This window comes from Pseudomonas sp. PDM10 (genome assembly GCF_014852295.1).
Classification (GTDB): Bacteria; Pseudomonadota; Gammaproteobacteria; order Pseudomonadales; family Pseudomonadaceae; genus Aquipseudomonas.
The window spans coordinates 512284-742969 of record NZ_JACVBJ010000003.1 but is presented as its reverse complement, the minus strand read 5'-3'; the positions used below and the strand labels follow the sequence as shown (position 1 = coordinate 742969).

The 230686-nt window shown below is 59.7% G+C and carries 208 protein-coding genes, 1 tRNA gene and 1 riboswitch (1 of these 210 cut by a window edge); of the genes, 107 read left to right on the top strand and 102 right to left on the bottom strand.

Translation table 11 applies throughout. The features are described from left to right. On the bottom strand, positions 1–555 hold the 5' end (the start) of the coding sequence (locus IB252_RS14500) for a PAS domain S-box protein (RefSeq protein ID WP_192409280.1). It extends 1842 nt beyond the left edge of the window; 555 of the gene's 2397 nt are visible here — the first part of the coding sequence; the start codon lies at positions 553–555; its stop codon lies off the left edge, out of view. 73 nt (positions 556–628) lie between these two features. On the opposite strand from IB252_RS14500, the gene IB252_RS14495 reads away from it, so the two are divergent. Beyond that, on the top strand, positions 629–1621 hold the full coding sequence (locus IB252_RS14495; RefSeq protein ID WP_192409279.1) for an alpha/beta hydrolase family protein: 993 nt from the start codon (positions 629–631) through the stop codon (positions 1619–1621). A gap of 120 nt (positions 1622–1741) precedes the next feature. On the opposite strand, the gene IB252_RS14490 is transcribed toward IB252_RS14495, so the two are convergent. From IB252_RS14490 to IB252_RS14480, 3 genes are read right to left on the bottom strand one after another with little or no spacing between them, the layout of a single operon-like run. Then, on the bottom strand, positions 1742–2509 hold the full coding sequence (locus tag IB252_RS14490) for a TerB family tellurite resistance protein (protein ID WP_192409278.1): 768 nt from the start codon (positions 2507–2509) through the stop codon (positions 1742–1744). Position 2510: 1 nt separating this feature from the next. Continuing rightward, positions 2511–3182: an N-acetylmuramate alpha-1-phosphate uridylyltransferase MurU gene (murU, locus tag IB252_RS14485; protein WP_192409277.1), complete on the bottom strand. Its 672-nt coding sequence runs from the start codon at positions 3180–3182 to the stop codon at positions 2511–2513. Next, positions 3179–4198, bottom strand: coding sequence for an aminoglycoside phosphotransferase family protein (locus IB252_RS14480; protein WP_192409276.1), 1020 nt, complete (start codon positions 4196–4198; stop codon positions 3179–3181). The genes murU and IB252_RS14480 overlap by 4 nt, the downstream gene beginning before the upstream one ends. A 130-nt stretch (positions 4199–4328) precedes the next feature. On the opposite strand from IB252_RS14480, the gene IB252_RS14475 reads away from it, so the two are divergent. The 11 genes from IB252_RS14475 (at position 4329) to IB252_RS14425 (ending at position 18519) form a co-directional block, all read left to right on the top strand. Continuing rightward, positions 4329–7130, top strand: a complete 2802-nt coding sequence (locus tag IB252_RS14475) for an LPS-assembly protein LptD (protein WP_192409275.1) — start codon at positions 4329–4331, stop codon at positions 7128–7130. Continuing rightward, on the top strand, positions 7111–8427 hold the full coding sequence (surA, locus tag IB252_RS14470; RefSeq protein ID WP_192409274.1) for a peptidylprolyl isomerase SurA: 1317 nt from the start codon (positions 7111–7113) through the stop codon (positions 8425–8427). The genes IB252_RS14475 and surA overlap by 20 nt, the downstream gene beginning before the upstream one ends. Further along, entirely contained in the window at positions 8424–9413 is a 990-nt protein-coding gene (pdxA, locus tag IB252_RS14465; RefSeq protein WP_192409273.1) for a 4-hydroxythreonine-4-phosphate dehydrogenase PdxA, read from the top strand. The genes surA and pdxA overlap by 4 nt, the downstream gene beginning before the upstream one ends. Then, positions 9410–10228: a 16S rRNA (adenine(1518)-N(6)/adenine(1519)-N(6))-dimethyltransferase RsmA gene (gene rsmA / locus IB252_RS14460; protein ID WP_111452554.1), complete on the top strand. Its 819-nt coding sequence runs from the start codon at positions 9410–9412 to the stop codon at positions 10226–10228. Before pdxA ends, rsmA begins: the two co-directional genes overlap by 4 nt. A gap of 121 nt (positions 10229–10349) precedes the next feature. Continuing rightward, positions 10350–10730 carry a Co2+/Mg2+ efflux protein ApaG gene (gene apaG, locus IB252_RS14455; RefSeq protein ID WP_046052365.1) on the top strand — a complete coding sequence of 127 codons (381 nt, stop codon included), beginning with the start codon at positions 10350–10352 and terminating at the stop codon, positions 10728–10730. Continuing rightward, positions 10730–11611 carry a symmetrical bis(5'-nucleosyl)-tetraphosphatase gene (locus IB252_RS14450; protein ID WP_192409272.1) on the top strand — a complete coding sequence of 294 codons (882 nt, stop codon included), beginning with the start codon at positions 10730–10732 and terminating at the stop codon, positions 11609–11611. The genes apaG and IB252_RS14450 overlap by 1 nt, the downstream gene beginning before the upstream one ends. Positions 11612–11644: 33 nt before the next feature. After that, the gene (gene glpE, locus IB252_RS14445; RefSeq protein WP_134104566.1) at positions 11645–11974 is read left to right on the top strand and encodes a thiosulfate sulfurtransferase GlpE; all 330 of its coding nucleotides are present in this window, start codon (positions 11645–11647) and stop codon (positions 11972–11974) included. A gap of 296 nt (positions 11975–12270) precedes the next feature. After that, on the top strand, positions 12271–14193 hold the full coding sequence (locus tag IB252_RS14440; RefSeq protein WP_033056218.1) for a PrkA family serine protein kinase: 1923 nt from the start codon (positions 12271–12273) through the stop codon (positions 14191–14193). Positions 14194–14395: 202 nt separating this feature from the next. Then, entirely contained in the window at positions 14396–15667 is a 1272-nt protein-coding gene (locus IB252_RS14435) for a YeaH/YhbH family protein (protein WP_008147198.1), read from the top strand. After that, on the top strand, positions 15664–17226 hold the full coding sequence (locus IB252_RS14430) for a SpoVR family protein (RefSeq protein WP_074871405.1): 1563 nt from the start codon (positions 15664–15666) through the stop codon (positions 17224–17226). Before IB252_RS14435 ends, IB252_RS14430 begins: the two co-directional genes overlap by 4 nt. Before the next feature lie 63 nt (positions 17227–17289). Further along, positions 17290–18519 carry a multifunctional CCA addition/repair protein gene (locus IB252_RS14425; protein ID WP_192409271.1) on the top strand — a complete coding sequence of 410 codons (1230 nt, stop codon included), beginning with the start codon at positions 17290–17292 and terminating at the stop codon, positions 18517–18519. 82 nt (positions 18520–18601) lie between these two features. Here the strand turns inward: IB252_RS14425 and folK are convergent, their stop codons facing one another. Continuing rightward, positions 18602–19120, bottom strand: coding sequence for a 2-amino-4-hydroxy-6-hydroxymethyldihydropteridine diphosphokinase (gene folK / locus IB252_RS14420; protein ID WP_008147195.1), 519 nt, complete (start codon positions 19118–19120; stop codon positions 18602–18604). Then, positions 19111–19467, bottom strand: coding sequence for a dihydroneopterin aldolase (folB, locus tag IB252_RS14415; RefSeq protein ID WP_008147194.1), 357 nt, complete (start codon positions 19465–19467; stop codon positions 19111–19113). The genes folK and folB overlap by 10 nt, the downstream gene beginning before the upstream one ends. A 74-nt stretch (positions 19468–19541) precedes the next feature. Here folB and plsY point away from each other — a divergent pair, with 74 nt between their 5' ends. After that, on the top strand, positions 19542–20111 hold the full coding sequence (plsY, locus tag IB252_RS14410; RefSeq protein WP_008147193.1) for a glycerol-3-phosphate 1-O-acyltransferase PlsY: 570 nt from the start codon (positions 19542–19544) through the stop codon (positions 20109–20111). A 23-nt stretch (positions 20112–20134) separates the two neighbouring features. Here the strand turns inward: plsY and tsaD are convergent, their stop codons facing one another. Further along, positions 20135–21160, bottom strand: coding sequence for a tRNA (adenosine(37)-N6)-threonylcarbamoyltransferase complex transferase subunit TsaD (gene tsaD, locus IB252_RS14405; protein ID WP_111452551.1), 1026 nt, complete (start codon positions 21158–21160; stop codon positions 20135–20137). A gap of 199 nt (positions 21161–21359) precedes the next feature. Between tsaD and rpsU the strand changes: the two genes are divergently transcribed. The 5 genes from rpsU to IB252_RS14380 all read left to right on the top strand — a co-directional run bounded on the left by rpsU (position 21360) and on the right by IB252_RS14380 (position 29904). Further along, positions 21360–21575 (top strand): 30S ribosomal protein S21, encoded by a 216-nt coding sequence (gene rpsU / locus IB252_RS14400; RefSeq protein WP_002551877.1) that lies wholly within the window; start codon positions 21360–21362, stop codon positions 21573–21575. 482 nt (positions 21576–22057) lie between these two features. After that, positions 22058–24025 carry a DNA primase gene (gene dnaG / locus IB252_RS14395; protein ID WP_134104564.1) on the top strand — a complete coding sequence of 656 codons (1968 nt, stop codon included), beginning with the start codon at positions 22058–22060 and terminating at the stop codon, positions 24023–24025. A 67-nt stretch (positions 24026–24092) separates the two neighbouring features. Beyond that, entirely contained in the window at positions 24093–25943 is a 1851-nt protein-coding gene (gene rpoD, locus IB252_RS14390) for an RNA polymerase sigma factor RpoD (RefSeq protein WP_010467151.1), read from the top strand. Positions 25944–26065: 122 nt separating this feature from the next. Next, positions 26066–29812: an EAL domain-containing protein gene (locus IB252_RS14385; protein WP_192409270.1), complete on the top strand. Its 3747-nt coding sequence runs from the start codon at positions 26066–26068 to the stop codon at positions 29810–29812. A 15-nt stretch (positions 29813–29827) separates the two neighbouring features. Continuing rightward, positions 29828–29904, top strand: a tRNA-Ile gene (locus IB252_RS14380). A gap of 81 nt (positions 29905–29985) precedes the next feature. Here IB252_RS14380 and IB252_RS14375 read toward each other — a convergent pair. From IB252_RS14375 to IB252_RS14365, 3 genes are all read right to left on the bottom strand, one after another. Beyond that, the gene (locus tag IB252_RS14375; RefSeq protein WP_056741296.1) at positions 29986–30291 is read right to left on the bottom strand and encodes a helix-turn-helix domain-containing protein; all 306 of its coding nucleotides are present in this window, start codon (positions 30289–30291) and stop codon (positions 29986–29988) included. Further along, positions 30284–30649 carry a type II toxin-antitoxin system RelE/ParE family toxin gene (locus IB252_RS14370; RefSeq protein ID WP_056741295.1) on the bottom strand — a complete coding sequence of 122 codons (366 nt, stop codon included), beginning with the start codon at positions 30647–30649 and terminating at the stop codon, positions 30284–30286. Before IB252_RS14370 ends, IB252_RS14375 begins: the two co-directional genes overlap by 8 nt. Positions 30650–30808: 159 nt before the next feature. Beyond that, positions 30809–31456, bottom strand: coding sequence for a peptidase M41 (locus IB252_RS14365; RefSeq protein WP_192409304.1), 648 nt, complete (start codon positions 31454–31456; stop codon positions 30809–30811). Positions 31457–31661: 205 nt separating this feature from the next. Here IB252_RS14365 and IB252_RS14360 point away from each other — a divergent pair, with 205 nt between their 5' ends. From IB252_RS14360 to IB252_RS14315, 10 genes are all read left to right on the top strand, one after another. After that, on the top strand, positions 31662–32123 hold the full coding sequence (locus IB252_RS14360; protein ID WP_007980298.1) for an Lrp/AsnC family transcriptional regulator: 462 nt from the start codon (positions 31662–31664) through the stop codon (positions 32121–32123). Positions 32124–32383: 260 nt separating this feature from the next. Further along, a complete protein-coding gene (locus IB252_RS14355; RefSeq protein ID WP_046052381.1) occupies positions 32384–34066 on the top strand; it encodes a flavin monoamine oxidase family protein in 1683 nt (560 codons plus the stop codon). Positions 34067–34078: 12 nt separating this feature from the next. Further along, positions 34079–34873, top strand: a complete 795-nt coding sequence (locus IB252_RS14350; RefSeq protein WP_134104661.1) for a carbon-nitrogen hydrolase family protein — start codon at positions 34079–34081, stop codon at positions 34871–34873. A gap of 48 nt (positions 34874–34921) precedes the next feature. Continuing rightward, complete coding sequence (pqqF, locus tag IB252_RS14345) at positions 34922–37354, top strand: pyrroloquinoline quinone biosynthesis protein PqqF (RefSeq protein WP_192409269.1); 2433 nt, start codon at positions 34922–34924, stop codon at positions 37352–37354. A gap of 154 nt (positions 37355–37508) precedes the next feature. Continuing rightward, positions 37509–37583: a pyrroloquinoline quinone precursor peptide PqqA gene (gene pqqA, locus IB252_RS14340; protein WP_009045898.1), complete on the top strand. Its 75-nt coding sequence runs from the start codon at positions 37509–37511 to the stop codon at positions 37581–37583. 76 nt (positions 37584–37659) lie between these two features. After that, the gene (gene pqqB, locus IB252_RS14335; protein ID WP_192409268.1) at positions 37660–38571 is read left to right on the top strand and encodes a pyrroloquinoline quinone biosynthesis protein PqqB; all 912 of its coding nucleotides are present in this window, start codon (positions 37660–37662) and stop codon (positions 38569–38571) included. A gap of 139 nt (positions 38572–38710) precedes the next feature. Beyond that, entirely contained in the window at positions 38711–39463 is a 753-nt protein-coding gene (gene pqqC / locus IB252_RS14330) for a pyrroloquinoline-quinone synthase PqqC (RefSeq protein WP_192409267.1), read from the top strand. Next, entirely contained in the window at positions 39460–39735 is a 276-nt protein-coding gene (gene pqqD / locus IB252_RS14325; RefSeq protein ID WP_059407406.1) for a pyrroloquinoline quinone biosynthesis peptide chaperone PqqD, read from the top strand. The genes pqqC and pqqD overlap by 4 nt, the downstream gene beginning before the upstream one ends. Positions 39736–39769: 34 nt before the next feature. Further along, positions 39770–40882, top strand: coding sequence for a pyrroloquinoline quinone biosynthesis protein PqqE (pqqE, locus tag IB252_RS14320; protein ID WP_192409303.1), 1113 nt, complete (start codon positions 39770–39772; stop codon positions 40880–40882). Beyond that, on the top strand, positions 40848–42674 hold the full coding sequence (locus tag IB252_RS14315) for an alpha/beta hydrolase family protein (RefSeq protein WP_192409266.1): 1827 nt from the start codon (positions 40848–40850) through the stop codon (positions 42672–42674). The genes pqqE and IB252_RS14315 overlap by 35 nt, the downstream gene beginning before the upstream one ends. A 133-nt stretch (positions 42675–42807) precedes the next feature. Here IB252_RS14315 and IB252_RS14310 read toward each other — a convergent pair whose 3' ends face one another. The 4 genes from IB252_RS14310 to IB252_RS14295 form a co-directional block, all read right to left on the bottom strand. Then, positions 42808–42966, bottom strand: coding sequence for a YqaE/Pmp3 family membrane protein (locus IB252_RS14310; protein WP_007904205.1), 159 nt, complete (start codon positions 42964–42966; stop codon positions 42808–42810). Positions 42967–43049: 83 nt separating this feature from the next. Beyond that, entirely contained in the window at positions 43050–43370 is a 321-nt protein-coding gene (locus tag IB252_RS14305) for a helix-turn-helix domain-containing protein (RefSeq protein WP_192409265.1), read from the bottom strand. Further along, positions 43363–43719: a type II toxin-antitoxin system RelE/ParE family toxin gene (locus IB252_RS14300; protein ID WP_111448576.1), complete on the bottom strand. Its 357-nt coding sequence runs from the start codon at positions 43717–43719 to the stop codon at positions 43363–43365. Before IB252_RS14300 ends, IB252_RS14305 begins: the two co-directional genes overlap by 8 nt. A gap of 251 nt (positions 43720–43970) precedes the next feature. Beyond that, complete coding sequence (locus IB252_RS14295; RefSeq protein ID WP_192409264.1) at positions 43971–45254, bottom strand: aspartate aminotransferase family protein; 1284 nt, start codon at positions 45252–45254, stop codon at positions 43971–43973. Positions 45255–45423: 169 nt separating this feature from the next. Between IB252_RS14295 and IB252_RS14290 the strand changes: the two genes are divergently transcribed. Beyond that, positions 45424–46353, top strand: a complete 930-nt coding sequence (locus IB252_RS14290) for a LysR family transcriptional regulator (protein WP_111448574.1) — start codon at positions 45424–45426, stop codon at positions 46351–46353. A gap of 227 nt (positions 46354–46580) precedes the next feature. Here the strand turns inward: IB252_RS14290 and IB252_RS14285 are convergent, their stop codons facing one another. From IB252_RS14285 to bioB, 10 genes are all read right to left on the bottom strand, one after another. Further along, a complete protein-coding gene (locus IB252_RS14285; protein WP_192409263.1) occupies positions 46581–48359 on the bottom strand; it encodes an acyl-CoA dehydrogenase C-terminal domain-containing protein in 1779 nt (592 codons plus the stop codon). Between the two features lie 187 nt (positions 48360–48546). Next, entirely contained in the window at positions 48547–50343 is a 1797-nt protein-coding gene (locus IB252_RS14280; RefSeq protein ID WP_192409262.1) for an acyl-CoA dehydrogenase C-terminal domain-containing protein, read from the bottom strand. Between the two features lie 90 nt (positions 50344–50433). Beyond that, a complete protein-coding gene (locus IB252_RS14275; RefSeq protein WP_111448571.1) occupies positions 50434–51723 on the bottom strand; it encodes a GGDEF domain-containing protein in 1290 nt (429 codons plus the stop codon). A gap of 198 nt (positions 51724–51921) precedes the next feature. Further along, positions 51922–53727 (bottom strand): phenylacyl-CoA dehydrogenase, encoded by a 1806-nt coding sequence (locus IB252_RS14270; protein WP_111448570.1) that lies wholly within the window; start codon positions 53725–53727, stop codon positions 51922–51924. 277 nt (positions 53728–54004) lie between these two features. Further along, positions 54005–54301: a hypothetical protein gene (locus IB252_RS14265; protein ID WP_046045346.1), complete on the bottom strand. Its 297-nt coding sequence runs from the start codon at positions 54299–54301 to the stop codon at positions 54005–54007. Positions 54302–54420: 119 nt separating this feature from the next. After that, the gene (bioD, locus tag IB252_RS14260; protein WP_111448569.1) at positions 54421–55101 is read right to left on the bottom strand and encodes a dethiobiotin synthase; all 681 of its coding nucleotides are present in this window, start codon (positions 55099–55101) and stop codon (positions 54421–54423) included. After that, positions 55098–55910: a malonyl-ACP O-methyltransferase BioC gene (gene bioC, locus IB252_RS14255; RefSeq protein ID WP_192409261.1), complete on the bottom strand. Its 813-nt coding sequence runs from the start codon at positions 55908–55910 to the stop codon at positions 55098–55100. Before bioC ends, bioD begins: the two co-directional genes overlap by 4 nt. Beyond that, the gene (locus IB252_RS14250; protein WP_192409260.1) at positions 55903–56634 is read right to left on the bottom strand and encodes an alpha/beta fold hydrolase; all 732 of its coding nucleotides are present in this window, start codon (positions 56632–56634) and stop codon (positions 55903–55905) included. The genes bioC and IB252_RS14250 overlap by 8 nt, the downstream gene beginning before the upstream one ends. Beyond that, positions 56627–57805 carry an 8-amino-7-oxononanoate synthase gene (gene bioF, locus IB252_RS14245; RefSeq protein ID WP_192409259.1) on the bottom strand — a complete coding sequence of 393 codons (1179 nt, stop codon included), beginning with the start codon at positions 57803–57805 and terminating at the stop codon, positions 56627–56629. The genes IB252_RS14250 and bioF overlap by 8 nt, the downstream gene beginning before the upstream one ends. Positions 57806–57939: 134 nt before the next feature. Beyond that, complete coding sequence (gene bioB, locus IB252_RS14240; RefSeq protein WP_008147151.1) at positions 57940–58995, bottom strand: biotin synthase BioB; 1056 nt, start codon at positions 58993–58995, stop codon at positions 57940–57942. Between the two features lie 93 nt (positions 58996–59088). Between bioB and IB252_RS14235 the strand changes: the two genes are divergently transcribed. The 5 genes from IB252_RS14235 to rarD all read left to right on the top strand — a co-directional run bounded on the left by IB252_RS14235 (position 59089) and on the right by rarD (position 64975). Further along, positions 59089–59829, top strand: coding sequence for a ComF family protein (locus IB252_RS14235; RefSeq protein ID WP_192409258.1), 741 nt, complete (start codon positions 59089–59091; stop codon positions 59827–59829). A 181-nt stretch (positions 59830–60010) separates the two neighbouring features. Next, positions 60011–60775 carry a TOBE domain-containing protein gene (locus IB252_RS14230; protein ID WP_192409257.1) on the top strand — a complete coding sequence of 255 codons (765 nt, stop codon included), beginning with the start codon at positions 60011–60013 and terminating at the stop codon, positions 60773–60775. Between the two features lie 58 nt (positions 60776–60833). Then, positions 60834–62735 carry a PhoX family protein gene (locus IB252_RS14225; RefSeq protein ID WP_192409256.1) on the top strand — a complete coding sequence of 634 codons (1902 nt, stop codon included), beginning with the start codon at positions 60834–60836 and terminating at the stop codon, positions 62733–62735. A gap of 196 nt (positions 62736–62931) precedes the next feature. Beyond that, a complete protein-coding gene (locus IB252_RS14220; protein WP_111448561.1) occupies positions 62932–63906 on the top strand; it encodes a serine/threonine protein kinase in 975 nt (324 codons plus the stop codon). 181 nt (positions 63907–64087) lie between these two features. Beyond that, complete coding sequence (rarD, locus tag IB252_RS14215; RefSeq protein ID WP_111448560.1) at positions 64088–64975, top strand: EamA family transporter RarD; 888 nt, start codon at positions 64088–64090, stop codon at positions 64973–64975. A 215-nt stretch (positions 64976–65190) separates the two neighbouring features. Here the strand turns inward: rarD and IB252_RS14210 are convergent, their stop codons facing one another. Beyond that, entirely contained in the window at positions 65191–65709 is a 519-nt protein-coding gene (locus tag IB252_RS14210; RefSeq protein WP_007947710.1) for a glycine cleavage system protein R, read from the bottom strand. A 534-nt stretch (positions 65710–66243) separates the two neighbouring features. On the opposite strand from IB252_RS14210, the gene IB252_RS14205 reads away from it, so the two are divergent. Beyond that, a complete protein-coding gene (locus IB252_RS14205) occupies positions 66244–68421 on the top strand; it encodes a malate synthase G (RefSeq protein ID WP_192409255.1) in 2178 nt (725 codons plus the stop codon). Between the two features lie 69 nt (positions 68422–68490). On the opposite strand, the gene IB252_RS14200 is transcribed toward IB252_RS14205, so the two are convergent. Next, positions 68491–68937 (bottom strand): response regulator, encoded by a 447-nt coding sequence (locus IB252_RS14200; protein ID WP_111448558.1) that lies wholly within the window; start codon positions 68935–68937, stop codon positions 68491–68493. Between the two features lie 253 nt (positions 68938–69190). Between IB252_RS14200 and IB252_RS14195 the strand changes: the two genes are divergently transcribed. The 8 genes from IB252_RS14195 to IB252_RS14160 all read left to right on the top strand — a co-directional run bounded on the left by IB252_RS14195 (position 69191) and on the right by IB252_RS14160 (position 78373). Continuing rightward, a complete protein-coding gene (locus IB252_RS14195) occupies positions 69191–71131 on the top strand; it encodes a putative nucleotidyltransferase substrate binding domain-containing protein (protein ID WP_192409254.1) in 1941 nt (646 codons plus the stop codon). Continuing rightward, complete coding sequence (locus IB252_RS14190) at positions 71128–71835, top strand: PolC-type DNA polymerase III (RefSeq protein WP_192409253.1); 708 nt, start codon at positions 71128–71130, stop codon at positions 71833–71835. The genes IB252_RS14195 and IB252_RS14190 overlap by 4 nt, the downstream gene beginning before the upstream one ends. Positions 71836–72059: 224 nt before the next feature. Next, on the top strand, positions 72060–72578 hold the full coding sequence (locus tag IB252_RS14185; RefSeq protein WP_192409252.1) for an RNA polymerase sigma factor: 519 nt from the start codon (positions 72060–72062) through the stop codon (positions 72576–72578). Next, positions 72575–73546: a FecR domain-containing protein gene (locus IB252_RS14180; RefSeq protein ID WP_192409251.1), complete on the top strand. Its 972-nt coding sequence runs from the start codon at positions 72575–72577 to the stop codon at positions 73544–73546. The genes IB252_RS14185 and IB252_RS14180 overlap by 4 nt, the downstream gene beginning before the upstream one ends. A gap of 232 nt (positions 73547–73778) precedes the next feature. Next, a complete protein-coding gene (locus IB252_RS14175) occupies positions 73779–76208 on the top strand; it encodes a TonB-dependent siderophore receptor (RefSeq protein ID WP_192409250.1) in 2430 nt (809 codons plus the stop codon). A gap of 72 nt (positions 76209–76280) precedes the next feature. Beyond that, on the top strand, positions 76281–77411 hold the full coding sequence (locus tag IB252_RS14170) for a PepSY-associated TM helix domain-containing protein (protein WP_192409249.1): 1131 nt from the start codon (positions 76281–76283) through the stop codon (positions 77409–77411). Further along, a complete protein-coding gene (locus IB252_RS14165) occupies positions 77408–77587 on the top strand; it encodes a hypothetical protein (protein WP_192409248.1) in 180 nt (59 codons plus the stop codon). The genes IB252_RS14170 and IB252_RS14165 overlap by 4 nt, the downstream gene beginning before the upstream one ends. A 156-nt stretch (positions 77588–77743) precedes the next feature. After that, positions 77744–78373, top strand: a complete 630-nt coding sequence (locus IB252_RS14160; protein ID WP_192409247.1) for a glutathione S-transferase — start codon at positions 77744–77746, stop codon at positions 78371–78373. Positions 78374–78583: 210 nt separating this feature from the next. On the opposite strand, the gene creD is transcribed toward IB252_RS14160, so the two are convergent. From creD to IB252_RS14140, 4 genes are all read right to left on the bottom strand, one after another. Continuing rightward, complete coding sequence (gene creD / locus IB252_RS14155) at positions 78584–79954, bottom strand: cell envelope integrity protein CreD (protein WP_192409246.1); 1371 nt, start codon at positions 79952–79954, stop codon at positions 78584–78586. A 286-nt stretch (positions 79955–80240) separates the two neighbouring features. Beyond that, complete coding sequence (gene creC, locus IB252_RS14150; RefSeq protein ID WP_192409245.1) at positions 80241–81662, bottom strand: two-component system sensor histidine kinase CreC; 1422 nt, start codon at positions 81660–81662, stop codon at positions 80241–80243. Beyond that, the gene (gene creB, locus IB252_RS14145; protein ID WP_192409244.1) at positions 81662–82342 is read right to left on the bottom strand and encodes a two-component system response regulator CreB; all 681 of its coding nucleotides are present in this window, start codon (positions 82340–82342) and stop codon (positions 81662–81664) included. Before creB ends, creC begins: the two co-directional genes overlap by 1 nt. A gap of 74 nt (positions 82343–82416) precedes the next feature. Then, the gene (locus IB252_RS14140) at positions 82417–82923 is read right to left on the bottom strand and encodes an ATP-dependent zinc protease (protein ID WP_192409243.1); all 507 of its coding nucleotides are present in this window, start codon (positions 82921–82923) and stop codon (positions 82417–82419) included. A gap of 299 nt (positions 82924–83222) precedes the next feature. On the opposite strand from IB252_RS14140, the gene IB252_RS14135 reads away from it, so the two are divergent. Further along, on the top strand, positions 83223–84110 hold the full coding sequence (locus IB252_RS14135) for an acyltransferase (protein WP_192409242.1): 888 nt from the start codon (positions 83223–83225) through the stop codon (positions 84108–84110). Position 84111: 1 nt separating this feature from the next. Here IB252_RS14135 and IB252_RS14130 read toward each other — a convergent pair whose 3' ends face one another. The 9 genes from IB252_RS14130 to IB252_RS14090 form a co-directional block, all read right to left on the bottom strand. After that, positions 84112–84663 (bottom strand): DUF2780 domain-containing protein, encoded by a 552-nt coding sequence (locus IB252_RS14130; RefSeq protein WP_192409241.1) that lies wholly within the window; start codon positions 84661–84663, stop codon positions 84112–84114. Positions 84664–84866: 203 nt separating this feature from the next. Then, positions 84867–86066: a formaldehyde dehydrogenase, glutathione-independent gene (gene fdhA, locus IB252_RS14125; protein ID WP_111448543.1), complete on the bottom strand. Its 1200-nt coding sequence runs from the start codon at positions 86064–86066 to the stop codon at positions 84867–84869. Positions 86067–86271: 205 nt separating this feature from the next. Beyond that, on the bottom strand, positions 86272–87129 hold the full coding sequence (gene purU / locus IB252_RS14120) for a formyltetrahydrofolate deformylase (protein WP_192409240.1): 858 nt from the start codon (positions 87127–87129) through the stop codon (positions 86272–86274). 300 nt (positions 87130–87429) lie between these two features. After that, positions 87430–88062 (bottom strand): sarcosine oxidase subunit gamma, encoded by a 633-nt coding sequence (locus IB252_RS14115; protein WP_192409239.1) that lies wholly within the window; start codon positions 88060–88062, stop codon positions 87430–87432. A 148-nt stretch (positions 88063–88210) separates the two neighbouring features. Further along, complete coding sequence (locus IB252_RS14110; RefSeq protein ID WP_192409238.1) at positions 88211–91228, bottom strand: sarcosine oxidase subunit alpha; 3018 nt, start codon at positions 91226–91228, stop codon at positions 88211–88213. Further along, entirely contained in the window at positions 91225–91554 is a 330-nt protein-coding gene (locus IB252_RS14105; protein WP_046818244.1) for a sarcosine oxidase subunit delta, read from the bottom strand. Before IB252_RS14105 ends, IB252_RS14110 begins: the two co-directional genes overlap by 4 nt. A 14-nt stretch (positions 91555–91568) precedes the next feature. After that, entirely contained in the window at positions 91569–92819 is a 1251-nt protein-coding gene (locus tag IB252_RS14100; RefSeq protein WP_007947735.1) for a sarcosine oxidase subunit beta, read from the bottom strand. A gap of 23 nt (positions 92820–92842) precedes the next feature. Continuing rightward, on the bottom strand, positions 92843–94096 hold the full coding sequence (gene glyA / locus IB252_RS14095) for a serine hydroxymethyltransferase (RefSeq protein ID WP_074871495.1): 1254 nt from the start codon (positions 94094–94096) through the stop codon (positions 92843–92845). A gap of 285 nt (positions 94097–94381) precedes the next feature. Then, complete coding sequence (locus IB252_RS14090) at positions 94382–95098, bottom strand: TraX family protein (protein ID WP_192409237.1); 717 nt, start codon at positions 95096–95098, stop codon at positions 94382–94384. Between the two features lie 133 nt (positions 95099–95231). On the opposite strand from IB252_RS14090, the gene IB252_RS14085 reads away from it, so the two are divergent. The 3 genes from IB252_RS14085 (at position 95232) to IB252_RS14075 (ending at position 98073) form a co-directional block, all read left to right on the top strand. Then, positions 95232–96272 (top strand): low specificity L-threonine aldolase, encoded by a 1041-nt coding sequence (locus IB252_RS14085; RefSeq protein WP_111448537.1) that lies wholly within the window; start codon positions 95232–95234, stop codon positions 96270–96272. Positions 96273–96500: 228 nt separating this feature from the next. Beyond that, a complete protein-coding gene (locus IB252_RS14080) occupies positions 96501–97034 on the top strand; it encodes an REP-associated tyrosine transposase (RefSeq protein ID WP_192409236.1) in 534 nt (177 codons plus the stop codon). Positions 97035–97248: 214 nt separating this feature from the next. Continuing rightward, positions 97249–98073 (top strand): SDR family oxidoreductase, encoded by an 825-nt coding sequence (locus IB252_RS14075; RefSeq protein WP_192409235.1) that lies wholly within the window; start codon positions 97249–97251, stop codon positions 98071–98073. A 105-nt stretch (positions 98074–98178) separates the two neighbouring features. Here IB252_RS14075 and gbcB read toward each other — a convergent pair whose 3' ends face one another. Then, entirely contained in the window at positions 98179–99279 is a 1101-nt protein-coding gene (gbcB, locus tag IB252_RS14070; RefSeq protein WP_111448535.1) for a glycine-betaine demethylase subunit GbcB, read from the bottom strand. Positions 99280–99718: 439 nt separating this feature from the next. Here gbcB and gbcA point away from each other — a divergent pair, with 439 nt between their 5' ends. Next, the gene (gene gbcA, locus IB252_RS14065; protein WP_192409234.1) at positions 99719–101014 is read left to right on the top strand and encodes a glycine-betaine demethylase subunit GbcA; all 1296 of its coding nucleotides are present in this window, start codon (positions 99719–99721) and stop codon (positions 101012–101014) included. A 775-nt stretch (positions 101015–101789) separates the two neighbouring features. On the opposite strand, the gene IB252_RS14060 is transcribed toward gbcA, so the two are convergent. From IB252_RS14060 to IB252_RS14025, 8 genes are all read right to left on the bottom strand, one after another. Next, positions 101790–102971, bottom strand: a complete 1182-nt coding sequence (locus IB252_RS14060; protein WP_192409233.1) for a retropepsin-like aspartic protease — start codon at positions 102969–102971, stop codon at positions 101790–101792. Between the two features lie 94 nt (positions 102972–103065). Next, positions 103066–103632, bottom strand: coding sequence for a GNAT family N-acetyltransferase (locus IB252_RS14055; RefSeq protein ID WP_192409232.1), 567 nt, complete (start codon positions 103630–103632; stop codon positions 103066–103068). Positions 103633–103778: 146 nt separating this feature from the next. After that, positions 103779–104549: an electron transfer flavoprotein subunit beta gene (locus IB252_RS14050; protein WP_192409231.1), complete on the bottom strand. Its 771-nt coding sequence runs from the start codon at positions 104547–104549 to the stop codon at positions 103779–103781. A 15-nt stretch (positions 104550–104564) separates the two neighbouring features. Then, positions 104565–105785 carry an electron transfer flavoprotein subunit alpha/FixB family protein gene (locus IB252_RS14045; RefSeq protein ID WP_192409230.1) on the bottom strand — a complete coding sequence of 407 codons (1221 nt, stop codon included), beginning with the start codon at positions 105783–105785 and terminating at the stop codon, positions 104565–104567. Continuing rightward, complete coding sequence (dgcB, locus tag IB252_RS14040) at positions 105785–107734, bottom strand: dimethylglycine demethylation protein DgcB (RefSeq protein ID WP_192409229.1); 1950 nt, start codon at positions 107732–107734, stop codon at positions 105785–105787. The genes IB252_RS14045 and dgcB overlap by 1 nt, the downstream gene beginning before the upstream one ends. A 220-nt stretch (positions 107735–107954) precedes the next feature. Next, a complete protein-coding gene (gene dgcA, locus IB252_RS14035; protein ID WP_008008115.1) occupies positions 107955–110015 on the bottom strand; it encodes a dimethylglycine demethylation protein DgcA in 2061 nt (686 codons plus the stop codon). Between the two features lie 15 nt (positions 110016–110030). Continuing rightward, a complete protein-coding gene (locus IB252_RS14030; RefSeq protein ID WP_008033249.1) occupies positions 110031–110561 on the bottom strand; it encodes a DUF5943 domain-containing protein in 531 nt (176 codons plus the stop codon). 77 nt (positions 110562–110638) lie between these two features. Further along, positions 110639–111616: a dipeptidase gene (locus IB252_RS14025; protein WP_007907542.1), complete on the bottom strand. Its 978-nt coding sequence runs from the start codon at positions 111614–111616 to the stop codon at positions 110639–110641. Positions 111617–111852: 236 nt separating this feature from the next. On the opposite strand from IB252_RS14025, the gene IB252_RS14020 reads away from it, so the two are divergent. Further along, complete coding sequence (locus tag IB252_RS14020) at positions 111853–112254, top strand: lysozyme inhibitor LprI family protein (RefSeq protein ID WP_192409228.1); 402 nt, start codon at positions 111853–111855, stop codon at positions 112252–112254. 61 nt (positions 112255–112315) lie between these two features. Then, positions 112316–112732, top strand: a complete 417-nt coding sequence (locus IB252_RS14015) for a DUF3010 family protein (protein WP_192409227.1) — start codon at positions 112316–112318, stop codon at positions 112730–112732. A 152-nt stretch (positions 112733–112884) separates the two neighbouring features. Here IB252_RS14015 and IB252_RS14010 read toward each other — a convergent pair whose 3' ends face one another. Beyond that, positions 112885–113844 (bottom strand): GlxA family transcriptional regulator, encoded by a 960-nt coding sequence (locus IB252_RS14010; RefSeq protein WP_192409226.1) that lies wholly within the window; start codon positions 113842–113844, stop codon positions 112885–112887. Positions 113845–114055: 211 nt separating this feature from the next. Here IB252_RS14010 and choX point away from each other — a divergent pair, with 211 nt between their 5' ends. From choX to IB252_RS13980, 6 genes are all read left to right on the top strand, one after another. Further along, on the top strand, positions 114056–115000 hold the full coding sequence (gene choX, locus IB252_RS14005) for a choline ABC transporter substrate-binding protein (RefSeq protein ID WP_192409225.1): 945 nt from the start codon (positions 114056–114058) through the stop codon (positions 114998–115000). An 87-nt stretch (positions 115001–115087) separates the two neighbouring features. Next, complete coding sequence (locus tag IB252_RS14000) at positions 115088–115975, top strand: 3-keto-5-aminohexanoate cleavage protein (protein WP_008151915.1); 888 nt, start codon at positions 115088–115090, stop codon at positions 115973–115975. Between the two features lie 142 nt (positions 115976–116117). Further along, a complete protein-coding gene (locus tag IB252_RS13995) occupies positions 116118–117083 on the top strand; it encodes an L-carnitine dehydrogenase (RefSeq protein ID WP_192409224.1) in 966 nt (321 codons plus the stop codon). Positions 117084–117218: 135 nt separating this feature from the next. Next, positions 117219–117695, top strand: coding sequence for a thioesterase family protein (locus IB252_RS13990; RefSeq protein ID WP_192409223.1), 477 nt, complete (start codon positions 117219–117221; stop codon positions 117693–117695). Positions 117696–117709: 14 nt separating this feature from the next. Continuing rightward, positions 117710–118873: a gamma-butyrobetaine dioxygenase gene (locus tag IB252_RS13985; protein WP_192409222.1), complete on the top strand. Its 1164-nt coding sequence runs from the start codon at positions 117710–117712 to the stop codon at positions 118871–118873. Between the two features lie 388 nt (positions 118874–119261). Next, positions 119262–119525 (top strand): hypothetical protein, encoded by a 264-nt coding sequence (locus IB252_RS13980; protein ID WP_111448520.1) that lies wholly within the window; start codon positions 119262–119264, stop codon positions 119523–119525. A 131-nt stretch (positions 119526–119656) separates the two neighbouring features. Here the strand turns inward: IB252_RS13980 and IB252_RS13975 are convergent, their stop codons facing one another. Then, on the bottom strand, positions 119657–120760 hold the full coding sequence (locus IB252_RS13975) for a GlxA family transcriptional regulator (protein WP_008151925.1): 1104 nt from the start codon (positions 120758–120760) through the stop codon (positions 119657–119659). 605 nt (positions 120761–121365) lie between these two features. Further along, on the bottom strand, positions 121366–122742 hold the full coding sequence (locus IB252_RS13970; protein WP_111448519.1) for an L-serine ammonia-lyase: 1377 nt from the start codon (positions 122740–122742) through the stop codon (positions 121366–121368). A 435-nt stretch (positions 122743–123177) separates the two neighbouring features. On the opposite strand from IB252_RS13970, the gene IB252_RS13965 reads away from it, so the two are divergent. From IB252_RS13965 to choV, 3 genes are all read left to right on the top strand, one after another. Continuing rightward, positions 123178–124125: a choline ABC transporter substrate-binding protein gene (locus IB252_RS13965; protein ID WP_111448518.1), complete on the top strand. Its 948-nt coding sequence runs from the start codon at positions 123178–123180 to the stop codon at positions 124123–124125. Between the two features lie 66 nt (positions 124126–124191). After that, entirely contained in the window at positions 124192–125037 is an 846-nt protein-coding gene (choW, locus tag IB252_RS13960) for a choline ABC transporter permease subunit (RefSeq protein WP_033060358.1), read from the top strand. Then, on the top strand, positions 125034–126212 hold the full coding sequence (gene choV, locus IB252_RS13955; RefSeq protein ID WP_111448517.1) for a choline ABC transporter ATP-binding protein: 1179 nt from the start codon (positions 125034–125036) through the stop codon (positions 126210–126212). The genes choW and choV overlap by 4 nt, the downstream gene beginning before the upstream one ends. 283 nt (positions 126213–126495) lie before the next feature. Here choV and IB252_RS13950 read toward each other — a convergent pair whose 3' ends face one another. Next, complete coding sequence (locus IB252_RS13950) at positions 126496–128445, bottom strand: BCCT family transporter (RefSeq protein WP_223527611.1); 1950 nt, start codon at positions 128443–128445, stop codon at positions 126496–126498. A 379-nt stretch (positions 128446–128824) separates the two neighbouring features. Between IB252_RS13950 and betI the strand changes: the two genes are divergently transcribed. The 9 genes from betI to yccS all read left to right on the top strand — a co-directional run bounded on the left by betI (position 128825) and on the right by yccS (position 142868). Beyond that, a complete protein-coding gene (gene betI / locus IB252_RS13945; RefSeq protein WP_018928769.1) occupies positions 128825–129418 on the top strand; it encodes a transcriptional regulator BetI in 594 nt (197 codons plus the stop codon). A 108-nt stretch (positions 129419–129526) separates the two neighbouring features. After that, positions 129527–130999 carry a betaine-aldehyde dehydrogenase gene (gene betB, locus IB252_RS13940; protein ID WP_192409221.1) on the top strand — a complete coding sequence of 491 codons (1473 nt, stop codon included), beginning with the start codon at positions 129527–129529 and terminating at the stop codon, positions 130997–130999. Positions 131000–131233: 234 nt separating this feature from the next. Next, a complete protein-coding gene (gene betA, locus IB252_RS13935) occupies positions 131234–132937 on the top strand; it encodes a choline dehydrogenase (protein WP_192409220.1) in 1704 nt (567 codons plus the stop codon). 274 nt (positions 132938–133211) lie between these two features. Then, positions 133212–134654 (top strand): TldD/PmbA family protein, encoded by a 1443-nt coding sequence (locus tag IB252_RS13930; RefSeq protein WP_192409219.1) that lies wholly within the window; start codon positions 133212–133214, stop codon positions 134652–134654. After that, the gene (locus tag IB252_RS13925) at positions 134654–135991 is read left to right on the top strand and encodes a TldD/PmbA family protein (RefSeq protein WP_192409218.1); all 1338 of its coding nucleotides are present in this window, start codon (positions 134654–134656) and stop codon (positions 135989–135991) included. The genes IB252_RS13930 and IB252_RS13925 overlap by 1 nt, the downstream gene beginning before the upstream one ends. A gap of 210 nt (positions 135992–136201) precedes the next feature. Continuing rightward, positions 136202–137629 carry a multidrug transporter subunit MdtD gene (mdtD, locus tag IB252_RS13920; protein ID WP_192409217.1) on the top strand — a complete coding sequence of 476 codons (1428 nt, stop codon included), beginning with the start codon at positions 136202–136204 and terminating at the stop codon, positions 137627–137629. 105 nt (positions 137630–137734) lie between these two features. After that, complete coding sequence (gene dbpA / locus IB252_RS13915; protein WP_232252256.1) at positions 137735–139072, top strand: ATP-dependent RNA helicase DbpA; 1338 nt, start codon at positions 137735–137737, stop codon at positions 139070–139072. A gap of 132 nt (positions 139073–139204) precedes the next feature. Further along, entirely contained in the window at positions 139205–140383 is a 1179-nt protein-coding gene (locus tag IB252_RS13910; protein WP_192409216.1) for an NAD(P)/FAD-dependent oxidoreductase, read from the top strand. A gap of 301 nt (positions 140384–140684) precedes the next feature. Further along, complete coding sequence (yccS, locus tag IB252_RS13905; RefSeq protein WP_192409215.1) at positions 140685–142868, top strand: YccS family putative transporter; 2184 nt, start codon at positions 140685–140687, stop codon at positions 142866–142868. Between the two features lie 143 nt (positions 142869–143011). Here the strand turns inward: yccS and IB252_RS13900 are convergent, their stop codons facing one another. After that, on the bottom strand, positions 143012–143755 hold the full coding sequence (locus IB252_RS13900) for a substrate-binding periplasmic protein (protein ID WP_192409214.1): 744 nt from the start codon (positions 143753–143755) through the stop codon (positions 143012–143014). Positions 143756–144012: 257 nt separating this feature from the next. Between IB252_RS13900 and IB252_RS13895 the strand changes: the two genes are divergently transcribed. Beyond that, positions 144013–144465 carry a GNAT family N-acetyltransferase gene (locus tag IB252_RS13895; RefSeq protein WP_192409212.1) on the top strand — a complete coding sequence of 151 codons (453 nt, stop codon included), beginning with the start codon at positions 144013–144015 and terminating at the stop codon, positions 144463–144465. A gap of 123 nt (positions 144466–144588) precedes the next feature. Here IB252_RS13895 and IB252_RS13890 read toward each other — a convergent pair whose 3' ends face one another. From IB252_RS13890 to IB252_RS13880, 3 genes are read right to left on the bottom strand one after another with little or no spacing between them, the layout of a single operon-like run. After that, a complete protein-coding gene (locus IB252_RS13890; protein WP_008151963.1) occupies positions 144589–144885 on the bottom strand; it encodes a winged helix-turn-helix domain-containing protein in 297 nt (98 codons plus the stop codon). Between the two features lie 31 nt (positions 144886–144916). After that, on the bottom strand, positions 144917–145408 hold the full coding sequence (locus IB252_RS13885; RefSeq protein ID WP_008151965.1) for a M48 family metallopeptidase: 492 nt from the start codon (positions 145406–145408) through the stop codon (positions 144917–144919). Positions 145409–145453: 45 nt separating this feature from the next. Then, positions 145454–147577, bottom strand: coding sequence for a putative bifunctional diguanylate cyclase/phosphodiesterase (locus IB252_RS13880; RefSeq protein WP_192409210.1), 2124 nt, complete (start codon positions 147575–147577; stop codon positions 145454–145456). A 323-nt stretch (positions 147578–147900) separates the two neighbouring features. Here IB252_RS13880 and IB252_RS13875 point away from each other — a divergent pair, with 323 nt between their 5' ends. The 3 genes from IB252_RS13875 to IB252_RS13865 all read left to right on the top strand — a co-directional run bounded on the left by IB252_RS13875 (position 147901) and on the right by IB252_RS13865 (position 149983). Next, positions 147901–148569: a polysaccharide lyase family 7 protein gene (locus IB252_RS13875; protein ID WP_192409208.1), complete on the top strand. Its 669-nt coding sequence runs from the start codon at positions 147901–147903 to the stop codon at positions 148567–148569. A 556-nt stretch (positions 148570–149125) separates the two neighbouring features. Continuing rightward, on the top strand, positions 149126–149410 hold the full coding sequence (locus tag IB252_RS13870) for a fructose-bisphosphate aldolase (protein WP_192409207.1): 285 nt from the start codon (positions 149126–149128) through the stop codon (positions 149408–149410). A gap of 258 nt (positions 149411–149668) precedes the next feature. Then, entirely contained in the window at positions 149669–149983 is a 315-nt protein-coding gene (locus IB252_RS13865; protein WP_111448503.1) for a hypothetical protein, read from the top strand. Positions 149984–150128: 145 nt separating this feature from the next. Here IB252_RS13865 and fba read toward each other — a convergent pair whose 3' ends face one another. From fba to tkt, 6 genes are all read right to left on the bottom strand, one after another. Then, entirely contained in the window at positions 150129–151193 is a 1065-nt protein-coding gene (fba, locus tag IB252_RS13860; RefSeq protein ID WP_008151974.1) for a class II fructose-bisphosphate aldolase, read from the bottom strand. A 254-nt stretch (positions 151194–151447) separates the two neighbouring features. Then, positions 151448–151780, bottom strand: a complete 333-nt coding sequence (locus IB252_RS13855; RefSeq protein ID WP_192409205.1) for an MliC family protein — start codon at positions 151778–151780, stop codon at positions 151448–151450. 56 nt (positions 151781–151836) lie between these two features. Next, positions 151837–152058: a hypothetical protein gene (locus IB252_RS13850; protein WP_046045274.1), complete on the bottom strand. Its 222-nt coding sequence runs from the start codon at positions 152056–152058 to the stop codon at positions 151837–151839. A gap of 34 nt (positions 152059–152092) precedes the next feature. Continuing rightward, positions 152093–153256: a phosphoglycerate kinase gene (locus IB252_RS13845; protein ID WP_033060390.1), complete on the bottom strand. Its 1164-nt coding sequence runs from the start codon at positions 153254–153256 to the stop codon at positions 152093–152095. A 25-nt stretch (positions 153257–153281) separates the two neighbouring features. Then, positions 153282–154343: an erythrose-4-phosphate dehydrogenase gene (gene epd, locus IB252_RS13840; protein ID WP_192409203.1), complete on the bottom strand. Its 1062-nt coding sequence runs from the start codon at positions 154341–154343 to the stop codon at positions 153282–153284. Between the two features lie 151 nt (positions 154344–154494). After that, on the bottom strand, positions 154495–156492 hold the full coding sequence (tkt, locus tag IB252_RS13835) for a transketolase (RefSeq protein WP_192409201.1): 1998 nt from the start codon (positions 156490–156492) through the stop codon (positions 154495–154497). 273 nt (positions 156493–156765) lie between these two features. On the opposite strand from tkt, the gene IB252_RS13830 reads away from it, so the two are divergent. From IB252_RS13830 to IB252_RS13815, 4 genes are all read left to right on the top strand, one after another. Beyond that, positions 156766–157761, top strand: coding sequence for an ArsR/SmtB family transcription factor (locus IB252_RS13830; protein WP_192409199.1), 996 nt, complete (start codon positions 156766–156768; stop codon positions 157759–157761). Between the two features lie 18 nt (positions 157762–157779). Next, complete coding sequence (gene metK / locus IB252_RS13825; RefSeq protein WP_192409197.1) at positions 157780–158970, top strand: methionine adenosyltransferase; 1191 nt, start codon at positions 157780–157782, stop codon at positions 158968–158970. Between the two features lie 172 nt (positions 158971–159142). After that, the gene (gene ligB / locus IB252_RS13820; RefSeq protein WP_192409195.1) at positions 159143–160816 is read left to right on the top strand and encodes an NAD-dependent DNA ligase LigB; all 1674 of its coding nucleotides are present in this window, start codon (positions 159143–159145) and stop codon (positions 160814–160816) included. Positions 160817–160916: 100 nt separating this feature from the next. Then, positions 160917–161312: a DUF1090 domain-containing protein gene (locus tag IB252_RS13815; RefSeq protein ID WP_192409193.1), complete on the top strand. Its 396-nt coding sequence runs from the start codon at positions 160917–160919 to the stop codon at positions 161310–161312. 59 nt (positions 161313–161371) lie between these two features. Here the strand turns inward: IB252_RS13815 and IB252_RS13810 are convergent, their stop codons facing one another. Beyond that, positions 161372–161821 carry a c-type cytochrome gene (locus IB252_RS13810; protein WP_192409192.1) on the bottom strand — a complete coding sequence of 150 codons (450 nt, stop codon included), beginning with the start codon at positions 161819–161821 and terminating at the stop codon, positions 161372–161374. Between the two features lie 127 nt (positions 161822–161948). On the opposite strand from IB252_RS13810, the gene IB252_RS13805 reads away from it, so the two are divergent. Next, positions 161949–163133, top strand: coding sequence for a murein transglycosylase A (locus tag IB252_RS13805; RefSeq protein ID WP_111448495.1), 1185 nt, complete (start codon positions 161949–161951; stop codon positions 163131–163133). Between the two features lie 146 nt (positions 163134–163279). Here the strand turns inward: IB252_RS13805 and IB252_RS13800 are convergent, their stop codons facing one another. Both IB252_RS13800 and IB252_RS13795 read right to left on the bottom strand, forming a co-directional pair. Then, positions 163280–163663, bottom strand: a complete 384-nt coding sequence (locus IB252_RS13800) for an MAPEG family protein (protein WP_111448494.1) — start codon at positions 163661–163663, stop codon at positions 163280–163282. 40 nt (positions 163664–163703) lie between these two features. Next, positions 163704–164537, bottom strand: a complete 834-nt coding sequence (locus tag IB252_RS13795; protein WP_008152002.1) for an EamA family transporter — start codon at positions 164535–164537, stop codon at positions 163704–163706. Positions 164538–164823: 286 nt separating this feature from the next. Here IB252_RS13795 and IB252_RS13790 point away from each other — a divergent pair, with 286 nt between their 5' ends. Further along, a complete protein-coding gene (locus IB252_RS13790; RefSeq protein ID WP_192409190.1) occupies positions 164824–165993 on the top strand; it encodes an MFS transporter in 1170 nt (389 codons plus the stop codon). Between the two features lie 111 nt (positions 165994–166104). Here the strand turns inward: IB252_RS13790 and IB252_RS13785 are convergent, their stop codons facing one another. Together IB252_RS13785 and IB252_RS13780 are read right to left on the bottom strand one after the other, a co-directional pair. Beyond that, the gene (locus tag IB252_RS13785) at positions 166105–166989 is read right to left on the bottom strand and encodes a formate/nitrite transporter family protein (RefSeq protein WP_192409188.1); all 885 of its coding nucleotides are present in this window, start codon (positions 166987–166989) and stop codon (positions 166105–166107) included. 168 nt (positions 166990–167157) lie between these two features. Then, a complete protein-coding gene (locus IB252_RS13780) occupies positions 167158–167559 on the bottom strand; it encodes an acyl-CoA thioesterase (protein WP_008152010.1) in 402 nt (133 codons plus the stop codon). Between the two features lie 198 nt (positions 167560–167757). Beyond that, a riboswitch (S-adenosyl-L-homocysteine riboswitch) is annotated at positions 167758–167860 on the top strand. 23 nt (positions 167861–167883) lie between these two features. Here IB252_RS13780 and ahcY point away from each other — a divergent pair. From ahcY to IB252_RS13760, 4 genes are all read left to right on the top strand, one after another. Then, complete coding sequence (gene ahcY, locus IB252_RS13775; protein WP_008152012.1) at positions 167884–169293, top strand: adenosylhomocysteinase; 1410 nt, start codon at positions 167884–167886, stop codon at positions 169291–169293. Positions 169294–169448: 155 nt separating this feature from the next. Beyond that, positions 169449–170294: a methylenetetrahydrofolate reductase [NAD(P)H] gene (gene metF, locus IB252_RS13770; RefSeq protein ID WP_033060421.1), complete on the top strand. Its 846-nt coding sequence runs from the start codon at positions 169449–169451 to the stop codon at positions 170292–170294. A gap of 193 nt (positions 170295–170487) precedes the next feature. Further along, positions 170488–171303, top strand: a complete 816-nt coding sequence (locus tag IB252_RS13765) for a substrate-binding periplasmic protein (protein ID WP_111448487.1) — start codon at positions 170488–170490, stop codon at positions 171301–171303. Positions 171304–171525: 222 nt separating this feature from the next. After that, entirely contained in the window at positions 171526–173409 is a 1884-nt protein-coding gene (locus tag IB252_RS13760; protein ID WP_192409186.1) for a DEAD/DEAH box helicase, read from the top strand. Positions 173410–173654: 245 nt separating this feature from the next. Here IB252_RS13760 and IB252_RS13755 read toward each other — a convergent pair whose 3' ends face one another. From IB252_RS13755 to IB252_RS13745, 3 genes are all read right to left on the bottom strand, one after another. Then, positions 173655–174248, bottom strand: a complete 594-nt coding sequence (locus IB252_RS13755) for a YceI family protein (RefSeq protein ID WP_225607416.1) — start codon at positions 174246–174248, stop codon at positions 173655–173657. A 32-nt stretch (positions 174249–174280) separates the two neighbouring features. Further along, positions 174281–174832, bottom strand: a complete 552-nt coding sequence (locus IB252_RS13750; RefSeq protein WP_192409182.1) for a cytochrome b — start codon at positions 174830–174832, stop codon at positions 174281–174283. 263 nt (positions 174833–175095) lie between these two features. Further along, entirely contained in the window at positions 175096–176853 is a 1758-nt protein-coding gene (locus IB252_RS13745; protein ID WP_192409180.1) for a flavin monoamine oxidase family protein, read from the bottom strand. Positions 176854–177076: 223 nt separating this feature from the next. Between IB252_RS13745 and IB252_RS13740 the strand changes: the two genes are divergently transcribed. Together IB252_RS13740 and IB252_RS13735 are read left to right on the top strand one after the other, a co-directional pair. Then, entirely contained in the window at positions 177077–178483 is a 1407-nt protein-coding gene (locus IB252_RS13740; protein WP_192409178.1) for an adenosylmethionine--8-amino-7-oxononanoate transaminase, read from the top strand. Between the two features lie 137 nt (positions 178484–178620). Then, the gene (locus tag IB252_RS13735) at positions 178621–179340 is read left to right on the top strand and encodes a 16S rRNA (uracil(1498)-N(3))-methyltransferase (RefSeq protein ID WP_192409176.1); all 720 of its coding nucleotides are present in this window, start codon (positions 178621–178623) and stop codon (positions 179338–179340) included. Positions 179341–179501: 161 nt separating this feature from the next. On the opposite strand, the gene IB252_RS13730 is transcribed toward IB252_RS13735, so the two are convergent. From IB252_RS13730 to IB252_RS13720, 3 genes are read right to left on the bottom strand one after another with little or no spacing between them, the layout of a single operon-like run. Then, positions 179502–180404, bottom strand: a complete 903-nt coding sequence (locus IB252_RS13730) for a transporter substrate-binding domain-containing protein (protein WP_192409174.1) — start codon at positions 180402–180404, stop codon at positions 179502–179504. A 28-nt stretch (positions 180405–180432) separates the two neighbouring features. Then, positions 180433–180783, bottom strand: coding sequence for a RidA family protein (locus IB252_RS13725; protein ID WP_192409172.1), 351 nt, complete (start codon positions 180781–180783; stop codon positions 180433–180435). Positions 180784–180801: 18 nt separating this feature from the next. Further along, complete coding sequence (locus tag IB252_RS13720) at positions 180802–182043, bottom strand: D-amino acid dehydrogenase (RefSeq protein WP_192409170.1); 1242 nt, start codon at positions 182041–182043, stop codon at positions 180802–180804. Between the two features lie 107 nt (positions 182044–182150). On the opposite strand from IB252_RS13720, the gene IB252_RS13715 reads away from it, so the two are divergent. After that, positions 182151–183059: a LysR family transcriptional regulator gene (locus tag IB252_RS13715; protein ID WP_192409168.1), complete on the top strand. Its 909-nt coding sequence runs from the start codon at positions 182151–182153 to the stop codon at positions 183057–183059. 5 nt (positions 183060–183064) lie between these two features. On the opposite strand, the gene trhA is transcribed toward IB252_RS13715, so the two are convergent. Continuing rightward, the gene (gene trhA / locus IB252_RS13710) at positions 183065–183682 is read right to left on the bottom strand and encodes a PAQR family membrane homeostasis protein TrhA (protein ID WP_192409166.1); all 618 of its coding nucleotides are present in this window, start codon (positions 183680–183682) and stop codon (positions 183065–183067) included. Between the two features lie 138 nt (positions 183683–183820). Here trhA and IB252_RS13705 point away from each other — a divergent pair, with 138 nt between their 5' ends. Continuing rightward, positions 183821–184741, top strand: coding sequence for a LysR substrate-binding domain-containing protein (locus IB252_RS13705; RefSeq protein WP_192409164.1), 921 nt, complete (start codon positions 183821–183823; stop codon positions 184739–184741). A gap of 184 nt (positions 184742–184925) precedes the next feature. On the opposite strand, the gene madM is transcribed toward IB252_RS13705, so the two are convergent. The 9 genes from madM to mdcA form a co-directional block, all read right to left on the bottom strand. Continuing rightward, the gene (gene madM / locus IB252_RS13700; protein WP_192409162.1) at positions 184926–185690 is read right to left on the bottom strand and encodes a malonate transporter subunit MadM; all 765 of its coding nucleotides are present in this window, start codon (positions 185688–185690) and stop codon (positions 184926–184928) included. Position 185691: 1 nt separating this feature from the next. Further along, a complete protein-coding gene (madL, locus tag IB252_RS13695) occupies positions 185692–186108 on the bottom strand; it encodes a malonate transporter subunit MadL (protein WP_123369130.1) in 417 nt (138 codons plus the stop codon). Positions 186109–186173: 65 nt separating this feature from the next. Beyond that, complete coding sequence (mdcH, locus tag IB252_RS13690) at positions 186174–187085, bottom strand: malonate decarboxylase subunit epsilon (protein WP_192409161.1); 912 nt, start codon at positions 187083–187085, stop codon at positions 186174–186176. Then, positions 187082–187702 carry a malonate decarboxylase holo-ACP synthase gene (locus IB252_RS13685; protein ID WP_192409159.1) on the bottom strand — a complete coding sequence of 207 codons (621 nt, stop codon included), beginning with the start codon at positions 187700–187702 and terminating at the stop codon, positions 187082–187084. Before IB252_RS13685 ends, mdcH begins: the two co-directional genes overlap by 4 nt. Continuing rightward, the gene (gene mdcE, locus IB252_RS13680; RefSeq protein ID WP_192409157.1) at positions 187696–188499 is read right to left on the bottom strand and encodes a biotin-independent malonate decarboxylase subunit gamma; all 804 of its coding nucleotides are present in this window, start codon (positions 188497–188499) and stop codon (positions 187696–187698) included. Before mdcE ends, IB252_RS13685 begins: the two co-directional genes overlap by 7 nt. After that, positions 188496–189347 (bottom strand): biotin-independent malonate decarboxylase subunit beta, encoded by an 852-nt coding sequence (locus tag IB252_RS13675; protein WP_192409155.1) that lies wholly within the window; start codon positions 189345–189347, stop codon positions 188496–188498. The genes mdcE and IB252_RS13675 overlap by 4 nt, the downstream gene beginning before the upstream one ends. Further along, positions 189340–189639, bottom strand: a complete 300-nt coding sequence (locus IB252_RS13670) for a malonate decarboxylase subunit delta (protein ID WP_046045241.1) — start codon at positions 189637–189639, stop codon at positions 189340–189342. The genes IB252_RS13675 and IB252_RS13670 overlap by 8 nt, the downstream gene beginning before the upstream one ends. Further along, positions 189639–190514: a triphosphoribosyl-dephospho-CoA synthase gene (locus IB252_RS13665; RefSeq protein WP_192409153.1), complete on the bottom strand. Its 876-nt coding sequence runs from the start codon at positions 190512–190514 to the stop codon at positions 189639–189641. The genes IB252_RS13670 and IB252_RS13665 overlap by 1 nt, the downstream gene beginning before the upstream one ends. Continuing rightward, entirely contained in the window at positions 190514–192184 is a 1671-nt protein-coding gene (mdcA, locus tag IB252_RS13660) for a malonate decarboxylase subunit alpha (protein ID WP_076029439.1), read from the bottom strand. Before mdcA ends, IB252_RS13665 begins: the two co-directional genes overlap by 1 nt. A 904-nt stretch (positions 192185–193088) precedes the next feature. On the opposite strand from mdcA, the gene IB252_RS13655 reads away from it, so the two are divergent. Further along, positions 193089–193463, top strand: coding sequence for a DUF6124 family protein (locus IB252_RS13655; protein WP_192409151.1), 375 nt, complete (start codon positions 193089–193091; stop codon positions 193461–193463). 129 nt (positions 193464–193592) lie between these two features. Here IB252_RS13655 and IB252_RS13650 read toward each other — a convergent pair whose 3' ends face one another. Both IB252_RS13650 and IB252_RS13645 read right to left on the bottom strand, forming a co-directional pair. Continuing rightward, complete coding sequence (locus IB252_RS13650) at positions 193593–194033, bottom strand: hypothetical protein (protein WP_111452973.1); 441 nt, start codon at positions 194031–194033, stop codon at positions 193593–193595. Further along, positions 193996–194625, bottom strand: a complete 630-nt coding sequence (locus tag IB252_RS13645; protein WP_123369122.1) for a nucleotidyltransferase domain-containing protein — start codon at positions 194623–194625, stop codon at positions 193996–193998. Before IB252_RS13645 ends, IB252_RS13650 begins: the two co-directional genes overlap by 38 nt. Positions 194626–195096: 471 nt before the next feature. Here IB252_RS13645 and IB252_RS13640 point away from each other — a divergent pair, with 471 nt between their 5' ends. Then, on the top strand, positions 195097–195471 hold the full coding sequence (locus IB252_RS13640) for a DUF6124 family protein (protein ID WP_192409149.1): 375 nt from the start codon (positions 195097–195099) through the stop codon (positions 195469–195471). Positions 195472–195598: 127 nt separating this feature from the next. Here the strand turns inward: IB252_RS13640 and IB252_RS13635 are convergent, their stop codons facing one another. The 6 genes from IB252_RS13635 to pilG form a co-directional block, all read right to left on the bottom strand. Further along, a complete protein-coding gene (locus IB252_RS13635) occupies positions 195599–196057 on the bottom strand; it encodes a chemotaxis protein CheW (RefSeq protein ID WP_192409147.1) in 459 nt (152 codons plus the stop codon). Beyond that, a complete protein-coding gene (locus IB252_RS13630) occupies positions 196050–202061 on the bottom strand; it encodes an Hpt domain-containing protein (RefSeq protein WP_192409145.1) in 6012 nt (2003 codons plus the stop codon). The genes IB252_RS13635 and IB252_RS13630 overlap by 8 nt, the downstream gene beginning before the upstream one ends. 52 nt (positions 202062–202113) lie before the next feature. Further along, positions 202114–204171 carry a methyl-accepting chemotaxis protein gene (locus IB252_RS13625; RefSeq protein ID WP_192409143.1) on the bottom strand — a complete coding sequence of 686 codons (2058 nt, stop codon included), beginning with the start codon at positions 204169–204171 and terminating at the stop codon, positions 202114–202116. 245 nt (positions 204172–204416) lie between these two features. Next, a complete protein-coding gene (locus IB252_RS13620; protein ID WP_192409141.1) occupies positions 204417–204950 on the bottom strand; it encodes a chemotaxis protein CheW in 534 nt (177 codons plus the stop codon). Between the two features lie 10 nt (positions 204951–204960). Then, entirely contained in the window at positions 204961–205326 is a 366-nt protein-coding gene (pilH, locus tag IB252_RS13615; protein WP_008068134.1) for a twitching motility response regulator PilH, read from the bottom strand. Positions 205327–205383: 57 nt separating this feature from the next. Next, positions 205384–205788 carry a twitching motility response regulator PilG gene (pilG, locus tag IB252_RS13610; protein WP_008152601.1) on the bottom strand — a complete coding sequence of 135 codons (405 nt, stop codon included), beginning with the start codon at positions 205786–205788 and terminating at the stop codon, positions 205384–205386. 234 nt (positions 205789–206022) lie between these two features. Here pilG and gshB point away from each other — a divergent pair, with 234 nt between their 5' ends. The 7 genes from gshB (at position 206023) to IB252_RS13575 (ending at position 212099) form a co-directional block, all read left to right on the top strand. Continuing rightward, complete coding sequence (gshB, locus tag IB252_RS13605; protein WP_008152603.1) at positions 206023–206976, top strand: glutathione synthase; 954 nt, start codon at positions 206023–206025, stop codon at positions 206974–206976. Between the two features lie 77 nt (positions 206977–207053). Then, positions 207054–207953, top strand: a complete 900-nt coding sequence (locus IB252_RS13600; RefSeq protein WP_192409139.1) for an energy transducer TonB — start codon at positions 207054–207056, stop codon at positions 207951–207953. A 248-nt stretch (positions 207954–208201) separates the two neighbouring features. Beyond that, a complete protein-coding gene (locus tag IB252_RS13595) occupies positions 208202–208774 on the top strand; it encodes a YqgE/AlgH family protein (RefSeq protein ID WP_111448457.1) in 573 nt (190 codons plus the stop codon). Continuing rightward, positions 208774–209211 carry a Holliday junction resolvase RuvX gene (gene ruvX / locus IB252_RS13590; RefSeq protein ID WP_005792259.1) on the top strand — a complete coding sequence of 146 codons (438 nt, stop codon included), beginning with the start codon at positions 208774–208776 and terminating at the stop codon, positions 209209–209211. Before IB252_RS13595 ends, ruvX begins: the two co-directional genes overlap by 1 nt. Positions 209212–209295: 84 nt before the next feature. Then, positions 209296–209799 (top strand): bifunctional pyr operon transcriptional regulator/uracil phosphoribosyltransferase PyrR, encoded by a 504-nt coding sequence (pyrR, locus tag IB252_RS13585; RefSeq protein ID WP_008152613.1) that lies wholly within the window; start codon positions 209296–209298, stop codon positions 209797–209799. 27 nt (positions 209800–209826) lie between these two features. Then, a complete protein-coding gene (locus tag IB252_RS13580; protein ID WP_007897943.1) occupies positions 209827–210831 on the top strand; it encodes an aspartate carbamoyltransferase catalytic subunit in 1005 nt (334 codons plus the stop codon). Then, positions 210828–212099: a dihydroorotase gene (locus IB252_RS13575; RefSeq protein ID WP_008152614.1), complete on the top strand. Its 1272-nt coding sequence runs from the start codon at positions 210828–210830 to the stop codon at positions 212097–212099. Before IB252_RS13580 ends, IB252_RS13575 begins: the two co-directional genes overlap by 4 nt. Before the next feature lie 117 nt (positions 212100–212216). Here IB252_RS13575 and IB252_RS13570 read toward each other — a convergent pair whose 3' ends face one another. After that, positions 212217–212648, bottom strand: a complete 432-nt coding sequence (locus IB252_RS13570; protein ID WP_111448456.1) for an NINE protein — start codon at positions 212646–212648, stop codon at positions 212217–212219. 250 nt (positions 212649–212898) lie between these two features. On the opposite strand from IB252_RS13570, the gene IB252_RS13565 reads away from it, so the two are divergent. Further along, the gene (locus IB252_RS13565; protein ID WP_111448455.1) at positions 212899–213516 is read left to right on the top strand and encodes a C40 family peptidase; all 618 of its coding nucleotides are present in this window, start codon (positions 212899–212901) and stop codon (positions 213514–213516) included. A 111-nt stretch (positions 213517–213627) separates the two neighbouring features. Here the strand turns inward: IB252_RS13565 and IB252_RS13560 are convergent, their stop codons facing one another. Beyond that, positions 213628–214662, bottom strand: coding sequence for a type IV pilus twitching motility protein PilT (locus tag IB252_RS13560; RefSeq protein WP_111448454.1), 1035 nt, complete (start codon positions 214660–214662; stop codon positions 213628–213630). 195 nt (positions 214663–214857) lie between these two features. On the opposite strand from IB252_RS13560, the gene IB252_RS13555 reads away from it, so the two are divergent. The 10 genes from IB252_RS13555 (at position 214858) to IB252_RS13510 (ending at position 221849) form a co-directional block, all read left to right on the top strand. Beyond that, a complete protein-coding gene (locus tag IB252_RS13555; RefSeq protein ID WP_192409137.1) occupies positions 214858–215544 on the top strand; it encodes a YggS family pyridoxal phosphate-dependent enzyme in 687 nt (228 codons plus the stop codon). Positions 215545–215577: 33 nt separating this feature from the next. Further along, positions 215578–216396 (top strand): pyrroline-5-carboxylate reductase, encoded by an 819-nt coding sequence (proC, locus tag IB252_RS13550; RefSeq protein WP_192409135.1) that lies wholly within the window; start codon positions 215578–215580, stop codon positions 216394–216396. A 10-nt stretch (positions 216397–216406) separates the two neighbouring features. Beyond that, the gene (locus IB252_RS13545) at positions 216407–216997 is read left to right on the top strand and encodes a YggT family protein (RefSeq protein ID WP_046045226.1); all 591 of its coding nucleotides are present in this window, start codon (positions 216407–216409) and stop codon (positions 216995–216997) included. A 4-nt stretch (positions 216998–217001) separates the two neighbouring features. Next, positions 217002–217292, top strand: coding sequence for a DUF167 domain-containing protein (locus tag IB252_RS13540; RefSeq protein WP_192409133.1), 291 nt, complete (start codon positions 217002–217004; stop codon positions 217290–217292). A 187-nt stretch (positions 217293–217479) separates the two neighbouring features. Then, the gene (metX, locus tag IB252_RS13535) at positions 217480–218619 is read left to right on the top strand and encodes a homoserine O-succinyltransferase MetX (protein WP_192409131.1); all 1140 of its coding nucleotides are present in this window, start codon (positions 217480–217482) and stop codon (positions 218617–218619) included. A 7-nt stretch (positions 218620–218626) separates the two neighbouring features. Beyond that, positions 218627–219247: a methionine biosynthesis protein MetW gene (gene metW / locus IB252_RS13530; RefSeq protein WP_008152632.1), complete on the top strand. Its 621-nt coding sequence runs from the start codon at positions 218627–218629 to the stop codon at positions 219245–219247. Positions 219248–219273: 26 nt separating this feature from the next. Beyond that, positions 219274–219708: a DUF4426 domain-containing protein gene (locus IB252_RS13525; protein ID WP_192409129.1), complete on the top strand. Its 435-nt coding sequence runs from the start codon at positions 219274–219276 to the stop codon at positions 219706–219708. After that, the gene (gene rdgB, locus IB252_RS13520) at positions 219705–220301 is read left to right on the top strand and encodes an RdgB/HAM1 family non-canonical purine NTP pyrophosphatase (protein WP_008152637.1); all 597 of its coding nucleotides are present in this window, start codon (positions 219705–219707) and stop codon (positions 220299–220301) included. Before IB252_RS13525 ends, rdgB begins: the two co-directional genes overlap by 4 nt. Continuing rightward, positions 220298–221503 (top strand): radical SAM family heme chaperone HemW, encoded by a 1206-nt coding sequence (hemW, locus tag IB252_RS13515; protein WP_223529890.1) that lies wholly within the window; start codon positions 220298–220300, stop codon positions 221501–221503. The genes rdgB and hemW overlap by 4 nt, the downstream gene beginning before the upstream one ends. Positions 221504–221525: 22 nt before the next feature. Then, the gene (locus IB252_RS13510) at positions 221526–221849 is read left to right on the top strand and encodes a DUF3392 domain-containing protein (RefSeq protein WP_008152641.1); all 324 of its coding nucleotides are present in this window, start codon (positions 221526–221528) and stop codon (positions 221847–221849) included. A 140-nt stretch (positions 221850–221989) separates the two neighbouring features. Here IB252_RS13510 and IB252_RS13505 read toward each other — a convergent pair whose 3' ends face one another. The 5 genes from IB252_RS13505 to IB252_RS13485 form a co-directional block, all read right to left on the bottom strand. Next, positions 221990–222781, bottom strand: a complete 792-nt coding sequence (locus tag IB252_RS13505) for a hypothetical protein (RefSeq protein ID WP_192409127.1) — start codon at positions 222779–222781, stop codon at positions 221990–221992. A 184-nt stretch (positions 222782–222965) separates the two neighbouring features. Then, a complete protein-coding gene (gene trmB, locus IB252_RS13500; RefSeq protein ID WP_192409125.1) occupies positions 222966–223691 on the bottom strand; it encodes a tRNA (guanosine(46)-N7)-methyltransferase TrmB in 726 nt (241 codons plus the stop codon). A 9-nt stretch (positions 223692–223700) separates the two neighbouring features. Beyond that, entirely contained in the window at positions 223701–224495 is a 795-nt protein-coding gene (locus IB252_RS13495; RefSeq protein WP_008068101.1) for a thiazole synthase, read from the bottom strand. Between the two features lie 60 nt (positions 224496–224555). Further along, positions 224556–224756, bottom strand: coding sequence for a sulfur carrier protein ThiS (gene thiS, locus IB252_RS13490; protein WP_008026157.1), 201 nt, complete (start codon positions 224754–224756; stop codon positions 224556–224558). A 90-nt stretch (positions 224757–224846) separates the two neighbouring features. After that, a complete protein-coding gene (locus tag IB252_RS13485) occupies positions 224847–225218 on the bottom strand; it encodes a DUF423 domain-containing protein (protein ID WP_192409123.1) in 372 nt (123 codons plus the stop codon). A 74-nt stretch (positions 225219–225292) separates the two neighbouring features. Here IB252_RS13485 and mtgA point away from each other — a divergent pair, with 74 nt between their 5' ends. After that, positions 225293–226015, top strand: a complete 723-nt coding sequence (gene mtgA / locus IB252_RS13480) for a monofunctional biosynthetic peptidoglycan transglycosylase (protein WP_192409122.1) — start codon at positions 225293–225295, stop codon at positions 226013–226015. Positions 226016–226220: 205 nt separating this feature from the next. On the opposite strand, the gene rpoH is transcribed toward mtgA, so the two are convergent. The 4 genes from rpoH to ftsY all read right to left on the bottom strand — a co-directional run bounded on the left by rpoH (position 226221) and on the right by ftsY (position 230390). Then, positions 226221–227075 carry an RNA polymerase sigma factor RpoH gene (gene rpoH, locus IB252_RS13475; protein ID WP_007897890.1) on the bottom strand — a complete coding sequence of 285 codons (855 nt, stop codon included), beginning with the start codon at positions 227073–227075 and terminating at the stop codon, positions 226221–226223. Between the two features lie 113 nt (positions 227076–227188). After that, positions 227189–228211 (bottom strand): permease-like cell division protein FtsX, encoded by a 1023-nt coding sequence (gene ftsX, locus IB252_RS13470; protein ID WP_008152652.1) that lies wholly within the window; start codon positions 228209–228211, stop codon positions 227189–227191. Then, positions 228208–228879 (bottom strand): cell division ATP-binding protein FtsE, encoded by a 672-nt coding sequence (gene ftsE, locus IB252_RS13465; RefSeq protein WP_056738938.1) that lies wholly within the window; start codon positions 228877–228879, stop codon positions 228208–228210. The genes ftsX and ftsE overlap by 4 nt, the downstream gene beginning before the upstream one ends. Continuing rightward, positions 228876–230390, bottom strand: a complete 1515-nt coding sequence (gene ftsY / locus IB252_RS13460) for a signal recognition particle-docking protein FtsY (protein ID WP_192409120.1) — start codon at positions 230388–230390, stop codon at positions 228876–228878. The genes ftsE and ftsY overlap by 4 nt, the downstream gene beginning before the upstream one ends. Between the last annotated feature and the right edge of the window lie 296 nt (positions 230391–230686).

The following is a 230686-nucleotide window of genomic DNA, read 5'->3' as shown; positions in this document are numbered from 1 at the left end:
TGCCTGGCGTTCGATCGGTACGCCTTGAAGATTCAGGTGCGGGTAATTGCTGCGCAGGTAATCGGCGGTGGCGCCGGGCATGCGCACGGCCACGCGGGTCTGGCTGTCGAGTTTTTCCAGCTCGACCACGCCAGTGCTTTTCTGGTCGCTGACCACCAGTTGCGGCACCCGCATATACGGGTCGGAAAACTGCCAGAGCCGCAGGCCACCGGGGGTTTGGGTCAGCCCCGGAGCGATGTCGATGTCACCCTCGCGCGCGGCGGCTTCCAGTTGCTCCAGGTCGGGAAAGTTGCGCCAGCTCAGCTCGACTTTGAGCGCCTTTGCCAGCCACTTCATCAGCTCGACATTGACCCCAGACAAACGCTGCAAGCGGCGATCGTATTGGGCGTAAGGCACCTGCAACACCAGCCCCACGCGCAATTCGCCATGCTGCGCCAGCCATTGCTGCTGGCCCGCGGACAATTGCGCGACGTGCACCGGTGGCGCGGGAGCCGCCCAGCCCATCAAGGGAAACCACAAACAGCCGATAACCCACAGGCAGCGAAAACGCATCATCGAAATCTCACACACTGACAAATACTGACCAACCCATTAGGCTGCCGGAATAACTTCTGGCCTGGAATATCCGATGCCCCCTGTCTACCGCCTGGCACTGCCAGCATTGTGCCTGTCGCTGATCCTGCCTTGCGCCTTTTCTGTCGAGGCCGCTGACCCGGCGCCTGCCACTACGGAAACACCCGCCGAAGAAAAACCGGTCGAGCGCCAGCCGCTGCTTGAGCGTAGTCAGGAAGAAGCGTCTGCACTTGAGCGACAGATCCCGGCTCAGGAACAGCAGCAACTGCAAGCGGGCAGCGACACGTTTCTGGCCTTGTGGAAACCGGCCAATACCGCCGACCCCAAAGGCGCGGTGATTATCATCCCTGGCGCCGGCGAAACCGTTGACTGGCCGCAAGCAATCGGTCCATTGCGACGTAAATTGCCGGACGCCGAGTGGAGCAGCCTGAGTATCACCTTGCCGGACCTGCAAAGCGACGCCATTGCGCCGCGTATCGTAGAAATCGCACCTACACCAAAAGCCGCTGACACCGGCAGCAAAAACTCGACCACTGCCGCGCCCATCGAACAAGCGGCGGGCGGTGAAGCGGAGGTGGCGGACAAGGCGATCGCCGAAACTACCGAAGAACAGGCCAAAGCCGACGCCGAACGAATCTTCGCCCGCATCGACGCCGCGATTGCCTACGCCGAACAGCAAAGCGCTCGCCGCATTGTCGTGCTGGGGCATGGCACTGGCGCTTACTGGGCCGCGCGCTATCTGAGCGAGAAGCAGCCCTCGCAAGTCGAGAAGTTTGTGATGGTCGCCGCTCAGATGCCGGTGAAAGCCAAACCGGAGCTGGCCGAGCTGACAACGACCCTGAAGCTGCCCACCGCAGACATCTTCTATATAGACAAGCCGCTGGATCGCAACCTGGCACTGGAGCGTTTGCAAGCCAGCAAACGCTTGAAGACTTCGGGGTTCAGTCAGGTCTCGCTCAAGGCTTTGCCGGGTAATTCCAAGGCTGAGCAAGAACAGCTGTTCCGGCGGGTGCGAGGCTGGTTGAATCCACAGAACGCGGTCAACTGATAGACCGCGTCGCCCCCTTCGCGAGCAAGCCCGCTCCCACATTTGACCGGTATACACAGGACAAATGTGGGAGCGGGCTTGCTCGCGAAGGGGGCGTACAAACACTACAAATCTGTTGCCCTAACGAAAACCCCGCCGCGCGCGAATCAATGTGTAGGCGCTATGCAGTTCGCGAGTCTTGTCAGTGGCTTCGCGCACCTGCAGCGCCGTCGCACCGCTGCCGGCGATCTTGTCCGGGTGATGGCGACTCAGCAGGCGTCGATAAGCACGCTTGATCTGCGCCGGCTCGGTGGTCGCCGAAACGCCCAAAAGCCGCAGAGCATCTTGATAGGTCAGCGCGGTGCTGGCCTGTGCAAACTTGTGCTGCTCGTAATCGGCTGCCAGAGCCTGCACCTGTTGTGACGTCCAGCCCAGCCATTTACCCCACTGCCTGATCAGCTCTCGTTCAGCACTGCCGGCGCGGCCATCCGCCCAGATCATCCGCCAACAGGCGCGCAAGACGCCTTCGGCCGCATGAGGCTGAGCGCTCAAGCGGCGCAAATACCCACGCAACCGGTCATTTCCCGACTTGCCGCGATTGAACGCGGCAATGGCCCGGAGCTGGGCCGACTCGGTCATGTCCAGAGAACGCATTTCCTGACGGGCCTGCTGGATATGGCCCTCGACCACCCTTCCATCGCTCTTGGCCAGGCGTCCCAACAACACAAACAGCAATTCATCGTTGCGCAGCACCGGGCGGCCACCGAGTTTTTCTCGCAAGTGCGCCCAGCTCTGTATGTGCAAATGCCGATCCAGCACCTGCCCCAACAAGGCGCCAAGCATGGCCCCCGGAATGCTGGCGATATAAAAGCCCGCTCCGGCTCCAATCAGAGTCCCTGGCCACAACATGTCAGCGTCTCGCTTCTAACAGGGTTTCGACTTCAGCCAGACGCTCGTGAGTGCCAACATCCACCCAATGTCCCTTCAAGTGCTCGCCGGTGACTTGTCCATCGGCCATGGCCTTGCGCAGCAGCGGTGCAAGCTTGAAGGCGCCGGCGGAGCAACCGTCGAACAGCTGCGGGTGCAGGACCGCGATGCCGCTGTAGGTCAGGGTTGCAATGCCCGGTTGAGCGTCGCGTACTTGCCCGTCGATCAGGCTGAAATCGCCAGTCGGATGATGGGCAGGGTTGTCCGCCAACACCAGATGCGCCAGCCCGGTGATGGGGTGGTGCAACATGCTGAAGTCGTAGTCGGTCCAGATGTCACCGTTGACCACCATAAAGGCCTCGTCACCCAGCAACGGCAGCGCGCGGAAAATCCCGCCTCCGGTTTCCAGTGGCTCACCTTCCGGCGAGTACTGAATACGTACGCCGTATTGCGAGCCATCACCCAGGTAGTTTTCGATCAACTGGCCGAGCCAGGCATGGTTGATCACCACCTCGGTAAACCCCGCCACCGCCAAGGCTTTCAAGTGATACTCGATCAACGGTATACCGCCAGCGCGAACCAGCGGTTTCGGCGTGGTCAGGGTCAGCGGGCGCATGCGCTCGCCTTTCCCTGCGGCCAGAATCATTGCCTTCATGCATTCACTCCAGCACGTAGACTCAGCAGCAACACATCCAGCTCGGCCAGTTCAGGACGGCGGGCGATCACGGCGTCTATATAAGCAAAGAAGCGTGGCACATCGCCGAGATAGCGAGGCTTGCCGTCACGGTGGCAGATGCGGGCAAAGATGCCGATCACTTTCAAGTGCCGCTGCACGCCCATCAGGTCACTGGCACGCAGGAAATCTTCGAAGTCGGGCTGAACCGGGATTCCGAGATCGCCCGCTTGCTGCCAGTAAGCTTGCAGCCAGCCGCGCACACGCTCCTCGGGCCAGCTGAGGAACGCATCCTTGAACAGGCAGGTCACGTCGTAGGTCACGGGACCATAGACTGCGTCCTGGAAATCCAGCACGCCAGGATTTGGCTCGCTGAGCATCAGGTTGCGTGGCATGTAATCGCGGTGCACCAGCACTTTGGGCTGGGCCAGCGCGCTGTCGATCAATAGCTCAGTTACGTTCTGCCAGAGTATTTGCTGCGCCGAGTCGAACTCGATGCCCAACTCGCGCTTCACGTACCACTCAGGGAACAACTCCAGCTCACGGCGCAGCAGCGCCACGTCATAACTTGGCAGCGGCGCAACCATCGGCAACTGCTGAAAAGCCAGCAGTGCTTGCAGGGCATCCTCGAACAAATCGTCAGCATTTTCGCTGTCGATCACGTCAAGGTAAGTCTTGTTGCCCAGGTCATTGAGCAAAAGAAAACCACGTTCGAGGTCTTCAGCATAAATTTTCGGAACATTTATTCCGGATTTCGCCAGCAAAAAAGCGATATCCACGAAGGGTTTACAGTTTTCCTGGGGCGGTGGCGCGTCCATCACGACGAAGCTTCTGCCCTCGCCTTCCCAGCGAAAATAACGTCGAAAACTCGCATCGCTACTGGCCGCGGTCAACGTGGCCGGGGGTACGACACCCCAATTCTGCTCTGCAAAGAGGACAGCCAATTGCTCATCGAGCCAAACTTTCAGGTGTTGCAAACGTACATCTTGGTCAGGCATTGCAAGGGTCTCCGACGGCGCTAGCCGTCAAGCGGGTCATGCTTTATTATCCAGCATCTTTTTCAGACCATCGAGAGGCGTGCGGCCCACACCGCGGGCAGATGGCACGCAGGAAGCCCGGACTAATAAGATGGCATTGAAATCCCCCGCGTTTCGTAAAAAATTTCCGTTGTTGGTTACCGGCAGTCTGCTGGCCCTGCAACCTCTAGCCACTTCGTTCGTGGTCGCCGCGGAACAGTATGACTGCTCAGTCTCTGCTTCGGGTGCCTGGAACTGTGCGCCAAAATCTCCAGCAGCTGCGCTGCCACCTCGCCCCGTCCATGACGGCAGTGCGGCGGCAAGCACCAGCGGCGAGACTCCGGCTGACAGCGGTTTAAGTCAAGACACCGGTGCCAAGCCTGTGCTGGTGACCGAATCCAAGGGCCGTGGCCTGAAGTCGCGTAGCGAAGACTACAGTCACCTCGACTGGGTTCCGCGCGAGAAGCTCACTGCAGCGCAATTGGCCGAAACAGGTCCTTACTGCTCTGGTTCCTATATCGAACCCATTCGTCCTGGCATGAATGACAAGACGAATAAAAGTGACGCTCCGACCTTTCTCGGCGCCAAAGCCTCTCGCTATAAGCAGGATGAGCAGGTCGCGACCCTCGCGGGCGACGTGGTCATGCGCCAGGGCAGCATGCAGGTCGAAGCCGACGAAGCGAACCTGTACCAGGCCGAGAGCCGTGGCGAACTGAGCGGCAACGTCCGTGTTCGCGACAACGGCGCACTGATCGTTGGCGACCACGCCGACGTACAGCTCGACACCGGTGAAGCCAAGGTCGACAACGCCGAATACGTGATGCATAAATCCCGTATCCGCGGTAATGCGCTGTACGCCAAACGTGCCGAGAACGCGATCATCCGCCTCAAGGATGGTACGTACACCACGTGCGAACCGAACAGCAACGCCTGGCAGCTCAAGGGCAACAACATCACCTTGAACCCGGCCACCGGTTTCGGTACCGCGACCAACGTGACACTGCGGGTCAAGGACATTCCGGTTCTGTACACGCCGTACATCTATTTCCCGATCGACGACCGTCGCCAGTCCGGCTTCCTGCCGCCGACCATTGGCACCGGCAGCGATACCGGCTTCATGCTGGTCACACCGTATTACTTCAACCTGGCACCGAACTACGATGCCACGTTGTACCCGCGCTACATGAGCAAGCACGGGCTGTTGATGGAAGGCGAATTCCGTTACCTGACCCCGTCCAGCGAAGGTCAGTTCGGCGCTGCGTACCTCAACGACGAAGACACCGATCGCAGTGGTCAGACCGATTACCAAAAAAACCGCTACATGTATAACTGGCAACACAAGGGCGGTCTCGACTCGCGCGTTCTGACTCAAGTCGATTACACCAAGCTCAGTGATCCGTATTACTTCCAGGATCTGCAAACCGACCAGATCGGGGTTAAAAGCTCTGATTATGTGAACCAGCAGGGGTCTGTCACCTATCGTGGCGACAGCTACACCGCTCGTGTGAACGCCCAGGCTTATCAGCTCGCAACCGTTTCGGACATCACGCCGTATGACCGCTTGCCGCAGATCACTTTCGTGGGTCAGTTGCCGACTCACCCTGGTGGCCTGAATTTTGACTACGAGACAGAAGTCGTACGCTTCGACCGTGATTTGAAAAACGGTAACTTCGTAAACGAAGATGGCACTGTTGAACCGCGCCTTGATAACAACGTTACGGGACTGGCACGTGCCAACGGCGACCGCTTGAATCTCAAGCCAGGTGTCAGCCTGCCGCTGGACTGGACTTATGGCTTCCTGAAGCCATCGCTCAAGTACCAGTACACCCAGTACCAACTGGACCTGGACGGTACCGGCAAAAGCCAGATTGACGCGCAAACCGCGGAGCAGCAAAAGCTCAATGGTACCTTCAGCAGCAATCAGAACCGTGGCGTACCGATTGCAAGCATCGACAGCGGCCTGTACTTCGATCGCAACACCCAATGGTTCGGCAAGAATTATCGCCAGACCCTCGAACCGCGCCTGTTCTACCTGTACGTCCCTGAAACGGATCAGGAAGACATTCCGGTGTTCGACACCAGCGAATACACCTTCAACTACGCGTCGCTATTCCGTGACAACCGCTTCTCCGGCTCCGACCGCGTCGGTGACGAGAACAAACTGTCTCTGGGCATAACCAACCGCTGGATCGAAGACAATGGCTTTGAACGTCAACGCATCAGCGTCGGCCAGGCCATGTATTTCAAGGATCGTGAAGTTCAGTTGCCGGGTATCGATGCAAAAACCCGCCAGGACGCGCAAGCTAATGTCTCGCCGTATGCGCTGGAATACGAATACCGCTGGAACCGTGATTGGCGCACCACGGCCGATTACAACTGGGACCCGGACAGCCGCAGCCCTCGCTCGGGCAGCGCGATGTTCCATTACCAGCCTGAAGACAACCCGAACAAGGTCATCAACGCCGGCTATCGCTATCGTAATGACCAGGTCCGTTACGACCAGAACACCGGTAAATGGCAAGTGGGCGGTGGTGACTACGGCACCCCGGGCCAACCTGGCTACGTGAAGGACTACTACAAGATCGAGCAGCACGATTTCTCGGTGATCTGGCCGATCGTGCCGCAATGGAACGCCATCAGCCGCTGGCAGTATGACTACAACCGTAACCGTACCCTGGAAGCTTTCGGTGGTTTCGAGTACGACAACTGCTGCTGGAAACTGCGCCTGATCAACCGTTACTGGGTTTCGTATGACGAGTTCAGTCAGAACGCCCCGGAAAACGAAAAAGGCGACCACGGCGTCTTCCTACAAATCGTTCTGAAAGGTCTCGGCGGCCTCACCGGCGCCAAAGTAGAGAGCTTCCTCGACAAAGGCATCCAAGGTTATCGTGAACGTGAAGACCAAGCTTTCTGATTGTCTGCGCCCGCTAGTGTTGGGCGCGCTGTTCCTGGGTACCGCGGCGAACGCCGCGGTGCAGTCCATCGATAAAGTGGTGGCCATTGTCGATAACGACGTGGTCATGCAGAGCCAACTGGACCAACGCGTTCATGAAGTTCAGCAAACCATCGCCAAGCGCGGTGCTGCCGTACCGCCGGCCAACGTGCTGGATCAGCAGGTACTTGAACGTCTGATCGTCGAAAACCTGCAACTGCAGATCGGCGAACGTTCGGGTATCCGCATTACCGATGAAGAACTGAACCAGGCTGTCGGCACCATTGCCCAGCGCAACAACATGTCCGTGGATCAATTCCGCGCGGCCCTGACTCGCGACGGTCTGTCTTACGACGACGCCCGTGACCAGATTCGCCGCGAAATGGTCATCAGCCGTGTGCGTCAGCGTCGTGTGGCCGAGCGAATCCAGGTTTCCGAACAGGAAGTGAAGAACTTCCTCGCTTCCGACCTTGGCAAAATGCAACTGTCCGAAGAATTCCGCTTGGCCAACATCCTGATTCCTACGCCGGAAAGCGCCAACTCCGACGCGATTCAGAATGCAGCCAAACAGGCCGACGCGGTTTACCAGCAGCTCAAGCAAGGCGCTGACTTCGGTCAGTTGGCAATCGCCAAATCCGCCAGCGAAACCGCACTGGAAGGTGGCGACATGGGCTGGCGTAAAGCCGGTCAACTGCCACCTCCGTTCGATCGCATGCTGAGCACCATGGCTGTCGGCGACATTACCCAGCCAATGCGCACACCGGGCGGCTTCATCATCCTGAAGATCCTCGACAAGCGTGGCGGTGAGACCCAGACACGAGATGAAGTGCACGTGCGTCATATCCTGGTCAAACCGAGTCCGATCCGCGACGAAGCAAAAACCAAAGCCCTGGCTCAGTCCCTCTACACCCGAATCGAAGCGGGCGAAGATTTCGGCGAACTGGCGAAAAGCTTCTCGGAAGATCCGGGTTCCGCCCTCAACGGTGGCGACCTGAACTGGGTCGACCCGAATGCACTGGTTCCCGAGTTCCGCGAAGTGATGGCCAAGACCCCACAAGGTCAGCTGTCCAAGCCGTTCCAGACCCAATATGGCTGGCATGTTCTGGAAGTCCTTGGCCGTCGCGCCACTGACAGCACCACCCAGGCCCGCGAGCAGCAAGCAATGACCGTATTGCGTAACCGCAAATATGACGAAGAGCTGCAAACCTGGCTGCGTCAGATCCGTGACGAAGCGTACGTAGAGATCAAACTCCCTGGTGCAGACCAGGCAGCGCAGTGAAACCCAAACGTTTCGCGCTGACACCCGGCGAACCGGCCGGTATAGGTCCCGACCTGTGCCTGCTGCTCGCCTCGCAAGCCCAGCCACATCCCCTGATTGCCATTACCAGCCTCGACCTGCTCCTTGAGCGGGCCGTGCAGCTGGGTGTGGTTGTCGATTTGCTGCCGGTAACCCCGGACAACTGGCCGGATGTACCCGCACCAGCCAACAGCCTGTATGTCTGGGATACACCGCTCAACGCCAAGGTCACTGCCGGGCAACTGGACAAGGCCAACGCGGCTTTCGTTCTCGAAACCCTGACCCGAGCTGGCCAAGGCTGCCTGGACGGGCATTTTTCCGGCATGATCACAGCCCCTGTGCACAAGGGCGTGATCAATGAATCCGGGATCGCCTTTTCCGGGCACACAGAATTTCTCGCCGACCTGACCCATACCGCACAAGTGGTGATGATGCTCGCCACTCGCGGATTGCGCGTGGCGCTGGTCACCACTCACCTGCCTCTTCGCGAGATTGCCGATGCGATCACGCCGGAGCGTCTGGAACGGGTCACGCGAATTCTGTACGCCGATCTGCAAGAAAAATTCGGCATTGCCCAGCCACGCATCCTTGTGTGTGGGCTCAACCCCCATGCCGGCGAAGGCGGACACCTGGGCCATGAAGAAATCGACATCATCGAACCTACATTAGAGCGCCTGCGCGGCGAAGGAATGGACCTTCGTGGCCCCCTGCCCGCCGACACTCTGTTTACCCCCAAGTATCTGGAGCACTGCGATGCAGTGCTGGCGATGTACCACGACCAGGGCTTGCCTGTGCTGAAGTACAAAGGCTTCGGTGCGGCAGTCAACGTGACCCTCGGCTTGCCGATCATCCGCACATCGGTCGACCACGGCACTGCCCTGGACCTGGCCGGCAGCGGAAAAATCGATACCGGCAGCCTGCAAGTCGCCCTGGAAACCGCCTACCAGATGGCCGAGACCCGTTTATGACCGAGCATTACCAACACAAGGCGCGCAAACGCTTTGGCCAGAACTTCCTGCACGATGCCGGCGTTATCGACCGCATCCTGCGCGCCATCCGCGCCAAGCCCGAAGACCGTCTGCTGGAAATCGGCCCTGGCCAGGGTGCGCTGACTCAAGGCCTGCTCAACAGCGGCGCCCAGCTGGACGTGGTGGAGCTGGACAAGGATCTGATCCCGATCCTCAACCAGCTATTTGCCAGCAAGAGCAATTTCAACCTGCATCAGGGCGACGCGCTGAAGTTCGACTTCACCAGCCTGAATGCCGCGCCGAACAGCCTGCGGGTGGTCGGCAACCTGCCGTACAACATCTCTACGCCGCTGATTTTTCACCTGCTGCATAACGCCAGTCTGATTCGCGACATGCATTTCATGCTGCAAAAGGAAGTGGTCGAGCGCCTGGCAGCAGGCCCTGGTGGTGGTGACTGGGGTCGCTTGTCGATCATGGTTCAGTATCACTGCCGGGTTGAACACCTGTTCAACGTTGGTCCGGGCGCGTTCAATCCGCCGCCCAAAGTCGATTCGGCTATCGTGCGCCTGGTGCCTCACGCGGTGCTGCCGCACCCGGCCAAGGATCACAAGCTGTTGGAACGTGTCGTGCGCGAAGCCTTTAACCAGCGCCGCAAGACTCTGCGTAACACCCTCAAGCTGCTGCTGAGCAACGCTGAAATCGAAGCCGCCGGCGTTGATGGCAGCCTGCGCCCCGAACAGCTCGATCTGGCCGCCTTCGTGCGCCTGGCCGACAAGCTCAGCGAACAAGTCCTACAGACGCCCGCCGCCGACTGACAGGCTATGAGCGTTATCGGGTAGGACACCAGCCTTCATGTCTGGTTTACTACCCGATACTTGGCCTAGACTGATCTCCATCAGCTACGCCCCGCGTTCCGCTTCGTTTAAGGCCTCTTGCATGTCCGATCCTCGTTACCAGGTCGACGTCAGCGTCGTCACCCGCTATCTGGCAGAACAATCGCAACCCGAGCAAAACCGCTTTGCCTTCGCCTATACCATCACCGTGCACAACAATGGCGAGCTACCGGCCAAACTGTTGTCGCGGCACTGGGTGATCACCGACGGTGACGGGCATGTCGAAGAGGTTCGCGGAGCCGGTGTTGTTGGCCAGCAACCGTTGATCGACGTCGGCGAAAGCCACACCTACAGCAGCGGCACCGTCATGACCTCCAAGGTCGGCACGATGCAGGGCACTTATGAAATGGTTGCCGACGACGGCAAACACTTCGACGCCATCATCGCCCCATTCCGCCTGGCGGTGCCCGGAGCCCTGCACTGATGGCAACGTACGCCGTCGGCGATCTGCAAGGCTGCCTTCAAGCACTGCAATGCCTGCTCAAGCAAGTCGCCTTCGACCCGACACGGGATCGTCTGTGGCTGGTCGGCGATCTGGTCAACCGTGGCCCGCAGTCCCTGGACACCTTGCGCTTCCTCTATAGCATCCGCGAATCGCTGGTATGCGTGCTCGGCAACCACGACCTGCACTTGCTGGCTGCCGGAAAAAACATCGAACGCCTGAAGAAGTCCGACACCCTGCTCGAGATTCTCGCCGCGCCCGATTGCGCGGAACTGCTGGAGTGGCTGCGCCAGCAAAAGCTCATGCACTACGACGAACAACGCAATGTCGCCCTGGTACATGCCGGCATTCCGCCCCAGTGGTCGCTGCGCAAGGCCTTGAAGTATGCCGCCGAAGTCGAGACGGCATTGCGCGATGACAACCTGTTGCCGCCCTACCTCGATGGCATGTACGGCAACGATCCGGCGAAATGGGACAACGACCTCAAAGGCGTGACACGCCTACGGGTGATCACCAACTATTTCACCCGCATGCGGTTTTGTACTGCCGAGGGCAAGCTTGACCTCAAAAGCAAGGAAGGCCTCGACAATGCGCCACCGGGTTACAAACCCTGGTTTGAGCACAAAGAGCGCAAGACCAGGGGCCTGAAGATCATCTTCGGCCACTGGGCCGCTCTGGAAGGCCGCTGCAATGAGCCAGGCATCTCGGCCCTCGACACCGGTTGTGTCTGGGGTGGCGCCCTGACCCTCATGAATGTCGACAGCGGTGAACGCCTGTCTTGCAAATGCGACGAGCATGGCCTTGCCCTGCCGCCAGTCGCCACACTTATCCCCGAACCATCGTCAGCAAGCGCCCCGCGCTAGACTGCGCTTTCAGCCGAGCCACAGGAGCCCGCCATGAGCGAATTCAAACGTATCCCCCCGGAACAGGCCCAGGCCCTGCGCGAACAAGGCGCGGTGGTGGTCGATGTTCGCGACCCAACAACCTTTGCCGCACTGCACATCGCCGGCTCGAAGCATCTGGATAACCACTCCATCTCGGATTTCATCCGCGCTGCCGACCTCGACGCACCGACAGTGGTGGTCTGCTACCACGGCAATTCCAGTCAGAGCGCCGCTGCGTACCTCATTAGCCAGGGCTTCTCCGACGTCTACAGCATGGATGGTGGCTTTGAGCTGTGGCGTACGACTTATCCTTCGGAAACGGCGCAAGGCACTTCCGAATAATTTTTTTGTAACGCGCAAGCCCCGGTCCCCGTGGGCTCGCGCGGTGGCAGACGAACGGTCTGCCACAACTAATTACGTATCTCGCCTTTACCTGTCGAATAAGCAACTATCCTTAAGCGCAGGCCATCCAAAACAGGGGAGAGCCGGTACACCGGCGCGCGGGTCATCGGGAGTAGCTTTCGGGGTAGTCAGCTTCGAAAGAGTTCTGGGGGGTAAACAGCGACTGCATATTCGGTCGCTGCCAGCATCGACTGAATGATCCGGCGTCGGCTCCACGTATCGAGCGAGGTGACGTCATGAGTATCTTTAGCCACTTCCAACAACGCTTCGAGTCCACACGCCAGGAAGAACTCTCGCTGCAAGAGTATCTTGAACTGTGCAAAAGCGACCGTAGCGCCTACGCCTCCGCCGCCGAGCGTCTGTTACTGGCCATCGGCGAACCGGAGCTCCTCGACACCTCGGCCAACTCGAGGCTGTCGCGAATCTTTTCCAACAAGGTAATCCGCCGCTATCCGGCCTTTGAAGACTTCCACGGGATGGAAGAATGCATTGACCAGATCGTGTCGTATTTCCGCCATGCCGCTCAGGGCCTGGAAGAGAAGAAACAGATTCTCTATCTGCTCGGCCCTGTGGGTGGCGGTAAATCATCCCTGGCCGAGAAGCTGAAACAGCTGATCGAAAAAGTGCCCTTCTATGCGATCAAGGGCTCGCCGGTATTCGAATCGCCTCTGGGTCTGTTCAACGCCACTGAAGATGGCGCGATCCTCGAGGAAGACTTCGGCATTCCACGGCGCTATCTCAACACCATCATGTCGCCGTGGGCGACCAAACGCCTCGCCGAATTCGGCGGCGACATCAGCCAGTTCCGTGTGGTGAAGCTGTATCCGTCGATCCTCAACCAGATCGCAGTGGCCAAAACCGAGCCGGGAGATGAAAACAACCAGGACATCTCGGCACTGGTGGGCAAGGTCGATATCCGCAAACTGGAAGAGTTCCCGCAGAACGATGCCGACGCCTACAGCTACTCGGGCGCACTGTGCCGGGCAAACCAGGGCCTGATGGAATTCGTCGAAATGTTCAAGGCACCGATCAAGGTGCTGCACCCACTGCTGACCGCCACACAGGAAGGCAACTACAACAGTACCGAAGGTCTGGGAGCCATTCCGTTTACCGGGATCCTGCTGGCCCACTCCAACGAATCTGAATGGCACACCTTCCGCAACAACAAAAACAACGAAGCCTTCATCGACCGGATCTACATCGTCAAAGTGCCGTATTGCCTGCGGGTCAGCGACGAAGTGAAGATCTACGACAAGCTCTTGTTCAACAGTTCCCTGGCCAAGGCTCACTGCGCGCCTGACACCCTGAAGATGCTTGCCCAGTTCACCGTACTCTCGCGACTGAAAGAGCCTGAGAACTCCAACATCTACTCCAAGATGCGCGTGTATGACGGCGAAAACCTCAAGGACACCGATCCGAAGGCCAAGTCGATCCAGGAATACCGCGATAACGCGGGTGTCGACGAAGGCATGAACGGCCTGTCGACCCGCTTCGCGTTCAAGATCCTGTCGAAAGTGTTCAACTTTGATCCGCACGAAATCGCCGCCAACCCGGTGCACTTGCTGTACGTGCTGGAACAACAGATCGAACAGGAACAATTCCAGGCGGAAACCCGCGAACGCTATCTGCGCTTCCTCAAGGAGTACCTGGCACCGCGTTATATCGAATTCATCGGCAAGGAGATCCAGACCGCCTACCTCGAGTCTTACAGCGAGTATGGTCAGAACATCTTCGATCGCTATGTGCTGTACGCCGACTTCTGGATCCAGGACCAGGAATACCGCGACCCGGAAACCGGCGAGATCCTCAACCGCGTAGCGCTGAACGAAGAACTGGAGAAAATCGAAAAACCGGCCGGCATCAGCAATCCGAAGGATTTCCGCAACGAAATCGTCAACTTCGTACTGCGCGCCCGGGCCAATAACAACGGCAAGAATCCGACCTGGCTCAGCTACGAAAAACTGCGGGTGGTCATCGAGAAGAAAATGTTCTCCAACACCGAGGACCTCCTGCCAGTCATCAGCTTCAACGCCAAGGCCAGCAAAGAGGACCAGCAGAAGCACAACGACTTCGTCACACGGATGGTCGAGCGGGGCTACACCGACAAACAGGTACGACTGCTGTCCGAGTGGTACCTGCGGGTCAGAAAATCACAATAACCCGCTGCCGGTCAGACCGGTTGTCGTCAGCCAGAGGCCTGTGTACGCATTTTCTGTTACACAGACCTCTGGGAGGTGTTCGAAAGTCGGTAGCGAGGTTCAGTCAGCGTCCAAAAGCGCTTGGGGGAGCGTGAACATCCCTTGGCACCGTCGATGCTGCATAACCGCTCGCCCCTTTCAGGACAGCTTCTAAGGAGCAGTCATGAGCTATGTGATCGACCGACGTCTCAATGGCAAGAACAAGAGCACGGTGAACCGTCAGCGGTTTCTGCGGCGTTACCGTGATCACATCAAAAAGGCTGTCGAAGAGGCGGTCAGCCGGCGCTCCATTACCGATATGGAACACGGCGAACAGATCAGCATCCCCGGCCGCGACATTGATGAGCCGGTGCTTCACCACGGTCGCGGTGGCAAGCAGACCGTCGTACACCCGGGCAACAAGGAATTCACCAGTGGAGAACACATCGCCCGCCCGCCCGGAGGTGGCGGTGGCAGAGGCCCCGGCAAGGCCGGCAACTCGGGTGAAGGGATGGACGAGTTTGTCTTCCAGATCACCCAGGAGGAATTCCTCGAATTCATGTTCGAGGACCTTGAACTACCGAACCTGGTCAAGCGCAACCTGACCGGCACCGACACCTTCAAGACCGTTCGTGCCGGGATCAGTAACGAGGGCAATCCGTCGCGGATCAACATCATCCGCACCTTGCGCTCGGCCCATGCACGGCGAATCGCCCTGTCCGGCAGCAGCCGGGCAAAACTGCGCGAAGCCAAAGAAGAACTGCTGCGACTCAAGCGTGATGAGCCAGACAATTTCGGCGATATTCAGAAAGTTGAAGCAGAAATCGAAAAACTCAGTGCGCGCATTCATCGCGTACCGTTCCTCGATACCTTCGACCTCAAGTACAACCTGCTCATCAAGCAACCCAACCCCAGTTCCAAGGCGGTAATGTTCTGCCTGATGGACGTGTCCGGCTCCATGACCCAAGCGACCAAGGACATCGCCAAGCGTTTCTTTATCCTGCTGTACCTGTTCCTCAAGCGTAACTACGACAAGATCGACGTCGTGTTCATCCGCCACCACACCAGTGCCCGGGAAGTGGACGAAGAGGAGTTTTTCTATTCTCGCGAAACCGGCGGCACCATCGTTTCCAGCGCCTTGAAGCTGATGCAGGAGATCATGGCCGAACGCTATCCGAGCAATGAGTGGAATATCTATGCCGCCCAGGCCTCCGACGGCGATAACTGGAACGACGACTCGCCAATCTGCCGCGACATTCTGATCAACCAGATCATGCCGTTCGTGCAGTACTACACTTACGTTGAGATCACCCCGCGCGAACATCAGGCCCTTTGGTTCGAGTACGAACGCATCGCCGAAGCCTTCTCTGACACTTTTGCCCAGCAACAACTGGTCTCGGCCGGGGATATCTATCCGGTCTTCCGTGAACTCTTCCAGCGCAGGTTAGTGACATGACCGCCAAAGAGCAGAAGCGCCAACCCATTTCCACCGGCTCCGAATGGACGTTCGAGCTGATTCAGGCCTACGACAAAGAAATCAGTCGTCTGGCAGCTCGCTACGCGCTCGATACTTACCCTAACCAGATTGAAGTGATCACCGCCGAGCAAATGATGGACGCCTACGCCTCCGTCGGCATGCCGCTGGGTTATCACCATTGGTCCTACGGCAAACACTTCCTCAGCACCGAGAAATCCTACAGTCGCGGCCAGATGGGGCTGGCGTACGAAATCGTGATCAACTCGGACCCGTGCATCGCCTATTTGATGGAAGAAAACACCATCTGCATGCAGGCTTTGGTCGTCGCCCATGCCTGCTACGGGCATAACAGCTTTTTCAAAGGCAACTACCTGTTCCGCACCTGGACTGATGCCAGTTCGATCATCGATTACCTGGTCTTCGCCAAGCAATACATCATGCAGTGCGAAGAGCGCCACGGTATCGACGCAGTCGAGGACCTGCTGGATTCCTGCCACGCCCTGATGAACTACGGGGTCGATCGCTACAAACGCCCCTATCCGATTTCCGCCGAAGAAGAACGTCGTCGGCAAAAGGACCGTGAAGAGCATTTGCAGAAACAGATCAACGATCTGTGGCGGACCATTCCAAAAGGTGCAGACAAGTACAGCGACAAGGACAACGCGCGCTTCCCCGCCGAACCTCAGGAAAATATCCTCTACTTCATCGAAAAACACGCACCATTGCTGGAGCCATGGCAGCGGGAAATCGTGCGGATCGTGCGTAAGATCGCTCAGTATTTCTACCCGCAACGTCAGACTCAGGTGATGAACGAGGGCTGGGCCACGTTCTGGCATTACACCCTGATGAATGACTTGTATGACGAAGGCCTGGTGACCGACGGCTTCATGATGGAGTTTTTGACGTCCCACACCAGCGTGGTCTACCAACCCGGCTTCGACAGCCCCTACTACAACGGCATCAACCCCTACACCCTGGGTTTTGCCATGTACCGGGATATTCGCCGCATGTGTGAACACCCTACCGAAGAGGACTACCGCTGGTTCCCTGAGATTGCCGGCACCGACTGGCTGTCGAGCATCAAGTTCGCCATGAGCAGCTTCAAAGATGAAAGCTTCATTCTGCAGTACCTGTCACCCCAGGTGATTCGTGACCTGAAGTTGTTCAGCATTCTTGATGACGACCAGAAGGAGGATCTGCTGGTCCCGGCCATTCATGACGAAGGTGGCTACCGCATCATCCGTGAAACCCTGGCGGCACAGTACAACCTCGGCAATCGGGAACCCAACGTGCAGATTTACAGCATCGACCGGCGTGGTGACCGCTCGCTGACCTTGCGTCACCAGCAACACGACCGCAAACCGCTGGGCGAGTCCACCGAGGAAGTGCTCAAACACCTGCACCGTCTCTGGGGCTTCGATATTCATCTGGAAACCCTGCAAGGCGACCAGGTGATGAAAACCCACCACGTTCCGCCCAGAGGCGAGCACGCTGAAGGTGATTACGGGCGACTTGACCTGGCCGTTATCCATCTTTGATCCCGTTTCGGCCTCCGGAAGTTCGACGCAAAGGTTATTCTGTCGAGCTAACGGAGGTTTTTTATGCAGATTTATAAAGTCGGCGGTGCGGTACGCGATCGCCTGCTGGGCAAGCCTGTCACCGACATCGACTGGGTTGTGGTTGGCGCCACCACTGAAGAAATGCTCGCCAAGGGCTTTCGCCCGGTGGGTGCGGATTTCCCGGTGTTTCTTCATCCAAAAAGCGGTGAGGAATACGCCCTCGCCCGGACCGAGCGTAAAAGCGGACGCGGTTACGGCGGCTTTACCTTTCACGCCAGCCCCGAAGTCACCCTCGAAGAAGACCTGATCCGTCGTGACCTGACCATCAATGCCATGGCCGAAGACGATCAACAGAACCTGACCGATCCTTACCACGGTCAGCGCGATCTTGAGGCGCGCTTGCTTCGTCACGTTTCCCCCGCGTTTGCCGAAGATCCGCTCAGGGTTCTGCGCGTTGCCCGCTTCGCAGCTCGTTACGCGGGGCTCGGTTTCACCGTGGCGCCGGAGACACTGGAACTGATGCGCCAACTCAGCGAGTCAGGCGAACTGGAAGCCTTGACCGCCGAACGCAGCTGGAAGGAAATCTCCCGCGCCCTGATGGAAGATCAGCCACGGGTGTTCATCGAAGTGCTGCGCGAGTGTGGCGCTCTCAAGGTATTGATGCCGGAAGTCGATGCCCTGTTCGGCGTACCGCAACCGGAAGCCCACCACCCGGAAATCGACACAGGCGTGCACACTTTGAGCGTGCTGGAGCAAGCGGCGCGGCACAAACAACCACTCACCGTGCGTTGGGCCTGCCTGCTGCACGACCTCGGCAAGGGACTGACACCCGAGGAAGAGTGGCCGCGACACATTGCTCATGAGCACAAGGGCTTGAAGCTGATCAAAGCGGTCAACGAACGCTTCAAGGCGCCGAAGGACTGTCAGGAACTGGCTCTGCTGGTGGGCGAATATCACACCCACGGCCATCGCGCCCTGGAGCTGAAGCCGTCGACTTTGCTGGAGTTGCTGCAGAGCTTTGACGTTTACCGTCGGCCGCAGCGGTTCGAGGAATTTATCGCGGCGTGCGAGATGGACGCCCGAGGACGTAAAGGGCTGGAGCAGCGAAGTTATCCACAGGCTGATTATTTGCGCGGCGCGGCAAATGCTGCTCGGACCGTGGCGGTTCAGCCGTTGCTGGAGAAGGGATTCAAAGGACCGGAATTGGGTGAGGCGATCAAGCGAGAGCGGCTCAAGGCGTTGAAGGCTTACAAAGACGCGGCGTCCGCCTGAAAAGCTTCACGAGCAAGCCCGCTCCCACAGGCTCTATGTAATCCCTGTGGGAGCGGGCTTGCTCGCGAAGGCTTCTTTCGCCTCACAACAAATTCGATGGGGTCAGCTGCTCGCCGCGCCACTCAAACGCTACCGGCGCCAACACCTGATCAATCTGCGCCTCACGCCACAACGTCGCAAAGCTCTTGCCTACCCCCGGATGCACGCGATCTGGCGCAATCAGCGACAACGGCCACAGCACAAAGGCATTTTTCAGAATTTCTGCCCGCGGCAGGATCAAGCCATCAAAGTTGCCCACCAGATCGCCGAACAGCAGCACGTCGATATCCAGCGGCAAACCCTTGCGATCCGGCGCATAACGGCCGTTGTCCGCCTCGATGAATTTCAGCCGGCGATCCAGCTCCATCAGCGGCAAATCGGTAAAAGCCGACACCACAAAATTGAAGAATGGCCCGCTCTTGATCCCCACCGGCTGGCTTTCAAACACCGCCGAGCAGCGTATATCCACCAGGAAACCGGCCAAGGCTTCCAGGCCAGCCTGCAAATGGGATTCGCGCTCGATATTGCTACCGAGCCCGAGAAACACCTGAGTCAGCGACATCCGCGCTCGATCTCCACGCCCACACCACCCGTGGCAGCCGGGATGGCGCCTGGCTTGGTCAGCTTGAGGCGCATCCAGGTGATGTTGAATTCGCTCATCAGGACTTCTGTCAGACGCTCGGCGAACGTCTCGACCAGCTGGAACTGCGCCTGCTCGGCAAAGGCCTGGATACGCGACGACACACTGGCGTAATCGAGCGCCAGCGTCAGGTCATCGCCGGCGGCGGCCGGGCGATTATCCCAGGCGAAACTCAGGTCAAGACGCAAGCACTGTCGGATGCCTCGCTCCCAGTCGTAGGCACCAATCACGGTGTCGACTTCCAGGCCCTCGATAAACACTCTGTCCAAGCACTTTTCTCCGCTGCACGACAAGGGCGCAATGCGCCGTTAGAATCAGGGCGTCCTCGCCCGGAATAGTTAGCATGTTTTGGTTACTGGCGACCCTCGCCTACCTGCTCGGCTCTCTGTCCTTCGCCATTTTGCTCAGCCGCCTGACCGGTAACCCCGATCCGCGAATGAGTGGCTCGGGCAATGCCGGCGCCACCAACATGTTGCGCCTGGCCGGAAAAAAACTCGCCGTCCTGACCTTGATCGGTGACCTCTTCAAAGGTCTGCTACCCGTACTGATCGCCGGCGTTGCGGGCCTTTCGCTTCAAGAACAGGCCTGGATCGGCGTCTGTGCCGTCATCGGTCACCTGTTCCCGTTGTACTTTCGCTTCCGCGGCGGCAAGGGTGTCGCCACCTCTGCCGGCATGCTGCTGGGCCTCTACCCGCCCGCCGCACTGCTGGCGGTCTGCGCCTGGCTGCTGACGTTCTACCTGACTCGCACCAGCTCACTGGCGGCCTTGATCGCTACACCGCTGACCCTGCCGCTACTGGCCTGGCAAGAACCGGCGGCACTGCTGCCCATGAGCGCACTCACGGGACTGATCGTCTGGCGTCATCGGGGCAATCTACGCGACCTGTTTGCCGGGCGCGAACGGCATTTTTAAATACCGGGCATGAGCGCTGCTCATCACAGCGCCGACAATTGCTCCATCGGCCAACGCGCCTGCACGCTGATCGCCAGGCTTTCGTGCTGCCCGGCCTGCAAGCGCTGGCAGCCGGCAAAGGCAATCATCGCGCCGTTATCGGTGCAGAACTCCGGACGCGCATAAAAAACATCGCCCTTCATGTCGCCAAGCATCTTCTCCAGCGAGGCACGCAGCGCCTTGTTGGCGCTAACGCCGCCAGCGATCACCAGACGCTTCATACCGGCCTGCTTCAGGGCACGCTTGCACTTGATAGTCAAAGTCTCCACCACGGCCTGCTGGAACGCCAGCGAGATGTCGCAACGGGCTTGCTCGCTGTCGTCCCCGGCGCTGACGCTCTGCTGCCAGGTGTTCAGGGCGAAGGTTTTCAAGCCACTGAAACTGAAAGCCAGGCCCGGGCGGTCGCACATCGGACGCGGGAAAGTGAAACGTCCTGCAACCCCTTGCTCCGCCAGCCGAGCGATTTCCGGGCCACCCGGATAATTGAGGCCCATCATCTTCGCGGTCTTGTCGAAAGCTTCACCGGCGGCATCGTCGAGGGTCTCGCCCAACAGCGTGTATTGACCGATCCCGTCGACCTGAACCAGCTGCGTATGACCGCCAGACACCAACAAAGCGACGAACGGGAATTGCGGCGGTTGTGACTCCAGCATCGGCGCCAGCAGGTGACCCTCCATGTGGTGCACACCCAGCGCCGGAATACCCCAGGCGAAGGCCAGTGCCTGAGCGCAGGAAGCGCCCACCAACAAGGCACCGACCAGGCCAGGACCCGCGGTATAAGCGATGGCGTCGATCTCGGTCGGCACACAGTCAGCTTCGGCCAACACCTGACGAATCAAGGGCAGCATGCGTTTAACGTGGTCACGCGAGGCCAGCTCCGGCACGACCCCGCCATAGGCGCGGTGCAGGTCGATCTGGCTGAACAGCGCGTCGGCCAGCAGGCCGCGTTCACTGTCATATAATGCGACACCAGTTTCGTCGCAGGAGGTTTCTAATCCCAGTACTAGCATGGGTTTGCGCCTTGTTTAGGCTGAATTCGAAGGCGCGCATAATAGTCGCCATGTGATGCCCCGACTAGCGGTTTTCGATCAGAGGCTTTGCATTCCGAGCGATGAGGGGTTAACATCCGCAACCCTTAAAAACCGACGTCTTCAAGTGCTCTTTTGCCACGAGGATGTTGACCCCGGTAATGAATGAAGGTAGCTCTGGATGCCAGCCGTCAAAGTAAAAGAGAACGAACCCTTCGACGTAGCTCTGCGTCGTTTCAAGCGCTCCTGCGAAAAAGCCGGTGTACTGGCTGAAGTTCGTAGCCGCGAATTCTACGAGAAGCCTACTTCTGAGCGTAAGCGTAAAGCAGCAGCCGCTGTTAAGCGTCACGCCAAGAAAGTTCAGCGCGAACAGCGCCGCGCCGTTCGTCTGTACTAATACACAGACGTTCGTAGCAAGCTTCTGCCAAGCCCGGCCCTCAGCCGGGCTAATGGCATTTGCGGATAACGCTTGATGCTTCACCGTCAAAGCCGCACACGCGACCGAGACAAATCTGCTTCACAGCGTCAGACCTGGCTCTTTTGCCAGCGGTGCACGTCTTTTCTGACGAGCCTTCCAAGGCTACTGACGAGCACACCCACTGATTCCTCTCACGACGATCAGCCCAAGGCACCTTCTTGCGTGCCAGCTTATGAGCTATCCGAGGCCATCGACAGGCCGCAGCGGATTTCAGCGCAACACTTTCAAATAGTCGAATACTGATTGGTATTAACGTCAGTGGATTTTCGGCAGATACACTTCCCGACAGCGATTACGCAGACGACACTGGTCGAGCCGCACATTTTGCGCGCCTCAAACAACGACCCGCGCTCAACCGCTCTTCGTTTCGGATCCATTGCAGCGCAGATGACGAGAACGCCATGGCCGGGCTAATTCCCCAGAGCTTCATTGACGACCTTCTGAACCGCACCGACATCGTCGATGTGGTCAGCTCGCGCCTGCAAATGAAAAAGGCTGGCAAGAACTACACCGCCTGCTGCCCGTTTCACAAAGAGAAAACCCCCTCCTTCAGCGTCAGTCCCGACAAGCAGTTTTATTATTGCTTTGGCTGCGGCGCTGGCGGCAACGCCCTCGGCTTCATGATGGACCACGACAATCTGGATTTCGTCCAGGCTGTCGAAGAACTGGCCAAAGCCGCCGGCATGGAAATCCCCCGCGAAGAAAGCGGACGGCCGCACAAACCGCGGCAGCCGACCGATTCGCCGCTCTACCCGCTACTCACCGCCGCCGCCGACTTTTACCGTCAGGCACTGAAAAGCCATCCATCGCGAAAAGCAGCTGTGGATTACTTGAAAGGCCGCGGACTGACCGGCGAAATCGCCCGAGACTTCGGCCTCGGCTTTGCCCCGCCTGGCTGGGACAATCTGTTCAAGCACTTGAGCAGCGACACCCTGCAACAGAAAGCCATGATCGATGCTGGCCTGCTGATCGAGAACGCCGAAACCGGCAAACGCTATGACCGCTTCCGCGATCGCGTGATGTTCCCGATCCGCGACAGCCGCGGGCGAATCATCGCCTTCGGCGGCCGGGTATTGGGCGACGACAAGCCGAAATACCTGAACTCACCGGAAACCCCGGTATTCCATAAGGGCCAGGAACTCTACGGCCTTTATGAAGCACGCAAGAACAACCGCAACCTCGACGAAATCATCGTCGTCGAAGGCTACATGGATGTTATCGCCCTCGCCCAGCAAGGCCTGCGCAATGCTGTCGCGACCCTGGGCACCGCCACCAGCGAAGAGCACTTGAAACGCCTGTTTCGCGTCGTGCCCAACGTGCTGTTCTGTTTCGACGGCGACCAGGCAGGTCGAAATGCCGCCTGGCGGGCATTGGAGGCAGCGCTGCCGAGCCTGCAGGACGGGCGGCGCGCACGCTTTCTGTTTCTGCCCGAAGGCGAAGACCCGGACACGCTGGTCCGCTCCGAAGGCACTGATGCCTTCCGCGCACGGATCAATCAGCATGCCCAACCATTAGCGGATTATTTTTTTCAACAGCTGACCGAGGAATCGGACCCACGCTCGCTCGAAGGCAAGGCCCACATGGCCACCCTCGCCGCGCCGTTGATCGACAAAGTCCCGGGGGCGAACCTGCGCATCCTGATGCGTCAGCGCCTGACCGAAATTACCGGGCTTAGCGGTGAAGCCGTGAGCCAACTGGTACAAAGCGCCCCCCAGGAAGCACCACCGGCGTACGACCCGGGCATCGATTACGACGCCATGCCGGACTACAGCGACTACCATCAGCCGCAGACACAAGAGATGTATGTGCCGCAGCAGGAATGGACGCCGAAGAAACCCGGCGCCGGCGGCAAAAAATGGGACAAAAAACCGTGGGACAAAAACGGCAAACGCGGCGGTGATCACGATCAACCCCGCGCGCCACGGGTGCCGGCCGCTGTAGAGCCGCCGACCCTGGCCGCCTTGCGCACGCTATTGCATCACCCGCAACTGGCCGAGAAAGTCGAGGATGCCGGGCACTTTGCTGCCGAGGATCACACCAACACGCAATTACTGGTGGCCCTACTCGAAGCCGTGCAGAAGAATCCCAAGCTAAACTCATTTCAGTTGATTGCACGCTGGCACGGAACGGAGCAAGGACGTTTGCTCAAGGCACTGGCGGAAAAGGAATGGCTGATTGACGGAGATAACCTTGAACAACAGTTTTTCGACACCATTACTAGCTTGTCAGCCCGCCAACGCGAGCGAAACCTGGAACAACTTCTCAGGAAAGCACGTCAAAGTGAACTGAGTGCCGAAGAGAAAAATCAACTGCGCGACCTATTAAGTCGCAATGTTTCCGCAACAAGCCCGACCTCAACTGGCGCGTGAGGTCATAGCTCAGGTATAATCCTCGGCTTGTTTTTTGCCCGCCAAGACCTTCAGTGGATAGGGTGTTATGTCCGGAAAAGCGCAACAGCAGTCTCGTATCAAAGAGTTGATCACACTTGGTCGTGAGCAGGGTTACCTGACTTACGCGGAGGTCAACGACCACCTGCCGGAGGATATTTCAGATCCGGAACAGGTGGAAGACATCATCCGCATGATCAATGACATGGGGATCAACGTATTCGAGGTTGCGCCAGATAAGGATTCCCTTATGCTGGCCGACGCCGATACCGACGAAGCCGCGGCCGAAGAGGCAGCAGCTGCGTTGGCAGCGGTCGAGACCGACATTGGTCGCACCACCGACCCAGTGCGCATGTACATGCGTGAAATGGGTACGGTAGAGCTCCTCACACGTGAAGGCGAAATCGAAATCGCCAAACGTATTGAAGAGGGCATCCGCGAAGTGATGGGCGCAATTGCGCACTTCCCTGGCACGGTTGACCATATTCTCTCCGAATACACTCGCGTCACCACCGAAGGTGGCCGCCTGTCCGACGTCCTGAGCGGTTATATCGACCCGGACGACGGCATTGCGCCGCCTGCTGCAGAAGTGCCGCCGCCTGTCGACCCGAAAGCCGTGAAAGCGGACGACGACACCGACGACGACGAAGCCGAAGCCAGCACCGACGACGAAGAAGAAGCCGAAAGCGGTCCGGATCCGGTCATCGCAGCTCAGCGCTTTGGCGCTGTCTCCGATCAGATGGAAATCACCCGCAAGGCGCTGAAAAAGCACGGTCGTGGCAACAAGCTGGCAATTGCCGAGCTGGTGCTTCTGGCTGAGCTGTTCATGCCGATCAAACTGGTTCCGAAGCAATTCGAAGGCCTGGTCGAGCGTGTTCGCAGTGCCCTGGATCGTCTGCGTCAGCAAGAGCGCGCGATCATGCAACTTTGCGTTCGTGATGCCCGCATGCCGCGTGCCGACTTCCTGCGCCAGTTCCCGGGCAACGAAGTCGACGAAAGCTGGACCGACGCACTGGCCAAAGGCAAAAGCAAATACGCTGAAGCCATTGGTCGTCTGCAACCGGACATCATTCGTTGCCAGCAGAAGCTGACCGCGCTGCAAACCGAAACCGGTTTGACGATCGCCGAGATCAAGGACATCAACCGTCGCATGTCGATCGGTGAGGCCAAGGCCCGCCGCGCGAAGAAAGAGATGGTTGAAGCGAACTTGCGTCTGGTGATCTCCATCGCCAAGAAGTACACCAACCGTGGCCTGCAATTCCTCGATCTGATCCAGGAAGGCAACATCGGCTTGATGAAAGCGGTAGATAAATTCGAATACCGCCGCGGCTACAAATTCTCGACTTATGCCACCTGGTGGATCCGTCAGGCGATCACTCGCTCGATCGCCGACCAGGCCCGCACCATCCGTATTCCGGTGCACATGATCGAGACGATCAACAAGCTCAACCGCATTTCCCGCCAGATGTTGCAGGAAATGGGTCGCGAACCGACCCCGGAAGAGCTGGGCGAACGCATGGAAATGCCTGAGGACAAGATCCGCAAGGTATTGAAGATCGCTAAAGAGCCGATCTCCATGGAAACCCCGATCGGTGATGACGAAGACTCCCATTTGGGTGACTTCATCGAAGACTCGACCATGCAGTCGCCAATCGATGTCGCCACTGTTGAGAGCCTTAAAGAAGCGACTCGCGAAGTTCTGTCCGGCCTCACTGCCCGTGAAGCCAAGGTTCTACGCATGCGCTTCGGTATCGACATGAATACCGACCACACCCTCGAGGAGGTTGGTAAGCAGTTCGACGTGACCCGTGAACGGATTCGTCAGATCGAAGCCAAGGCGCTGCGCAAGCTGCGCCACCCGACGAGAAGCGAGCATTTGCGCTCCTTCCTCGACGAGTAATAACAAAACCCCCGGCGCAGGCCGGGGGTTTTGCTTTTATACAGATTAAATCCCCCGCACCTCCCCCCCTCCGAATTGCCCGTCTACACTCGAAACATTCCCCGAGCCATAACGAGACCGTTATGCCCAGACTGCCGACCGTGCTTTTTTTGCTGTCGCTGTTGACCTGGACCGCAACGGCTGGCGCGCTGACTCTGACCGACGAAGAACGTAGCTGGCTGGCGGCTCACCCGAACTTGCGTCTGGGTGTCGATGCGTCATGGCCCCCCTTCGAGTTTCGCGACGATCAGGGCCGCTATCAGGGCCTTGCAGCAGACTATATCGACCGGATCCGTCAAACCCTGGCCATCAAGCTCACGCCCATCGAACCCGTCAGCTGGACCGCCGTCCTGGAGCAGGCCAAACAAGCCAAGCTGGACCTGTTGCCCGGCATCATGTCGACCCCGGAGCGCCAGACTTACCTCTCATTCACCCGACCCTACCTGGACTTTCCGATTGTCATCCTTGCCCATATCGGAGGCCCCCAGCCACGCAAACTCAAAGATTTGTACGGCCTGAAAGTCGCCGTGGTGGAAAACTACGCACCCCACGAGCTGTTGCGCACCCACAATCCCGACCTCAATCTGGTAGCGATGCCCAACGTCAGCTCAGCGCTGCAAGCGTTGGCTACCGATGAAGTGGATGCGGTGGTCGGCGATCTCGCCTCCAGCGTCTGGAGCCTGCGTCAGCTCAAGCTCGACGGGCTCTACGTCAGCGGTGAAACCCCCTATCGCTATCAATTGGCGATGGGCGTGCCCAGGAACAACAAGGTACTGGTCGGCATTCTGGATAAAGTCCTGGCGGACATGTCCCCGAACGAAATCAATGAAATTCAGGAGCACTGGGTCGGCAACGTCCTCGATCATCGAACATTCTGGAACGATCTGCTGGTTTACGGTCTACCGGGAATGCTGCTGCTGATCATCGTGCTGGCGATGGTTATCCGGATCAACCGCCGGCTGAGTTCAGAAATTGCCCGCCGGGTCGACCTGGAACAAGAACTGCGCAGCAGTGAATACCATTACCGCGGGCTGGTGGAGAGCCTTTCGGCCATCGCCTGGGAAGCGCGGATCAGCGATTTCACCTACAGCTATGTGTCCCCCCATGCCGAGGATCTGCTCGGTTACCCCTTGTCTCATTGGCTGATTCCGGGCTTCTGGCGCAACATTATTCACCCGGCCGACCTGACTCGCGCCCAGACCTTCTGTGATCACGAAGTACTGGCCGGGCGCGATCACAGCCACGATTACCGGGTCATCACCGCCGATGGCCGCTGCATTTGGGTGCGAGATATCGTCAGCCTGATCGAGCACGGCCATGAACCGGTGATGCGCGGGCTGATGATCGACATCAGCGACGCCAAGCGCACCGAAGAGGCGTTGCGTCTGTCAGAACAGAAGTTCGCCTCAGTGTTCCAGCAATGCCCGGACATACTAGTCATCGCACGACTCTCCGACGGCTGCCTGCTGGAGGTCAACGAAGCGTTCGAGGAACAGATCGGTCTCAAGGCCGAAGACGTCATCGGCCAGACAGCCACCGACCTGAACATCTGGGGCATACCCGGCGTCGGGCCGGGCTTGTTGCAACGGTTGCAGGCCGGCAGCATCCGCAACCTGGAGATGCCCTTTCGCCGCAACAATGGCCAAGTGTTTACCGGACTGATTTCCGCCGAGCCTTTCGACCTCGATACGACCGCGGCCTTGGTGGTCGTCGTACGGGACATCAGCCAGCTCAAGGAAACCCAGCAACAACTGCAAACCTCCGAAGAGAAATTCGCCAAGGCCTTCCATGCCTCACCCGACGGCTTGCTGTTGTCACGGCAGAGCGACGGTTTACTGATTGAGGTCAACGAGGGTTTCAGTCGCATTACCGGTTTCAACAGCGCGATGTCCGTGGATCGCTCCGTCCTCGAGCTGGGCATCTGGGTCAATCTTAACGAGCGCAAACAGATGCTCGATTTGCTGCACCGGGACGGTTTCGTCCGCGACTTCAGTTGCCATATACGCCGCAGCGACGGACAGATCCGCCTCTGCGAGGTGTCCAGCCGTCCGCTACCGATCGGCGATGAAGATTGCATGCTGACCATCGCCCGGGACATCACCGAGCGACACCTGATGCAGGAGAAGCTGCAACAGGCCGCCACGGTATTCGAGAGCACCGCCGAAGGTGTATTGATCACCGACACTCAACAACACATCAGCGCGGTCAACCGTGCGTTTACCGAAATCACCGGCTACAGCGAGAGCGAAGCATTGGGCCATACCCCTCGTCTGCTCGCCTCGGGCCTGCACGACAGCGCGTTCTATGCCGCCATGTGGCATCAACTGACCGCCGAAGGTCATTGGCAGGGCGAAATTTCCAACCGGCGCAAGAATGGCGAGCTCTATCCGAGCTGGCTGACCATCAGTGCGGTGCGCAACCGAGACAAATTCGTCACCCATTTTGTCGCGGTGTTCGCGGACATTTCCAGCCTCAAACACGCCCAGGCCAAGCTCGATTACCAGGCACACCACGACCCGCTGACCGGGCTGCCAAATCGCACGTTGTTCGAGAGCCGATTGCTGACTGCGCTCAACAACCAACAGGAAAACGGCGGCCAGGGCGCGGTGTTGTTCCTGGACCTGGACCGTTTCAAACACATCAACGACAGCCTGGGTCACCCGGTCGGTGACCTGCTGCTCAAGGGCATTGCCGTGCGCCTCAAGGAGCAGTTGCGCGACATCGACACCGTGGCGCGCCTGGGCGGCGACGAATTCATCATCCTGCTGCCCGGACTGCAACAATCCAGTGACGCCGACAACATCGCGACCAAATTGCTCAATTGCTTCGGCGCGCCGTTCCAGGCTGGCGAACATGAGTTTTTTATCAGCGCCAGTATCGGCACCAGCCTGTATCCCAAGGATGGCTGCGACGTCGCCACGCTGGTCAAGAACGCCGACGCGGCGATGTACCGTTCAAAGGCCAAGGGTCGCAACCGGGTCGAAAGCTACACCCGTGACCTCACCGCTCAAGCCAGCGAGCGAGTGGCACTGGAACATGAACTGCGACGCGCTATCGAGCGCAACGAACTGCACCTCCATTATCAACCGAAGATCAGCCTGGTCGACCATCGCCTGGTCGGCGCAGAAGCGCTCATTCGCTGGCGCCACCCGACCTTCGGCGATGTGCCACCGGAGCACTTCATTCCGCTGGCCGAAGAAAACGGCATGATCCTGCAAATCGGCGATTGGGTTCTCGAAACCGCCTGCCGGCAGATGTTCGAGTGGAATCAGGTTTACGAACCCGTCGGCCCGCTGTCGGTCAACCTCGCGGGCGCTCAATTGCGCCAGCCGAACCTGCTCGGCCGGATCGAACAATTGCTCAAGGACAACCACCTCAAACCCGATTTCCTGCAACTGGAAATTACTGAAAACTTCATCATGAGCCAGGCTGAAGAGGCGTTGGCAGTGCTGCATCAACTCAAACACCTGGGTGTGCAACTGGCGATCGACGACTTCGGCACCGGTTACTCGTCCCTGAGTTACCTCAAACGTCTGCCACTGGACATTCTCAAGATCGACCAGTCTTTCGTCCGCGGCCTGCCGGATGATCCCCACGACGCAGCCATCGTTCGCGCCATTATCGCCTTGGGCCGCAGCATGCAATTCACCATCATCGCCGAGGGCGTCGAAACCCTCGCGCAGCAGCAATTCCTCGCTACCGAAGGCTGTGAACAGATCCAGGGCTACATCGTCAGCCTGCCCTTGCCACCGGAAGAATTTGCCGCGACGTTTCTTCGTATAGCCATTTCAGACTTTTCGGATAGCACAGCCGAGAAACCGTCGCTATAATCCGCGGCCTACTGAGGGCCTATAGCTCAGTTGGTTAGAGCAGGGGACTCATAATCCCTTGGTCGTAGGTTCGAGTCCTACTGGGCCCACCAAACAAGAAAGCCGCGCAATGCGCGGCTTTTTCGTGTCTGCTGGAATAACTCAATCGCGACGAGCGCCTGCCGAAACATCACTCAGTTGGCAAAATTCTCGATCCTGACCTGGCCCTCAGGAAAGGTCGCGATAATTTCCAGTTCGCCGCCCATGGCGCGGATGTAGTTTCGCAGGGTGCTGATGTACATGTCTGTGCGCCGCTCCATTCTGGAGATCGCTGCCTGGTTGACGTGCAACGTCTTGGCCAGCGTTTCCTGGCTCAGCTCTTGAGCCTTACGCAGCTCGTGCAGGGGCATTTCTTTCAAGTGCTGCTGGAACAACCGCTCTGCGTTAGCGCGAGACTCCGGCGTCATGCGAGCTTGCAGTTCAGCAAATTTTTTAGCCATCGTTGCGGCCCTCTTTACGCAATGTTTCCAAATGGTCGTCATACAATGTTTCCGCCTGCGGGACATGCTCGTCATACCAACGGTTTCGACCGGTTTTGTCCCCTCCGATTAAAAGTAACGCGCATCGGCGTGGATCAAACGCATAGAGCACACGATAAGGCCGACCCGCATGCTGCACCCTCAACTCTCGGAGATTGCCCAGTCGTGAGCCTTTAATATCGCTGCTATGCGGGTAACGCAGACCCGGCCCGAAAAACCCCAGCAGATCGACGCTGGCTGAAACCGAGGCTTGCTCCTTTGCATCCAACCCCTCCCACCAACCTTCAAATTCATCGGTGTATTCAATCTCCCAGCCCATACCAATATGCCACCCAAGAAATATGATCTCAAGGGAATAACTCTAGGTTTTAATGGCCGTGCGACCACCTTGGTTGCCAATGAAATTGTTAACGGTGGTTTCTGCTTGGATCTGGGTGTTCGGGGCTTCCAATCTTCATACGTGCAGATCACTCTCAACTTAGGAAGCAACCGTTAACGCGGGAATAGCCTGCACCAGCCGCAGCCGCTCAAGCATTTCACCCGTCCATACGACTTCATACGTATCCGCCGCCCTACCCCACTGCTCCACGATGACCATGCCGTCTACCAGCGCCCCTCCCAATCCGGTAATCGTCTCGGACAATTGCTCTACGATCGTTTGAGTCCGAAACCACACACGATCAGTAATCTCTTTCAGCTCAGCCGTGATGCGGTCAGACGACGCCGGACCCGTATCGGGGTAGGCGATGTTGCGCAGCAAGTGCCGTAACTCCCTTATTTTTGCGTAATCCTGTTCCGCCCCGAGCTCTCCTTTGAGGATGGCTGTCGCTTTCGATTTATCGACGCGTTTGTCGAGCGAAGGCTTTGAAACCAATGCCTGCCCCATAGCGCCAGCAAAGAGGACCATCATCCGGGCTTCCAGGTGTTCCCTCATGGCGTCCATCGACGAAATTGACCGCACCAAGCTAATGGACGCCCCGCCTTGATGCCGCAAGTCCATGGTCACTGTCAGGGTCACACCACCCGTTTCAAACCCCAAGGCTCGGGCAATCACGTAGTGAGCCATTTCGTGATTGGCAATCTGCAACGCACGTTCCCGTACAGCGGGCGGCATTTTCTTTGTCATTTCCATTGCCTCGCATCCCTCGATTTCGCATTCGACTACGACTGACTGTTGGTGTCCATCCTGTCGATCGCGCCTTGTTCAAGCCAAAGAAAAACCCGACATGTGGAAAACGCTATGAACGGTGCTTAGGAGAGATCAACCCTCCGCAGTGCGAGATGTGCCTGTAACATGCCAACCCATTGATCTGTGCTGCTGGAGACGACCCTTGCCTGACACCCGCCCGCCCGTTCTTGACGAAATCGACCGCCAATTGATTGCAGCCCTGCAGATCAATGCCCGCGAAAGCGTAGCCATGCTCGCCCGCCAATTGGGCATCGCTCGCACCACCGTCACTTCGCGGTTGGCCCGGCTGGAAAAAGCCAAGGTGATCACCGGTTACGGCGTGCGTTTGGGTCAACGTGTCGTGGATGGCGGCTTGCAGGCGTACGTCGGGATCACGGTGCAACCGCGCTCGGGCAAGGAGGTGTTGCGGCGTCTCAGCGCGATGGCTCAGGTGCAGCAGTTGTGCGCGGTCAGTGGCGAATTTGATTACGTGGCTTGGTTGCGCACCGATTCACCTGAGCAGCTGGATCAGTTGCTGGATCAGATCGGCAGTGTGGATGGGGTGGAGAAGACCACGACCTCGATCATTCTCAGCAGCAAGATTGACCGCGGCCAGCCGGTTTGACCACATTCCCATGTGGGAGCGAGCCTGCTCGCGAAGAGGGCGTGTCAGTCGGCATGGATGCTGACTGACGCACCGCATTCGCGAGCAGGCTCGCTCCCACATTGAACAGTGTGTATCGAAACATCGTCACTTTGATCATAAAACTGGCAAAACGACGACACATTGCGTCTTATTAACGTGTTCTACGCTCTCTAGAATGGCTGGCATCTTTTCCTATACTCAGACGCGCATGCCGCGTCCGGTCGCCAGCAAGGTCAGCCATGAACAAGAACAATCGCCATCCTGCAGACGGTAAAAAACCAGTCACCATTTTCGGTCCGGACTTTCCCTTCGCTTTCGACGACTGGATCGAGCATCCGGCCGGCCTGGGCAGCATCCCTGCGCACAACCATGGCACCGAGGTAGCGATCGTCGGTGCCGGCATCGCTGGTCTGGTGGCCGCCTACGAATTGATGAAACTGGGCCTCAAACCCGTCGTCTACGAAGCCTCGAAAATGGGCGGCCGTCTGCGCTCCCAGGCATTCAACGGCGCTGAAGGCATCATCGCCGAGCTCGGCGGCATGCGCTTCCCGGTGTCGTCCACCGCGTTTTATCACTACGTCGACAAGCTCGGCCTCGAAACCAAACCGTTCCCGAACCCGCTGACACCGGCCTCGGGCAGCACGGTGATCGACCTCGAAGGCCAGACCCATTACGCACAGAAACTGGCGGATCTTCCTGCACTGTTCCAGGAAGTCGCCGACGCTTGGGCCGACGCGCTGGAAGCCGGTTCGCAGTTCTCTGACATCCAGCAAGCGATCCGCGACCGCGATGTGCCGCGCCTCAAAGAGCTGTGGAACACCCTCGTTCCGCTATGGGACGACCGCACCTTCTACGACTTCGTGGCCACTTCCAAAGCCTTCGCCAAACTCTCGTTCCATCACCGCGAAGTGTTTGGTCAGGTCGGTTTCGGTACCGGCGGCTGGGACTCGGACTTCCCGAACTCGATGCTGGAAATCTTCCGCGTGGTCATGACCAACTGCGACGATCACCAGCATTTGGTGGTCGGCGGCGTGGAGCAAGTGCCATTGGGGATCTGGCGTCATGTGCCGGAACGTTGCGTGCACTGGCCGGAAGGCACCAGCCTCAGCTCCCTGCACAACGGCGCGCCACGTACCGGCGTGAAAAAAATTGCCCACGCGGCAGACGGGCGCTTTGCCGTCACCGACAACTGGGGCGACACCCGCGAATACGCGGCGGTGCTGACCACGTGCCAGAGCTGGCTGCTGACTACCCAGATCGAATGCGACGAAACCCTGTTCTCGCAAAAGATGTGGATGGCCCTCGACCGCACCCGCTACATGCAATCGTCGAAAACCTTCGTGATGGTCGACCGGCCATTCTGGAAGGACAAGGATCCGGAAACCGGCCGCGACCTGATGAGCATGACCCTCACCGATCGCCTGACCCGCGGCACTTATCTGTTCGACAACGGCGACGACAAGCCGGGCGTGATTTGCCTGTCGTACTCGTGGATGAGCGACGCGCTGAAAATGCTCCCGCAACCGGTGGAAAAACGCGTGAAACTGGCGCTGGATGCGTTGAAGAAGATCTACCCGAAAGTCGACATCGCGGCGCGGATCATTGGTGATCCGATCACTGTGTCCTGGGAAGCTGACCCGCATTTCCTCGGCGCTTTCAAAGGCGCCCTGCCCGGCCACTACCGCTACAACCAGCGCATGTACGCGCACTTCATGCAGGCCGATATGCCGGCCGAGCAGCGCGGGATTTTCATCGCTGGCGACGATGTTTCGTGGACGCCAGCCTGGGTCGAAGGCGCGGTGCAGACCTCGCTTAATGCGGTGTGGGGCATCATGAAACACTTCGGCGGTGAAACTCACGCCGAGAACCCGGGTCCAGGAGATGTGTTCAACGAGATCGGTCCGATCGCCCTGCCCGAGTAAGAGGAATCCGAAATGCGCGTAGCCCTTTACCAATGTCCACCGCTGCCCCTGGATGTCGCAGGCAATCTGCAACGTCTGCATCAATTGGCGCTGGAGGCCAAGGGCGCGGATTTGCTGGTGCTGCCGGAGATGTTTTTGACCGGTTACAACATCGGCATCGATGCCGTCAGCGTGCTGGCGGAGGTGCACAACGGTGAGTCGGCGCAACAGATCGCGCGCATCGCCAAGACGGCCGGGATCGCCATTTTGTATGGTTATCCCGAGCGCACCGAGGACGGGCAGATCTACAACGCCGTGCAGTTGATCGACGCCAATGGCGAGCGGTTGTGCAACTACCGCAAGACTCACCTGTTCGGCGACCTCGATCACTCAATGTTCAGCGCCGGGCCGGATGAGTTTCCGCTGGTTGAACTCAATGGCTGGAAGCTCGGCTTCCTGATCTGCTACGACCTGGAGTTCCCGGAAAACGCCCGACGCCTGGCCCTGGCCGGCGCCGAGCTGATCCTGGTGCCGACGGCGAACATGATTCCCTACGACTTCATCGCCGACGTCACCGTCCGTGCCCGGGCCTTCGAAAACCAGTGTTATGTGGCTTACGCCAACTATTGCGGCAACGAAGGCGAGATCCAGTATTGCGGCCAGAGCAGCATTGCTGCGCCGGATGGCAGCCGCATCGCCCAGGCCGGGCTCGATGAAGCTCTGATTGTCGGTGAGCTGGATCGTCAGTTGATGGTCGACTCCCGCGCCGCCAATCGCTACTTCCTCGATCGTCGCCCCGAGCTTTACAGCGAGCTTAACAAGCGCTGATCCATCGTTATCCGCTAGCATTGGCACTTCTCTGCTCTGGAAGTGCTCATGCCTGCGCTGAACCACCCCCACCCTCACACTGAAACCCTGGCCAACGGTCTGCGGGTGACGCTGCGTCATGCTCCTGATTTAAAGCGCAGTGCTGCTGCGTTGCGGGTCGCGGCGGGCAGCCATGACGTGCCGCTGGCCTGGCCCGGACTGGCGCACTTTCTTGAACACCTGCTGTTTCTCGGCACAGAGCGTTTTCCCGCAAGCCAAGCACTGATGGCCTACGTCCAGGGCCATGGTGGTCAGGTGAATGCGCGGACCAGTGAACGCACCACGGACTACTTTTTCGAGTTACCGCCTCAGTCATTTGCCGGGGGACTGGAACGCCTGTCGGACATGCTCGCTCATCCGCGTATGAATCCTGACGATCAGCGACGGGAACGGGAAGTACTGCACGCAGAATTTGTCGCCTGGTCTCGGGATACGACCGCTCAGCAGCAATTCGCGCTGTTCGATGGTCTTTCAGCGGCGCATCCGCTGCGGGCGTTTCATGCCGGCAACCGCTACAGCCTGCCGGTGCCGCAACCTGAGTTCCAGCACGCCTTGCAGGGTTTCTATCAGCGGTTTTATCAGACCGGGCAGATGACGTTGAGCCTGACTGGGCCGCAGAGTCTCGATGAGTTGAGGGCAATGGCTCAGCGCTTTAGCGCTGCGATTCCCGTAGGGGAAAAGGTGCTGCAACAAGCGCCTACATCGCTGATGGATTCTTCGGACAAAAGTTATCAACAGGCTGGAGCGCGGCGACTGGATCTGCTGTTTGCCTTCGAAGCATTGCCCGATTCATCGCCCGAGGCGCTGGCGTTCCTGTGCCATTGGCTGAACGCCGCGAAACCCGGTGGTCTGCTGGCGGAACTGCGCGAGCGCGGGCTGGCTGACAGCCTGAAAGCTGCGCCGTTGTATCAGTTCGCCGGCCAGGCTTTGTTGCACATCGAGTTCACGTTGCATGCCAACGCGACGCCCAACGGGATCCGCGAACAGCTACAGGATTGGCTTGGATTCTTTGCCTCACAGCAACCCTGGGCCGGCTTGCGTGAAGAATACGCCGCCCTGCTGCAACGTCAGCAGCAAGTCAGCGGCGCCCTGCAACTGGCCCGACTGGACAGCGAACAGCGTGAAACCGGGTTATCCGAATCGGGTGTTGCAGCCCTCAAGGACGTCCTGAAACAAATCGGCGCTGTGGATAACTTCACCGGCCAATGGCAACTGCCAACACCTAATCCGTTTTTACGCGCAGAGGCTCCGGCCCCAAGTGCCGGACTGATCCGCGGCCAGACCAGCAAACACCGAGGCCTGCGGACCTTTGCCCAGGATCGCTCGCGCGGTCGTCGCGAACGTTCGCCCATGCAGTTCAGTCAGGCGTTGCCGGATAACAGTGCCGAAGGTGCCGTTTACCTGCGCTGGCGTCTGGACTCGGCACCTCGCAGCAACGTTCAGACGAGCCTGGAAAACCGCCTTCAGCCGTTGCGTGAAGACGCGCGTCAGGCAGGTGTCGACTTTTCCTTTAGCGCATCAAGCAATGAATGGCTGCTGAAAATGATCGGGCTACAGGAGCCGATGCCGACCGTCCTTGAACATGTGCTGAAAGAACTGACAACAGCCGATGCCGGTTTCTCGCAAGAAGAGCCGCCGAGTGTTGCGTTAATGCCGATTCGACAGTTGCTAAAAGCGCTGCCTGATCACTGCCTTGAGCGCACCGCTGACTCGGACGATTTGATGCAGCTTTGGTCAAGCGCACGCTGGGATGGTCTGGCGACCGGCCTGTCCGCCCAGACACAAGCGGCGATGGGCCTTGCCTTGAGTCGTTTGCCTGGCACTGCGGACAATCAACTGACACCGCCCTCGCCGATAAACGCGCAGCATCTGTGGAGCGCGGTCGATACCGGGTCCAGCGAACATGCGCTGCTGCTCTTCTGTCCGACCGCAACGGCAAACATCGCTGACGAAGCCGCCTGGCGCTTGCTGGCTCATGTCTGCCAGACGCCGTTTTACCAACGCCTGCGGGTAGAACTGCAACTCGGTTATGCGGTGTTCAGCGCCCTGCGGCAGATCCATGGGCAGACAGGGCTGTTGTTCGGCGTGCAATCACCCAGCGTCGCCCCTCTGGATCTGCTGGAACACATCGAACACTTCCTGAGCGGATTGGCCGGGATGATCGACGACATCGATGACGAGGCTTTCATCGACCAGCGCCAGGCACTGGCCGATCAATTCGATAGCGCGGCGCTGCCCAATGCGCAGGCCGCCGAACTGCTCTGGCAGGGCAAACTGGCCGGCCACTCGTCGGATTATCTGGAGTTTCTACCTCAGACGATTCTGATGATCGACCGTGAAACCTTACTGGCCGCAGCACAACGACTGAATCAGGCCGAAGGCGGTTGGCGCTGTCTGGCCAGCGGACCGTGCCCGGGCTTGCCTTGGCAAGCGGCAAAATGATCATTACCGGTGCTGCAATTAGCTTTCTCAAAGATTCCCGGTCAATCACCCTGTAATTTTGAGTAACATAGCCACCTAACTATCTGAACATCTCCGGCTGGAGGTGGACTATATGTATAGATCTCAACTGTCCCATCACCTGAAGGAGCGCTCTATGTCCTGGTCCAAACCTGCTTACACCGACCTGCGTATCGGCTTTGAAGTCACCATGTACTTCGCAAGCCGCTAATCTTTTTGTAGCGCAGTGCAACGCCTCGGCTCGCCGGGGCGTTTTTATTTTCAGTTTTCAAAATGATGGAGCGGCCATGTTTGTCCAGATTCTAGGTTCCGCCGCCGGCGGTGGTTTCCCCCAGTGGAACTGCAACTGCGTGAACTGCGCCGGTTTTCGCGATGGCAGCCTGAACGCCAAGGCGCGGACCCAGTCGTCCATCGCCATTTCCGATAACGGCGTGAATTGGGTGTTGTGCAACGCATCGCCGGACATCCGCGCCCAACTCCAGAGCTTCGCCCCGATGCAACCGGGCCGCGCCCTGCGCGATACCGGCATCAACGCGATCATCCTGATGGACAGCCAGATCGACCACACCACCGGCCTGCTCAGCCTGCGCGAAGGTTGCCCGCACCAGGTCTGGTGCACCGACATGGTCCACGAAGACCTGAGCACCGGTTTCCCGCTGTTCACCATGCTGACCCACTGGAACGGCGGGCTGACCTGGAACCCGATCGAGCTCGACCGCAGCTTCACCATCCCGGCCTGCCCAAGCCTGCGCTTCACCCCGTTTCCACTGCGCAGCGCCGCCCCGCCGTACTCGCCGCACCGTTTCGACCCGCACCCCGGCGACAACATCGGCCTGATCGTTGAAGACCTCAACACCGGCGGCAAACTGTTCTACGCACCGGGCCTGGGCAAGGTCGACGCACCGCTGCTCGAGATCATGGCCGGCAGCGATTGCCTGCTGGTGGATGGCACGATGTGGGATGACGACGAAATGCAGCGCCGTGGCGTCGGCACCCGCACTGGCCGGGAAATGGGCCACCTGGCGCAGAACGGCCCCGGCGGCATGCTGGAAGTGCTGGAACAGCTGCCCAAGCAGCGCAAAGTGCTTATCCACATCAACAACACCAACCCGATTCTTGATGAGGATTCGCCGGAGCGTGCAGAACTGGCTCGGCGCGATGTTGAAGTGGCGTATGACGGCATGAGTATTGTGCTGTAGGACATCGAGACCGCTGCGCGATCTATCGCCAGCAGGCTGGCTCCCACAGTTGGTCGCATTCCAATGTGGGAGCCAGCCTGCTGGCGATAAGGCCCGACCAGACACCACATAATCCGATGGTTGTTCCCGGAGAACCGAAATGACTGACACAGCAATGTCCCCCGCCGAGTTCGAAGCGGCCCTGCGCGCCAAAGGCGCCTATTACCACATCCATCACCCGTACCACGTGGCGATGTACGAAGGCCGGGCAACGCGCGAACAGATCCAGGGCTGGGTCGCCAACCGTTTCTACTATCAGGTGAACATCCCGCTCAAGGACGCCGCGATCCTCGCCAACTGCCCGGATCGCGAGATTCGTCGTGAGTGGATTCAGCGCCTGCTCGACCATGACGGCGCCCCCGGCGAAGACGGCGGCATCGAAGCCTGGCTGCGCCTGGGTCAGGCCGTCGGCCTCGACCCGGATCAACTGCGCTCGCAGGAATTGGTACTGCCCGGTGTACGTTTTGCCGTCGATGCCTATGTCAACTTCGCCCGCCGTGCCAGTTGGCAGGAAGCCGCCAGCAGCTCGCTGACCGAACTGTTTGCGCCACAAATCCACCAGTCGCGCCTCGACAGCTGGCCGCAGCATTACCCGTGGATCGACCCGACGGGTTACGAGTATTTCCGCACCCGCCTGGGTCAGGCACGTCGCGACGTGGAACATGGCTTGGCGATCACTTTGCAGCACTACACGACGCGGGCCGGCCAAGAGCGCATGTTGGAAATTCTCCAGTTCAAACTGGACATTCTTTGGAGCATGCTCGATGCCATGAGCATGGCCTACGAACTGAAACGCCCGCCGTATCACAGCGTGACCGAGCAGCGGGTCTGGCATAAAGGAATCACCTTATGAGTTTTGATCGCAGCAAGACCCCGACCTGGCGCACCGGCTACCGCTTCCAGTACGAACCGGCGCAGAAAGGTCATGTGCTGCTCTACCCGGAAGGCATGATCAAACTCAACGAAAGTGCCGCGATGATCGGCGGTTTGATCGACGGCGAGCGTGACGTCGCGGCGATCATCGCCGAACTGGACGCGCAGTTCCCCGGCGTGCCCGAGCTCGGTGACGACATCGAACAATTCATGGAGGTCGCCCGTGCTCAGCACTGGATCGAACTGGCCTGAATCCGCGTCAGACAAGTTACCGCGCAAACCGGAAATCGGCCTGCCGCTGTGGTTGCTGGCCGAGCTGACCTATCGCTGCCCGCTGCAATGCCCGTACTGTTCCAATCCGCTGGACTTCGCCGAGCAAGGCAAAGAACTGAGCACCGAACAGTGGATCAAGGTTTTTCGCGAAGCGCGGGAGATGGGCGCAGCACAATTGGGCTTCTCCGGCGGCGAACCGCTGGTGCGCCAGGACCTCGCCGAGCTGATTGCCGAGGCGCGCCAGTTGGGGTTCTACACCAACCTGATCACCTCCGGCATCGGCCTGACCGAGCAAAAAATCAGCGACTTCAAGAAGGCCGGCCTGGACCATATCCAGATCAGCTTTCAGGCCAGCGACGAGCAAGTGAACAACTTGCTGGCCGGCTCGAAAAAAGCCTTCGCCCAGAAGCTGGAAATGGCCCGCGCCGTGAAAGCCCACGGTTATCCGATGGTGCTGAACTTCGTGACCCATCGGCACAACATCGACAAGATCGACCGGATCATCGAGCTGTGCATCGCCCTTGAAGCGGACTTTGTGGAACTCGCCACATGCCAGTTCTACGGTTGGGCGCAGCTCAACCGGGTCGGTCTGTTGCCGACCAAGGAACAACTGGTCCGCGCCGAACGCATCACCAACGAATACCGCGCCAAACTGGAAGCCGAAGGGCATCCGTGCAAGCTGATTTTCGTCACCCCTGACTATTACGAAGAACGCCCGAAAGCCTGCATGAATGGCTGGGGCAGTATCTTTCTGACGGTCACGCCGGACGGAACCGCCCTGCCCTGTCACGGTGCCCGACAGATGCCGGTGCAGTTTCCCAACGTGCGCGACCACAGCATGCAGCACATCTGGTACGACTCGTTCGGCTTCAATCGCTTCCGCGGTTACGACTGGATGCCCGAGCCGTGCCGTTCCTGCGACGAGAAAGAAAAAGACTTCGGCGGCTGTCGCTGCCAGGCCTTCATGCTCACAGGGGACGCGAGCAACGCCGACCCGGTGTGCAGCAAATCGGAACATCACGGCGTGATCCTCAAGGCTCGCGAAGAAGCCGAACACACGACCCAGACCATTGAACAACTGGCCTTTCGTAATGAACGAAATTCACGACTCATCGCTAAAAGCTGAACCCTTCAGCGCTGCCAGGGCCGTCGCGGCCGGCATCGACTTCGCCGAGTTACAGGTCGGCCCACATGGCCTGTTCTGGAACGAATACCGACCCGAGGATGCCGCCTGCCGGATCTGGCATTGGCGCGACGGCCAGGCGCATTGCCTGACGCCAGCGGGCTTCAGTGTGCGCAGTCGGGTGTACGAATACGGCGGCGGCGCGTTCTGTCTGACCGATGACGGGATCGTGTTCGTCAACGAGGCGGACCAACAGCTGTATCGACAGTCGCTGGCCGGCGAGACACCTGAGTTACTGAGCTCAGGCGAATGTCGATATGGCGATCTGCAGTTCGCTGACGGGCAGGTATTGGCGGTTGAAGAAAACCGCGATCGGCATCGTCTGGTGGCTATCGACCTGGCTGACGGAGTACGTCATCTGCTGGCCGAAGGCGCTGATTTCTATGCCGCGCCGACGTTGAGTCCCGACGCGCAACGACTGGCGTGGATCGAGTGGAGCCGCCCGGATCAGCCATGGACCGCGACTCGCCTGATGGTTGCCGAACGCCAGAACGATGGTCGTTTTGCTCTGCCACGTTGCGTGGCGGGCGAAGACGCTGAGGAATCGCTGCAACAACCGAGATTCGATACAAGCGGCCGTCTGTTTTGCCTGACTGATCGCGGCGGCTACTGGCAGCCTTGGGTGGAATCGGCGGACGGTCTGAGCCCGCTGCCGAGTGCCGCAGCGGATCATGGGCCTGCGCCGTGGCAGCTGGGTGGTTGCACTTGGTTGCCGCTGAACGAAGGTCGTTATCTGGCGAGCTGGACCGAAGACGGCTTTGGCAGACTGGGGCTTTGTGGTGATGCCGGTGAAGATTTCACCGGCGATTACAGCCGCTTCCGCTCTCTCGCACTGGATGAGCAGTTCATTTACTGCATCGCCGCTTCGCCAGTCAGTTCGTCCGCAGTCATTGCCATCGACCGCCACACCCGGCAGGTCAAAACATTGGCTGGCGGTATTGCACCGTTGCCCGCCGAGCAGATCAGCGTCCCGCAAACCCTGCGTTACCCCAGCGGTTCGCGCGAGGCCCACGGCTTCTTCTATCCAGCGATGACCGGTGATGCGAAACCGCCTCTGGTGGTGTTCATCCACGGCGGCCCGACATCGGCCTGCTACCCCATGCTCGATCCGCGTATCCAGTACTGGGCGCAACGCGGCTTCGCCGTGGCCGACCTCAACTACCGCGGCAGCAGTGGCTATGGTCGGGCTTATCGGCAAGCGCTGCATTTGAGCTGGGGCGAAGTGGACGTGGAGGACGCCTGCGCCGTCGTCGCTCATCTTGCCGAGAGCGGATTGATCGACTGCAACAAGGCCTTTATTCGCGGCGGCAGTGCCGGCGGCTACACCACTCTGTGTGCGCTGGCCTTTCACACAGTCTTCCGCGCCGGTGCCAGCCTGTATGGCGTCAGTGACCCTGTGGCGCTGGGCCGGACGACTCACAAGTTCGAAAGCGATTATCTGGACTGGCTGATCGGCGACCCGGAGCAGGATGCCGAACGCTACGCCGCACGAACGCCGTTGCTGCATGCGGGCAACATCAGCGTTCCGGTGATTTTCTTTCAGGGTGAACTGGACGCTGTGGTGGTGCCGCAACAGACCCGCGACATGGTCACGGCGCTACAGGACAACGGCATTCTGGTTGAAGCGCATTACTACGCCGACGAACGCCATGGCTTTCGCAAGGCCGGCAATCAGGCCCATGCGCTGGAGCAGGAGTGGTTGTTTTATCGAAGGGTGATGGCGTTGGCGGACTGAAACCTGCGGCCCGTGCAGGAATGGTGTTGCCCCATTCGCGAGCAGGCTCGCTCCCACAATGGATCTGTGGTGTACAGAAATCCTTGTGGGAGCGAGCCTGCTCGCGAAAGCGATCTAACGGGCGCCGCTAAACTCAGCGCTTGGCAATGATGTACACCGCATGCACGATCCCGGGGATGTAACCGCACAGCGTCAGCAAAATATTCAGCCAGAACGCCCCGGCGAAACCGACTTGCAGAAACACACCCAGTGGCGGCAACAGAATGGCGATGATGATGCGAATAAAGTCCATGGGGTTAGCTCCTGATGGAAGTTGGCTCGTGCGAGCCTACAGCTAATCGACCTTTACCGTTCGTCAGGGTTCAGTGCGGTTCTTCAGGCCAGTATCTCAAGACCGTGTTTCTGAACGATGCTCAACAACTTCAGCGCCATGCCGCTGGGGTGCTTGTCTCCCGCTTCCCATTGTTTAACCGTCGAGGCGCTGGTGTTCAGATAACGCGCAAACACTGGCTGGCTTACGTTGTTGCGTTCGCGTAACGCTTTGATCTGCTCAGCGGGGATCGCATCTGGAACTGTTGCAAGACATGATTCATCGAATTTGCGCATGGTTGCCTTGCTGATTGCACCGATGGCAAACAAGGCACTGGCTGACTCGTGTATCGATTCCGAAATTTCATTTTTGAATTTTTTACTCATGAGGTATCTCCACAAACTCCTTCATATCCAGCAAGCGCTGGATTTCCATCTCGGTCAGCCCTCCATACGTCTTGGCTAACTCGCGCAAGTCGGCCAACTGCCTCGGACTGATATTGCTCTGGTCTTTCTTGGCATACAGAAACTGATAAACCCAGTAACGGCCACCTTTGGCCAAAACAATTGACCGATGACGGTTGGCATTCAACCGTTTTTTCCAGACCCCGCCGCCGAGATTGTCCGCCTGGCCGTTGAGCATTTCGGCGAATGCTTCACGAAGCTCGTCATCATCGATCCAGGCCTTCCCGACTTGCATCGAAAAACGTTTCGTTTTGAATAACCTTGGTGACATCGGCTTCCCTTCCAAAACATACCACCCAGTGGTATAGAATTCAAAGCCAGTTCCACGACAATATTGTTTCACTGGCACCGACACTCCTTGCCGATACGCTCTAAAAAGCCATTGATCCCACTACCGCTCAAGCACTGAATGGCATTTGGCAAAACGCAGAGACAAAAAAACGCCCCACGCCAAAATAATCAGACATGGGGCGATGCGTTATACCGCGAGACGGTTCGGGAATTCGTGTAGGGCGGGTCTGATCAGACGGCAATCCCTTTGCGGCACTGCAGTTGCGCAGTGCGCACGCGGGAGAAGGCGCGGGCCAGGCGCAGGAGCATTTCGTCGATGTTGGCTTTGCTGACGGTCAGGGCCGGGGTAAAGCGCAGGCAATCGGGCTGCGGAGCGTTGAGCAGCAGGCCTTCGTTCAACGCCGCCTTGACGACGGCGTCAGCCGATTCGTCGGACAAGGTAAGCCCCCAGAACAGTCCTTGCCCGCGCAACTCGCCGTGACCATAGCGATGGGATAAACGCTGCAGACCTTCGCTCAGGTGCTGACCGATTTCCCCGACATGATCGAGAAACCCCTTGTCCTGAACGCTGTCGAGGACGGCAAGACCGGCCGCCGTCATCAGTGCATTGCCATGATGAGTACCTGTCACTTCGCCGACGTCGAAACAGCAGGCTTTGCCCCGCGCCAACAACGCCGCCAATGGCACGCCGCCACCCAGCCCTTTGCCGAGAACGACGATATCTGCCCGCACGCCGTAGGATTGTTCGGCGAGTAAAGTGCCGCAACGACCGATGCCGGTTTGCACTTCGTCGAAGATCAGCAGAATGCCCAGCTCACGGCACAGGCGCTCGACGCCCTTGAGGTAATGCTCGGTGGCCGGTATCACCCCGGCTTCGCTCTGGATCGGCTCGAGCATGATCGCCACGGTCTGGGCGTCGACGGCCGCATGCAAGGCCGCAAGATCATTGAACGGCACGTGACTGAAGCCCGGAAGCAGCGGCTCGAATCGGTTAGTCAGATTCGAACTGTCCGACGCCGACATCGCCCCCAGACTACGACCATGGCAGCCGTTGTTGGCAACAATGATCCGCGAAGCCCCGCCGCGATGTCGTTGGCCCCATTTACGCGCCAGTTTGATCGCTGCTTCACAGGCTTCGCTGCCACTGTTGAGTAGGTAGGCCTGATCACTGCCGGTGCTGGAGCACAGTCGCTCAGCAAGATTGAGCATGCCGCGGTTATGCAGGCCGAAGCCGGGGTTGATCAGCGACTGAGCCTGCGCCGCGATGGCGTTGACCAGAACCGAAGGACTGTGTCCGAGGCTATTGGCCCCGCCACCCTGTGAGAAATCCAGATACGCGCGGTCATCGCTGTCCCACAACCATGAGCCCTGGCCGCGCACGAATATCTGTTTCGGTCGCTCGACACTGGGCATCAGGCACTCGCTGGAAAGATTGTCGCCTTGGGACGGCAAGAAGGCGTCCACGGCCAAGTCATCAAGACTCGGAAGATTGCGCCGCAAGCTGAACAAGTTCATCTGATCAAACCTCGTGCGAGGTTTTTTGCCTTACCTATGTAAACACCATTGAAGCAAACGGTATTCATCGCGCTCTGTGGCCCTGTAAGCCTTGTGAATGCGGTTAGACTAGGCTCACGCGAGGCCTTGAGCCATTTCGTTTTCCCAGCATTTTCGATAAGCATACCTTATGGATTTCAAGCAACTGCGTTATTTCGTCGCGGTCTACGAAGAAGGTCATGTGGGCCGGGCTGCCGAGCGGCTTTCAATCTCCCAACCGGCACTGTCCCAGCAGATCCGCCACCTCGAACAAAACCTCGATGTGAGCTTGTTCGAACGCAGCAGCAAACGCCTGCTGCCCACCCTGGCGGCTCATACGTTGTACAACCATGCCCTGCCTTTGCTGGATGGATTGCAGCGGGCACGGGAAGCTTTGGGCAACTTCAAGGGCCAGGCACTACGCACGCTCGCCATCGGTGTATTGCAGACGGTTCATAGCAGCCTGGTGCCGCAGATGCTCGAACGCGTGCGCAAGGCGCAGCCGCATTTGGTGGTGCAAATCTATGAACTGACAGGGCTGGAAATCGAGCGGCGCTTGCTCAATGGCTCGCTGGACATCGGCATCGGCTATCTGCCACCTCGTCAGCCGGGGTTGCACGGCGTGATGCTGTACGAAGACGAGCTGACCCTGGTCATCCCGGCGGATCACCCGTTGCGCGAATTCAAGAAAGTCTCGATGAGTCAGGCTGCCGAATTGCCGATGTTGCTGCTGGGCGAAGAGTTTCAAGTGCGGCAGATCTGGCAAGCGCAACTGGCCAATCTGGGACGACGCCCACAGGTACAGGCAGAACTGAACAACATGGCGGGGATTCTCGACAGTTTGCCGCACACGCGACTGGCGACGGTACTGCCCGGACGCTCACAACAGGCACACGGCAACAAGGAACTGTTGTGGAAACCACTGAGCGAGCCGAGGGTGCCGCTGAAAGTCGGATTGGTGTGTCGGGATGTGCAGCGACAACAGGCCTCGCTGACCTTGTTGCGTACGCTGCTGGAAGAAGTGATGAATGGCGCGGATGGGCGTTTGATCAGCCCGGCAACACTGGATGAGATGAGCTAAGCACTTTTTTGCAGGCAAAAGAAAACCCCGCCGAAGCGGGGCTTTGCAGACTGTTTCCCTGACATCCATTTCACTCCGCCGTCCTGGCAGAATCCTACGTGTCCGTGTTGTTGCTTTGCGCTTCCTGCGCGACGTCCATGTGAAGTAGATTAGCTGTGGATCCAATCTTCATCTATGGGAGAAGAGCAGCACGTCATGTAAGAGAATGCTTACATGACGTTACATTGTCAGAACTGTCCTGCGTCCAGCAGGAACAACGACTCGCTGCCGGCCTTCACCGACGCGCTCAACGAGTGAATACGCGGCAGCAGGCGTGCGAAATAGAACCGCGCCGTGCCCAACTTGCTCGCGTAGAAATCGTCCTGCGCTTCTTTGCCAAAAGCGGCCTTGGCCATCAGTGCCCACATGTACGCATACGCCGTGTAACCGAATGCTTGCAGATACTCGACCGAAGCAGCACCGATTTCGTTCGGGTTGTTTTTCGCCCGATCCAGCAACCAGGCGGTCAGTTCGTCGAGGGTAGTCACCGCATCGTTCAGCGGTTTGGTGAACTCCACCAGATCAGCGCTGGCGGTCGCAGTGAAATGACGGATCTCGTCGGCAAACAGATTGTAGAACGCCCCACCGGTGCCGACGATCTTGCGGCCTACCAGGTCCAACGCCTGAATGCCGTTGGTGCCTTCGTAGATCTGGGTGATGCGCACGTCACGCACCAGTTGCTCCTGGCCCCACTCACGGATGTAACCGTGGCCGCCGAAAACCTGCTGGCCGTGAATGGTGGTTTCCAGACCCAGGTCGGTCAGGAACGCCTTGGCCACCGGAGTCAGCAAGGCCACCAAATCTTCCGCGCGTTTGCGGGTGGTGGCGTCTTCGCTGAACTTGGCGGTGTCCAGTTGCATGGCCACGTAAGTCGAAAAGGCGCGACCGCCTTCGTTCGAGGCTTTCATGGTCAGCAACATGCGACGCACGTCTGGGTGGACGATGATCGGGTCAGCGACCTTGTCCTTGTTCTGCGCACCGGTCGGCGAACGGCTTTGCAGGCGGTCGCGGGCGTACTCGACGGCGTTCTGGTAAGAGCGCTCGCCAGAGGCCAGGCCCTGGATACCGACGCCCAGACGTTCGTAGTTCATCATGGTGAACATCGCGGCCAGGCCTTTGTTTGGCTCGCCGACCAGATAACCCACGGCCTCGTCGAAGTTCATCACGCAGGTCGCGGAGGCCTGGATGCCCATCTTGTGTTCGATTGAACCGCAGGTCGCCGGGTTCCGCGCGCCCAGGGTGCCATCGGCATTGACCATGAACTTCGGCACCAGGAACAGCGAAATACCCTTCGGCCCCGCCGGTGCGTCCGGTAGCTTGGCCAGCACCAGGTGAATGATGTTCTCGGTCAGGTCGTGCTCACCGCCAGTGATGAAGATCTTGGTGCCGCTGACTTTGTAGGACCCGTCGGCCTGAGGCTCGGCCTTGGTGCGAATGATCCCCAGGTCCGTGCCGGCGTGTGGCTCGGTCAGGCACATGGAGCCAGCCCAGACACCGGCGTACATGTTCGGCAGGTACGCGGCTTTCAGCGCTTCGCTGGCGTGGGCGTTGATCGACAGGCAGGCGCCCGCGGTCAGCATCGGGTACAGGCCGAACGACAGGCTGGCGGAGTTGACCATTTCTTCGACTTGCGCCGAAACGGCCTTGGGCATGCCCATGCCGCCGTAGGTCGGATCGCCGCCGACACCGACCCAACCGCCTTCAGCATAAGTCTGATAAGCCTGCTGGAAACCTGCCGGCGTGGTGACGGCACCGTCCGCCCAATGGCAACCTTCTTCGTCAGCCGCACGGCTCAGGGGCGCGATGCTTTTGCTGGTGACCTTGCCGGCTTCTTCAAGAATGGCTTCGACCGTTTCAGCATCGACAGTCTCGGCCAGCGCAGGCAGCTCGGCCCAGAGTTTGGCGACCTCGAAAACTTCATTGAGGACGAAGCGCATATCGCGCAGGGGCGCTTTGTAGTCAGCCATGGCAAACCTCGCAAGATCTAAACAGGTGATTCGTAGGAGTGGTACTTTCGTTGGGTTTGAGTGTAACCCAACAACTTTTACGACACATAGGGTCAGCTCATGACCGTTTTGTTATTTTTAGTCACTTGAAAGCAAGCCATTAAAGAAGCCCGCAACTAGGCGGGCTCTTTTACGTCGGTTTGAAACACTATAGTGCGAATAACTCCGCTGGCAGGTTCATCAGACAATCGCTGCCCGCCTCGATGGCCGCACGATGAGCCGCCGTGCGTGGTAACAATCGCTTGAAGTAAAACTCGCTGGTCGCCAGTTTTGCCTGGCAGTAATCGGCATCGCCACTGCCCGAATCGAGCTGTGCCTGAGCGACCAGCGCCATGCGCAGCCACAGATAGCCGAGGATGATGTAACCGCTGTACATCAGGTAATCCACCGACGCCGCGCCGACTTCATCCGGATTTTTCATCGCCGCCATGCCGACTTTTGTGGTCACCTCTCCCCACTGCTGATTCAGCTCGTTGAGCTGCGCAACGTAGCTGGCGAGTTGCGGGTGTCCGGCGTTTGCCGCACAGAACTTGTGGACGATTCTGGTGAACCCGCGCAGCAGTTTCCCCTGGCTGCCGAGGACTTTTCTGCCAAGCAAGTCCAGCGCCTGAATGCCGTTGGTGCCTTCGTAGATCGGTGCAATCCGGCAGTCGCGTACCAACTGTTCCATGCCCCACTCGCGGATGAAACCGTGACCACCGAACACCTGCACGCCGTGGTTGGTCACTTCCAGCCCGGTATCGGTCATGAAGGCTTTGCAGATCGGCGTGAGGAACGCCAGCAGGTCTTCGGCCTCCTGACGCGCCGTTTCATCCGCGCTCAGGTGCGCCACGTCGAGCAATTGCGCGGTGAAATAAGTCAGTGCCCGATTGCCTTCGTTGAAGGCCTTCATGGTCAATAACATCCTGCGCACATCAGGATGAACGATGATCGGATCGGCGGCTTTTTCCGGCGCTTTCGGGCCGGTCAGCGCGCGCATTTGCAGACGATCATTGGCGTACTTGATCGCGCCTTGAAAGCTCGCCTCCCCGAGACATAAACCCTGCATGCCGGTGCCCAGCCGAGCATGGTTCATCATGGTGAACATGCAATTCAGGCCCTTGTTCGGCTCACCGATCAAGAAGCCCTTGGCATCATCGAAGTTCAGCACGCAGGTAGCCGAGGCCTTGATGCCCATTTTGTGTTCGATCGAGCCGCAGGAAACGCCGTTGCGCTCCCCCGCCTCACCTTCGTCGTTGGGTAGGAATTTAGGAACGATGAACAGTGAAATGCCCTTGGTCCCGGCCGGGGCGTCTGGCAGTTTCGCCAGCACCAGGTGAATGATGTTTTCACTCATGTCGTGCTCGCCGGCGGAGATGAAGATCTTGCTGCCGGAAATCGCATAGCTGCCGTCGGTCGCAGGCACGGCGCGGGTTTTGATGATGCCCAGGTCTGTGCCGCAATGGGCTTCGGTCAGGCACATGGTGCCGGTCCATTGGCCGGCGGTGAGCTTGCTCAGGTATGTCTGTTTCTGTTCTTCAGTGCCATGGGCGTGGATTGCTGACATCGCGCCGTGAGTCAGGCCGGGGTACATGCCCCAGGAGGTGTTGCTGGAGCCGACCATTTCGCTAATGACCAGCCCCAGCGAACTCGGCAAACCCTGGCCACCGTAAACCGGATCAGCCGCAAGACCGTGCCAGCCTCCTTCAACGTATTGTGCGAAGGCCTGCTTGAAGCCTGTAGGCGTAGTCACCACACCATTGTCGAAATGGCAGCCTTCTTCGTCGCCGCTGCGGTTCAGCGGTGCGAGAACGTTCTCACAGAATTTCGCACCTTCTTCGAGGATCGCATTGACCATGTCCGGGCTGGCATCGGTGGCACCCAGCGCGGCGTAGTTGCTGTGAAAATCGAAGACGTGGTCGATCAGAAAGCGCATGTCGCGCAGGGGAGCTTTGTACTCAGGCATGGTCATTTCTCCGGCAGCAGATTCCCCAAACCTACTGCCGCACACCCGACCTCACAATCACAGTCCAGACGCTGAATGCGCCATCATCACTCAATCAGTAGCAGCGTCCATGCGCACCGCACCACGACGGCTCTGACCGAACGCCACCACACAGTTTCGCCCCGCGCCCTTGGCACTGTAGAGCGCCTCGTCAGCGGACTTGAGCACTTTCTCGGGAGTGCGTTGCTCCAGTCGTTCGGCCACGCCGATGCTGACGGTGACCGACACACTTGAGGCGCCCGAGCCTGCGCGACGTTGACGACCCTGCTGGTCGTCCTGAGGGCGGCTGTCCTGATTGCGCAGTTGAATGTTGTAGGTGGCGATGGACTCGCGGATGACTTCCAGGTGCGGCATGCACTCTTCGAGGGTCTTGCCTGCGAACACTAGGGCGAATTCCTCACCGCCGTAGCGATACGCCCTACCGCCACCACCGATTTTCGACAGTTTGCTGGCGACTAGTCGCAGCACCTGATCGCCGACATCGTGACCGTGGGTGTCATTGAATTTCTTGAAGTGATCGACATCGCTCATCGCCAACACGTAATTGCGCCCCAACCGCTGCATCCGCTCGTTCAAGGCGCGGCGGCCCGGCAGGCCGGTGAGTTCGTCGCGGAAGGCCATTTGGTAGGCCTCGTGGGCGACCGCTGCGGCAATCATCAACATCACCTGACTGCACATGATGTTCAGGGTAAACGGCAGGATGAAGGTTTTCGGCAACATCCAGAACAACCCGAGCAGGCCCACCAATTGGGCAGCATGCAAGGGTCTCGGGTTGCGCCAGTATTGCCAGGCCAGCAATACAAACGAGGCGATGAACACGGGATAAGACAACTGGATCAGACTCATCCAGGCGCCATGCAACGCTGGCCAGCGGATCTCCGACAGCCACATCAACAGCGCCTGTGGGTAACTTTGTTCCAGTCCCAACGCCACGCTACCAAAAGCCAGCAACACGGCGAATCGCGCCACCATGTCCTGGAACAGGTGGGTGCGCTCCTGCCAGGCGGCGAACACACCAAATAGCAGCGGCAGCAACAGGCAGCACAGATGGAAGACCACAGCGGCGTCTTCACGAACCTTGCCGTTGTCGCGGTAATAATCGGTCTGGGTGTCGAGCAGGAAGTAGGCGATGTACACCGTGACCATCAGAAACAGCTCACGCTGACGTCGGTAAACCGCGCAGTAAGCACCGCCGAGCAACAACACCAAGGTTGGCAGTACGTTGAACAGCGAGGTGAAAAAGACGTTCAGATCCTTCACGTACGCAGCCGCCAGCCCCGCGAGCAAAAGCAGTAATGACGGCAGGAAATGGCTGAAACGTACAGCGGAAGAACGCGGCAAGGGTAAAGCTCCAACCCGGCAAACAAGGATGGCATTGTGCCTCCTCTTCGGGCGACATGTCACATCGCCACCCTCTTTAACGGCAGCATTTGCATTCTTCTTAGCGTTTTGGTCAGGAATATTTACACGCAGATAACGCGCACAAAAAAGCCGCTGCTTCCGAGGAAGCAGCGGCTTTATGAAGAGACAACGTGGGGCTTAGTAACCCAGCGCGAAGTCTTCTTCTTTCATGTCCATCAGGTTGTTGGCGCCCGACAGCATGGTGACAACGTGAGTGCGGGTACGCGGCAGGATGCGCTGGAAGTAGAAGCGCGCAGTCTGCAGCTTGGCGGTGTAGAACGCCGTTTCGGTGGTGCCGGCAGCCAGTTTTTCGGCAGCCAGACGCGCCATGTCCGCCCAGAAGTAAGCCAGGCAGGCGTAACCGGAGTACATCAGGTAATCCACCGACGCCGCGCCGACTTCTTCGCGATCCTTCATGGCCGCCATGCCGACCTTCATGGTCAGCTCGCCCCACTCTTTGTTCAGCGCAGCCAATGGCTCGACGAACTCTTTGACCGCTTCGTTGCCTTCGTTGGTCTGGCAGAACTTGTGGACGATCTTGGTGAAGCTTTTCAGGGCTTCGCCTTGAGTCATCAGCACTTTACGGCCCAGCAAGTCGAGTGCCTGGATACCGGTGGTGCCTTCGTACAGCATCGAAATGCGGCTGTCGCGAACGTTCTGCTCCATGCCCCACTCGGCGATGAAGCCGTGGCCGCCGTAGATTTGCACGCCGTGGTTGGCGGATTCGAAGCCGACTTCAGTCATGAAGGCTTTGGCGATTGGCGTCATGAACGCCAGCAGTGCGTCGGCCTTCTTCTTCTCTTCTTCGTCCACGCCGTACTTGACGATGTCGACTTGCTTGGCAGTGAAGTAAACCATCGCACGGTTGCCTTCGGCGAAGGCTTTCATGGTCAACAGCATACGACGTACGTCAGGGTGAACGATGATCGGGTCAGCGGCTTTTTCCGGCGCTTTCGGGCCAGTCAGGGAGCGCATTTGCAGACGATCACGAGCGTATTTCAGACCGCCCTGGAAGCCGATCTCGGCGTGAGCCAGACCTTGCAGCGCGGTGCCCAGACGTGCGGTGTTCATGAAGGTGAACATGCAGTTCAGGCCTTTGTTCGCCGGGCCGATCAGGTAACCGGTGGCCGCGTCGAAGTTCATCACGCAGGTGGCGTTACCGTGGATGCCCATCTTGTGTTCCAGGGAACCACAGGTCACTGCGTTGCGTGCGCCGACCGAACCGTCTTCATTCGGCATGAACTTGGGAACGATGAACAGCGAAATGCCTTTGGTGCCAGCTGGCGCATCCGGCAGACGTGCCAGCACGATGTGGACAATGTTGTCGGCCATGTCGTGCTCACCGGCCGAGATGAAGATCTTTGTGCCGGAGACTTTGTAAGAACCGTCGGCCTGAGGTTCAGCCTTGGTGCGCAGCATGCCCAGGTCGGTGCCGCAATGCGGTTCGGTCAGGCACATGGTGCCGGTCCATTCGCCGGAAACCAGCTTGGTCAGGTAAGCCTCTTGCTGCTCAGGCGTGCCGTGCTCGGAAATGGTGTTCATCGCGCCATGGGACAGGCCTGGGTACATGCCCCACGACCAGTTGGCTTCGCCAACCATTTCGCTGACGGCCAGACCCAGAGATTCCGGCAGGCCTTGGCCGCCGTGCTCTACGTCGTGGGCCAGGCTTGGCCAGCCGCCTTCGACGAATTGTTTGTAAGCTTCTTTGAAACCGGTCGGGGTTTTAACGCCGGACTCGCTCCAGGTGCAGCCTTCGGTGTCACCCACGCGGTTCAGCGGAGCCAGCACCTGCTCACAAAACTTGGCGCCTTCTTCGAGAATGGCGTCAACCATGTCTGGAGTAGCGTCCTGGCAAGCCGGAAGGCTCTGATAGTGCGCTTCGTAGCCGAGCAGTTCGTCACGAACGAAGCGAATATCACGCAAGGGGGCCTTGTAGTCAGGCATAGCGATAAACCTCTGCTGATGTAACCGGGAATGAACGACCGCGTTGATTTGTTGTGACGGTCAAACAGTTGTTTGAAACATACGTTTACGCCTAAATCTTGTCAAGCGCCGATCTTTTGCCGTTCGTCATTACCCGGGGTAAATACCAGACCCACAGCCACGCAACACCGTCGCCTGAGCAATACGCAGTGGAGGAAAGATTAGTTGAGGGAGAAGGATTTACGCAGAAAAACGCCGCGAATATTCGCGGCGTGGAAGGTGCGGGTTCAGCGAGGATTCAAGCGTAGGTATCAATCAGCGTACCGAGCATTTCATCGGATGCCTTGGCAACTTTGACACCCAGTTCAACCTGAAATTTGCCTTGGGACATCTCGACCATGTTACTGGCCAGGTCCGACTGCTGACTGCGATCCACCGAGCGCAGACGATCAACCTGAGCCTCGGAAGACTGGCTGGTCACCGAACGCTCAATCGTCGTGTTGGCAATCTGGCCAGAGGCCTGATCGACACGGTTCTGCCCTGTCTGAATAGTGCTCAGACCGGCATAAAAAGCGGTGTTTCCTGAGATTTCCATGGGAGAACTCGTCCTACAAAGGATCAACAGCGGCCATTGAACCAGACCCACTGACAAAAGGCCCGACAAAAACACTAATAGCACAGTGCCTTGTCATAGTTAAAACCCTGCCAGAAAACTCAGTCCAGTAAATCCAGTTGCAGATGCTCCGCCACTGCTTCAGCGGTCATCAACTTGAGTTTCGGCACACGCCCAAGGCACGGCGCCGGGATCCGCTCAGCGAGTGTCGCAAGGTTTTCTTCCAGACGCGAAGTCTTCGGATCGATGATATTGGCCACCCACCCTGCCAACTGCAAACCGTCCTGAGCAATCGCCTCGGCCGTCAGTAGCGCATGGTTGATGCAACCCAGGCGCACGCCCACCACCAAAATCACCGGCAGGCCCAGCGCCATCGCCAGGTCCGACAGATTGTCCTGATCCGCCAAAGGCACTCGCCAGCCTCCAGCGCCTTCGATCAAGGTGAAGTCCGCCTGCATATCGAGAATTTCCCGCATGGGCGTCAACAGTGATTGCACCGTCAATGCCACGCCGGCCTCCCGCGCGGCCAAGTGCGGCGCGATCGGCGGCTCGAACGCCATAGGGTTGACCTGTGCATAAGTCAAAGGCACTGAGCACTCCGCCAGCAACGCTAACGCATCGGCATTGCGCAAGCCCTTGGGCGTCACATCGCATCCAGAGGCGACCGGTTTGCCCGCCGCCGTACTCAAACCGGCCGACCGCGCGGCATACAGCAAAGCTGCGGCAATGGTGGTCTTGCCGACATCAGTGTCAGTACCGGTGATGAAATAGGCGGCGCTCATAAGGGTTTCTCCAACACGGCGTAGACCACTTGATAAGTCGCCGGCAATCCTTTGGCCTGACGAAACCGCTCATAAGCCTCGATCAAACCGAGGATCCGCGCCCTGCCGGTCAAACCACCCGGCCGACCGGGGTTCAGGTTGTGGGCACCCAGCGCCTTCAGTTCATGGGTCAAGCTGCGCACATCCGGGTAATGCAACACGTGCGGTCGGGTTTCCAGACTCGCGACGCTCAACCCACTGTCCGCGCAAAGCTGTTGATAAACCCCGAACTCGCGAAAGCGGTTGACGTGCACCATGCCATCCACCTGTCGCCAGCTGTCACGCAGCTCGAACAGTGTGCCTACGCATAGACTAGCAAACGCGAAAATTCCGCCTGGTTTCAGCACCCGATTGGCTTCACTGAGCACCGAAGCGAAGTCCGCACACCACTGCACCGCCAGGCTGGAGAAGATCAGATCGCAGGTCGAATCCTGCAACGGTAACCGCTCGGCATCGCCTGCGATGAAATGCGTTGCGCCACCCAACGGCCGGGCGTGATTGAGCATACCTTCGGCGATGTCCAATGCCAGTCCGTGACTGGCAGGAAATCGCTCACCCAATGCACGGCTGAAATGCCCGGTGCCGCAGCCCAGGTCCAGCCAGACACCCGGCACAAAGTCCTCAGGCAAACGACTCGACAATTCACTGCCAACATCGCGCTGAAATTCGGCCACGCTGTCGTAGCTTGCCGCCGCACGGGAAAAAGAGGCCGCCACCTGGCGTTTGTCGGGCAAACCGCCGGGCAGGTTGGGAAGGGATAAATCAGTCATCACCGCACTCATGCAAAAAGGCCTGAATCGCCCCCGCCACACCGTGAGGGTCTTCCAGAAGAAACGCGTGACTGGCCTGCTCGATCAGACCGATTTCAACATCCGGCAGCAATGTCAGCAGATCACTCGCCGCTTCGGCTGGAACCAGTCCGTCGAGGCCGGCGAACAAGTGCAGTTGCGGGCCGCGGAACGCCTGCAAAGCCTGGCGGGTATCCAGTTGTGCGAGCAACTCCAGGCCGCTCATCAGCACCTCTGCCGAAGTGTGTGGCGCGCCACCGAGCAACAGCCGAGACAAGCCACGCGGGTCTTCGGCCCCCTGAGCGCAGAGCAGCGAGAAACGTTTCAACGTCATGCGCGGATCAGCCTTGCAACCGGCCAGAAACGCATCGAACGTTTCGGCAGGCATTGCACTCGGCCATTGCTCATGGGCGACAAAAGAAGGATTGCTCGCCAGGGTCAGCAAGCCGCAGCAGCGATCGCCGCGCCGGGCTGCCAACTCTGAAGCGAGCATGCCGCCCAGCGACCAGCCGCCGAGCCAGGCGTCCTGAGGCACCGTCGAATCCAGCTCATCGAGCCACTCCTCAAGATCGCTCGATTGCAGTTCCGGCAACGGTTCGATCTCGACCCGCAAGCGTTCATCCAGTCCTTGCAACGCTGCCGCCAAGGGCTCCAGGGGAGAAATGCCGAGCCCCCAGCCGGGCAGCAGAATCAGGCGATCACGCATGGCTTGGCTCCGGTCCCAGTTGTTGAAAACAATCGGCCAGTCCATTTAACAATAGCTGTACCTGCGCCTCGCTGTGGGCGGCGGTCAGGGTCACTCGCAGTCGGGCGCTGCCGGCGGGCACGGTCGGAGGACGGATCGCAGTGACCATCAGACCGCGTTCACGCAGCATCTGCGACAGTCGAACCGCACGCCCGGCATCGCCGATCATGATCGGCTGGATCGGCGTGAAGCTGTCCATCAACTCCAGGCCGATCTGTTCGGCACCGTGGCGGAACTGGCGGATCAACGTTTTCAGATGTTCACGTCGCCAGTGCTCAGTGCGCAGCAACTCAAGGCTTTTCAGCGTCGCGCAGGCCAGCGCCGGCGGCTGGCTGGTGGTGTAAATGTAGGGACGGGCGAACTGGATCAGGCTCTCGATCAGCTCTTCGCTGCCAGCCACAAAAGCCCCGGCGGTCCCGAACGCCTTACCGAGGGTGCCGACAAGCACCGGCACGTCTTCCTGACTCAAGCCGAAATGCTCGACGATCCCGCCACCATTGGCACCCAGCGGACCAAAGCCGTGAGCGTCATCAACCATCAACCAGGCGCCTTTAGCCTTGGCTTCCCGCGCCAACGCCGGCAGGTCGGCGATGTCGCCGTCCATGCTGAACACGCCGTCGGTGACCACCAGGGTATTGCCGGTCGCCTTCTCGAGACGCTTGGCCATACTCGCCGCGTCGTTGTGCAGATAGCGATTGAAGCGAGCTCCGGACAACAGACCCGCATCCAGCAGGGACGCGTGATTGAGCCGGTCTTCCAGCACCGTATCGCCCTGCCCGACCAGCGCAGTGACCGCGCCGAGGTTGGCCATGTAACCGGTGGTGAACAACAGCGCGCGCGGACGACCGGTGAACTCGGCCAGGGCTTCTTCGAGTGCGTGATGTGGGCCGCTGTGGCCGATCACCAGATGCGAAGCACCACCGCCAACGCCCCAACGAGCGGCACCAGCGCGCCAGGCTTCGATCACTTGCGGGTGATTGGCCAGGCCCAGGTAATCGTTGTTACAGAACGCCAGCAACGGCCGACCATCGACCACCACTTCCGGGCCTTGAGGGCTTTCGAGCAATGGGCGTTGGCGGTAGAGATTTTCGGCACGACGGGCAGCAAGGCGCGCGCTGAGATCGAAAGACATGCAGACCTCGCGATGAGAAAAGAGGTACAGCCCCTGTAGGAGCAAAGCTTGCTCGCGATAGGATCGCCGCAGTTATTCAGACAGACCGAGGCGTATCAATCGCGGGCAAGCCTTGCTCCTACAAAGCAGGATGGTCAGACGGCAGCGTTATAGAACTGCTCGCTGCTCTTCTGCTCAACCAGCGCCTGTTCAATCGCGGCCTGATGGACTTCGTCAGCGTGCTCTTCACGCGCTTCCGGCAGGATGCCCAGGCGTGAAAACAGTTGCATGTCCTTGTCGGCCTGCGGGTTGGCGGTGGTCAGCAGTTTTTCGCCGTAGAAAATCGAATTCGCGCCAGCAAAGAACGCCAGGGCCTGCATCTGCTCGTTCATCGCTTCGCGGCCGGCGGACAGGCGCACGTGGGATTGCGGCATCAGGATGCGTGCGACAGCCAGCATGCGGATGAAGTCGAACGGGTCGATATCGTCAGCATTTTCCAGCGGCGTACCGGCGACTTTCACCAACATGTTGATCGGCACCGACTCTGGGTGTTCCGGCAGGTTGGCCAGCTGGATCAGCAGATTGGCGCGATCATCAAGCGACTCACCCATGCCGAGAATGCCGCCGGAGCAGATCTTCATCCCAGACTCACGCACGTAGGCCAGGGTTTGCAGGCGCTCGCTGTAAGTGCGGGTGGTGATGATGCTGCCGTAGAACTCAGGCGAGGTATCGAGGTTGTGGTTGTAGTAGTCGAGGCCGGCGTCAGCCAGAGCGACGGTCTGGTCCTGATCAAGGCGACCGAGGGTCATGCAGGTTTCCAGGCCCATGGCTTTCACGCCTTTGACCATTTCCAGCACGTAAGGCATGTCTTTGGCCGACGGATGTTTCCACGCCGCGCCCATGCAGAAACGGGTCGAACCGATGGCCTTGGCGCGAGCGGCCTCTTCGAGGACCTTCTGCACTTCCATCAGCTTTTCTTTTTCCAGGCCGGTGTTGTAGTGACCGGACTGCGGACAATATTTGCAATCTTCCGGGCAGGCACCGGTTTTGATCGACAGCAGCGTCGACACCTGGACCCGATTGGCGTCGAAATGCGCGCGGTGCACCGTCTGCGCCTGGAACAACAGGTCGTTGAATGGCTGAACGAAGAGTGCTTTGACTTCGGCCAAAGACCAGTCATGACGCAGGGTTGCAGTGGTGCTGGCGCTCATGGGCGTTTCCTTTGTTTTATGCTTGGCAAGCGGCTGGGGGAATGGAATACCCACAGACGCGACACGGATGTTCGGCATATTTAAGGAAGACTCATGCGCTGTCAACCACGATACGAAGGACCGGTTTACATCTGGTTAAAAAACGATCAATCTTGTTTGCTCTGTTCAGAACCCGCCGATGAACGCACACCCATCTGCATGGCCTGTGAAACGGAGTTGCCTTGGCTGGGCGATCAATGCCAAACCTGCGCCCTGCCGTTGCCCACCGCTGGCCTCACCTGCGGCCAATGCCTGAAACAACCGCCCGCCTTTGAGCGGGTCGCCACGCCCTGGACTTACAGCTTTCCGGTGGACACGCTGATCACACGCTTCAAACACGCTGCGAAGTGGCCGTTTGGTCGCCTGCTCGCCGAACTTCTCACTCAGTTCCTGCAACATCGCTTTGATGAAGACCTGAATCGACCCGATGCGCTCATCCCGGTTCCGCTGGCCTCCAAACGACTGCGCCAACGGGGTTTCAACCAGGCCGCGATGCTCGCCCGCTGGCTCAGCACCAGCCTCGACATTCCGTGCGATGAAACGCTGTTGCTGAGAACTCAGGACACCAGCGCCCAACAGGACCTGAATGCCGAGGCCCGCAAAAAGAACCTGCGCAACGCCTTCGCCCTGGCACCTGATGCATGCATCAAGGGTCGTCATTTAGCATTGGTGGACGATGTGTTGACCACCGGCGCCACGGCGCAAGCCCTGGCTCGTCTGTTGATGGACGCCGGCGCCGCTCGGGTCGATGTCTACTGCCTGGCCCGCACCCCAAAACCTGGCGATACCCCCTGATTTAGTGGCATTCAGGGTGGGAGCGAGCCTGCTCGCGATGACGGTCTATCCGTCACATCTATGGTGAAATTGATGACCCCATCGCGAGCAGGCTCACTCCTACAAGGATATGACCTGACTTGACTCCCGGGCTCCCAGCAGCCAACGTCCTTCCCATCGTCACAGCCCAAAGCGTCTTGCCATGTCCTTGCCTACGTTGTTGTCGCAGCACATTGTCCGTCGTCCGCAGCGCATCGCGTTGCTGCAACACATTGCCGAACAAGGCTCGATCACCCGCGCCGCGAAAAGTGCGGGGCTGAGTTACAAAGCGGCCTGGGACGCCATCGATGAGCTGAACAACCTCGCGCAAAAGCCGTTGGTGGAGCGCAGTGTCGGCGGCAAGGGCGGCGGTGGCGCCAAACTCTCCAGCGAAGGCGAGCGCGTATTGCGCCTGTATCAAAAGCTGCAAGCCTTGCAGGCTCAGGTGCTGGAAGCCGCCGAAGAGGCCAGCGATCTCGACCTGCTCGGCCGACTGATGCTCAGAACCAGCGCGCGCAATCAACTGCATGGCAAGGTCGTGGCGATTGATACCCAAGGGCACAACGACCGTATTCGTCTTGAATTGGCCGAAGGTTTGAGCATTGATGCGCAGATCACTCACGACAGCACCACGCGTCTGGAACTGGAAACCGGCACCGTAGTGGTCGCGCTGATCAAGGCCGGTTGGCTGGAGTTGCTGGGCATCGATCAAGTGGCAACACCTGGCAATAATTGCCTGAAGGGCATCATCGAAGAAATTCTCGACGCCGAGGACGGCCCCAGCGAAGTGCGCATCGGCCTGCCCAATGGCCAGACACTCTGCGCGCTGGCCGAACCGCTGCACTTGAGAACCCTCGGTCTGGCCGCCAATAAACCGGTGCGGGTGCAGTTCGCGCCCTCCAACGTTTTGCTCGGTACACCGCTTTGAAACACAAGTGTCATTAACGCTCATTAAGGTGACTGCAAAAACCCGCAGGGAGCCTGATGTGAGCCTATTAGAAGACAACCAATCCACCGACCTCGAGAACATGGTCGGCCTCAGCCGTCGAGGTTTCATCAGCGCTGGCGCCCTTTGCGGTGCAGCCATGTTCCTGGGCGGCAGCCTGCTGAGCCGCAGCGTGCTGGCCGCCAGCGTCAGCGCCGGCTCCAGCAAACTGTTGGGTTTTGACAGTATTCCCGCCGCCACCAGCGACGCCATCACCCTGCCGCCAGGCTACAAATCTTCGGTATTGATCAGTTGGGGCCAACCCCTGCAGAAGAACGGCCCGGCGTTCGACCCGAGCGGCAACGGCACCGCCGAACATCAGGAAGTCCAGTTCGGCGACAACAACGACGGCATGAGCCTGTTTGAATTTCCCGGTGACAATAACCGGGCGCTGATGGCGATCAACAACGAATACACCAACTATCGCTACCTCTACGCCCACGGCGGCATGCCGCAATCGGCTGCTGACGTGCGCAAGGCACTGGCCTGTGAAGGCGTGTCGTTGATCGAAGTGCAGCGCAAGAACGGCCAATGGCATTTCGTCCAGGGCTCGCGCTACAACCGGCGGATTCACGGCAACGCGCCGATCAGTCTGAGCGGTCCGGCCGCCGGCCACGAACTGCTGAAAACCAGTGCAGACCCACACGGCAAGAACGTCCTCGGCACCTTCCAGAACTGCGCCAACGGCAAGACGCCGTGGGGCACGTATCTGACCTGCGAAGAGAACTTCACTGACTGCTTCGGCAGCAGCAATGCCGAACAAAAATTCGACGCCGCGCAAAAACGCTACGGCGCCGTAGCGACCAGCAAAGAGATCAACTGGCACCCACACGACGAGCGTTTCGACCTGGCGAAGAATCCGAACGAACTCAACCGTCACGGTTGGGTCGTGGAAATCGACCCGTTCGACCCGAAATCGACGCCCGTCAAACGCACCGCGCTGGGCCGCTTCAAACATGAAAACGCCGCACTGGCCGAAACCAGTGACGGTCACGCCGTGGTGTACATGGGCGACGATGAACGCGGCGAGTTCATCTACAAATTTGTCAGCCGCGACAGGATCAACCACAAAAACCCCAAGGCCAACCGCGACCTGCTGGACCACGGCACCTTGTACGTGGCGCGCTTCGATGCGGGCGACGGCAATGCCGATCACCCGAAAGGCCAGGGCGAGTGGATCGAACTGACCCACGGCAAAAACGGCATCGACGCCAGCAGCGGTTTCGCCGATCAAGCCGAAGTGTTGATTCACGCCCGCCTCGCGGCCAGCGTGGTGAAAGCTACGCGCATGGACCGCCCGGAGTGGATCGTCGTCAGCCCCAAGGATGGCCAGGTCTACTGCACGCTGACCAACAACGCCAAGCGTGGCGAGGACGGGCAACCGGTGGGCGGGCCGAACCCGCGCGAGAAGAACGTCTACGGGCAGATTCTGCGCTGGCGCACTGACCGTGACGATCACGGCTCGAAAAGCTTTGCCTGGGACCTGTTTGTGGTCGCCGGCAACCCGGGCGTCCACGCCGGCACGCCGAAGGGCGGTTCATCGAACATCACACCGCAGAACATGTTCAACAGCCCGGACGGCTTGGGTTTCGACAAGGCTGGGCGGTTGTGGATTCTGACCGATGGCGATTCGAGCAACGCAGGCGACTTCGCGGGCATGGGCAATAACCAGATGCTCTGCGCTGACCCGGTCACCGGGGAGATCCGCCGCTTCATGGTCGGGCCAGTGGGCTGCGAGGTGACGGGGATCAGCTTCTCGCCGGATCAGAAGACTTTGTTTGTCGGGATTCAGCATCCGGGGGAAAACGGCGGGTCGACGTTCCCTGAGCATCTGCCGAATGGCAAGCCGCGGTCTTCGGTGATGGCGATTTCCCGGGAAGATGGCGGCATCGTCGGCGCCTGATAAAAGTCCCACCCTGGTGATCGTTCCCACGCTCCGCGTGGGAATGCAGCCCGGGACGCTCTGCGTCCCAGAAACGGACGCGGAGCGTCCGGTGAGGCATTCCCACGCAGAGCGTGGGAACGATCCCCCTAAAGACACCCCGTCTGCGCTACCATGTTTGGCCGGACGCGGCAGCCTGCTGCGCGCAGGAGTCAGCATGGCCCACCCGTTTGCAACCCTCACCCCAGACCTCGTGCTCGATGCCGTCGAAAGCATCGGCTTTCTCAGCGACGCGCGCATTCTGGCGCTCAACAGCTACGAGAACCGTGTCTATCAGGTCGGTATCGAAGACTCCGAGCCGCTGATCGCCAAGTTCTACCGTCCGCAGCGCTGGACCAACGAAGCGATTCTCGAAGAACACCAATTCACTTTCGAACTTGCCGAATGCGACGTACCGGTGGTCGCGCCGATGATTCACAACGGTGCCAGCCTGCACGAACACAACGGTTTCCGTTTCACCCTGTTCCCCCGCCGTGGTGGCCGTGCGCCGGAGCCGGGCAATCTCGATCAGCTGTATCGCCTGGGGCAACTGCTCGGTCGCCTGCACGCCGTCGGCTCTACCAAACCGTTCGAACACCGCGAAGCGCTGGGTGTGAAAAATTTCGGTCATGACTCGCTGACGACATTGCTCGAAGGCAATTTCGTACCCAAAAGTCTGCTGCCCGCCTACGAGTCCGTGGCCCGTGACCTGCTCAAGCGGGTGGAAGAGGTCTACAAGGCCACGCCGCACAAGAACATCCGCATGCACGGCGACTGCCACCCCGGCAACATGATGTGCCGCGACGAGATGTTCCACATCGTCGACCTCGACGACTGCCGCATGGGCCCTGCGGTGCAGGACATCTGGATGATGCTGGCGGGTGATCGTCAGGAATGTCTCGGTCAGTTGTCGGAATTGATGGACGGCTACAGTGAGTTCCACGACTTCGATCCGCGGGAACTGGCGTTGATCGAACCGCTGCGCGCCTTGCGCCTGATGCACTACAGCGCCTGGCTCGCCCGCCGCTGGGACGACCCGGCATTCCCGCACAGTTTTCCGTGGTTCGGCAGTGAACGGTATTGGGGCGACCAGGTGTTGGCCTTGCGCGAACAACTGGCTGCGCTCAATGAAGAGCCCCTAAAACTCTTTTAAACACCGCGTCTCCTTGTAGGAGCAAGGCTTGCCCGCGATGAACGATAACGCGGTCCGCCAGACAGACCGCATCGATCCAATCGCGGGCAAGCCATGCTCTACAAAAAAAAAAGCGACACGACACGTCTATACAACCGCCTTACAATCCCCTCTTTGTTAGCTGCCTAAGCAAGGATTCTGCATGCAAGCCGCCAACCCGCGTCGCGGGTACATTCTGGGCCTGAGTGCCTACATCATCTGGGGACTTTTCCCGCTCTACTTCAAAGCCATCGCCAGCGTGCCCGCCGTGGAGATCATCATCCACCGAGTGCTCTGGTCCGCGCTGTTCGGCACCTTGCTGCTGATGGTGTGGAAACATCCGGGCTGGTGGCGCGAGTTGCGTGACAACCCGAAACGCCTGGCGATCCTGGCCCTGAGCGGCACGCTGATCGCGGCCAACTGGCTGACCTACGTCTGGTCGGTGAACAACGGGCGCATGCTCGAAGCCAGTCTCGGTTACTACATCAACCCGCTGGTGAACGTGCTGTTGGGCATGCTGATCCTTGGCGAACGGCTGCGACGCATGCAATGGCTGGCGGTTGGCCTCGCGGCGGTCGGCGTCGCGCAACAGGTCTGGCAAGTCGGCAGTCTGCCGTGGGTGTCGTTGGTGCTGGCGCTGACCTTCGGTTTCTACGGACTGATCCGCAAACAGGCACCGGTCAAGGCGTTACCGGGTCTGGTGGTGGAAACCTGGATGCTGGTGCCGATTGCGATTGCCTGGCTGCTATTCAATCAGACGGCCACCAGCGCTCAGCCCGAATTCTGGACCACGTCCGAAGCCTGGTGGCTGGTGGCCGCCGGTCCGGTGACGCTGGTGCCGCTGGTGTGTTTCAACGCCGCTGCACGGCATTTGCCCTACACGACGTTGGGATTCCTCCAATACCTGGCACCGACCCTGGTGCTGTTGCAGGCCGTTCTGTTGTTTGGCGAACAATTGTCGTCGAGCACACTGGTAGCGTTCATCTTTATCTGGGCGGGCCTGGCGGTTTACAGCATCGACGCGTGGATAAGTCTGCGCCGCCGCCGCTGATCAAAAAACGCACAAACCTCTGCAAGCCACGGCTCCCGTGGCCTGCATCGATCCTTCCCAAGGTTATCCACAGCGTGATCCCCGGCGTTTGTGTGCAAGTCTCTGAAACTGCTGGTTTTTTGATCAGCTCCTCAAGAGTCCCGGACGACGTGGCCTAGAGGACAGTCTCTACAGGTTATCCACAGGCAGGTGCACGTATAACTTGGATAACCTGTTCAGGGTTCACTGCGCAGCACCAATTCGACCATCAAATCATCCGCCAGGGTTTCCAGGCGCGATTGCAGCACGTCCAGGGACAGCGTCAACGGCACTGCGAGAATCGCTTCAGCGTGGAATAAAGGCTCGCTGCTCATCGGCGCCGGACGTACTTCAGTCACCAGACGCTCCAGGTTCACCCCCTGCTCACTCAGCAGACGCGTGATGTCGCGTACGATCCCGGGGCGGTCGTTGCCCACCAACTCCATGGCTATCGGTTTCCAGGTGCAGGATTGCTCGATGCCGCTTTCGGCAATCAGCACGCGAATGCCATGGGCGGACAACGCCTGTAGGGCATCGACCAATTCATCGTAGGCCTCGGCCGGCACGCCCACGCGAAGAATCCCAGCGAACTGCCCGGCCATGCGCGACATGCGACTCTCCAGCCAGTTACCGCCGTGCTCGGCGATGCATTGGGCAATGCGCTCGACCTGCCCAGGCTTGTCCGGAGCGAATACAGTGAGTACGAGGTGGTCCATGGCGCAGCCCTCTTTTGTTATAGAAAAAGAAGTATAGGCAAAGGTGGTTGCTGCGCTGAATCGGCTGACGCCTTCGCGAGCAGGCTCGCTCCCACAGGATTCGCGCAGGCCTTTGTGGGAGCGAGCCTACTCGCGAATGGGGCACCGCCGATCTAGTTGGAAAAACAAATCGTGTACAAGTTTTTATATTTAACTGGAACAATCCAATGGTTTTTTGAGAACATCCTGTTCCCCGACGTGACCGCAATGCGTCATGGCGTCGCAGAACGACGTAATTAGTCTAATTTTCACAAGCGCAATTCATCATGTAGTATGCCGCAGCGCGCACTACATAACGCTGGATCGATGTCTGCCGCAGGTGCAGCCACAACCCTGAAAGCCCCGTCAGCAAGGCCTCAACGCCGTTGATTGGTCAAAACCCAGCCGCCCGCAATGGCATGTACTGGTCAACAGGTTTGTGGTTTAAATGCCAGAGGCTTCATTGTTAAATTGAAGAGCTGAAAAGCGAAATAGCTGAGCAGAGTGAGGCAAGCAATGACTGAACACGTTCAAGTCGGTGGCCTGCAGGTCGCCAAAGTCCTGTTCGACTTCGTGAACAACGAAGCCATTCCCGGTACCGGCCTCACCGCCGATAAGTTCTGGGCCGGTGCCGATAAGGTCATTCATGACCTGGCGCCGAAGAACAAAGCCCTACTCGCCAAACGCGATGATTTCCAGGCTCGTATCGATGGCTGGCACCAATCCCGTGCCGGTCAACCACACGACGCCGTGGCCTATAAAGCCTTCTTGCAAGACATCGGTTATCTGCTGCCAGAAGCGGCTGATTTCCAGGCAACGACGCAAAACGTCGATGACGAAATCGCCCGCATGGCCGGTCCACAGCTTGTGGTTCCGGTGATGAACGCCCGTTTCGCGCTCAATGCCTCGAACGCCCGTTGGGGTTCGCTGTATGACGCGCTCTACGGCACCGATGCCATCAGCGAAGCTGACGGCGCGGAAAAAGGCAAAGGCTACAACAAGGTTCGCGGCGACAAGGTCATCGCCTTCGCCCGTGCCTTCCTCGACGAAGCGGCGCCATTGGCTGCCGGCACTCACGTCGATTCCACCGGCTACAAGATTGTTGACGGCAAACTGGTGGTCGCCCTTAAAGGCGGCAGCAACACCGGTCTGCGCGATGATGCGCAACTGATCGGTTTCCACGGCGATACAGCGGCTCCAACCGCGATCCTGCTGAAAAACAACGGCCTGCACTTCGAAATCCAGATCGATGCCAGCACCCCGGTCGGCCAGACCGATGCTGCCGGCCTCAAAGACATCCTGATGGAAGCCGCGCTGACCACCATCATGGACTGCGAAGACTCCGTCGCCGCCGTCGATGCCGATGACAAAGTGGTGATCTACCGCAACTGGCTCGGCCTGATGAAGGGCGATCTGTCGGAACAAGTCTCCAAGGGCGATCAGACTTTTACCCGCACCATGAACGCCGACCGCACTTACACCGGTGTCGATGGTAAAGAACTGAGCCTGCATGGTCGTTCGCTGCTGTTCGTGCGCAACGTCGGTCACCTGATGACCATCGACGCAATCCTCGATAAAGACGGCAACGAAGTGCCGGAAGGCATCCTCGACGGCCTGATCACCAGCCTCGCGGCCATCCACAGCCTCAACGGCAACAACTCGCGCAAGAACAGCCGCACCGGCTCGGTCTACATCGTGAAACCGAAGATGCACGGCCCGGAAGAAGCAGCGTTCACCAACGAGCTGTTCGGTCGCATCGAAGAAGTACTCGGTTTGCCACGTAATACGCTGAAAGTCGGGATCATGGACGAGGAACGCCGTACCACGGTCAACCTCAAGGCCTGCATCAAGGCGGCCAGCGAGCGTGTAGTGTTCATCAACACCGGTTTCCTCGACCGTACCGGCGATGAAATCCACACCTCCATGGAAGCCGGCCCGATGGTACGCAAGGCGGACATGAAGGCTGAGAAGTGGATCGGCGCCTACGAGAACTGGAACGTCGATATCGGTTTGAGCACCGGCCTGCAAGGTCGCGCGCAGATCGGTAAAGGCATGTGGGCGATGCCCGACCTGATGGCTGCGATGCTCGAACAGAAAATCGCTCACCCGCTGGCCGGTGCCAACACTGCCTGGGTTCCATCGCCGACCGCTGCTGCGCTGCATGCGCTGCATTACCACAAGGTCGATGTGTTCGCCCGTCAGGCCGAGTTGGCCAAACGTGCGCGCGCTTCGGTGGATGACATCCTGACTATCCCGCTGGCCGTCAAACCGGACTGGACTGCAGAGCAGATCAAGAACGAACTGGACAACAACGCCCAGGGCATTCTCGGTTATGTGGTGCGCTGGATCGACCAGGGCGTGGGCTGTTCGAAAGTGCCGGACATCAATGACGTCGGCCTGATGGAAGACCGTGCGACGCTGCGCATTTCCAGCCAGCACATCGCCAACTGGCTGCGTCACGGCATCGTCACCGAAGATCAGGTCATGGAAAGCCTCAAGCGCATGGCACCAGTGGTTGACCGTCAGAACGCCAATGACCCGCTGTATCGTCCGCTGGCACCTGACTTCGACAGCAACATCGCCTTCCAGGCGGCGGTCGAACTGGTGGTCGAAGGCACGAAGCAGCCGAATGGCTACACCGAGCCGGTCCTGCACCGTCGCCGTCGCGAGTTCAAGGCTGCCAATGGCCTTTGACTGAGCGCTGACGCCGGACAAAAAAAGCCCTGATCGAAAGATCAGGGCTTTTTTGTTTCAAATCGGTTACTACACATCCATTCCCAACTCATGCTTGACCAGCGCCAACAGCTTGCCGGTATCGACAGGCTTGAGCAGGAAGTCGACCACGCTTAAATGCATCGCGGCGATCGCGTCTTCCACGTCGGCGTCACCGGAAACGATGATGATCGGCATTGCCGCCCGAACCGACTCACGAACCTGACGAATCAGGTCCAGACCATCGACATTTCCCATCCGCAGATCGGTAATCACCAGGCCAATCGATGGCGTCGTCTCCAACATTTTGAGTGCGCTTTCGCCACTGGCGGCGGTCACGCAGCGCACTCCGTCCAGGGCCAGAATCTCCGACAGCAACTCGCGCGCATCTTTATCGTCATCGACGATCAGCACCCGCTGCGGCGGCAGGTCGGGTTCCAGCATGACGTCACTCAGCGCCTTGCGCTCAGCGTCACTCAAAATATCGTGGTCGGACATGGCTTACTCTACGTTTTCATTTCTATTCCCTAGCACATCGGTCAGACATCGCTAAGCAGACCTTCAATGTGCACTTCGTCGGAAAAGTTTCCTATAGCCAATGTAGGAGGTTTTTCCCACAGTTGCGTCAGACATTTCCCAAATATCGACAGCCTCACTGCCTACCTAGACTTACGTCCAATGGGCACCCCGCGCGCAGGGGCCGACCATGGCTCAGTCATCCGACAACAACAATTCAAAAAAGACTGCGGTAATGGTTATGAGTAAAGCGGACGCCTTCACACAGGCAGGGAAAACCGCGGTGTTGCAAAACATCCAGGGCACTTTGCAATTCCTTCAGCGCTTCCCGCCCTTCAATCAGATGGAACACGCCCACCTGGCGTACCTGGTCGAGCAGTGTCAGCTGCGTTTTTATGCACCCGGCGAGAGCATCCTCAAGCCCGCCGACGGCCCGGTCGAGCATTTCTACATCGTCAAGCAAGGCCGGGTCGTGGGTGAACGCCCCCATACGGCCAAGGGCGGCACCGAAACCACCTTCGAAATCACCACCGGCGAGTGTTTCCCCCTCGCCGCGCTGCTGGGTGAGCGCGCGACGCGTACCGAACATCTGGCCTCCGAAGACACTTTTTGCCTACAGCTGAACAAGCTGGCGTTCATCAAACTGTTCGCACTTTCCAACGCGTTTCGCGACTTTGCCCTACGCGGCGTGAGCAGCCTGCTGGATCAGGTCAACCAGCAAGTCCAGCAAAAAGCCGTGGAAACTCTCGGCACGCAGTACTCGCTCAATACCCGCCTGGGTGAATTGGCCATGCGCCATCCGGTCACCTGCAACCCGACCACGCCACTGCGTGAAGCCGTGACCCTGATGCATGAGCAGCAGGTCGGCAGCATTGTGGTGGTCGACGAACATAAAGCGCCGCTGGGGATTTTCACCCTGCGCGACCTGCGCCATGTGGTGGCCGACGGCACTAACGATTTCAACGAAGCCATCGAGCGCCACATGACCCAGGCGCCGTTTTTCCTGTCGCCGGACCACAGCGCCTTCGATGCGGCGATTGCCATGACCGAGCGGCACATCGCCCACGTCTGCCTGGTGAAGGATCATCGCCTGTGCGGCGTGGTCTCGGAACGTGATCTGTTTTCCCTGCAACGGGTCGATCTGGTGCATCTGGCGCGGACTATCCGTAGCGCCCAGAAGGTGGAAAACCTGGTCGCGATGCGCGGCGAGATTGGCCAACTGGTGGAGCGCATGCTGGCCCACGGCGCCTCTTCAACCCAGATCACGCACATCATCACCCTGCTCAACGACCACACAGTGTGCCGGGTGATCGAACTGACCCTCGCCGAGAAAGGCGACCCCGGCATTGCGTTCAGCTGGCTGTGCTTCGGTAGCGAAGGCCGTCGCGAACAGACGCTGCACACCGATCAGGACAACGGCATTCTCTTCGAAGCCCGGGATGCGGCCCACGCCGCCGAGATTCGCGGCAAATTGCTGCCCATCGCCCAGCAGATCAACCAAAGCCTGGCGCTTTGCGGTTTCACCCTGTGCAAAGGCAACATCATGGCCGGCAACCCCGAGCTGTGTCTGTCCCGGGCCGAATGGTCACGACGTTTTGCCGCGTTTATCCGCGAGGCCACGCCGGAGAACCTGTTGGGTTCGAGCATTTATTTCGACTTGCGGGTGGTCTGGGGTGACGAGCAAGGCTGCGAGCAGCTGCGTCAGGGTATTCTCGATCAGGTGAATGACAACCGACTGTTCCAACGGATGATGGCCGAGAACGCCCTGCGCAACCGTCCGCCCGTGGGACGTTTCCGTGAGTTCGTACTGGCTCGCAAGAATGGCGAGAAAGCCACTCTGGACTTGAAAATCCAGGGGCTGACGCCGTTTGTCGACGGTGCCCGACTGCTCGCCTTGGCCCATGGGGTCGAGGCGAACAACACGTTGGAGCGCTTTCGCCAACTGGTGGACAAAGAAGTCATCGAACGGCTGGACGGTGCGGCGTACGAAGAGGCCTACCACTTCATTCAGCAAACCCGCATGCAGCAACATCAGCTACAGACCCGGGAGAATTTGCCCTACTCCAACCGGGTCGATCCGGACAGCCTCAATCATCTGGATCGACGGATCCTGCGTGAATCCCTGCGCCAGGCCCAACGCCTGCAAAGCAGCCTGGCCCTGAGGTATCAGCTATGAGCCTGTTTTCATGGCTGCGTCCGGCAGGTCCCAGCCTTCCCTGCGACCTTCAACAACGCCTGCAACGCTTGCCCCCGGCGGCAGAGCTGGGCGAATGCAGCCTGCGCGAACAACGCTGGGTGGTGCTCGACCTGGAAACCACCGGGCTGAACCTGAACAAGGATCGGGTGTTGTCCATCGGCGCGGTAGTGATCGAGGACGGGGCGATCGACTTCAGCCAGCAGTTCGAACGCACGTTGCAATGCGCCGACATGAAATTGGCTCCCAGCGTGTTGATCCATGGCCTGGGGCCGAGTGCGATTGCTGCGGGCAGCGATCCGGCTCAGGCCCTGGTCGAGTTCATGGAGTTCCTCGGCGACAGCCCGGTGCTGGCATTTCATGCGCCGTTCGATCAGCACATGCTCGGGCGCGCGCTGAAAGATCATCTGGGCTACAAGTTGCAGCATCCGTTTCTGGATGTGGCAGACATCGCGCCGCTGCTTTGCCCTCAGGCGCACATTCGCGATGCCGGGCTGGATCAGTGGATCGACTGGTTCAAACTGGAAGTGTTCGAGCGCCACAATGCCAGTGCCGATGCGTTGGCCACTGCTGAGCTGGCGTTGATTCTGTTCAGCCGGGCGCGGCAGTTGCAGATTCATAGCCCGTTGAATCTGCAGCAGCGGTTGAGTCAGTGGAAGCGCAGACAGCGAGCGCCTTCCTTCTAAATCTCTGGCGTTTGTTCTGCCGCCATCGCGGGCAAGCCATGCTCCTACAGGTTTTGTGTTGTTCACAAAATTGGGGAACGACATAAAACCTGTAGGAGCATGGCTTGCCCGCGATGAACGATGACTCGGTCCACCTGACCAGTGGCCAATTGCTTACCTCCCCCGCCTCTGCCACAATCGCGAACAATTCTCGTTAGTTAATATTTCCCAATCGGTGATGCTGCGTGTCGTCAGTCCAAAGCCCTCAAAGTGAGCTCGTTGGTGCGTTGTATCGCGACCATCGCGGTTGGCTATTGGCTTGGCTTCGACGCAATGTGGCCTGTCCGCAACGGGCCGAAGACCTGAGTCAGGACACTTTCGTGCGTTTGCTGGGTCGTGAAGAACTGAAGGAGCCGCGTGAACCGCGCGCGTTTCTGGTGGCGATTGCCAAGGGTCTGCTGTTCGACTATTTCCGCCGCGCCGCGCTGGAACAGGCCTACCTCACCGAACTGATGCTGATCCCCGCCGTTGAACAACCGTCGGTGGAGGAACAGCAACTGATCCTTGAAGACCTCAAAGCCATCGACCGCCTGCTCGGCAAACTCTCAAGCAAGGCCCGGGCGGCGTTTCTGTATAACCGTCTCGACGGCCTCGGCCACGCCGAAATCGCCCAGCGCCTGGGCGTGTCAGTGCCGCGGGTGCGTCAGTATCTGGCCCAAGGCATTCGTCAGTGCTACATCGCGTTGTACGGTGAGCCGCTATGAGCCCGGTCAGTTCCAAACCCGTCTCGGCGCAGGTGCTGGATGCCGCGATTGCCTGGCAATTGTCCCTGGATTCCGGCAACCCGGTGGAGCGCGAAGAGTTCGCCAAATGGCACGCCGCCCACGAAGAGCATGCGCGGGCCTGGCGCCAACTAGGCATGCTCGACCAACGCTTCAGCGTCGCCAGTGGCCCGGCACGCACCGCGTTACTGCAATCGCGCGAAAGCATTCGCCGGCGTGTGCGCAAACTCGGCAGCGGCGTGGCCAGCATCGTCGCGGTGATCGGGTTGGCGTTGTTCGCCGGCGATCGTTATCTGCCAATCGACTATTGGCTGGCCGACCAGCGCACCGCCACCGGCGAGCAACGCACCCTGCGCCTGACTGACGGCACACGGATCAACCTCAACACCCACAGTGCCGTGGATGTGCGTTTCGATGAAAAACAACGGCTGATCATCCTCCAGGAAGGGGAAATTCTCGTCGAAACCGGTCATGGCGACACCCGGCCGTTTATCGTCGAAACCCGCGAAGGCAGCATGCGCGCACTGGGAACAAGGTTCCTGGTCAAGCGTGAAGAAGAAGGTACGCGCCTGAGCGTGCTGAAATCGGCGGTGGCCGCCAATCCCGGGGCGAGCGCTGAAGAGCAGATTCTGCGTGAAGGCCAGCAAGTCCTGATGCGCAGCAATGGCCTCGGGCCGATCGTCGCGCTCACCCTCGGCGCCGATGCCTGGACCCGCGGCATGCTGGTGGTGGACAACACACGGCTGGAAGACCTGGTGCATGAACTTGGTCGTTATCGACGCGGGTATCTTGGCGTTGCGCCAGAAATCGCCGACCTGCGAATCACCGGCAGCTTCCCGCTGCACGACACCGATCTGGCCCTGAGCGCCCTGCTGCCGACCCTGCCGGTGCAGATCGAACAGCACACGCCGTGGTGGGTGACGGTGGCGGCAAAAACTGACGCTAAATGATCGTTCCCACGCTCTGCGTGGGAATGCAGCCCGTGACGCTCCGCGTCACATGCCGAAGCGGACGCAGAGCGTCCATTGAGGCATTCCCACGCAGAGCGTGGGAACGATCCCCTACGATCCCCTTAGCGACTGATTTGCTGAATCGAAATTATTTTCATCTAGCCCCTATCACTTTTGAATTCTCGTCCGGCACCTAGGCAATTGAGAAATATTTCCATTCAGGAGCCGCTGTATGTCCCGTTCGCTAGACACCGTGTTGCGCCCCAGTTTGCTGGCGATTGCCATTGCCCTTTGTGCCCCTCTGGCCAGCAGTCAGCTGATGGCCGCTGAACAGGCGTCCAGCGTTCGCGCCTACAACCTGCCGACCGCGCCATTGGCCAGCACCCTGAACCAGATTGCCAGCCAGGCCGGCCTCGCGTTGTCGTTGAATCCATCGCTGGCGGCAGGCAAGACCTCGGCGCCGGTCAAAGGCCAGTTCGACGCAGCCGGCGCCCTGCGCGAAGCCTTGCGCGGCACCGGTCTGCAACTGGAACAGAGCAGCACTGGCACCTTCAGCCTGGTGGCCGTTCCCGAGGGCGTGATGGCCCTGCCGGAAACCGCCGTCATTGGCGTGGAAAACACCGAAAGTGCCTGGGGACCGGTGCAAGGTTACCTGGCGACCCGCACCGCCGCCGGCACCAAGACCGATACCGCGCTGGTCGAAGCACCGCGTTCTATTTCGATCGCTACCCGGGAGCAAATGGACGACCGCAATGTGCACAGCCTCGATGACGCGGTGCGCTACATGCCCGGCATCACCGCCAGCAGCTACGGCAGCGACACCCGTGCCGACTGGCTGCGCGTGCGCGGTTTCGAGCCGACGCAATTCCTCGATGGCCTGCCACTGCCAAAAGGCGTGTACGCCAACCCGAAACAGGAAACCTGGAACCTCGAGCGCCTTGCCCTACTGCGCGGCCCGGCCTCGTCGGTTTACGGCCAGACCCCGCCAGGCGGCTTGCTGGACATGGTCAGCCGTCGTCCCAGCGCCGAGTCGAGCAGCGAAATCCAGGTGCAATACGGTAGTGACAATCATCGCCAGATCAACTTCGCCAGCACCGGCAAGATCGATGACGAAGGCCAGTTCCTCTACGGTTTGAGCGGTGTGGTGCGCGACAGCGGCACGCAGATCGACCACGTCGACAACAAGCGCTACAACATCGCGCCGAGCCTGACCTGGAACATTGACGAAGACACCAAGTTCACCCTGCTGACGCAATTCACCCGCGACGATACCGGCATCACCAGCCAATTTCTGCCGGTGCAAGGCACCAAGATCCATTCGCCCCTCGGCAAGATTTCCCATCACAAAAACCTGGGCGACCCGGACTGGGAATTCTACGACCGCACTTACTACGCACTGGGCTACGCCTTTGAACATCGTTTGAACGATGTCTGGCAGTTCAAGCAGAACCTGCGTTACACCAAATCGGACCTGTCCTTCCAGGCCCTCACCCCCGGCGCCTACCCGTTCACCCAGGTGGATGCCGAAGGCAACGTTGGCCGCTCAAGCACCAGTGTCGACGAGGACATCAGCCAGTTCGCCGTGGACAACAACTTCCAGGGTGACTTCGCGACCGGCGACATCCGTCACACGCTGCTGATCGGCCTCGATCATCAGCGCACCAACACCAACTACACCTCGATTTTCGGTGACGGTCTGACCACCAACGTCAACAACCCGATCTATGGCCAGCCCATTGTTCGTCCGCCACGTTCGGCGGCGTTCTATGACTACGACCAGAAAACTTACCAGACTGGCCTGTACGTTCAGGACCAGATGGCCCTCGACCAATGGCGTCTGACGCTGGGGGGGCGTGAAGACTGGGTCCACACCGGTACCAGGTTCTTCAACAAAGGCGATGCCACCAACACCGAGCGCGATAAGAACTTCAGCGGCAACGCGGCGATCAGCTACGTGTTCGACAACGGCATCGTGCCGTACCTGTCGTACGCCGAGTCGTTCCAGCCGACCAGCAACGCCACCGCATCGCCGACCGATTCGTTCAAGCCGACTGAAGGCAAACAGTGGGAACTGGGCATCAAGTACCAACCGCCTGGCAGCAGCACCCTGTTGACCGCAGCGGTCTATGACCTGACCCAGAAAAACGTCTCCGTCACCACGACCAACTCGGACAACGTTTCGGTCACCAGCCAGACCGGTGAAGTGAAAGTCAAAGGCCTGGAACTGGAAGCCGTCTCCGACGTGACCGAGAACCTCAAGGTCATCGCCGCTTACACCCTGGCCAAATCCGAAGTGCAGAACGGCGATTTCAAAGGCAATCGTCTGCAACTGATGCCTAACCAGCAGGCATCCCTGTGGACCGATTACACCTGGCACAACGGCGTGCTGGACGGTTTCGGCATCGGCGCCGGCGCTCGCTACACCGGCAACACCTACGGCGACCAGGGCAATACCTCGCTCGGCAAGGCGGACGCCTACACCGTGTTCGACGCCGCGGTTCATTACGACCTGGGGCGTCTGGACAACAGCCTCAAAGGCGCCTCCCTGGCACTGAACGCCACCAACCTGTTCGACAAGGACTACATCTCCACGTGCGACAGCTTCTACTGCTACTACGGCGACCAACGCAGCGTCGTCGCCAGTGCTACTTACAAGTGGTAATGGCCTGACCCGGCACGCCCAAGACCCGAGCCGTCCGACAGGGGCGGCTTTGGTATTTCTGAAGGCTATGAAATGAAAAGCAAAACAATTCGCCGCTGGTCCTTCGTCCACACCTGGACCAGCCTGATCTGCACCGTGTTCCTGCTGATGCTCGCACTGACCGGCCTGCCATTGATCTTTCACCACGAGATCGACCACTTGCTGGGCGATGCCGCTGAATTGAAGACGATGCCGGCGAACACCCCACAGCTGAATTTGCAGCAATTGGTGCAGGCGGCTGAAAAGCATCGGCCCGGCGAGGTCATGCAGTATTTCGGCTTTGACGAAGAAGAGCCCAACGCCGCGATCACGATCATGGCGGCCACAGCCGGCACCGAGCCGAACTCGTCTCACACCTTCATGCTCGACGCCCGCACCGGTGAAGCGCTGGGGATGCCGTCGGCCAACGGCGGCTTCATGATGATCATGTTGCGCCTGCACGTGGACATGTTCGCCGGTCTGCCGGGCAAGTTGCTGCTGGCGTTCATGGGCATTCTGTTCGTGGTGGCGATTGTCTCCGGGACGGTGCTGTACCTGCCGTTCATGCGCCGTTTGAAATTCGCCACCGTGCGCCAGGACAAATCCACTCGCCTGCGCTGGCTTGATTTGCATAACCTGATCGGCGTGGTGACCTTGACCTGGGCCTTGGTGGTCGGCGTCACCGGCGTCATCAGTGCCTGCGCCGACCTGCTGATCGCCGCGTGGCGCAACGACAGCCTGAGCGCGATGGTCGCGCCGTACCGCGAGGCACCGCCACTGACACAACTGGCGCCCGCGACCCGCTTGCTCGACATCGCCAAGGAAGTCGCACCGGGCATGCAGCCGGACTTCATCGCCTTCCCCGGCACACGCTTCTCCAGCGAACACCATTACGCGGTGTTCATGAAAGGCAGCACTCACCTGACCTCGCACCTGCTGACACCAGTGCTGATCGACGCCAACACCCTGCAAGTCACCGCCGTGGCCGAACGCCCGTGGTACATGGACGCCATGGGCATGTCCCAGCCGTTGCACTTCGGTGATTACGGCGGCATGCCGATGAAGATCCTCTGGGCCACGCTGGATGGGCTGACCATCGTCGTGCTCGGCAGCGGGGTTTACCTGTGGGTGGTGCGGCGCAAGGCTGCGAAACCGGTGCTCGATAACGCGGAGAGTCCAGCATGAGGCCGCGGCAGTCGAATTTCTGGAAGGTGTTCTCCACCCCCACGGTTATCGCCCTGCTCAGCGCGGCGGGGTTGTTTGCCGCGTTGCTGGGGGATGGTGTGTGGGACGCATTGAGTTGGCTTGGCCTGGGCATTCCCGCCGTCCTTGCCCTGCGCGGCCTGCTGCAACGCCGCTAAAAACACCAAACCTGTAGGAGCAAAGCTTGCTCGCGATGGGATCGACTCGGTCATTCAGTCAGACCGCGGTGATCCCATCGCGAGCAAGCTTTGCTCCTACAAGTTGCGTGATCCACGCGCTATGCTGCCCAGCACTGCCCATACCGAGACGCCGCCATGTCCGCCGCCAGCATGACCCTGTTCCACAACCCTTTATCGCCCTTCGTTCGCAAAGTCATGGTGCTGCTGCACGAAACCGGTCAACAGGACCGCGTGACGCTGCAAGACTGCGTGCTCACACCGGTCAGCCCGGACCTGATGCTCAACGAAGACAACCCGCTGGGTAAAATCCCGGCCTTGCGCCTGGCCGATGGCAACGTCATCCATGACAGTCGGGTGATCCTCGATTACCTCGACCACCAGCACGTCGGCAACCCGCTGATCCCGCGTGACGGCTCAGCCCGCTGGCGGCGCCTGACCTTGGCCTCCCTGGCCGACGGGATCATGGACGCTGCGGTGCTGATTCGTTATGAAGTCGCCCTGCGTGCCCCGGAAAAACACTGGGATGAGTGGCTCGATGGCCAGCGCGAGAAGATTCGTCGCGCCCTGGCACTGCTGGAAGCGGACGCGATTGCCGAGCTGACCAGCCATTTCGATGTGGCGGCGATCAGTGTTGCCTGTGCGTTGGGTTACCTGGATTTGCGCCATCCGGATCTGGAATGGCGCACGGTGAATCCGAAGCTGGCGAACTGGTATTTTGAGGTGAGTCAGCGGGCTTCGATGCTGGCGACTATGCCGAAGGTTTAGAACTTCGCTCGCTGTCCGGGCCTCATCGCGAGCAGGCTCGCTCCCACAGTTGATCGGTTGTGTGCACGAATTTTGTGTTCACTGGAGATCCCTTGTGGGAGCGAGCCTGCTCGCGATGGCACCACAGCGGATCCACTGGAAACAACCCGAATATCAGCGTCGCCAACACCTCGCCCTCACGCTGATCCTCGCGCAACCCCAACGACCGGCTCATTCCACCGCTCCAATATCAAACACCAACGGCTTGGCCGGCTTCTGCCCGATCCCATACCAATCCAGCTTGCGGGTCAGCACCATGAACACGCCCAACAACCCGAACAACAGCAGCGAACCCATCAACAACGCGTAATCCTCGGCACTGAGCAAGCCATAGAGCAAGCCATACAACGCCGCCAGCCCTGCCGAAAAACTTAAGCCGTGACGCACGCTACGCAGCACATGGCAGACATAAAACCCGATCAACAATACACAGCTGCCCGCCGACAACAGATACGCCAGGGCAAAGCCGATATGCTCGGACAGCGACAGCAACAGCAGGTAGAAAAACGCCAGCGCCACACCCACCAACGCGTACTGGATTGGATGCACGGCCATGCTTTTGAGCACTTCGAACAGGAAGAATCCGGCGAAGGTCAGGGCAATGAACAGCAGCGCGTATTTGATCGCCCGATCACTCTTGAGGTACTGATCCACCGGATCGATGAAACTCACCCCGAAGTTGCGGCTCTTGAACTCGTCACAACGGTCGCTGGTCAGGCAGTTGGTCAAGGCTTCTTCCAGGTTGGTGGAAAAGAACGAAGTCTGCCAATTCGCGGTAAAACCTGTCCCGGTGACTTCACGCTGAGCCGGCAAGTAGTTGCCAATAAAGCTCGGGTGAGGCCAGTTGGCTGCCAGTTGCACCTTGCTGGTTTTGCCGACCGGAGTGATCTGCAACTGGCCGGTGCCCTGCAGGCGCAGGTCAAAGGCGAACGCCAGTTCCGCGCCTTTGTGCCTGTCCAGCGCGGGCAACTTGACGTGTGCCCCCTCGCCTAGCCAGCCCAGCTGCGTGCCCGGTTCAAAGTCCAGACTCTGACCATTGAGGTCCAGTTTCAGGGCATTTTCGATCCCGCGGATATCGCTGATGCCTATCGTCAGAAACGCTTGATCAAACTGATAGTCGGCGAAATCTTCCTTGATGCCCATTTGCGCGGGAATCGAAAACAGGCCGCTGATGTGGTTGTCGGCGTGGTACAGCCGCGCCTCGTAAATCCCCCGCGAGCGCAACTCGGTCTGCACCTTGCCGTCGAGCTCGAAACGCTCCGGCAGAAAATACAGTTGGCCGCGTTCTTCGCCGGTTTCCTGGTAGCGCTTGTTGGTTTTCTCATTGGTCTTCCAGATCCGCACCACTTTGCGATACGGCACCACCATGATCGGACCGCTCACTTGCTGGCTGTAGCTGGAGCTGCGGGCGATGTCTTCGAGCACGCCGTCGCGCAGTCGCTGGCGGTCCTGGATTACGCCGTTAATCATCAGGAGTGGAATCAGCAACGACAGAATCAGAAGGGCAATGGCCCCGAGTTTTATGGTCAGGCTGCGGTTCATGGGACTCTCCCTGTTTGGATGGGGAGAGTTTGGGATCGATGTGTGAGGGATTTGTGGGGGGAATGTGGAGACTTTGTGGAGAGTGTTTTCGGCAAGGAAAACCACCCCTCACCCTAACCCTCCCGAAACGTCGGACCGCCCCAGGGGGTAGAGGGGACTGACCGAGGTGTTCTTGAGAAATTTTGCGACCGGGGAAATAGAGTCGAACTCAGGTTTTGAAAAGCTTGAAGATCTGCTCCCTTTCCCCCTCTCCCCCGTGGGGAGAGGGCTGGGGTGAGGGGTGGATCTAAGCAGGCATACGCAATATGACTTGAACACCACCATCGACATTACCGATGCTCACCGCGCCACCATGCAACTTAACCACCTCTTCAACGAAGTTGAGCCCCAACCCCGTACTCTTGCGCCCGCTGTCCGGCCGCGGCAGGGAATAAAAACGTTCGCTCAACCGCGGTAACGCATAGTCGGGAATCGCCTCGGCCTGGTTAAAAAGTTTGAATTCGATTTGCTCGCGGACCTTTGCGGCACTGAATCGCAACACGCCCGTTGCAGGCGTGAAATCCAACGCATTCTCCAGCAAATTACCCAGCGCCTGACGCAACAGGAACGGTTCACCGGTCAGCACCAGATCCGCTGCAATGGTTTGTTCCACGCGCAATTGCTTGCCTTCAATGCGCGCAGCCTGAGCGCTCAGCAACTCATCTACCAACTTCGCCAGCGGCACCGCCACCCGTTCCTCCAGCCCTTGGCGTTGTTCGACCAGGGCCAGGTTCAACAGACGCTCGATCAACTGCTGCATCCGCGCGCTTTCGCTGTCGATGTTGCTGACAAAACGCTGTTGCTGGGCCAGCGGCATCTCGCTTTGCAGCAATTCCGCCGCACCACGAATCGCCGCCAGCGGGCTTTTCAGTTCGTGGGTCAAGGTGTGCACGTAACGTTCGACGTAGGCTTTGCCTTCGAGCTGCGTGCGCATCTGCTCCACCGCCGTCGCCAGTTGTTCCAGTTCGCCGCCACGGTAGTGCGGAACCTCGACCCGCCGGCCTTCACTGACGGCCTGAGCGTAAGCAGTCAGCCGCCGCAGCGCCGCGCTCAACCACCACGACAATAGCGCGCCAAACAGCAGACCGAGGCCGATCAACCCGGCCCCCCAGGCAAGCAATCGCCGTTCGGTGCGATCAACGTATGGCTGCAGCGAGCTATTGGGTTTGGCGACGGTGACCACACCGATGATCTGGCCGTTGTCGCGAATCGGGGCGCCGACGTGCATCACTGAGGAGTTCGGATCGTTCGGGTCGCTGCGGCTGGAACGAGCGCCGTATTCGCCTCGCAGGGTCAGTAAAACGTCGTTCCAGCGCGAGTAATCCTGCCCCACTGCCACTCCGCTGGAGTCCAGTACCACAACGCCCTTGGCATCGGTGACGTAGATGCGGTGGTTGACCTGATTTTTCGGCAAGCCCCAGATGCTCGCCTTCGGCTGCCGTTCGCCATAAGCCTTGAGCAGTTCGGGCCAGCGGTTCTGGTTCAAGGTGCCGGCCTTGAAGTCATCGCGCAGAATCTCGGCCATCAGGTTGGCGGTGTCGACCAGCGTTTCTTCGGTTGACTGGCGCACGCCGGGACGGATTTCTTCCATCACGGTGTTCAGCACGAAGTAACCGGTCAGGCCGATAAACAGCACGTAGACCAGAAAAATCCGGATCCCCAGAGGCATCAGCTACGCCCCGGGCTGTAGCTGTAGCCGAGGCCGCGATGGGTCTGGATCGGCTCCGCGTCGGCCCTCACCTGGCGCAATTTGGCGCGCACGCTCTTGATGTGGCTGTCGATGCTGCGCTCGTACCCGGCATCTGCAGTGACGCCCAGCGCATCGAGCAATTGCTCGCGGCTGAAGACGCGTTCGGGTTGGTCCAGCAGGCATCGCAGCAGACGGAATTCATGGCGGGTCAGGGATAGAAGCTGACCGCGATAGCTGATCTGCACCCGTTCGCTGTCGATTCGAAACAGCGTCGATGCCACCTCGGCGGTCGCTCGCGGCGCCATGCGCTTCAGAATCACCCGGACCCGCGCCGCCACTTCCCTTGGGCTGAACGGCTTGACCACGTAATCGTCGGCACCGATTTCCAGGCCCACGACACGATCGATTTCGGAATCCCGGGCGCTGAGGAAGATCACCGGCACTTCGCTGAAACGCCGCAATTGCTTGCAGGTCTCGAAGCCGCTGATGTCCGGCAGACCGATGTCGAGAATGATCAGGTCGGCCGGAGTCTGGCGCTGATGCTCAAGCGCAGCGGCGCCAAGGCTCAGCCAGGTGGTGGTGAAACCCTCGCCCTGCAAGGCGAAAATCAGGGTGTCGGCTATCGCCGCTTCGTCTTCGACTATCAGGATATGAGGCATGGCGTCCGAGCCCGGGAGTTAAGTGGGCGAACGGTGCCCCAAGGCTCACGTCACGTCAATGAGACCACTTGAAATCAGCAGTCGGGTTTGTCCGCCGTAAAGCGCCGTGCCGGGTTCACCGCCGCGCCGAACTCACGCAAGGCTTTGGCACCGATCAACAAAGGGTAGTTGAAGCTGCTGCGGTCAGTGAGGTTGACCTCCACGGTGCGCTTGACGTTGCCCAGGCACAGTTCCAGATCAACCACCGGACGCTTGGTGGGTGCGACCGCTTCTTTGTCGTCCTCGTCTTCTTCGGAGCGGGTCTTGATCTTGCTGATCCGCGCGACCTTGTGTTCGTAGACCTTGTTGCTCGCGCCTTTGGTAGCGAGGCGGAAACGCACCCACTCGTCGCCATCGCGGGTGAAGGTTTCGATGTCTTTGGCCGACAGCGACGCGGTCAGGGCGCCAGTGTCCATCTTGGCCTTGAGGACTTCGCCACCGATTTCCGGCAGCGCGATGTATTCATAGCGCCCGTACAGGGTCGGCTCAGCAGCCAGGACCGGCAGGGCCACGAGGGAAAGCAGTGCAAGGATAGATTTCACGTAATGGGCTTCCTTGGGCAATTGGGGCGTAGAACGCGGAATTTTAGACCGCCCGTAGGGAATTCGTTCGTTCTTCAGATCTTTCGCGAGCAGGCTCGCTCCCACAGGGATCTCTGTTGTTCACAGTTCATGTGTTCAACACACAAATCCTGTGGGAGTGAGCCTGCTCGCGATGGGGCCGGAATGATCACGAAAGGACCAGCATAACCACGTAAAGGTGAAACATTTGTCGTCACCGATTTGGCCTGCCGTCCGAAGCTGCTTATCATTGCGCGCCCAAAGGCTTTCAAGAGTTACTTATGCGCCGCCTGCTCACCGGCTGTTTCGTTACCCTGCTGCTGTTGCTCAACACCCTGGTCCTGTTCGGGCCGCTGATGGTGTTCGCCTTGCTCAAACTGGTCCTGCCCGGGCGCTTGCGTGATTACGCCTCATGGACGGTGATGGGGATCGCCGAGACCTGGGCCGAAATCGACAAGCTGGTTTTCCGCCTGTGCATCCCCACGCAATGGGACATCCGTGGCGGCGATGATCTGCGGGTCGACACGTCGTATCTGGTGATCAGCAACCATCAATCCTGGGTCGATATCCCGGCGCTGATCCAAACGCTGAACCGGCGCACGCCGTTCTTCAAGTTCTTCCTCAAGAAAGAGCTGATCTGGGTGCCGTTTCTCGGGTTAGCGTGGTGGGCGCTGGATTACCCGTTCATGAAACGCTACACCAAGGCATTCCTGGCGAAGCACCCTGAGTTGGCCGGCAAGGACCTGGAGATCACTAAAGCGGCGTGCGAGTTGTACAAGCGTCAACCGGTGACAGTGGTCAATTACCTGGAAGGCACTCGCTATACCGCGGCGAAAAGTGCCCAGCAGCAATCACCCTTCACCCACCTGCTCAGGCCCAAGGCTGGCGGCGTGGCGTTTGTACTGGCGGCAATGGGCGAACAGCTGGACGCCGTCCTTGATGTGACGGTGGTGTATCCGCAGCAGACGATTCCGGGGTTTTGGGATTTGCTCAGCGGCAACGTGCCGAGGGTCATCATCGACATCAAGACCCGCGAACTCGACCCGGCGCTGTGGCAGGGCGATTACGAAAACAATCCGCAGTTTCGCGAAACCATCCAGAACTGGGTCAACCAGCTCTGGATCGAGAAGGACCTGCGCATCGACGCGTTGCGCGCCGAGCGCCGCTGAATCAGGTACCGGTGCCTGCGCCCCAGATCCCGCCCAGGTTTGTCAGCAGTGAGCCGCCGACGCCCTGCTGACCGAAAAATTTCAGAAGCACGGGGGCAAACACGCCGATCATGCCAGTGTCCATGCCCAATGCGTTGAAGGCACTGTTCAGGTCGTTGGTGTTACTCACGTTGCCCAAGAGGTTGTCCAGACCTGCCGCTTTACCGGAAGAGCCAAGCAAGCCGCTGAGGACGCCCAGTTCACCGCCACCGGACAGCAAGTCGATTCCGGGCACGCTTTTGGCCAATTCTGAGTAGTCGGTCGAACTCAATTGATTCTTCGCCAGACCGAGCATCGCCCCGGCACCGCCAATGGCTTGTTCTGTCGTCACGTCCAATTGGCTGAGCGCACTCAGCAGATCAGCCGTCTGCGCGGTTGGCGCGGCTGCGGCGGCGTCATCGTCCTGCGTGCCGGAGAGGGCATTGGCCGCATCGAACAGGCTGAACTGAGCAAAGACCGGACTGGCCGCCAGACACATCAGCGAAGCCAGTGCAAAACCGCGTGAAATCTTCATCCAGACATCCTCATGTGCCATGAAAACCGCCCGGCAATGGGCGGCGGAAAATCGTGGTTTGGACTGGCATCCCGGGGGATTGTTCCCAGGTTTGGCAAGCTCCTGACGAACAGTCGAAAAAGAATTGACCGAGCGTGAGAACGATCATTCCAGCCATAAAAAACGGCGACCCGAGGGTCGCCGTTTTTGTTTTGCGTGAAGCCTTACGCTGCGCTGAACAGTTTGTGCGGATCGATCACAAACTTCTTCGGCACGCCCGCATCGAACTCGCCATAACCACGTGGCGCGTCGTCTAGGTTGATCACCTCAACACCCACGATGTCGGCAATGTGGATACGGTCCCACATGATCGCCTGCATCAGTTGGCGGTTGTACTTCATCACTGGCGTTTGCCCCGTGTGGAAGCTGTGGGATTTGGCCCAGCCCAGACCGAAGCGGATGCTCAGGCTGCCCATCTTCGCGGCGGCGTCGACTGCTCCCGGATCTTCAGTCACGTACAGGCCCGGGATACCGATTTTGCCAGCCACCCGAACCACGCCCATCAGCGAGTTGAGCACGGTGGCCGGAGCTTCGTGTTTCACCCCGTCATGGCCGTGACCACGCGCTTCGAAGCCCACGGCGTCGACGGCGCAATCCACTTCAGGCTCGCCCAGCAACGCAGCGATCTGTTCGTGCAGCGGGGTGTCCAGGGACAGGTCGGCGATTTCAAAACCTTGAGCCTTGGCATGCGCCAGGCGGACGGTGTTGACGTCACCGATGATCACCACGGCCGCGCCCAACAGGCGAGCGGAAGCGGCAGCGGCCAGACCGACAGGACCGGCACCAGCGATGTACACAGTGCTGCCCGGGCCAACGCCCGCCGTCACTGCGCCGTGGTAACCGGTCGGCAGAATGTCGGAGAGGCAGGTCAGGTCGCGGATTTTTTCCATGGCCTTGTCGCGGTCGGGCAGCTTGAGCAGGTTGAAGTCGGCATACGGCACCATCGCGTATTCAGCCTGACCGCCGGTCCAGTCGCCCATGTCGACATAACCGTAAGCACCGCCCGGACGCGCCGGGTTAACACTCAGACAGACACCGGTGTGCATCTCTTTGCAGGAACGGCAGCGCCCGCAAGCGACGTTGAACGGGACGGACACCAGGTCGCCGATCTGCAGGTTCTCGACGTCGCTGCCCTTCTCGATCACTTCACCGGTGATTTCGTGACCCAGTACCAGGCCGGTTTGAGCGGTTGTACGACCGCGCACCATGTGCTGGTCGGAACCACAGATGTTGGTGGACACGACACGCAGGATGACAGCGTGATTAATCTTCCTGCCGCGCGGGTCCTGCATTTTCGGATAGTCGATTTTTTGTACTTCGACTTTGCCATTGCCGAGATACACCACACCACGATTGCCAGACATGCTTTCACCTCGCTGTTGTTTTTATGTAACGGGCGCGTCGCCATGGATCGGCGGCGCGTTGATTGCTCGGGTTATTGCCTGTGTGTCTTGTGTTGTTTGTTATGGCCTCATCGCTGGCAGGCCAGCTCCCACAGTGATTCGGGTGAGCACAGGATTTGTGAACAACCCAAAACCCTCTGGGAGCTAGCCTGCTAGCGATGGCGATCTAAAGAACGACGGTGCGATTGGCGTTCAAAAACACCCGTCGTTCAATGTGATAACCAACGGCCCGCGCCAGGGTCAGCCCTTCGATATCCCGCCCCTTGGCGATCAGATCTTCCGGGTAATGACTGTGGTCTACGGCCTCTACGCCCTGGGCGATGATCGGGCCTTCGTCCAGGTCGTTGTTGATGTAGTGCGCCGTGGCGCCGACCAGTTTCACGCCCTTGTTGTAAGCCTGGTGATAGGGCTTGGCGCCCTTGAAACCCGGCAGCAGGGAGTGATGGATGTTGATCGCCTTGCCGTCGAGTTTGCGGCACAGCTCTGGCGACAGGACTTGCATGTAGCGGGCAAGGATCACCAGTTCGGCGCCGGACTCTTCGATCACCTGCCAGACCTGACGCTCCTGGGACGGTTTGTCGTTCGGGTCCAGCGGGAAGTGGTAGTACGGAATCTGATGCCAGTCCGCCAACGGCTTGAGGTCCGGGTGGTTGGAGACCACGGCGGCCACGTCCATCGGGAGTTGGCCGATGCGCTGGCGGTAGAGCAAATCGTTGAGGCAGTGATCGGCTTTGGAAACCATGATCACCACTTTCGGGCGGTAGTTCGGCGGCGTCAGTTCGAAGATCATGCCGAAGGCTTTACCACGTTCTTCGAGACCGGCGCGGAAGGCTTGCTCGTCGAAACCGTCGGGCTGGCGAAATTCAACGCGAATGAAGAAACGGCCCGAAAGCCGATCATCGAAGGAATGGTGCTCAGTGACGTAGCAGCCCTGCTCGAACAGAAAGCGGGTCACCGCATCCACGGTGCCGAGGACGCTTGGGCAGTCGGCGGTCAGAATCCATGTGTCTGGGGCGCGGCTCATAGTGCGGTGACTCCTGTTCATTGTGCTGGGTGTCAGGGAAATCCACCCCTCACCCTAACCCTCTCCCCAAAGGGGCGAGGGGACTGACCGAGTTGTTCTTGGAGCTACATCGACCTGAAACATCGAGATGAACTCAGGTTCTATAAAAGCGCTTCCAAGTCGAACCTAAACATCGAAAACACTGGAGATCTGCCCCCCTTTCCCCCTCTCCCCTCTGGGGCGGTCCGACGTTTCGGGAGGGTTGGGGTGAGGGGTCGATCTCAGGTCAACCCCAAATATCAGGGCCAACCCGGCTCATTCCTAAGCCTGGACGCTCAGGCCATATTCGGCGGCCGCATCCTGCAACCACAACCACCAGTAATCCGAGAAACTGCGACGAATCAGCAGTTCCCAGGTGTCTTCGGCGGTATGGCGGATCACCAGTTGCGATTTGGCAAACACGGTGCCCACAGCCTTGCCCACCGGGAAGTTGTTGGGGTGCACGTCGTAGCTGGTGGACTTCATCAGCACCTGGCGCACGTTCGGGCCGCTCAGTTCGAGGAGCTGCTGGCCGCCACTGACGTTGGTGATCGCGATGTGCAGGTCGCCCAGCGCTTCACGCAGTTTCTTCTCGGCGGCGAATTCTTGACCGGTCGGCACGATCAGCAGCCATTCATCCGGCCCCATCCATTGCAGGCTGGTTTCGCCTTTGACGACGACGGTCAGCGCACCCGGCAATTCGATACCGAGGGCTTTGTGCACACCGGCAGCGAACGCAGCATCGTGGCCATCGCCACGAATGGTCAGGTGGCCGAGGAGTTTTTTCTCACGCACGATCACGCCGGCGCTTTTGCGGCCCTTGCCCACCAGGCTGGCGAGGTCGGCGTGATGCAGCGACGACTCGGCCTTGGCCCCAGTGGTTGGGCGTTGTTGGTAAACATTGGCTGCGGTCATAAAGCACCTTTCCTAAATTCTGTTGGTCCTGTGGAGGCTGTTCTGCCGCCATCGCGAGCAGGCTCGCTCCCACATTTGACCGCGATCTCCTGTGGGAGCGAGCCTGCTCGCGATGTCGGTAGCAGGCACCCCACAGGACCCGAAGCCATTAGATGTTCTGGCGATCGCCTTTCGGATCGAAGAACACCGAAGAAACGATTTCCGCCTCGATCACGCTGCCATCGGCCAGCGGTGCGAACACACGCTCACCCATGCGCTTCAAGCCGCCCTTGACCACACCCATGGCAAACGAATAGCCCAGGGAGTTGTGCAAGTAGCTGGAGGTCACGTGACCGACCATGGTCATCGGGATCGCCTGCTTGGTGTTGAACACCAGTTGCGCCCCTTCCGGCAGCCATTTGGTCGGATCGATCGGCTTCAGACCGACCAGCTGTTTGCGTTGATCACGCACGCAGTCTTCGCGGTTCATGCCACGCTGGCCAATCCACGAGAACGGTTTGGTGCGACCGACACACCAGCCCATGTTCAGGTCATCCGGGGTCATCGAGCTGTCAGTGTCCTGACCGACGATGATGAAGCCCTTCTCGGCCCGCAGCACGTGCATGGTTTCGGTGCCGTACGGGGTCAGGTTGTACTTCTTCCCGGCCTCGACGATTTTTTCCAGAACGCCCATGGCGTAGTCGGCCTGAACGTTGACTTCGTACGACAGTTCACCGGTAAACGAAATCCGGAACACCCGCGCCGGCACACCGCCGACCAGACCTTCTTTCCAGGTCATGAACGGGAAGGCTTCGTTGCTCAGGTCGATGTCGGTGACTTCGCTGAGCAGCTTGCGGCTGTTCGGCCCGGACAGGGTCATGGTTGCCCAGTGATCCGTCACGGACGTGAAGTACACCTTCAGGTCTGGCCATTCGGTCTGGTGGTAGATTTCCAGCCATTGCAGCACACGTGCAGCGCCGCCGGTGGTGGTGGTCATCACGAAATGGTTGTCGGCCAGGCATGCAGTCACGCCGTCGTCGAACACCATGCCGTCTTCTTTGCACATCAGGCCGTAGCGAGCCTTGCCCACGTCGAGCTTGGTCCAGGCGTTGGTGTAGATGCGGTTGAGGAACTCACGGGAATCCGGGCCCTGGATGTCGATTTTGCCCAGGGTCGAAGCGTCCAGCAGGCCGACGCTGTCGCGCACGGCTTTGCATTCGCGCTTCACGGCGGTGTGCAGGTCTTCACCGTTTTTCGGGAAGTACCATGGACGCTTCCATTGACCGACGTCTTCGAACTCGGCGCCATTCTTCACGTGCCAATGATGCAGCGCAGTGAAACGCACCGGCTCGAAGATGTGCCCACAGTGACGGCCGGCCACGGCGCCAAATGTTACCGGCGTGTAGTTCGGACGGAACATGGTGGTGCCCATCTGCGGGATGGTCACGTTCAGCGAACGGGCGGCGATGGCCAGACCGTTGACGTTGCCGAGCTTGCCCTGGTCAGTGCCGAAGCCCAGCGCGGTGTAGCGCTTGACGTGCTCGACCGACTCGAAGCCTTCACGGGTCGCCAGTTCGATGGCGGCAGCGGTGACGTCGTTCTGCAGGTCGACGAATTGCTTCGGCGCACGGGCAGTGGCTTTTTCGTGAGGCACCTGGAACAGCGCCAGCGTCGGCTCTTCCAGACGGCTCAGGGCTTTGGGCAGTACGCCTTCGACCTTGCCGAAACCGGCTTCGCTGGCGGCGCGAGCGCCACCTTCAAAACCATCGGCCAGGGAATCGCCGAGGCCGTAGACGCCATTGATGCCACCGACGCACACGCGTTTCTGCGGTGCTTCACCCGGTACGAAACCGAGGATGTCTTCACGCCAGATCGGCTTGCCGCCCAAGTGCGATGCCAGGTGAACCACCGGGCTGTAACCGCCAGAGCTGGCGACCAGGTCGCAATCGAGCCACTCGCCCGGGCTGGTCACGGTGTGTGCTTTGACATCGATCGCGGCAACGCGAGCGGCGGTCACGTGCTTACTGCCACGGGCCTCGATCACGGCGCTGCCGGTCAAGATGCGAATGCCTTTGGCGCGTGCTTCTTCCACCAGCGCACCGCGCGGATTGCTGCGGGCATCGGCGATGGCGACGACTTGCAGACTGGCGTCGAGCCAATCCAGTGCAACACGGTAGGCGTGATCGTTGTTGGTCGAGAGCACCAGTTTCTTGCCCGGTGCCACGCCGTAACGACGCACGTAAGTCGACACAGCGCCGGCGAGCATGTTGCCCGGCACGTCGTTGTTGCCGTAAACCAGTGGACGTTCGTGAGCGCCGGTCGCCAGCACTACACGCTTGGCGCGAACGCGGTGGATGCGCTGACGGACCTGGCCAATCGGAGCGCGGTCGCCGAGGTGATCGGTCAGGCGCTCGTGAATGGTCAGGAAGTTATGGTCGTGGTAACCGTTGACCGTGGCGCGCGGCAACAGCAGCACGTCCGGGGTGTTTTTCAGCTCGGCGATGACGCTGGCGACCCACTCGGTGGCAGGCTTGCCGTCGAGGCTTTCACGGGAATCGAGCAGGCTGCCGCCGAACTCTTCCTGCTCATCGGCGAGGATCACACGGGCACCGCTGCGAGCAGCCGCCAGTGCAGCGGCCAGGCCAGCCGGGCCACCGCCGACGATCAGCACGTCGCAGTGCTGGTTCATGTAGTCGTAGGTGTCCGGATCGTTCTCGGTCGGCGAACGGCCAAGACCGGCGGCCTTACGAATGTACTTCTCGTAAGTCATCCAGAACGATTGCGGGTACATGAAGGTCTTGTAGTAGAAGCCCGGCGGCATCAGCTTGCCGCCGACCTTGCCGAGAATCCCCATCATGTCGTTGTTCACGCTCGGCCAGCCGTTGGTGCTGGTGGCGACCAAACCTTGATACAGCGCTTGTTGCGTGGCGCGTACGTTCGGGATCTGCGTGGCTTCAGTCGCGCCGATCTGCAGCACAGCGTTCGGCTCTTCGGCACCGGCGGCGAAGATGCCGCGCGGACGGGAATACTTGAAGCTGCGACCGATGATGTCGACACCGTTGGCCAGCAAGGCCGCGGCCAGGGAATCGCCTTCAAAGCCTTTGTAGGTCTGGCCGTTGAAGGTGAAGCTCAGCACTTTGTTGCGGTCGATCCGTCCACCGTTGGACAGGCGATTGATCTGGCTCATACCTTCTCTCCCAGAGCCGTGGCGGCCGCTTTCGGGCTATCGGTCTTGTCGGTGAATTGTGGCTTGGTGCCGATCTTGTAAGTTTCGAGAATCTCGTAGGTCACGGTGTCACGGGTGGCGTTGAAGTACTGACGGCAACCGGCGACGTGATCCCACAGCTCGTGGTGCAGACCGCGAGGGTTGTCGCGGAAGAACATGTAGTCGCCCCACTCCTCGTCGGTGCAGCTGTTCGGATCCAGTGGACGCGGGATGTGCGCCTGGCCGGATGCGTGGAATTCCTCTTCGGAGCGCAGTTCGCCGCAGTGAGGACAGAAGATATGCAACATGGGGATTTCTCCTGTTAGTGGGCAACCGCAGCAGCGCCGTGTTCATCGATCAACGCACCGTTGTGGAAACGGTCGATGGAGAAAGGTGCAGCCAATGGGTGCATTTCACCCTTGGCCAGACTCGCGGCAAACACGTTGCCCGAGCCAGGTGTTGCCTTGAAGCCACCGGTGCCCCAACCGCAGTTGAAGAACATGTTCGGGACCGGGGTTTTCGAGATGATCGGGCAGGCGTCCGGCGTGGTGTCGACGATGCCGCCCCACTGACGGTTCATGCGTACGCGGGACAACACCGGGAACATCTCGACGATGGCCTGAATGGTGTGCTCGATCACCGGGTACGAACCACGCTGGCCGTAGCCGTTGTAGCCGTCGATACCGGCGCCGATCACCAGGTCGCCCTTGTCGGACTGGCTGATGTAACCGTGTACGGCGTTGGACATGATCACGCTGTCGATAATCGGCTTGATCGGCTCGGACACCAGCGCTTGCAGCGGGTGCGATTCGATCGGCAGACGGAAACCGGCGAGTTTGGCCATGTGGCCGGAGTTACCAGCAGTCACCACACCGACGCGCTTGGCGCCGATGAAGCCTTTGTTGGTTTCAACACCGATGCACACACCGTTTTCCTTGCGGAAACCGATCACTTCGGTCTGCTGGATCAAGTCCACGCCCAAGGCGTCGGCCGCACGGGCAAAGCCCCAGGCCACGGCATCGTGACGGGCCACGCCGCCACGGCGCTGGACGGTGGCGCCCATTACCGGGTAGCGAGTGTTTTTTGAGCAGTCGAGGTACGGAATCTCGTCAGCCACTTGTTTGGCATCGAGCAGTTCGCCGTCCACGCCGTTGAGGCGGTTGGCGCTGACCCGACGCTCGGAATCACGGATGTCTTGAAGCGTGTGGCACAGGTTGTAAACGCCGCGCTGGGAGAACATCACGTTGTAGTTCAGGTCCTGGGACAGGCCTTCCCACAATTTCATCGCGTGTTCGTACAGGTGCGCCGACTCGTCCCACAGGTAGTTGGAGCGAACGATGGTGGTGTTGCGCGCGGTGTTACCGCCGCCCAGCCAGCCTTTCTCGACCACGGCCACGTTGGTGATGCCGTGTTCCTTGGCCAGGTAGTAGGCGGTCGCCAGACCATGCCCGCCACCGCCGACGATGACCACGTCATAGACCTTTTTAGGGGTCGGCGTGCGCCACATTTTCTGCCAGTTTTCGTGATGGCTGAGGGAGTGTTTGAAGAGGCCGAAGCCCGAGTAGCGTTGCATAGTCATTTACTCCAAAACCGCGCTCAGCGATAAACCGGGAAGTCCGCGCACAAGGCCGAAACATGCTGCGCAACATTGGCTTCGACGTCGGCGTCGCCGAGGTTGTCGAGGATGTCGCAGATCCAGCCGGCCAACTCAACGCACTGGGTAACCTTGAAGCCGCGAGTGGTCACCGCCGGGGTGCCGATGCGCAGGCCGGAGGTCACGAACGGCGACTGTGGATCGTTCGGGACAGCGTTCTTGTTCACGGTGATGTGGGCGCGACCGAGTGCTGCATCCGCGTCTTTGCCGGTGAGGCCCTGACGGATCAGGCTGACCAGGAACAGGTGGTTATCGGTACCGCCGGACACTACATCGTAGCCGCGTTTGATAAATACGCCGGCCATGGCCTGGGCGTTGTCGATAACTTGTTGCTGATAGGCCTTGAAACCAGGCTCCAGTGCTTCCTTGAAGCACACCGCTTTGCCAGCAATGACATGCATCAGCGGGCCGCCCTGTGCGCCGGGGAATACCGCAGCGTTGAGCTTTTTCTCGATCTCTTCGTTGGACTTGGCCAGGATCAACCCGCCACGTGGACCGCGCAGGGTCTTGTGGGTGGTGGTGGTGACCACGTCAGCGTACGGCAGCGGATTCGGGTACAGACCAGCGGCGACCAGACCGGCCACGTGAGCCATGTCGACGAACAGCAGCGCACCGACCTTGTCGGCAATCTGCCGGAAACGCGGGAAGTCGAGGGTCTTGGAGTAAGCCGAGAACCCGGCGACGATCATTTTCGGCTTGCACTCGACGGCCAGACGTTCAACTTCGTCGTAGTCGATCAACCCGGTCTTGGTGTCGATGCCGTACTGCACGGCGTTGTAGAGCTTGCCGGAGGACGACACTTTCGCGCCGTGGGTCAGGTGGCCGCCGTGAGCAAGGCTCATGCCGAGAATGGTGTCGCCCGGCTGGATCAGGGCCAGGTAAACGGCGCTGTTGGCGGAAGAACCGGAGTGCGGCTGCACGTTGGCGTAGTCGGCGCCGAACAGTTGCTTGGCGCGTTCGATGGCCAGTGCTTCAACTTTATCGACGTGCTCACAGCCACCGTAGTAGCGCTTGCCCGGATAGCCTTCGGCGTACTTGTTGGTCAGGCCGCTGCCTTGCGCTTCCATCACGCGCTTGCTGGTGTAGTTCTCGGACGCGATCAGCTCGATGTGATCTTCCTGGCGTTGCTCCTCGGCATTCATCGCCGCCAGCAGTGCATCGTCGTAACCCTGGATCTGGTCTTGCTTGCTGAACATCGCGTCTCTCCCAGCGGCATCTATGCGCCATTCGTCTCGGTAAGGCACTGGTGTTTCGACAGTGCCCTTTGAATGCGATGGTATGACCGGCGCAGACAGGCCAAATGCCTACGGACGCCACGCAAAGGTGCGTTTACGACATGGATCGAAATGGCTGGCCGGACACAACCTTCGAACCAACGAAGATCCCCTGTGGGAGCGAGCCTGCTCGCGATAGCGGTCTCACATTCAACATTGATGTTGCCTGAGCTGCCGCCATCGCGAGCAGGCTCGCTCCCACAGGGGTCAGGCGATGACCTGTCGCACTGCCAGCAACAGCAGGAAATGCGCGGGATAGAGCGCATACGCCCAGCGGCGCATCGGTGGTGGCTGGATGCCTTTTGCATGTCGCAACAGGAGCAGCCCCAGCAATGGAGCAATCAGACAAGCGGCGATGCCGAGGATGGCTTCAATATTGTGAAACTGCGCGGAGGAATACAGCACTGGCCACTGATTGGCCGCCAGGCACACCAGCCCCGGCAACAGGCTGAAATACCAGGGACGCCCGATCACCAGCAACATCGCCAGCGGCAACAGTACCCCGAAGAAGCCGAACATCAGTCGCGGCGCAAACAGCGCCGCCAGCAGCAAGGCGCCTGCCGCCAACAGTCGCGTTTGCAGGGCTCGGTCCTGCCAGCCACGGGCCACCAGCAATCCCAGCGCCAACGTGGGCAGCACGTTCAAGGTGTCGGGATCAGGAATGTACATCCTGTAGGGAATTTCGCTGATGGCGCTAAACAGCAGCAACCACCCCAGATAACGCCACTGGCCCTCGGTCGTCACCACGCGGGCCCGCGCCAGGTTTGCGGCCATCGCCAGACAGAACCACGGGAACGCCAACCGTCCCGGTATATACAGCAGATCGACGGAATACCCGACATATCGCAGGTGATCGAGCACCATGCAGAGCAGCGCCAGCCACTTGAGCAGATCCAGTGCCCCATCCCTTTGCGTCATGTGCATAATTGCCCGTCGTCTTTGGATTTTTCTGTCAGACGCATCGCGTGTGCTCCCCGGATGATCTTCGGTAAAGTGCGCACCATCATTGACCACGAGGCTCTTCACCATAAGCGTCTCGACCACGGAAAGCAGGGCCATGACCGATAAGAGCCAACAATTCGCCAGCGACAACTATTCCGGTATCTGCCCTGAAGCCTGGGCTGCCATGGAACAGGCCAACCACGGCCACCAACGCGCCTATGGCGACGACGAATGGACCGCACGTGCGTCCGACGATTTCCGCAAACTGTTCGAAACCGACTGCGAAGTGTTCTTCGCCTTCAACGGCACCGCGGCCAACTCCCTGGCCCTGTCGTCGCTATGCCAGAGTTACCACAGCGTGATCTGCTCGGAAACCGCCCACGTCGAAACCGACGAATGCGGCGCGCCGGAATTCTTTTCCAATGGTTCCAAGCTCCTCATCGCCCGCACTGAAAACGGCAAACTGACCCCGGAATCGATCCGCGAAATCGCGCTCAAGCGCCAGGACATCCACTACCCGAAACCGCGCGTAGTCACCCTGACCCAGGCGACCGAAGTCGGCAGCGTCTACACCCCGGAAGAAATCCGCGCCATCAGCGCCACCTGCAAAGAACTCGGCTTGAACTTGCACATGGACGGCGCGCGCTTCTCCAACGCTTGCGCTTTCCTTGGCTGCACGCCGGCTGATTTGACCTGGAAGGCCGGCGTCGACGTGTTGTGCTTCGGCGGCACGAAAAACGGCATGGCGGTGGGGGAAGCGATTCTGTTCTTCAACCACAAACTGGCTGAAGACTTCGATTACCGCTGCAAACAGGCCGGTCAACTGGCCTCGAAGATGCGTTTCCTGTCGGCGCCGTGGGTCGGGATTCTGGAAAACGACGCCTGGCTCAAATACGCCAAACACGCCAACCACTGCGCGCAGCTGCTGGCTGAACTGGTCAGCGATATTCCTGGCGTGGAACTGATGTTCCCGGTGCAGGCTAACGGTGTGTTCCTGCAACTCTCGGAACCGGCCATCGCCGCACTGACGGCCAAGGGCTGGCGCTTCTACACCTTCATCGGCAACGGCGGCGCACGCTTCATGTGCTCGTGGGACACCGAAGAAGAACGCGTACGCGAATTGGCGGCGGATATTCGCGAAGTCATGTCCCGCTAACTCCCCTCATGATCGTTCCCACGCTCCGCGTGGGAATGCCTCTCGGGACGCTCCGCGTTCCTCAAACACCGTTGTGACGCAGAGCGTCACGGGCTGCATTCCCACGCAGAGCGTGGGAACGATCATTACGGGCGTGTCACAATTTCCCACTCGCTCCGCGTCGCTGTCTGCTAGACCCATCACACTACGGCGCCCATCCTGATCATTCCCGCGCAAAGGAATGCACCCATGGGCCGAAGTCGCTACACCATCACCGAACCCGACAAACCGCACTTCCTCACCTGCACCCTCATGGAATGGCTCCCGCTGTTCATCCGTCCCTACATCGTCGATCACCTGCTCAATTGCTGGCGCTATCAGCAAACCCATCGAGATCTAAAGCTGTATGGCTATGTGGTCCTGGAAAACCATCTGCACTTTGTCGCAGAAGCTCCAGACCTCAACAAATGCCTCAGCCAATTCAAATCCTTCACCGCCCGACAAATCATCGACGACCTGCAAAGCAAAGGCGCCGGCCGCGCGTTGCAGCGCCTGCGCTTCAGCAAACGTGCGCACAAGCAGGACCGGGTGTATCAGCTGTGGCAGGAAGGTTCGCACGCGGAAATGGTGTACAGCGAAACGGTGATGCGCCAGAAGCTGGATTACATTCATTACAACCCGGTGAAGCGTGGGTATGTGGATTTTCCGGAGCACTGGCGTTACTCCAGCGCGAGGAATTATGCGGGGATGGAGGGGTTGATCGAGATTCAGCGCTGGTATTGAGGCGTACCGCCCCCACCTGATCGTCCCCACGCTCCGCGTGGGAATGCAGCCGTGACGCTCTGCTTCACAACGGTGTTCGACATTGCATCAGCGGTGAGGCAGGAACGCGGAGCGTCCCGAGAGGCATTCCCACGCGGAGCGTGGGAACGATCATTGTGGCGCGCGCCTTGGTCTACATTAATCCGGTCAGATAACAATAATCAGGAGCGCACGCATGTCATTGAAAGGCAAAACTCTGTTCATTACCGGCGCCAGCCGCGGGATTGGTCGTGAGATCGCGCTGCGGGCTGCGCACGACGGCGCCAACATTGTGATTGCCGCGAAAAGCGCCGAGCCGCACCCCAAGTTGCCTGGCACGATTTTCAGCGTGGCCAAGGAAGTTGAAGCTGCCGGTGGTCAAGCGTTGGCCTTGCAGGTGGATGTGCGTGATGAAGTCGCGGTGCGTGAGGCACTGGCCAAGGCCAACGAGCATTTCGGCGGCATTGATGCGCTGATCAACAATGCCGGGGCGATCAAGCTGACCGGGGTTCAACACATCGAACTCAAGCGCTTCGACCTGATGCACCAGATCAACACCCGCGCCGTGCTCCTGTGCAGTCAGGCTGCCCTGCCCTATCTGAAAAAAACCAATGGTCACATTCTTAACCTGTCGCCACCGTTGAACCTGGCGACGAAATGGTTTGCCCAGTACAGCCCCTACACGGTGACCAAGTACGGCATGAGCATGCTGACCCTGGGCATGAGTGAGGAATTTTCCAGTTACGGAATCAGCGTCAATTCCCTGTGGCCGCAGACGATGATTGCCACCGCTGCCATCGAATTTCAGCTCGGGTCACGCGAGTCGTTCAAGCATGCGCGCACGCCGGCGATTATGGCGGACGCTGCTTACGCGATTCTGAGCAGCAGTGGTCGCCGCATCACCGGTCGGTTGCTGATTGATGAGGAGATTTTGCGGGAGCATGGCGTGACCGAATTCGATCACTACCGCTTTGAGCCCGGCACCAACGACAAGCTGATGCCAGACCTGTTTGTGGACTGAAATAGAAACCCTTGTGGGAGCGGGCTTGCTCGCGAAAGCGGTGTGTCAGGCGACATCAATGTTGACTGTGCCGCCGTCTTCGCGAGCAAGCCCGCTCCCACAGGTTCAGAACTCGATGCGCACGTCGCCCTTCGGCACGCTGCAGCACGAAAGGATGAACCCTTCCGCTTCGTCTTCCTCGGTGATCCCGCCGTTGTGGTCCATTTCGACCTCGCCACCCAGCTTCATCACCTTGCACGTCCCGCAGATCCCCATCCCGCAAGCCTTCGGAATCAACAAACCAAGCTTGGCAGCCGCCGCATGCACGGTTTCACCCGGTGCAACACGAATGCTCTTGCCGGACGCGGTGAATTCCACCTGGTGCAGGTCTGCGATGTCGATGTCCGGTGCATCCGCGGCGATTTCGGCTTGCTCCACCGCATCGGCACGGGCTTCCGCTGGCGTAGCGCCGAAGGATTCCTCGTGATAACGCGCCATGTCAAAGCCGACCGCTTCGAGCATGCGCTTGACCGCATTCATATACGGCGTCGGGCCGCAGCAGAAGACTTCGCGCTCCATGAAGTCCGGCGCCATCAGCTCGAGCATCTTGTGGTTCAGGTACCCGCGATAACCGGCCCACGGCTCGCCCAGACCATGCTTCTCGCAGATCAGGTGCAGGCTGAAGTTATCGATCCGCGACGCCATATGTTCCAGCTCGCGGTGGTAAATGATGTCTTTGGGCGAACGGGCGCTGTGGATAAACACCATGTCGACGTTGCCGTTGGTGTCGTAGAACCAGCGCGCCATCGACATGACCGGTGTGATACCGACGCCACCGCTGAGGTACAGCACCTTCGGCGCGGGGAAGTCCATGGCATTGAACAACCCGACCGGCCCGTGCACCGCCAGCTCCTGGCCTTCGTGCAGGGTGTCGTGCAGCCAGTTCGACACTTTGCCGCCCGGCACACGCTTGATGGTCACCGAAAAGCTGTACGGCACCGACGGCGAGCTGGAAATGGTGTAGGAGCGCATGATCGGCACCCCTTCGATTTCCAGCTCCAGGGTGACAAACTGCCCCGGTTTAAAGAAGAACAGGATTGGCTGATCAGCCATAAAGCAGAAGGTGCGCACATCCCAGGTTTCCTGGATGACTTTGACGCAACGGACGATGTGTCGACCATTGGCCCAGGTCTGGGTGGTTACCGGATTCAGGAAGCTGTTGGACATGCTGTTCTCCACCGCCGATGGTCGGCCTTATGTTGGCGATTCTGCGTAACGTGCGAACCACCCATTTACCTATCTGCGACATTCACATACTTATCGCGACCAGCCCACATCTACCGGGGGTTGCGCGTCGGGAACAGATTGGGCCATGTCGCCCATGGATAAGGTTCTGGCTAGCGCCGGCCCCACACTCGCTCCATACCAAGACACAACCTTTACACCTTGCGTAGCAAACCGGTGGCCGGTGTAGCGGGGTTGGGTGGAGCAGGTTCGGATGCGTGAAGTTCTGAGCCAAGGCGCCGCGACGACTCATAGCTAGCTATGGGGAGGAGCGGCAACGCAGGATCAGGACTTCATGCGCCGGACCTGCCCGCCCAACCCCGCTACACCGGCTACATAGCCACTTTCGCCGGCCACACAGAATGGCCTTGAGGATTAAATGATGGACGTCACCACTACCCTGAGCCTGGGCGATCCGCTGGAACCCGCACGCAAGGCCACCGCACAGATGCTGCAAGAGCGCGAGCGCACTTTCTCGCTGCCGCAGCCGTTTTACTCTGACGAGCGGCTGTTTGATATCGACATGCAGGAAATCTTTCAGAAAGAGTGGTTGATCGCCGGCATGACCTGCGAAATCCCGACCAAGGGCAACTACCTGACCCTGCAAGTCGGCAAGAACCCGATCATCGTGATTCGCGGCGCAGACGGCATAGTCCATGCGTTCCACAACGTTTGCCGTCACCGCGGTTCACGGCTGTGCACCAGTGAAAAAGGCAAGGTCGCCAAACTGGTCTGCCACTACCACCAGTGGACCTACGAGCTGGACGGCCGCCTGCTGTTCGCCGGTACCGAAATGGGCGCCGACTTCGACATGAAGCAGTACGGCCTCAAACCGGTAAACGTGAAAACCGCTGGCGGCTACATCTTCATCAGCCTGTCGGAGAACCCGCCAGCCATTGATGACTTCCTGTCGACGCTGAACCATTACATGGAACCGTACGACATGGAGAACACCAAGGTGGCGATTACCACCACCTTGATGGAAAAGGCCAACTGGAAACTGGTGCTGGAAAACAACCGCGAGTGCTACCACTGCAACGCGTCGCACCCGGAACTGCTGAAAACCCTGCTGGAATGGGACGACGTCACCGACCCGCGTGCCGACCAGGCCTTCAAGGACCATGTCGCGGCCTCCGCCGCTGCCTGGGAAGCCGAGAAGATCCCTTACGCCCACGCCAGCTTCGGCCTGCGTAACCGCATCGTGCGCATGCCGCTGCTCAAGGGCACCGTGTCGATGACCCTGGACGGCAAACAAGGCTGCGCCAAACTCATGGGCCGGATCAAAAACCCGGACCTGGGCTCGATGCGTATCCTGCACCTGCCGCACTCCTGGAACCACTGCATGGGCGACCACATCATCGTGTTCACCGTGTGGCCGATCAGCGCGCAGGAAACCATGGTCACCACCAAGTGGATCGTCCACAAGGACGCGGTCGAAGGCGTGGACTACGACGTGGAGCGCATGCGCCAGGTCTGGGATGCGACCAACGACCAGGACCGTCGCCTGGCCGAAGAGAACCAGCGCGGGATCAACTCCACGGCTTACCAGCCAGGCCCTTACTCCAAGACCTATGAGTTTGGCGTGGTGAACTTTGTGGATTGGTACAGCGAGCGTTTGCTGAACAACCTCGGGGCCGAGCCTGCGCCTTACCTCAAAGGCGTTCCGGTTAGCGGCTAATCGAGATCAAAAGCATCGCGAGCAGGCTCACTCCTACAGGGGATTTGTGAACGACACAGATCCAATGTGGGAGTGAGCCTGCTCGCGATGGCGCCCTCCTCAACTAAATACCTTTCACTGATATATCCCTCACTCTAGAACTGTACGAAATATGACCTATTCCGTTCAGCGCTATACCCTCCGCACCTCTCAGCCTTCCACGAACAAGTTATCCACACCTCAACCCACAGCTATTGGGGACAAGTGTGGATTTCGTGGAAACTTTCTCCACAGAAACTGAAGAAAATCCGTGACTTATCCAGAAGCAGGGTTTTGAACAACGATTGGTTGTTTTTTGATCTAAAGCTTGAAAGGCACGTTATACGTGGCTTGCAGAGGATGGCGAACACCTTATCCACAGAAGCGCCAACAGACTTTGGGGGCAACTTGGGCGGATCTGTGGAAAACCGCTGGAAGCCGCGATAAATCGGGGTTTGCGCGAGGTTTACCGGCTTAAAACGATGATTTGATCGCTTTTTGATCAGCCGCCTGACAGGCCCGTTTTATATGGCCTGTAGAGGACAGCAAACATCTTATCCACAGATGCGCTAACAGAGATTGGGGGCAAGTATTGGCGTGCGTACAAAGTTATCCTCTGAAAAAAGCCTGAAAAAACCGCAAGTTAGGCTGGTTGTTTTTTGTACGAAGGGTTGCAGGGCCTGGTTTGTATGGGGTGTAGCGATGGGCGAACACGTTATCCACAGAAGCACTAACAGGGATTGTGGGTAACCACGATTCAGGTCCTGTTGAAACACGACCATCCCGAGTCGATATCCAGATTCAACTCATAATCATTGAATGCCCCCCACCCAAGCAAAAGCGAAGGCACGTACTGACCCCGCAATAACGACGCAGGAATCGTAAAGTCCGGGTAGTAGTTGTAGGTGATCGATTGGATATGGCCCGCCAGGCTCAATTCACCCTTGAAGGTTTGGGAACGAGGTTCATCGGTGACATGAACGGATGAGTTGCCCGGCGAGGACGACGTCAGGTAATCAACATTGCCCGTGTCGATAATCACCGGCGTGGCCCGACGATCCAGGCGTGCGGCAATGGTCAGTCGTTGATTAATGTCCATGCGCGCGTAGCTAATTGGCGAATCGCATCGCGTGGGAGGTTCGGCGTTAATCTCCAGTGTCTTTTTGGTGACCTTCAAACGCCCCAACTTACCGATCAGATCAAGCCCCAGTAAGTTTTCCCGGTCGCTGACAAACACCAGGACGTTTCTGAACTCGCTTGTACCTATCTTTAAAGACTCAAAGATCCCGAGTTGGGCAGACAGGTCACGTTCGCCATAAAACGTGCTGTAGCCATAGTGAGAGTCGGTTAACAACCTGATGCCCATCAGCTTCGCGGTGTCGCGGTTGACCCGGGTTTGCGGTGCGCCGGTGTCCAGAATGAAGCGCGACGAGACACCATTGGCCGCTTTGACATCGAGGTAGGGCAGCACCTCGTCAGTGACGTGACTGTCGCTGGCATAAGGATGAATCGCCAGTACCTCGTGTCGCTTGGTTCTTGTCACCGAAAAATCGCCGAGCCTGCGCAGGGTCGCGAGGGATTCGCTGCCGAACATGGAGAACATCGCGTTGAGCTCAGGGTCATTCGCGATTGCCTGAGCATGACGACGCTTGATCGCCAGATAGTACTCGGGGATCAGGTTTGCGGTTTTGGCCTCGAACATTCGGGAGAAAACGGACACTGAACAATTCAGGTTCTTTTCAGTATCCAGCACCTTGTCGCATTGCTGTTTCATCTGCGCCAGGGAGGCTTTTTGCCCCTGTTCAGACTCCAGCCATTTGTAAAAATCCGGATCTTCCTTTCTGGTATCCGCTATCGAACGCGTGGTTACCACCAGAAAAAACACAACAAGCATCACGCCACAGATCAGACAGGTCTCACGTCGACTGACCGCTCCCATGTTCAACCCATTCTTGAAAACGAGTGTGAGGAATTAGCGCTGCTGCCACCCCGCCCTGCTCATGGAAAGCCAGCTCATAGAAAAATGTAGCTCATCAGGGCCGATACATCAGATAGGCCTCACCCGTGACCCGAATCATCGGATGGGGCGTGATCTGGCAGGTATCGACGATACGAAAGCCATGTCGCTCGTAAAACCGGCGGGCGCCGGTGTTCACCGCGTAGTCGATCAGGCTCAAGCCATTGAGCCCTAGCTGGTTGGCACGGTCGTAAGCGTAGGCGAGGAATTGCTTGCCCAGGCCCTGGTTTCGCCAGCCTTCATGCAGCGCCAGGCTGGAGATGTAGAGGGTGTCGGGGATTTCCATTTTGGCGTACGGCGCCAGGACTGGGTCGGTCACTGGAGGCGCCAGTGGGTCGTGACGCATCACGTAGCTGTGCATCATGCCGATGACTTCACCCTCGGCCTGCGCAATCACGCAGTTTTGGTAAGAGAAATCGACGTCTTCACGGGCGTAGCGACTGGCCCCGACATCCAGCAAATCCTGACCGGGTTGTGCCAGTTGGCTCCAGATGTAATCTGCAGCGCCCTCTGAAGAAATCTGAAACAAGCGAGCAATCTCCCGCGCATCCGCGCGCAGGGCCGAACGAAATTCAACGGTCATTATTTCCCCATAAATGTCGGTGACACGAGCCCCCTGTGGGAGCGAGCCTGCTCGCGAAAGGGGTGGGTCAGTTGCTGGAAATGTTGACTGACCCACCCCTTTCGCGAGCAGGCTCGCTCCCACATTAGATCTTCACTGGATGTCCGTTAGCGGACTACGCCTTCTTCGATCAGCAACTTGAGGATCGCCTCGGCACCTGCTTGCGCAGTCACGCCTTTAAGCACCTGCCCGCCGCCACCGCTGGCCTTGGCCGTCGCGGCTTTCATCCGGTCCGCGCCGCTCTTGGCCTTGATCACCTTCAAGCGTTTAGGCCGTGGCTTGGCCGGTTGCAGCGTGGCGACCGCCAGCAGTGCGTCGTCGATCACTTCGACCTCATCCGCCTGCAACACCCCGCGTCGAGCCGGGCCGTAGGCGCTCTGCCGAGGTTTCGGCGCAGCGTTATCCACAGTTGCAAGGAACGGCAGCCGCACTTTCAACCGACGGCGCTGACCGCGCGGCAAGGCTTGCAGCACCAGCGCTGAATTGCCGTCGATGGATTCAACTTGAGCCAGCCCGACTACCAATGGCCAGCCCAGGCTTTCCGCCAGCAGGAACGGCAACATGCCCGAGCCTTCACCGGTTTCCGCCTGGCTGCCGGTCAGCACGACCTGCGCCCCGGCATCACGCAAATACGTAGTCAATGCCGGCAGCGCATCGGCGCCTTCCGGTTGCTCCAGCACATGCAGCTGTTCCAGGCCCATGCCCAAATAGGCACGCAATGCGGGTTCCGCGACGTCACCGGCATGCAGCACTTGCAGGTTATCCCCAGCCAATTGCAGGCCCAGCTCCACCGCCCGCGCATCCTGCTCCGCGCGACGTGGCCGGCCGGAGGTCGGGTGGGCGCCGATGGACACCAGGCTGATGATTTTCGTGCTCATAACCCTTTCCTTCCCTTAAGCCGCATCGCGCTTGGCTTCGTTGCGGTAAGCCGCTACCGCATCGATCAAGGCTTGAAGAATCTCGGCGCTCTCGCCGATCACCGACAAGTCGGCCCGTTTGATCATGTCGCAGCCAGGGTCGAGGTTGATCGCCACCACCTTGTCGCAGGCACCGATGCCTTGCAGGTGCTGGATCGCCCCGGAAATCCCCACCGCCACGTAAACCCGCGCGGTGACCCAGGTGCCGGACGCGCCGACCTGACGGTCGCGCGCCATGAAGCCATCGTCCACCGCCACGCGGGACGCGCCTTCGGTAGCACCCAGTGCTTCGGCGGTCCTGTGGAAAAGTCCCCAGTCCTTGACCCCGTTGCCGCCGGAGAAGATGAACTCGGCTTCGGCCATCGGAATCGCCGCCGGGTCCACCGCCACCGCGCCCAAATCCTCGATGCGCGACAAGCTGCGCGCCACGGCTGTGGATAACTCCACCGGCAAGGCTTCGTGACGGGTTTCGCTGACCGGTTCGGCGCATTCGACGGCAGCCAGAATCAAGCGTGCCACCGGGCGCGCAAGGTCTTGCAAACCGGCACCGGCGCGGCCGATGCATTCCTGATCCTTGACCTGCCAGACCCGGGTGGCCGGGCGTTCGCCCAGCGCGGCGGCAAAGCGTCGACCCAATTCACCACCACCGCTGCGACTGTCCGGCAGCAACCAGTGACGCGGGTTGAACTGGTTATCCACAGCCCGTAGCCCCTGGACCCGTTGTTCCGGTGCATAACCGCTGAATTCTTCGCCATCGAGCACCAGCAAGCGATCGACGCCAGCAGTGGCGAAAGCGTTTTCTTTATGTTCGCCAAAGACCACGGCCAATACCGCGCCGTCCTTGCCGGCCAACTGATGAGCCAGGCCGAGCAAGTCGCGGTCGTGGCTGCTCAAGCGGCCGCCGACCATGTCCGGCACCACGTTGATGTAGAACGCCGGTTGCGGCACTTGATGCAGCGGCAATTGCACTTCAACCGCGGCCGAGCGTTTAGTCGCCCCACCCTGTTGAGCGCCGCTGCGGTCGATTCGCTTGATCCCGTTGGGACCGATAAAACCGATGCCATGGGGATTCTTGCGGATGACGCCGTTAGGCCCCATCCAGCTGTGTTGCGCCGGTTGCATGGCCGCGTGCAGCGGGTGCAGACGGTTACGGGCGATCCATTCGGCGCGTGGGTCGCGGCGGATAATGTCGCTCATCAGTGGGCCTCCGCAGGTTCACGTTGGGCCGGTTTGGTCGGCTTGCTCGGGGACGCGTCTTCGAGCAACGCGTCCGCCACCAGTTCGGCGATGTCCTTGATCAGCGGCCGAGGTTCGACCACGCCTTCGAGCATCGCGGTGCACTGTGGACAACCCACGGCCACCAGTTCGGCGCCGGTTTCGCGGATGTCTTCCATGCGCATGTCGGGGATCCGTTGCTTGCCCGGGATGTCGGTGATCGGCGCACCGCCACCACCGCCGCAGCAGCGCGAGCGGAAACCGGAGCGTTGCATTTCCTTGATCTCGATCCCCAGGGCGCGCAGCACTTCACGCGGCGCCTCGTATTCGCCGTTGTAGCGGCCGAGGTAGCACGGGTCGTGATAGGTCACGCTGCTGCCTTTGTGCTGACCAAGGTTCAGGGCGCCAGCGCCGATGATTTCCGCCATGTAGGTGCTGTGGTGCTGCACGAGGTAGTTGCCGTCGAAGGCGCCGTACTCGTTTTTCAGCACGTGGAAGCTGTGCGGGTCGCAGGTGACGATGCGGTTGAAGTTGTATTTGGCCAGGGTCTGGATGTTGCGTTTGGCCAACAGCTGGAAGGTCGCTTCGTCGCCCAGACGTCGGGCCACGTCACCGCTGTCGCGCTCTTCGAGACCCAGTACCGCGAAGTCGACCTTGGCCGCTTTCAGCACTTTGACGAAGGCGCGCAGGGTGCGCTGGTTGCGCATGTCGAAGGCACCGTCGCCGACCCAGAACAGCACGTCGACCGACTTCTTCTCGCTCATCAGATTGAGGTTCAAGTCCGCCGCCCAGTTCATCCGCCCACCCGGGGCGAAGCCGCCAGGGTTATCGGTGGCGATCAGGTTTTCGAGGACTTCGGCGCCCTTGTTCGGGGTCGCGCCTTTTTCCAGGGTCAGGTGACGGCGCATGTCGACGATGGCGTCGACGTGCTCGATCATCATCGGGCATTCCTCGACGCAGGCGCGGCAAGTGGTGCAGGACCACAAGGTTTCAGCGTCCACCAGGCCGTTGACGATCGGTTGATGCGGGTTACCGGCGTGCTCGCCGATCGCCTTGCCTGGATAAGGGCTGCCGGCGAACTTGGCATCGGTGCCACCGGCCAGGCCAACGACCATGTCCTGAATCAGCTTTTTCGGGTTCAGCGGCTGGCCGGCGGCGAACGCCGGGCACGCGGCTTCGCACTTACCGCACTGCACGCAGGCGTCGAAGCCGAGCAGTTGGTTCCAGGTGAAATCCTTGGGTTTTTCCACACCCAGTGGCGCGGTTGGGTCGCTCAGGTCCAGCGGTTTCAAACCGGTGGAGCGGCCGCCACCAAAGCGTTCGGCGCGACGGTGCCAGGCCAGGTGCAAGGCACCGGCAAAGGCGTGCTTCATCGGCCCGCCCCAGGTCATGCCGAAGAACAGTTCGCTAACGCCCCACAGCACACCGACGCCGAGGATCGCAGCGACCACCCAACCACCGAAGTTTTCCGGGAGGATGCCGGCGACCGGCAGGGTCAACAGGAAGAAGCTCGCAGAGAACGCCAACAGGCTTTTCGGCAGACGCATCCATGGCCCTTTGGAAAGGCGAGCCGGTGGGTTGCGACGACGCAGGAACATGAAAATCGCACCGACGAACATCACCGCCGAGGCAATTAGCAGGGCAATACCGAGAATGCGATTGTGCAGGCCGAAACCGTGAACCAGGATCGCCAGCACAATGGACGCCACCGCACCGCCAGCCGTGGCGACGTGAGTGTTGGCGATGTATTTGTCCCGCGCTACGACATGGTGCAAATCGACCATATAGCGCTTGGGCATGGCGAACAGGCCGCCGATCAGGTCGACTTTCGAAGCCCGGCCTCGGCGCCACATAGCCACCCGCCGCAACGCGCCGAGGACGGCAAGGCCCAGGGCTGCGAACAACAGGATTGGAAGAAGGGTGTTCAACATGGTGGAGCTCCCAAAGACCTCGGGGTCTTGCACGGGTTCATGTGCGTGCCGGTGAAGGCTTGGCACCTACCTGTGGCGAGGGGGCTTGCCCCCGTTGGGCTGCGAAGCGGCCCTAAAGTCAGCCAATGCGGTCTATCAGTAAAAATGCATTGGCCGGTTTACGACTGCTTCGCAGCCGAACGGGGGCAAGCCCCCTCGCCACAGTGATAGTGGTTATCCCTTAGAAATCCTTGCACAACCGCAGCGCGTCATAGATCGCCGCGTGGGTGTTGCGCTGCGCCACGCAGTCGCCGATGCGGAACAGCAAGTAGCCGTCGCCCGCCTGGCTCAGCGAAGGTTGTGGCTTGATCGCGAACAGGGCTTCGATGTCCATCTGGCCTTTGTTGCGCGAGCCTTCCTTCAAGGCGTAGTAGATCTCTTCGTCCGGACGCACGCCGTTTTCGACGACGACCTGGTCCACCACCCGCTCCTCTTTGGCGCCGGTGTATTCGTTTTCCAGCACCGCCACCAGCTTGTCGCCTTCGCGGTAGACCTTCTCCAGCATCATGTCCCCGGTCATGATCACTTCTTTGGGGTACATGCTGCGGTAGTACGTCGGGAACGAGGTGCCGCCGATGGCCACGCCCGGTTTGATGTCGTCGGTGACGATCTCGACCTGGCTGCCTTTGTCGGCGAGGAAGTCGGCGGTCGACATCCCGGTGAACTCGCAGATGGTGTCGTAGACCAGCACGTTCTTGCCCGGTGCAACCTTGCCATCGAGGATGTCCCAGCTGCTGACCACCAAGCCTTCAGCCGCGCCCCAGTGCTCGTTCTGCTCCAGGAATGGATGGCCGCCGACGGCGAGTACCACCACGTCCGGACGCAGGTCGAGAATGGTTGCCGCATCGGCGGCCACACCCAGGCGCAGGTCGACTTTCAAACGCGCCAATTCCAGCTGGAACCAGCGGGTGATACCGGCGATCTGGTCGCGCTGCGGAGCTTTCGAAGCGGTAGTGATCTGGCCGCCGATGAATTCTTTCTTCTCGAACAGGGTCACGTCGTGGCCACGTTCGGCCGACACACGCGCCGCTTCCATCCCGGCAGGACCGGCACCGACCACCACGACTTTGCGCTTCACACCGGTCGATTTCTCGATGATGTGCGGTACGCCCATGTATTCACGGGAGGTCGCGGCGTTCTGGATGCACAACACGTCCAGGCCCTGGTACTGACGGTCGATGCAGTAGTTGGCGCCGACGCATTGTTTGATCTGGTCGACCTGACCCATTTTGATCTTGGCAATCAGGTGCGGGTCGGCGATATGGGCGCGGGTCATGCCGACCATGTCCACGTAGCCGCCTTCCAGAATACGGGTCGCCTGGTTCGGGTCCTTGATGTTCTGCGCGTGCAGCACCGGGGCCTTCACCACTTCCTTGATACCGGCCGCCAAGTGCAGGAACGGCTCCGGTGGATAACTCATGTTCGGGATAACGTTGGCCAGGGTGTTGTGGGTGTCGCAACCCGAACCCACCACGCCGATGAAGTCGATCATGCCGGTGTCGTCGTAGTACTTGGCGATCTGCTTCATGTCCTCGTGGGACAAGCCGTCCGGGTGGAACTCGTCACCGCACAGACGGATGCCGACGCAGAAATCCGGGCCGACTTCCTTGCGCACAGCCTTGATCACTTCCAGGCCGAAACGCATGCGGTTTTCGAAGCTGCCGCCCCATTCGTCGGTACGTTTGTTGACGCGTGGGCTCCAGAACTGGTCGATCATGTGCTGGTGCACGGCGGACAGCTCGACGCCGTCCAGGCCACCGGCCTTCGCCCGCGCCGCGGCGCTGGCGTAGTTGCCGATCACCCGCCAGATTTCTTCCGGCTCGATGGTTTTGCAGGTCGCACGGTGCACCGGCTCACGGATGCCCGACGGCGACAGCAGGGTTGGCCAATGCTCACCGTCCCAGCGGGAACGACGCCCCATGTGGGTAATCTGGATCATGATCTTGGCGCCATGCTTGTGCATGGCATCGGCCAGGTTCTGAAAGTGTGGAATGATCCGGTCGTCGGCCAGGTTGACCGACTTCCACCAGCCTTGCGGGCTGTCGATGGCCACACTGGAGGAACCACCACAAATCGCCAGGCCGATCCCGCCCTTGGCTTTCTCTTCGTAATACTTGACGTACCGGTCGGTGGTCATGCCGCCGTCGGTGGCATAAACCTCGGCGTGCGCGGTGCTGAGCACGCGGTTGCGGATGGTCAGTTTGCCGATCTGGATCGGCTGGAACATTGCTTCGAAAGCCATGGCGGGTTCCTCGACTTACAACGGCTTGACGGTGAACAGGCCGTCGTCGTGGCCTTCTTCGGAGCCACCGTAAACCTGTTCGGCAACGGTGCGGATCTTGCTGCCGCGGGCTTGCAGAATCTGATCCATGGCACCGGCAAACCAACCGGTGAACATGTAGTCGACCTTGCGCCCGACCTTGCCGTACACGTAGACGAACGCCGAGTGTTCGAGCTTGACGCTGGCAGTGCCTTTGTCGAGGTCGATGTCCTGGATCTTGAACAGGCCCCAGCCGCGCTGCGACAGGCGCTTCATGTAGTGTTCGAACACCGCAACGCCTTCCAGGCCGTGGCATTCAGCTTCTTTTTCACACCAGTGCCAGGCGGACTTGTAGCCGGCCTTGTAGAGGATTTCGGCGTAGGCGTCGGCGCCCAGCACTTCCTCGATGCCCATGTGGTTGTTGACGAAGAAGTGACGCGGTACGTACAGCATTGGCAGGGCGTCGGAGGTCCAGACACCGGTTTCGCTGTCGACTTCGATTGGCAATTGCGGGGCGATCTTGGCCATGGAAACTTAACTCCAGAAAATTTTGGTGTTGCCCCCGGCGCGGACGGCCGGGGGAAAGGATTCAGAGGTGCTGTGGCTTACTCGCCCCAGACGTCCTTCAAGACGTTGACCCAGTTCTCGCCCATGATCTTGCGCACCACGCGCTCGGAATGGCCGCGCTTGAGCAGGGTTTCGGTCAGGTTCGGGAATTCGCCGACGGTGCGGATGCCCAGCGGGTTGATGATCTTGCCGAAGCTGGTCAGGCGGCGGGCGTAGCCCTTGTCATGGGTCAGGTATTCGAAGAAGTCCTGGCCATGGCCCTGGGTGAAGTCGGTGCCGATACCGATGGCGTCTTCACCGACGATGTTCATGGTGTATTCGATGGCTTCGGCGTAATCGTCGATGGTCGAATCGATGCCCTTGGCCAGGAATGGCGCAAACATGGTCACGCCGACGAAACCGCCGTGATCGGCGATGAACTTCAGTTCTTCATCGGACTTGTTGCGCGGGTGGACTTTCAGGCCCGACGGCAGGCAATGGGAGTAGCAGACCGGCTTCTTCGATTCGAGGATGACTTCTTCGGAGGTCTTCGAGCCGACGTGGGACAGGTCGCACATGACGCCTACGCGGTTCATCTCGGCGACGATTTCACGACCGAAACCCGACAGGCCGCCATCGCGCTCGTAGCAACCGGTGCCAACCAGGTTCTGGGTGTTGTAGCACATCTGCACGATACCGACGCCCAGCTGCTTGAACACCTCTACATAACCGATCTGGTCTTCAAAGGCGTGAGCATTCTGGAAGCCGAACAGGATGCCGGTCTTGCCTTGCTCTTTAGCCTTGCGGATATCGGCGGTGGTGCGCACTGGAATCACCAGGTCGCTGTTTTCGCGGATCAGCTTCTGGCTGGCGGCGATATTGTTGACGGTGGCCTGGAAGCCCTCCCACACCGACACGGTGCAGTTGGCCGCGGTCAGACCGCCCTTGCGCATGTCTTCGAACAGCTCACGGTTCCACTTGGCAATAATCAGACCGTCGATAACGATGCTGTCGGCGTGCAATTCGGCTGGGCTCATCAGGCTGTCCCCTATTAGCGATTCATGCGCCGAATCGTGTGCCGGCGCTTTGGGGCCAGCATATGCCTGAGGGAGGGGGCAGCCGGGTGCAAAAACGACAGGGGGTTTGCCGAAAGCGTCAATCCGCGACAAAGGGTCGTCGCCGGACGTCATGGGGCACCTGTTCAAGGGCCTGCGCATGGGCCAGAATTCGCGCCATTACTGGATGCTTTACTGGAAAAACGGGCGGCGGCGCAATGAAATCGATCTTCCTGGCTTTGGCACTGATAGCGACCGGCGTACACGCGGCTGAAGAAGCCGACGATAACCCCTGCGACAAAGTCGAAAACGAGGTTCAAACCCTGGAATGCTCGGTCTACAGCAGAACCACCGCGGAAGACCTGCTGAGCGAAAACTACAAAAGCCTGAACGAGCGCATGCAGACGCTCTACGGCAAGAGCCCGGCGCAACTGACCGACATCACCGCCAAGCTCAAGGTTGCTCAACAGCAGTGGCTGAAGACTCGGGATGCGGATTGCGCGGTTGAAGCGTTCCCGGCGACAGCCGGTAGCAAGGCGTTCACGATTGCGCAGAATGATTGCGTGGCGCGGATGAGTGACGAGCGGTCGGAGTTTTTGGAGTCGATTGGGCAGGAGTAAGCACAAACTCCAGCCAACCAGACCTGTAAGCTGAACATCTTCAGCCAGTAAAGGGATTCAAATGAAAATCTGCGGCATCGAAATCAAAGGCAGCGAAGCAATCATTGCCGTGGCCTCCCTCCACGATCAGGTCCTGAGCCACATCCCGCTGAACACCAAGAAAATCGCCCTAGACGATGACGACGAAGCCGCGAACGTCAAAGTCTTTGCCGCTCAGGTGGCGTCGTTTGTGCGCGAGAACTCTATCGATCGGATTGCGATCAAGAAACGCAGCAAGAAGGGTGAGTTTGCCGGTGGGCCGACCACGTTCAAGATCGAGGGTGTTTTCCAGTTGCTGGAAAATTGCGAGGTCACGTTGCTGTCGCCACAAACGATTAATGCGCAGAACAAGAAATTCGATTTCGAACTGCCGGCCACGCTGAACAAGTATCAGCATGAAGCGTTTAAAGCGGCCTGCTCGGCGTTGATGAAGAAGTAACACCCACAGCAGATCAAAACTGTGGGGGCGAGCCTGCTCCGGGCGGCGTTCCGACGATAGCGGTGGATCAGTCGACATCAACTTGAATGACAGACCGCCATCGCGAGCAGGCTCACTCCCACAGGGTTCTCGGGTGTTGTCAAAACTTAAGTTCAGACCAGTTCCCGGCCATCCCCCAACCGTCGCCGATCCTCTCGCGGACATCGCTCAAACTTCGCCCGATAGCTGCGGGTGAAATACGACGGTGATTCAAACCCGCACGCGATACTCACTTCCAGCACGCTCATATCGGTCTGGCGCAGCAACTGCCGGGCCTTTTCCAGCCGCAAGCGCAGGTAGAAGTTGCTCGGTGTGTCATTGAGGTGCAACCGAAACAATCGCTCCAGTTGCCGTCGCGTCACCTTGATCGATTCGGCCAATTCCAGCGTGCTCAGCGGCGGTTCGCTGTGCTGCTCCATCTCCCCAATCACCTGCACCAGTTTCTTGTTGCTGATGCCATAACGCGTGGCGACTTCCATGCGCTGGTGGTCTTTGCGCGGGCGGATACGGCCGAGTACGAATTGTTCGCTGACCTGGATCGCCAGTTCCGGGCCGTGGGCCTGGGCGATAAGGTCGAGCATCAGGTCGATGGAAGCGGTACCGCCGGCGGAGGTAATGCGCCGGCGGTCGATCTCGAATAGCTCCTGGGTGACGCTCAGCTGCGGATAGGACTCCTTGAAGGCGTCGATGGCTTCCCAGTGCAGGGTCAGGCGATGGCCGTCGAGCAGCCCGGCTTCGGCGAGGATGAAACTGCCGGTGTCGATGGCGCCGAGGGTCACGCCTTCGTTATCCAGGCGGCGTAACCAGTGCTCCAGGGCCGGAGTGGTGAACTTCAGCGGTTCGAATCCGGCGACCACCAGCAAGGTAGCGCCTTTCTTCAGCGGCTCCAGCGCCGCATCGGCGTTGACCGACATGCCATTGCTGGCCAGTACCGCCCCGCCGTCCGCGCTGAGCACATGCCAGCGATAGAGCTCGCCACGAAAGCGATTGGCGACCCGCAGCGGCTCGATGGCCGAGATAAATCCAATTGCCGAGAAGCCCGGCATCAACAAGAAGTAGAAATCCTGGGACATGGAGCGCACTCGACTGGCAGGTAACGAGAGGGCGGGAAGCGTGTGGACGTTGATACGCCACTTGCGCGCGGCATTCAAGAGCGCAGGTCGCCGCAGTGCAAGAGCTGGTCGCCGCAGTGCGTTTTCACAGGGCCTTAGCTGCGTAACTTGGGCATCACCGGCGCACGAAGACGCCCGGACCCACAATAACGAACTGCCGAGGAAACCTGAGATGAAACGACTGATCAGCAGCTGTGTTCTTGCACTCAGCGGTACCGCTTTCTTGAGCGCCAGCGTCATGGCGGCCGAACCTGCTTCATGCCAGAACGTACGCATGGGCGTTGTGAACTGGACCGACGTGATCGCCACCAGTGCCATGACCCAAGTCCTGCTCGATGGCCTCGGCTACAACACCAAACAAACCAGCGCGTCCCAGCAAATCATCTTCGCCGGGATCCGCGACCAGCGCCTGGACTTGTTCCTGGGTTACTGGAACCCGCTGATGACCCAGACCATCACCCCGTTCGTCACGGCCAATCAGGTCAAGGTGCTTGAGGCGCCAAGCCTGAAAGACGCTCGCGCCACTCTCGCCGTACCGACGTATCTCGCCGACAAGGGTCTGAAAACCTTCGCCGACATCGCCAAGTTTGAAAAGGAACTGGGCGGCAAGATCTACGGCATCGAGCCAGGTTCGGGTGCCAACACCCAAATCAAGGCGATGATCGCCAAGAACCAGTTTGGCCTCGGCAAGTTCCAGTTGGTCGAGTCCAGTGAGGCCGGCATGCTCGCGGCGGTGGATCGCGCCGTGCGACGCAAAGAGGCCGTGGTGTTCTTCGGCTGGGCGCCGCACCCGATGAACGTCAACGTGAAGATGACCTACCTCACCGGCAGCGACGACGCCCTGGGCCCGAATGAAGGCATGGCCACGGTCTGGACCGTCACCGCGCCGAAATACGCCGAGCAATGCCCGAACATCGGTCGCTTGCTGAGCAACCTGACCTACACCGCCGAAGACGAGAGCCGGATGATGCAGCCGCTGCTGGATCACAAGGACGCCTTCGAATCGGCCAAGCAATGGCTGAAAGATCACCCGCAAGACAAGCAACGCTGGCTCGAAGGCGTGACCACCTTCGATGGCAAACCGGCAGCTGACAACCTGAAACTGACCATCAAATAAACCCGATTGAACCACCGACTCGCAGCCCGACAGGGCTGCGAATCGATTAATCACGCCCGCCATTCCCATAAAGAACAGGAACCGCCCATGAACCACGACGTCATCATCACCTGCGCACTCACCGGTGCTGGCGACACGACCAGCAAGAGCCCACACGTGCCGGTCACCCCGAAACAAATCGCTGCAGCCGCTGTGGAAGCCGCCAAGGCCGGCGCCACTGTCGTTCACTGCCACGTTCGTAACCCCGAAACCGGCAAATTCAGCCGTGATGTAGCGCTGTATCGCGAAGTGATGGAGCGCATCCGCGAGGCGGACGTCGACATCATCGTCAACCTCACCGCCGGCATGGGCGGCGACCTGGAAATCGGCGCGGGCGAGAACCCGATGGAGTTCGGCCCGAACACCGACCTGGTCGGCCCGCTGACCCGTCTGGCTCACGTTGAAGCACTGCTGCCGGAAATCTGCACCCTCGATTGCGGCACCCTGAACTTCGGCGATGGCGACACCATTTACGTGTCCACCCCGGCCCAGCTACGCGCTGGCGCCAAACGCATTCAAGAGCTGGGCGTGAAGGCCGAGCTGGAAATTTTCGACACCGGTCACCTGTGGTTCGCCAAGCAGTTGATCAAGGAAGGCTTGCTCGACGACCCGCTGTTCCAGCTCTGCCTGGGCATCCCATGGGGCGCGCCGGCTGATACCACCACCATGAAAGCCATGGTCGACAACTTGCCAGCCAATGCGGTGTGGGCCGGTTTCGGCATCGGTCGCATGCAGATGCCGATGGCGGCGCAAGCGGTGCTGCTGGGCGGCAACGTGCGGGTCGGCCTGGAAGACAACATCTGGCTGGACAAGGGCGTACTGGCGACCAACGGCCAACTGGTCGAGCGCGCCAGCGAAATCCTCAGCCGCCTCGGCGCCCGTGTTCTGACCCCGGCAGAAGGCCGGGCAAAAATGGGCCTGACCAAGCGCGGTTGAGCCTTACACACTTTCCCCCTGTGGGAGTGAGCCTGCTCGCGATAGCGGTTTACCTGCCTCAATTGATGCATTGGATGTACCGACGCCATCGCGAGCAGGCTCGCTCCCACAGTTTTTTCCGAGCCAAATTCAGGAAGTAACCATGAGCTTTATCACTGAAATCAAAACCTTCGCCGCCCTGGGCAGCGGTGTCATCGGCAGCGGTTGGGTGTCCCGCGCCCTCGCCCACGGCCTCGACGTGGTGGCCTGGGACCCGGCGCCCGGTGCCGAAGCCGCGCTGCGCAAACGCGTCGCCAATGCCTGGGGCGCTTTGGAGAAACAGGGCCTTGCGCCAGGTGCATCGCAGGATCGGCTACGCTTTGTCGCCACGATTGAAGAATGCGTTCGCGATGCGGATTTCATTCAGGAAAGCGCCCCTGAGCGTCTGGACCTGAAACTGGAACTGCACGCCAAAATCAGCGCGGCGGCCAAGCCCAATGCCTTGATCGGTTCCAGTACTTCCGGCCTGTTGCCGAGCGAGTTCTACGAGAGCTCGACGCACCCGGAACGCTGCGTCGTCGGCCACCCGTTCAACCCGGTTTACCTGCTGCCACTGGTGGAAGTGGTGGGCGGCAAAAACACCACGCCGGAAGCGGTTCAAGCGGCAATGAAAGTCTATGAATCCTTGGGCATGCGTCCGCTGCATGTGCGCAAGGAAGTACCCGGTTTTATCGCCGACCGCTTGCTCGAAGCGCTGTGGCGTGAGGCGCTGCACCTGGTCAACGACGGTGTGGCGACCACCGGCGAAATCGATGATGCGATCCGCTTTGGCGCGGGTCTGCGCTGGTCGTTCATGGGCACATTCTTGACGTACACCTTGGCGGGTGGCGATGCGGGCATGCGGCACTTCATGGCGCAATTCGGGCCGGCGTTGCAGTTGCCGTGGACGTATCTGCCGGCGCCGGAGCTGACCGACAAGTTGATTGATGATGTGGTGGATGGCACCAGCGATCAGTTGGGCACGCACAGCATTTCCGCGCTGGAGCGCTATCGTGATGATTGCTTGCTGGCGGTGCTGGAAGCGGTGAAGACCACCAAAGAGAAGCATGGGATGGCCTTCAGCGAGTAATGAGTCAACAGGGCCGGCCCCATCGCGAGCAGGCTCGCTCCCACACTAGATCTGCGTTGTTCACAGAACCAATGTGGGAGCGAGCCTGCTCGCGATGACGGCAGCCCAGTCACCCCACATTCTGGATCCCTCATCATGCCCACCCTCACCACCTACCAAACCAAAATCATCCCCGACTGGGTCGACTACAACGGCCACCTGCGCGATGCCTTCTACCTGCTGATTTTCAGTTACGCCACCGACGCGCTGATGGATCGTCTGGGCATGGACAGCAACAACCGCGAAGCCAGCGGCAACTCGTTGTTCACCCTCGAACTGCACCTCAATTACCTGCACGAAGTGAAGCTCGACACCGACGTCGAAGTGCACACCCAAATCATCGGCCACGACAGCAAACGCCTGCACCTCTATCACAGCCTGCATCGGGTGGGCGACGACAAGGAGCTGGCAGGCAACGAGCAAATGCTGTTGCACGTCGACCTTGCCGGGCCGCGCTCCGCACCGTTCAGCGAAGACACCTTGAGCAAGCTGCAAGCCATCGTCGCCGAGCAAACCGACCTTCCCGCCCCCGACTACATTGGCCGAGTGATCGCGTTACCCCCTAAAAAATAACAAGGAGATCGCCATTGAACACCGCCGCCGCTTTTGCCGACTTCCGTACCTACCCGTTGATCAGCGCGTTGACCGCCGTACACACCCTGGCGGACCGAATTCAAGTGAAGTGGGCCGATGACCGTGTCAGCCCGTTTCATCATCAGTGGCTGCGGGACAACTGCCCGTGCCCGCTGTGCGTCTACACCGTAACCCGCGAGCAAGTGCTGGAAATCGTCGACGTCGCCGAAAACCTGAAACCCTCGGACGTCAGCGTTGATGCTGAAGGCTGCCTGCGTGTCGATTGGCAGGACGGCCATCTCAGCCGCTTCGATCCTGGCTGGCTACGGGCCCACGCCTACGATGATGAGTCCCGTGCCGAACGCCGGGCATCCAAGCCAAAAAGCCAGCTTTGGAACAGCAACCTGACGCTGCCGGTGTTCGACTACCAAGCGTTGATGAACGACAACGACGCCTTGCTGCAATGGCTGCTCGCCGTGCGCGATACCGGCCTGACTCAGGTCCGCGGTGTGCCCACCGAGCCGGGCTCGTTGAAGTTGATTGCCCAGCGGATTTCCTTCATTCGCGAGAGCAACTTTGGCGTGCTGTTCAACGTGCAATCCAAGGCCGATGCCGACAGCAATGCCTACACCGCTTTCAACCTGCCGTTGCACAGCGACCTGCCGACCCGGGAGTTACAACCGGGGCTGCAATTTCTGCATTGCCTGGTGAATGATGCCGAGGGTGGCGAGAGTATTTTCGTCGACGGTTTTGCCATTGCCGAAGCCTTGCGCGATGAAGATCCCGAAGCGTTCAAAAGCCTCTGCGAAATCCCTGTGGAGTTCCGCAACAAAGACCGCCACAGCGACTACCGTTGCCTGGCGCCGATCATCGCGCTGGATGCCTTTGGGCAGGTTTCAGAAATCCGCATGGCGAATTTTCTGCGCGGTCCGTTCGATGCGTCGGTCGAGCAGATGCCGGCGCTCTATCACGCCTACCGCCGCTTTATTGCGATGACCCGGGAAGCGCGATTCCGCGTGATGACGCGGTTAAATCCTGGCGAAATGTGGTGCTTCGACAACCGCCGCACCCTCCACGCCCGCAACGCCTTCGACCCCGCCACCGGCGCACGGCATTTTCAGGGTTGCTATGTCGACCGTGATGAATTGTTGTCGCGGATTTTGGTGTTGCAACGCTAGACCGCGTCATCGTTCTTCGCGAGCAAGCCCGCTCCCACATTCGACCGCATTCTCCTGTTAGAACTCGGTCAACTGTGGGAGTGAGCCTGCTCGCGATGGCGTCAGCCCAGACACCCCATCCTTCCCTGATTCACAGGCAAAAAAAACCCCGATCAAGCCGTGACAGGATCGGGGCAGAGGTGGGTACTGTTGAGGAGCCGTTGCGCGAGGGTGACCAAACCATCGTGAAACCAGCTGATCCCAGTGTGCCCACTCCCATCTGTAGCAAGTTAGCCGAAAACGACCTGTTCATAGGTATTGCGGCCATTGCGACAAATCGTCCTTGCCGCCACTCCGTACCCCTATGAGAATCGAACCACGACACCGTTCCCTGAAGAAGGATTGCGTCATGATGTACACCGATTTGATTGACCAGGAAGACCTGTTGGGCCAGCTCAAGGCATTAGGATTTGCAGTCCCCCCAGGTGCAACCGCTGAGCAGGCCTGCGAATGCGCGGTACGGGGTTTGAACAACGAACGGGCAACGGAACTGCGGACAATGGTCAAGCAGATGTACACCAGCAGTGCGACCATCCTGCCGGCTGTGCGCCAGGCCATCGACAAGCAATTACTGCCCGCGTTGGCGGAGTATCAGCAAAGCCGTAGCGCCTAAGTACCGCCTCGCCATGATCGTTCCCACGCTCTGCGTGGGAATGCAGCCCGGGACGCTCCGCGTCCCTGCCGAAGCGATTGCTGCGCGTCCATTGAGGCATTCCCACGCAGAGCGTGGGAACGATCAGAGCATTAGAGCCTTACGCTCGCAAACGTCGACTCATTGCGCGCCTGGCTCAACGCCGACAGCGGCCCGGACAACGGTGACAACACCAGCGCTTGCGGCAGCGGCATCATCGCCACTTGTTGGGTGGTGTTGGAACCTACGCGTTCGTCACGCGGCGGAATGCCGAAGTATTCGCGGTAGCACTTGGAGAAGTGCGGCGTAGACACGAAACCACACACCGACGCCACTTCGATGATCGACATCGGCGTTTGCTTGAGCAACTGCCGGGCGCGGATCAAGCGCAGTTTCAGGTAGTAACGCGATGGCGAGCAGTGCAGGTATTTCTGGAACAGCCGCTCCAGCTGACGACGCGACACGGCGACGTACACCGCCAGCTCGTCGAGGTCGATCGGCTCTTCCAGGTTGGCTTCCATCAGCGCGACGATTTCCTGCAACTTCGGCTGGTTGGTGCCAAGCATGTGCTTGAGCGGCACACGCTGGTGATCCTGCTCGTTGCGGATGCGTTCGTAGACAAACATCTCCGAGATCGCGGCGGACAGTTCACGACCATGATCGCGGCTGATCAGGTGCAGCATCATGTCCAGCGGCGCGGTGCCGCCGGAACTGGTGAAACGGTTACGGTCGAGGGTGAACAGACGCGTACTCATGGCCACACGTGGAAACGCTTCCTGCATAGCGGCCAGGCATTCCCAGTGCACGCTGCAATCGAAACCGTCCAGCAAACCGGCACAGGCCAGGGCCCAGCTGCCGGTGCAGACCGCGCCCAGACGCTTGGACTGACGCGCCTGGCTTTGCAGCCATGACACGTGTTCACGGGTAACAGTGCGCTGGATGCCGATACCGCCGCAGACAATGATGGTGTCCAGGGCCGGTGCTTTGTGCATGGAGCAGTCGGGGGTGATCTGCAGACCGTCACTGGCCCAGACCTGACCACCGTCGACAGTCATTGTGGTCCAGCGATACAGCTCGCGGCCGGACAGTTGGTTAGCCATGCGCAGGGGTTCTACTGCAGAGGCCAGAGAAATAAGCGTGAAATTGTCCAGCAGCAGAAAGCCGATGGATTGAGGCGCACGGTTCTGGGGTTGGGCCCCGGAGTTGAACGTCGTCATCGCGGTATCTCCTCACACAAAGCGGATGATGGCCTCAGGCGGAGGCTCTTGTTATTGCCATCGTTCTCGCGTGGGAGACGGGCTTTGTAATGACAGAGCAAATGCCATGCCTAAAGTTGAATGGCTGTTCAATAACTCCTGAAAACGACGTCGCGCCGCGTCTAAATAAGCCGCGCCGGGAGTGGGGGTTATAAGTGCCATTATCGGCGGGAGGCGCTCTGCCCCGTTGGGCTTGAGCAAATCGGTAGCACTTGTGGGAACAGGGCTACAGCGACCTGGTGAAGAGTGTCACCGCAAGCACAGGTGACAGGCGGTAATGGCCAACCTGGATCCCGGATCTGGGGCAAGGGGCTTATCTGTAAGCGACGCGCCAAAACGTGGCGCGTTTTGATTCCGGTGTTCACTTTGTGCGCAGTTTTGACTGGTCCGGCGTGGTGCTATGTGGCCTGTTGTGGCGAGGGGATTTAGCGAAACGTCGCACCGCCCCGTTCGGCTGCGCAGCAGTCGTAGAGATCTTAGGGCCGCTTCGCGCCCCAACGGGGATAAATCCCCTCGCCACAAAAGCCCCTCACCACAAAAGCCCCTCACCACAGGTCAACTCGGTCTCAGCACTCAACCGCGCTAACCGCCAACCCACCGCGCGATGTCTCTTTATATTTGTCATGCATATCGGCACCGGTATCACGCATCGTGCGGATCACCCGATCCAGCGAGATAAAGTGCTGACCGTCGCCACGCAGTGCCATCTGCGCTGCGTTGATGGCTTTCACCGCAGCAATCGCATTGCGCTCGATGCACGGTACTTGCACCAGCCCACCCACCGGGTCGCAGGTCAGGCCGAGGTTGTGTTCCAGGCCGATTTCCGCCGCGTTACACAGCTGCTCCGGTGTCGCCCCCAGAATCTCCGCCAGCCCGGCCGCCGCCATGGCGCAGGCCGAACCGACTTCGCCCTGGCAACCGACTTCGGCACCGGAAATCGAAGCGTTCTTCTTGCACAGAATCCCGACCGCCGCCGCACTGAGGAAATAGTCGACTACGTTGGCTTCAGTCACCACTTCGCTGAACTTCATAAAGTAGTGCAGCACCGCCGGAATGATCCCCGCCGCACCATTGGTCGGCGCCGTGACCATGCGTCCGCCAGCGGCGTTTTCTTCATTGACCGCCAGGGCGAACAGGTTGACCCATTCCATGGCGCTCAAGGTCGAGCCGATCACATTGGGCTTGTTCAATTCTTGCAGGCTGCGGTGCAATTTGGCCGCGCGACGGCGCACATTCAGGCCGCCGGGCAAGATGCCTTCGTGCTTGAGGCCTTGCTCCACGCAATCCTGCATGGCGCGCCAGAGTGTCATCAGGCCAGCGCGGATTTCCTCTTCGCTGCGCCAGACCTTCTCGTTGGCCAACATCAATTCGGCAACGCGCAGGTTGTGCTGCTTGCAGAGGCTGAGCAACTCGACGGCACTGGAGAAATCGTACGGCAACACGGTGCGATCCAGATCGACCACGCCGCTGGAAGCCTGTGCCTCATCGACGACAAAACCGCCACCAATGGAATAGTAGGTATCGCGATGCAGCTCACCGTCATCACCTTCGACAATCAGCGTCATGGCGTTGGGGTGGAACGGCAGGTTCTCGTCGATCAGGCGCATGTCCCGAGCCCAGATGAACGGGACCGACAAGCGACCGTCGAGCAATAGTGTGTGGGTTTCGCGCAGGGTTTCAATGCGGATGCCGATTTGCGACGGATCGATCGCGTCCGGCCACTCGCCCATCAGGCCCATGATCACCGCGTTGTCGCTGCCGTGACCGATGCCGGTGGCCGACAACGAACCATAAAGCTGAACTTCGACGCGCCGTACTTGCTCCAAAAGACCCTGCTCACGCAAACCTTGCACGAACAACGCCGCAGCGCGCATCGGCCCCACGGTGTGCGAACTGGAAGGACCGATGCCGATTTTGAACAGGTCGAAAACACTGATAGCCATTACTGCCGAACTCCTGGATGTGCCAACTCCAGACGCAAAAGCGCCCAGTGACGGAGCTGCTACGCTCAAGCTGCAATCCGCCGAGATGGCCGCATCATCAGGCTTTTGTCATGTCGTTCGACGTCTCACACCGACGCACTCATGCCCACCAACGCCGCGAGGCTTTGACGCTGCGTTTTCGCCGTTTTTTTGCAGATCAGAGGGGCAAAAGGGCCTGAAAAAAGCTGTAAACGACGTCACCGACACTGGATGCGACCATCCCTGTACTGGTTACGACGCACCCTGTAGGCGTCAGATTTTCACTGGTACATGATCGTATCGACTCGATTGCAAGGCGCCGTGGTAGAGATGTCTCCAAAACGCCATCCAACCGCAACCTATAAGTGCGGTGGTCCAGTCGGAACACTGCCAAAAAAAACACCAAGGAGTCCATCCATGAAAGGTTCCCCGTCGTTGTTGTTGGCCGCCATGCTGAGTCTGCCGTTTCTGGCTCAAGCCGCAGAACCGGCTCAGTGCAACACCGTAAACTTCTCCGATGTCGGCTGGACTGACATTACCGTCACTACAGCCACCACCAGCGTCGTTCTCGATGCCCTCGGCTACAAGACCAAAACCACGATGATTTCCGTGCCGGTGACCTACAAGTCCCTGGCCGACGGCAAGAACATGGACGTATTCCTCGGTAACTGGATGCCGACCATGGAAAACGACATCAAGGCTTATCGCGATGCCGGCACCGTGGACGTCGTGCGCACCAACCTCACCGGCGCCAAGTACACCCTCGCCGTACCTCAAGCGCTGTATGACAAAGGTCTTCACGACTTCTCCGATATTCCGAAATTCAAGAAAGAGCTCGACGGCAAGATCTACGGCATCGAGCCGGGTAACGATGGCAACCGTCTGATTCAGAGTATGATCGACAAGAACGCCTTCGGCTTGAAAGACGCCGGATTCAAGATCGTCGAGTCCAGCGAAGCGGGCATGTTGTCGCAAGTCGACCGCGCCCAGAAACGCGACACCGCCGTGGTGTTCCTCGGTTGGGCGCCGCACCCGATGAACAAGCGCTTCAAGATCCAATATCTCACCGGTGGTGACGATTTCTTCGGCCCGGACTTCGGTGCCGCCACCGTGGCGACCAACACCCGCAAGGGTTATGTCCAGGAATGCAGCAACGTCGGTCAGTTGCTGAAAAACCTGGAGTTCACCGTCGACATGGAAAGCACCCTGATGGGCAACGTCCTGGACGACAAAATGAAGCCTGACGCGGCCGCCAAGGCCTGGCTGAAAAAGAATCCACAGGTCCTCGATACCTGGCTCGCTGGCGTGACCACCATTGACGGTAAACCAGGCCTGGAGGCCGTGAAAGCCAAGCTCGCGCAGTAATCGCTTACGCCGGGCGAGTTCGCTCGCCCGGGCTGTTTATTTCCTTGCATGCGGACGTTCACTACCATGCTGATTGATCAGAAAATACCCTTAGGCCAGTACATCGCGGGCTTCGTTGAATGGTTGACGCAACACGGCGCCAGCACCTTCGACGCAATCGCCGTGTCACTGGAAACGATGATCCACGGTGTGACTTTTGCGCTGACCTGGTTCAACCCGCTGGCATTGATCGGCCTCATCGCACTACTGGCACACTTCATTCAACGAAAATGGGGCCTGACCGTTTTTGTCATCGCCTCCTTCCTGCTGATCCTCAATCTGGGGTACTGGCAGGAAACCATGGAAACCCTTGCCCAGGTGTTGTTCGCCACCCTGGTCTGCGTGGTCATCGGCGTGCCGTTGGGCATCGTCGCCGCGCATAAACCGATGTTTTACACACTGATGCGTCCGGTGCTCGATCTGATGCAGACCGTACCGACCTTCGTGTACCTCATTCCTACCCTGACCCTCTTCGGTCTGGGTGTGGTCCCGGGTCTGATTTCTACGGTGGTGTTCGCGATTGCCGCACCTATCCGCCTGACTTACCTGGGTATTCGCGATGTCCCGGAAGAATTGATGGACGCTGGCAAGGCCTTTGGCTGCTCGCGACGTCAGCTGCTCTCGCGAATCGAACTGCCCCACGCCATGCCAAGCATCGCGGCCGGTATCACCCAGTGCATCATGCTGTCGCTGTCGATGGTGGTGATCGCGGCACTGGTGGGCGCCGATGGCCTGGGCAAACCCGTGGTCAACGCACTGAACACTGCTGATATCGCCCTGGGCTTCGAAGCAGGCCTGGCGATCGTACTGCTGGCGATCATGCTCGACCGTATCTGCAAACAACCCGAAGCTAAAGTAGGGGGTGACGCATGAGCATTATTCGCTTCGAAGACGTCGACGTAATCTTCTCCAAGGATCCACGCGAGGCACTCAAGCTGCTGGATCAAGGCATGACCCGTAACGAGATCCTGAAAAAGACCGGGCAGATCGTTGGGGTCGAAAAGGCCAGCCTGGACGTCGAAAAAGGTGAAATCTGCGTACTGATGGGCCTTTCCGGCTCCGGCAAGTCCAGTCTGCTGCGCTGCATCAACGGCCTTAACACAGTCAGCCGCGGCAAGCTGTTCGTCGAGCACGAAGGCAAGCAGATCGACATCGCCTCCTGCACTCCGGCAGAACTGAAAATGATGCGCACCAAGCGCATTGCGATGGTGTTCCAGAAGTTCGCCCTGATGCCTTGGTTGACGGTGCGCGAGAACATCAGTTTCGGTCTGGAAATGCAGGGTCGCCCTGAGAAAGAACGCCGCAAACTGGTGGATGAAAAGCTTGAGCTGGTGGGCCTGACCCAATGGCGCAACAAGAAACCCAACGAGCTGTCCGGTGGTATGCAACAACGCGTGGGCCTGGCCCGTGCCCTGGCGATGGACGCCGACATCCTGCTGATGGACGAACCGTTCTCGGCACTCGACCCACTGATCCGCCAAGGCCTGCAAGACGAACTGCTGGAACTGCAACGCAAGCTGAGCAAGACCATCGTTTTCGTGAGCCACGACCTCGATGAAGCCCTGAAGCTCGGCAGCCGTATTGCAATCATGAAAGACGGTCGGATCATTCAGTACAGCGTGCCGGAAGAGATCGTGCTGAACCCTGCGGACGATTACGTGCGGACCTTCGTCGCCCACACCAATCCGCTGAACGTGCTGTGCGGTCGCAGCCTGATGCGCACCCTGGACAACTGCAAACGCATCAACGGTTCGGTATGCCTCGATCCGGGCGGTGATTCCTGGCTGGACCTGGCCGAAGGCAACACTATCAAAGGCGCACGCCAGAACGGCGCGAGCCTGGACCTGCAGAACTGGATTCCTGGGCAAGCAGTTGAAGGTTTGGGTCGTCGGCCGACGCTGGTCGACTCGAACATCGGCATGCGCGACGCGCTGCAGATTCGATATCAGACAGGCAACAAGCTGGTATTGCACGACAACAACAAGGTGGTCGGGATTCTGGGTGACAGCGAGCTGTATCACGCACTGCTCGGCAAGAACCTGGGGTAAGGCAACACACACAAAAACGCCGCGAGAGATCGCGGCGTTTTTGTTAGTGCAGATATTCAGCTGTAAATGCGGACTACTGTGGTTATGGGATTTCTGTGGCGAGGGGATTTATCCCCGTTCGGCTGCGCAGCAGTCGTAAACCTGCCAACCCGATCTCCCGAAATACCGCAATGTCTGGTTTTGGGGCCGCTTCGCGACCCAACGGGGATAAATCCCCTCACCACAGAAATCCCTCTCCACAATGAGAGCTGCGGTGCATTCACTGCACCGCAGACCTCAAGTTTTAGCTATAGACGCGGCCAAGGAGCTGCCGATGGCTTTCAAACTGATCGAGCACGTCACGGGTGATCTGATCCTGAGTGAAGCCCATCAAATCGTAGTCCTGGCTGCCGTTGTGCAGGTACACCTCGGCGCGGTAATAACGTGCACGCGGTTCATCAGCACTTTCAGCCGACACCGTGTCGCTCGCCGCTGCCAGATAGCCGTCCAGGCTTACTTCGTAGACAAAAGGGTTGCCCTCTTCCATCTCGATCCGCAGGCCCATGCAGCGTTTCGATTTGCCCAGCAACGTCTGCACATCCAGACCCTGAGCGCGCAATTGCACAGCCGCATCTTCCAGCGCCGGGCTGACTTGCTTGTCCATGAAGCGCTGAACAATCGACTGATTCGGCTGCAAGTCCAGCTGCGTCAAACGCTCGCTGAAACCACGACGACCACGGGCTGCGAGCTCCGCTTGCTCCTGTTCGATCTGCACGTCCTGGCGCATCGCCTTGTGCAAGCCGAACATGAAGAACACCAGCACCACCGAGAACGGCAGACCGGCCAGCACCACCATGGTTTGCATGGCTTCGAAGTTACCGGCGAACAGCAGGCCGATGGTCACCAGCGTGATCACCGCCGACCAGAAGATCCGCAGCCAGTGCGGGGCGTCTTCGTCGACGTTACCGCCCTTGCAGGAAAGGTTGGCCATCATCACCGCGCCGGAGTCCGCCGGGGTCAGGAACAGCACGAAACCAACAAAGATCGACACGCCGATCACGATTTTCGACGCCGGGTAGTGCTCAAGCAGTTGGTAAATCGCCATCGACGGCTGTTCCAGCGCCGTCTTGCCGAGTTCCACCGCCCCATGGTTCATCACCAGGTCCAGGGCCGAGTTACCGAAGATCGACAACCATGCCAGGGTGAAACCCAGTGGAATCAGCAGCACGCCAGCGACCAGTTCACGCACCGTGCGGCCACGGGAAATACGCGCGATGAACATGCCGACGAATGGGGCCCAGGAAATCCACCAGGCCCAGTAGAACAGGGTCCACAGGCCCAACCAGCGGTCAGACTTCTCGCTGTCGCCTTCGTACACATAGAGGTCGAAGGTCTTCAGCACCACGCCGTTCAGGTAGTCGCCGATGTTTTGCACGAAGCCGTTGAGCAGGTGCAGGGTCGGGCCGAACAGCAGCACGAAAATCAGCAGGCCACTGAACAGCACGATGTTCAGGTTGGACAGACGGCGGATACCGTTTTCCACACCCGACACAGCCGCGATGGTCGCCACGGTGCTCATCACGATGATCACGATCAGCAGGTTGGTGTTGCTGTGTTCCATGCCGAACAGGTTTTCAAGCCCCGACGACACTTGCAGCGAACCAATCCCCAGGTTCGTCACCAGACCCAGCAGGGTCACGAACATGCCGAAGCCGTCCACCGCGTGACCGGCCGCGCCTTTGACCCAACGCTCGCCGACCAGCGGATACAGCGCAGAACGCAACGCCAGCGGCTGGTTATGACGGTAAGCAAAGTAAGCAACGGCCAGGCCGACCAAGGCGTAGATCGCCCAGCCGTGCAGGCCCCAGTGCAGGAATGTCAGCTGCACAGCCTGACGGGCGGCCATGTTGCTGGCGGCCACGCCTTCCGGCGGATTGAAGTAGTGGTCCAGCGGTTCGGAAGCACCAAAGTACAACAGCGAGATGCCGATACCCGACGAGAACAGCATCCCCGCCCAGGCGCCGTAGCTGAAGTCCGGGGTGTCGTCCTTGCTGCCCAGTTTGAGCTTGCCGTAGGACGAAAACGCCAGGCCGACCACGAACACCAGGTAAGCGGCGATCACCACCATGTAGTACCAGCCGAAGCTGCGGGACAACCACGCCTGGGCAATACCGAGCAATCTGCCGGCCTCTTGCGGGGCGACGATCAGAATGGCGGTCAACAACAGGATCAACGCGGTAGAGGTGTAAAACACCCAACCGTTGACCGTCACCTTCTCGGGTGGGGTCTTTATTAGAGAGGCAGAACTCATGGCACAGATGCTCCAGGCAGTGCGAGAGAAAAAAACAAGGCAACGCGTTACCCGACCATTCGGTTAGTTGGCAGCCGACCAGCGGGTGATATAAAGACAGCCCGAAAAAAGCCCGAAACCCCTGAACGCCTGAGCGTGTGGGTTTCGAGCATTTTCAGATGTCGTTTTTCCGCCAACTACATGTAGGAAAAACCTGTAGGTAGCGACGAATTGTCGCAGATCTTATTCTTTGTTGATTGAACGTTCAATCAAAACAAAATAGACTGGCCCTCAATCCGCTAGACGTTTTACGTCCGCCGGAAGGCCTAAGGAGATATGCACGATGCCCAAGGTCGGTATGCAACCCATCCGCCGCCAGCAGTTGATCGAAGCCACATTGCAGGCGGTAGATCAGGTCGGAATGGGGGACGCCAGCATTGCGCTGATCGCCCGTTTGGCCGGTGTCTCGAATGGCATCATCAGTCACTATTTTCAGGACAAGAATGGCCTGATCGCCGCCACGATGCGGTATCTGATGAGCGTCCTCAGCGAGAACGTCACCGCGCGCCGTCAGGCGATGGCAGATGACAGCCCACGGGCGCATCTGCAGGTGATTATCGAAGGCAACTTCGACGCCAGCCAGGTCAATGGCCCGGCAATGAAAACCTGGTTGGCCTTCTGGGCCACCAGCATGCACCAGCCGTCTTTGCACAGGTTGCAGCGGATCAACGATCACCGTCTGTATTCCAACCTGTGCTGCCAGTTCCGCCGTGCGTTGCCGCTTGATCAAGCGCGCAGCGCCGCCCGTGGCCTGGCAGCCCTCATTGACGGTTTGTGGTTGCGCGGCGCGCTGTCGGGAGATGCTTTCGACACCGAGCAGGCGCAACGAATCGCTTACGAATACATGGATATCCAACTGGCCAAGCAGGTGAGTTAGAGCACACAGAACCGCTCAGCACCTGAACCGCCACTGACCAGCGTTGCCAAGGCTTTACGGCACGCCCGGTGGTTAACGCCAACTAACTTATGCACTTGCGAGGACTTTATGGCCCGTTTCGAACTGCAAAAACTCTACATCGACGGCGGTTACACCGACGCCAGCAGCGACGCCACCTTCGAAGCCATCAACCCGGCTAACGGTGAAGTCCTCGCAACCGTACAACGTGCGACCAAGGAAGACGTCGAGCGCGCTGTAGTCAGCGCCGAAAAGGGCCAGAAAATCTGGGCTGCGATGACCGCCATGGAGCGTTCGCGCATCCTGCGTCGTGCCGTCGACATCCTGCGCGAGCGCAACGATGAACTGGCCGCCCTGGAAACCCTGGACACCGGTAAGTCGTTCTCCGAAACCAAGTACGTCGACATCGTCACCGGCGCTGATGTGCTGGAGTACTACGCAGGCCTGGTGCCGGCCATTGAAGGCGAGCAGATTCCACTGCGTACCACTTCCTTCGTCTACACCCGTCGCGAGCCGCTGGGCGTCGTGGCCGGTATCGGCGCGTGGAACTACCCGATCCAGATCGCCCTGTGGAAATCCGCACCAGCCCTGGCGGCCGGTAACGCGATGATCTTCAAGCCAAGCGAAGTCACTTCCCTGACCACGCTGAAACTGGCCGAGATCTACACCGAAGCCGGTGTTCCGGCTGGCGTGTTCAACGTGCTGACCGGCAGCGGCCGTGAAGTCGGTACCTGGCTGACCGAGCACCCTCGCATCGAAAAAATCTCCTTCACCGGCGGCACCGACACCGGCAAGAAAGTCATGGCCAGCGCTTCCGCCTCGTCGCTGAAAGACGTGACCATGGAACTGGGCGGCAAATCCCCGCTGATCATTTTCGACGACGCCGACCTCGACCGCGCCGCCGACACCGCCATGATGGCCAACTTCTACAGCTCCGGTCAGGTCTGCACCAACGGCACTCGCGTGTTCGTACCGAGCCACCTGAAAGCCGCTTTCGAAGCCAAGATCGTTGAACGCGTTGCGCGCATCCGCGTCGGCAACCCGCAAGACGAGAACACCAACTTCGGCCCGCTGGTCAGCTTCGCCCACATGGAAAGCGTGCTGGGTTACATCGCCAAAGGTAAGGAAGAAGGCGCTCGCGTTCTGTGCGGCGGCAGCCGTCTGACCGAAGGCGAATTCGCCAAAGGCGCGTTCGTGGCACCGACCGTGTTCACCGACTGCACCGACGAGATGACCATCGTTCGCGAAGAAATCTTCGGCCCGGTGATGAGCATCCTGACCTACGAAACCGAAGAAGAAGTGATCCGTCGTGCCAACGACACCGAGTTCGGCCTGGCCGCTGGCGTTGTCACCAAGGACCTGAACCGCGCTCACCGCGTGATTCATCAACTGGAAGCCGGTATCTGCTGGATCAACGCCTGGGGCGAGTCCGACGCCAAGATGCCGGTCGGCGGCTACAAGCAATCGGGCGTGGGCCGTGAGAACGGCATCAGCTCGCTGAACAACTTCACACGCATCAAATCGGTACAGGTCGAACTGGGCGATTACGCCTCGGTTTTCTGATCTGACGCGGTTCTGGAGTGAATGCAGATGTGGTGAGGGGTTTATCTGTGGCGAGGGGATTTATCCCCGTTGGGTCGCGCAGCGGCCCCCATCCAGACACCGCGCTTCTTCAGATAGAACCAGTCGCTGATTTTACGACTGCTGCGCAGCCGGACGGGGATAAATCCCCTCGCCACAGGTTGCGCGGCGTCGAGGCGACCTGAGACCTGACCAACTTCAAAGAGGGTGCATTCAATGTCCCAAGAATTCGATTACATCATCATCGGTGCCGGCTCGGCCGGTAACACCCTGGCGACCCGTCTGACTGAAGACGAAGGCGTCACCGTCCTGCTGCTCGAAGCAGGCGGCCCGGACTACCGTTTAGACTTCCGTACGCAAATGCCGGCCGCTTTGGCGTTCCCGCTGCAAGGCCGTCGCTACAACTGGGCCTACGAAACCGATCCAGAACCACACATGAACGGTCGCCGGATGGAATGCGGTCGCGGCAAGGGCCTGGGTGGTTCTTCGCTGATCAACGGCATGTGCTACATCCGCGGCAACGCGATGGACTACGACAACTGGGCCAAACTGCCAGGTCTGGAAGACTGGGACTACCTGAACTGCCTGCCGTATTTCCGCAAGGCTGAAACCCGTGACATCGGCCCGAACGACTACCACGGTGGCGACGGTCCGGTCAGCGTGACCACGCCAAAAGCCGGCAATAACCCGCTGTTCAACGCGATGGTTGAAGCCGGTGTGCAAGCCGGTTACCCGCGCACCGAAGACCTGAACGGCTACCAGCAAGAAGGCTTCGGTCCGATGGACCGCACCGTGACGCCGAACGGCCGTCGCGCCAGCACCGCTCGCGGTTACCTGGACATCGCCAAGAAGCGCTCGACCCTGACCATCGTCACCCACGCCCTGACCGATAAGATTCTGTTTGAAGGCAAGCGTGCGGTCGGCGTGCGTTACTTGATCGGCGCTGCTGAAGAGCGCGTTGAAGTCCGCGCCCGCAAAGAAGTGCTGCTGTGCTCCGGCGCCATCGCTTCGCCGCAGATTCTGCAACGCTCCGGCGTCGGCCCGGCCGAACTGCTGAAAAAACTCGACATCCCGGTGGTCCACGACCTTCCGGGCGTGGGTGAAAACCTGCAAGATCACCTCGAGTTGTACCTGCAATACGCGTGCACCCAACCGGTCTCGCTGTACCCGTCGCTGCTGCTGCACAACCAGCCGGCCATCGGTGCCGAGTGGCTGTTCAAAGGCACCGGCATCGGCGCCAGCAACCAGTTCGAAGCCGGCGGTTTCATCCGTACCCGTCCGGAATTCGATTGGCCGAACATCCAGTACCACTTCCTGCCGGTCGCGATTAACTACAACGGCAGCAACGGTGTGAAAGAGCACGGTTTCCAGGCGCACATGGGTTCCATGCGTTCGCCGAGCCGTGGTCGGGTCCAGGCCAAGTCCAAAGACCCGCGCGAGTACCCGAGCATCCTGTTCAACTACATGGCCACCGAGCAGGACTGGCAGGAATTCCGCGACGGCATCCGCCTGACCCGTGAAATCATGCAACAGCCTGCACTGGACGCTTTCCGTGGCCGCGAAATCAGCCCGGGCATCGACGTGCAAACCGATGAGCAGCTCGACAAGTTCATCCGCGAACACGCCGAAACCGCGTTCCACCCGTCCTGCTCGTGCAAGATGGGCACCGACGAAATGGCCGTGGTTGACGCTGAAGGTCGTGTGCACGGCATGCAGAGCCTGCGTGTGGTCGATGCCTCGATCATGCCGATCATCACCACCGGCAACCTGAACGCGCCGACGATCATGATCGCCGAGAAAATCGCCGACAAGATCCGTGGTCGCAAGCCGCTGCCGCGTAGCAAGGCTGCCTACTTCGTGGCCGGCGATGCGCCGGTGCGTGGCAAGCCGTTGCGGGATGTGAGCCTGACCGCGCAGTAAGACATTTAGACGGCGGCGCGGCCAATCGCGAGCAGGCTCGCTCCCACAGGTTTCGGGTTGGATTGCATATGTGCGATCAAACCAAAAACCCATGTGGGAGCGAGCCTGCTCGCGATGGGGCCCTGACAAACACCACACATCTCTCGGTAATCCTTTCCTACACCTCTCCAAGCTTGATCCTACCCCCCGCACCGGCCTAATCTAGCGCCACGCAAACGTTTCACCCCCCTCGCGACATCGATACACCGCCACTCCATACCAAGGAGGTTCCCGAATGTTCGATTTCCATCCCCAGCTCAAGCAGCGTTTTGCTGCCTTGCGCACGGGCGCTGAATTCTTTTCGCTGCGTTATGTACGCGAGTCCGGCCAGTACCTGTCAGTGCGCAAAAATGTCGCCGAACCTCCGAGCCTGAGCCGTGACGAAGGCGCGATGCTGACCGTTCGGGTCAACGGCGTCGAAGCCTACGCCGCGACCAACGACCTGTCGCAACAAGGCCTGCAAGCCGCACTGGAGAAGGCCGAGCAACAAGCCCGCCGACTCAAGCCCCACGCCCTGCTCGACCTGAGCGCGCAAGGGGTCTCCAGCGACCGCGCCGACTACTTTTCGCCGAACCTCGACCAGCCCTTCCCGTCCCTGAGCGATTGCTACCAACTGCTCGGCGCCGAATCCGCCGCCGTGCCCAAGGACGAGCGACTGGTGAACTGGGAAGTGAGCATCGGCATCACTAACGTCGAACAGATCTACCTCAGCAACGCTGGCGCTGAACTGCGCCAGGCCCAGCGGTTCGTCTACCCGAGCCTGGAAGTCACCGCCTACGACGGCAACGACAGCCAGACCCGAACCCTGGGCCGCGAGAACTTCGGTCAACAGGGCGGTTTTGATGTGATCAGCCGCTGCGGCCTGGTCGGCGCTGGTCCGAAAATCGCCGATCAGGCGCTGCAATTGCTGCTGGCGCCGAACACCCCGAAAGGCCCGCGTGACCTGCTGTTGATGCCGGACCAGATGATGCTGCAGATCCACGAGTCCATCGGTCACCCGCTGGAACTGGACCGCATCCTCGGTGACGAGCGCAATTACGCCGGCACCAGTTTCGTCAAGGCCGAAGACTTTGGCAGCCTGCAATACGGCTCCAAACTGCTCAACGTGACCTTCGACCCGGACATCCCCGAGCAGCTCGCCAGCTATGGCCATGACGACGACGGTACTGCCGCTAGCAAACAATTCCTGATTAAAGAAGGCTTGCTGCTGCGCCCATTGGGCGGCGCGCTGTCGCAGTTTCGCGCGGGCATGGAGGGCGTGGCCAACAGCCGCGCCTGCAGCTGGAACCGTCCGCCGATCGATCGCATGGCCAATCTGAACATCGAGGCCGGCGATCAACCGCTGGAGCAGATGATCGGCAACATCGAGCACGGCATCTTGATGAGCACCAACCGGTCCTGGTCCATCGACGATGCCCGCAACAAGTTCCAGTTCGGCTGTGAATGGGGCCAGTTGATCGAAAACGGCGAACTCAAAGGCGTGGTCAAGAACCCGAACTACCGGGCGATTTCCGCGCAGTTCTGGAAAAGCCTCAGCGCCGTCGGCGATGCCAACTCCGTCAAGGTCCTGGGCACGCCGAACTGCGGCAAAGGCGAACCGAACCAGGTGATCCGCGTCGGCCATGCCTCGCCGGCCTGTGTATTCAGCAACGTTGATGTGTTTGGGGGAGATGCCTGATGAGTACGTCGAAAAATCAGGCCGAGTCATTCAAAGTCTTGGTCAACTGGGTGCGCGATGCTATTCGCGAGCCGGAACAATTCACCCTCAGCTACGCCGCCGAATCCTCGGCCTTCGTGCGCTTCAACCACGCCAAGGTCCGTCAGGCCGGGCAAGTGCAACAGGCGAGCGTCGGTTTCAAACTGATCAACGAGGGGCGCCACGCCGACCTGAACATCACGCTGTCGGGTGATGCCGCCGTCGATGTGCAGCGCCTGGCCGAAGGTCTGCAACAGCTGCGCGAAACCTTGCCGTTGCTGCCGCAGGATCCGTACCTGCTGCTCAACCACAACGGCTGGCAGAGCAAGAATGTGCAGGAGCATCCGCTGCCGGACACCGAGCAAGTGGTCGCCGAAATCACCCAGGCCGCCGAAGGGCTGGACCTGGTGGGTTTCTACGCCGCCGGCCCGATCAGTCGCGGTTTCGCCAGTTCTTCGGGCGCGTTCGGCTGGCACCAGGCCAACAGCTTCAACTTTGATTTCAGTCTGGTCCATGAGAACGGCCAGGCGGTGAAAGCCAGTTACGCCGGGCACGACTGGAACAGCGAAGGGTTTGCCAAGCGCTTTGCGCAGGCACGCGAGCAGTTGGCGTTTCTGGGCAGACCGCAACACACCCTGGCGCCGGGTCAGTATCGCGCCTATCTGGCACCGGCAGCCCTGGGAGAAATCATGGACATGCTGGGCTGGGGCGGTTTCTCGGCGCAGTCGATTGCCAGCAAAAACAGCCCGTTGCAGAAGCTTTACGCCGGCGACAGTGCGTTCAGCCCGTTGGTATCGGTGGATGAAAAGGTCAGTGGTTCGTTGAGCCCGGCATTCTCCGGCGAAGGTTATCCGCGCAGCGATCTGGGGTTGATCGTCAACGGCAAGGCTGGCGCGCAGATGGTCAGCTCACGCAGTGCGGCCGAGTACGGCCTGACCGCCAACGGCGCCAGCGGTGGTGAAATGCCAAGCGCCGTGAACATGGCCGCCGGTACATTGCCTGACGCAGAGATTCTCAAGCAATTGGGCACGGGCTTGTACATCAGCAACCTGTGGTACCTGAACTATTCCGATCAGCCGGCGGCACGCCTGACCGGCATGACGCGGTTTGCGACCTTCTGGGTCGAGAACGGCGAGATTCAGGCGCCGGTGAGCACCATGCGGTTTGATGACAGTGCCTACAGTTTGTTGGGATCGCAGCTGGAAGCATTGACCGAGGAGCGCGAGTTGCTACTGTCGGCGAGCACTTACAGCCAGCGGGCCACAGCGTCAGCGTTGTTGCCGGGGGCGCTGGTCAGCCGACTAACCCTTACGTTGTAAACACAAAACCCCTGTACACAGGGGATCCTGTGGCGAGGGGATTTATCCCCGTTCGGCTGCGAAGCAGTCGTAAATCCGGCAAATGCGGTCTGTCTGGCAAACCGCGTTTACCAATTTGGGGCCGCTGCGCAGCCCAACGGGGATAAATCCCCTCGCCACAGGTCAGTGCCAGCCATACCCTTGCATTAACTTCGACCCACAAGAGGTCCCATGCCCAACCGCCCGCCTCTCGACGCTGTCACCGCCCGCTGGGTGCCGTGGGTTGTCGCCATCGCGTTCTTCATGCAATCCCTCGACGGGACCATCCTCAACACCGCCCTGCCCGCCATGGCCCGAGACCTGGCCGAAGACCCCTTGCGCATGCAGGGCGTGATCATCGCCTACATGCTCACCGTCGCCTTGCTGATCCCTGCCTCAGGCTGGATCGCCGACCGTTTCGGTACCAGGAAAATCTTCTTCAGCGCGATCCTGCTGTTCAGCCTCGGCTCGTTGCTCTGTGCACTGTCGAACACCCTGAGCCTGCTGATTGGCGCACGGGTGATTCAAGGCCTGGGCGGTGCGCTGATGTTGCCGGTCGGGCGACTTGTGGTGTTGCGCGCCTACCCGCGTTCGGAGCTGGTGCGAATCATGGGTTTCATTACCATTCCCGGCCTGCTCGGCCCGTTGATCGGCCCGACCATGGGCGGCTGGATGGTGGAATACCTGACCTGGCACTGGATCTTCCTGATCAACCTGCCGGTCGGCGCCGTCGGTTGTTACGCCGTGTGGAAATTCATCCCCGACCTACGCGGCACTGAACGCACCCGCTTCGACAGCCTGGGCTTTTTACTGTTCGGCGCGGCGATGGTGCTGATCACGATCGCCATGGAAGGCCTCGGCGAACTGCACCTGCCGCACTTGCGGGTGATGTTACTGCTGTTCGCCGGCATGGCCTGTCTGGCGGCGTACTGGCTGCGGGCCGGACACATTGATAATCCGCTGTTCGCGCCGTCATTGTTCAAGACCCGGACGTTTGCCGTGGGCATCCTCGGCAACCTGTTCGCCCGTCTGGGCAGCGGCGCCCTGCCGTTTCTCGTGCCGTTGCTGCTGCAAGTGGCGCTGGGTTATTCGCCGTCCCAGGCCGGGATGAGCATGCTGCCGCTGGCGGCGGCAGCGATGGTCGCCAAGTCGGTGGCGCGACCGCTGATCGAACGTTTGGGCTATCGCATCGTGCTCACCGGCAATACGTTAGCGCTGGGGCTGATGTTGGCGAGCATGGGGCTGGTCAGCGAGCAAACGCCGTACTGGTTGCTGTTGGTGATGCTATCGATTCTGGGGGCGATCAACTCCTTGCAGTTCACCGCAATGAACACCGTCACCCTGATTGACCTCGACGACGCCAGCGCCAGTAGCGGCAACAGTCTGCTGTCGGTGGTCGCGCAATTGTCCCTGAGCCTTGGTGTTGCCTGTGCCGGCGCCTTGCTCGGCGGGTTCACCGCGGAGATCGGCAACGATGGCGTGGACACGGTTTTGGGCGCGTTCCAGCTGACCTTTGTGACGGTCGGGATCATGGCAATGCTGGCCGCAACGATCTTTTCTCAGCTCTCAAAGGAAGACGGACGGCGCGTCAAGCGTCCGGAAGAGCACATAGAGCCTTAGGGCGAATGGCCACCGGGCTGGTACACTGCGCGACATTTTGTTTTGCAGGCCAGTCCCGTGACCACCATCGCCACCGCTTTTAATACTTTGCCGCTGTCCGCCGCCATGCTGGCTAACCTCGACTCTTTGGGTTATGCCGAGATGACGCCGATCCAGGCGCAAAGCTTGCCGGTGATCCTCAAGGGGATGGACCTGATCGCCCAGGCCAAGACCGGCAGCGGCAAGACCGCCGCCTTCGGTATCGGCCTGCTGAACCCGATCAATCCGCGCTTCTTCGGTTGCCAGGCGCTGGTCATCTGCCCGACTCGCGAACTGGCCGACCAGGTTGCCAAGGAAATCCGTCGCCTCGCCCGTGCCGAAGACAACATCAAGGTCCTGACCCTGTGTGGCGGCGTGTCCTTCGGCCCGCAGATCGGTTCTCTGGAGCATGGCGCGCACATCATCGTCGGCACCCCGGGCCGCCTTCAGCAGCATTTGCGCAAAGGTTCGCTGGTGCTCCATGGCCTGAACACGCTGATCCTCGACGAAGCCGACCGCATGCTCGACATGGGTTTCTACGACTCCATCGAAGAAATCATTGCCCAGACCCCAGCGCGTCGCCAGACCCTGCTGTTCTCCGCCACGTACCCGACGGGTATCAAGCAGTTGGCGGCGAAATTCATGCGCACGCCTCAGATCGTGAAGGCCGAGGCGTTCCACGACGACACGCAGATCGAGCAGCGCTTCTACGAGATTTCCCCGGAAGAGCGCATGGACGCCGTGGTCAAAGTCCTCGCGCATCATCGTCCGGCATCGTGTGTCGCCTTCTGCTTCACCAAGCAGCAGGTTCAGGAAACCGTCGATCACCTGACCTCCAAAGGTATCTCCGCCGTCGGCCTGCACGGCGATCTGGAACAGCGTGACCGCGACCAGGTGCTCGCCATGTTCGCCAACCGCAGTACCTCGGTGCTGGTGGCTACCGACGTCGCCGCTCGCGGTCTGGACATCGATGCGCTGGACATGGTGATCAACGTCGAACTGGCCCGTGATTCGGAAATCCACATCCACCGTGTTGGCCGTACGGGTCGCGCCGGTGAGAAAGGGATTGCGATCAGCCTGGTCGCACCGTCCGAAGCGCACCGCGCCCAAGCCATCGAGCTACTGCAGAAGTCGCCGTTGAGCTGGGATCAGCTGGACAACCTCAAATCCCAGGGCGGCGCACCGCTGCTGCCGGTGATGAGCACGCTGGTCATTGGCGCTGGCCGTAAAGACAAGGTGCGTCCGGGTGACATTCTGGGCGCGCTGACTGGCGATGCAGGTATTCCGGGCGCTCAGGTTGGCAAGATCGCGATTTTCGACTTCCAGGCCTATGTGGCGGTGGAACGCGGGATCGCCAAGCAAGCCTTGCAGCGCCTGAATGACGGCAAGATCAAAGGCCGTTCGCTGCGCGTTCGTATCCTCTGATCATGATCGTTCCCACGCTCTGCGTGGGAATGCATCCCGTGACGCTCCGCGTCACATAACGGCGGACGCAGAGCGTCCATGGCGGCATTCCCACGCAGAGCGTGGGAACGATCATTGTGTGAGGACACCGTTTTGCGCTCTACCGAAGTCGTGATCATTGGCGCTGGCGCCGCAGGTTTGATGTGTGCGCTGACCGCCGCCGGGCGCGGGCGCAAAGTGATGTTGCTCGACCACGCGAACAAGGCCGGCAAGAAAATCCTGATGTCGGGCGGTGGCCGCTGTAATTTCACCAACATGTACACCGAACCGAGCAATTTCCTCTCGCAGAACGAACACTTCTGCAAATCCGCCCTGGCGCGCTACACCCAGTGGGATTTCATCGGCATGGTCGCCAAACACGGCGTGCCGTACCACGAGAAGAAACTCGGCCAGTTGTTCTGCGATAACAAATCCAGCGACATCCTTGAGATGCTGCTCGAGGAGTGCAATCAAGTCGGCGTCAGCCTGCACCTGGACACCTCGATCCAGCACATCGAGAAAATGGAAAGCGGCTACCTGCTGCAAACCACCCTCGATCAGATCACCTGCGAATCCCTGGTGATCGCCACGGGCGGCTTGTCGATCCCGACGCTGGGCGCCACCGGTTTCGGCTATCAGGTGGCCAAGCAGTTCGGCCACGACTTGCTGCCGACCCGCGCCGGGCTGGTGCCGTTCACCATCACCGATCAGCTCAAAGAGCTATGCACCGAGCTGTCCGGTACGTCGGTGGATTGCCTGGTGAGCTGCAACGACCAGAGTTTCCGCGAGAACATCCTGTTCACTCACCGCGGCCTCAGTGGTCCGGCGATTTTGCAGATTTCTTCGTTCTGGGAATCCGGCGATACGGTTGAGATCAATCTGATGCCGGACCACGACGTGCCGAGCTGGCTGCAACAGCAGCAAGCCGAACGTCCGAACAGCGAGCTGAAAACCCTGCTGGGGGAAATCTTCACCAAGAAGATGGCCAACCTGCTGGCGGACAACTGGTTCGTCTCCAAACCAATGAAGCAGTACACCCACGCGGAAATCGCCGACATCGCCGAAAAACTGGCGAGCTGGAAAGTGGTGCCGGCCGGCACTGAAGGCTATCGCACCGCTGAAGTGACATTGGGCGGCGTCGATACCAACGAGGTGTCATCCAAGACCATGGAATCGCTGAAAAGCCCCGGCCTGTATTTCATCGGCGAAGTGCTCGACGTCACCGGGCATCTGGGTGGTTTCAACTTCCAGTGGGCCTGGGCCTCCGGCTACGCTGCTGCGCAATACGCCTGACCCGCATCAATATGGGATGGGGCTTTTGTGGCGAGGGGATTTATCCCCGTTGGGCTGCGAAGCGGCCCCAAATCGGCAAACGCGTTACGTCAGGCAGACCTCGCTCGCAGATTTACGACTGCTTCGCAGCCGAACGGGGCGGTGCGACGTTTCGCTAAATCCCCTCGCCACAGGTTAAAAGCAGACCTGACACCTCCAGCAGTAAGGAACAGATTTTGCTGTCAGATGTGATCGGCGCCATTGCGCCGGCGTCATTACTGGCTCAATTTAGCGTCATCGCCTCGGAAGGCCCTCGCATTTCATGTCATCGACCCCCTTTAGTCAGTCTCTGCGTCGCCTCTGGGCGCTGGATAAATTCAGCTACAGCGTACGGGTGTTCATCGCCCTGACCGGCAGCATGGCGCTGTGTTGGTACAAGGATGAAATGGGGCTGCTGATCCCGCTGTTCCTCGGGATCATCGCCAGCGCCCTGGCCGAGACCGACGACAGTTGGCAAGGCCGCCTTAACGCACTGGCCGTGACGCTCGTGTGCTTCAGCGTCGCCGCCCTCTCCGTCGAACTGCTCTTCCCCTACCCCGTCGTTTTTGTCATCGCCCTGGCCCTGGCCAGTTTCGGCCTGACCATGCTCGGCGCCTTGGGTGAACGCTATGGCGCGATTGCCTCGGCGACGTTGATTCTGTCGGTCTACACCATGATCGGTGTGGACCAGCGCGGCGGCGAAGTCATCGATTTCTGGCACGAGCCGGTGCTGCTGGTGGCCGGTGCCGCGTGGTACGGTTTGCTCTCGGTGCTGTGGCAGGCGATGTTTTCCAATCAGCCGGTGCAACAAAGCCTGGCGCGATTGTTCCGCGAACTGGGTTTTTACCTGAAGCTGAAATCGTCGCTGTTCGAGCCGATCCGCCAGATGGACGTGGAAGCGCGTCGACTGGAACTGGCGCAGCAAAACGGCCGTGTCGTGGCCGCACTGAACGCCGCCAAGGAAATCATCCTGCATCGGGTCGGCAACGGTCGGCCGGGCTCGAAACTCAGCCGTTACCTGAAGCTGTACTTCCTCGCTCAGGACATTCACGAGCGCGCCAGTTCCTCGCACTACCCTTACAACGCCCTCGCCGATGCCTTCTTTCACAGCGACGTGATGTTCCGCTGCCAGCGCCTGCTGCGCCAGCAAGGCAAGGCCTGCCGGGCGCTGGCCGAGTCGATCCAGATGCGCCAGCCGTTCATCTATGACGCCAGCTTCGCTGAAGCCCTGAGCGACCTGCACGCCTCCCTCGAACACCTGCGCATCCAGAGCAACCCGGCGTGGCGCGGACTGTTGCGTTCGTTGCGGGCACTGGCGGCCAACCTCGGCACGCTCGATCGTTTGCTCAGCGATGCCAGTAACCCCGATGCACTGGCGGACGCCACCGACAGCAGCCTGCTCGACCGTTCGCCCCGTAACCTCAAAGATGTGTGGATTCGGTTACGCACGCAGCTGACACCAACGTCATTGCTGTTCCGTCACGCACTGCGTTTGCCCCTGGCCTTGAGCATCGGCTACGGGATGGTGCATTTGATCCACCCGTCTCAGGGTTACTGGATCATCCTCACCACGCTGTTTGTCTGCCAACCGAACTACGGCGCCACCCGCCGCAAACTCGGCCAGCGGATCATCGGCACCGCCATCGGCCTGACCTTGGCCTGGGCGCTGTTCGATCTGTTTCCGAACCCCTTGATCCAATCCTGCTTCGCGATCGCCGCCGGGGTGGTGTTCTTTATCAACCGCACCACCCGCTACACCCTGGCGACGGCCGCGATCACCTTGATGGTGTTGTTCTGCTTCAACCAGGTCGGGGATGGTTACGGGCTGTTCCTGCCACGGCTGTTCGATACCTTGCTGGGCAGCCTGATCGCCGGACTCGCCGTGTTCCTGTTCCTGCCGGACTGGCAGGGCCGACGCCTGAACAAAGTGCTGGCCAACACCCTCACGTGCAACAGCATTTACCTGCGCCAGATCATGCAGCAATACGCCGCCGGCAAAAGCGACGACCTGGCGTATCGCCTGGCCCGACGCAATGCGCACAACGCCGACGCGGCACTGTCGACGACGCTCGCCAACATGCTGATGGAACCGGGGCATTTCCGTAAGGAAGCGGATGTCGGGTTCCGCTTCCTGGTGCTGTCACACACCTTGCTCAGTTATTTGTCCGGACTGGGCGCACACCGGGAAACCCAGCTACCGCCCGACGTGCGCGAGCATTTGATCGACGGTGCCGGGGTGAGACTGGCCGCCAGCATCGATGAAATTGCCCAAGGGTTGGCGAGCAAACTGCCGATTGCGATTCAGAGCGATGAGGAAGAAGCACTGGCCAATGACCTTGAGCAGATGCCGGATGAAATCGATGAAGGGCAGCGGTTGGTGCAGACGCAGTTGGCGTTGATCTGCCGTCAGCTTGGGCCATTGCGCACGTTGGCGGCGCACCTCATCAAGGAAACGAGCGAGGATTGAGATCTGCGGTGGCTGAGCCGGCCTCATCGCGAGCAGGCTCGCTCCCACATTTGATCTGCTGTGGGTACAGATTTTGTGTACGACAGAGATCTAATGTGGGAGCGGGCTTGCTCGCGAAGGGGCCATCACCCACACCACAAAACTCACATCCCATGCTGCTTCATCAACCGCTGATAACTCCCATCCACTTTCATCGCCGCGATCTCGCGGTCGAAACCGGCGACGATCTGTTCATGCCTGGGGTTCTTCAGGCTGACCAGGATGTGCAGGCTGTTCTCGCTCAATGCCTTGGGCAAAAACTCCACGGCATTGCGCACCTTGGTTGATTCCCGGGCCAGGAAGTAACGCGCGACGTATTCGTCTTCCAGCGTCAACTTGACCCGGTCGGCGGCGACCATGCGCACAGCCATGGAGAAGTTGTGCACCGGGACTTTCTGCAGCGATACGTCGTCATCGAACGCTGGCGAGTAGGCGTAACCACGAACCACCGCTATTGGGTAGGTATGCAGTTGTTGCAGGTTGTCGTATTCGATTGGTGTGTCTTTGCGCTTGAGAAAGCGCACCCGGTTGAGCAGGTATTCGCCAGAAAACTGGCCAAGCTTCGTACGATCGTCGGTGTACCAGGCGTTGACCAGCACGTCGTATCGACCCTCGCCAACCCCCAACAAGGCCCGCGCCCATGGCACTTGTTCAAAGTCACTGGCATAACCGGCCCGGGCCAGAGCTGTGCTGACGATGTCCGTGGCCAACCCACCGTTGACCAGCGTGGAGTCAGTAAAGGGCGGCCAGGCATCGGCTACCAAGCGCAGCTTTTCCGCTGCCGCGCTTTGAGTCAGCAACAGCAACAGCAATCCAATCAAAGCAAAAGCTCGATGCAATCGCGGCATGCTAGAAAATCCTTAGCGGGCGAGACGCCCGACGTGTTTTCAGCCAAAACTCCAAGGCCCCCATACTGCCAAACCCAGGTACTCACATTAGCTCATCGAAGCCACTGCACAGCGCTTCATCCCAGATTACACAAACAAGACAAGGCCGCGCGAAATGAATGATGGCATTTTGGCCCTTATCACAGATTTCTCTGCCATAAAGACATCTTTCGCCTGGGCGCTTAGTATCGGAGCGACGATGTTCAAGGAGTGTGAAGATGACAATCGATTGGGTCTGCAAACACCACAGCGATCTGGGTAAAGAACAGCTGTACGCCATTCTGCAGCTGCGTGCAGAGGTGTTTGTCGTTGAGCAGAAATGCGTCTATCAGGACGTCGACGGCCAGGATCTGGAAGGTGACACCTGCCATTTAATGGCGTGGGACGGGGATCGGCTGGTGGCGTACCTGCGGTTGCTCGACCCGGAGTTACAGGGTGGTGACGTGGTCATCGGGCGGGTGATCATTGCCCCTCAAGCGCGCGGCATCGGGCTTGGGCATGAGTTGATGGCACAGGCGTTGAAACAGGCTGAAAAGCGCTGGCCTGAAGTACCGATCTATCTCTCGGCACAGGCGCATTTGCAGGGGTATTACGGACGGTACGGTTTTGTAGTGGCGGGCGAGGAATTTCTTGAGGATGACATTCCGCATATCGGGATGCGCCGTCCGTAATGATCGTTCCCACGCTCTGCGTGGGAATGCAGCCCGGGACGCTCCGCGTCCCTGCCGTAGCGGACGCAGAGCGTCCATTGAAGCATTCCCACGCAGAGCGTGGGAACGATCAGAGTCGAGGGTTCAGGGATATTCCAGCACCGCTTTGATCTGCCGAAGATTGCGCTCGATCCACCCCCGATCTATCGCCCCCCACTCGCGAATCCGATAACGCCCGGCATGATTGCGCGCGCCTTCTTCCTGCTGGAACTCGCACACAATGTCCAGATCCGCCAATGCCGCGATAGTGTCCTGAGCCGTGCGCCGGGGCATGCCGGTCACTTCGGTCAGCGCCGGGACGCTACTGGCCAACCCGCTATCAATCAGGTACGCCACGTACAACCGACGATAGAAGCTGCTCTTGGTCTTGCTTACATCCATCTAAACACTCCCGGCTGCGATATTTTGATTTCTACTGCATATCCCGCCACGTCAGGTACACCCGCACATCGAACTCCACCTGGTGATACCCCGGCAACATATGTTCGCAAAGCTTGTAGAACGCCTTGTTGTGATCCGACTCTTTGAAGTGTGCCAGTTCATGCACCACGATCATTTTCAGAAACTCGGCAGGTGCATCCTTGAACAATGAAGCGACACGAATTTCTTTCTTGGCCTTGAGCTTGCCGCCTTGCACCCGGGATATCGCGGTGTGCAATCCGAGGGCGCGGTGGGTCAGGTCCAGGCGGTTGTCGAACAACACCTTATCGATGGCCGGGGCGTTACGCAGGTATTCCTGCTTGAGGTCCAGCGTATAGGTGTACAACGCCTTGTCGCTCTGTACCCGGTGTTTTTCCGGGTAACGCTGGCTCAGGTAGTCGCCCAGCCGACCGTCGGCGATCAGCTGGCGCACTTGGTCCTGCAGTGCTGCAGGATAGGCCTGGAGGTATTTCAACGCGGTCATTGGGGCGGCAACACGATTCACGAAAAGGTCGCCAGTGTAGCGAATTCAGCCGGTCAGCGTGTTCCAGTCGAACGGCCGCACAAAGTCGCCGACATCCTCGGCCATCATCGGACGTGCGACCAGAAACCCTTGCACGTACTCGCAACCATTGGCTTGCAGCCACCGATACTGCGCAGCGGTTTCCACCCCCTCGGCAATCACCAGCATCCCGTACTCCTTGCACAGCTCGATCACATTGCGCACCAGCGCCGCATCGCGTGAAGACTCCAAAAGCCGGGCAATCAAATGCCGGTCGAACTTGAGCGTGTCCAACTCCAGATCCCGCAGGTGAGACAGCGAACACGGCCCGGAACCAAAGTCATCCAGGGCCACTCGCACACCCAGGTTACGCAGCAGGCGCAGCTGTTTACGGGTTTCCTCGGGGTTTTGCATCAGGGCCTCTTCAGTGACCTCGACTTCCAGATGGTGCGCCTGTAAACCATGGCGCTCCAGTAACTGGCGCAACTCGGTGACCAGATTGGGCATGCCGAATTGTGTATTGCTCAAACTGACGCCCAGCACCAGGTCGTCGGCAAACAAGGTTTCCCAGGCTTTTCGCTGGCTCGCCCCTTGTTGATAGATCCAGCTGCCCAGGCGGCTGATCAACCGCGCCTCTTCCAGCAATGGCAAAAACAGTCCCGGTGGTACATCGCCGACGCTCGGGTGCTGCCAGCGGATCAGCGCTTCGAACCCGCGAATCTGCCCGCTGGCAATGGCCACCTGAGGTTGATACACCAAATTGAAATCACGGTTCTCGATCGCCGCGTGCACACTTTCTTCGAGCATCAGCCGCGAGCGTGCCCGGCCGTTCATTTCGTGATCGTAGAAACGATATTGCTGACGACCGGCGCGCTTGGCTTCGTACATGGCGATGTCCGACGCACGCAGCAAGCCGTCGAGATTGGAACCGCAATCGGGGTACGTCGCAATGCCGATGCTGGCGCCCAACGCGATATCCAGACCATCGATCTGCTGACAGATCGACACCCGCTCAATCAGCTTCTCGGCAATCTTTGCCGCTTGCTCGGGGAATTCCAGATCCAGCAACGCCGTGAACTCATCACCACCCATGCGCGCCAGAATGTCGAAGGGCCGCAAACAGGCCTTCAACTGCTCGGACACCCACCGCAGCACCCGGTCGCCGGCATCGTGACCGAGGGAATCATTAACCCGTTTGAAGCCGTCGAGGTCCAGATACAGCAGCACCCAGGCACTCTCGGAGCGTTCGCCACGCAACAGCAGGTTTTCCGCCGTCTGGTAAAAACCGCGACGATTGAGCAGCCCGGTCAAGGGGTCAGTTACGGCCTGGAACTCCAGTTGCTGATGCAGATGGCGCACCACCGACATGTCCAGCACTGTCACCACCATCGCCTGTTGTTCGCTGGGCAACGGTGCACAGGACAGCGCCACGGGCACCTGCTGACCGGGCGCCGTACGCAGCAATGCATCGTGCAGGCGCAGGGTTTCACCGCGTTTGTAACCGGCGAACAACTCGGAGTCGGCCCAGATCGGAATGTGCGGCTTTTGCAGGAAATCCAGAAACTCTTTGCCTTGCAGGTCTTGCACCGTGGCATTGAGCAGTCGCGACATCGCCGGATTGGCAAAGCGGATCAGACCGTCCTCACCGACCACCAGGATGCCTTCGGCGGCATTGTCGAGCACCGAGGCATTAAATGCGCGTGCGACCTCCAGATCGTGGCTCAGGCGCTGCAACGCACGGCGATTGCGCTGATGCTCGAGCAGGGCCTGGACTTTGGGCTTGAGAATTTGCGGGTCGAACGGTTTGAACAGGTAATCCACCGCACCGCTGGCATAGCCCTTGATCACGGCGTCCTGGGACTGTTCGTTGGCGGTAAGGAAAATGATCGGCGTGAGGCGGGTTCGTTGGCTGCCGCGCATCAGGCGTGCCACTTCAAAACCGTCCATGCCCGGCATCTGCACATCCAGCAGCACCAGGTCGACATCGTGCTCGAGTAACAGACTGAGCGCCTCGAAGCCCGAGGCGGCGGTCATGACCTGCCAGTCCTGGCGCTGCAACAACGCGCGCATGCTGATCAGGTTTTCAGGGTAATCATCGACGATTAAAAGAATTGAGTTGCCTTCAGCTGGCGTGGGTTGCGCGCATTCCATGCTGCTTCTCTTATGCGGGACGTCAGGCCGGTTTCTCGTGAAAACCGGACAAATACTAAGCCCTCACTCTAGACCGGGTTCCGCAAAAGCAGAAGCTATCAGTACGCCATCATTTAACTAAAGCGTCCATTTGCCGACTAACGGTCGGCGCCACAGCCCCCTGAAACCGGGAAAGATGGCCTTTTAACAGGATTTTGACGCCACCCGTTTGTCATTTACGCATTAACAAATTGAACTTCTGCGATTATAAGGATTGCCCCCAAGGCGCGTGCCAGAGCTTCTGGAACGTACGTGCAGTAAAAAAACCGTGGAAGCTTTTGTCTATGATCGATCTCGCAACCTGGAACCTCAGCGTTCCCGTCGGCAGTCCGCCGTACACCGTTGAAACGTCAAAACTGGTGGATGGCTTCAAGGACCAATACTTCCACTCCGACACCGGCACGCTGTTTTTCTGGTCCCCGGTGACCGGTTCTACAACTGATAACGCAAAGTATCCCCGCACCGAACTTCGCGAAACCTACAGCAATGGCACGCTGAAAAACTGGCTCTACCCGGACGCCGACAACACCCTGCGCGCCACCCTGGCGGTGAATCAGGTACCGAGTTCGGGGAAGATCGTCATCGGCCAGATCCACGCCTATGAAAGCCAGAAACCGATGGTGAAGCTCGAGTATCAGTACTCGACCAGCACCCAGTCGGGCAACCTCGTCGCCAAGGTTCGTATGCACCCTGATGACGATACTGCCCGGATAATCACCATCGCTACCGGAGTGAAACTGGATCGGGAGTTTTCCTACCTCATCCACCTGAGCCCGGGCGGCGCGCTGGGCATCAGTGCGGCGGGCTACCAGTGGGACACCGACATCAGCAAGACCTGGAGCGTCAAGCCGCTGTACTTCAAGGCCGGGGTTTATGTGCAGGACAACACCGGGTACACCAGCGAAGGCGGGCAAGTGACGTTCAGCAAGCTGGATATTGATCACGATAGGTAATCCCCCTCACCCTGATCGTTTCCCACGCGCAGCAAAGGAATGCAGCTCGGGACGCTCCGAAGAACAACTCCATCTCGGCAGCGGCTACAAACCCCAGCGTCTGCAAAATTCGTAGGACTCCTCCGACCGTGGCGAGGGAGCTTGCTCCCGCCGGGATGCGAAGAGCCCCAAACCCTGCTATGCAATTTCCTCAGACACACCGTAGTGCTCGGTTTTACGACAGCTACGCTGCCGAACGGGAGCAAGCTCCCTCGCCACAATGCCCGTGCGCGCTCCTACACCCCGGTTGCAGCCACCAAAGTCGCCGCTTATAGTTCGCCCCGTCGCTGACAGCAGTCGGCGATAGGGTTTCGCAGCCCTACCGAGTTAGAACCACAACCGTCAAAATACGACACGGGCAGCGTTTGCCCGTACTCGTTCTTTATGGCGGCTGTGCGTGGGAGACTTTCGGGTCTGCCGGGTCTTAACTCCTCGGTCTGCGAACCCGCGCACAGCTGCCACCCAATTTGTTTCGCAGCAAACAGTGGCGAATTCTTTCTTGAGTTAAGGATTTTCCATGAGCAATCAACAACCGCCTCGCCGCTTCACCCCCATGTCCCAATTCGCCACCGACTACCCCGTCCTGCTCATCGACAGTGACGCTCCACTCCGCGAACTCCACAACTGCGTCAGCGAACGCCTCAACGCCGTTCTCAAATACCTCAACCTTATGGCCTGCACCAGCCTGCCGGACTACGCCGAGAACGACATCAACACCGTCACCAACATCGCCCGGATCATGGTCCAGGATGTAAGCGATGTGTTTCGGGTGATTGAGCAACGCGGGTTCGATAACCCGTAAATAGCTGAGCATCAGGCTTTTTAAGGATAAGGGGACGATTAAATAAATCTGCCCCTTTCCCCTCACTTTTTCCGCAAAAAAATCTGACTTTCTATAGCAAAAAGATATTAAGAACTGTCACTTATTACAGGTGACCGTGCACCCTCACAGAACTAACCTTATGTACGAAACACAAAAAAAAAGAACAAGGCAAATAAGTAAATCCGGCCCTGTTCCTTTTTCATTTTTGCGATCTCCAACATCATAAGGATATAAAGTATGGGCGCTTTAGTAGGAACTTTTTATGGTGCGCTTGCCGAAAATCACGTCTATTTGACAGTCCATAGCAGTGATGATTATGCAGGTCCGGTTAACGCGACCGCCAATGTTAATGGAAAAACCGGAACAATCAACGGGACGCAGAGCATCTGGGCAAACTACACAACTATTACGCTCAGCGGGATGGTGGGTGGAAACACAGAAAACTGGACACTTACAACTTCCGACTTTAACACTCTGAATGGGACCCGAAGTTTCACTGAAGCTACCGGCATTTCGTACTCTCAACAAGTAGGGCTTGGTCGGATTGGGTGAGCGCAAAACATATAAAACAGAGAATGTCAGCCATAAATATTCAGGATAAAAATGTTACCTGTCGGCGCATCTTATGCAAAACGTTCCGCCCATAAAAAACCCGCATCGCTGCGGGTTTTTTAATACCGGTAATAACGCTTACGGCTTAGTTAACCTTAGCGTTCAACTCACCCTTCAAATAACGCTGATACATCCCTTCCAACGAGATCGGCTTGATCTTCGAAGCATTACCCGCCGTACCAAACGCTTCATAACGTGCGATACACACATCACGCATGGCAGTCACAGTCGCGCCGAAGAATTTACGCGGATCAAACTCGCTCGGGTTGGTGGCCATCAGGCGACGCATCGCACCGGTGGACGCCAGGCGCAGGTCGGTGTCGATGTTGACCTTGCGCACGCCGTGCTTGATGCCTTCGACGATTTCTTCAACCGGCACGCCGTAGGTTTCTTTGATGTCGCCGCCGTACTGGTTGATGATCGCCAACCAGTCTTGCGGAACCGAAGACGAACCGTGCATCACCAAGTGGGTGTTCGGGATGCGCTTGTGGATTTCTTTGATGCGGTCGATGGCCAGCACGTCGCCGGTAGGCGGCTTGGTGAACTTGTACGCGCCGTGGCTGGTGCCGATGGCGATGGCCAGGGCGTCGACCTGGGTGCGTTTGACGAAGTCAGCGGCTTCTTCCGGGTCGGTCAGCATTTGGCTGTGATCCAGAACGCCTTCGGCGCCAATGCCGTCTTCTTCACCGGCCATGCCGGTTTCCAGCGAACCCAGGCAGCCCAACTCGCCTTCTACCGATACGCCGCAGGCGTGAGCCATGGCCACGGTTTGTTGGGTAACACGGATGTTGTAGTCGTAGTCGGTCGGGGTCTTGCCGTCTTCGCCCAGGGAACCGTCCATCATCACCGAGCTGAAGCCCAGCTGGATGGAGCGCTGGCAGACGTCAGGGCTGGTGCCGTGGTCCTGGTGCATGCACACCGGGATGTGCGGGAATTCTTCGATGGCGGCGAGGATCAAGTGACGCAGGAACGGTGCGCCGGCGTATTTGCGAGCACCGGCCGAAGCCTGGACGATCACCGGGGAGTCAGTCTTGTCAGCGGCTTCCATGATGGCGCGCATCTGCTCAAGGTTGTTGACGTTGAAGGCTGGAACGCCGTAGCCGAACTCGGCTGCGTGGTCCAGCATCTGGCGCATGCTGATAAGTGCCATTGTGTGTGTATCTCCCGGTTGAGGGTCGTTAATCGTGCCAGCCTGCCGTAGCGGCGGCGGCTATTCAAGTTATTGCAGATCGGGGGTTGCCCCGGCCTGCCAATTCGGTATTACAAAAATCCTGAGAGCCGTCGATTTCCTGTAGGAGCCGAGCTTGCTCGCGATGGCGGTTTAACTGCCAACACAGGTGTTGAATGTGCTGGCCTCATCGCGAGCAAGCTCGGCTCCTACAGGTTTAGCGTCGGCCCCGCGTATTACTGCGCTTTACAACCGCGGCCGATCAAATCATTGGTGGCGACCCAGTACACCAGGCCTTCCTCACCTTTTATGTGAAACGCCAGCATGTCGTTGCTGTACAGCGAACCTTCGGCGCCCGGCTCATGCTTCAAGCGGTAGACCTGATCAGCACCGCCCAGGCGAACGTCGACTTCCTTGCGGCTGTCGTCGGTGTAACGCCAGAGCACTTTGGCCTGACTGTCGCAGGTCCAGGTGGTCCAGCTGTCCGTCGATTCGGCAGGCTTGAACAGGTTCAAATTAGCGCAACCTGCCAGCAGAGCCAGCGCCGTAACGGCGATAAAACCTTTCATCCATGTTCCTCGACTGACGGCGCACGCCGCCAGCCCTGAGTAAAGTGTCAGACCCTTCAAGGGCAACCATGTTCCTTGGCCGGGGTCTGTGTCTCGTATTTGTCCAGGCCATCAGGCCCGGAACGCTTGTTGATCACCGGGTTGGTTTCGGCCTGCCAGTCGGCCTGGTAGCAGCCTTTGTCCTGTTCAGGCGTCTCGGGCACCTTGGGGGCTTTCGGGTTACTCCCGCAAGCCGCCAGCGACCCCGCGATAATCAACAGCGCTAATGTTTTGACCATCTGAACACTCCTTTGCCTGGTCAAATGGGCGGCCTCAGGCCTTCGCCCGGCTTTCCAGGACTTCAACGGCCGGCAGCACCTTGCCTTCGACGAACTCGAGAAACGCGCCGCCACCGGTAGAAATGTAGGAGATCTGATCGGCAACGCCATATTTATCGATGGCGGCCAGGGTGTCGCCGCCGCCAGCGATGGAGAATGCCGAGCTTTCTGCGATGGCTTGGGCCAGGACTTTGGTGCCGTTACCGAACTGGTCGAATTCGAACACGCCCACCGGGCCGTTCCACAGAATGGTTTTGGACGACTTCAACAGCTCGGCGAAATTCGCCGCGGTCTGTGGGCCGATGTCCAGAATCATGTCGTCTGCAGCCACATCAGCGATCAGCTTGACGGTAGCGGTGGCGCTTTCAGCGAACTCCTTGGCAACCACGACGTCGACCGGCAGCGGCACGCTGACCTTGGCGGCGATGGCGCGAGCGGTGTCCAGCAAGTCTGGCTCGTACAGGGACTTGCCGACCGGGTGACCGGCAGCAGCCAGGAAGGTGTTGGCAATGCCGCCGCCGACGATCAGCTGGTTGCAGATCTGGCTCAGGCTGTTCAGCACGTCGAGTTTGGTCGAGACCTTGGAGCCAGCAACAATCGCCGCCATTGGCTGGGCCGGGGCACCAAGGGCTTTGCCCAGTGCATCCAGTTCAGCGGCCAGCAACGGGCCAGCGGCGGCGACTTTGGCGAACTTGGCCACGCCATGGGTCGAACCCTCGGCACGGTGAGCGGTGCCGAAGGCGTCCATCACGAACACGTCGCACAAGGCGGCGTATTGCTGGGCCAGTTCGTCAGCGTTCTTTTTCTCGCCTTTGTTGAAGCGCACGTTTTCGAACAGCACGATGTCGCCGGCCTTCACGTCAACGCCGCCCAGGTAATCGGCCACCAGCGGCACTTCACGCCCCAGAGCCTTGCTCAGGTAGTCAGCGACTGGCTTGAGGCTGTTCTCGGCCGAGAACTCGCCTTCGGTCGGACGGCCAAGGTGCGAGCAGACCATCACGGCCGCGCCTTTTTCCAGGGCCAGCTTGATGGTCGGCAGCGAGGCCAGGATTCGCGCATCGCTGGTGACTACACCGTCCTTGACTGGGACGTTGAGGTCTTCGCGGATCAGTACGCGCTTACCTTGCAGATCGAGGTCGGTCATCTTCAACACGGTCATGGGTCGCATTTCCTGGATAGCTGTTTTAGAGAGCAGGTTTTGGTTGTGGTGCAGCTGTTTGCAAATAGTGTTCAGCAACGTCCAGCATTCGATTGGCAAAACCCCATTCGTTATCGAACCAGGCCAGGATGTTCACCAGCCGTGGGCCGGAAACTCGAGTCTGACTGGCATCGACGATGGCCGAATGTGGGTCATGGTTGAAATCACAACTGGCGTGAGGCAACTCGGTGTAGGCCAGAAGGCCTTTGAGCGGGCCATGGGTGGCGGCCTCGCGCAGAATCCGGTTGACCTCGGTGGCGTCGGTATCGCTCACGGTCTGCATCGTAATGTCGAGGCAGGACACGTTAACCGTCGGCACCCGCACGGCTTTGGCCTGAATTCTCCCGGCAAGTTCCGGCAGCAGGCGCTCAATGCCTCGCGCCAGACCAGTGGACACCGGAATCACCGACTGAAACGCCGAACGGGTGCGGCGCAAGTCTTCGTGATGATAGGCGTCGATCACCGGCTGATCGTTCATCGCCGAGTGAATGGTGGTGATCGACACGTATTCCAGACCAATGGCCTGATCCAGCAGGCGCAATAGCGGCACGCCGCAGTTGGTGGTGCAGGACGCGTTGGATACCAGCAGCTCATCACCGGTCAGGCAATCCTGGTTCACGCCGTAGACGATGGTGGCGTCGACATCCGCTTCGCTGGCCATCGGCTGGGAAAACAGCACGCGCGGCGCACCGGCGTCGAGGAAACGCTGGCCGTCTTCACGAGTGTGGTAAGCGCCGGAGCACTCCAGCACCAGATCGACGCCCAGCGACGCCCAATCGATGCCTTCGGGGGTGGCACTGCGCAGGACCTTCACGCAGTCGCCATTAATATGCAGACAATCGCCCTCGACCCTCACTTCTCCGGGAAACCGCCCGTGAGTGGAGTCGAAACGTGTCAGGTATTCGATGCTGGCCATGTCCGCCAGATCGTTGATCGCAACAATTTCAAACCCGGCCTTATCGCCTCGCTCAAACAACGCACGCAAGACGCAACGACCAATCCGGCCGTAGCCGTTGAGTGCAACTTTGTAAGGACGCGGTTGAGGCATGGGGTTCTCGATTACCGTGGTGAATCCGTCATTGCAGCGTTGAATGTTCCATCGTCATCGCGAGCAGGCTCGCTCCCACATGGACGGTGTAGATCCCTGTGGGAGCGAGCCTGCTCGCGATAGCGTCAGATCAGACGATACATTTTCTGGATCAGTCTTCCAGCAGCTCTTCAGCCTGACCCAGGATGTTTTCCAGGGTGAAGCCGAACTCTTCGAACAAGGCTGGCGCAGGCGCCGACTCGCCATAGGTGGTCATGCCGATCACGCGGCCTTCCAGACCCACGTACTTGTACCAGTAGTCCGCGTGGGCGGCTTCGATGGCGATACGGGCGCTGACCTGCAATGGCAGAACTGCTTGCTTGTAACCGGCGTCCTGGGCATCGAACACGCTGGTGCAAGGCATCGAAACAACCCGCACTTTGCGACCTTGTTCGGTCAGCTTGTCGTAGGCCTGAACGGCCAGACCGACTTCCGAACCGGTGGAGATCAGGATCAGCTCAGGCTCGCCGTCGCAATCCTTCAACACGTAACCGCCACGGGCGATGTCGGCGATCTGGAACGCATTGCGGGTTTGGTGCTGCAGGTTCTGACGCGAGAAGATCAGTGCCGAAGGGCCGTCCTTGCGTTCCAGAGCCATTTTCCAGCACACCGCCGATTCAACGGCATCGGCTGGGCGCCAGGTGTCGAGGTTCGGCGTGCTGCGCAGGCTGGTCAGTTGCTCGATCGGCTGGTGAGTCGGGCCATCTTCGCCCAGACCGATGGAGTCGTGGGTGTAGACGAACACGACACGCTGCTTCATCAGCGAGGCCATGCGCACGGCGTTGCGGGCGTATTCCATGAACATCAGGAAGGTCGCGCCGTAAGGCACCAGGCCGCCGTGCAGGGTCACGCCGTTCATGATCGCGCTCATGCCGAACTCGCGAACGCCGTAGTACATGTAGTTGCCGCTGGCGTCTTCAGCCGTAACACCTTTGCAACCTTTCCACAGGGTCAGGTTGGAACCGGCCAGGTCAGCGGAGCCGCCCAGCAGTTCAGGCAACAGCGGGCCGTAGGCATTCAATGCGTTCTGGCTGGCTTTACGGCTGGCGATGGTTTCGCCCTTGGCGGCGACTTCAGCAATATAAGCATCGGCTTTTTCAGCGAAGTCTTCCGGCAGTTCGCCGCTCAGGCGACGAATCAGCTCGTTGGCCAACTCTGGGAAGGCAGCGGAGTAGGCAGCGAAACGCTGATCCCATTCGGCTTCGGCCGCGCGACCGGTTTCCTTGGCGTCCCACTCGGCGTAGATGTCGGCCGGGATTTCAAACGGACCGTGATTCCATTTCAGCGCAGCACGGGTCAGAGCGATTTCCGCGTCACCCAGTGGGGCGCCGTGGCAGTCTTCCTTGCCTTGCTTGTTCGGCGAACCGAAACCGATGGTGGTCTTGCAGCAGATCAGGGTTGGCTGATCGCTTTTGCGCGCCGTTTCGATCGCGATCTTGATCTCTTCAGGATCGTGACCGTCGACGTTGCGGATCACCAGCCAGTTATAGGCTTCGAAACGCTTGGGCGTGTCATCGGTGAACCAGCCTTCGACTTCGCCGTCGATGGAGATGCCGTTGTCATCGTAGAAGGCAATCAGTTTGCTCAGGCCCAAAGTACCGGCCAGGGAGCCGACTTCGTGGGAAATGCCTTCCATCATGCAGCCATCACCCAGGAACACATAGGTGTGGTGGTCGACAATGTTATGACCTGGACGGTTGAACTGCGCCGCCAGGACTTTTTCTGCCAGGGCAAAACCAACGGCGTTGGCCAGGCCTTGGCCCAGTGGACCGGTGGTGGTTTCAACGCCTGGGGTGTAGCCGAATTCCGGGTGACCCGGGGTACGGCTGTGCAGCTGGCGGAAGTTCTTCAGGTCTTCGATCGACAGATCGTAGCCGGTCAGGTGCAGCAGCGAGTAGATCAACATCGAGCCGTGACCGTTGGACAGCACGAAGCGGTCACGGTCGGCGAACGATGGATTGCTCGGGTTGTGCTTCAGGTAGTCACGCCAAAGTACTTCGGCGATATCCGCCATACCCATAGGGGCACCGGGATGGCCGCTGTTGGCTTTTTGCACGGCATCCATGCTGAGGGCACGAATGGCGTTGGCACGCTCACGACGGCTGGGCATCGCTGTTCTCCTGCGGATATTGAATCGAGAGTGAATAAAACGAAACGGAAAAAAGGCGAGCATTTTCCCTCACCCACCCGCCTCGGGGCAATGACAGATAGTCATCTGAAGGCGTTTTTCCGGTGGATAAAGTCGCATTCGCCTGGTGAAACCTTTCCGCTGACGATTTGTAGAGTGACCCTTTCCCCGAGAAGTGCCATCTATCGAGCAATATCAAAACTTTTTGATATTGCTCTTGCGGTGTTTTCTGACCGTCACTAGACTGCTGGCCTTATGAATTTACGTGCGCCTTCCATTCGACCTGACGATTGCGATGAGCTGGCGGCCCTGTGCAAGGCCGGCGGCGATCCTCTGCGACTGAATGTATTGCGCGCGCTGGCCAACGATTCGTTTGGCGTACTGGAGCTGGCGCAGATCTTTGGCATCGGCCAGTCCGGCATGAGTCATCACCTCAAGGTATTGGCCCAGGCCGATCTGGTGGCGACGCGCCGTGAAGGCAATGCGATTTTCTACCGTCGCGCCCTGCCCCACACCGACCTGCTGGGCGGCAAGTTGCATGCAGCCTTGCTGGAAGAAGTGGACAACCTGACCCTGCCTGCCGAGGTGCAGTCGCGAATCGGTCAGGTCCATGGGCAACGGGCGGCGGCCAGCCAGGACTTTTTTTCACGGGTCGCGGAGAAGTTTCGCGCCCAGCAAGACTTGATCGCCGGCCTGCCGCAGTACCGCGAAAGCGTGGTGGCATTGCTCGACAAGCTGAGTTTCAGCGAAGGCGCCACGGCCATCGAAGTCGGCCCCGGAGATGGCGCATTTCTGCCGGAACTGGCGCGCCGTTTCACCCAGGTCACGGCGCTGGACAACAGCCCGGCGATGCTCGAACTGGCGCGCCAGGTTTGCGAACGTGAAACGCTGGCTAACGTCAGCCTGCAACTGGCCGATGCATTGAACGGTGTCCGCCTCAAGGCTGACTGCGTTGTACTGAACATGGTGCTGCACCATTTCGCCGCGCCGGCCGAAGCACTCAAGCAAATGGCCGACTTGCTGCAACCGGGCGGCAGCCTGCTCGTGACAGAGTTATGTAGCCACAACCAGAGTTGGGCCAGGGAGGCCTGCGGTGATCTATGGTTGGGGTTTGAACAGGACGATTTGGCCCGTTGGGCCACCGCTGCGGGACTCGTTCCCGGGGAAAGCCTCTATGTAGGCTTACGTAATGGTTTCCAGATCCAGGTCCGCCATTTTCAGCGACCGGCTGGCGACACTCACCATCGGTAAATTCAGGAAAAAATCGAGATGAGCGAATACTCCCTCTTCACCTCCGAGTCCGTGTCCGAAGGGCATCCGGACAAAATCGCCGACCAGATTTCCGATGCGGTGCTGGACGCCATCATTGCTGAAGACAAGTTCGCCCGTGTAGCGGTCGAGACCCTGGTAAAAACCGGCGTTGCCATCATCGCAGGTGAAGTCACCACGTCGGCCTGGGTCGACCTGGAAGAGATCGTGCGTAACGTGATTCTGGACATCGGCTACAACAGCTCCGATGTCGGCTTCGACGGCGCCACTTGCGGCGTGATGAACATCATTGGCAAGCAGTCTCCTGACATCAACCAGGGTGTCGACCGTGCCAAGCCTGAAGATCAAGGCGCCGGCGATCAGGGCCTGATGTTCGGCTACGCCAGCAACGAAACCGACGTGCTGATGCCAGCACCGATCACCTTCTCGCACCAGCTGGTTCAGCGTCAGGCCGAAGCCCGTAAATCCGGCCTGCTGCCTTGGCTGCGCCCGGACGCCAAGTCGCAAGTGACTTGCCGTTACGAAGGCGGCAAGGTTGTCGGTATCGACGCCGTTGTACTGTCGACTCAGCACAACCCTGACGTGTCCTACAAAGACCTGCGCGAAGGCGTGATGGAGCTGATCGTCAAGCACGTACTGCCTGCCGAGCTGCTGTCCAAGGACACCCAGTTCCACATCAACCCGACTGGCCAGTTCATCATCGGTGGCCCGGTTGGCGATTGCGGCCTGACCGGTCGCAAGATCATCGTTGACAGCTACGGCGGCATGGCCCGTCACGGCGGCGGTGCGTTCTCCGGTAAAGATCCATCGAAGGTTGACCGTTCGGCCGCCTACGCCGGTCGTTACGTGGCCAAGAACATCGTGGCGGCCGGCCTGGCCGAGCGTTGCGAGATTCAGGTTTCCTACGCGATCGGTGTTGCTCAGCCGACATCGATCTCGTTGAACACTTTCGGCACCGGCAAAATCAGCGACGACAAAATCGTCAAACTGGTTCGCGAAGTGTTCGACCTGCGTCCATACGCAATCACCACCATGCTCGACCTGCTGCACCCGATGTACCAGGAAACCGCTGCGTACGGCCACTTCGGTCGCACTCCGACTACCAAGACTGTGGGCGATGACACTTTCACCACCTTCACCTGGGAAAAGACCGACCGCGCCGATTCCTTGCGCGCTGCTGCCGGCCTGTAAGACTTCCCCGGCGGTACCAAAAGCCCTGCACGGTTTGCCGTGCGGGGCTTTTTATTGCGCGAAAATCGAAAGATCTTCCCGCCTCTCGAAACACACCGAAAAACATCCTCGCTAACGACGCCTGAAAGCTGACTAACCTTGATAGCATTCTCCCCGAGCAAGGACGCTCACGATGCTTCTGCGCCTGTTTTTCTGTTTTCTCCTGACCTTTGTTGGCCTGAGCTCAAACGCTACCGAGTGCCCCGACTGGCCACCCGCACGCGCCCTGGACGAAATCACGTCACTGCAGAAACAAATCGACCTCTGGGACGACAGCTATCACCGGCGCGGCCGCTCATTGGTCGCCGATGAACTCTACGATCAGTCCCGTTCACGACTGACCGAATGGCGCACGTGTTTCGACCTGGCCCCATCCGCGGAACCGCTACGTACCGCGGGCGGCACGATGCCTCATCCCATCGCCCACACTGGCCTGGAAAAACTTCACGATGGTCGCGCCGTTGAAGCCTGGCTAAAAGGACGGAGCGATGTCTGGATTCAGCCCAAGATCGACGGCGTGGCGGTGACGCTGATCTACCGCAAAGGCCTGCTGACTCAGGCAATCAGCCGCGGTGACGGAGTAAATGGCCAGGACTGGACGGCTTCGGCGCGCCAGATCGCCGCTATCCCACAACAATTGCCAGAGCCGCTGGACCTGCTGCTGCAAGGCGAGCTCTATTGGCGCCTGACCGACCACTTACAGGCCCGGGCCGGCAGCCTCAACGCACGCGCTACAGTGGCTGGCTTGATGGCCCGCAAAAAGTTAAGCACTGAGCAAGCCGCGGGGATCGGCCTGTTTGTCTGGGACTGGCCCCAAGGTCCGGCCAGTTTGCCCGCGCGCGTCGCAGCCCTGGATAAGTTGGGCTTTCCGAGCACCGCACCTTACAGTCACTCGGTCGAAGTATTTGCCGACGCTGAACGCTGGCGCGATCACTGGTATCGCTCGCCCCTGCCCTTCGCCAGTGATGGCATCGTCTTGCGCCAGAATCAGCGCCCACCCGCCGAGCGCTGGCAGGCTAAACCGCCTTATTGGAGCGTCGCCTGGAAATACCCTTTTGCCCAGGCCCTGGCCGAGGTGCGCAAGGTCCACTTCAAGATTGGACGGACCGGACGGATCACCCCGGTACTGGAACTGACACCGGTCATGCTCGATGACCGGCAGATCAAGCGAGTCAGTGTGAGTTCACTGCAACGCTGGGAAACACTGGATATCCGCCCCGGAGATCAGGTCGCCATCAGTCTGGCGGGCCTGACCATTCCCCGGCTTGACGGGGTCATGCTGCGCAGCACCCAACGCACTGAATTGAGCGTACCGCTGGCGGAGGACTTTCATCATTTGAGCTGCTGGCAGCCGACACCGGGGTGCGAAAGCCAATTCCTCGCCCGACTGTCCTGGCTCAGCGGCAAGCAGGGCCTGGCGTTGCCGCATGTCGGTCCTGGCACATGGGAGAAACTTTTAGAAACAGGCCGTCTGAATGGCCTGCTGGATTGGTTGACCCTCGATGCTCAAGAGCTTGCTAACATTGACGGCTTCGGCGAACGCAGCAGCGCTCGTCTTTTGAACAGTTTCAACAGTGCCCGACAGCGCCCTTTCGCTCGTTGGCTCAAAGCCCTGGGTTTACCGCCGACCGGCCAGGCGCGGCTTGCCGATTCATGGCAGGAACTGGCACAACGAAATATCGAACAATGGCAGGCAGAAGCCGGCATCGGCCCGGGACGCGCAGCGCAATTGAGCGCATTTTTTCGCGATCCGCAGGTCCAGGCCTTGAGTGAAACATTACGTGTTGCGGGAATTGACGGTTTTTAGCGGCCGGCGATGCCGGCCAATCCGGGAACCCAATGGTGCCGCGCGGGCTCAAACACCCCATCGCCACCTCGACCCCATCGCTTTTTCACATGGAGCTTTTATGAAACTTCTTTCACCGCTCGCCCTGTTGACCCTTTGCAGCGTGCTGGCCGCTCCACTGATGGCCGCCGAAGAAGCTCCAGGCCTGACCGGCTGCGCCGCAAAGAAGCAGGGCATCATCAATCAGATTGAACTGGCCAAGTCTCACGGTAACGCCGATCTGCAAGCAGGCCTTGAAACGGCCCTGAGCGAAGTCACTGCTCATTGCACCGATGCTTCCCTGAAAAAAGAACGGGAAAACAAGGTGCTCGACGCCAAGCACGAAGTCAGTCAGCGTCAGGCCGATCTCGACAAGGCCATGAAGAAAGGCGACGCCGAGAAGATCAACAAGCGCAAAGACAAACTCGCCGAGTCCCGCAAGGAATTGCAGGACGCACTCGATGAGCTGGATAAGTAAGGATCAGTTCAGTACTGATCGTTCCCACGCAGAGCGTGGGAACGATCAACAGGTGAGGATCAGTGATCCCGAAACTCTTTATGGCAAGCACTGCAGGCATCTTCGACCTTTTGCACCGCTGGCCCGAGGTTACTGGCCTTGTAAGGCTGAACTTTGCTGGCAATCACCAATTCACCAGTGGCGGCTTCAAGGGTGCGTGCCATGTCCTGGAAGTGTTCCTGTTTCTGCCAGACATCGCTCTTGGCGCTGGTGTGATCTTCTTCGCGCACCTGCGGAAAATGTTTCCAGGGTTCACGGGACAACGCATCGAGCTTCACGGCACCGTCAGCGAATGTCGGACCGTCAAACGGGATGCGACCACGCAACATGCCGCCCAGGTCTTCGCCGGTCTTGAGCATTTGCTTGAAGATCGCCTTGCGCTGGCCCAGCGGTGAATTGGGGTCGACACCACCGCAGGCGGACAACGTCAGGCAGGCCAGCAATACAACAGAAAGTCTTTTAAGAGTCATGGTGGCTTCAGGTCACGGGAACGGCGGCCAGTATCCTCGCGTCAACGGCAAAGACCAATAGCCCTATTATCAATACGGGTTGTTTGAGCGCATGGAGCACTCAGGCAACCGACAAAGGAATTACTCCATGAACAGCCGTTTCAAGGCATGGCGTCACAACCTCGCCTGGACCCTTCCGATGGTGGCCGTGCTTGCGGGCTGCACCGGTGGCGACAACAACACACCGAAAACCCACGCCCTGGCGACCTACTCCAGCGCCACGTGGGAAGCACTTCCAACGGTCTCCGACAACGACCTGGTCGCCGGCTTCGGTTCGTGGCGCAGCGCCTGCACCCGACTCAAAGCCGACCCGGTATGGGGCTCGACGTGTGCGGCTGCCGCCAACGTGCCGCAAACCGCCAGCGACATTCGTGGCTTCCTCAAGCAGAACCTCGACGTCTACGGCCTGCGTGCAGCCAATGACAATCCCAACGGCCTGATCACCGGTTATTACGAGCCGGTCTACCCCGGCAGCCTGACCCAGACCGAAGTGGCAAGCATCCCGGTGTACGGTGTGCCCGAGGACATGATCATCGTCTCTCTGGACAGCATTTATCCGGAACTCAAGGGCAAACGCCTGCGCGGACGACTCGAAGGTCGCGTGCTCAAGCCTTACGACGATGCGGCCACGATTGAAACCAAAGGGGTCAAGGCTCCGGTTGTTGCCTGGCTGACCGATCCGATGAACCTGCAATTCCTGCAAATCCAGGGTTCGGGTCGTATCCAGCTCGATGATGGCCGCCAGTTGCGCATTGCGTATGCCGACCAGAACGGTCACCCGTATCGGCCGATTGGCCGCTGGCTGGTGGACCAGGGCGAGCTGAAAAAAGAAGAAGTGACCATGGGCGCCATCAGCCAATGGGCCAAGGCCAATCCCACGCGCATTCCGGAACTGCTGGGCAGCAATCCCAGCTACGTATTCTTCACCCGCAATCCGGACAGCAACGAAGGACCTCGCGGCTCGTTGAACGTACCGCTGACCGCCGGCTACAGCGCGGCGGTGGATCGCAAAGTGATTCCGCTGGGCAGTCTGTTGTGGTTATCGACCACTAAACCGGACGGCACCGCACTGGTACGCCCGGTTGCCGCTCAGGACACCGGCGGCGCAATTGCCGGCGAAGTCCGTGCAGACCTGTTCTGGGGCACCGGCGAGGCGGCCGGGCAATTGGCTGGCGACATGAAACAGCAGGGGCAGATCTGGATGCTCTGGCCTAAAGGCGCAGCGTTGCCGCAAGTGCCGCAGGTGGCTGATGCGGTGAAGACCAGCCCCTGATATCTGTATCGGCGGTTAAATAGCAATCGCGAGCAGGCTCGCTCCCACATTTTGATCTCCAGTGAACACAGCATACGTGTACGACCGAGATTCAATGTGGGAACGAGCCTGCTCGCGATGAGGCCCTCACGAACACCAATGTATTTTCAGACAGAAACCACAAAGAAACTGACGATCAACCCCAGCCCCACCAACCACATCAGCGACCGCAAAATCGCCCAGTCCGCCAAGTAGCAAATGATGTACAGCAGCCGACTGGTGATGAACAACACCGCCAGCACATTGATCGTCACCAGTTCGGCATTGCCGGCCAGGTGCGCAACGATCACCGCCGCCGCGAACGCGGGAGTCACTTCAAAACTGTTCAGGTGCGCCGCATACGCGCGTCGGCCCAAACCATTCAGCGACTCGAGAAAGTCACGGGGATCATGGTTGTCTTTCAGCCGGAACCCGCCACAGGCCCTGGCGATGCCCGTGCAGATATAGGGCAGGATAATCGCGATCAAAATGCACCACAGAGCAACCGTCATAACGCAATCCCTTCTTCAGGTTTCAAGAGTCGAACTCCAGTCAAAACTTCATCACCAGCATGCCGATCAGCACCAGCCCACAGGCTAAGAGCCGGGGCCTGCCGAAAGGTTCTTTCAGGTAACGCATGCCGAACAGCACCACCAGAATCACGCTGATCTCGCGCAATGCCGCCGCTTCGGCAATCGAGCCCAGCTGCATGGCCCACAGCACCAGAGCGTAGCTGAACAACACGCAAAACCCGACCGCCAACCCCAGTCGCCACTGTTCACGCCAGAACAACATGAAGGCCGGTCGTTTACGCACCAGCGCCAGCAACGGGAACGGCCAGGCGCTGAGCAACGTGACCCACACCAGGTAATCCAGCGGATGCGACCAACGCCGCAACGCCTGGCCATCGATAAAGGTGTAGCAACCGATGCATAGGCCGATCAATGCCACCACCGGCAGCATCGACCACGGCAATCGCGCACCGCCGCCGCCCTGCCAGAGCAGGCAAAGCATGCCGAACGGGATCAGCAGAATCCCGAAGATCTGCTGGTTCGTCAGCACTTCTCCGGCAAAAATCAGCGTCAGTGCCAGCACCACCAGCGGCGACAAGCCACGCATCAGTGGGTAGACCAATCCCAGATCGCCGACCCGATAGGCCTGGATCAGCAAATAGCGATAGAGCAATTCAAACGCCGCCGACGCCAGAATCCATGGCCAGATGTCCAGGGGCGGCAACGCCACGAACGGCAGCATCAGTGCGACAAACAGCATTGCCACGCTGTCCATGCAGGCCACCACCAGCAGCCGTTCCGCACTGAATTTGATCAGGGTATTCCACGCCGCGTGCAACAGCGCCGCTACTAACACCAGTGCTGTTGCAAGCACGGCACACTCCTTTTTTGACCGCCCCCTCCCCTGTAGGAGCACGGCTTGCCGGCGATGGCGTTCTTGAGATCGCCATCGCCGGCAAGCCGTGCTCCTACGGGAAGCGGGGGAGATAATTGATTCGCCATATGTCAGCAGCTGTTTATACTGCAAGCGACCACGCCGCACTCAGTTGCGCACAGACTAATTCCAATAAATTTTTGCCACCGCCCGCTCTCGTCGAGAACGGGCGTCGGTATGCGTATGCCTGATCACAGCGTCAAGACTACCGACAGAGACCTTGCGCATGCCCCTCGCCTTGCTTGCCCTCGCTGTTGCCGCGTTCGGCATCGGCACCACTGAATTCGTCATCATGGGTTTGTTGCCCGACGTCGCCCGCGACCTCGCCGTGAGCATCCCCCACGCAGGCCTGCTGATCACCGGCTACGCCCTCGGCGTGGTGTTCGGTGCGCCGATCCTCGCAGTCGGCACCGCCAACATGCCGCGCAAAGCCACGCTGCTGGGCATGACCCTGATGTTCATCCTCGGCAACATTCTCTGCGCCCTGGCACCGAACTACGCCACGCTGATGGCCGCACGCGTGGTCACCGCGCTCTGCCACGGTGCGTTCTTCGGCATCGGTTCGGTGGTTGCCGCCGGTTTGGTGGCACCGAACAAACGCGCCCAGGCGATTGCGATGATGTTCACCGGCCTGACCCTGGCCAACGTGCTGGGCGTGCCTTTGGGCACCGCGCTCGGGCAATACGCCGGCTGGCGCTCGACGTTCTGGGCGGTGTCGGTGATCGGCGTGATCGCGGCTATCGCGCAATGGGTCTGGTTGCCGAAGGACATTGCGATGGACAAGGCCAACCTCGCCAGCGAGTTCAAAGTGCTGGGCAAAGTCAACGTGTTGCTGGCGCTGGGCATGAGCGTGCTGGCGTCGACCAGCCTGTTCAGCGTCTTCACTTACATTGCCCCCATCCTGCAAGACATCACCGGCGTCAGCCCGCATGGCGTGACCATCATGTTGTTGTTATTTGGTGTGGGTTTGACCGCAGGCAGCATGCTCGGTGGTCGCCTGGCTGACAGTCGATTGCTGCCATCGCTGGTGGGTATGGCGCTGGCCGTGCTGGTCGTGCTGGCCGCGTTCACACAGACCAGCCACTCGGTGATTCCAGCCGCAATCACCCTGGTGTTGTGGGGCATCTTCGCCTTTGCCCTGTGCCCGATCCTGCAGTTGCTGATCATCGATCAGGCACACGAAGCACCCAACCTCGGCTCGACGCTGAATCAGAGCGCGTTCAACCTCGGCAACGCAGCGGGCGCGTGGATTGGCGGGCTGGTGGTTGCCAGCGGCGCCGATCTGGCGGACTTGCCATGGACCGGTGCACTGGTCAGCGGTCTGACGGTACTGACCGCGTTGTTCTTTATTTACCTGCAGCGTCGCAGTTCAGCTGAAGTCAATGTGTCCGGTTGAATAGCTGCATCGCCCATGACATTGCTTTCGCGAGCAGGCTCCCACATGAACCGCGCCCCTCACTGTAGGAGTGAGCCTGCTCGCGATGAAGTTGACACGGTGCACCTGTCTTTACTTCTCTTCGCGCTTGCGTGAATCCGACGCCTGATCCGCACTCTTCTTCGGCGGGCCACTCTCGCTGCGAATTTGTGCATGGCTGATCAGCGCAAAGATGAAACTGCCGCCGACGATGTTCCCCGCCAGCGTCGGCCCGGCGAACACCAGCCAGAAATCCTTCCACGGCAACTCGCCGGCAAACACCAGATAAGAGACCTCGGCGGACCCGACCACGATGTGGGTGAAATCCCCCAGCGCCATGAGGTAGGTGATAAGGATGATGATCCACATCTTCGCGCTCTCCATGGACGGAATCATCCAGACCATGGTGGCGATCATCCAGCCCGACACAATGCCTTTGGCGAACATCTGGCTGGCGTCGTTCTCCATGATTTTGCGCCCGATATCAAGGAAGGCCAGGTCGGTCTTGCTGTCGAAAATCGGCAGATTCAGCATCACATACGCCACCAGCAACGTGCCGCAGAGGTTGCCCACCAGCACCACCGACCACAGGCGTAGCAATCGACCGAAATTGCTCAGCGTGGGTTTGGTCATGATCGGCAGCACCGCCGTCAGGGTGTTCTCGGTGAACAATTGCTGACGGGCGAGGATCACCGCGAGAAAGCCTGCGCAGTAACCGAAACTGGCGATCACCTTGAAGCCTTCGCCGTCCGGCAGACGGGAATTGAGCAGCCCCATGGCCATCAGCGACAGGCCCATGGTCAGGCCGGCGGCCAGTGCCGACCACCACAAGGCGGCGACACTGCGCTCGAGTTCCTGATCGCCCTGGGTGCGGATGATTTCGTGCAGCACCGCCGCCCGCGGCGGCTGGCTCTTGTCGACGTCGTGCTGTTCTTCAGGGGAGAGGTTCGGGGTCTTGCCGTCTTTTTGCGTGTCCATAAAGCTCCGGAACCCGTGGTGTGTGATGTAGGTACGACACGCGCGGTTCGGAGCTGTTCACTGATCGTACAAACGAAACCACCCCTGTAGGAGCATGGCTTGCCCGCGATGGGTTCACCTCGGCTTCGACGGCAACGCAAATGACGCCATCGCGAGCAAGCTTTGCTCCTACGGAGCGATGTCATCCTTGAACTGGTCTTTGACGTACGTGATCTCGGTCCGGCCGTGCGGCGCGGGCAAGCCGTCTTCGCCCAGATTGACGAAAACAATCTTCTCCACCGTCAGGATGCTTTTGCGGGTGATCTTGTTACGCACTTCGCACTTGAGGGTGATCGAGGTGCGACCGAATTCGGTGGCGGTGATGCCCAGTTCAATGATGTCGCCCTGGCGTGAGGCGCTGACGAAGTTGATCTCGGAAATGTACTTGGTGACCACACGCTGATTGCCCAGCTGGACGATGGCGTAGATTGCCGCTTCTTCGTCGAGCCAGCGCAACAGGCTGCCACCGAACAGCGTGCCGTTGGGGTTGAGGTCTTCGGGTTTTACCCATTTGCGGGTGTGGAAATTCATATTCACTCCTGAGCGTCTTGCCGAATGATGGTGGGCATCATGGCAGAGCCCGACCTGGAGCTCTATCAAGCATCGACTATGGTCTCGATTACCGTTCAGACATTGACCAACAGAAACGCTTTGGAAGTATCGCTCACACGGCTATAATCGCCACCGTTTCAAAACGGTAACGTTCCATTGATACCGTTTTCCCGCCACCTGTCCGAGGGGCGCTGCAGCAGGTTCGACCTGTCAGGCTCGGATGGGGCGTTGCTTGACCGTTATCGGTCAGACACTAAACGCACAACGGCGCCCATTCGCATACATTACGAATGGAGGCTCATCATGAGCGCTGTTATCACGCCTGCCGATTTTAACGATTACAAAGTTGCCGACATGTCCCTGGCTGCCTGGGGTCGTCGCGAAACCATCATCGCCGAATCCGAAATGCCTGCCCTGATGGGTCTGCGCCGCAAGTACGCCGGTGAGCAGCCGCTCAAAGGCGCGAAAATCCTCGGCTGCATCCACATGACCATTCAGACTGCCGTGCTGATCGAAACCCTGGTTGCCCTGGGTGCCGAAGTACGCTGGTCGTCCTGCAACATTTTCTCGACTCAAGACCAGGCCGCTGCCGCTATCGCTGCTGCCGGTATCCCGGTTTTCGCCTGGAAAGGCGAAACTGAAGAAGAGTACGAGTGGTGCCTGGAGCAAACCATCCTTAAAGATGGCGCGCCTTGGGATGCCAACATGATCCTCGACGACGGCGGCGACCTGACCGAGCTGCTGCACAAGAAGTACCCGGCGATCCTGGACCGCGTCCACGGCGTTACCGAAGAAACCACCACTGGCGTTCACCGCCTGCTGGACATGCTGGCCAAGGGCGAGCTGAAAATCCCGGCCATCAACGTCAATGACTCGGTCACCAAGAGCAAGAACGACAACAAGTACGGCTGCCGTCACAGCCTGAACGATGCGATCAAGCGCGGTACCGACCACCTGCTGTCCGGCAAGCAAGCGCTGGTCATCGGTTACGGTGACGTGGGCAAGGGCTCCGCTCAGTCCCTGCGTCAGGAAGGCATGATCGTTAAAGTCTCCGAAGTCGACCCGATCTGCGCCATGCAAGCCTGCATGGACGGTTACGAGCTGGTTTCGCCGTTCATCGACGGTATCAACAACGGTACTGAAGCAAGCATCGACAAAGCGCTGCTGGGCAAGATCGACCTGATCGTGACCACCACCGGTAACGTCAACGTTTGCGACTCGAACATGCTCAAAGCCCTGAAGAAGCGCGCTGTTGTCTGCAACATCGGCCACTTCGACAACGAAATCGACACCGCTTTCATGCGCAAGAACTGGGCATGGGAAGAAGTGAAGCCACAGGTTCACAAGATCCACCGTACCGGCCCTGGCGCATTCGACGCGCAGAACGACGACTACCTGATCCTGCTGGCCGAAGGCCGTCTGGTTAACCTGGGCAACGCCACCGGCCACCCAAGCCGCATCATGGACGGCTCGTTCGCCAACCAGGTTCTGGCTCAGATCTTCCTGTTCGGCCAGAAGTACGCCGACCTGTCGCCAGCCCAGAAAGCCGAGCGCCTGACTGTTGAAGTACTGCCGAAGAAACTCGACGAAGAAGTGGCCCTGGAAATGGTCCGCGGTTTCGGCGGCGTTGTGACTCAACTGACCAAGACTCAGGCCGACTACATCGGCGTGACCGTTGAAGGTCCGTTCAAGCCGCACGCTTACCGCTACTGATTGGTTCCTGCCACTCAGGCAGGAACTACGCTGACCTGTAGGAGCAGAGCTTGCTCGCGATAGCATCACCGCGATGCATTTGAAAAACCGCGGTGCCTGCATCGCGAGCAAGCTTTGCTCCTACAGCGGGTTCTCGTGTTTCCAAGGATATGACCATGTCCCAAGAACGTCGCTACAGCTTCGAGTTCTTCCCTACGAAGACCGACGCTGGGCATGAAAAACTGATCGCCACTGCCCGTCATCTGGCGACCTACAATCCTGACTTCTTCTCCTGCACCTACGGCGCTGGCGGTTCGACCCGTGATCGCACCCTCAACACCGTGTTGCAGCTCGAAAGCGAAGTCAAAGTCCCTGCCGCACCGCATTTGTCCTGCGTTGGCGACAGCAAGGACGACTTGCGCGGCCTGCTGGCCCAATACAAGGCGGCAGGCATCACCCGTATCGTTGCCCTGCGCGGTGACCTGCCTTCCGGCATGGGCATGGCCAGCGGTGAAATGCGCCACGCCAATGACCTGGTTGAATTCATTCGTGAAGAAACCGGCGATCATTTCCACATCGAAGTCGCCGCCTACCCGGAAATGCATCCGCAAGCGCGCAATTTCGAAGACGATCTGAACAACTTCGTGCGCAAGGCCAACGCTGGCGCCAACAGTGCAATCACCCAGTACTTCTTCAACGCCGACAGCTACTTCTACTTCGTCGAGCGTGTACGGGCGAAGGGCGTGAACATCCCGATCGTTCCGGGGATAATGCCGATCACCAACTACAGCAAGCTGGCGCGCTTCTCTGATGCCTGCGGCGCGGAAATCCCGCGCTGGATCCGCAAGCAGCTGGAAGCCTACGGTGATGACACCCAGAGCATTCAAGGCTTTGGTGAGCAAGTCATCACCGAGATGTGCGAACGCCTGCTGCAAGGTGGCGCGCCAGGGCTGCACTTCTACACGCTGAACCAGGCCGAACCGAGCCTGGCGGTGTGGAACAATCTGAAGTTGCCGCGCTAAAAGCCGTCAAAGCAAGATCAAGAGATCGCAGCCTGCGGCAGCTCCTACATCGGGCGTGTTTAATCCCTGTAGGAACTGCCGCAGGCTGCGATCTTTTGCTTTTAACGCCCTTTTTTTGTGCAACAACACTCTGAGTTAGAGCTTCTGGATCCCGTTTCTGGCTCTTTCCGGTTTCTCGTCGTAATCTCAAGCCATGCCTTTGATCGCGCAGTTACTGACCGTGTTTCTTTTTACTTGCCTGAGCTTCGCCGCTCGGGGCGAGAAGCTGCGCATTGTCACCGAACCCTGGGCGCCGTACGTGTACGAAGAAAACGGCAAATCCCTGGGGCTGGACTACGAAACTACCGCCATCGTCTTCAAACGCCTGGGCATCGAAGTGGAATGGCAGTTCCTGCCGTGGAAACGCTGCCTGTCGATGCTCGAAACGGGCCAGGCAGACGGCGCGCTGGACATCTTTCACAGCGATGAGCGCGACGCCACCCTGCTCTACCCCGGCGAGCCGCTCTCGGAAGTGGAGTTCGTGATGTTCTACGCCAATGAGCGGCCCCACCCTTTCCACACCCTGGCCGACCTGAAAGGGCTGACCATCGGCACTTCCCCGGGCTATCTGTACAGCCAGGACTTCAGCGAATCGACCCTGTTCACTCGCGAACCGGCGCCCACCCATGAAGCCAACTTCGGCAAACTGGTGCGCGGGCGGATCGACCTGCTGATCACGGATCGCAGGGTTGGTCAGCACTTGCTCGACCAATTGGGCATCCGCGACAAGATTACCGAGAACCCGACCGTCATCAGTCACCAGAGCCAGTTCCTGGCCGTACGCCGCAACGCCGGCATGGACTTGTTGGTGCAGCGTTTCGGCGCCGAACTCAAGCGCTTCAAGCGCGAGCCTGCGTACGCTGAATTGAGCGCCCGTTATGGCGCAGAACCGGCGGCCGAGGTCAAAGCCACCAGAGCCACCGCCGCCAGCGGAAAAACCGTTGAGCAGCAGGAAAGCGGCGCGCAGTGATTGCTCTGTTATACTCCGGCCTTCCCGCCAGGCTCACGCCCGGACGCTCGGACTTGTTCAAGGCATCTCGATCCCGCTACAGCGCAGCTTTTCAGCCCGCGCGAGCACTCCAGATGAGCCTTCTTGGCCCAGCAGGACCGGACGGGATTGCGTTCCTCTAAACGCCATTCGCGCCAGGCAAGACTCCCATTGGGCCAAGCCCTAACTAAAACAGGATTACTCATGTCCTTTGCTTCCCTCGGTCTCTCCGAGGCTTTAGTCCGCGCCATCGAGGCAGCGGGCTATACCGAGCCTACTCCGGTGCAACAGCGGGCCATTCCCGCCGTGTTGCAAGGTCGTGACCTGATGGTCGCGGCTCAGACAGGTACTGGCAAAACCGGCGGCTTCGCCCTTCCGATTCTGGAGCGGTTGTTCCCCAACGGTCACCCGGACAAATCCCAGCGTCACGGCCCGCGCCAACCGCGCGTACTGGTCCTGACCCCTACCCGCGAACTCGCGGCTCAAGTACACGAGAGCTTTAAGGTCTATGCCCGTGACCTGAAGTTCGTCAGCGCCTGCATCTTCGGCGGCGTCGGCATGAACCCGCAGGTTCAGGCCATGTCCCGCGGTGTTGACGTGCTGGTGGCCTGCCCCGGCCGCCTGCTCGACCTCGCCGGCCAAGGCAGCGTCGATTTGTCCCACGTGGAAATCCTCGTGCTGGACGAAGCCGACCGCATGCTCGACATGGGCTTTGTCCATGACGTGAAAAAGGTCCTGGCCCGTCTGCCGAGCAAACGTCAGAACCTGCTGTTCTCGGCGACCTTCTCCAAAGACATCACCGACCTCGCCGGCAAGCTACTGCACAACCCGGAACGCATCGAAGTCACGCCGCCGAACACCACGGTCGAGCGCATCGAACAGCGTGTTTTCCGTCTGCCAGCCAACCACAAGCGTTCGCTGCTGGCGCACCTGATCACCTCTGGTGCCTGGGAACAGGTGCTGGTGTTCACCCGCACCAAGCACGGCGCCAACCGCCTGGCCGAGTACCTGGACAAACACGGCCTCAGCGCCGTTGCGATCCACGGTAACAAGAGCCAGAACGCTCGCACCAAAGCCCTGGCCGACTTCAAGGCCGGCGAAGTGCGCATCCTGGTCGCCACCGACATCGCCGCTCGCGGCCTGGACATCGACCAGTTGCCACACGTGGTCAACTTCGAACTGCCGAACGTCGACGAAGATTACGTTCACCGTATCGGCCGTACTGGCCGTGCCGGTCGTTCGGGCGAAGCGATCTCGCTGGTCGCTCCGGACGAAGAAAAGCTGCTGAAAAGCATCGAGCGCATGACCAAGCAGAAGATTGCCGACGGCAACCTGATGGGCTTCGATTCCAGCGCTGTAGAAGCCGAGAAACCTGAAGTTCGCGAGCGTCCGGATGTGCGTAACCCGCGCAACCCACGTGGCCCGCGCGGCGACGGTCCGAACGGCACCGGCGGTGGCGGCGGTCGTAAAGACAAAGGCAAGGACAAGGGCGGCAAGGAAAAACCTGCAGCCACTGGCCGCGGCGATCGTCCGGCGCGTGAACACAAGCCACGCGAAGGCACTCCGGCTCGCGAACAACAGCGTCCGGCGCCACGCGCTGCTGCAGACCGTGCTCCGGACGAGTTCCTGGACGACGATATCGATAACTTCGGTAACCGCGTCGACTACGTTCCTCAAGCCAAACCGGCCCAGGGCCGTGGTCGTCGTCCGGGTGCTCCGGCACAAGGCGCCGCAGCTGGCGCAGGTGCAGGTGCTCCGCGCACTGGCGGCAAGCCTCAGGGTCGTCAAAGTGGCCCACGCAGCAGCGACGGTGCGACCACCGGCACGCCGCCGGCCAAGCGCAGCGGCCCACGCAACGGTGCTCCACGTGACGGCCAGGCCCGTCGCGAAGAGTCCCGCAACCGTCGCCCGGCTCGCACCGACGACCAGCCGCGTTCGGAACCGGCCGTGCAAAACCCGCGCGGCCCGGCACCGAAGATCATCCATAAAGAGTCGAAAACCGATCGGTTCCCGACTCCTGAGCAACTGGATCAACTGCCAGGCCGTCCGCGCGGCGAGAAACCAGCCTTGCTGACCCGCAACCGCTGATTTACCGCTGCCATAAAAAATGCCCCTGATCGCGAGATCAGGGGCATTTTTTTATGCATCACCAAACCCTGTAGGAGCAAAGCTTGCTCGCGATAGGTTCACCTCGGTGTGTGGTGTGGCTGATGACGTCATCGCGAGCAAGCTTTGCTCCTACAGGGTTCCGTGTCGTTGTTGCAGATTGCGCCAGGCAATAAAAAACGCCCCCGATCGTGAGATCGGGGGCGTTTTTGTTTTAGCGGCGAAAGTTACTTCGCTTTCACACCTTCAAACGTCACGTACAGCTCGACCGCGTCGGACGCTGGGCCCAGGTCTTTCTGCTTGCCGAAATCGGAACGCTTGATGCTGGTGGTGCCTTCAAAGCCGGCACGGTAGCCGCCCCATGGATCCTTGCCTTCACCCAGGAAAGTGGCCTTGACCACGACTGGCTTGGTCACGCCTGCAATGGTCAGGTCGCCGGTCACATCAGCAGTGTCTTTGCCAGCGGCGTTTTTGCCGGTGGATTTGACGCTGGTGGAAACAAACGTCGCTTTAGCGAATTTGCTCACATTCAGGAAGTCAGCGCTGGCGATGTGCTTGTCGCGCTCGGCATGGTTGGTGAACACGCTGGCGGTGTTCACGTTGAACTCGATCTTGCTGGCTTCAGGCTTGGCAGCGTCGAAGCTGAACTTGCCGTCGATGTCCTTGAAGGTACCGGTGATGTAGCTGTAGCCCAGGTGGCTGATCTTGAAGTCAACGAAGGCGTGCTGGCCTTCCTTGTCGACAACGTAGTCAGCTGCCATCACGTTGGCGGACAGCAAGGCAGAACCGATTGCCAGAGCAGCGAGCGTCTTTTTCAACATACTTTCTATTCCTTTGGAGTCGAGATTGAACATCAGGCTTTGCGTCCCAGCATTCGCGTCAGGGTCGCATCACGATCAATAAAGTGGTGTTTCAGTGCTGCCAACGCATGGAGACCGGAAAAAATGACCAGCGCCCAGGCCAGGTACAAATGAATCACACCGGCTGTATCTGCCTGATCCGGTAGTCCGGATATCAGTGCAGGAACTTCAAACAGGCCAAACACCGGAATCCCGACACCGTCTGCGGTGGAAATCAGGTAACCGGCAATCATCACAGCAAACAGACTGAGGTACAGGAACGAATGGCCGAACGTGGCGCCAATACGCGTCATGCGGCTATAGCTTTGGAGTGCGGGTGGTGGCGGACTGATAAAACGCCACAGCACCCGTAGAACCATAACGGCCAACAACACCAGGCCAATGCTCTTGTGCAAGTCCGGCGCGTCTTTGCGCCAGGTGCTGTAGTAGTCGAGACCTACCATCCACAAGCCCAACGCAAACAGACCGAAGACTGCCAACGCCACGCCCCAGTGCATGAAAATGCTGACCCAACCGTAGCGCGAAGAAGAATTACGTAGCTGCATTGCCCAAATCCTGTGAGAACTGCGACCAAGACTATCGAGTTATCTATCGAGTAAAAGCGGAAAATTTCGCTTTGAAATATCGAGAAATACGATCAAGAGTCTGAAATGGGTGAGTTAAGGAAAGATTAAAGATCCGCATGTAAGAAAAAATGCAGTCCAACTAAAGAACACCTGCGCCCTGATATTTATTCGATTCTTTATGTTGGTTTTCTTCAGGCATAAAAAAACGCGGCATTTCTGCCGCGTTTTTTTAATCCCAAAGCTTACTGCGCTTTGGTATCCGCCACCGGAGTCGCAGCGGGCTTGGCCGCTACTTTCTTCGCCGGTTCAGCTTTTTTCACCGGGGCCTTTTTGGCCTCGGCTTTGGCCGCAGGTTTTTTCGCTGCAGCTTTGGCCGGGGCTTTTTTGGCGGGTTCGGCTTTCACCGGGGCCACTGGTTTCGGCGCTTCGACCGGTGCTGGCGCTGGGGCCGGTGCAGGTGTTGGAGCCGGTGCCGGAGCAACCGGAGCCACTGGCTCTGGCGCCTTGACGGGTGCCGGTTTGTCGTCAGAACCACCGAACAGGTTGGTGAAGAAGTTACCTTTCTTCGCCGCCACCGCGCTGGCCGCCGCAACGGTCGTTGCCGGAACAACTTTCGCCGGTTCAAACGACTTGCCGGCCGCCAGGTCTTCTACCTGACTGGCTGCACGTTGACCGGTGCGAAGTGCGCCTTCCAGAGTGCCCGGGTACAAGGTGTCAGTGTGTTCGCCGGCAAAGGCTACACGCTGAATCGGACGTTCCCACAGGCGCCAGTACTTGCTGATCTGGCCAGGGCCGAAGGCCAGGTAAGCGCCGCCCATCGATGGATCGGTGCTGTAGCGGCGGATTTCGTAACCGGTGAACGAACCGCGTGCCTGTGGATAAAAAGCGTGCAGACGGATCAGCACCTGATCGACCATCTGCTTGTCGCCGAAGACCTGCATGACGCGCGCGTTGTCGCCGGACAGGTTGATCACCACGTTGGCGCCGCCCTTCAGTGCCGGCTCAACCCACAACATGCCCAGACCGGCGTTGCTGTAGATCTCACCGGTCATCCGCGCCTTGCTTTCCCACACGGGCGTCTTGAACTTCAGCATGATCTGGTCGCGCCAACCGTAGTTGGTGCCTTTGATCGCGCCCATGTGCTGGGCATCCAGCGACGGAGTCATCTGGATCTTATTCAGTGCGCGCAATGGCACGGCCACAACGACGTAGTCAGCCTGATAGCCAACGCTGCCGACCTTGACGGTCACGCCGTCCTTGTCCTGGGTGATCGCCGAGACCGGGGAGCTGGTCTTGATGGTTTTCAGTTGTTTGACGAACGCCTGGGCCAGCACCGGGCTACCGCCGGGCAGGCGCGAAGCACGCAGGTCACGGTCGGCAACGCCAAGGTAAACGCGGTTTTGCTGTGCGAAGTACAGCAGCGACAGGCGCGACGGTTCGTCATAACGGGTACGAATCTGCTGATTCACCAACTGACGTGCCGTGGTCGGCAGATTCAGACGGTCGAGCCAGTTGGACACGTTGATCTGGTCCAGGGCGAACAGTGTGCTGTTGGCCGCCGGGTTCTGCGGGTCTTCGATCGAGCGCGCCAGATCGTCCAGGGTCTTTTCGTAGCGCTTGAGCGCGTCGCTGGTGGCCGGCTGCTTGGTGGCCAGATCGGCGGCGGTGAAATACTCACCGTCAATCAGGTAGCCCGGGGTCCGCACGAACTCAGGGGCTGGCGTGGTGCTCAGCTTGAAGGTCGATACGTACTTGTTCAGAACCGGCTGGGTCTTGTCGTTGCCGATCCACTCACTGGTGGCCATGCCCGAGCGACCGCCCAGGCTCGGTTTGGCTTCCAGCAGGGTGACCTGCCAGCCCTTGTTTTGCAGTTCGTAAGCCGCGGTGAGGCCAGACAGCCCTCCGCCGATCACGATCGCCGTTTTATCCTTGGCCAGCGCAGACACGCTGAACAGCCCCAACATCACCAGCGCACAGGCGCGCAGCCAACCAGCAGACATTCAGCGAACTCCGGAAATACACGTAGGAAATAGCGGTTTTACGAGCCAGACGGCTCAAAGAACCGCGAAGAATACGTCAGCCATCAAAAGGCCGCCAGCGACGTCTATCCACCTATACAAAGTAGCTCAATTGAGACAATGGGTTGTCCCCACGTCACGCATTGCATAGGCTTGCGCGATTGTTTGCCCGCGCACGTCGCGAGCCGCCTCGAGGAGACTGAAAATGGGCCTGAATAATCAGTGGATGCAACGCGATCTCGCGGTGTTGTGGCATCCCTGCACCCAGATGAAAGACCACGAACAGCTGCCACTGATCCCGATCAAACGCGGTGAAGGCGTCTGGCTGGAAGACTTCGAAGGCAAACGCTACCTCGATGCCGTCAGCTCCTGGTGGGTCAACGTGTTTGGTCACGCCAACCCACGGATCAACCAACGCATCAAGGATCAGGTCGATCAGCTGGAGCACGTCATCCTTGCCGGTTTCAGTCATCAGCCAGTGATCGAGTTGTCCGAGCGCCTGGTAAAAATGACGCCGGAAGGCCTGACCCGGTGCTTCTACGCCGATAACGGTTCGTCCTGCATCGAAGTCGCGCTGAAAATGAGCTTTCACTATTGGCTCAACCGCGGCCAGCCGAACAAGAAGCGCTTCGTCACCCTGACCAACAGCTACCACGGCGAGACCATGGCGGCGATGTCGGTGGGCGACGTGCCGCTGTTCACCGAAACCTACAAGGCGCTGTTGCTGGACACCATCAAGGTGCCGAGCCCCGATTGCTACCATCGCCCCGAGGGCATGAGCTGGGAAGAACACTCGCGCAACCTGTTCGCTGCCATGGAACAGACCCTGGCCGAGAACCACGACACCGTAGCGGCCGTCATCGTCGAGCCGCTGATCCAGGGCGCCGGCGGCATGCGCATGTACCACCCGGTGTACCTGAAACTGCTGCGCGAAGCCTGCGACCGCTATGGCGTGCACCTGATCCACGACGAAATCGCCGTCGGCTTTGGCCGCACCGGGACGATGTTCGCCTGTGAACAGGCCGGCATCCGCCCGGACTTCCTCTGCCTGTCCAAGGCCCTGACCGGCGGTTACCTGCCGTTGGCGGCCTGCGTGACCACCGAAGATGTCTACAGCGCTTTCTACGACGACTACCCGACCCTGCGCGCCTTCCTGCATTCCCACAGCTACACCGGCAATCCGCTGGCGTGCGCGGCGGCATTGGCGACGCTGGATATCTTCGAAGAAGACAACGTCATCGAGAACAACAAGGCGCTGGCCCAGCGCATGGCGAGCGCCACCGCGCACCTGGCCGATCACCCGAACGTTTCGGAAGTACGCCAGACCGGCATGGTGCTGGCCATCGAGATGGTCAAGGACAAGGCCACCAAGGAAGCTTATCCATGGCAGGAACGTCGCGGCTTGAAAGTGTTCCAGCATGCGTTGGAGCGTGGTGCTTTACTTCGACCGTTGGGCAGCGTGGTGTACTTCCTGCCGCCGTACGTGATCACGCCTGAACAGATCGACTTTCTGGCCGAAGTGGCGAGTGAAGGCATCGACATCGCGACCCGCGATAGCGTCAGTGTTTCGGTGCCGAAAGACTTTCACCCGGGTTTCCGCGATCCGGGCTAAAAGACCGACACAGGTCCCCTGTTGTGAGGAAATTTATCTGTGGTGAAGGGATTTATCCCCTCACCACAATTAATCCCCTCGCCACACATAGTCAGCAGCCACAAAAGCAACTCCGATCCAATTTCCAGAGAACCCGCATGAGACTGTCCCGCTTCTTTATCGACGCCCCCTTGAGCACCGGCGAACACGAGTTGCCCGAGGCCCAGGCCCATTACATCAGCCGCGTGCTGCGCATGGCCGAGGGTGATGCGCTGCAACTGTTCGACGGCTCGGGCCACGAGTTCCGCGCCACGCTGGTGGAGGTCGGCAAGAAGCGCGTTGTCGTGCAGATCGATGAAAGCTTCGCCGGGCAGGTCGAGTCGCCCTTGTCGATCCATCTCGGCCAGGGCTTGTCCCGTGGCGAGCGGATGGATTGGGCGATTCAGAAAGCCACCGAGCTGGGCGTCACGGAAATCACCCCGATTTTTAGCGACCGCTGTGAAGTCCGGTTGAAGGATGAGCGCGCCGACAAACGCCTGATGCACTGGCGCCAGGTTGCGATCAGCGCGTGCGAGCAATGCGGGCGTTCACGGGTGCCGGTGATTCATCCGCCGCTGCTGTTGGCCGATTGGCTGAAGCAGACGCAGGCCGAATTGAAACTGGTCCTGCATCCGGTGGCTGAGTCGTTGGTGAGCCATGCAAAACCGGCGACGCTGGCGTTTTTGATCGGCCCGGAAGGCGGGTTGTCCGATGCGGAAGTCGAGCAGGCCAAGGCTGGCGGTTTTCACGCCGCCCGCCTCGGCCCCCGCGTGTTGCGCACCGAAACCGCGCCCGTCGTGGCATTGGCGGTTGCCCAACAGCTTTGGGGCGACTTTTAGGGCCTCTTCGCGAGCAAGTCGAATCGTCGCACCGCCGCTCCCACAGGAGACCGCGTACTGATTGTTCCCACGCTCTGCGTGGGAATGCAGCCCGTGACGCTCCGCGTCACTGGACGCGGAGCGTCCCTTGAGGCATTCCCACGCAGAGCGTGGGAACGATCTTATTGCACCGGATCACTCACCGGTTTGGCGATGATCGCCTTCAGTTCGCTGGTCATCGGAAATTCCAGGTTCAGGCCTTTGGGTGGAATCGGTTGCTGGAACCAGCGCTGATAGATGCCGTTGATCTCGCCCGAGCTGTACAGATCGGCGAGGGTCGAGTTCACCAATTCGAGAAACTGCGGGTCGTCCTTGCGCACCATGCAGCTGTAGATTTCCCGCGACTGCTCCTCGCCCACCACCACCCAATTATGCGGATCGCGGGCCTTGGCGCGTTCGCCGTAAAGCAACGCGTCATCCATATAGAACGCCGCCGCCCGACCGGACTGCAACATCTGGAAGGCTTCGCCGTGGTCCTTGGCGCTGATCACGAACATATCGATCTTGTGATCGACGTTGTAGCTCTTCAGAAACCGCTCGTTGGTGGTGCCGGCGGTGGTCACGACGTTCTTGCCGCGCAGGTCGGCGAAGCTTTTGATGCCGCTGTCCTTCGCCGTGAGCAACTGCCCCTTCACGTAGATAAACCCGTAGGAAAATGCCACTTGCTGCATGCGCTCGGCAGTCACGCCGGTTGAGCCGCATTCAAGGTCGACCGTGCCGTTCTGCACCAGCGGAATGCGCGTTTGCGAGGTCACCAGGTTGTACTTCACCTGCAGATCCGGCAGCTCGAGCTTTTGCTTGATGCGCTCGACAATCTTGCTCGCCAGGTCCACCGAATAGCCCATCGGCTGCCCCGTGTGATCACCCACGTAAGAGAACGGCACCGACGCGTCGCGATAGCCCAGCGTGATGCTCTTGGCATTGGCGACCTTGTTCAGCGTGCCGGTCAGTGGCGCTTCGTTGGCCTGGACCTGACTGGCGAGCAGCAGGCCGAGGGTGCAGCCGATCAACGTGATTTTTTGCATTGTTATTCTCCGTTGTGGGTTTAAACGATTAGCGGCGGGCGGCGATCACGGTGATTTCCACCAGCACTTCTGGACGTGCCAGTTGCGCCTGCAAAGTAGTGCGGGTCGGCGCCATGCCCGGCGACAACCACTGCGACCAGACCTCGTTCATGGCGGCGAAATCGCGGCCAATGTCGTTCAGGTAAATGGTCGCGTTGAGCAGATGATCCTTGTCGCTGCCAGCCTCGGCCAGCAACGCGTCGATCTTCGCCAGCACCTCGGCGGTTTGGCCGGTGACGTCGGTGCTGTCACCCGAGACTTGTCCCGAGAGAAACACCAGATCGCCAAAGGTCACCGCGCCAGAGAGTCGGCTGTTGCTGTGGATACGGTTGATGCTCATCGGTTTTTCCTTTTCAAGTCAGGCGACGCGGGGGGCGAGGCCCTGCATTTCGATTGAAGGTGCGCGCCGGGCGATCAACTCGCTGAGCAACCGGGCGCTGCCACAGGCCAGGGTAAAACCCAGGGCGCCATGGCCGAGGTTGAGCCACAGGTTGCGGTACGCCGTGGCCCCGATCAACGGCACGCCGCTGGGGGTGGCCGGGCGCATGCCGGCCCATTCGATGGCGGCGTCGTAATCACCGGCATTGGGCAAGGTTTCCTGCGCCTGACGCTTGATCAGCGCCAGGCGTTTGGGGTCGAGCGCCGGGTCGAAGCCGACAATGTCCACCATCGCCGCCACGCGCAGTTGGTCACCGATGCGGGCGTAAACGATCTTGCGGTTGTAATCGGTGATGCTCAGCTCCGGCGCACGATGTTCGGCGCGGATGGGCAAGGTCAGGCTGTAGCCCTTGAGCGGATACAGCGGCAGGTTCATGCCGGGCAGCGCCAGCGCCGGACTGCGATGGCCGGCGGCAATCACCAGTTGCTCGACCGGCAGCACCTGCGAACCCATTTCGACGGCCTGCACCGCGCCGTCCACGTGGCGAATGCCGGTGACCTTGCGTCCGAGCAAAAACTCGCAACGCCCCGACGCCTGGAGCCGAGCCAACAGTTGCTGGCAGAACGCATGGCAATCGGCGACCTCTTCGTCGGGGGTATAAATCGCGCCCACAAACGGCGCCTCGGCCAGTGCTGGCTCCAGTTGGGCGCATTCGGCCCGCGACAGCACGTGCTGCTGTTGCGGATCGGCCAGGCCATGGCGCGCATGCTCAAAACTGGCGGCTTCACGAAACGTCACCAGTTTGCCGTTGCGCCGCCAGTCGAAACCGTCGAGGCGGTCTTCTTCGCGCCAGCCTTGCAGCGTGGACTGGCTCAGCAGCGCCAGACGCAGCAGGTGCGCGCCGTTGCGCTGATTCACCGAACGACGGCAGGCTGCCAGGAAAGACGCCATCCAGCGCCATTGCGCCGGGTCCAGGCGCGGACGCAGCTTCAACGGCGAGTCACCGCGAAGCATCCAGCCAAGCGCCTGAAGCGGTACGCCGGCATCGGCCAGCGGCGCGACGTAACGGTAAGACAACTGGCCGCCGTTGGCGAAACTGGTCTCGCTGCCCAGCGAGTCCCGGGCCTCGATCAACGTCACGTCGATGCCGTCGCGCACCAGTGCGTAAGCCGTCGTCAGCCCGATGACGCCACCACCGATGATGCAAACTCGCTGAGCCATGTCTGTCCTTAACCGTTGTTGAAACAGGCTTCAGATTAGGACCAGGTGACAGGCGTTGAACAATGCATAAAGATGCCTGCCCCATAAACAAAGGTTATGGACTTGCCATGCGACTGCGACACATCGAGATTTTCCAGGCCATTCGCCAGACCGGTTCGGTCAGTGGCGCCGCGCAGTTGCTGCACGTGTCGCAGCCGGCGGTGAGCAAAGTGCTGCAACACGCCGAGCAGCAACTGGGCTTCCCGTTATTCCTGCGGGTACGCGGTAAATTGCAGGCCACCCCCGAAGCGCTGGAGCTCGAGCGCGAAGTCGACAAGGTCACCGAAAGCCTGCAAGGCGTGCGACGCCTGGCCCAGAGCCTGCGTCGCGAGCCGGGTCATAGCGTGCGGATCGGCGCGATTCCGGCGCTGGCCTTGTCGCTGCTGCCGCCGGCCATCAACGAATGGACGCAACGCTACCCGGACATCGTCTGCGAGCTGTCCAGCGCCCACAGCCGTGAGCTGATGCAGAATTTGTTGATGCGCGAAGTGGATGTCGCGCTGACCTTGCAGCCGCCGGATCACCCGGGCCTGAAGGCGCAGGTATTGGCCTGCGGGGTTTTGGTGGCGCTGGCGCCGTTGGGTTATTGGGCCGACGACGCCTTGGGCCAACCGTTGCCATTGATCGAACTGGCCGGTGCGCCGCTGATCGGCCTGTCCAGCGCCGATCCGCTGGCGGCCAGGCTCGACAGCTACCTTGAGGCGGTCGAGCCGCCGCCACGGGTTCGCATCGCCGTGCAGACCTATTCGCTGGCGCGGGCGATGGTTGAATCCGGTGCCGGGCTGGCGGTGATCGACCCGTTTACCGCGCTCGGCGCGTCCCCCGCCACCACAGCGATTCGACCTTTGGCGCCAGCGTTACCGATCACCCTGTACGCGGTGACCCGCGCCGACGAATCGCCGCCCCACACCCTGAGCGACTTGTTGCAGGTGTTCAGCCGACGAGCGCAGGCACAGCTGGATCGCTTGATCCCGTAGAGGTCTCAAAGGACATAAAACATAATCGCCACGAAGTGCAGCAGACTCCCGGCGATCACGAACAGATGCCAGATCCCGTGGGCATGGCGCAGACGATGATCGAGGGCAAAAAAGATAATGCCCACGGTGTACAACACCCCGCCTGATGCCAACCAGGTAAAACCGACAGGGCCCAACGCTGCCAGTAACGGCTTGACCGCCACCAGCACGATCCAGCCCATCACCGCGTAGATCACGATCGACAAAATCCGCGCTTCGGAACGCGGTTTAATCTCTTGCAGGATGCCGATCAGCGCCAATCCCCAGACAATTCCGAACAGGGTCCAGCCCCACGGCCCGCGTAGCGTCACGAGACAGAATGGCGTGTAGCTGCCGGCAATCAACAGGTAGATCGAAAAGTGATCGACCTTCTGCATGATCGCTTTCTTGCGCCCACGCACGCTGTGGTAAACGGTCGACGCGCTGTAAAGCACCAACAAGGTGAACCCGTAGATCGCCACGCTGACAATCTTCCACGGGCTGCCGTCCATACTGGCGATCACCAGCATCCACACCACCCCGACCACCGCTGCCACCGCCCCGACCAGATGCGTCCAGGCGTTCAATCTTTCCCCGTGATACATGTGTTGCTCACCTCAAGATTCGTTGCAACATCGCGCAAGGCTCAGGCCTTGAGGGTAAAAGCGCAATGTTTCAAAACACAAATCCCCCAAGAACTCACATACGTGCACAATCGGGTTATTCGAATAAGAGTCTGCACCATGCTGATCGATGAAGAGTTGACCCTGAAAAAACTCGAGGTGTTCCTGGCCTTCATGCGCACCGGCAACCTGGCCCGCGCCGCTGCCGAGTTGCAAACCAGCAACGTCAGCGTGCACCGCGCCATTCACTCCCTGGAAAACGCCCTGCGTTGCCCGCTATTCAAACACGAAGGTCGCAACCTGACCCCACTCGAAAGCGCTTATGTGCTGGAAGAACGGGCGCAGAAGCTGATTCAGGACGTGGTCGAAACCGTGCGCCTGACCCGCGAAGCCGCCGGGTTCTCCGCTGAACGCTTCAAGCTTGGTTCACTGTATTCGCTGACGGTGAAAACCGTGCCGCAGCTGATCATGGGCCTGAAGATCCGCCGCAGCGAACTCAACATCGACCTGATCCTCGGCTCGAACTTCGACCTGCTGTACAAGCTCAAGAACATGGAAGTCGACGCGATCCTGGTGTCGCTGGACGAGAGCGTCAACGACCCGGACTGCGAGCAGATTCCGCTGTTTTCCGACGACATCTTTCTCGCCACACCGGCGGATTCAAAGTTTGCCCAACGGACAGAAGTCGACCTTGCCGAAGTGCGCGACGAGACATTCATTACGCTGACCCAGGGCTTTGCCACGCACCAGGACGGTAATCGGGTGTTCAAGCAGGCGGGGTTCGAACCGAAGGTGGCGATGCAGGTCAACGACATCTTCACCCTGCTGAGCATGGTCAGCTCGGGCGTGGGGTATGCGTTGCTGCCGGGACGGATTGCGGCGGTGTATGAGAACCGGGTGAAGCTGATTCCGTTGCAGGAAAAGTATCGGTTGCAGCAGCACATTGGCGTGGTGTTCTTGAAGGCCAAGGAGCGCGATCCGAATCTGTTGGCGTTGCTGGCGGAGTGTCGGATGTATGCGAACCGGAATGCTGCGGTGTGACTAAGAACCACCCCTCACCCCAGCCCTCTCCCCAGAGGGGAGAGGGGAAAGGGAGCCGATCTCCATGGTTTTCAAAACCGGAGTTCGACTCGATATTTCAGGTCGCAGTATTTCTAAAGAAATCCCGGATCAGTTCCCTCGCCCCTCTGGGGAGAGGGTTAGGGTGAGGGGTCGATCTTGAGTCCTACCCGACAATCCCGCGAACAATGAAGTACAACAACGAAGGCCCCAGCAAGCACCCAAGCCCGGTGTGGAACGTCGCCGTCAACGCGCCATAAGGCACCAACCGCCGATCCGTCGCCGCCAACCCGGCCGTCACACCGCTCACCGTCCCGGCCAACCCACCAAACACCATCGCCGAGCGCGGGTTATCCAACCCCATCCATTTCGCCGCCATCGGCGTGCCAACCATCACAAAAATCGCCTTGATCAACCCAGTGGCAATCGACAACGCCACCACATCCGAACTCGCGCCAATCGCCGCCCCGGTCACCGGCCCGACGATGTAGGTCACCGCACCCGCGCCGATGGTGGTCATGCTGATCGCATCGCGATAACCGAACACCCAGGCCATGCTTGCGCCAACAATGAATGGCAGGATCGTGCCCAGCAGCAGCGCAATCACACCGATCAAACCGGCCTTTTTCGCTTCGGTGGCTTGCACTTCGAACGCCGTGGCGACGATCGCAAAGTCCCGCAGCATGGCGCCGCCCATCAGACCGATGCCGGAAAACAGCGTCAGGTCCGCCAGGCCTTTTTGCCCGCCCGTCATCGTGCCGCCGACCCAGGCCAGAACAAGCCCGATGACGATGGCAATCGCCGAACCGTGAATCCGTCCGAACGTCAGGCGCTTGGACAGCACCACCGACACCCACATGATCACGCCGACGAACGCGAACGCCGTCACCAGACTGTTATTGGTCAGCCCCTTCTCAATGAGTTCCCACATATCAGCGACCTCCTACTGGCGTGCCGACCGGCGTTACTTGCGCCGGTTCATCGGGCAACGGTTCGCCTTTGTGAGTCCGGCTGATCAGGGCAATGGTGCAACCGCAGATCACCACCGAACCGATCGCCGCCAGCACCGCCACCGGGCCGCCGTGCAGGGCGGTGACGACGTTTTGTTGCGCAGCCATAGCGACCACCACCGGAATGTACATGGCGCCCCAGAAGCCGACGCCCATCTCGCAATCCTTGGTCATGCCGCCGCGTTTTTGCATCCACAACCGCGCGCAGATCAACAGGATCATCGCGATCCCGACGCCGCCAACGTTGGATTTCACGCCCAGCAACACGCCGAGCATGTCGCCTACGATCACCCCTGCCAGCGTACAAATCGCTAACAGCGCCACACCGTAAATAATCATTGTTGTTGTCCTCAAAGTGCATCGTCGAATGTTGTTTTTGTTGTTCGAAGGCCTGAGTCGGTGTTCTAGGGTTGGCGGCTTCCCTCCTCACGCAACAGCGCCTGCAAGGTATCGAGCCGCGCACCGTCGAAGGCAATCACGGTGCCCTGCTCGAACACCCGGCGCGCCAGCCCGGTCAGCACCGCACCGGGCGGCAGTTCGATCTGTAGACGTACGCCGCGCTCGTAGGCGCTTTGTACCGTGCCGCGCCAATCGACGACGCGGCACATGTTGAACGCCAGGTCGTCGCGCAAGGCGTCGGCGTTGATGATGGGCCGGGCGCGACTGCCGCTCAGGTAGCCCAGCGTCGGTGTTTTCAGCCGCACCTTGGCGAAGGCTTCGGCCAGGGTTTTCGCAGGTGTGTCCAGCAGCGGGCAGTGGGACGGCACGCTGACGGCCAGACGTTTGGCCAGACCTGCACCGCGACCTTTGGCCAACTCGGCGACGGCCTTCATCGCGCCATCGCTGCCAGCAATCACCACTTGGTTATCAGCGTTGATGTTGGCCAGGTAAACCGGCGTGTCGACGCTGTGAACCTGCGCCAGCAACTCTTCCACCGTGGCCAGGTCCAGACCGATGATCGCGGTCATGCCATAGCCCTGCGGATAAGCCTGTTGCATCAGTTCACCGCGCAGGCTCACCAGATGCAGCGCATCGCTGAAGCTCAGGGCACCGGCGACCACCGCTGCCGGGTAGGCGCCGATGGACAATCCCGCCACGTAATCCGCCGTCATTAACAACTGGCGGGAAGCCGCGACGCCAGCGATCAACAGGCAGAGCTGAACCGCTCTTGTCGACTTCAGCGCTTCGGCAGAATCCAGAAGAAAAGCGTCTTCCCCGAGGACTTCACTTGCCTCGTTCACTGTTTCCCGAGGCAAACGATGCAGCATGCCCGGCTGCTGCGCGCCCTGGCCAGGGAACACCAGCAAACTGCTCACGCTGCTTGCTCCTGCGGATTCCACGGATTGGTTACCAGACAGGCTTCGCTGGCGTTTTTTAGCAGGACCCGTTGCGACGGACCGGCCCATTCGCGCAAGGCGACTGCACCGAATGGAGTCTGCAACTGCATGTCCACCGGGCAGACAGCAGCATCGAGAACCTTCACCAGTGCCTGCGCCTGCACACGATCCAACGGCTGCGGTGTACGCAGGATCAAGTCGAGATCGCTGCCCTCGTGCAACGCCTGAAAACCGCTGGCCAATTCAAACCCGGCGCTGCCGCTGACACCCCACACCCACTCACAGGAATCGAGCATCGGCCGCAGTTGATTGAGGGCGCGCACTGCCGGTAAATCCCGATCAATCGCGACATGACAAAGCGCTTCCGGCCGGACTTGACGCTGGATTGCATCGACCGACATCACCGTTGCATAACGCTGCTCACGCAAACGTCCACGCACGCCGACCGCGATGTGATCCGCCGCGCTCAACGCACGCCGAACCACCACCGGTTGACCCGCACTGACCGACTCGATCACCCACGAAGGTGCATCCGCAGGCAACTGCTCCGGGGTCAGCCCCCAGAGCAGGTCGTGGGCCAGAAGCGTGTTCACCACTGCGCTCTCAGCAATTGGCGAACCTGGCTCGACGCCGCACGGTTGCTCGCGCCCAAGCGGCTGCTCAGGTCTCGGCCACTGGTGGCGACATCGCCAATCGCCTGATTCAGGCATTCAGTCACCCGGGTCAGATCCGCCGCCGTCGGCTGCTCGATCTGTTCCACCGACAAGGTTTCCCAAAGCAGTCCAAGGCTCGCGTAACTGTCGATATCGTACGCCATCGGCGGCACGCTGGCGGCCAGTGCTTCGAGTTCTTCGACGCTGCGCAACGTCACCCGCGCCGCCGAAGCCTTGCCCATCGCATGCACCATCACCCCCGGATCGCGCAGGGCAATCAGCCGATTGGCCTGATACCCATGCGCCAGAAACGCCCCGGACATCGCCTTGCCCACCAGCAAACCGATCACGGCATGGCCGGCCAGCCGGGCGCGGGCATAGCTGTCTGCGGCACCGGCCAAGGCCTGATGAATACCGAGTGCTTCTTCGCGCCGACCGTAGGCCTGACTCGGCACGTCGACGATGGCGATCAAGGCGCGTTTCTGCGATTTATCCAGATCCGCTGCGATGACGTCATCCACAGCTTTGGCCAGTCCCCAACCTTCCAGCAGACCGACCTCGCCATTGCGGGCGCGGACGAAACGGTTGTCGGGATCAGCCACCACCGCGATAAAGCGAACGGGTTGGTCGCCCAATACACCGTCGGCAACCTTCAACGAAGCGGGCAAACCATCGACCGGTTTGGCGTCCGCACTCAAGGCGTTGAACCAGTTCAAACCTCTCAGGGAATACGAACTCATGAGCGCTCTCCTTGATACAGATCGCGAACCGTCGACGGCTCGATTTGCGGCACGGCGTCCAGACGGGCCAACCGTTGCAGGAACCATTCGGCCTGACGGCTGCGTTGCTGTTCCGGCAAACCTTGCTTGAGCAATTCACTGACCTGCTGTTGAACCTGCGCCACGTCGTCAGCGACAAAGCGATCCACCAAACCACTGGCAAAACGTTGCTCGCCACCGGTCAGGCTCCAGATGAAAGGACGATCACGGGAGTCGTATTCCTCAAGCCCCGCTTCCTGTTCGATCACTTGCGGACCGTTCAGGCCAAGACGCGCTTCCTGGGTCACCAGCAGATAACTGCACAACCCGGCGGCAATCGACATCCCGCCAAAGCAACCGACGCTGCCGGCCACCACACCCACAACAGGCTGGTATTGGCGCAGGTCGACAATCGCCGCATGAATATCGGCAATCGCCGCCAGCCCGAGGTTGGCCTCCTGTAAACGCACGCCACCGGTTTCCAGCAGCAATACGGCGCGAGTGGGAATGCCATTGCGGTTGTCTTCGGCCGCCAGCTCCAGCGCACCGGCAATCTTCGCCCCACCGACTTCACCGAGGCTGCCGCCCTGGAACGCGCCTTCGATGGCAGCGATCACCACCGGCAAACCGCCGATACTGCCCTTGGCGATCACCACGCCGTCATCGGCCTGCGGCACCACGCCCTGGCGCGACAGCCAGGGCGACATGACGCGCTGAAACGGGTCGAGCAATTCGCGGAAGGTACCGGCGTCGAGCAAGGCTTTCGCCCGTTGCCGGGCGCCGAGTTCGACGAAGCTGTGCTTGTGGAGGAGTTCTGCACTGTCACTCATGGCCGATCTCCTCGAAGCCTTGTTCCAGACGCAAGCGCACCACTCCCGGTGTGGCGCCGAAATCGTGGATATCGATCGCCATCGCCGGCGGTGTCTGGCCGTCGAACATCCGCGCAAACAGATGCTGCCAGCGTTGTTCGGCGCCGTTGACCGAGGTCTGCACCTTGATCGTCAGTTTGCCGGCCTGGCCGGGTTCGATCAGCACTTCCAGATCGCCCGAGCCGACACAGCCCACCAGCGTCCGGCCGCGTGGCGGCTGCCCGGCGGGGAATTCAAAAGATAGGGTTTCCATCAGAAAGCTCCGGATTCGATGCGGTCGATGAACAAGCAAGCGGCAAGCAAGTCAGCAGCGCCGCCGGGCGAGGCGTTCAACGCGATCAGTTGTTCATCCAAGTCATGCAAACGACGGCGGCCGGCGAGGCTGGCGCTGCCGCCCGCATCGAGCACGGCCTGGGCGCCGAGTTGCATGGTCTGCAGGCCTTGTTCGCCGGCACGGTAGAGCACGCAGGTGTCGGCCAGATTCGTCATGATCGCCAGCAAGGCATCGAGCCGGGCGCTCTGCTCGCCATGACCGGCGGCGCGGCTGCGTTTGAGTTGCGGCAGCGCCCGTTGAATCACAGCCGGAAAACCGAGCTGCGCTTCTTCACGGGCACCGCGTGCGCCATAACGCTGGGCGACTTGCGCGCCGTGGCTCAGAGGACGCGGCGCGTAACGGTCGTCGAGCAAGGCCAGACGTGCGGCGCGCACAGTCACAGCGCTTGCCTTGGTATTCGTGGAGTCCAACGCGGCAGCAGCGACCAACAGACCCAAGGCCCAAATCGCCCCGCGATGGGTGTTCACGCCGCCCGTGGTGGCGAGCATCACCGCCTCGCCTTCACGACCGATCAGGCCAATCGCTTCGCGCAGCGGCAGACCGACTTCGCCGAACTCGATGGCGGCCTCTGCCATTTCCTTGAACGCAGGCCACAGGGACAGCGCCGAAGCGTGCATCAGCCCGAGGTACAAATCGGTGTGCGCGCCATTGCCGCGACGGTCGACCAGCGCCGGTTTCGGCGACAGGTCCGCTTCGTCGATCAGTGCGTCCACAGCCAGATCCGCCAGCCGCTCAGCCAGGGACAGGGACAGGGACAGGGACAGGGTTTTCGGTTGCAGGTTGAATGCGTGCATTACCAGCTCCTGAACTTGGCGGGCGGGTTGTAGAGGCCACCGGACCACTCGACAAGATCGGCCACGCTTTTGGCGGCGAGCAATTCGCGGGTGGCGTCGGTGCGGCGGATGCCGAGGTCTTCGGGCAAGGCGATCAGGCCTTCGCGGCGCATGCGCGCGGTGTCTTTCGGGTTGTGGCGCAGGCCGATGACGGTGACCCCGGCCACGGCCGCGATCATCGCCTGACGTTCTTCCAGCGAACGCGCCTTGTACAAATAGGCGATGCCTTCTTCGGTCAGCAGGTGGGTGACGTCGTCGCCGTAGATCATGATCGGCGCCAGCGGCATGCCGCTTTTCTTCGCCACTTCCACGGCGTCGAGGGTTTCGACGAAGGTCGGTTTGCCGCCCTCCTGGAAAGTCTCGACCATTTGCACCACGAGTTTTTTGCCGCGTTCGAGCAGCGCTTCGGGCGCATCGTCATGGCGCATGTCGAGCCAGGCCGGGGTGCCGTGACGACGACCGCGTGGGTCATGGCCCATGTTCGGCGCCCCACCGAAACCGGCCAGGCGGCCGCGCGTCACGGTGGAGGAATGGCCGTCGCCATCGACTTGCAGCGTGGCGCCGATGAACAGGTCCACCGCGTATTGCCCGGCCAGTTGGCAGAACATCCGGTTGGAACGCAGGGAGCCGTCGCGGCCGGTAAAGAACACGTCGGGCCGGGCGGCGATGTAGTTTTCCATGCCCAATTCGGTGCCGAAGCAATGCACGCTTTCGACCCAACCACTTTCGATGGCCGGGATCAGGGTTGGGTGCGGATTGAGGGTCCAGTTGCGGCAAATCTTGCCCTTCAGGCCGAGGGATTCGCCGTAGGTCGGCAGGATCAATTCGATGGCAGCGGTGTTGAAACCGATGCCGTGGTTCAGGGACTGGACGTTGTGTTTTTCGTAGATCCCACGGATCGCCATCATCGCCATCAGCACATGCACAGGCTTGATGTGGCGCGGGTCGCGGGTGAACAGCGGTTCGATGTAGAACGGCTTGTCGGCCACCACCACGAAGTCGACCCAGGACGCGGGGATGTCGACGCGAGGCAAGTCGCTGACATCGTCGACCAGTTGATTGACCTGGACGATGACGATGCCGTCGCTGAAAGCGGCCGGTTCGATCAATGCGGGGGTGTCTTCGGTGCTTGGGCCGGTGTAGATGTTGCCGGCGCGGTCGGCCATGAAACCGGCCGAGAGCACGACGTTGGGAATCAGGTCGACCACCAGTCGCGCATAGAGCTCGATATAGGTATGGATCGCGCCGATTTCCAGCAGGCCGTCTTCCAGCAACTGGCTGATGCGCAGGCTCTGGGTGCCGGCGAAAGAGAAGTCGAGCTTGCGGGCGATGCCGCGTTCGAACAGGTCCAGGTGCTCGGAACGCCCGACGCTGGGCATGATCATGTGCAGGTCATGCAGCTTCGCGGGATCAGCCTTGGCCAGGGAGCGGGACAGGAAGTCCGCCTGCTTCTGGTTATTGCCCTCCAGCACCACACGGTCGCCGGGCAGGATCAAAGCCTCCAGCGCCGCAACGATTTTGTCGGTGGGCAGGACCACACCGTCGGCGAGACCCCGTACCAGCTCGAGACGCCGCTGCTTTTCGCTGCGCCGCCGCGTCCATCGCGAGTCGGGGGATATTGTTGTTGTCATGACCACTCCACGGGTTCGCTGTCGTGGGAGTCACCTTAGGAGCGTTGGGTGGGGGGCATCAATCAAGCAGAGTGTTGGATTATTACGGTCAGGGTAATGGTTGGTCTGGTTTTCTTTTATGTCAGTTAAATCCACCCCTCACCCTAACCCTCTCCCCAGAGGGTAGAGGGGACTGACCGAGGTGTTCTTGGAGCTACATTGACCTGAGATATCGAGTTGAACGCAAGTTTTGAAAGGCTTGAAGATCGGCTCCCTTTCCCCCTCTCCCATCTGAGGAGAGGGGACTGACCGAGGTGTTCTTGGAGCTACATCGACCTGAGATATCGAGTTGAACTCAGGTTTTGAACAGCTTGAAGATCGGCTCCCTTTCCCCCTCTCCCCTATGGGGAGAGGGCTGGGGTGAGGGGTGGATTTCGAACACACCTAGTTTTTGTGTTGAAACACCTGTCCTGAGAAAGCTCCACAGCAATCATCGACAAGTCCCCAAAAAGGACCGATCAGTCCCTTTTTGGGACTCTTCAACCTTCGCCAGCCAAATGGGGATTTGTGTTTAAAAGTTTCTCCGCAGGAACGGTGTGAGGCTACACAGCCTGGCGTCGCTGCCTACAGCAATGCCGGAACCCGCTGACTGGTGCGGTTTTGCGTTGGTCTTTATCGTTTGTGTGTCGCTGCCAACCTCAGCGACCGGGATTGGAACCCCGTGGTGTTAACGAGGCAATAGCGCCTTTCATAACGTATGCTTGCGCACCTTTAATGTGTGCACTCCGTTATGGCGGCTGTGCGCGGGAGACCTTAGTGTCTGTCGGGTTTTGTCCGTTTGCCCGGGTTCCAACCCGCGTACAGCTGCCACCCCTTCGATTGGAACCCGATGGAGCAGCTGAAACTCATTAAATGGAGCTTCACTATGTTCAAGCCAACTCCCAATCCCCCGGAAACCGACACCAGTTCCGAAGCATCCCTCGAAGCCGAAAAACTCAAGGAAGCCGCCGACCGCGTCTTCTCCTACTACTTCCCACCCCCTGAAAAACCGGGCAAGCACCGCAAACATCACCTCTTCAGCGTCTCCCCCGATATCGACACCGAAGCCCTCCTGACCAATGCCTCCGAAGACCTGCTGTCCATCAGCGCCATTGCTGCCGATCTGGCGGACGATGTGGACGGCTCACGCCGTTCTGTAGCCTTGGCGCTCAGCCGCATGGCGGAGGGGGTGCAGTTGTTGGTGGAGCGGGCGCTGGATCATCATGAGTCGGCGCAGATGAAGGCTCGGGCCGGGGTTTAGCGCAGAATCCCTTGTCATGATCGTTCCCACGCTCTGCGTTGGAATGCCTCAAGGGACGCTCCGCGTTCCAGCTCTCGAATGGGACGCGGAGCGTCTCGGGCTGCATTCCTTTGCTGCGCGTGGGAACGATCAGGTCCGCGATGAACTGAAGGACGCCATCTGTTCCTGCACTCGAATCAGAAGCTGTTCAGCACTTTCCAACAACTGCGCCAACAACGCCGGATCTTCATCCATATAGCCTTCGTACTCCGCCAGGTTTCGTCGCTCATGACACAGGGCGAATAGCCGGACCTGTACTTTGCCAATATCAGCGGTATGAACCAGGCACTGAAACACCAGATATCGCTTATCTGAACGGTAGCCGCACAAGCGAAGAGCCGTCAGTGCAAGGGCATGGGCAGCGTTGTAAGCCAGGTCGAAACGACTCGCGAAGGAAAGCGAAGACGTTTGCGCGTCTTTCAATCGATCCACAGCTGAACGCATCAATCCTTCGCATTCCTTGCGATCCGGCGGCTCGGCTTTCAGTCCACCGCTACGTAACAGATTCTCCAGGTTCTCGTTGCTGCCCATCCTTGGACTCCAAAGGGTTTCCCCCCATCAGATTGATCTTGTCCTGCTGCGCTACCCGCACGACAAAACTATTTTCAGCCGCCAGTTTCGAGGCCCAGTCGTCGGGGGTGTAGAGCGTCGGGTTGAGGGTGCGGCCCAGTTGTTCTTCCATAGGCATGAGCCGCTCCATCACTTCACTGTAGTGCAGGCCCTCGCCGATCAGCATGAGATCAATGTCACTGGATGCGTTTGCCTGATCCTTGGCGATCGAGCCGTACACAAATGCCCAGGTGATCTGTTCGGCAAAGGGTTGGAGCGCCTGACGCAGAGGCTCGGCAATGCCGAACGTTTTGCGGGCAATGCCCAGCAGTTCGGCATAGATCGGGCAGTCGGGATTGGCTTGATAGTGGGTCTGGTTGCCCTGACGGGTCATGGTCAGCACGCCTGCCCGCTGCAACCGATCCAGCTCGCGCATGAGGCTGCCTTTACCCACTTGAGCCCAGCGGGCGATCTCGTTGGCGTAAAAACTTCGGTCGGGTTTACCGAACAATAGGCCCAGCACTTTTTGCTGGGTGGTGGTGAACAAGGCTTCGCTCAATGACAGGTTTTTCACGGCAACGACCGATAAGTCCCAAAAAGGGAACGATAGGTCCCTTTTTGGGAATCTTCAACCTGAATGCAGAAACCTTTGTGGATAGGAGGCTTGTAGGAAGGTCCGACAGCTTGGGTTTTGTGTTTAAAAGTTTCTCCGCAGGAACGGTGCGAGGCTACGCAGTCTGGCGTCGCTGCCTACAGCAATGCCGGAACCCGCTGACTGGTGCGGTTTTGCGCTGATCTTTATCGTTTCCGGGTCGCTGCCAATTCAGCGACCGGGTCTGGAAAACCCGAAGGACAGGATCAATGCACATGACATAATGCGGCGCTTTTTTTGCTCCGTAGTTCTAAGTTATGGCGGCTGTGCGTGGGAGACCTTCGGGTCTGCCGGGTTTGATCCTTACTCGGTTTTTCCAGTCCGCGTACAGCTGCCACCCTTTTCGTCTGGAAAACGAAAAATGGCAGTTCCATCACTACAAGGATCTTTGCCATGTTCAAACCAACTCCCAATCCCCCGGAAACCGACACCAGTTCCGAAGCCTCCCTCGAAGCCGAAAAACTCAAGGAAGCCGCCGACCGCGTCTTTTCCTACTACTTCCCACCCCCTGAAAAACCGGGCAAGCGCCGTAAACATCACCTCTTCAGCGTCTCCCCCGACATCGACACCGAAGCCCTCCTGACCAATGCCTCCGAAGACCTGCTGTCCATCAGCGCCATTGCTGCCGATCTGGCGGACGATGTGGATGGCTCACGCCGCTCTGTAGCCTTGGCGCTCAGCCGCATGGCGGATGGGGTGCAGTTGTTGGTGGAGCGGGCGCTGGATCATCATGAGTCGGCGCAGATGAAGGCTCAGGCCGGGGTTTAGCGCAGAACCCCTTGCCATGATCGTTCCCACGCTCTGCGTGGGAATGCAGCCCGGGACGCTCTGCGTCCCATCCAGAGCCGAACGCGGAGCGTCCGTTGAGGCATTCCCACGCGGAGCGTGGGAACGATCAGTGGGCTAACCCTGCTGAAACAAGCAACGCCTCCAACGCCAGCAAATTCGGCACCTTGGCCACTTGTTCCCCCACCTGCACCGCCGCCTGTTCCAGCGAGCACAACGGCACATCCACATAGCTCAACTGACTATCAAGCTTGTAAGACCGCGGAATCCCCTGCACCAGCAAGGCGATGAATTTCAGATCGGGCCGCCCACCGAGCGCGTTGAGGATGACAATCCGCGCCCGCTCACCGATGACGATTTTCTGCCCACAGGCCGACTCGAAACTGATCAACGGAATCTGTCGATCCCGCCACTTCACCAACCCCAGGTACCACGGCGGTGTGTCGAGGTCGAAGGCGCTGGGTTGGTAATCGATAAGCTCCGCCACAGCGACGTTGGGCAAGATCAGGTTGCGGTCGGCCAAGGGCAGCAGCAGGCCGGTGAGGTTGCTGGTGCGGTGCTCAAGCATGGGTTTTGCTCCACAGGTGGATGCTGTCGAGCAGCACCGATTCCTGGTACGGCTTGCCGAGGTAGTCGTTGACGCCGATGGCCATGGCGCGGTCGCGGTGTTTCTGCCCGGTGCGGGAGGTGATCATGATGATCGGCAGGTGCTGCAGACGTTCGTCGGCGCGGACCTGGGTCGCGACTTCAAAACCGTCCATGCGCGGCATTTCGATGTCCAGCAGCATCAGGTCAGGCATGTGGTCTTCGAGCAGCAGCATGGCGTCGACCCCGTCCTTGGCGGTCAGCACGTTCATGCCGTGGCGTTCCAGCAGACGGCTGGTGACCTTGCGCACGGTGACCGAGTCATCGACCACCAACACCAGCAGCGGTTTATGCGGCTCGACCTCCGCGTCCTGAGTCACTGGCTGTTGCGGCAAACGGGCCTGCATCGCGCGGATCGGCGCCAGCAAATCAAGAATCAGCACCACCCGCCCATCGCCGAGAATCGTCGCCCCGGATAAACCCTGCACCGCCGCAAATTGCGGGCCGAGACTTTTGACCACGATCTCGCGAGTGCCGGCCATGGAGTCAACTTGCACCGCGATATGCCGTTCGTTGCACTGCACCAGCAACACCGGCAGCGGCAGGCTCTGGCCCAGCAGTTTCGGGCGATGGCTGGTTTTCAGCAGTTCGCCGAGGTAGCACAGTTCATAGTCTTGCCCGGCGTATTGGTAGGTCGGCGGATCGAGCCGGTAATGCCCTTCAAGTTCGTTGGGCAGCACGCGAACGATGCCGTCGATGGTGTTCAGCGGGATCGCGTACTGATCATCAAAACACTGCACCATCAGCGCCCGGTTGACCGATACGGTGAACGGCAAGCGAATCCGGAAGTGCACGCCCTGCCCCGGCACAGAGTCGATGCTCATGCTGCCGCCGAGCTGCCGGACCTCTTCATGCACCACGTCCATGCCGACGCCGCGTCCGGAAATCTGGGTGATTTTCTCGGCGGTGGAGAACCCCGGTTGCAGGATGAATTGCAGGACATCGCGGTCGCTGATGTCGCTGTCCGGGGCCAGCAACCCGCGTTTGATTGCCTTATTCCGCACCGCGTCCAGCGGCACGCCGGCACCGTCGTCGCGGATGTCGAAAATGATGTCGCCGCCCTCTCGCGACAGGTCGAGGGTGATACGGCCCTGAGCCGGTTTACCCGCGGCGATACGCACCTCGGCGGATTCCAGGCCATGATCCACGGCGTTGCGCAGCATGTGTTCCAACGGCGCGGCCATGCGTTCGAGGACGTTGCGGTCCATCTCGCCTTCGGCATTGCCGACGATGAAGTCCACGTCCTTGCCCAGTTCGCTGGAGACCTGACGGACGATCCGCTTCAAACGCGGCAGCATCCGCTCGAACGGCACCATGCGCGTGCGCATCAGGCCTTCCTGCAATTCGGTGTTGATGCGGCCCTGCTGTTGCAGCAGGTTTTCCGCGTCCTGATTGCGTCGGTCGAGGGTTTCCTTGAGGTCGAGCAGGTCGGAGGCGGATTCGAACAGCGCGCGCGACAGTTGCTGCAACTGCGAGTGGCGGTCCATTTCCAGCGGATCGAATTCTTCGTAGCCCAGGCGTTCGGCGTCGACTTGCTGACGGCTGAGAATCCGCCCCTGGGTTTCGGTATCGAGACGACGCAGCTGGTCGCGCATACGCTCAATGGTGGTTTCCATCTCGCTCAGGGTCACGCGCGCATCGTTGACTTGTTGTTCGATCCGCCCACGAAAAATCGAGGTTTCGCCGGCCAGGTTGACCAGATCGTCGAGCAGTTCTGCCGAGACCTTGACCATGTCCGCGCCGGCATCGGGTTGCAGTGCGGGCGTCTCGATTTTCGGCGTTGCAGGCACCAGGACCGGTGCCGGTGTTTCGGGCACCGCCGGATGACTGAAATTCTTGATCTCATCGATCAGTTGATCGGCGGGCGGCAAAGGCTGACCGGCACGGGTCGCGTCGAGCATCTGCGCCAGTCGGTCGTGGCTGCTTTGCAACAAGCCGAACAACGCGGCAGTGGGTTGCAACACGCCAGCGGACAGGCCTTCGTAGAGGAATTCCAGCTCATGGGCAAGGTCGCCGATCGGCGCGATTTCCACCATCCGCGCGCCACCCTTGAGGGTGTGCAAATCACGCAGCAGGGTTTCCACTTCCTGACGATTCGACGGCTCGGCCTGCCAGCGCACCAGCGCCGCGCCGGAGTTTTCGATGATGTCGAAACCTTCCTCGAGGAAGATCTCCAGCAGCTCTGGATCATGGCCCGGTGAATCCTCGGCCCGTGCCGGTTCGACCGTTTCAACAGCGCTGGCGTTGCCCTGGCGAAACTCGCGAATGGCCTCGATCACCTCACCCGGATCACCCAAGGGCCGCTGGTTCTGCAACTGTTCAAGCAGCTGCGCGAGCCGCTCATGACTGTGTTGCAGCAGGTGCGCCAAGGCTTCGCTGTAGGCGTAACGGCGGTCCACCAGACCTTCGTAAAGGTTTTCCAGTTCATGGGCCAGTTCACCGACCGGCTCGACCTCGGCCATCCGCGCACCACCCTTGAGGGTGTGCAAATCTCGCTGCAACGACAGCAACGGCGCGGCGTTGTCCGGGTCGCTCAACCAGCGCTGCAAAGCCTGGCCGGCGCTCTCGAGGATATCCACCGCCTCTTCGAGGAAGATCGAAACGATCTCATCGTCCAGCTCATGATCCTTTGTTGGAGCGAGCCTGCTCGCGATGGATTCATAGGCGCCGCGTTTATCCTGCAACGATGCGTCATCGTTGACGTCCATCGCGAGCAGGCTCGCTCCCACAGGGGGTAGTGTGTTTTCAAGTTCGGCGGTGGCGTCGCCCAATTCCCGGATGCTCAGGGTGCGGCTGCCGTCACTGCGAATCAGCCCCATCGCCGACGGATCCAGGCTCTCATCGAGCAACCTGCGCAAGGCCCGAATGCGTTCCGGTTGCGGGCTGACTTCCTGGCCGGCGGCCAGTTCGTCGAGCATGTTGATCAGCGCTTCATGGGCACTTTGTGCCTCATGGAAAAACGCCTCGCTGACCGCCAGGCTGCTTTCTTCCACCGCACCGTAGAGGTCGAGCAAGGCTTCGCAGAGTTCATCCACCGGATGCAGATCCGCCAGGTGCGCGCCTTCGCCGAGGGTGGTCAATTCATCCAGCAATGCGCTGAGTTCCTGACGCTCGCCGGGATGTTGCTGCCAGCGTTTCAACAGGCTCTCGGCGTCCAGCAGGATGTCCATGCCTTGGGCGAGGAAGTTGTTGATCAGTTGCGGATCACGCTTGATGCGCAACCCGGAATTCGGTGCACTCAGGAGCGTTTCCAAGCGCTCGGCCAGCAACGCCTGGGTTCGTTCGATCAATGAGCGGGCGCCGGGAATCTCCGCCAGCGGATCAGTCTTGAGCTGTCGCAAGCCGAGACGGAACAGTCCTTCGGCTTCGAGCAGCAGTTCGACTTCGTCCAGGTCGAGGGCGAGCAGGTGCGCCTTGTACTCCCGGGTCAGATGATCCAGCGGTTTTGCCAGCTCGGCGATCGGCAATACGCCCGCCATGTAGGCACTGCCCTTGAGGGTGTGCAGCGCCCGCTGCAACTCGTCACTGGCCTGCAATGGCACGTGCTCGGCGGCTTTATCGAGGAAACGGTTGAGGCTGGCGAGATGGGTCTCGGCTTCCTTGCGGAAGATCGCCAGCAACAGCGGATCGAGGGCCGCCACATCCTGGGTATCTTCATCGCTGACAGGCGTATCGCCCTTGGCGAGGGCATGGGCGCGAGCAGCCAATTGGTCAACGTCGTTGCGCTGGCGCTGAGCATGGCTGGCAAACTCGGCCACCAGTTCCGGCAGCAGATTCACTGCATCGCCCAGCAGTTGTTGCACCGCCGGCCCCGGCGCAACGCTGCGTTCCAGCACGCGGTTGAGCAGGTTTTCCACCGCCCAGGCCAGTTCACCCAACACCAACGCGCGGACCATTCGGCCACTGCCTTTCAAGGTGTGGAATGCCCGGCGCAATTCACTCAAGGCAGGTTTATCGTCGGGGTTAGCCGACCAGCGCGGCAGGTACTCCCGGAGGATTTCCAGCACTTCATCGGTTTCTTCGAGGAACACTTCCCGCAGCTCATCGTCCACCGGTTCTTCATCGGTGGGCGGCGGCAACAGGCTTCCCGGAATCGTCAGGGCGGGCGGATTGACGGAGGACACAGGGCTGGCCAATACATCGGCCAGTGACTTGACGGTCTCAGGGTCGTCCAGTTCCTGCAGATCCTGCATAACCTGCGCTTCACTCGGGCTGAGCACATCGTCAAGCACCGGCACCTGCTGCTCGCTGGGGAAAAAGCCGAGTGAAGCCAGGCTTTTTTCCGCAACGTCGAGCAACTTTTCGCTCGGCGCTTCGGGGTCGTCGCTGAGGCGCTCCAGGTAATACTCGATGCTGGTGATGACGTCGGCCAGGCTGTCCAGTTCCTGCCAGCCGGGATGATCCGGATCCAGCAGCAGGTGCTCGCGAATGAAGTGGTTGCACGTTTCGATCAGGCTCGCCGCACGGCTCAACGGAATCATCGCCAGCGCACCGCGCACCTGGGTCAGCAAGGCGGGCAGTGGCTGCAAGTGCTGGCGGTCCCAATCGGCGTCGATGTAGTCGACGATCATGTCCTTGGCCTGTTGCAGGCAGATGCGCGCTTCCTTGATCACGATCTGATGGATCTGGGTCAGGTCGGTGGTCGGCAGGCGGCTGTCTTCCTGGCTTTCCGGCTCGACGGTGCCGACCATGCCGGCCAGCGTCGCTTCGACGTAGAGCAAGGCCCCGGCGACGTCCATCAGGATCGCGTCGTTGGGCTCACGCTGGCCCTGGGCGAGGCTCAGCACCACAGCCAGCTGATCGATAATGACCTTGCGTGGCTGGCCGAAACCGAGCACCGCCAGGGTGTCGGCGATTTGCCGCAAGGGTGCCAGCAGGCTTTCGAGGTCCGAGGTGTGTTGGCGGTCGCTGCGCACGAACAGGTCAAGGCGTTCCTTGACCCGCACCAGCTCTTCACACAAAGCGGCCAACACCGAGCGCATGGCATCGCGGTCGGGACCGGCCAGCCGTGCGCGTTCTTCGTCGACCATTGCGCTGTCAGGCAGCGCGTCGTCCAGTCCGTAGCGATCTTTCATGGTCAGCATCTGCCCGGTGGGATGTTCGGCCTTGGCAATGTAGAACAGCAAACTCTTGAGCAACTCTAGCGGCGCCGGCTGATTGATGCCCGGCATGCCCTGTTCGAGCAGGCGCTTGAGTTCTTTGTCGGCCTCCTTGAACAGGCTGCGCAACGCCGGACTGTTGGCAATCGAGCCGTCGCGCATGCCTTCGACCAGCGCCGAGGCGACTTGCCACAACGGGCTCAAGGGCGCGTTGCCGCACAGCCCTTCGAGGCGCGCAAAAACCTTGGTCAGGTAACCGAGATTGGTTTCGCCGTCCTGTTCACGCAGTAACCCGACCAGGGCCATCTGCAACATCTGCCGCCACTTGCGCAGCATGTTCGGTAAATCCGCCGGCTCCAGCAGCGCCAGCGCTTTTTCGTCCAGGGGCGGCAGGTCCGGCAGTTGCGGGCTGAACAGGCTGGTTTCCGACAACAGGCATTCGCCACGGGCGCTGCGCAGATCGTTGATCAGTGGCAACACCACCAGCGGCAGGTCGCGGCGCGCACCTTGCACCCGGTCGAGGTAAATCGGCAGCTGTCCAAGGGCTTGCAGCAACAGGTGGAGCGTCTCATCGCGATGACTGACGCGGTTCTGTTGCAAGGCGCTGGTCAGATGTTCCATCTCTTCGGCGAGCAGCGCCGCGCCGTAGAATTCGACCATCTGCAAACTGCCGTGAACCTGATGGAGGCACGCCAGGCATTCGCTGAGGGCGTGCGTCGCCTGCGGGTCATCAAGCAACGTTTCAATCGCCTGGTGAGCCACTTTCAGCGTTTCGGCAATCTCGCCTTTGACCCACTCGAGGGCCACATAGTCGTGCCGATCACCCATAACCACTCCAAATCACTGCTCTACTCAAAAAATGCATTCGCTCGCAGGCGTTTCACACTTTATCTGCAGCCTCAGCCTTGGCGGCCGGCAAGGTGAAACCGGACACCGAACGCCGCAGCTGGCTGGCCATTTTCGCCAGGTTGCCAATGCTCTCGGCGGTGGCGGTGGAGCCGGACGAGGTCTGCGTGGTGATCTGCTGGATCACGTTCATCGTCAGGGAAATCTGACCGGCCGAGGACGTCTGTTGCTGCGCGGCGTTGGAAATACTCTGGATCAACGCGGCGAGGGTCTTCGACACGCCTTCGATTTCTTCCAGGGCCACTCCGGCATCCTGCGCCAGACGCGCGCCACGCACCACTTCGGTGGTGGTCTGTTCCATGGAAATCACCGCTTCGTTGGTGTCGGTCTGAATCGCCCGCACCAGGGTTTCGATCTGCCGGGTGGCGGCGGACGAGCGCTCGGCCAGCCGCTGGACTTCATCGGCGACCACCGCAAAACCGCGCCCGGCATCACCGGCCATGGAGGCCTGGATCGCCGCGTTGAGCGCAAGGATGTTGGTCTGATCGGCAATGTCATCGATCAGGCTGACAATGTCGCCGATTTCCTGAGAAGACTCGCCGAGGCGTTTGATGCGCTTGGCGGTGTCTTGAATCTGCTCGCGAATATTGTCCATGCCGTGGATGGTGTTGTGCACCACCTCGTTGCCTTTGTTGGCGATTTCCACCGAGCGTTCGGCCACCGCTGAGGATTCGGCGGCGTTGGCCGAGACCTGATCGATGGACTGGGCCATGTCGTTGATCGCGGTGGAGGCTTCGGCAATCTGCTGCGCCTGATGCTCCGAAGCCTGGGCCAGGTGCATGGCGGTGGCCTGGGTTTCCTGCACGGCGGCAGCGACCTGGCCAGCGGTAAGGTTGATGGTCGCCACCAGATCGCGCAATTGGTCCACGGAGTAGTTGATCGAGTCGGCGATGGTCCCGGTGAAGTCTTCGGTCACCGAGGCGGTCACGGTCAGGTCGCCGTCCGCCAGGTCTTCGATCTCGTCGAGCAGACGCATGATCGCGTTCTGGTTACGCTCGTTCTTCTCGGCCGTTTCGCGCAGCTGACGGTTGGTTTCACGGACCATCACCAGACCAATGAGGATGATCGACATCAGCGCCAACAGGCCCAGCACGTAGCCGCCAATGGTGTCGGTGTTGCGCCCGCCGGCCAGGTTTTCGAAACCGCCGGCCAGGTGCGAGGCTTCCTCGAGCAGGGTCTGCGACAGGGTAAAGATACTGGTGGCCGATTCACGGACCTTGAACAGCTCCGGCGAGGTTTCGAGGATTTCATCCACCGAACCCGATACGAATTCGAACAGCTCGGAAATCTCGATCAACCGCGCGCGAGCATCGCGGTCTTCAACCTGGCTGACTTTCAGTGACGGATTGCCCTGGAGCATGCCGTTGAGTACCTGGCCGAATCGCGCCGCATCGCGACCGAAGGCGTCGGCGGCCTGCTGCGAATTTTCATCACCGGACAGCACGGTGTTCACTGCACCGAGAATCCGCTCAGCCAACAGCGACTGGCGTTGGGCCATGGCCACCTGCGCAGCCGGGGCGCCGCGCTGGAGAAGCGTTTCGACGACTTTTTCGTACTCGACCTGCAACTGCGGCACGGTTTCGGCCAGGGTCGCGGCGACTTGATGCAGCGACAGCACGGTCTGTTCGCTGGAGAGGATCGCGTCGGTGTTTTTCAGCAAGCGTTCCCAGTCCAGTTGCACGGCGCGCATTTCCGGGCGCACGGTGGACGGCGCCGGCGGCAGGCCGGTGGCGGGGTCGCCTTTCTTCAGATAGCCCCAGCGTTGGGCAAAGTCATTGCGCGCATCGCTCAGCAGCTTGAACGCCGCCGCCTTGCCGGCCGCCGCTTCGGTGGCGTTCTTGGCAATGCGCTGGGACAGCACGCGCAGCTCACCAGCGTGGCCGATGTACTGTTTGTCGTACGTGGCCTGGGTGTTGAGGTACGCGAAGTTGGCGAACAGCAGCATGATGAAGACGATCAGCGCGATGAACAGCGCGATGATCTGTGACCGGCTGCGCGACCCTTCTGGCTTGCCTGTTTTTGCTTTTATCATCGGTCCTCGCCTGTTAACCAACGTCTATGAACCTTGCCGAGAACCCTGTGGGAGCGGGCTTATGTGGTGAGGGGATTTATCCCCGTTGGGTCGCGAAGCGACCCCAAGCTTGCAACCCCGTTGTGTCTGACACACCGCATGCAATGGTTTTACGACTGCTGCGCAGCCGAACGGGGCGGTGCGACGTTTCGCTAAATCCCCTCACCACATAAGCCCGCTCCCACATAGGATCGGCGTTGCGCCAGTTACAGCGCTACGTGCATAAAGCTTTGGGACTGCACCAACGCAAACGGGCTGAACACCTGCCAGGTCTGCTCACGCTGAAACCGGCCTTTGATGAACGGTGCAATCGGGCCGCTCAAGGTATCTACCGCCTCAAGGCTGTCCTGGGCAAAGTGCTGGAGGCCGACGACTTCATCGACCATCAACCCGGCAAACACGTCGTTATGCTCCACCACCAATACCCGGCGCTGCTTGCGCACGGCTGACAGCTCATACCCGAAGAAGCCACACAAATCGATGATCGGCAACAAACGCCCACGCAGGTTGGCCACGCCCTTGACCCAGGGTCTGACCCCTGGCAGTTGGGTGAACCGAGGCTCGTGCAACACTTCGCTGACCTCGCCCATCGGCGCGACGTACCAGTGTTCGCCCAGACGGAAGCCGATGCCGCTCCAACTGTCTTGTCGGGTCGGCTGGGACGGCAAGTCCGCCGCCAGCAGACGACAACGCTGGTCGATCTGCAGCAGCAGTTCGAAAGCCGTCAACGACTCGGTCATGGCCGGACGATCAACCGGCCAGCACGTTGTTCAGGGTCTTGATCAGGGTCTCTTCGTCGACCGGTTTGGTCAGGTAGTCCTTGGCGCCCTGGCGCGTGCCCCAGACCTTGTCGGTTTCCTGATCCTTGGTGGTGATGATGATCACTGGAATGTGCCCGGTTTCCGGGTCTTTGGTCAGCTGACGGGTCGCCTGGAAACCGTTAAGGCCAGGCATGACGATGTCCATCAGAACGGCGTCGGGTTTTTCCTGACGGGCCAGGGCCACGCCGTCGGCGCCGTTTTCGGCTTTCAACACTTCATGACCGTGCTTTTCCAGCATGCCGGTCAGTTTGTACATTTCGGTCGGCGAATCATCGACGATCAGAATACGTGCCATGGTTTTCCCCATTCTTGTCGACGCCGGGCCCGCTGGCCGAGCGTCACTGTGCGTGTCCTACTGCGGCAAAACGGCGGCGAAGCCCGGAACATGGGCCTGGATCGCGTTCAGCAGTTCTTCCTTGCTGAAAGGCTTGGTCAAAAACTGGTCGGAGCCGACGATGCGCCCCTTGGCCTTGTCGAACAGCCCGTCCTTGGACGACAGCATAATCACTGGCGTGGACTTGAACGCACTGTTGTTCTTGATTAAAGCGCAGGTCTGATAACCATCCAGACGCGGCATCATGATGTCGACAAAGATGATGCCGGGGTGATTGTCGGCAATCTTGGCCAGGGCATCGAAACCATCGATGGCGGTGATCACTTCACACCCCACGTTCTTCAACAGCGTTTCGGCGGTGCGGCGAATCGTCTTCGAATCGTCGATCACCATGACCTTCAAGGCGCTGGAATGCTGTTCCATAAATGCTCTGCCGTCGCCTTTGCGAATCAAATTGTCCATTTCCGATAACCGGAGGCTCGAAACCCTTGATGTTTAAGGGCCGGAACGATATGGCAGCCTTTTTAGCACAGTCTCCAAATGCAATCTATCGGGGGACCGGCGCGGTGGTTTTTCCTTGACCGGGAACACACTGAGCGCCAATCTGACGCCACTTTTTCGTGTCCAATCGGACCACCCAAATTCGAGGAAAAACCCATGAGCGTTCGCGTCGGGATTGTCATGGATCCTATTGCCAGCATTTCCTATAAAAAGGATAGCTCGCTGGCCATGCTGTTGGCCGCACAGAAGCGCGGCTGGGAACTGTTCTATATGGAACAGGGGGATTTGTACCAGGCCGAAGGCGAAGCGCGGGCGCGGATGCGTCCGTTGAAAGTCTTCGCCAACCCGGAAAAATGGTTCGAGCTCGAAGCCGAGACCGACGCGCTGCTGAGCGATCTGGACGTGATCCTGATGCGCAAGGATCCGCCGTTCGACATGGAGTTCGTCTACTCCACTTACCTGCTGGAGCAAGCCGAACGCGCTGGCGTGCTGGTGGTGAACAAACCGCAAAGCCTGCGCGACTGCAACGAGAAACTGTTCGCCACGCTGTTCCCGCAGTGCACGCCGCCGACCATCGTCAGCCGTCGCCCGGACGTACTGCGTGAATTCGCCGACCACCACGGCGATGTGATCCTCAAGCCGCTGGACGGCATGGGCGGTTCTTCGATCTTCCGTCACACCGCCGGCCACCCGAACCTGTCGGTAATCCTCGAAACCCTGACCCTGCATGGCAAACAGCAGATCATGATTCAGGGTTACCTGCCGGCGATCGTCGATGGCGACAAGCGCATCCTGATGATCGACGGCGAGCCGGTGGATTACTGCCTGGCACGAATTCCGGCCGCTGGCGAAACCCGTGGCAACCTCGCCGCCGGTGGCCGTGGCGAAGCCCGACCGCTGACCGAGAAAGATCGCTGGATCGCCGCCCAAGTCGGCCCGACCCTGCGTGAGAAGGGCCTGCTGTTCGTCGGTCTCGACGTAATCGGCGAGCATCTGACGGAGATCAACGTCACCAGCCCGACCTGCATTCGCGAGATTGATAACGCGTTCGGCACTGACATCGGCGGCCTGTTGATGGATGCCATCGATCAGAAGCTCAAGGCCCGTTGATATAGAACAGCCAAGAAACGACCAACATTGCGTTATCATCCGCGGCCTGTGAAAAACGCGATGTTGGTTTTTTTGTCATGACGCTTCCGTCCGATCTACCTGCTGAACTCGCCCATCGTGGCGTGCGCCCGGCTGATCGCCTCGGTTTTACCCTGTTTCTCGCGGCGCTGATTCACCTGGCCTTGCTGTTGGGCGTCGGTTTTACGATGGTCGAACCCCAGCAAATCAGCAAAACCCTGGAAATCACCCTCGCCACCTTCAAAAGCGAAAAGAAGCCTGAGAAAGCCGACTTCCTCGCTCAAGAGAATCAGGAAGGCAGCGGTACCCTGGATAAAAAGGCAATTCCCAAGACCACCGAGGTCGCGCCTTTCCAGGACAACAAGGTGCAGAAAGTCACGCCACCGCCGGCGGCCAAGCCTGAAGTGAAGGAAGCCGCACCGAAGGCAGCCGTGACCACCATCGCGCCCAAGCCGAAAAAGGCCCCGGCCAAAACCGAAGAACCCAAACCCGTCACCAAACCCGCCGTCGCCGCGCCGACGTTTGACAGTGAACAGCTGTCCACCGACATCGCCAGCCTGGAAGCGGAACTGGCCAACGAACAACAGTTGTATGCCAAGCGGCCGCGTATCCACCGCCTGAGCGCCGCGTCGACCATGCGCGACAAAGGCGCCTGGTATAAGGACGAGTGGCGCAAGAAGGTCGAGCGCATCGGCAACCTGAATTACCCCGACGAAGCGCGACGCAAGCAGATCTACGGCAATTTGCGCCTGATGGTGTCGATCAACCGCGACGGCTCGCTCTTTGAAGTGCTGGTGCTGGAGTCGTCCGGGCAACCGCTGCTGGATCAGGCGGCACAGCGCATCGTGCGGCTGGCGGCGCCGTTTTCACCGTTTACCGGGGATTTGTCGGACATCGATCGCCTGGAAATCATCCGGACCTGGAAGTTTGCCCGCGGGGACAGGCTCTCCAGCAACTGACACCCCACAAATCCCCTGTGGGAGATGTGGTGAGGGGATTTATCCCCGTTCGGCTGCGCAGCAGTCGTAAAACCATTGCATGCGGCGTGTCAGTCATAACGGGGTTGCAAGCTTGGGGTCGCTTCGCAACCCAACGGGGATAAATCCCCTCGCCACAAAGGCTCGCTCCCACATTTGGTCTGTGCCGACTGCCAAATTGCGCCATCCTCGGCTTGTCAGTTTGCGCCACCAACGCCACACTAGCGCTCATGAAGAACGTCAGCCCCAGCTACCTCAAGCATCAGTTCCTGATCGCCATGCCTCACATGGCCGACCCGAACTTTGCGCACACCTTGACCTACATCGTCGAGCACACGGCCAATGGTGCCATGGGCCTGGTGGTCAATCGTCCGCAAGACCTCAACCTGGCCGATATCCTCGAGCAACTGCGCCCCGACATCGAACCGCCGGTGCTCTGCCAGCATGTGCCGATCTTCATCGGCGGCCCGGTGCAGACCGATCGCGGTTTTGTCCTGCACCCCTCGGGGCAGAGTTATCAGGCCACCGTCGAGCTCGATGAGAAACTGGCCCTGTCCACCTCCCAGGACGTGCTGTTCGCCATCGCCGACGGCGTCGGCCCGGCGAAAAGCCTGATCGCCCTCGGCTACGCTGGTTGGGAAGCCGGGCAGCTGGAAGCCGAACTGGCCCAGAACGCCTGGCTGACCTGCCCGTTCGATGCCGAAATTTTGTTCAACACCAGCAGCGAACTGCGCCTGGAAGCAGCGGCCAAGCACCTGGGCGTCAATCTCAGCCTGCTGACCAGCCAGGCGGGACACGCCTGATGGCCCTGCGCCTGATTTTGGGTTTCGACTACGGCACCAAACAGATCGGCGTTGCGGTCGGCCAGGTGATTACCGGCCAGGCCCGCGAGCTGTGCACCCTGAAGGCACAAAACGGTATTCCTGACTGGAATCAGGTCGAAGCCCTGATTAAAGAGTGGAAGCCCGATGCGGTGGTGGTTGGCCTGCCCTTGAACATGGACGGCACGCCAAGCGACATGTGCCTGCGCGCCGAGAAATTCGCCCGCCGTCTCAACGGCCGCTACAACCTGCCCTTCTATACCCACGATGAACGCCTGACCACCTTCGAAGCCAAGGGTGAACGGCGTGATCGTGGCGGACAAAAGGGCAGCTACCGCGACAACCCGGTGGACGCCATCGCCGCGGCCCTGCTGCTGCAAGGCTGGCTCGACGAAAACACCGCATTGTTCGAATCCTGAAGAGCCGCAACACGCGTCTCTACTTAGCGACAACCCGAGCCACCTCTCCAGCAGAACCCGGCTCGGGCCCAAGAAGGAGCAACCATGAGCCTGCCCAATCCCGCCGAACTGATCAGCCAGATGGCGACCCGTCTCAAGGCGCACCTGGAACACCGTGGCATCAGCGAGCCGCGCTACATCGGTATTCGTACCGGTGGTGTCTGGGTCGCCCAGGCGTTGCTCGATGAACTGGGCAGCGATTCGCCCCTCGGCACCCTGGACGTCTCCTTCTACCGCGACGACTTCAGCCAGAACGGCCTGCACCCACAAGTGCGCCCGTCTGCCCTGCCGTTCGAGATCGAAGGCCAACACCTGGTGCTGATCGATGACGTGCTGATGAGCGGCCGGACCATCCGCGCCGCCCTCAATGAGCTGTTCGACTACGGCCGCCCGGCCAGCGTGACATTGGTGTGCCTGCTGGACCTGGACGCCGGCGAGCTGCCGATCCGCCCGAACGTGGTCGGCGCGACCCTGTCGCTGGCCGCCCATGAACGGGTGAAACTTTCCGGCCCGGAACTCAAGCTCGAACTGCAAGACCTCGCCCTTTAATTCGCCCTATTGAGAGTCCCCCTCGCGATGACGCCTCTAGAAACCAAGCGCCCGCTGCAGCTCAATGATCAGGGCCAGCTGCGCCACTTCCTCTCGCTCGACGGTTTGCGCCGCGAGCTGCTGACGGAAATCCTCGACACTGCCGACTCGTTCCTCGAAGTCGGCGCCCGGGCGGTGAAGAAAGTCCCGCTGCTGCGTGGCAAGACCGTGTGCAACGTGTTCTTCGAGAACTCCACCCGCACCCGCACCACCTTCGAACTGGCGGCTCAGCGACTGTCGGCGGACGTGATCACCCTGAACGTGTCCACGTCGTCGGCGAGCAAGGGCGAAACCCTGCTCGACACCCTGCGCAACCTGGAAGCCATGGCCGCCGACATGTTCGTCGTGCGCCACGGTGATTCCGGCGCGGCACACTTCATCGCCGAACACGTGTGCCCACAAGTGGCGATCATCAACGGCGGCGACGGCCGTCACGCCCACCCGACCCAGGGCATGCTCGACATGCTCACCATCCGTCGGCACAAGGGCGGTTTCGAAAATCTCTCGGTGGCTATCGTCGGCGACATCCTGCACTCGCGGGTGGCGCGCTCGAACATGCTGGCGCTGAAAACCCTCGGTTGCCCGGACATCCGCGTGATCGCGCCGAAAACCCTGCTGCCGATCGGCATCGAGCAATACGGCGTGAAGGTTTACACCGACATGACCGAAGGCCTGAAAGACGTCGACGTGGTGATCATGCTGCGCCTGCAGCGTGAACGCATGACTGGCGGCCTGCTGCCGAGCGAAGGTGAGTTCTACCGCCTGTTCGGCCTGACCACCGCGCGTCTGGCCGGAGCCAAACCGGATTGCATCGTCATGCACCCGGGGCCGATCAACCGTGGGGTTGAAATTGAGTCGGCGGTGGCCGACGGCCCGCACTCGGTGATCCTCAACCAGGTCACCTACGGCATCGCAATTCGTATGGCCGTGCTGTCCATGGCCATGAGCGGGCAAACAGCCCAGCGCCAATTCGAGCAGGAGAACGCCCAGTGAAGCTCAGCATTCTCGGCGCACGCGTCATCGATCCGGCCAGCGGCCTGGATCAAGTTACCGATATCCATATTGAAGCCTGCAAGATCATTGCCCTTGGCGCTGCGCCCGCCGGTTTTGTCGCCGTCGATACCCTCGACGCCAAAGGCCTGGTCGCCGCCCCTGGGCTGGTTGACCTGAACGTCGCCCTGCGCGAGCCGGGCTACAGCCGTAAAGGCTCAATCGTCAGCGAAACCCGCGCCGCCGCGGCCGGTGGCGTCACCAGCCTGTGCTGCCCGCCGAAAACCAAACCGGTGCTGGACACCTCGGCCGTGGCCGAACTGATCCTCGACCGCGCCCGGGAGGCCGGCAACACCAAGGTGTTCCCGATCGGCGCCCTGAGCAAAGGCCTGGACGGCGAACAGTTGGCCGAGCTGGTCGCCTTGCGCGATGCCGGTTGCGTGGCCTTCGGCAACGGCCTGGACAGCTTCCGCAACACCCGCACGCTGTGCCGGGCGCTGGAATACGCCGCAACATTCGACCTGACGGTGATTTTCAACTCTCAGGACCATGACTTGGCCGAAGGAGGCCTGGCCCACGAAGGCCCGACCGCCAGCTTCCTCGGTTTGCCGGGCATTCCCGAAACCGCTGAAACCGTGGCGCTGGCCCGGGACCTGCTGCTGGTCGAGCAAAGTGGCGTGCGCGCGCACTTCAGCCAGCTCACCAGCGCCCGTGGCGTGGCCTTGATCGCTCAGGCCCAGGCTCGCGGCCTGCCGGTGACGGCCGATGTCGCCCTGTATCAGCTGATCCTGACCGACGAAGCGTTGATCGACTTCAGCAGCCTCTATCACGTCCAGCCGCCGCTGCGCACCCGCGCCGACCGCGATGGCCTGCGTGAAGCGGTGAAATCCGGTGTCGTCTCGGCGATCTCCAGTCATCACCAACCCCACGAGCGGGACGCCAAACTGGCGCCGTTCGGGGCCACCGAGCCGGGCATCAGCAGCGTTGAACTGCTGCTGCCGTTGGCGATGACGCTGGTGGAGGATGGTTTGCTGGACCTGCCAACGCTGCTGGCGCGCTTGAGCACCGGACCTGCCGAGGCATTGCGCCTGCCGGCGGGCAAACTGGCGGTAGGTGGACCAGCGGACATCGTGCTGTTCGACCCGGCGGCGTCGACCGTGGCCGGCGAAACCTGGCTGTCCAAAGGCGAAAACTGCCCGTTCATTGGCCACAGCCTGCCGGGCGTGGTGCGTTACACCTTGGTGGATGGACGCATCAGCCACCAGGCGTAAGCGCGACCTGATCGTTCCCACGCTCCGCGTGGGAATGCAGCCCGGGACGCTCTGCGTCCCAAGAGCGGACGCGGAGCGTCCATTGAGGCATTCCCACGCAGAGCGTGGGAACGATCATCACTGGAAAGCGCCTCGGTTCTGCGCATTGCGAATCGACACCTGGTCATTCAGCGTCCAGAAGTCATACAGCACCCCCAAAAAGAACAACCCGCCCGTCACCAGGTACAGCAATCCGCTGATCCACTTCCCCTGATACATGCGGTGTACGCCGAATACCCCAAGAAACGTCAGCAGAATCCACGCAACGTTGTACTCAATGGGCCCGGCGGTAAAACGCAGGTCCGCTTCACGATCCATGGCCGGGATCAGAAACACGTCAATCAGCCAACCGATACCCAACAAACCGAGGGTTAGGAACCAAATCGTCCCCGTTACCGGCTTGCCGTAATAGAAGCGGTGAGCGCCGGTAAAACCGAAAATCCACAGCAGGTAACCGATGACCTTGCTGTGCGTGTCTTGATGCGAAACGGGTTGTTGATAGGTGTTCATGAAGGACCTCGATTCACACGATAGATAAATATTCTTTAAATCTTTGTGACTTTTTTACAGGTGGCCGACGTATGGCAAATGCTACCTTGTGTCCCGTCAAACCCTTGTAACACAAGCGTTGTGTCCGACAATCGCGTCTATTTTCCGCTTATTTGGTTCCGTTGACCCCAAGGTTGAATCGACCAACGGCCGCGGAAGGGCCAAAAAAGCTGTTATAAAGTTGCGCGCTAACTTATATGAGCCTTGCCTAATGCGTCCATTTTTCAAGACATGGCTAACCATTTGCCTTTTGATGCCACTGGCCGCCCACGCCACCAATCGTGAGCAACGTCTTCCTAACGTTAATGGTTACACCCCAAAATCCCATATTTCTGCTCCTTCGAGCAAAAACAAACAGACCGTAAAACGCGCTCCTCAACTGAGCAGCAACAGTGGCCTTGTTCCGCCGATGGCGACCAAGGAAAGCAGCAACGTGCTGAGCCGCGCCGTAAACGTCCTCGGTACGCCTTACCGTTGGGGCGGCAGCAGCCCAAGTAAAGGGTTCGACTGCAGTGGCCTGGTGAAATACGCGTTCAATGACGCCACGTTCGACCTGCCGCGCACTTCCAACGCCATGGCCAGCGGCCATGGGGAGAAAGTCGATCGCAAGGATCTGAAGCCTGGCGACCTGATTTTCTTCAACATCAAGAGCCGCCAGGTCAATCACGTCGCCATCTACCTGGGCAACGACCGCTTCATCCACGCACCACGTCGTGGCAAGTCGGTAACCATCGACACGCTGAAGAAACCCTATTGGGAAAGCCACTACGTGGTTGCCAAGCGTGTTATGCCAAAAGAGAAGAACACCCTGCAGGTTGTTCAGCGCTGATTTGTGGCGAGGGGACTTGTCCCCGTTGGGTTGCGAAGCGACCCCAAAATCGGGACTGCTGCGCAGTCCAACGGGGACAAGTCCCCTCGCCACAGGTCCGCTCTCAATCCCTCAAAAACCATCCGGCGTGCGCGCCTTCTCCCGCGCATGCTCGCGGCTGATCAAGCCCTTGCTCACCAGCTCCTTCAAGCACATATCCAGCGTCTGCATCCCCAGGTTGCCCCCGGTCTGAATCGACGAGTACATCTGCGCCACCTTGTCTTCGCGGATCAGGTTACGGATCGCTGACGTGCCGAGCATGATTTCGTGGGCCGCGATCCGCCCGCCGCCGATTTTCTTGACCAACGACTGCGACACCACCGCCAGTAACGACTCGGACAGCATCGAACGAACCATCGATTTCTCGTCCCCCGGAAACACGTCCACCACCCGGTCGATGGTTTTCGCCGCCGATGTCGTGTGCAGCGTGCCAAACACCAGATGACCGGTTTCGGCGGCGGTTAACGCCAGGCGAATGGTCTCGAGATCCCGCATCTCCCCCACCAGAATCACGTCCGGGTCCTCCCGCAGGGCCGAGCGCAGGGCCGTGGCGAAACTGCGCGTATCGCGATGGACTTCACGCTGATTGATCAAACATTTGCGCGACTCGTGGACGAACTCGATCGGGTCTTCGATGGTGAGGATGTGTTGATGACGATGGCTGTTCAGGTGATCGATCATCGCCGCCAGGGTGGTGGATTTGCCGGAACCGGTCGGGCCGGTCACCAGCACCAGCCCCCGCGGCGCTTCGGTAATCTTGCGAAACACCTCCCCCATACCGAGGTCGTCCATGCTCAGGACCTTGGATGGAATGGTCCGGAATACCGCGCCAGCACCGCGATTGTGGTTGAACGCGTTAACCCGAAAACGCGCCACGCCGGGCACCTCAAAGGAGAAGTCGGTCTCCAGGTGCTTCTCGAAGTCCACCCGCTGCGTGTCGTTCATGATGTCGTAGATCAGCGCCTGCACCTGTTTGTGGTCCAGGGCTGGCAGGTTGATGCGCCTCACATCGCCGTCGACCCGAATCATCGGGGGCAGGCCGGCAGACAGATGCAAGTCGGATGCGCCCTGTTTCGCGCTGAAAGCCAGCAGCTCAGTGATATCCATAGCGTTCCTCAATTCCAGTAGAATGCCGCGAACCTTCAGCCGCCGGCGCCTAATCCTCGCCTGATAAAGTCGCCGAGCGATGATCAGGCAAGGCAAAAGTCGGCGAAGAAGCGGAGTTGACGTCAGTCAATGAGCATTCTGAGTCGACTTTTAACGCCGCATGATCGAGTGTAGGCACTTTTCAGGCAGGATTTGATGTCCACGATAGCAGACAACATCGCTCAGGTTAGTTCACGCATCCACGCTGCCGCCGTTGCCGCAAAGCGCGACGCAGACAGCGTCCAGCTGCTGGCCGTGAGCAAGACCAAGCCCGCCGAGGCCCTGCGCGAAGCGTATGCCGCCGGCCTGCGCGACTTTGGCGAGAACTACCTGCAGGAAGCCTTGAGCAAACAGCTCGAATTGGCCGACCTGCCCTTGATCTGGCACTTCATCGGCCCCATTCAATCGAACAAGACTCGCGCTATCGCCGAGCACTTCGCCTGGGTGCATTCCGTGGATCGTTTGAAAATCGCACAACGTCTGTCCGAACAACGTCCTGCCGAGTTGCCCCCACTGAACATCTGCATCCAGGTCAACGTCAGCGGTGAAGCCAGCAAGTCCGGCTGCACCCCGGCCGACCTGCCGGCCTTAGCCAATGCCATCAGCGAACTGCCGCGCATCAAGCTGCGCGGGTTGATGGCAATCCCCGAGCCGACTGAAGATCGCGCCGCCCAGGATGCCGCTTTTGCTGCCGTGCAGCACCTGCAAGCCAGCCTGAACCTGCCGCTCGACACACTTTCCATGGGCATGAGCCACGACCTTGAGTCCGCCATCGCCCAAGGCGCCACGTGGGTCCGTATTGGTACGGCCCTGTTTGGCGCCCGCGACTACGGCCAGCCATAACGTGGCTGACATACCTCTCTATAAGGACCTGACATGAGCAAGACTCGTATTGCCTTTATCGGTGCCGGCAACATGGCGGCCAGCCTGATCGGCGGCCTGCGCGCCAAAGGTCTGGACGCCGCGCAGATCCGCGCCAGCGATCCGGGCGCTGAAACCCGCGCTCGCGTGAACGCTGAACACGGTATCGAGGTGTTCGCCGACAACGCCGACGCCATCCAGGGCGCCGAAGTCATCGTACTGGCGGTCAAACCCCAAGCGATGAAAGCCGTCTGCGAAGCGCTTCGCCCAAGCCTCAAGCCCAATCAACTGGTGGTCTCGATTGCAGCCGGCATCACCTGCGCCAGCATGAACAACTGGCTCGGCGCCCAACCGATCGTGCGTTGCATGCCCAACACTCCGGCGCTGCTGCGTCAGGGGGTGAGTGGTTTGTTCGCCACGGCGCAAGTGAGCACCGAGCAACGCAAACAGGCGCAAGAACTGCTGTCCGCCGTTGGCATTGCACTGTGGCTGGATGAAGAGCAGCAACTGGACGCGGTCACCGCCGTTTCCGGCTCGGGCCCTGCGTACTTCTTCCTGCTGATCGAAGCCATGACCGCCGCCGGCGTGAAGCTCGGCCTGCCAGCAGACATTGCTGCACAACTGACCCTGCAAACCGCTTTGGGCGCTGCTCATATGGCGGTGGCCAGTGACGTCGACGCTGCGGAACTGCGTCGCCGCGTGACGTCGCCTGCGGGCACGACGGAAGCGGCGATCAAGTCGTTCCAGGCCGGCGGCTTCGAAGCCCTGGTAGAAAAAGCACTTGGCGCCGCTGCGCACCGCTCGGCCGAGATGGCCGAACAATTGGGTCAATAAGGAGCCTTACATGATTGGATTGAACACTGCAGCGGTCTACGTGCTGCAAACCCTGGGCAGCCTGTACCTGCTGATCGTGCTGCTGCGCTTCGTACTGCAACTGGTACGCGCAAACTTCTACAACCCGCTCTGCCAGTTCGCCGTGAAAGCCACTCAGCCGCTGCTCAAGCCATTGCGTCGGATCATCCCGAGCATGTTCGGCCTGGACATGTCCTCGCTGGTGCTGGCGATCCTCGTGCAACTGGCGTTGATGGCCCTGACCCTGCTGCTGACGTACGGCACCATCGGTAACCCGCTGCAATTGCTGATTTGGTCGCTGATCGGCGTGACTGCGCTGTTCCTGAAGATTTTCTTCTTTGCCCTGATCATCAGCGTGATCCTGTCCTGGGTCGCACCGGGCAGCCATAACCCTGGCGCCGAACTGGTGAACCAGATTTGCGAGCCGGCCCTGGCGCCGTTCCGCAAGATCCTGCCGAACCTCGGCGGCCTGGATATCTCGCCGATCCTGGCGTTCATGGTGCTCAAGCTGATCGACATGCTGGTGATCAACAACCTCGCCGCCATGACGATGATGCCGGAAATCCTGCGTCTGCTGATCTGACCCGGTGAGCTACTTTCGCTGGGACGGTGACGACCTGATTCTGGAGTGTCACCTGCAACCGGCGGCCCGCAGCGATGATTTCTGCGGGCTGCATGGGGATCGATTGAAGATCCGCCTGACGGCGCCGCCGGTTGAAGGCAAGGCCAATGCGTATTTGATGGCGTTTCTGGCCAAGGCGTTTGGGGTGTCCAAGAGTCAGGTGAGCTTGATAAGCGGCGAGTTGAACCGGCAGAAGCGAGTGCGGATTTGCTCGCCGAAGAAGTTGCCGGATTTGCCGGATCTCACCTTTCCCTGATCGTTCCCACGCTCCGCGTGGGAATGCAGCCCGGGACGCTCCGCGTCCCAGCCGAAGCGGACGCAGAGCGTCCAGTGAGGCATTCCCACGCAGAGCGTGGGAACGATCGGTAGCGGTGGGGAAGTTAGCTTGCTGCTAAAGGCAGCGGTCTTTAGACTTACGCCTCATTTCAACGAGAGCAGGGTCGATGCCAGCTGCCTTTCCCCCCGATTCTGTTGGTCTGGTGACGCCGCAAGTGGCGCACTTCAGCGAACCCCTGGCCTTGGCCTGCGGCCGTTCGCTCCCAGCTTATGACCTGATCTACGAAACCTACGGCACGCTGAATGCCGCGGCGAGCAACGCCGTGCTGATCTGCCACGCCTTGTCCGGTCATCATCACGCTGCCGGCTTCCACAGCACCGACGACCGCAAACCCGGTTGGTGGGACAGCTGCATCGGCCCCGGCAAGCCGATTGATACCAACAAGTTCTTCGTGGTCAGCCTGAACAACCTCGGCGGTTGCAACGGCTCTACCGGCCCGAGCAGCGTCAATCCGGAAACCGGCAAGCCGTTCGGCGCTGACTTCCCGGTACTGACCGTGGAAGACTGGGTTCATAGCCAGGCGCGCCTGGCTGACCTGCTGGGCATCGGCCAATGGGCCGCCGTGATCGGCGGCAGTCTCGGTGGCATGCAGGCGATGCAATGGAGCATCACCTACCCCGATCGCATTCGCCACTGCCTGGCCATCGCCTCGGCCCCCAAGCTGTCGGCGCAGAACATCGCCTTCAACGAAGTGGCGCGCCAGGCGATCCTCACCGACCCCGAGTTCCACGGTGGTTCGTTCCAGGAAGCAGGCGTGATCCCCAAGCGTGGCTTGATGCTGGCGCGGATGGTCGGGCACATCACGTACCTGTCCGATGACTCGATGGGTGAGAAATTCGGTCGGGGCCTGAAGAGCGAAAAGCTCAACTACGACTTCCACAGCGTCGAATTCCAGGTCGAAAGCTACCTGCGTTATCAGGGCGAAGAGTTCTCCGGGCGTTTCGACGCCAACACGTACCTGCTGATGACCAAGGCGCTGGATTACTTCGATCCGGCGGCGAACTTCGACGATGACCTGGCGAAAACCTTCGCCAACGCCCAGGCCAAGTTCTGCGTGATGTCTTTCACCACCGACTGGCGCTTCTCCCCTGCCCGCTCGCGGGAGCTGGTGGACGCGCTGATGGCGGCCAAGAAAGACGTCTGCTACCTCGAGATCGACGCTCCGCAAGGCCACGACGCCTTCCTGATTCCGATCCCGCGCTACTTGCAGGCATTCAGCAATTACATGAACCGCATTACGTTGTGAGAAAGCCATGAGAGCTGATCTGGAAATCATCCAGGAATGGATCCCCGCCGGCAGCCGCGTACTCGACCTCGGTTGCGGCGATGGCGAATTGCTGACCTGGCTGCGCGACAACAAGCAAGTCACCGGCTATGGCCTGGAAAACGACCCGGACAACATCGCCGAGTGCGTGGCCAAGGGCATCAACGTGATTGAGCAGGACCTGGACAAGGGCCTGGGCAACTTTGCCAGCAACAGCTTCGACGTCGTGGTCATGACCCAGGCGCTGCAAGCCGTGCACTACCCGGACAAGATCCTCGACGAAATGCTGCGCGTCGGTCGCCAGTGCATCATCACCTTCCCCAACTTCGGTCACTGGCGTTGCCGCTGGTACCTGGCGAGCAAGGGCCGGATGCCGGTGTCCGATTTTCTGCCGTACACCTGGTACAACACGCCGAACATCCACTTTTGCACCTTCGAAGACTTTGAAGCGTTGTGTCGCGAACGTGAAGCCAGGGTCATTGATCGGCTTGCCGTGGATCAACAACACCGTCACGGGTGGGCCAGTAAGCTATGGCCTAATCTATTAGGTGAAATTGGTATTTACCGCGTCAGCAGCCCCGGGCTGCAAGACCACAAGGTCGCGGTCTGAATCGCGACACTTCGAGGAGAACGAACATGGGTCGTCTAGCGCTGTTTGTACTTACTGCCTGCCTGAGCGTCACCGCCATGGCCGCCGACGTCATCAAAGGCGAGCGCAAGGAAACCTTTGGCGATGTAACGGTGCACTACAACACCTTCAACTCCACCTTCCTGACACCGGACATCGCCAAAGCAGCCGGGCTGACACGCAGCAAGAACCAGGGTGTGATCAACGTCTCCGTGCTCAAGGATGGCAAACCACTGACCGCTGAAGTCAGCGGATCGGTGAAAGACCTGACCAGCCAGACCCTACCGTTGAAGTTCAAACAGATCACCGAACAAGGCGCGATCTACTACATCGCCCAGTTCCCGGTCGATCAGCAGGAAGTCCGGACCTTCGACATCAAGGTGCAGAACGGCGATAAAATCAACACCATCAATTTCAACCAAGAGCTCTTTCCCGGCGAATGATCAACTTCACGCAACTCGTACTGGCCAGCCACAACGCCGGCAAACTCAAGGAACTTCAGGCCATGCTCGGCGAATCGGTGCAACTGCGCTCGATCGGCGAGTTCAGCAGCGTCGAGCCTGAAGAAACCGGCCTGTCGTTCGTCGAGAACGCCATCCTCAAGGCCCGCAATGCCGCGCGCATCTCCGGCCTGCCTGCACTGGCGGACGATTCGGGGTTGGCAGTGGATTTCCTCGGCGGTGCGCCGGGGATCTACTCGGCTCGTTACGCTGATGGCCAGGGCGATGCGGCGAACAACGCCAAACTGCTCGACGTGTTGAAAGACGTGCCGCAAGCCGAACGCGGTGCACAGTTCGTCTGCGTGCTGGCGCTGGTGCGTCACGCTGACGATCCGCTGCCGATTATCTGCGAAGGCTTGTGGCACGGACGCATCCTGCCAGCGGCCAGCGGCGAACACGGTTTTGGTTACGATCCGCTGTTCTGGGTGCCGGAACGCGACTGCTCCAGCGCCGAGTTGAGCCCGAGCGACAAGAACCTCATCAGCCACCGCGCCCGTGCAATGGATCTGCTGCGCCAGCGTCTGGGCCTGAAATGATCCATGACTCATCCGCGTCGCCGCTGATCTTCGGCGGTGCCGCCCAATCGCCTCGGGCCGCCCTCCCCGTGCTGCCGCCCCTGGCGTTGTACATCCACATCCCGTGGTGTGTGCGCAAATGCCCTTATTGCGACTTCAACTCCCACACTGCCAGCCCGGTGCTGCCGGAAGAAGAGTATGTGGACGCGTTGCTCGCCGACCTCGATCAAGACCTGCATGCGGTCTATGGTCGTGAGCTGAGTTCGATCTTCTTTGGGGGCGGCACGCCGAGCCTGTTCAGCGCTGAAGCCTTGGGCCGTTTGCTCAAAGGCGTGGAACAGCGCATCCCCTTCGCCAGCGACATCGAAATCACCCTGGAAGCCAACCCCGGGACGTTCGAACAAGAGAAGTTCGTCGCCTACCGAGCGCTGGGCATCAATCGCCTGTCGATCGGCATCCAGAGTTTTCAGGAAGAGAAACTCAAGGCCCTGGGGCGGATTCACAACGGTGACGAAGCGGTGCGTGCCGCCGGCATGGCCCGTCAGGCCGGGTTCGACAACTTCAATATGGACCTGATGCACGGTTTGCCCGATCAGTCCCTGGACGACGCCCTGAGCGACCTGCGCCAGGCCATCGCCCTGAAGCCGACGCATTTGTCCTGGTATCAACTGACCCTGGAGCCGAACACGGTGTTCTGGAACCAGCCGCCAACGCTGCCGGAAGACGACACGCTGTGGGACATTCAGGAAGCCGGCCAGGCATTACTGGCCGAGCACGGTTACGCGCAATACGAAGTCTCGGCGTATGCCCAGCCTGGCCGTCCCGCGCGACATAACCTCAATTACTGGAGTTTCGGCGACTTCATCGGCATCGGTGCCGGGGCTCACGGCAAGCTCAGCCACCCAGACGGGCGCATCGTCCGCACCTGGAAGACCCGCTTGCCGAAGGACTACCTCAACCCGGCCAAAAGCTTCAAGGCTGGGGAGAAAGCCCTGACCAATGAAGAAATGCCGTTCGAATTCCTGATGAACGCCTTGCGCCTGACCGAGGGCGTGGAATCGCGACTGTATCCGGAACGCACCGGAATGAGCCTGGAAAGCCTCGCCGAAGGCCGCCAGGTCGCCGAACAAAGTGGCTTGTTGCAGGTCGAACCGTCACGTCTGGCGGCCACCGAGCGCGGACAACTCTTCCTCAATGACTTGCTGCAGACATTTCTGAGCTGATTTCAGCCTTAAGGGAAAACGAATGGATTTGATACTCGACCTGCTCGCCACCGCGTCCCGCTGGAGCCGTAGCAACCTGTCTGAAATCGCTCTGGCACTGGTGGGCTGTCTGTTGGTGTTGTTTGGCGCCGATATCAAAGGCTGGGTCGACGCACGTCTGGGCAGCATTGCCGGCGCCTTGCGCGTCCCGCTGATGGCCCTGCTGTGCATGATCGGCAGCGGCGTCGCGCTTATTTACGCCACGCCATGGATCATCAAAGGCCTGAGCCAGTTCAACAACTACAGCCTGGCACCGGTGTTGTTGGTGGTGCTGGTGCTCATCGGTGTCGTCGCAGACCGCCGCTGATTCCCAGGCACAAAACAAAAACTGTAGGAGCTGAGCTTGCTCGCGATGAGGCCATAACATTCAACATCAATGTTGAATGAACATCCGCTTTCGCGAGCAGGTCGCACCGTCACTCCCACAGTTTGTATTGCGAATGCCCGTTATTGCTTTTCAGCGATCTTGACTGCATTGCGCATCATGGCGCTCAGTCCATGGAAATCATTGCAGCCCAGCGCTTCAGCTTCATCCAGATCAGCAATATTTTGACTGTCATGCCGGTCATTCCTGTTTACACGCGTCAGCGCCAAAATGTAGTTGGCCTCGGCCCGATATTGATCTTCTGTCAGGACCAGCGCGACGGCGCGGGCCCGCATGGCCGCCAACGCGCCCTGCTGCGGTAACGGTGCCCCTTCGTCGAAGAAGCACAGGGAATGCTTGGCCGGTAACGGATAGGCGTCACCATGGACATTGGGCTTTTTCAGCAACTGTTCCAGCGACTGCAAGTACTTCAGGTGATCCGCGTTGTGCAGATCAAACCTTTCGTATGCCTTATCGCACAAGTGGTAATAGCCAACCGCAGCCGCAAGCAAGCCTTGATCCATGGCTTTTTGGTAAAGACCACAGGTCTCTTTGCGCGACCGCTCAGAGAACATCGGATTGTCCTGCAGGTTAGCCAGAAAGTACGTGGCAAGTGTATGTCCGCCATCGGACGCTCGCTTCAGATTGTCTACGAGTGCCTCAAGATCACCTTCCGCATTGCGCAGCTGCTCTGGGCTGTACTTGATTTCAGGCTCCCCGGCAGCCTCCAGCCTGATCCTTTCATCGGCTTCACGCTGGATTTTCGCGGCCACTCTCTGGGCGATTGCAAAGTATTCATCGGGAGTTACAACGCGCTCGCAAGCCGCAGAAAACAGCAGACTTAAAAACAGCGTGCAGGCGAAGATGACTTTCAAACTTGTCTTCCTTTACAAGTGGGGACGTAGAGCTTTCGGCGGCCAAGCATCATTCTTGAATCCGGCACAAAACAAATGTGGGAGCGGGCTTGCTCGCGAAAGCGGTGTGTCATTCAACTTTAATGTCGACTGACACGATGCCTTCGCGAGCAAGCCCGCTCCCACAGTTTGTATTGCGTAGGGCTTAAGACTGTTTTTCGAACTTCAGGTCCCACACGCCATGCCCAAGACGTTCGCCGCGGCGTTCGAACTTGGTGATCGGGCGCTCGGTCGGGCGCGGGACGCATTTACCGTCTTCGGCCAGGTTGCGATAACCCGGCGCAACGTTCATCACTTCCAGCATGTACTCGGCGTACGGTTCCCAGTCGGTGGCCATGTGCAGCACACCGCCGACCTTCAACTTGCTGCGCACCAGTTCAGCGAACGACGCCTGAACGATACGACGCTTGTGGTGACGGCTCTTGTGCCATGGGTCCGGGAAAAACAGCATCAGGCGATCGAGGCTGTTGTCGGCCACACAGCGGTTGAGCACTTCGATCGCGTCGCAATCGTAGACCCGCAGGTTGGTCAGGCCCTGAGTAAGCACGCCATTGAGCAGCGCGCCGACACCCGGACGGTGCACTTCCACGCCGATGAAATCCTGCTCCGGCGAGGCCGCGGCCATTTCCAGCAGCGAATGGCCCATGCCGAAACCGATTTCCAGCGAGCGCGGCGCCGAGCGACCAAACACTTGGTCGAAGTCCACCGGCGCGTCGGCCAGAGGCAGCACGAACAGCGGGGTGCCCTGTTCCAGACCGCGTTGCTGGCCTTCGGTCATGCGACCGGCGCGCATCACGAAACTCTTGATGCGGCGGTGTTGGCGCTCGTCGCCTTCTTCCGTCTGGCTAGGCGTGTCGTTTGATTCAGTCATCAATGGCTCTTACTTGATCAGACCATCCAGCGGCGAAGAGGCGCTGGCATAGAGTTTTTTCGGCATGCGGCCGGCGAGGTAGGCCAAGCGACCTGCAACGATGGCGTGTTTCATGGCTTCAGCCATCATGATCGGCTGCTGGGCATGGGCGATGGCCGAGTTCATCAGCACCGCTTCGCAACCCAGTTCCATGGCAATGGTGGCGTCGGAAGCAGTACCGACACCGGCGTCGACCAGCACAGGAATCTTGGCTTCTTCGAGGATGATCTGCAGGTTGTACGGGTTGCAGATCCCCAGGCCTGTACCGATCAGACCGGCCAGTGGCATCACCGCGATAACGCCGATTTCCGCCAATTGACGGGCGATGATCGGGTCATCGCTGGTGTAAACCATCACGTCGAAGCCTTCCTTGACCAGCACTTCGGCGGCCTTGAGGGTTTCGATCACGTTGGGAAACAGGGTTTTCTGGTCCGCCAGCACTTCCAGCTTCACCAGATTGTGACCACCGAGCAGCTCACGGGCCAGACGGCAGGTGCGCACAGCCTCGGTAGCGTCGAAGCAACCGGCGGTGTTAGGCAGGAAGGTGTAGCGATCCGGCGACAGGACTTCGAGCAGGTTCGGTTCGCCCGGGTTCTGGCCGAGGTTGGTCCGGCGCACGGCGAAGGTGACGATCTCGGCACCCGAGGCTTCGATGGCCAGGCGGGTTTCTTCCATGTCGCGGTACTTGCCGGTGCCTACCAGCAAACGCGACTGGTAAGTACGACCGGCCAGGACGAAGGGCTTGTCGCTACGAACGATGCTCATGGGAAATCCTCTGTAGGGGTGAGGTTCTTGCAGAATTCTGTGCCCTTGCGGGCCGGACGACTAGCCGCCGCCGATGGCGTGTACGACTTCGACGCTGTCGCCGTCGTTCAGCGTGGTGTCGGCGTGCTGGCTGCGCGGGACGATATCCAGATTGAGCTCGACCGCCACCCGGCGTCCGGTCAGTTCCAGACGGGTCAGCAGGGCCGCAACGGTTTCACCGTCGGGCAGTTCAAGGGATTCGCCGTTCAACTGAATGCGCATGCCGAATGCCGCCATCATTTTTAGGGGCTGGCATTCTAGCCCGATCAGTCTTGGCGACCCAAGCCATTCGTCATGAAATGGACCACCCGGTCAGCTCAACCGCCAGGCGGCAATCCCCAGGCACAACCAGCCGACCAGAAATGCCAGCCCGCCGAAGGGGGTGATGATCCCGAGCTTGCTCACGCCGGTCATGGTCAACAGGTACAGACTGCCGGAAAACAGCAGGATGCCGACGACGAACGATGCACCCGCCCATGTGATCAGGCGACCGGGAATCTGCGTGGCCAGCAGTGCAACGCCCAGCAACGCCAAGGTGTGCACCAACTGATAGGTCACGCCGGTGTGGAAAATCGCCAGGTACTCGGGTGTCAGGCGGCTTTTCAAGCCGTGGGCGGCGAACGCGCCAAGGGCAACGCCGGTGAAGCCGAAAAAAGCGGCCAGCATCAGAAAGCCACGCAGCATGAAGAACTCCAGTCAGACTCGATCCACAGGGTCTGTATAATGGCCCGCTCAACGGGTTCGGCCAAGCCATCTCTATGCTGCGTTTATTTTTGCGACGATTCACGAAGGCACTGCTCTGGTTCGCGGGTGGCAGCGTATTGCTGGTGCTGATCTTTCGCGTGGTACCGCCACCGGGAACCACGTTGATGGTCGAGCGCAAGGTCGAATCCTGGTTCGACGGCGAGCCCATCGACCTGCAACGCACCTGGAAACCCTGGGATGAAATCTCCGATGAACTGAAAGTCGCGGTGATTGCCGGCGAAGATCAGAAATTCCCGGAACATTGGGGCTTTGACTTTGGCGCGATCCAGGCCGCACTGACCCACAACGAACTCGGCGGAACGATTCGCGGCGCCAGCACCCTGAGCCAGCAGGTCTCGAAGAATCTGTTTCTGTGGTCCGGCCGCAGCTGGCTGCGCAAAGGCCTGGAAGCCTGGTTTACCGGGCTGATCGAAGTGTTCTGGCCCAAGCAGCGAATTCTTGAGGTGTACCTCAACAGTGTCGAGTGGGATGACGGTGTGTTTGGCGCTGAAGCAGCAGCCAGGCATCACTTTGGCGTCGGCGCTCGTTCGCTGTCTCGCCAGCAGGCCAGCTTGCTGGCTGCGGTGCTGCCTAACCCGCGAGTGTGGAGTGCCAGTCATCCGACTAACTACGTCGCACGGCGAGCGGGATGGATTCGACAGCAGATGAGTCAGCTCGGTGGCGACAGCTATCTGGTAGGGATCAATGATTCACGCCGCGCGCCTTGGTCCCAATAACACTGCAAATCCCCTGTGGGAGCGAGCCTGCTCGCGATAGCTATTGATCATTCAATATTTATAGCGACTGACCTGACGCCATCGCGAGCAGGTCGAATCGTCGCACCGTCGCTCCCACATTGGTTTATGGTGATTCAGGAAAAATGGGTACAAATAAAAACGCCCCGATCAATGATCGGGGCGTTTTTTTATGCCTTAGCTGCGGTTAGGCGGCGATCGACAACTTGAGCTTGTTCATCGCGCTCTTCTCGAGCTGACGAATACGCTCGGCCGACACGTTGTACTTCTGCGCCAGGTCATGCAGCGTGGCTTTTTCTTCCGCTAGCCAGCGCTGGTAGAGGATGTCACGGCTGCGGTCGTCCAACACTTCAAGCGCTTCGTGCAGGTTGTGGTTGGAGTTGTCGCTCCAGTCGGCATCTTCCAGCTGACGGGCCGGGTCGTACCGGTGGTCTTCCAGATAGTTGGCCGGCGATTGGAAAGCGCTGTCGTCGTCCGCTTCCGCGGCCGGGTCGAAGGCCATGTCATGGCCGGTCAGGCGACTTTCCATCTCACGCACTTCCCGAGGCTCTACACCGAGGCTTTCCGCCACACGGTGAACTTCCTCGTTGTTCAGCCACGCCAGACGCTTCTTCTGGCTGCGCAGGTTGAAGAACAGCTTGCGCTGGGCCTTGGTGGTCGCGACTTTCACGATCCGCCAGTTGCGCAGGATGAATTCGTGGATTTCCGCCTTGATCCAGTGCACTGCAAAAGACACCAGGCGCACACCCATTTCCGGGTTGAAGCGCTTCACCGCCTTCATCAGGCCGACGTTGCCTTCCTGGATCAGGTCAGCCTGAGCCAGACCGTAGCCGGAATAGCTACGGGCGATATGTACAACAAAACGCAGGTGGGCGAGCACCATCTGCCGAGCCGCCCCCAAATCCTGCTCATAATAGAGACTCTCGGCCAGTTCACGCTCCTGCTCCGGCGTCAGCAATGGAATGCTGTTCACCGTGTGCACATAGGCCTCCAGGTTCGCACCCGGGACCAGAGCATATGCAGGTTGCAAAGAATTGGTCATACGAAAAAACCTCCGACTTACATAACTCGTGCAGTTCAGCACTGCGAAAATTGACCGGAAACCAAAAGACAAGTTCCCATAAACGCTGAAAGGTCAATACGAGCAAAATGATACTACTTAGGCGCAAGCTCCCTCAGGTGGCGAGCGACTGCAATCCATGCACCGATATACCCCAACAGCACCGCGCCAAGCAAGAGAGACAGACCGTCGGCAACTGGCACTCCGGCCAGCGCAAAATCACTGCCGTACAAACCGGCCAGCCCAACCACCGCGTCGTTCAGCCAATCAAGGCCGAACGCCAATACGCCCCAGGAAAGAATCCCCGCACCGAAGCCATAAAGCGCACCCATGTACAGAAAGGGCCTGCGCACATAGCTGTCAGTGCCGCCGACGAGTTTAATCACTTCTATCTCTGTGCGGCGGTTTTCAATATGAAGACGAATGGTATTGCCTATCACCAAAAGTAATGCAGAAACCAGAAGCACGGTCAGACCGAAGACAAAACGGTCACCCAGCTTGAGGATGGCTGCCAGACGCTCGACCCAGACTAGATCAAGTTGCGCCTGTTGTACCTTGGGCAACTCGGAAAGTTTTTGTCGTAATGCTTCAAGGGCTGGCTTATCGACCTCATTCGGCGTCACCAAAACCACGCCCGGCAGCGGGTTTTCCGGCAGTTCCTTGAGCGCCTCGCCCAGACCGGACTGCTGCTGAAACTCTTCCAGCGCTTGATCGCGGCCGACATATTCAGCATCAGCTACGCCAGGCATCCCCTTGATCTGCTCGCGTAACGACTCGCCTTCAGCGGGACTGGCCTCGATTTGCAGGTACAGGGAAATCTGCGCCGCACGCTGCCACGAACCACCGAGACGCTCGACGTTACTTAGCAAAAGTGACAGGCCCATCGGCAAACTCAGGGCCACCGCCATCACCATGCAGGTGAAGAAGCTACCGATGGGCTGCTTGCCCAAACGACGCAAGCTATCGAGCAGGCTGGCGCGATGACTCTCGACCCAGGCACGAAACAGCGTGGCGAAATCCGGACCGTCATCATCGTCGCGTTTTTTCTTCTGCGGCTGCTGGTCGGCGGCCTTCGGGGCCACGCGCTCGGAAACCTTGGGGCTGCGTGTCGCACTCATACGCCGGCCTCCCCGTCACCGATCAATCGACCGCGCTGCAGGGTCAACATGCGGTGGCGCATGCGGGCGATCAGTGCCAGGTCGTGACTGGCAATCAGCACGCTGGTGCCCAAACGGTTGATGTCTTCGAACACACCCATGATTTCTGCCGCCAGACGTGGATCGAGGTTACCGGTCGGTTCGTCCGCCAGCAGCAAGGCCGGGCGGTGAACGATGGCGCGGGCGATGCCGACACGCTGTTGCTGACCGGTGGACAGGTCGCCAGGGTACAAGTCGGTCTTGTCCGACAGCGCCACGCGCTCAAGCGCCGAATCCACGCGTTTGGTGATCTCGGCCTTGGACAACCCAAGGATCTGCAAGGGCAGCGCGATGTTGTTGAACACCGTGCGATCGAACAACAGCTGGTGATTCTGGAACACCACGCCGATCTGCCGACGCAGGTAAGGAATCTGTGCGTTGCTGATGGTGCTCAGGTCTTGCCCGGCCAGCAGCAATTTGCCGGTGGTCGGACGCTCCATCGCCAGCAGCAGGCGCAACAAGGTGCTTTTACCGGCCCCAGAGTGGCCGGTCACAAACAAAAACTCGCCCCGACGGACTCGAAAGCTCAGCTCATGCAAGCCGACGTGGCCGTTCGGGTAGCGTTTACCGACCTGTTCGAAACGAATCATGAACGCTCCCGCTCGGCAAACAGTGCCTGGACAAAGGGTTCTGCTTCAAAAGTACGCAAATCATCGATGCCTTCACCGACGCCGATGTAGCGAATCGGCAAGCCAAACTGCTTGGCGAGGGCGAAAATCACCCCGCCTTTGGCGGTGCCATCGAGCTTGGTCAGCGCCAGGCCGGTCAGTTCGACGGTCTGGTTAAATTGTTTGGCCTGGCTGATCGCGTTCTGCCCCGTACCGGCATCAAGCACCAACAGCACCTCGTGAGGCGCGTCGGCGTCGAGTTTGCTGATGACCCGGCGAACCTTCTTCAGCTCTTCCATCAAATTGTCTTTGGTGTGCAGGCGACCGGCGGTGTCGGCGATCAATACGTCGATGCCACGGGCCTTGGCCGCTTGCACGGCATCGAAGATAACCGAAGCCGAGTCCGCGCCGGTGTGCTGGGCGATGACCGGGATCTTGTTGCGCTCGCCCCAGACTTGCAATTGTTCGACGGCGGCGGCGCGGAAGGTATCGCCGGCCGCGAGCATGACTTTCTTGCCTTCGAGCTGCAGCTTCTTCGCCAGTTTGCCGATGGTGGTGGTCTTGCCGGCACCGTTGACGCCGACGACCAGGATGACGAACGGCTTGGTCTGCGAGGTGATTTTCAGCGGTTGCTCGACAGGCTTGAGCATCGCCGCCAGTTCCGCTTGCAGGGATTTGTACAGCGCATCGGCATCGGCCAGTTCTTTGCGAGCGACCTTCTGGGTCAGGCGCTGAATGATCACCGAAGTCGCCTCGACGCCGACATCGGCGGTCAGCAGGCGGGTTTCGATGTCTTCGAGCAGCTCGTCATCGATGATCTTCTTGCCCAGGAACAGGCTGGCCATGCCTTCGCCGATGCTGGCGCTGGTCTTGGACAAGCCTTGTTTCAGGCGGGCGAAGAAACCGGCTTTGGTTTCTGCGGTACGCGCGGGCTCGGCAGGCGTTTCAACGGGAACGACAGGTGCGGCGGCAACAGGAGCTACGGGAGCGACGACCGGCGCAGGCGCCTGAGCAATCGGAGCAACGAGTGCGGGCACCACAGGCTCCGGAACAACCGGTTCAGGCTCGGCCACCACCACTGGCGCGACAACCGGCTCAACCACTGGCGCTTGAACGGGCTCAGGAGCAAACGCAGTCGGTGCGGGAATCGGCGGCGTAACGTGCGGCGCCAGCTCATCTACGACCAATGACACCGGCTCTTCCGCCACAGGCAACGTCAGCCATGGTTCGGCAACGGGCGTGAGCTGCACCTGGGCCACGACTTCGGCGACGACATCAGGCTCAGGCTCGATAACCGGTTGCAACACCGGCTCGGCGATCGGCGGGACAATCGGCGCCGGCTCTTCTTCTATTACCGGCGCAGGTGTGGGCTCAGGAAGTGGCTGTGGCTGTTCGACGACGGGTTCCTGCGGCTTTTTGCGCAGCCATCCGAACAGGCTTTTCTTCTCACCAGCCGCAGCTGGGGCTTTCTTGTCGTCGTTGGAACCAAACATGGAGGACGGCTATCTCACGGTAGCGACGCGCCAAAGGGCGCCTCGGCAAATAAATATTCGATGCAGAACAGACTGCGATTGACCCAGCTTGTTCACGCGCAACATTTTGTCGAGGTGCAAACGGCACCTCAAAGGTCGACTAATACGAAGGACTGGAACGGCATCGTCGGCGAAAACGCAGAGTTTAGCTGACAAACTCAAAGCTTCCGCCGCAAACCCAAACAACCTGCTGACCGATCAAAGGCCTGATAGGCGTGGCCGCCAGTAAAACGGATCAGTATCCTAGCACCTCCTCG

Coding starts and splice junctions, on each gene's coding strand:
- gbcB (WP_111448535.1), bottom strand. CDS start 99,279: ATGTCCAACAGCTTCCTGAATCCGGTAACCACCCAGACCTGGGCCAAT.
- rpoD (WP_010467151.1), top strand. CDS start 24,093: ATGTCCGGAAAAGCGCAACAGCAGTCTCGTATCAAAGAGTTGATCACA.
- IB252_RS13755 (WP_225607416.1), bottom strand. CDS start 174,248: ATGTTGAAAAAGACGCTCGCTGCTCTGGCAATCGGTTCTGCCTTGCTG.
- bioD (WP_111448569.1), bottom strand. CDS start 55,101: ATGAGCGCCGCCTATTTCATCACCGGTACTGACACTGATGTCGGCAAG.
- IB252_RS13965 (WP_111448518.1), top strand. CDS start 123,178: ATGAAAGGTTCCCCGTCGTTGTTGTTGGCCGCCATGCTGAGTCTGCCG.
- metW (WP_008152632.1), top strand. CDS start 218,627: ATGAGAGCTGATCTGGAAATCATCCAGGAATGGATCCCCGCCGGCAGC.
- IB252_RS13785 (WP_192409188.1), bottom strand. CDS start 166,989: ATGGACACGCAAAAAGACGGCAAGACCCCGAACCTCTCCCCTGAAGAA.
- IB252_RS14310 (WP_007904205.1), bottom strand. CDS start 42,966: ATGGACTTTATTCGCATCATCATCGCCATTCTGTTGCCGCCACTGGGT.
- metX (WP_192409131.1), top strand. CDS start 217,480: ATGCCAGCTGCCTTTCCCCCCGATTCTGTTGGTCTGGTGACGCCGCAA.
- ftsX (WP_008152652.1), bottom strand. CDS start 228,211: ATGAGTGCGACACGCAGCCCCAAGGTTTCCGAGCGCGTGGCCCCGAAG.
- rsmA (WP_111452554.1), top strand. CDS start 9,410: ATGACCGAGCATTACCAACACAAGGCGCGCAAACGCTTTGGCCAGAAC.
- gbcA (WP_192409234.1), top strand. CDS start 99,719: ATGGACGTCACCACTACCCTGAGCCTGGGCGATCCGCTGGAACCCGCA.
- IB252_RS13565 (WP_111448455.1), top strand. CDS start 212,899: ATGCGTCCATTTTTCAAGACATGGCTAACCATTTGCCTTTTGATGCCA.
- creB (WP_192409244.1), bottom strand. CDS start 82,342: ATGCCTCATATCCTGATAGTCGAAGACGAAGCGGCGATAGCCGACACC.
- pqqD (WP_059407406.1), top strand. CDS start 39,460: ATGAGTTTTGATCGCAGCAAGACCCCGACCTGGCGCACCGGCTACCGC.
- ftsE (WP_056738938.1), bottom strand. CDS start 228,879: ATGATTCGTTTCGAACAGGTCGGTAAACGCTACCCGAACGGCCACGTC.
- IB252_RS13805 (WP_111448495.1), top strand. CDS start 161,949: ATGAACAGCCGTTTCAAGGCATGGCGTCACAACCTCGCCTGGACCCTT.
- IB252_RS13780 (WP_008152010.1), bottom strand. CDS start 167,559: ATGAATTTCCACACCCGCAAATGGGTAAAACCCGAAGACCTCAACCCC.
- IB252_RS13740 (WP_192409178.1), top strand. CDS start 177,077: ATGGGCCTGAATAATCAGTGGATGCAACGCGATCTCGCGGTGTTGTGG.
- IB252_RS13640 (WP_192409149.1), top strand. CDS start 195,097: ATGTTCAAACCAACTCCCAATCCCCCGGAAACCGACACCAGTTCCGAA.
- IB252_RS14440 (WP_033056218.1), top strand. CDS start 12,271: ATGAGTATCTTTAGCCACTTCCAACAACGCTTCGAGTCCACACGCCAG.
- IB252_RS14235 (WP_192409258.1), top strand. CDS start 59,089: ATGCGCTGTCAACCACGATACGAAGGACCGGTTTACATCTGGTTAAAA.
- IB252_RS14030 (WP_008033249.1), bottom strand. CDS start 110,561: ATGGCCAAGATCGCCCCGCAATTGCCAATCGAAGTCGACAGCGAAACC.
- IB252_RS14300 (WP_111448576.1), bottom strand. CDS start 43,719: ATGTCACCAAGGTTATTCAAAACGAAACGTTTTTCGATGCAAGTCGGG.
- IB252_RS13730 (WP_192409174.1), bottom strand. CDS start 180,404: ATGCAAAAAATCACGTTGATCGGCTGCACCCTCGGCCTGCTGCTCGCC.
- IB252_RS14350 (WP_134104661.1), top strand. CDS start 34,079: ATGCGCGTAGCCCTTTACCAATGTCCACCGCTGCCCCTGGATGTCGCA.
- rarD (WP_111448560.1), top strand. CDS start 64,088: ATGCAAGCCGCCAACCCGCGTCGCGGGTACATTCTGGGCCTGAGTGCC.
- epd (WP_192409203.1), bottom strand. CDS start 154,343: ATGCCTCAACCGCGTCCTTACAAAGTTGCACTCAACGGCTACGGCCGG.
- tkt (WP_192409201.1), bottom strand. CDS start 156,492: ATGCCCAGCCGTCGTGAGCGTGCCAACGCCATTCGTGCCCTCAGCATG.
- IB252_RS14060 (WP_192409233.1), bottom strand. CDS start 102,971: ATGGGAGCGGTCAGTCGACGTGAGACCTGTCTGATCTGTGGCGTGATG.
- IB252_RS13845 (WP_033060390.1), bottom strand. CDS start 153,256: ATGACCGTGTTGAAGATGACCGACCTCGATCTGCAAGGTAAGCGCGTA.
- choW (WP_033060358.1), top strand. CDS start 124,192: ATGCTGATTGATCAGAAAATACCCTTAGGCCAGTACATCGCGGGCTTC.
- betA (WP_192409220.1), top strand. CDS start 131,234: ATGTCCCAAGAATTCGATTACATCATCATCGGTGCCGGCTCGGCCGGT.
- IB252_RS13980 (WP_111448520.1), top strand. CDS start 119,262: ATGATGTACACCGATTTGATTGACCAGGAAGACCTGTTGGGCCAGCTC.
- IB252_RS14130 (WP_192409241.1), bottom strand. CDS start 84,663: ATGAAGATTTCACGCGGTTTTGCACTGGCTTCGCTGATGTGTCTGGCG.
- IB252_RS14435 (WP_008147198.1), top strand. CDS start 14,396: ATGAGCTATGTGATCGACCGACGTCTCAATGGCAAGAACAAGAGCACG.
- IB252_RS13715 (WP_192409168.1), top strand. CDS start 182,151: ATGCGACTGCGACACATCGAGATTTTCCAGGCCATTCGCCAGACCGGT.
- IB252_RS14475 (WP_192409275.1), top strand. CDS start 4,329: ATGGCATTGAAATCCCCCGCGTTTCGTAAAAAATTTCCGTTGTTGGTT.
- dbpA (WP_232252256.1), top strand. CDS start 137,735: ATGCTGGCTAACCTCGACTCTTTGGGTTATGCCGAGATGACGCCGATC.
- IB252_RS13895 (WP_192409212.1), top strand. CDS start 144,013: ATGACAATCGATTGGGTCTGCAAACACCACAGCGATCTGGGTAAAGAA.
- thiS (WP_008026157.1), bottom strand. CDS start 224,756: ATGCGCATTCAGTTGAACGGCGAATCCCTTGAACTGCCCGACGGTGAA.
- creC (WP_192409245.1), bottom strand. CDS start 81,662: ATGCCTCTGGGGATCCGGATTTTTCTGGTCTACGTGCTGTTTATCGGC.
- ahcY (WP_008152012.1), top strand. CDS start 167,884: ATGAGCGCTGTTATCACGCCTGCCGATTTTAACGATTACAAAGTTGCC.
- IB252_RS13510 (WP_008152641.1), top strand. CDS start 221,526: ATGGATTTGATACTCGACCTGCTCGCCACCGCGTCCCGCTGGAGCCGT.
- IB252_RS13635 (WP_192409147.1), bottom strand. CDS start 196,057: ATGCTTGAGCACCGCACCAGCAACCTCACCGGCCTGCTGCTGCCCTTG.
- IB252_RS13620 (WP_192409141.1), bottom strand. CDS start 204,950: ATGACCGAGTCGTTGACGGCTTTCGAACTGCTGCTGCAGATCGACCAG.
- IB252_RS14190 (WP_192409253.1), top strand. CDS start 71,128: ATGAGCCTGTTTTCATGGCTGCGTCCGGCAGGTCCCAGCCTTCCCTGC.
- dgcA (WP_008008115.1), bottom strand. CDS start 110,015: ATGGCTTTCGAAGCAATGTTCCAGCCGATCCAGATCGGCAAACTGACC.
- bioC (WP_192409261.1), bottom strand. CDS start 55,910: ATGACTGATTTATCCCTTCCCAACCTGCCCGGCGGTTTGCCCGACAAA.
- IB252_RS13655 (WP_192409151.1), top strand. CDS start 193,089: ATGTTCAAGCCAACTCCCAATCCCCCGGAAACCGACACCAGTTCCGAA.
- IB252_RS13865 (WP_111448503.1), top strand. CDS start 149,669: ATGGGCGCTTTAGTAGGAACTTTTTATGGTGCGCTTGCCGAAAATCAC.
- mdtD (WP_192409217.1), top strand. CDS start 136,202: ATGCCCAACCGCCCGCCTCTCGACGCTGTCACCGCCCGCTGGGTGCCG.
- IB252_RS14045 (WP_192409230.1), bottom strand. CDS start 105,785: ATGAGCGACATTATCCGCCGCGACCCACGCGCCGAATGGATCGCCCGT.
- IB252_RS14180 (WP_192409251.1), top strand. CDS start 72,575: ATGAGCCCGGTCAGTTCCAAACCCGTCTCGGCGCAGGTGCTGGATGCC.
- dnaG (WP_134104564.1), top strand. CDS start 22,058: ATGGCCGGGCTAATTCCCCAGAGCTTCATTGACGACCTTCTGAACCGC.
- IB252_RS13800 (WP_111448494.1), bottom strand. CDS start 163,663: ATGACGGTTGCTCTGTGGTGCATTTTGATCGCGATTATCCTGCCCTAT.
- bioB (WP_008147151.1), bottom strand. CDS start 58,995: ATGAGCGCCAGCACCACTGCAACCCTGCGTCATGACTGGTCTTTGGCC.
- IB252_RS14230 (WP_192409257.1), top strand. CDS start 60,011: ATGTCCTTGCCTACGTTGTTGTCGCAGCACATTGTCCGTCGTCCGCAG.
- IB252_RS14105 (WP_046818244.1), bottom strand. CDS start 91,554: ATGTTGCATATCTTCTGTCCTCACTGCGGCGAACTGCGCTCCGAAGAG.
- pqqC (WP_192409267.1), top strand. CDS start 38,711: ATGACTGACACAGCAATGTCCCCCGCCGAGTTCGAAGCGGCCCTGCGC.
- IB252_RS14305 (WP_192409265.1), bottom strand. CDS start 43,370: ATGAGTAAAAAATTCAAAAATGAAATTTCGGAATCGATACACGAGTCA.
- IB252_RS13705 (WP_192409164.1), top strand. CDS start 183,821: ATGCTGATCGATGAAGAGTTGACCCTGAAAAAACTCGAGGTGTTCCTG.
- IB252_RS14075 (WP_192409235.1), top strand. CDS start 97,249: ATGTCATTGAAAGGCAAAACTCTGTTCATTACCGGCGCCAGCCGCGGG.
- fba (WP_008151974.1), bottom strand. CDS start 151,193: ATGGCACTTATCAGCATGCGCCAGATGCTGGACCACGCAGCCGAGTTC.
- IB252_RS13815 (WP_192409193.1), top strand. CDS start 160,917: ATGAAACTTCTTTCACCGCTCGCCCTGTTGACCCTTTGCAGCGTGCTG.
- IB252_RS14370 (WP_056741295.1), bottom strand. CDS start 30,649: ATGGGCTGGGAGATTGAATACACCGATGAATTTGAAGGTTGGTGGGAG.
- purU (WP_192409240.1), bottom strand. CDS start 87,129: ATGAGCCGCGCCCCAGACACATGGATTCTGACCGCCGACTGCCCAAGC.
- IB252_RS13890 (WP_008151963.1), bottom strand. CDS start 144,885: ATGGATGTAAGCAAGACCAAGAGCAGCTTCTATCGTCGGTTGTACGTG.
- IB252_RS13830 (WP_192409199.1), top strand. CDS start 156,766: ATGAATTTACGTGCGCCTTCCATTCGACCTGACGATTGCGATGAGCTG.
- pyrR (WP_008152613.1), top strand. CDS start 209,296: ATGAGCCTGCCCAATCCCGCCGAACTGATCAGCCAGATGGCGACCCGT.
- IB252_RS13735 (WP_192409176.1), top strand. CDS start 178,621: ATGAGACTGTCCCGCTTCTTTATCGACGCCCCCTTGAGCACCGGCGAA.
- mtgA (WP_192409122.1), top strand. CDS start 225,293: ATGCTGCGTTTATTTTTGCGACGATTCACGAAGGCACTGCTCTGGTTC.
- IB252_RS13560 (WP_111448454.1), bottom strand. CDS start 214,662: ATGGATATCACTGAGCTGCTGGCTTTCAGCGCGAAACAGGGCGCATCC.
- IB252_RS14110 (WP_192409238.1), bottom strand. CDS start 91,228: ATGAGCCAGATCAATCGCCTGTCCAACGGTGGACGGATCGACCGCAAC.
- gshB (WP_008152603.1), top strand. CDS start 206,023: ATGAGCGTTCGCGTCGGGATTGTCATGGATCCTATTGCCAGCATTTCC.
- IB252_RS13495 (WP_008068101.1), bottom strand. CDS start 224,495: ATGAGCATCGTTCGTAGCGACAAGCCCTTCGTCCTGGCCGGTCGTACT.
- pilG (WP_008152601.1), bottom strand. CDS start 205,788: ATGGAACAGCATTCCAGCGCCTTGAAGGTCATGGTGATCGACGATTCG.
- IB252_RS13525 (WP_192409129.1), top strand. CDS start 219,274: ATGGGTCGTCTAGCGCTGTTTGTACTTACTGCCTGCCTGAGCGTCACC.
- IB252_RS14220 (WP_111448561.1), top strand. CDS start 62,932: ATGGCCCACCCGTTTGCAACCCTCACCCCAGACCTCGTGCTCGATGCC.
- IB252_RS13485 (WP_192409123.1), bottom strand. CDS start 225,218: ATGCTGCGTGGCTTTCTGATGCTGGCCGCTTTTTTCGGCTTCACCGGC.
- IB252_RS14100 (WP_007947735.1), bottom strand. CDS start 92,819: ATGCAACGCTACTCGGGCTTCGGCCTCTTCAAACACTCCCTCAGCCAT.
- IB252_RS14175 (WP_192409250.1), top strand. CDS start 73,779: ATGTCCCGTTCGCTAGACACCGTGTTGCGCCCCAGTTTGCTGGCGATT.
- rpsU (WP_002551877.1), top strand. CDS start 21,360: ATGCCAGCCGTCAAAGTAAAAGAGAACGAACCCTTCGACGTAGCTCTG.
- IB252_RS14010 (WP_192409226.1), bottom strand. CDS start 113,844: ATGTCCCAGGATTTCTACTTCTTGTTGATGCCGGGCTTCTCGGCAATT.
- IB252_RS14365 (WP_192409304.1), bottom strand. CDS start 31,456: ATGACAAAGAAAATGCCGCCCGCTGTACGGGAACGTGCGTTGCAGATT.
- apaG (WP_046052365.1), top strand. CDS start 10,350: ATGTCCGATCCTCGTTACCAGGTCGACGTCAGCGTCGTCACCCGCTAT.
- IB252_RS13995 (WP_192409224.1), top strand. CDS start 116,118: ATGAGCTTTATCACTGAAATCAAAACCTTCGCCGCCCTGGGCAGCGGT.
- IB252_RS14265 (WP_046045346.1), bottom strand. CDS start 54,301: ATGGAAATCTCAGGAAACACCGCTTTTTATGCCGGTCTGAGCACTATT.
- pqqF (WP_192409269.1), top strand. CDS start 34,922: ATGCCTGCGCTGAACCACCCCCACCCTCACACTGAAACCCTGGCCAAC.
- IB252_RS14200 (WP_111448558.1), bottom strand. CDS start 68,937: ATGTCCGACCACGATATTTTGAGTGACGCTGAGCGCAAGGCGCTGAGT.
- trmB (WP_192409125.1), bottom strand. CDS start 223,691: ATGACTGAATCAAACGACACGCCTAGCCAGACGGAAGAAGGCGACGAG.
- IB252_RS14050 (WP_192409231.1), bottom strand. CDS start 104,549: ATGAGCACGAAAATCATCAGCCTGGTGTCCATCGGCGCCCACCCGACC.
- yccS (WP_192409215.1), top strand. CDS start 140,685: ATGTCATCGACCCCCTTTAGTCAGTCTCTGCGTCGCCTCTGGGCGCTG.
- IB252_RS13790 (WP_192409190.1), top strand. CDS start 164,824: ATGCCCCTCGCCTTGCTTGCCCTCGCTGTTGCCGCGTTCGGCATCGGC.
- madL (WP_123369130.1), bottom strand. CDS start 186,108: ATGATTATTTACGGTGTGGCGCTGTTAGCGATTTGTACGCTGGCAGGG.
- IB252_RS13990 (WP_192409223.1), top strand. CDS start 117,219: ATGCCCACCCTCACCACCTACCAAACCAAAATCATCCCCGACTGGGTC.
- proC (WP_192409135.1), top strand. CDS start 215,578: ATGAGCAAGACTCGTATTGCCTTTATCGGTGCCGGCAACATGGCGGCC.
- IB252_RS13875 (WP_192409208.1), top strand. CDS start 147,901: ATGATCGATCTCGCAACCTGGAACCTCAGCGTTCCCGTCGGCAGTCCG.
- IB252_RS13870 (WP_192409207.1), top strand. CDS start 149,126: ATGAGCAATCAACAACCGCCTCGCCGCTTCACCCCCATGTCCCAATTC.
- IB252_RS13885 (WP_008151965.1), bottom strand. CDS start 145,408: ATGACCGCGTTGAAATACCTCCAGGCCTATCCTGCAGCACTGCAGGAC.
- rpoH (WP_007897890.1), bottom strand. CDS start 227,075: ATGACCAATTCTTTGCAACCTGCATATGCTCTGGTCCCGGGTGCGAAC.
- pilH (WP_008068134.1), bottom strand. CDS start 205,326: ATGGCACGTATTCTGATCGTCGATGATTCGCCGACCGAAATGTACAAA.
- IB252_RS13555 (WP_192409137.1), top strand. CDS start 214,858: ATGTCCACGATAGCAGACAACATCGCTCAGGTTAGTTCACGCATCCAC.
- IB252_RS14090 (WP_192409237.1), bottom strand. CDS start 95,098: ATGCACATGACGCAAAGGGATGGGGCACTGGATCTGCTCAAGTGGCTG.
- IB252_RS13750 (WP_192409182.1), bottom strand. CDS start 174,832: ATGCAGCTACGTAATTCTTCTTCGCGCTACGGTTGGGTCAGCATTTTC.
- IB252_RS14165 (WP_192409248.1), top strand. CDS start 77,408: ATGAGGCCGCGGCAGTCGAATTTCTGGAAGGTGTTCTCCACCCCCACG.
- IB252_RS13930 (WP_192409219.1), top strand. CDS start 133,212: ATGTTCGATTTCCATCCCCAGCTCAAGCAGCGTTTTGCTGCCTTGCGC.
- IB252_RS13975 (WP_008151925.1), bottom strand. CDS start 120,760: ATGACGACGTTCAACTCCGGGGCCCAACCCCAGAACCGTGCGCCTCAA.
- IB252_RS13850 (WP_046045274.1), bottom strand. CDS start 152,058: ATGGTCAAAACATTAGCGCTGTTGATTATCGCGGGGTCGCTGGCGGCT.
- IB252_RS13880 (WP_192409210.1), bottom strand. CDS start 147,577: ATGGAATGCGCGCAACCCACGCCAGCTGAAGGCAACTCAATTCTTTTA.
- IB252_RS14490 (WP_192409278.1), bottom strand. CDS start 2,509: ATGTTGTGGCCAGGGACTCTGATTGGAGCCGGAGCGGGCTTTTATATC.
- IB252_RS13545 (WP_046045226.1), top strand. CDS start 216,407: ATGATTGGATTGAACACTGCAGCGGTCTACGTGCTGCAAACCCTGGGC.
- IB252_RS14135 (WP_192409242.1), top strand. CDS start 83,223: ATGCGCCGCCTGCTCACCGGCTGTTTCGTTACCCTGCTGCTGTTGCTC.
- IB252_RS13970 (WP_111448519.1), bottom strand. CDS start 122,742: ATGGCTATCAGTGTTTTCGACCTGTTCAAAATCGGCATCGGTCCTTCC.
- metF (WP_033060421.1), top strand. CDS start 169,449: ATGTCCCAAGAACGTCGCTACAGCTTCGAGTTCTTCCCTACGAAGACC.
- IB252_RS13580 (WP_007897943.1), top strand. CDS start 209,827: ATGACGCCTCTAGAAACCAAGCGCCCGCTGCAGCTCAATGATCAGGGC.
- IB252_RS13670 (WP_046045241.1), bottom strand. CDS start 189,639: ATGGAAACCCTATCTTTTGAATTCCCCGCCGGGCAGCCGCCACGCGGC.
- choX (WP_192409225.1), top strand. CDS start 114,056: ATGAAACGACTGATCAGCAGCTGTGTTCTTGCACTCAGCGGTACCGCT.
- IB252_RS13570 (WP_111448456.1), bottom strand. CDS start 212,648: ATGAACACCTATCAACAACCCGTTTCGCATCAAGACACGCACAGCAAG.
- murU (WP_192409277.1), bottom strand. CDS start 3,182: ATGAAGGCAATGATTCTGGCCGCAGGGAAAGGCGAGCGCATGCGCCCG.
- IB252_RS14385 (WP_192409270.1), top strand. CDS start 26,066: ATGCCCAGACTGCCGACCGTGCTTTTTTTGCTGTCGCTGTTGACCTGG.
- IB252_RS14115 (WP_192409239.1), bottom strand. CDS start 88,062: ATGACCGCAGCCAATGTTTACCAACAACGCCCAACCACTGGGGCCAAG.
- IB252_RS14170 (WP_192409249.1), top strand. CDS start 76,281: ATGAAAAGCAAAACAATTCGCCGCTGGTCCTTCGTCCACACCTGGACC.
- IB252_RS14315 (WP_192409266.1), top strand. CDS start 40,848: ATGAACGAAATTCACGACTCATCGCTAAAAGCTGAACCCTTCAGCGCT.
- IB252_RS14290 (WP_111448574.1), top strand. CDS start 45,424: ATGGATTTCAAGCAACTGCGTTATTTCGTCGCGGTCTACGAAGAAGGT.
- IB252_RS14015 (WP_192409227.1), top strand. CDS start 112,316: ATGAAAATCTGCGGCATCGAAATCAAAGGCAGCGAAGCAATCATTGCC.
- IB252_RS13600 (WP_192409139.1), top strand. CDS start 207,054: ATGACGCTTCCGTCCGATCTACCTGCTGAACTCGCCCATCGTGGCGTG.
- IB252_RS14495 (WP_192409279.1), top strand. CDS start 629: ATGCCCCCTGTCTACCGCCTGGCACTGCCAGCATTGTGCCTGTCGCTG.
- choV (WP_111448517.1), top strand. CDS start 125,034: ATGAGCATTATTCGCTTCGAAGACGTCGACGTAATCTTCTCCAAGGAT.
- IB252_RS14270 (WP_111448570.1), bottom strand. CDS start 53,727: ATGCCTGACTACAAGGCCCCCTTGCGTGATATTCGCTTCGTTCGTGAC.
- IB252_RS13665 (WP_192409153.1), bottom strand. CDS start 190,514: ATGCACGCATTCAACCTGCAACCGAAAACCCTGTCCCTGTCCCTGTCC.
- IB252_RS13650 (WP_111452973.1), bottom strand. CDS start 194,033: ATGGGCAGCAACGAGAACCTGGAGAATCTGTTACGTAGCGGTGGACTG.
- mdcE (WP_192409157.1), bottom strand. CDS start 188,499: ATGAGTTCGTATTCCCTGAGAGGTTTGAACTGGTTCAACGCCTTGAGT.
- IB252_RS13765 (WP_111448487.1), top strand. CDS start 170,488: ATGCCTTTGATCGCGCAGTTACTGACCGTGTTTCTTTTTACTTGCCTG.
- madM (WP_192409162.1), bottom strand. CDS start 185,690: ATGTGGGAACTCATTGAGAAGGGGCTGACCAATAACAGTCTGGTGACG.
- rdgB (WP_008152637.1), top strand. CDS start 219,705: ATGATCAACTTCACGCAACTCGTACTGGCCAGCCACAACGCCGGCAAA.
- IB252_RS14205 (WP_192409255.1), top strand. CDS start 66,244: ATGACTGAACACGTTCAAGTCGGTGGCCTGCAGGTCGCCAAAGTCCTG.
- IB252_RS14195 (WP_192409254.1), top strand. CDS start 69,191: ATGGTTATGAGTAAAGCGGACGCCTTCACACAGGCAGGGAAAACCGCG.
- tsaD (WP_111452551.1), bottom strand. CDS start 21,160: ATGCTAGTACTGGGATTAGAAACCTCCTGCGACGAAACTGGTGTCGCA.
- IB252_RS14210 (WP_007947710.1), bottom strand. CDS start 65,709: ATGGACCACCTCGTACTCACTGTATTCGCTCCGGACAAGCCTGGGCAG.
- IB252_RS14355 (WP_046052381.1), top strand. CDS start 32,384: ATGAACAAGAACAATCGCCATCCTGCAGACGGTAAAAAACCAGTCACC.
- IB252_RS14080 (WP_192409236.1), top strand. CDS start 96,501: ATGGGCCGAAGTCGCTACACCATCACCGAACCCGACAAACCGCACTTC.
- IB252_RS14085 (WP_111448537.1), top strand. CDS start 95,232: ATGACCGATAAGAGCCAACAATTCGCCAGCGACAACTATTCCGGTATC.
- IB252_RS14025 (WP_007907542.1), bottom strand. CDS start 111,616: ATGAGCCCAGCCGAATTGCACGCCGACAGCATCGTTATCGACGGTCTG.
- IB252_RS13725 (WP_192409172.1), bottom strand. CDS start 180,783: ATGAGCATCAACCGTATCCACAGCAACAGCCGACTCTCTGGCGCGGTG.
- IB252_RS13810 (WP_192409192.1), bottom strand. CDS start 161,821: ATGACTCTTAAAAGACTTTCTGTTGTATTGCTGGCCTGCCTGACGTTG.
- IB252_RS14295 (WP_192409264.1), bottom strand. CDS start 45,254: ATGAACTTGTTCAGCTTGCGGCGCAATCTTCCGAGTCTTGATGACTTG.
- glpE (WP_134104566.1), top strand. CDS start 11,645: ATGAGCGAATTCAAACGTATCCCCCCGGAACAGGCCCAGGCCCTGCGC.
- IB252_RS14375 (WP_056741296.1), bottom strand. CDS start 30,291: ATGGCTAAAAAATTTGCTGAACTGCAAGCTCGCATGACGCCGGAGTCT.
- trhA (WP_192409166.1), bottom strand. CDS start 183,682: ATGTATCACGGGGAAAGATTGAACGCCTGGACGCATCTGGTCGGGGCG.
- IB252_RS14055 (WP_192409232.1), bottom strand. CDS start 103,632: ATGACCGTTGAATTTCGTTCGGCCCTGCGCGCGGATGCGCGGGAGATT.
- IB252_RS13760 (WP_192409186.1), top strand. CDS start 171,526: ATGTCCTTTGCTTCCCTCGGTCTCTCCGAGGCTTTAGTCCGCGCCATC.
- IB252_RS13675 (WP_192409155.1), bottom strand. CDS start 189,347: ATGAGTGACAGTGCAGAACTCCTCCACAAGCACAGCTTCGTCGAACTC.
- IB252_RS13595 (WP_111448457.1), top strand. CDS start 208,202: ATGAAGAACGTCAGCCCCAGCTACCTCAAGCATCAGTTCCTGATCGCC.
- fdhA (WP_111448543.1), bottom strand. CDS start 86,066: ATGTCTGGCAATCGTGGTGTGGTGTATCTCGGCAATGGCAAAGTCGAA.
- dgcB (WP_192409229.1), bottom strand. CDS start 107,734: ATGTTGAACACCCTTCTTCCAATCCTGTTGTTCGCAGCCCTGGGCCTT.
- IB252_RS13625 (WP_192409143.1), bottom strand. CDS start 204,171: ATGATAAAAGCAAAAACAGGCAAGCCAGAAGGGTCGCGCAGCCGGTCA.
- IB252_RS14450 (WP_192409272.1), top strand. CDS start 10,730: ATGGCAACGTACGCCGTCGGCGATCTGCAAGGCTGCCTTCAAGCACTG.
- IB252_RS13925 (WP_192409218.1), top strand. CDS start 134,654: ATGAGTACGTCGAAAAATCAGGCCGAGTCATTCAAAGTCTTGGTCAAC.
- betI (WP_018928769.1), top strand. CDS start 128,825: ATGCCCAAGGTCGGTATGCAACCCATCCGCCGCCAGCAGTTGATCGAA.
- creD (WP_192409246.1), bottom strand. CDS start 79,954: ATGAACCGCAGCCTGACCATAAAACTCGGGGCCATTGCCCTTCTGATT.
- metK (WP_192409197.1), top strand. CDS start 157,780: ATGAGCGAATACTCCCTCTTCACCTCCGAGTCCGTGTCCGAAGGGCAT.
- mdcA (WP_076029439.1), bottom strand. CDS start 192,184: ATGACAACAACAATATCCCCCGACTCGCGATGGACGCGGCGGCGCAGC.
- IB252_RS14280 (WP_192409262.1), bottom strand. CDS start 50,343: ATGCCTGAGTACAAAGCTCCCCTGCGCGACATGCGCTTTCTGATCGAC.
- IB252_RS13855 (WP_192409205.1), bottom strand. CDS start 151,780: ATGAAAGGTTTTATCGCCGTTACGGCGCTGGCTCTGCTGGCAGGTTGC.
- IB252_RS13900 (WP_192409214.1), bottom strand. CDS start 143,755: ATGCCGCGATTGCATCGAGCTTTTGCTTTGATTGGATTGCTGTTGCTG.
- IB252_RS14250 (WP_192409260.1), bottom strand. CDS start 56,634: ATGCGTGATCGCCTGATTCTGCTGCCCGGCTGGGGGCTCGGCATTTCT.
- hemW (WP_223529890.1), top strand. CDS start 220,298: ATGATCCATGACTCATCCGCGTCGCCGCTGATCTTCGGCGGTGCCGCC.
- IB252_RS14000 (WP_008151915.1), top strand. CDS start 115,088: ATGAACCACGACGTCATCATCACCTGCGCACTCACCGGTGCTGGCGAC.
- folK (WP_008147195.1), bottom strand. CDS start 19,120: ATGTCGCTGACTCAGGTGTTTCTCGGGCTCGGTAGCAATATCGAGCGC.
- IB252_RS14480 (WP_192409276.1), bottom strand. CDS start 4,198: ATGCCTGACCAAGATGTACGTTTGCAACACCTGAAAGTTTGGCTCGAT.
- ruvX (WP_005792259.1), top strand. CDS start 208,774: ATGGCCCTGCGCCTGATTTTGGGTTTCGACTACGGCACCAAACAGATC.
- glyA (WP_074871495.1), bottom strand. CDS start 94,096: ATGTTCAGCAAGCAAGACCAGATCCAGGGTTACGACGATGCACTGCTG.
- IB252_RS14430 (WP_074871405.1), top strand. CDS start 15,664: ATGACCGCCAAAGAGCAGAAGCGCCAACCCATTTCCACCGGCTCCGAA.
- IB252_RS14285 (WP_192409263.1), bottom strand. CDS start 48,359: ATGGCTGACTACAAAGCGCCCCTGCGCGATATGCGCTTCGTCCTCAAT.
- IB252_RS13720 (WP_192409170.1), bottom strand. CDS start 182,043: ATGGCTCAGCGAGTTTGCATCATCGGTGGTGGCGTCATCGGGCTGACG.
- IB252_RS14160 (WP_192409247.1), top strand. CDS start 77,744: ATGTCCGCCGCCAGCATGACCCTGTTCCACAACCCTTTATCGCCCTTC.
- IB252_RS14020 (WP_192409228.1), top strand. CDS start 111,853: ATGAAATCGATCTTCCTGGCTTTGGCACTGATAGCGACCGGCGTACAC.
- IB252_RS14425 (WP_192409271.1), top strand. CDS start 17,290: ATGCAGATTTATAAAGTCGGCGGTGCGGTACGCGATCGCCTGCTGGGC.
- plsY (WP_008147193.1), top strand. CDS start 19,542: ATGTTTTGGTTACTGGCGACCCTCGCCTACCTGCTCGGCTCTCTGTCC.
- bioF (WP_192409259.1), bottom strand. CDS start 57,805: ATGTCTTTCGATCTCAGCGCGCGCCTTGCTGCCCGTCGTGCCGAAAAT.
- IB252_RS13630 (WP_192409145.1), bottom strand. CDS start 202,061: ATGGGTGATCGGCACGACTATGTGGCCCTCGAGTGGGTCAAAGGCGAG.
- ligB (WP_192409195.1), top strand. CDS start 159,143: ATGCTTCTGCGCCTGTTTTTCTGTTTTCTCCTGACCTTTGTTGGCCTG.
- betB (WP_192409221.1), top strand. CDS start 129,527: ATGGCCCGTTTCGAACTGCAAAAACTCTACATCGACGGCGGTTACACC.
- pqqB (WP_192409268.1), top strand. CDS start 37,660: ATGTTTGTCCAGATTCTAGGTTCCGCCGCCGGCGGTGGTTTCCCCCAG.
- IB252_RS13745 (WP_192409180.1), bottom strand. CDS start 176,853: ATGTCTGCTGGTTGGCTGCGCGCCTGTGCGCTGGTGATGTTGGGGCTG.
- ftsY (WP_192409120.1), bottom strand. CDS start 230,390: ATGTTTGGTTCCAACGACGACAAGAAAGCCCCAGCTGCGGCTGGTGAG.